At 58.5% G+C, this 230,686-nt stretch carries 198 protein-coding genes, 3 tRNA genes, 1 other RNA gene and 2 pseudogenes; 111 read left to right on the top strand and 93 right to left on the bottom strand.

All coding sequences use genetic code 11. From position 1 onward, the window contains the following. Positions 1-508: 508 nt before the first annotated feature. Positions 509-1,423, bottom strand: coding sequence for a hypothetical protein (locus ACA047_RS25545; RefSeq protein WP_497354126.1), 915 nt, complete (start codon positions 1,421-1,423; stop codon positions 509-511). Positions 1,424-1,604: 181 nt separating this feature from the next. Between ACA047_RS25545 and ACA047_RS25540 the strand changes: the two genes are divergently transcribed. From ACA047_RS25540 to ACA047_RS25520, 5 genes are all read left to right on the top strand, one after another. Further along, positions 1,605-2,966, top strand: a complete 1,362-nt coding sequence (locus ACA047_RS25540; protein WP_497354124.1) for a MarR family transcriptional regulator — start codon at positions 1,605-1,607, stop codon at positions 2,964-2,966. 67 nt (positions 2,967-3,033) lie between these two features. Further along, positions 3,034-3,228, top strand: coding sequence for a helix-turn-helix transcriptional regulator (locus ACA047_RS25535; protein ID WP_497354122.1), 195 nt, complete (start codon positions 3,034-3,036; stop codon positions 3,226-3,228). 406 nt (positions 3,229-3,634) lie between these two features. Further along, a complete protein-coding gene (locus tag ACA047_RS25530) occupies positions 3,635-4,615 on the top strand; it encodes a YagK/YfjJ domain-containing protein (RefSeq protein WP_497354120.1) in 981 nt (326 codons plus the stop codon). A 144-nt stretch (positions 4,616-4,759) separates the two neighbouring features. Beyond that, positions 4,760-9,676, top strand: a complete 4,917-nt coding sequence (locus ACA047_RS25525; protein ID WP_497354118.1) for a DEAD/DEAH box helicase — start codon at positions 4,760-4,762, stop codon at positions 9,674-9,676. A 127-nt stretch (positions 9,677-9,803) separates the two neighbouring features. Next, complete coding sequence (locus tag ACA047_RS25520; protein WP_497354116.1) at positions 9,804-10,499, top strand: YuaM family protein; 696 nt, start codon at positions 9,804-9,806, stop codon at positions 10,497-10,499. Between the two features lie 289 nt (positions 10,500-10,788). Here the strand turns inward: ACA047_RS25520 and ACA047_RS25515 are convergent, their stop codons facing one another. The 6 genes from ACA047_RS25515 to ACA047_RS25490 all read right to left on the bottom strand — a co-directional run bounded on the left by ACA047_RS25515 (position 10,789) and on the right by ACA047_RS25490 (position 15,130). Continuing rightward, the gene (locus ACA047_RS25515) at positions 10,789-10,995 is read right to left on the bottom strand and encodes a hypothetical protein (protein ID WP_497354114.1); all 207 of its coding nucleotides are present in this window, start codon (positions 10,993-10,995) and stop codon (positions 10,789-10,791) included. Positions 10,996-11,078: 83 nt separating this feature from the next. Next, positions 11,079-11,576, bottom strand: a complete 498-nt coding sequence (gene radC / locus ACA047_RS25510; RefSeq protein ID WP_497354112.1) for a RadC family protein — start codon at positions 11,574-11,576, stop codon at positions 11,079-11,081. A gap of 52 nt (positions 11,577-11,628) precedes the next feature. Then, the gene (locus tag ACA047_RS25505; RefSeq protein ID WP_497354110.1) at positions 11,629-12,549 is read right to left on the bottom strand and encodes a recombination directionality factor; all 921 of its coding nucleotides are present in this window, start codon (positions 12,547-12,549) and stop codon (positions 11,629-11,631) included. A 106-nt stretch (positions 12,550-12,655) separates the two neighbouring features. Further along, positions 12,656-13,660: a YqaJ viral recombinase family nuclease gene (locus ACA047_RS25500; RefSeq protein ID WP_497354108.1), complete on the bottom strand. Its 1,005-nt coding sequence runs from the start codon at positions 13,658-13,660 to the stop codon at positions 12,656-12,658. Between the two features lie 79 nt (positions 13,661-13,739). Next, positions 13,740-14,708: a DUF932 domain-containing protein gene (locus tag ACA047_RS25495; RefSeq protein WP_497354106.1), complete on the bottom strand. Its 969-nt coding sequence runs from the start codon at positions 14,706-14,708 to the stop codon at positions 13,740-13,742. Between the two features lie 92 nt (positions 14,709-14,800). After that, on the bottom strand, positions 14,801-15,130 hold the full coding sequence (locus ACA047_RS25490; protein WP_497354104.1) for a hypothetical protein: 330 nt from the start codon (positions 15,128-15,130) through the stop codon (positions 14,801-14,803). Positions 15,131-15,257: 127 nt separating this feature from the next. Between ACA047_RS25490 and ACA047_RS25485 the strand changes: the two genes are divergently transcribed. The 6 genes from ACA047_RS25485 (at position 15,258) to tnpC (ACA047_RS25460) (ending at position 24,980) form a co-directional block, all read left to right on the top strand. After that, entirely contained in the window at positions 15,258-17,036 is a 1,779-nt protein-coding gene (locus ACA047_RS25485; protein ID WP_497354102.1) for a HamA C-terminal domain-containing protein, read from the top strand. 98 nt (positions 17,037-17,134) lie between these two features. After that, positions 17,135-19,279: a DEAD/DEAH box helicase gene (locus ACA047_RS25480; protein WP_497354100.1), complete on the top strand. Its 2,145-nt coding sequence runs from the start codon at positions 17,135-17,137 to the stop codon at positions 19,277-19,279. A 378-nt stretch (positions 19,280-19,657) separates the two neighbouring features. After that, a complete protein-coding gene (locus ACA047_RS25475) occupies positions 19,658-22,447 on the top strand; it encodes a tetratricopeptide repeat protein (RefSeq protein WP_497354098.1) in 2,790 nt (929 codons plus the stop codon). 239 nt (positions 22,448-22,686) lie between these two features. Next, positions 22,687-23,019 (top strand): IS66-like element accessory protein TnpA, encoded by a 333-nt coding sequence (gene tnpA, locus ACA047_RS25470; RefSeq protein WP_207203826.1) that lies wholly within the window; start codon positions 22,687-22,689, stop codon positions 23,017-23,019. Further along, positions 23,016-23,351 carry an IS66 family insertion sequence element accessory protein TnpB gene (gene tnpB, locus ACA047_RS25465; protein WP_201189253.1) on the top strand — a complete coding sequence of 112 codons (336 nt, stop codon included), beginning with the start codon at positions 23,016-23,018 and terminating at the stop codon, positions 23,349-23,351. Before tnpA (ACA047_RS25470) ends, tnpB (ACA047_RS25465) begins: the two co-directional genes overlap by 4 nt. Positions 23,352-23,432: 81 nt before the next feature. After that, a complete protein-coding gene (gene tnpC / locus ACA047_RS25460; protein WP_201189251.1) occupies positions 23,433-24,980 on the top strand; it encodes an IS66 family transposase in 1,548 nt (515 codons plus the stop codon). 1,762 nt (positions 24,981-26,742) lie between these two features. On the opposite strand, the gene ACA047_RS25455 is transcribed toward tnpC (ACA047_RS25460), so the two are convergent. From ACA047_RS25455 to ACA047_RS25435, 5 genes and pseudogenes are all read right to left on the bottom strand, one after another. Continuing rightward, a complete protein-coding gene (locus ACA047_RS25455) occupies positions 26,743-27,669 on the bottom strand; it encodes a Kiwa anti-phage protein KwaB-like domain-containing protein (protein ID WP_497354096.1) in 927 nt (308 codons plus the stop codon). A gap of 2 nt (positions 27,670-27,671) precedes the next feature. Beyond that, positions 27,672-28,265 (bottom strand): KwaA family protein, encoded by a 594-nt coding sequence (locus ACA047_RS25450; RefSeq protein ID WP_497354094.1) that lies wholly within the window; start codon positions 28,263-28,265, stop codon positions 27,672-27,674. 154 nt (positions 28,266-28,419) lie between these two features. Beyond that, positions 28,420-29,493: an IS630 family transposase gene (locus ACA047_RS25445; RefSeq protein ID WP_497354092.1), complete on the bottom strand. Its 1,074-nt coding sequence runs from the start codon at positions 29,491-29,493 to the stop codon at positions 28,420-28,422. Positions 29,494-29,649: 156 nt separating this feature from the next. Next, positions 29,650-30,525, bottom strand: a complete 876-nt coding sequence (locus tag ACA047_RS25440) for a hypothetical protein (RefSeq protein ID WP_497354090.1) — start codon at positions 30,523-30,525, stop codon at positions 29,650-29,652. Between the two features lie 294 nt (positions 30,526-30,819). After that, positions 30,820-31,656: pseudogene (locus ACA047_RS25435) on the bottom strand (IS630 family transposase); the annotation flags it as partial. A gap of 956 nt (positions 31,657-32,612) precedes the next feature. On the opposite strand from ACA047_RS25435, the gene ACA047_RS25430 reads away from it, so the two are divergent. The 4 genes from ACA047_RS25430 to tnpC (ACA047_RS25415) all read left to right on the top strand — a co-directional run bounded on the left by ACA047_RS25430 (position 32,613) and on the right by tnpC (ACA047_RS25415) (position 36,141). Continuing rightward, positions 32,613-33,662 (top strand): hypothetical protein, encoded by a 1,050-nt coding sequence (locus ACA047_RS25430; RefSeq protein ID WP_497354088.1) that lies wholly within the window; start codon positions 32,613-32,615, stop codon positions 33,660-33,662. A 185-nt stretch (positions 33,663-33,847) separates the two neighbouring features. Beyond that, a complete protein-coding gene (gene tnpA, locus ACA047_RS25425; protein ID WP_207203826.1) occupies positions 33,848-34,180 on the top strand; it encodes an IS66-like element accessory protein TnpA in 333 nt (110 codons plus the stop codon). After that, entirely contained in the window at positions 34,177-34,512 is a 336-nt protein-coding gene (tnpB, locus tag ACA047_RS25420; RefSeq protein WP_201189253.1) for an IS66 family insertion sequence element accessory protein TnpB, read from the top strand. The genes tnpA (ACA047_RS25425) and tnpB (ACA047_RS25420) overlap by 4 nt, the downstream gene beginning before the upstream one ends. Positions 34,513-34,593: 81 nt before the next feature. After that, positions 34,594-36,141, top strand: coding sequence for an IS66 family transposase (gene tnpC / locus ACA047_RS25415; RefSeq protein WP_201189251.1), 1,548 nt, complete (start codon positions 34,594-34,596; stop codon positions 36,139-36,141). 1,381 nt (positions 36,142-37,522) lie between these two features. Here tnpC (ACA047_RS25415) and ACA047_RS25410 read toward each other — a convergent pair. Continuing rightward, positions 37,523-38,953: an IS1182 family transposase gene (locus tag ACA047_RS25410; RefSeq protein WP_497354086.1), complete on the bottom strand. Its 1,431-nt coding sequence runs from the start codon at positions 38,951-38,953 to the stop codon at positions 37,523-37,525. A 99-nt stretch (positions 38,954-39,052) separates the two neighbouring features. Between ACA047_RS25410 and ACA047_RS25405 the strand changes: the two genes are divergently transcribed. After that, entirely contained in the window at positions 39,053-39,412 is a 360-nt protein-coding gene (locus tag ACA047_RS25405; protein WP_497348283.1) for a hypothetical protein, read from the top strand. Between the two features lie 153 nt (positions 39,413-39,565). On the opposite strand, the gene ACA047_RS25400 is transcribed toward ACA047_RS25405, so the two are convergent. From ACA047_RS25400 to ACA047_RS25365, 8 genes are all read right to left on the bottom strand, one after another. Next, entirely contained in the window at positions 39,566-40,822 is a 1,257-nt protein-coding gene (locus ACA047_RS25400) for an integrase domain-containing protein (protein ID WP_497354084.1), read from the bottom strand. A 185-nt stretch (positions 40,823-41,007) separates the two neighbouring features. Next, positions 41,008-41,401, bottom strand: a transfer-messenger RNA (tmRNA) gene (ssrA, locus tag ACA047_RS25395). 98 nt (positions 41,402-41,499) lie between these two features. Continuing rightward, positions 41,500-41,778 carry a PA2433 domain-containing protein gene (locus tag ACA047_RS25390; protein ID WP_497354082.1) on the bottom strand — a complete coding sequence of 93 codons (279 nt, stop codon included), beginning with the start codon at positions 41,776-41,778 and terminating at the stop codon, positions 41,500-41,502. A 109-nt stretch (positions 41,779-41,887) separates the two neighbouring features. Beyond that, complete coding sequence (locus ACA047_RS25385; protein WP_497354080.1) at positions 41,888-44,743, bottom strand: FAD-binding and (Fe-S)-binding domain-containing protein; 2,856 nt, start codon at positions 44,741-44,743, stop codon at positions 41,888-41,890. Next, the gene (locus ACA047_RS25380) at positions 44,740-45,411 is read right to left on the bottom strand and encodes a LutC/YkgG family protein (protein WP_497354078.1); all 672 of its coding nucleotides are present in this window, start codon (positions 45,409-45,411) and stop codon (positions 44,740-44,742) included. The genes ACA047_RS25385 and ACA047_RS25380 overlap by 4 nt, the downstream gene beginning before the upstream one ends. After that, the gene (locus tag ACA047_RS25375; protein ID WP_497354076.1) at positions 45,411-46,865 is read right to left on the bottom strand and encodes a LutB/LldF family L-lactate oxidation iron-sulfur protein; all 1,455 of its coding nucleotides are present in this window, start codon (positions 46,863-46,865) and stop codon (positions 45,411-45,413) included. Before ACA047_RS25375 ends, ACA047_RS25380 begins: the two co-directional genes overlap by 1 nt. Then, entirely contained in the window at positions 46,862-47,686 is an 825-nt protein-coding gene (locus ACA047_RS25370) for a (Fe-S)-binding protein (RefSeq protein WP_497354074.1), read from the bottom strand. The genes ACA047_RS25375 and ACA047_RS25370 overlap by 4 nt, the downstream gene beginning before the upstream one ends. Positions 47,687-47,836: 150 nt before the next feature. Next, on the bottom strand, positions 47,837-49,531 hold the full coding sequence (locus ACA047_RS25365) for a lactate permease LctP family transporter (RefSeq protein ID WP_497354072.1): 1,695 nt from the start codon (positions 49,529-49,531) through the stop codon (positions 47,837-47,839). A 263-nt stretch (positions 49,532-49,794) separates the two neighbouring features. Here ACA047_RS25365 and ACA047_RS25360 point away from each other — a divergent pair, with 263 nt between their 5' ends. After that, positions 49,795-50,562 carry an FCD domain-containing protein gene (locus ACA047_RS25360; RefSeq protein ID WP_497354070.1) on the top strand — a complete coding sequence of 256 codons (768 nt, stop codon included), beginning with the start codon at positions 49,795-49,797 and terminating at the stop codon, positions 50,560-50,562. 168 nt (positions 50,563-50,730) lie between these two features. Here the strand turns inward: ACA047_RS25360 and smpB are convergent, their stop codons facing one another. Beyond that, a complete protein-coding gene (smpB, locus tag ACA047_RS25355; protein ID WP_497354068.1) occupies positions 50,731-51,213 on the bottom strand; it encodes an SsrA-binding protein SmpB in 483 nt (160 codons plus the stop codon). Positions 51,214-51,331: 118 nt separating this feature from the next. Here smpB and ACA047_RS25350 point away from each other — a divergent pair, with 118 nt between their 5' ends. From ACA047_RS25350 to ACA047_RS25340, 3 genes are read left to right on the top strand one after another with little or no spacing between them, the layout of a single operon-like run. After that, positions 51,332-52,735, top strand: coding sequence for a sodium-dependent transporter (locus tag ACA047_RS25350; RefSeq protein WP_497354066.1), 1,404 nt, complete (start codon positions 51,332-51,334; stop codon positions 52,733-52,735). 7 nt (positions 52,736-52,742) lie between these two features. After that, positions 52,743-53,186 carry a type II toxin-antitoxin system RatA family toxin gene (locus ACA047_RS25345; protein ID WP_003177828.1) on the top strand — a complete coding sequence of 148 codons (444 nt, stop codon included), beginning with the start codon at positions 52,743-52,745 and terminating at the stop codon, positions 53,184-53,186. After that, positions 53,183-53,485, top strand: a complete 303-nt coding sequence (locus ACA047_RS25340) for an RnfH family protein (protein ID WP_497354064.1) — start codon at positions 53,183-53,185, stop codon at positions 53,483-53,485. The genes ACA047_RS25345 and ACA047_RS25340 overlap by 4 nt, the downstream gene beginning before the upstream one ends. A gap of 59 nt (positions 53,486-53,544) precedes the next feature. Here the strand turns inward: ACA047_RS25340 and ACA047_RS25335 are convergent, their stop codons facing one another. Continuing rightward, complete coding sequence (locus tag ACA047_RS25335) at positions 53,545-54,072, bottom strand: outer membrane protein assembly factor BamE (RefSeq protein WP_497354062.1); 528 nt, start codon at positions 54,070-54,072, stop codon at positions 53,545-53,547. Positions 54,073-54,169: 97 nt separating this feature from the next. Here ACA047_RS25335 and fur point away from each other — a divergent pair, with 97 nt between their 5' ends. Continuing rightward, entirely contained in the window at positions 54,170-54,574 is a 405-nt protein-coding gene (fur, locus tag ACA047_RS25330; protein WP_497354060.1) for a ferric iron uptake transcriptional regulator, read from the top strand. 81 nt (positions 54,575-54,655) lie between these two features. On the opposite strand, the gene recN is transcribed toward fur, so the two are convergent. Then, complete coding sequence (gene recN / locus ACA047_RS25325) at positions 54,656-56,329, bottom strand: DNA repair protein RecN (protein ID WP_497354058.1); 1,674 nt, start codon at positions 56,327-56,329, stop codon at positions 54,656-54,658. A 240-nt stretch (positions 56,330-56,569) separates the two neighbouring features. Here recN and grpE point away from each other — a divergent pair, with 240 nt between their 5' ends. The 8 genes from grpE (at position 56,570) to ACA047_RS25285 (ending at position 67,101) form a co-directional block, all read left to right on the top strand. Continuing rightward, positions 56,570-57,136, top strand: a complete 567-nt coding sequence (gene grpE / locus ACA047_RS25320; protein ID WP_497354056.1) for a nucleotide exchange factor GrpE — start codon at positions 56,570-56,572, stop codon at positions 57,134-57,136. Positions 57,137-57,237: 101 nt separating this feature from the next. Beyond that, positions 57,238-59,154 (top strand): molecular chaperone DnaK, encoded by a 1,917-nt coding sequence (dnaK, locus tag ACA047_RS25315; RefSeq protein ID WP_497354054.1) that lies wholly within the window; start codon positions 57,238-57,240, stop codon positions 59,152-59,154. Positions 59,155-59,529: 375 nt separating this feature from the next. Next, positions 59,530-60,654 carry a molecular chaperone DnaJ gene (dnaJ, locus tag ACA047_RS25310; RefSeq protein WP_497354052.1) on the top strand — a complete coding sequence of 375 codons (1,125 nt, stop codon included), beginning with the start codon at positions 59,530-59,532 and terminating at the stop codon, positions 60,652-60,654. 9 nt (positions 60,655-60,663) lie between these two features. Further along, positions 60,664-61,470: a 4-hydroxy-tetrahydrodipicolinate reductase gene (dapB, locus tag ACA047_RS25305; protein ID WP_497354050.1), complete on the top strand. Its 807-nt coding sequence runs from the start codon at positions 60,664-60,666 to the stop codon at positions 61,468-61,470. Positions 61,471-61,725: 255 nt separating this feature from the next. Continuing rightward, on the top strand, positions 61,726-62,862 hold the full coding sequence (carA, locus tag ACA047_RS25300; protein WP_497354048.1) for a glutamine-hydrolyzing carbamoyl-phosphate synthase small subunit: 1,137 nt from the start codon (positions 61,726-61,728) through the stop codon (positions 62,860-62,862). A gap of 105 nt (positions 62,863-62,967) precedes the next feature. Further along, on the top strand, positions 62,968-66,189 hold the full coding sequence (gene carB / locus ACA047_RS25295) for a carbamoyl-phosphate synthase large subunit (protein WP_497354046.1): 3,222 nt from the start codon (positions 62,968-62,970) through the stop codon (positions 66,187-66,189). Positions 66,190-66,191: 2 nt separating this feature from the next. After that, on the top strand, positions 66,192-66,668 hold the full coding sequence (greA, locus tag ACA047_RS25290; RefSeq protein WP_497360548.1) for a transcription elongation factor GreA: 477 nt from the start codon (positions 66,192-66,194) through the stop codon (positions 66,666-66,668). Between the two features lie 28 nt (positions 66,669-66,696). Next, positions 66,697-67,101: an MFS transporter gene (locus tag ACA047_RS25285; RefSeq protein ID WP_497354044.1), complete on the top strand. Its 405-nt coding sequence runs from the start codon at positions 66,697-66,699 to the stop codon at positions 67,099-67,101. A gap of 10 nt (positions 67,102-67,111) precedes the next feature. On the opposite strand, the gene ACA047_RS25280 is transcribed toward ACA047_RS25285, so the two are convergent. Beyond that, a complete protein-coding gene (locus ACA047_RS25280; RefSeq protein ID WP_003177852.1) occupies positions 67,112-67,420 on the bottom strand; it encodes a YhbY family RNA-binding protein in 309 nt (102 codons plus the stop codon). A gap of 106 nt (positions 67,421-67,526) precedes the next feature. Here ACA047_RS25280 and rlmE point away from each other — a divergent pair, with 106 nt between their 5' ends. The 16 genes from rlmE (at position 67,527) to ACA047_RS25200 (ending at position 83,050) form a co-directional block, all read left to right on the top strand. Then, positions 67,527-68,177: a 23S rRNA (uridine(2552)-2'-O)-methyltransferase RlmE gene (gene rlmE / locus ACA047_RS25275; protein ID WP_497354042.1), complete on the top strand. Its 651-nt coding sequence runs from the start codon at positions 67,527-67,529 to the stop codon at positions 68,175-68,177. Between the two features lie 192 nt (positions 68,178-68,369). Then, entirely contained in the window at positions 68,370-70,280 is a 1,911-nt protein-coding gene (gene ftsH, locus ACA047_RS25270) for an ATP-dependent zinc metalloprotease FtsH (RefSeq protein ID WP_497354040.1), read from the top strand. An 8-nt stretch (positions 70,281-70,288) separates the two neighbouring features. Then, the gene (gene folP / locus ACA047_RS25265) at positions 70,289-71,140 is read left to right on the top strand and encodes a dihydropteroate synthase (protein ID WP_497354038.1); all 852 of its coding nucleotides are present in this window, start codon (positions 70,289-70,291) and stop codon (positions 71,138-71,140) included. A 16-nt stretch (positions 71,141-71,156) separates the two neighbouring features. Next, entirely contained in the window at positions 71,157-72,494 is a 1,338-nt protein-coding gene (glmM, locus tag ACA047_RS25260) for a phosphoglucosamine mutase (RefSeq protein WP_497354036.1), read from the top strand. Between the two features lie 66 nt (positions 72,495-72,560). Further along, positions 72,561-73,316, top strand: a complete 756-nt coding sequence (tpiA, locus tag ACA047_RS25255) for a triose-phosphate isomerase (RefSeq protein WP_497354034.1) — start codon at positions 72,561-72,563, stop codon at positions 73,314-73,316. 4 nt (positions 73,317-73,320) lie between these two features. After that, a complete protein-coding gene (gene secG, locus ACA047_RS25250) occupies positions 73,321-73,704 on the top strand; it encodes a preprotein translocase subunit SecG (RefSeq protein WP_497360546.1) in 384 nt (127 codons plus the stop codon). Positions 73,705-73,725: 21 nt separating this feature from the next. Further along, positions 73,726-73,811: transfer RNA gene (locus tag ACA047_RS25245), tRNA-Leu, on the top strand. A 97-nt stretch (positions 73,812-73,908) separates the two neighbouring features. Then, positions 73,909-73,985 (top strand) — tRNA-Met (locus tag ACA047_RS25240). 139 nt (positions 73,986-74,124) lie between these two features. Then, on the top strand, positions 74,125-74,583 hold the full coding sequence (rimP, locus tag ACA047_RS25235; protein ID WP_497360544.1) for a ribosome maturation factor RimP: 459 nt from the start codon (positions 74,125-74,127) through the stop codon (positions 74,581-74,583). 59 nt (positions 74,584-74,642) lie between these two features. Continuing rightward, positions 74,643-76,124: a transcription termination factor NusA gene (nusA, locus tag ACA047_RS25230; RefSeq protein WP_497354032.1), complete on the top strand. Its 1,482-nt coding sequence runs from the start codon at positions 74,643-74,645 to the stop codon at positions 76,122-76,124. A 27-nt stretch (positions 76,125-76,151) separates the two neighbouring features. Then, positions 76,152-78,674, top strand: coding sequence for a translation initiation factor IF-2 (infB, locus tag ACA047_RS25225; RefSeq protein WP_497354030.1), 2,523 nt, complete (start codon positions 76,152-76,154; stop codon positions 78,672-78,674). Between the two features lie 159 nt (positions 78,675-78,833). Continuing rightward, on the top strand, positions 78,834-79,235 hold the full coding sequence (gene rbfA, locus ACA047_RS25220; protein WP_003177871.1) for a 30S ribosome-binding factor RbfA: 402 nt from the start codon (positions 78,834-78,836) through the stop codon (positions 79,233-79,235). A 3-nt stretch (positions 79,236-79,238) separates the two neighbouring features. Continuing rightward, complete coding sequence (truB, locus tag ACA047_RS25215) at positions 79,239-80,156, top strand: tRNA pseudouridine(55) synthase TruB (RefSeq protein ID WP_497354028.1); 918 nt, start codon at positions 79,239-79,241, stop codon at positions 80,154-80,156. Positions 80,157-80,298: 142 nt separating this feature from the next. Further along, positions 80,299-80,568, top strand: coding sequence for a 30S ribosomal protein S15 (gene rpsO, locus ACA047_RS25210; RefSeq protein WP_024684882.1), 270 nt, complete (start codon positions 80,299-80,301; stop codon positions 80,566-80,568). Between the two features lie 175 nt (positions 80,569-80,743). Then, entirely contained in the window at positions 80,744-82,849 is a 2,106-nt protein-coding gene (gene pnp, locus ACA047_RS25205) for a polyribonucleotide nucleotidyltransferase (RefSeq protein WP_003197725.1), read from the top strand. 125 nt (positions 82,850-82,974) lie between these two features. Continuing rightward, positions 82,975-83,050, top strand: a tRNA-Thr gene (locus tag ACA047_RS25200). A gap of 9 nt (positions 83,051-83,059) precedes the next feature. On the opposite strand, the gene ACA047_RS25195 is transcribed toward ACA047_RS25200, so the two are convergent. Beyond that, positions 83,060-83,509: a hypothetical protein gene (locus tag ACA047_RS25195; RefSeq protein WP_497354025.1), complete on the bottom strand. Its 450-nt coding sequence runs from the start codon at positions 83,507-83,509 to the stop codon at positions 83,060-83,062. Positions 83,510-83,810: 301 nt separating this feature from the next. Here ACA047_RS25195 and ACA047_RS25190 point away from each other — a divergent pair, with 301 nt between their 5' ends. Next, positions 83,811-84,116, top strand: a complete 306-nt coding sequence (locus tag ACA047_RS25190) for a DUF6388 family protein (RefSeq protein WP_497354023.1) — start codon at positions 83,811-83,813, stop codon at positions 84,114-84,116. A 68-nt stretch (positions 84,117-84,184) separates the two neighbouring features. Here the strand turns inward: ACA047_RS25190 and nadC are convergent, their stop codons facing one another. Beyond that, entirely contained in the window at positions 84,185-85,033 is an 849-nt protein-coding gene (gene nadC / locus ACA047_RS25185) for a carboxylating nicotinate-nucleotide diphosphorylase (protein WP_497354021.1), read from the bottom strand. A 260-nt stretch (positions 85,034-85,293) separates the two neighbouring features. Here nadC and ACA047_RS25180 point away from each other — a divergent pair, with 260 nt between their 5' ends. The 5 genes and pseudogenes from ACA047_RS25180 (at position 85,294) to ACA047_RS25160 (ending at position 91,286) form a co-directional block, all read left to right on the top strand. After that, positions 85,294-87,507: a DUF1631 domain-containing protein gene (locus tag ACA047_RS25180; RefSeq protein ID WP_497354019.1), complete on the top strand. Its 2,214-nt coding sequence runs from the start codon at positions 85,294-85,296 to the stop codon at positions 87,505-87,507. A gap of 64 nt (positions 87,508-87,571) precedes the next feature. Further along, positions 87,572-88,132 (top strand): 1,6-anhydro-N-acetylmuramyl-L-alanine amidase AmpD, encoded by a 561-nt coding sequence (gene ampD, locus ACA047_RS25175; RefSeq protein ID WP_497354017.1) that lies wholly within the window; start codon positions 87,572-87,574, stop codon positions 88,130-88,132. Beyond that, a complete protein-coding gene (gene ampE, locus ACA047_RS25170; RefSeq protein ID WP_497354015.1) occupies positions 88,129-88,965 on the top strand; it encodes a regulatory signaling modulator protein AmpE in 837 nt (278 codons plus the stop codon). The genes ampD and ampE overlap by 4 nt, the downstream gene beginning before the upstream one ends. Before the next feature lie 323 nt (positions 88,966-89,288). Next, positions 89,289-90,428: pseudogene (locus tag ACA047_RS25165) on the top strand (HAMP domain-containing protein); the annotation flags it as partial. Between the two features lie 144 nt (positions 90,429-90,572). Beyond that, on the top strand, positions 90,573-91,286 hold the full coding sequence (locus ACA047_RS25160) for a methyl-accepting chemotaxis protein (protein ID WP_497360542.1): 714 nt from the start codon (positions 90,573-90,575) through the stop codon (positions 91,284-91,286). Positions 91,287-91,411: 125 nt separating this feature from the next. On the opposite strand, the gene ACA047_RS25155 is transcribed toward ACA047_RS25160, so the two are convergent. Further along, complete coding sequence (locus tag ACA047_RS25155) at positions 91,412-92,188, bottom strand: TatD family hydrolase (protein WP_497354013.1); 777 nt, start codon at positions 92,186-92,188, stop codon at positions 91,412-91,414. Positions 92,189-92,208: 20 nt separating this feature from the next. Beyond that, on the bottom strand, positions 92,209-93,204 hold the full coding sequence (gene cra, locus ACA047_RS25150; protein ID WP_497354011.1) for a catabolite repressor/activator: 996 nt from the start codon (positions 93,202-93,204) through the stop codon (positions 92,209-92,211). A gap of 288 nt (positions 93,205-93,492) precedes the next feature. Between cra and ptsP the strand changes: the two genes are divergently transcribed. The 4 genes from ptsP to ACA047_RS25130 all read left to right on the top strand — a co-directional run bounded on the left by ptsP (position 93,493) and on the right by ACA047_RS25130 (position 101,115). After that, the gene (gene ptsP / locus ACA047_RS25145; RefSeq protein WP_497354009.1) at positions 93,493-96,357 is read left to right on the top strand and encodes a phosphoenolpyruvate--protein phosphotransferase; all 2,865 of its coding nucleotides are present in this window, start codon (positions 93,493-93,495) and stop codon (positions 96,355-96,357) included. Further along, the gene (gene pfkB / locus ACA047_RS25140) at positions 96,357-97,298 is read left to right on the top strand and encodes a 1-phosphofructokinase (protein ID WP_497354007.1); all 942 of its coding nucleotides are present in this window, start codon (positions 96,357-96,359) and stop codon (positions 97,296-97,298) included. The genes ptsP and pfkB overlap by 1 nt, the downstream gene beginning before the upstream one ends. Positions 97,299-97,312: 14 nt before the next feature. Further along, positions 97,313-99,055, top strand: a complete 1,743-nt coding sequence (locus ACA047_RS25135) for a PTS fructose-like transporter subunit IIB (protein WP_497354005.1) — start codon at positions 97,313-97,315, stop codon at positions 99,053-99,055. Between the two features lie 518 nt (positions 99,056-99,573). Next, positions 99,574-101,115 carry an alkaline phosphatase D family protein gene (locus ACA047_RS25130; protein ID WP_497354003.1) on the top strand — a complete coding sequence of 514 codons (1,542 nt, stop codon included), beginning with the start codon at positions 99,574-99,576 and terminating at the stop codon, positions 101,113-101,115. Positions 101,116-101,246: 131 nt separating this feature from the next. Here the strand turns inward: ACA047_RS25130 and ACA047_RS25125 are convergent, their stop codons facing one another. Continuing rightward, the gene (locus ACA047_RS25125) at positions 101,247-103,772 is read right to left on the bottom strand and encodes a PepSY domain-containing protein (RefSeq protein WP_497354001.1); all 2,526 of its coding nucleotides are present in this window, start codon (positions 103,770-103,772) and stop codon (positions 101,247-101,249) included. 162 nt (positions 103,773-103,934) lie between these two features. Continuing rightward, positions 103,935-106,253 carry a TonB-dependent receptor gene (locus tag ACA047_RS25120; protein ID WP_497353999.1) on the bottom strand — a complete coding sequence of 773 codons (2,319 nt, stop codon included), beginning with the start codon at positions 106,251-106,253 and terminating at the stop codon, positions 103,935-103,937. 209 nt (positions 106,254-106,462) lie between these two features. Here ACA047_RS25120 and ACA047_RS25115 point away from each other — a divergent pair, with 209 nt between their 5' ends. Both ACA047_RS25115 and ACA047_RS25110 read left to right on the top strand, forming a co-directional pair. Further along, positions 106,463-107,143: a Fe2+-dependent dioxygenase gene (locus ACA047_RS25115; protein ID WP_497353997.1), complete on the top strand. Its 681-nt coding sequence runs from the start codon at positions 106,463-106,465 to the stop codon at positions 107,141-107,143. A 57-nt stretch (positions 107,144-107,200) separates the two neighbouring features. Further along, the gene (locus tag ACA047_RS25110) at positions 107,201-107,968 is read left to right on the top strand and encodes a tetratricopeptide repeat protein (RefSeq protein ID WP_497360540.1); all 768 of its coding nucleotides are present in this window, start codon (positions 107,201-107,203) and stop codon (positions 107,966-107,968) included. Between the two features lie 10 nt (positions 107,969-107,978). Here ACA047_RS25110 and ACA047_RS25105 read toward each other — a convergent pair whose 3' ends face one another. The 7 genes from ACA047_RS25105 to ACA047_RS25075 form a co-directional block, all read right to left on the bottom strand. Further along, the gene (locus tag ACA047_RS25105; protein WP_497353995.1) at positions 107,979-109,019 is read right to left on the bottom strand and encodes an alpha-xenorhabdolysin family binary toxin subunit B; all 1,041 of its coding nucleotides are present in this window, start codon (positions 109,017-109,019) and stop codon (positions 107,979-107,981) included. A gap of 71 nt (positions 109,020-109,090) precedes the next feature. Continuing rightward, positions 109,091-109,288 carry a hypothetical protein gene (locus ACA047_RS25100; RefSeq protein ID WP_497353993.1) on the bottom strand — a complete coding sequence of 66 codons (198 nt, stop codon included), beginning with the start codon at positions 109,286-109,288 and terminating at the stop codon, positions 109,091-109,093. 402 nt (positions 109,289-109,690) lie between these two features. Continuing rightward, on the bottom strand, positions 109,691-110,854 hold the full coding sequence (locus ACA047_RS25095) for a type III PLP-dependent enzyme (protein ID WP_497353991.1): 1,164 nt from the start codon (positions 110,852-110,854) through the stop codon (positions 109,691-109,693). Positions 110,855-111,334: 480 nt separating this feature from the next. After that, positions 111,335-112,492: an osmoprotectant ABC transporter ATP-binding protein OsmV gene (locus ACA047_RS25090; protein ID WP_497353989.1), complete on the bottom strand. Its 1,158-nt coding sequence runs from the start codon at positions 112,490-112,492 to the stop codon at positions 111,335-111,337. Next, positions 112,489-113,142 carry an ABC transporter permease gene (locus ACA047_RS25085; protein WP_003197757.1) on the bottom strand — a complete coding sequence of 218 codons (654 nt, stop codon included), beginning with the start codon at positions 113,140-113,142 and terminating at the stop codon, positions 112,489-112,491. Before ACA047_RS25085 ends, ACA047_RS25090 begins: the two co-directional genes overlap by 4 nt. A gap of 15 nt (positions 113,143-113,157) precedes the next feature. Then, positions 113,158-114,060: a glycine betaine ABC transporter substrate-binding protein gene (locus ACA047_RS25080; protein WP_497353986.1), complete on the bottom strand. Its 903-nt coding sequence runs from the start codon at positions 114,058-114,060 to the stop codon at positions 113,158-113,160. 26 nt (positions 114,061-114,086) lie between these two features. Next, positions 114,087-114,803 carry an ABC transporter permease gene (locus ACA047_RS25075; protein ID WP_497353984.1) on the bottom strand — a complete coding sequence of 239 codons (717 nt, stop codon included), beginning with the start codon at positions 114,801-114,803 and terminating at the stop codon, positions 114,087-114,089. Between the two features lie 331 nt (positions 114,804-115,134). On the opposite strand from ACA047_RS25075, the gene ACA047_RS25070 reads away from it, so the two are divergent. Further along, positions 115,135-116,718: a peptide chain release factor 3 gene (locus ACA047_RS25070; protein WP_497353982.1), complete on the top strand. Its 1,584-nt coding sequence runs from the start codon at positions 115,135-115,137 to the stop codon at positions 116,716-116,718. A 68-nt stretch (positions 116,719-116,786) separates the two neighbouring features. On the opposite strand, the gene ACA047_RS25065 is transcribed toward ACA047_RS25070, so the two are convergent. The 4 genes from ACA047_RS25065 to ACA047_RS25050 all read right to left on the bottom strand — a co-directional run bounded on the left by ACA047_RS25065 (position 116,787) and on the right by ACA047_RS25050 (position 120,795). Further along, the gene (locus ACA047_RS25065; RefSeq protein ID WP_497353980.1) at positions 116,787-117,341 is read right to left on the bottom strand and encodes a protein-tyrosine phosphatase family protein; all 555 of its coding nucleotides are present in this window, start codon (positions 117,339-117,341) and stop codon (positions 116,787-116,789) included. 69 nt (positions 117,342-117,410) lie between these two features. Further along, positions 117,411-118,589 (bottom strand): hypothetical protein, encoded by a 1,179-nt coding sequence (locus tag ACA047_RS25060; protein WP_497353978.1) that lies wholly within the window; start codon positions 118,587-118,589, stop codon positions 117,411-117,413. 125 nt (positions 118,590-118,714) lie between these two features. Beyond that, entirely contained in the window at positions 118,715-119,704 is a 990-nt protein-coding gene (locus ACA047_RS25055; RefSeq protein ID WP_497353976.1) for an alpha-xenorhabdolysin family binary toxin subunit B, read from the bottom strand. A 35-nt stretch (positions 119,705-119,739) separates the two neighbouring features. Then, positions 119,740-120,795, bottom strand: a complete 1,056-nt coding sequence (locus ACA047_RS25050) for a hypothetical protein (protein ID WP_497353974.1) — start codon at positions 120,793-120,795, stop codon at positions 119,740-119,742. Between the two features lie 425 nt (positions 120,796-121,220). On the opposite strand from ACA047_RS25050, the gene ACA047_RS25045 reads away from it, so the two are divergent. Beyond that, positions 121,221-122,324, top strand: a complete 1,104-nt coding sequence (locus tag ACA047_RS25045) for a hypothetical protein (RefSeq protein WP_497353972.1) — start codon at positions 121,221-121,223, stop codon at positions 122,322-122,324. Positions 122,325-122,873: 549 nt separating this feature from the next. Further along, positions 122,874-123,116: a hypothetical protein gene (locus tag ACA047_RS25040; protein ID WP_497353970.1), complete on the top strand. Its 243-nt coding sequence runs from the start codon at positions 122,874-122,876 to the stop codon at positions 123,114-123,116. A 192-nt stretch (positions 123,117-123,308) separates the two neighbouring features. Here the strand turns inward: ACA047_RS25040 and ACA047_RS25035 are convergent, their stop codons facing one another. The 12 genes from ACA047_RS25035 to ACA047_RS24980 form a co-directional block, all read right to left on the bottom strand. Further along, on the bottom strand, positions 123,309-124,289 hold the full coding sequence (locus tag ACA047_RS25035; protein WP_497353968.1) for a peptide ABC transporter ATP-binding protein: 981 nt from the start codon (positions 124,287-124,289) through the stop codon (positions 123,309-123,311). Beyond that, positions 124,289-125,257, bottom strand: a complete 969-nt coding sequence (locus ACA047_RS25030; RefSeq protein WP_497353966.1) for an ABC transporter ATP-binding protein — start codon at positions 125,255-125,257, stop codon at positions 124,289-124,291. The genes ACA047_RS25035 and ACA047_RS25030 overlap by 1 nt, the downstream gene beginning before the upstream one ends. Positions 125,258-125,267: 10 nt before the next feature. Further along, positions 125,268-126,179: an ABC transporter permease subunit gene (locus tag ACA047_RS25025; RefSeq protein WP_497353964.1), complete on the bottom strand. Its 912-nt coding sequence runs from the start codon at positions 126,177-126,179 to the stop codon at positions 125,268-125,270. 10 nt (positions 126,180-126,189) lie between these two features. Next, entirely contained in the window at positions 126,190-127,200 is a 1,011-nt protein-coding gene (locus ACA047_RS25020) for an ABC transporter permease subunit (RefSeq protein ID WP_497353962.1), read from the bottom strand. Positions 127,201-127,434: 234 nt separating this feature from the next. Continuing rightward, positions 127,435-129,030: an ABC transporter substrate-binding protein gene (locus ACA047_RS25015; protein ID WP_497353960.1), complete on the bottom strand. Its 1,596-nt coding sequence runs from the start codon at positions 129,028-129,030 to the stop codon at positions 127,435-127,437. Between the two features lie 76 nt (positions 129,031-129,106). Beyond that, positions 129,107-130,522, bottom strand: a complete 1,416-nt coding sequence (locus ACA047_RS25010; protein ID WP_497353958.1) for an OprD family porin — start codon at positions 130,520-130,522, stop codon at positions 129,107-129,109. 165 nt (positions 130,523-130,687) lie between these two features. Then, the gene (locus ACA047_RS25005; RefSeq protein ID WP_497353956.1) at positions 130,688-132,286 is read right to left on the bottom strand and encodes an ABC transporter substrate-binding protein; all 1,599 of its coding nucleotides are present in this window, start codon (positions 132,284-132,286) and stop codon (positions 130,688-130,690) included. Between the two features lie 305 nt (positions 132,287-132,591). After that, a complete protein-coding gene (locus ACA047_RS25000) occupies positions 132,592-134,217 on the bottom strand; it encodes an ABC transporter substrate-binding protein (protein WP_497353954.1) in 1,626 nt (541 codons plus the stop codon). A gap of 255 nt (positions 134,218-134,472) precedes the next feature. Beyond that, positions 134,473-136,074, bottom strand: coding sequence for an ABC transporter substrate-binding protein (locus ACA047_RS24995; protein ID WP_497353952.1), 1,602 nt, complete (start codon positions 136,072-136,074; stop codon positions 134,473-134,475). A gap of 595 nt (positions 136,075-136,669) precedes the next feature. Further along, entirely contained in the window at positions 136,670-137,350 is a 681-nt protein-coding gene (locus ACA047_RS24990; RefSeq protein WP_497353950.1) for a PP2C family protein-serine/threonine phosphatase, read from the bottom strand. Further along, complete coding sequence (locus ACA047_RS24985; RefSeq protein ID WP_497353948.1) at positions 137,347-138,051, bottom strand: hypothetical protein; 705 nt, start codon at positions 138,049-138,051, stop codon at positions 137,347-137,349. Before ACA047_RS24985 ends, ACA047_RS24990 begins: the two co-directional genes overlap by 4 nt. Next, a complete protein-coding gene (locus ACA047_RS24980) occupies positions 138,048-138,779 on the bottom strand; it encodes a MarR family transcriptional regulator (protein ID WP_497360538.1) in 732 nt (243 codons plus the stop codon). The genes ACA047_RS24985 and ACA047_RS24980 overlap by 4 nt, the downstream gene beginning before the upstream one ends. Before the next feature lie 382 nt (positions 138,780-139,161). On the opposite strand from ACA047_RS24980, the gene ACA047_RS24975 reads away from it, so the two are divergent. Together ACA047_RS24975 and ACA047_RS24970 are read left to right on the top strand one after the other, a co-directional pair. Beyond that, positions 139,162-139,548 (top strand): DUF6124 family protein, encoded by a 387-nt coding sequence (locus ACA047_RS24975; RefSeq protein ID WP_497353946.1) that lies wholly within the window; start codon positions 139,162-139,164, stop codon positions 139,546-139,548. A 238-nt stretch (positions 139,549-139,786) separates the two neighbouring features. Continuing rightward, positions 139,787-140,047: a hypothetical protein gene (locus ACA047_RS24970; protein ID WP_497353944.1), complete on the top strand. Its 261-nt coding sequence runs from the start codon at positions 139,787-139,789 to the stop codon at positions 140,045-140,047. 106 nt (positions 140,048-140,153) lie between these two features. Here ACA047_RS24970 and ACA047_RS24965 read toward each other — a convergent pair whose 3' ends face one another. Further along, a complete protein-coding gene (locus ACA047_RS24965) occupies positions 140,154-140,870 on the bottom strand; it encodes an SIMPL domain-containing protein (protein ID WP_497353942.1) in 717 nt (238 codons plus the stop codon). Between the two features lie 248 nt (positions 140,871-141,118). On the opposite strand from ACA047_RS24965, the gene ACA047_RS24960 reads away from it, so the two are divergent. The 9 genes from ACA047_RS24960 (at position 141,119) to ACA047_RS24920 (ending at position 152,649) form a co-directional block, all read left to right on the top strand. After that, positions 141,119-142,381, top strand: coding sequence for an ATP-binding protein (locus ACA047_RS24960; RefSeq protein WP_497353940.1), 1,263 nt, complete (start codon positions 141,119-141,121; stop codon positions 142,379-142,381). Further along, positions 142,374-142,934 carry a response regulator transcription factor gene (locus tag ACA047_RS24955; RefSeq protein WP_003177957.1) on the top strand — a complete coding sequence of 187 codons (561 nt, stop codon included), beginning with the start codon at positions 142,374-142,376 and terminating at the stop codon, positions 142,932-142,934. The genes ACA047_RS24960 and ACA047_RS24955 overlap by 8 nt, the downstream gene beginning before the upstream one ends. Positions 142,935-143,031: 97 nt before the next feature. After that, complete coding sequence (locus tag ACA047_RS24950; protein WP_497353938.1) at positions 143,032-144,759, top strand: ABC transporter ATP-binding protein/permease; 1,728 nt, start codon at positions 143,032-143,034, stop codon at positions 144,757-144,759. A gap of 219 nt (positions 144,760-144,978) precedes the next feature. Beyond that, the gene (locus tag ACA047_RS24945; protein ID WP_497353936.1) at positions 144,979-145,725 is read left to right on the top strand and encodes a FadR/GntR family transcriptional regulator; all 747 of its coding nucleotides are present in this window, start codon (positions 144,979-144,981) and stop codon (positions 145,723-145,725) included. 385 nt (positions 145,726-146,110) lie between these two features. Further along, positions 146,111-147,022 carry a 5-dehydro-4-deoxyglucarate dehydratase gene (gene kdgD, locus ACA047_RS24940; RefSeq protein ID WP_497353934.1) on the top strand — a complete coding sequence of 304 codons (912 nt, stop codon included), beginning with the start codon at positions 146,111-146,113 and terminating at the stop codon, positions 147,020-147,022. An 80-nt stretch (positions 147,023-147,102) separates the two neighbouring features. Beyond that, positions 147,103-148,548, top strand: a complete 1,446-nt coding sequence (locus tag ACA047_RS24935; protein WP_497353932.1) for an aldehyde dehydrogenase family protein — start codon at positions 147,103-147,105, stop codon at positions 148,546-148,548. After that, complete coding sequence (locus tag ACA047_RS24930; protein ID WP_497353930.1) at positions 148,549-149,997, top strand: MFS transporter; 1,449 nt, start codon at positions 148,549-148,551, stop codon at positions 149,995-149,997. Between the two features lie 14 nt (positions 149,998-150,011). Continuing rightward, positions 150,012-151,565 carry a galactarate dehydratase gene (garD, locus tag ACA047_RS24925; RefSeq protein WP_497353928.1) on the top strand — a complete coding sequence of 518 codons (1,554 nt, stop codon included), beginning with the start codon at positions 150,012-150,014 and terminating at the stop codon, positions 151,563-151,565. A gap of 142 nt (positions 151,566-151,707) precedes the next feature. After that, positions 151,708-152,649, top strand: a complete 942-nt coding sequence (locus ACA047_RS24920) for an AEC family transporter (protein WP_497353926.1) — start codon at positions 151,708-151,710, stop codon at positions 152,647-152,649. 62 nt (positions 152,650-152,711) lie between these two features. Here ACA047_RS24920 and ACA047_RS24915 read toward each other — a convergent pair whose 3' ends face one another. The 6 genes from ACA047_RS24915 to gatC form a co-directional block, all read right to left on the bottom strand. After that, on the bottom strand, positions 152,712-153,092 hold the full coding sequence (locus ACA047_RS24915; protein ID WP_076383558.1) for a carboxymuconolactone decarboxylase family protein: 381 nt from the start codon (positions 153,090-153,092) through the stop codon (positions 152,712-152,714). Then, positions 153,089-154,150 (bottom strand): calcium/sodium antiporter, encoded by a 1,062-nt coding sequence (locus tag ACA047_RS24910; RefSeq protein ID WP_497360536.1) that lies wholly within the window; start codon positions 154,148-154,150, stop codon positions 153,089-153,091. Before ACA047_RS24910 ends, ACA047_RS24915 begins: the two co-directional genes overlap by 4 nt. 49 nt (positions 154,151-154,199) lie before the next feature. Then, a complete protein-coding gene (locus ACA047_RS24905; RefSeq protein ID WP_497353924.1) occupies positions 154,200-154,577 on the bottom strand; it encodes a septal ring lytic transglycosylase RlpA family protein in 378 nt (125 codons plus the stop codon). 113 nt (positions 154,578-154,690) lie between these two features. Further along, entirely contained in the window at positions 154,691-156,136 is a 1,446-nt protein-coding gene (gene gatB, locus ACA047_RS24900) for an Asp-tRNA(Asn)/Glu-tRNA(Gln) amidotransferase subunit GatB (protein WP_497353922.1), read from the bottom strand. Positions 156,137-156,146: 10 nt separating this feature from the next. Beyond that, positions 156,147-157,598, bottom strand: coding sequence for an Asp-tRNA(Asn)/Glu-tRNA(Gln) amidotransferase subunit GatA (gene gatA / locus ACA047_RS24895; protein WP_497353920.1), 1,452 nt, complete (start codon positions 157,596-157,598; stop codon positions 156,147-156,149). A 16-nt stretch (positions 157,599-157,614) separates the two neighbouring features. Continuing rightward, complete coding sequence (gene gatC / locus ACA047_RS24890; RefSeq protein ID WP_497353918.1) at positions 157,615-157,902, bottom strand: Asp-tRNA(Asn)/Glu-tRNA(Gln) amidotransferase subunit GatC; 288 nt, start codon at positions 157,900-157,902, stop codon at positions 157,615-157,617. A 214-nt stretch (positions 157,903-158,116) separates the two neighbouring features. Here gatC and mreB point away from each other — a divergent pair, with 214 nt between their 5' ends. The 8 genes from mreB (at position 158,117) to tldD (ending at position 169,274) form a co-directional block, all read left to right on the top strand. Further along, the gene (gene mreB, locus ACA047_RS24885; RefSeq protein WP_002555108.1) at positions 158,117-159,154 is read left to right on the top strand and encodes a rod shape-determining protein MreB; all 1,038 of its coding nucleotides are present in this window, start codon (positions 158,117-158,119) and stop codon (positions 159,152-159,154) included. Positions 159,155-159,294: 140 nt separating this feature from the next. Then, entirely contained in the window at positions 159,295-160,419 is a 1,125-nt protein-coding gene (gene mreC / locus ACA047_RS24880; protein ID WP_497360534.1) for a rod shape-determining protein MreC, read from the top strand. Then, positions 160,416-160,904, top strand: coding sequence for a rod shape-determining protein MreD (gene mreD, locus ACA047_RS24875; protein WP_092204996.1), 489 nt, complete (start codon positions 160,416-160,418; stop codon positions 160,902-160,904). Before mreC ends, mreD begins: the two co-directional genes overlap by 4 nt. Positions 160,905-160,941: 37 nt before the next feature. Then, the gene (locus tag ACA047_RS24870; protein ID WP_497353916.1) at positions 160,942-161,538 is read left to right on the top strand and encodes a Maf family protein; all 597 of its coding nucleotides are present in this window, start codon (positions 160,942-160,944) and stop codon (positions 161,536-161,538) included. A gap of 56 nt (positions 161,539-161,594) precedes the next feature. Beyond that, positions 161,595-163,052 carry a ribonuclease G gene (rng, locus tag ACA047_RS24865; RefSeq protein ID WP_497353914.1) on the top strand — a complete coding sequence of 486 codons (1,458 nt, stop codon included), beginning with the start codon at positions 161,595-161,597 and terminating at the stop codon, positions 163,050-163,052. Positions 163,053-163,112: 60 nt separating this feature from the next. After that, positions 163,113-166,913 (top strand): YhdP family protein, encoded by a 3,801-nt coding sequence (locus tag ACA047_RS24860; protein WP_497353912.1) that lies wholly within the window; start codon positions 163,113-163,115, stop codon positions 166,911-166,913. A 49-nt stretch (positions 166,914-166,962) separates the two neighbouring features. Beyond that, complete coding sequence (locus ACA047_RS24855) at positions 166,963-167,826, top strand: carbon-nitrogen hydrolase family protein (RefSeq protein ID WP_497353910.1); 864 nt, start codon at positions 166,963-166,965, stop codon at positions 167,824-167,826. Between the two features lie 5 nt (positions 167,827-167,831). Continuing rightward, positions 167,832-169,274 (top strand): metalloprotease TldD, encoded by a 1,443-nt coding sequence (gene tldD / locus ACA047_RS24850; RefSeq protein WP_497353908.1) that lies wholly within the window; start codon positions 167,832-167,834, stop codon positions 169,272-169,274. 144 nt (positions 169,275-169,418) lie between these two features. Here the strand turns inward: tldD and yjgA are convergent, their stop codons facing one another. Beyond that, complete coding sequence (yjgA, locus tag ACA047_RS24845; protein ID WP_497353906.1) at positions 169,419-169,943, bottom strand: ribosome biogenesis factor YjgA; 525 nt, start codon at positions 169,941-169,943, stop codon at positions 169,419-169,421. Positions 169,944-170,051: 108 nt separating this feature from the next. Between yjgA and pmbA the strand changes: the two genes are divergently transcribed. The 6 genes from pmbA (at position 170,052) to ACA047_RS24815 (ending at position 175,312) form a co-directional block, all read left to right on the top strand. Next, a complete protein-coding gene (gene pmbA / locus ACA047_RS24840; protein WP_497353904.1) occupies positions 170,052-171,398 on the top strand; it encodes a metalloprotease PmbA in 1,347 nt (448 codons plus the stop codon). Between the two features lie 146 nt (positions 171,399-171,544). Then, on the top strand, positions 171,545-171,940 hold the full coding sequence (locus ACA047_RS24835; RefSeq protein WP_497353902.1) for a FagA protein: 396 nt from the start codon (positions 171,545-171,547) through the stop codon (positions 171,938-171,940). Further along, the gene (locus tag ACA047_RS24830) at positions 171,933-173,309 is read left to right on the top strand and encodes a class II fumarate hydratase (RefSeq protein ID WP_497353900.1); all 1,377 of its coding nucleotides are present in this window, start codon (positions 171,933-171,935) and stop codon (positions 173,307-173,309) included. The genes ACA047_RS24835 and ACA047_RS24830 overlap by 8 nt, the downstream gene beginning before the upstream one ends. Before the next feature lie 27 nt (positions 173,310-173,336). Then, on the top strand, positions 173,337-173,777 hold the full coding sequence (locus ACA047_RS24825) for a DUF2753 family protein (RefSeq protein WP_497353898.1): 441 nt from the start codon (positions 173,337-173,339) through the stop codon (positions 173,775-173,777). Positions 173,778-173,779: 2 nt separating this feature from the next. After that, positions 173,780-174,391: a superoxide dismutase gene (locus ACA047_RS24820; RefSeq protein WP_497353896.1), complete on the top strand. Its 612-nt coding sequence runs from the start codon at positions 173,780-173,782 to the stop codon at positions 174,389-174,391. Positions 174,392-174,421: 30 nt separating this feature from the next. Then, a complete protein-coding gene (locus tag ACA047_RS24815) occupies positions 174,422-175,312 on the top strand; it encodes a ZIP family metal transporter (protein WP_497353895.1) in 891 nt (296 codons plus the stop codon). A gap of 28 nt (positions 175,313-175,340) precedes the next feature. Here ACA047_RS24815 and ACA047_RS24810 read toward each other — a convergent pair whose 3' ends face one another. From ACA047_RS24810 to ACA047_RS24765, 10 genes are all read right to left on the bottom strand, one after another. Next, positions 175,341-175,616: an HPr family phosphocarrier protein gene (locus tag ACA047_RS24810; RefSeq protein ID WP_497353893.1), complete on the bottom strand. Its 276-nt coding sequence runs from the start codon at positions 175,614-175,616 to the stop codon at positions 175,341-175,343. Between the two features lie 15 nt (positions 175,617-175,631). Then, entirely contained in the window at positions 175,632-176,489 is an 858-nt protein-coding gene (rapZ, locus tag ACA047_RS24805; RefSeq protein WP_497353891.1) for an RNase adapter RapZ, read from the bottom strand. Between the two features lies 1 nt (position 176,490). Next, positions 176,491-176,955: a PTS IIA-like nitrogen regulatory protein PtsN gene (gene ptsN, locus ACA047_RS24800; RefSeq protein ID WP_497353889.1), complete on the bottom strand. Its 465-nt coding sequence runs from the start codon at positions 176,953-176,955 to the stop codon at positions 176,491-176,493. A gap of 12 nt (positions 176,956-176,967) precedes the next feature. Further along, positions 176,968-177,276 (bottom strand): ribosome hibernation-promoting factor, HPF/YfiA family, encoded by a 309-nt coding sequence (gene hpf / locus ACA047_RS24795; RefSeq protein ID WP_003178005.1) that lies wholly within the window; start codon positions 177,274-177,276, stop codon positions 176,968-176,970. A gap of 76 nt (positions 177,277-177,352) precedes the next feature. Next, a complete protein-coding gene (locus ACA047_RS24790; protein WP_497353886.1) occupies positions 177,353-178,846 on the bottom strand; it encodes an RNA polymerase factor sigma-54 in 1,494 nt (497 codons plus the stop codon). A 166-nt stretch (positions 178,847-179,012) separates the two neighbouring features. Then, the gene (gene lptB, locus ACA047_RS24785; protein WP_025211858.1) at positions 179,013-179,738 is read right to left on the bottom strand and encodes an LPS export ABC transporter ATP-binding protein; all 726 of its coding nucleotides are present in this window, start codon (positions 179,736-179,738) and stop codon (positions 179,013-179,015) included. Next, positions 179,738-180,283, bottom strand: coding sequence for a lipopolysaccharide transport periplasmic protein LptA (gene lptA, locus ACA047_RS24780; RefSeq protein ID WP_497353884.1), 546 nt, complete (start codon positions 180,281-180,283; stop codon positions 179,738-179,740). Before lptA ends, lptB begins: the two co-directional genes overlap by 1 nt. Next, positions 180,270-180,839 (bottom strand): LPS export ABC transporter periplasmic protein LptC, encoded by a 570-nt coding sequence (lptC, locus tag ACA047_RS24775; protein WP_497353882.1) that lies wholly within the window; start codon positions 180,837-180,839, stop codon positions 180,270-180,272. The genes lptA and lptC overlap by 14 nt, the downstream gene beginning before the upstream one ends. 7 nt (positions 180,840-180,846) lie before the next feature. After that, positions 180,847-181,371: a KdsC family phosphatase gene (locus ACA047_RS24770; RefSeq protein WP_497353880.1), complete on the bottom strand. Its 525-nt coding sequence runs from the start codon at positions 181,369-181,371 to the stop codon at positions 180,847-180,849. After that, a complete protein-coding gene (locus tag ACA047_RS24765; RefSeq protein ID WP_497353878.1) occupies positions 181,371-182,345 on the bottom strand; it encodes a KpsF/GutQ family sugar-phosphate isomerase in 975 nt (324 codons plus the stop codon). Before ACA047_RS24765 ends, ACA047_RS24770 begins: the two co-directional genes overlap by 1 nt. A gap of 274 nt (positions 182,346-182,619) precedes the next feature. Here ACA047_RS24765 and ACA047_RS24760 point away from each other — a divergent pair, with 274 nt between their 5' ends. From ACA047_RS24760 to hisC, 10 genes are all read left to right on the top strand, one after another. After that, positions 182,620-183,429 carry an ATP-binding cassette domain-containing protein gene (locus tag ACA047_RS24760; RefSeq protein WP_497353876.1) on the top strand — a complete coding sequence of 270 codons (810 nt, stop codon included), beginning with the start codon at positions 182,620-182,622 and terminating at the stop codon, positions 183,427-183,429. Beyond that, positions 183,429-184,226 (top strand): lipid asymmetry maintenance ABC transporter permease subunit MlaE, encoded by a 798-nt coding sequence (gene mlaE, locus ACA047_RS24755; RefSeq protein WP_497353874.1) that lies wholly within the window; start codon positions 183,429-183,431, stop codon positions 184,224-184,226. The genes ACA047_RS24760 and mlaE overlap by 1 nt, the downstream gene beginning before the upstream one ends. Next, entirely contained in the window at positions 184,226-184,693 is a 468-nt protein-coding gene (mlaD, locus tag ACA047_RS24750; protein ID WP_497353872.1) for an outer membrane lipid asymmetry maintenance protein MlaD, read from the top strand. The genes mlaE and mlaD overlap by 1 nt, the downstream gene beginning before the upstream one ends. Before the next feature lie 11 nt (positions 184,694-184,704). Next, the gene (locus ACA047_RS24745) at positions 184,705-185,358 is read left to right on the top strand and encodes an MlaC/ttg2D family ABC transporter substrate-binding protein (protein ID WP_497353870.1); all 654 of its coding nucleotides are present in this window, start codon (positions 184,705-184,707) and stop codon (positions 185,356-185,358) included. Between the two features lie 8 nt (positions 185,359-185,366). Further along, entirely contained in the window at positions 185,367-185,672 is a 306-nt protein-coding gene (locus ACA047_RS24740) for an STAS domain-containing protein (RefSeq protein WP_497360532.1), read from the top strand. Positions 185,673-185,786: 114 nt separating this feature from the next. Then, positions 185,787-186,026, top strand: coding sequence for a BolA family protein (locus tag ACA047_RS24735; RefSeq protein WP_497353868.1), 240 nt, complete (start codon positions 185,787-185,789; stop codon positions 186,024-186,026). A gap of 22 nt (positions 186,027-186,048) precedes the next feature. After that, positions 186,049-187,314: a UDP-N-acetylglucosamine 1-carboxyvinyltransferase gene (gene murA, locus ACA047_RS24730; protein ID WP_025211869.1), complete on the top strand. Its 1,266-nt coding sequence runs from the start codon at positions 186,049-186,051 to the stop codon at positions 187,312-187,314. A gap of 152 nt (positions 187,315-187,466) precedes the next feature. Continuing rightward, positions 187,467-188,102, top strand: a complete 636-nt coding sequence (gene hisG, locus ACA047_RS24725) for an ATP phosphoribosyltransferase (protein WP_135843716.1) — start codon at positions 187,467-187,469, stop codon at positions 188,100-188,102. 123 nt (positions 188,103-188,225) lie between these two features. Beyond that, on the top strand, positions 188,226-189,569 hold the full coding sequence (hisD, locus tag ACA047_RS24720; RefSeq protein ID WP_497353865.1) for a histidinol dehydrogenase: 1,344 nt from the start codon (positions 188,226-188,228) through the stop codon (positions 189,567-189,569). Then, complete coding sequence (gene hisC / locus ACA047_RS24715; RefSeq protein WP_497353864.1) at positions 189,566-190,618, top strand: histidinol-phosphate transaminase; 1,053 nt, start codon at positions 189,566-189,568, stop codon at positions 190,616-190,618. The genes hisD and hisC overlap by 4 nt, the downstream gene beginning before the upstream one ends. Positions 190,619-190,844: 226 nt before the next feature. Here the strand turns inward: hisC and ACA047_RS24710 are convergent, their stop codons facing one another. The 3 genes from ACA047_RS24710 to algW form a co-directional block, all read right to left on the bottom strand. Then, positions 190,845-191,564 (bottom strand): DUF4198 domain-containing protein, encoded by a 720-nt coding sequence (locus tag ACA047_RS24710; protein WP_497353862.1) that lies wholly within the window; start codon positions 191,562-191,564, stop codon positions 190,845-190,847. Positions 191,565-191,576: 12 nt separating this feature from the next. Beyond that, positions 191,577-193,682: a TonB-dependent siderophore receptor gene (locus tag ACA047_RS24705; RefSeq protein WP_497353860.1), complete on the bottom strand. Its 2,106-nt coding sequence runs from the start codon at positions 193,680-193,682 to the stop codon at positions 191,577-191,579. Between the two features lie 176 nt (positions 193,683-193,858). Further along, positions 193,859-195,019, bottom strand: coding sequence for a Do family serine endopeptidase AlgW (gene algW, locus ACA047_RS24700; protein WP_497353858.1), 1,161 nt, complete (start codon positions 195,017-195,019; stop codon positions 193,859-193,861). A gap of 104 nt (positions 195,020-195,123) precedes the next feature. Between algW and ACA047_RS24695 the strand changes: the two genes are divergently transcribed. From ACA047_RS24695 to cysN, 3 genes are all read left to right on the top strand, one after another. Next, positions 195,124-195,882, top strand: coding sequence for a Nif3-like dinuclear metal center hexameric protein (locus tag ACA047_RS24695; protein WP_497353856.1), 759 nt, complete (start codon positions 195,124-195,126; stop codon positions 195,880-195,882). 280 nt (positions 195,883-196,162) lie between these two features. Next, positions 196,163-197,080, top strand: a complete 918-nt coding sequence (gene cysD / locus ACA047_RS24690; protein WP_497353854.1) for a sulfate adenylyltransferase subunit CysD — start codon at positions 196,163-196,165, stop codon at positions 197,078-197,080. Positions 197,081-197,089: 9 nt separating this feature from the next. Further along, positions 197,090-198,988 (top strand): sulfate adenylyltransferase subunit CysN, encoded by a 1,899-nt coding sequence (gene cysN / locus ACA047_RS24685; RefSeq protein WP_497353852.1) that lies wholly within the window; start codon positions 197,090-197,092, stop codon positions 198,986-198,988. Positions 198,989-199,097: 109 nt separating this feature from the next. Here the strand turns inward: cysN and yihG are convergent, their stop codons facing one another. From yihG to ACA047_RS24670, 3 genes are read right to left on the bottom strand one after another with little or no spacing between them, the layout of a single operon-like run. Then, entirely contained in the window at positions 199,098-200,006 is a 909-nt protein-coding gene (yihG, locus tag ACA047_RS24680) for a 1-acylglycerol-3-phosphate O-acyltransferase, YihG family (RefSeq protein WP_497353850.1), read from the bottom strand. Further along, entirely contained in the window at positions 200,007-202,106 is a 2,100-nt protein-coding gene (gene pta / locus ACA047_RS24675; protein WP_497353848.1) for a phosphate acetyltransferase, read from the bottom strand. A gap of 60 nt (positions 202,107-202,166) precedes the next feature. Then, entirely contained in the window at positions 202,167-202,505 is a 339-nt protein-coding gene (locus ACA047_RS24670) for a DUF3565 domain-containing protein (RefSeq protein ID WP_497353846.1), read from the bottom strand. On the opposite strand from ACA047_RS24670, the gene ACA047_RS24665 reads away from it, so the two are divergent. The 3 genes from ACA047_RS24665 to ACA047_RS24655 all read left to right on the top strand — a co-directional run bounded on the left by ACA047_RS24665 (position 202,474) and on the right by ACA047_RS24655 (position 204,921). After that, on the top strand, positions 202,474-202,959 hold the full coding sequence (locus ACA047_RS24665) for an FKBP-type peptidyl-prolyl cis-trans isomerase (protein WP_497353844.1): 486 nt from the start codon (positions 202,474-202,476) through the stop codon (positions 202,957-202,959). The two genes, ACA047_RS24670 and ACA047_RS24665, sit on opposite strands and share 32 nt — an antisense overlap. Before the next feature lie 115 nt (positions 202,960-203,074). Then, entirely contained in the window at positions 203,075-203,566 is a 492-nt protein-coding gene (locus ACA047_RS24660) for a glutathione peroxidase (protein ID WP_497353842.1), read from the top strand. Positions 203,567-203,817: 251 nt separating this feature from the next. After that, positions 203,818-204,921, top strand: a complete 1,104-nt coding sequence (locus ACA047_RS24655; RefSeq protein WP_497353840.1) for an NADH:flavin oxidoreductase — start codon at positions 203,818-203,820, stop codon at positions 204,919-204,921. A gap of 118 nt (positions 204,922-205,039) precedes the next feature. Here the strand turns inward: ACA047_RS24655 and ACA047_RS24650 are convergent, their stop codons facing one another. Both ACA047_RS24650 and cysZ read right to left on the bottom strand, forming a co-directional pair. Then, the gene (locus ACA047_RS24650; RefSeq protein ID WP_497353838.1) at positions 205,040-206,215 is read right to left on the bottom strand and encodes a glycosyltransferase family 4 protein; all 1,176 of its coding nucleotides are present in this window, start codon (positions 206,213-206,215) and stop codon (positions 205,040-205,042) included. A gap of 64 nt (positions 206,216-206,279) precedes the next feature. Next, positions 206,280-207,035: a sulfate transporter CysZ gene (cysZ, locus tag ACA047_RS24645; RefSeq protein ID WP_497353836.1), complete on the bottom strand. Its 756-nt coding sequence runs from the start codon at positions 207,033-207,035 to the stop codon at positions 206,280-206,282. 308 nt (positions 207,036-207,343) lie between these two features. Between cysZ and trxB the strand changes: the two genes are divergently transcribed. Further along, the gene (trxB, locus tag ACA047_RS24640; protein ID WP_497353834.1) at positions 207,344-208,306 is read left to right on the top strand and encodes a thioredoxin-disulfide reductase; all 963 of its coding nucleotides are present in this window, start codon (positions 207,344-207,346) and stop codon (positions 208,304-208,306) included. Between the two features lie 97 nt (positions 208,307-208,403). Here trxB and ACA047_RS24635 read toward each other — a convergent pair whose 3' ends face one another. The 7 genes from ACA047_RS24635 to ACA047_RS24605 all read right to left on the bottom strand — a co-directional run bounded on the left by ACA047_RS24635 (position 208,404) and on the right by ACA047_RS24605 (position 212,960). After that, complete coding sequence (locus ACA047_RS24635; RefSeq protein ID WP_497353832.1) at positions 208,404-209,654, bottom strand: 2-aminoadipate transaminase; 1,251 nt, start codon at positions 209,652-209,654, stop codon at positions 208,404-208,406. A 174-nt stretch (positions 209,655-209,828) separates the two neighbouring features. Further along, a complete protein-coding gene (locus ACA047_RS24630; protein WP_497353830.1) occupies positions 209,829-210,167 on the bottom strand; it encodes a HopJ type III effector protein in 339 nt (112 codons plus the stop codon). Continuing rightward, a complete protein-coding gene (locus ACA047_RS24625; RefSeq protein WP_188250967.1) occupies positions 210,160-210,456 on the bottom strand; it encodes a DUF1244 domain-containing protein in 297 nt (98 codons plus the stop codon). Before ACA047_RS24625 ends, ACA047_RS24630 begins: the two co-directional genes overlap by 8 nt. 90 nt (positions 210,457-210,546) lie before the next feature. Further along, positions 210,547-210,918 carry a dihydroneopterin triphosphate 2'-epimerase gene (gene folX / locus ACA047_RS24620; RefSeq protein WP_497353828.1) on the bottom strand — a complete coding sequence of 124 codons (372 nt, stop codon included), beginning with the start codon at positions 210,916-210,918 and terminating at the stop codon, positions 210,547-210,549. Beyond that, positions 210,919-211,479, bottom strand: coding sequence for a GTP cyclohydrolase I FolE (folE, locus tag ACA047_RS24615; RefSeq protein WP_497353826.1), 561 nt, complete (start codon positions 211,477-211,479; stop codon positions 210,919-210,921). A gap of 20 nt (positions 211,480-211,499) precedes the next feature. Continuing rightward, positions 211,500-212,210, bottom strand: coding sequence for a dihydromonapterin reductase (folM, locus tag ACA047_RS24610; protein ID WP_497353824.1), 711 nt, complete (start codon positions 212,208-212,210; stop codon positions 211,500-211,502). Positions 212,211-212,390: 180 nt separating this feature from the next. Beyond that, positions 212,391-212,960: an antibiotic biosynthesis monooxygenase gene (locus ACA047_RS24605; protein ID WP_497353822.1), complete on the bottom strand. Its 570-nt coding sequence runs from the start codon at positions 212,958-212,960 to the stop codon at positions 212,391-212,393. 220 nt (positions 212,961-213,180) lie between these two features. On the opposite strand from ACA047_RS24605, the gene ACA047_RS24600 reads away from it, so the two are divergent. Then, complete coding sequence (locus ACA047_RS24600) at positions 213,181-214,140, top strand: MerR family transcriptional regulator (RefSeq protein ID WP_497353820.1); 960 nt, start codon at positions 213,181-213,183, stop codon at positions 214,138-214,140. 13 nt (positions 214,141-214,153) lie between these two features. On the opposite strand, the gene ACA047_RS24595 is transcribed toward ACA047_RS24600, so the two are convergent. Beyond that, positions 214,154-214,759, bottom strand: coding sequence for a hypothetical protein (locus ACA047_RS24595; protein ID WP_497353818.1), 606 nt, complete (start codon positions 214,757-214,759; stop codon positions 214,154-214,156). A 54-nt stretch (positions 214,760-214,813) separates the two neighbouring features. Continuing rightward, positions 214,814-215,290, bottom strand: a complete 477-nt coding sequence (locus tag ACA047_RS24590) for a PAS domain-containing protein (RefSeq protein WP_497353816.1) — start codon at positions 215,288-215,290, stop codon at positions 214,814-214,816. 149 nt (positions 215,291-215,439) lie between these two features. On the opposite strand from ACA047_RS24590, the gene ACA047_RS24585 reads away from it, so the two are divergent. From ACA047_RS24585 to ACA047_RS24570, 4 genes are all read left to right on the top strand, one after another. Beyond that, complete coding sequence (locus tag ACA047_RS24585; RefSeq protein ID WP_497353814.1) at positions 215,440-215,895, top strand: flavodoxin; 456 nt, start codon at positions 215,440-215,442, stop codon at positions 215,893-215,895. Between the two features lie 163 nt (positions 215,896-216,058). Next, positions 216,059-216,841 (top strand): class II aldolase/adducin family protein, encoded by a 783-nt coding sequence (locus tag ACA047_RS24580; RefSeq protein ID WP_497353812.1) that lies wholly within the window; start codon positions 216,059-216,061, stop codon positions 216,839-216,841. Next, positions 216,841-217,743, top strand: a complete 903-nt coding sequence (locus ACA047_RS24575; RefSeq protein WP_497353810.1) for an alpha/beta fold hydrolase — start codon at positions 216,841-216,843, stop codon at positions 217,741-217,743. The genes ACA047_RS24580 and ACA047_RS24575 overlap by 1 nt, the downstream gene beginning before the upstream one ends. Before the next feature lie 183 nt (positions 217,744-217,926). After that, positions 217,927-218,838 (top strand): SDR family oxidoreductase, encoded by a 912-nt coding sequence (locus ACA047_RS24570; RefSeq protein WP_497353808.1) that lies wholly within the window; start codon positions 217,927-217,929, stop codon positions 218,836-218,838. Between the two features lie 43 nt (positions 218,839-218,881). Here ACA047_RS24570 and ACA047_RS24565 read toward each other — a convergent pair whose 3' ends face one another. The 3 genes from ACA047_RS24565 to ACA047_RS24555 all read right to left on the bottom strand — a co-directional run bounded on the left by ACA047_RS24565 (position 218,882) and on the right by ACA047_RS24555 (position 221,673). After that, positions 218,882-219,649, bottom strand: a complete 768-nt coding sequence (locus tag ACA047_RS24565; protein WP_497353806.1) for an N-acetylmuramoyl-L-alanine amidase — start codon at positions 219,647-219,649, stop codon at positions 218,882-218,884. 180 nt (positions 219,650-219,829) lie between these two features. Further along, positions 219,830-220,081, bottom strand: coding sequence for a bacteriocin immunity protein (locus ACA047_RS24560; protein ID WP_497353804.1), 252 nt, complete (start codon positions 220,079-220,081; stop codon positions 219,830-219,832). After that, positions 220,078-221,673 carry an S-type pyocin domain-containing protein gene (locus ACA047_RS24555; RefSeq protein WP_497353802.1) on the bottom strand — a complete coding sequence of 532 codons (1,596 nt, stop codon included), beginning with the start codon at positions 221,671-221,673 and terminating at the stop codon, positions 220,078-220,080. The genes ACA047_RS24560 and ACA047_RS24555 overlap by 4 nt, the downstream gene beginning before the upstream one ends. Before the next feature lie 635 nt (positions 221,674-222,308). Here ACA047_RS24555 and ACA047_RS24550 point away from each other — a divergent pair. The 3 genes from ACA047_RS24550 to ACA047_RS24540 all read left to right on the top strand — a co-directional run bounded on the left by ACA047_RS24550 (position 222,309) and on the right by ACA047_RS24540 (position 228,227). Then, positions 222,309-224,102, top strand: coding sequence for a DUF1302 domain-containing protein (locus ACA047_RS24550; RefSeq protein ID WP_497353800.1), 1,794 nt, complete (start codon positions 222,309-222,311; stop codon positions 224,100-224,102). Positions 224,103-224,124: 22 nt separating this feature from the next. Beyond that, the gene (locus tag ACA047_RS24545) at positions 224,125-225,492 is read left to right on the top strand and encodes a DUF1329 domain-containing protein (protein ID WP_497353798.1); all 1,368 of its coding nucleotides are present in this window, start codon (positions 224,125-224,127) and stop codon (positions 225,490-225,492) included. 185 nt (positions 225,493-225,677) lie between these two features. Next, positions 225,678-228,227, top strand: a complete 2,550-nt coding sequence (locus ACA047_RS24540) for a helix-turn-helix transcriptional regulator (protein ID WP_497353796.1) — start codon at positions 225,678-225,680, stop codon at positions 228,225-228,227. A gap of 169 nt (positions 228,228-228,396) precedes the next feature. On the opposite strand, the gene ACA047_RS24535 is transcribed toward ACA047_RS24540, so the two are convergent. Next, a complete protein-coding gene (locus ACA047_RS24535; RefSeq protein WP_497353794.1) occupies positions 228,397-229,218 on the bottom strand; it encodes an IclR family transcriptional regulator in 822 nt (273 codons plus the stop codon). A 163-nt stretch (positions 229,219-229,381) separates the two neighbouring features. On the opposite strand from ACA047_RS24535, the gene hmgA reads away from it, so the two are divergent. Next, the gene (hmgA, locus tag ACA047_RS24530; RefSeq protein WP_497353792.1) at positions 229,382-230,686 is read left to right on the top strand and encodes a homogentisate 1,2-dioxygenase; all 1,305 of its coding nucleotides are present in this window, start codon (positions 229,382-229,384) and stop codon (positions 230,684-230,686) included.

Here is a 230,686-nt window from a genome sequence, read left to right as displayed (position 1 = left end):
CTCTTGTGATAACGGGCTCCCGAACTCTGCAACAATATTGTTACGCTTTTATGAAAGTCGAATGGCGCAAGATCCCGCTGACTTGTCTGTCCCGCCAGCTTGGATAGGGTCACCCCACCCAATCATCATCGGACGCCGACGTTCAATAGTAGTCAGCACGGTTGTAGGCGATGGGTTTGAGCAGGCACCAGAGCTACCTTCGACACCGTTTTGGTATTCCAAAAATTTGCACCAGGGAGCCTGGAATACCAAAACGAGCGGAACTCAAAACTCTTCCACGCAAGCCAATGGCGCTGAGATTCTTGATTTCACTGAATTTCAGGCACAAAAAAAGACGTCCGTGGGCCGGGGTAATCTGAACCATAGCTGTAAGCTTTTGATATTAAATGAAAAATTCTGTTTAATTTTTTACTTGGAATACCATTTGGAATACCCATGCTAAATAATGCCTGTTCTCATTGTTGACGGCCCGTGTACAAGATCTATGTCTCGCCCGCACCTCGAACACTCAATTGTTAACATCAGTATCAGCATGTTGAGTATTGAGTTCATGCTGTTCAGGAACAACACCGATTTTTCGTAGCGAATTTAGGGTCTGCTCTGGAAGTCCCTTACGCTTTTGCATGGTGTATTTTGGTTTTTCGGCGGCATGTTGATCATTTGATGGGCCAGGGTTTACGGATATATCAGCGGCCTGCGCGGCATCACATGGGCGTTTGTGAAATCTTACTAAGTCAGTCTCCCTGATTGGAGGCATGGCGTTAGGTGTTGAATGCTGCTTCAGGTTCCTGCGTCTGTGACCCGCGGATGATTGGATTGCTTCAAGGGCATGATTGATCTCTTGCTTGATCAATTCTATCGGCGGCAGGCTCTTTGCCTCGATCGTGAGCTCATTAATATCGCTTGAGCCCCAACCTTTCATTGCTGCATCCCAGTCAGTCAGAAGGGTAAGGCATCGTCCTAGATGGGTCTCAGTTTTGGCTTGCCGGATTTTCCCTTCCTCTAGTTCTTTCTTTAAATCATCAGCGCGTGTCTTTTGCTGCTTCATCCACTCTTTTTGGTCTTTTGCTTCGCTCGCTGCGTTCTCGATCAGAATCTCAAGCAGGGAAGTGGCGGGCATCTCGTTGGCTTTGGCTAATCTGGCTAACGATCTTTTGGTCGAAAGCTGGAGTGTGAAGGTGCAGGCTTGCCTTCCGTTGATGGGAGCTCGGCCCCGCTTTTGACGCCAAGCGCTTTTCATCAAGTCGAGGATCCTACGGCCATCGGCTGACCGCTCTAACTCCAAACCCAGCTCCAGAATGAGCTCATGTGTAGTCACAGCGCTGTTGGTGATTCCTTTGGTTCTGAGGTAGCTCAGTGCCCACCGTCGTTGTTCTCTGTCGTTTACGTTCAGCCAATCCAGGCCTGGAGTTCTCTGACGCATCGCGTTTCACCACTTCATCAACCGAGGTGACGTTATAGCTTAATAAGCTATACGGTTCAATTCGTTATGCGTAGCGTTATGCGTTACGTTATTCATTCAGATAGAATCTATAGCTGCTAAGAAAACAGGGTATATTTATCGAGATAAATTAATACTGTTTACCGACTAGGGTGGATTGGCCGTGTATCTGCGTGTGCTGGCAATGGAGCTTGATGACGTCAAGCCAGAAGTGAAGTTCTTTCTGGCGGCTTTTGTTCGGCACTTCGGGTGTACTGCTGTTGTGTCGCGCACGGTTAAAGAACTGGCCAAGATGCTCGGGGTGCCAGATCAATTAGTGTCGAGAGCAACGGCTGATCTTGTTTGTAGGGGCTGGCTTGAAAGCTTGGCGGTGGTCGAGGGTAGAGGTCGACCGAAAAGTCGGTTTGTTATCCACGCTGCGTTTGCAGACAAGCTGCGGTGCGTGAATGAACCGCGCGTAAAGTGTGAGTCGATGATAGGGCACCTGATAAGCAACCCGGATATTCAGGCCCGGCTACCTGATAACCCGTCGGGTGCCGTGAAACAGATTCAGCCTGTCCCTGGGAGCGGTGGAGCGTCGAGGTTTCAGAGCAGAGGCCGGCTTAGCATTCCCAGTCGGCTCTTGCTAATCACTCTGCTGAGTCGTGCGGATGCCTTCGGTGTGGTGCGTGATGTGGGTAACTCTCAGCTACGGCGGCTAACTGGGCTTGATGATGCAAGCCTGAAACACAGACTTCAACGCTTAACTAGCCTGGGCTTTCTTCGCAGCTATGTGGGCGGTGTATCTAGCTCGATCTTTCCTGCGAAGATCAAGAGCACCTACTTTTTGAACCTGAACCACCCAGTGCTCACGCCGTTAGGTGACGTGCACGCCGTGTTGGTGCATCACGCTTTTCATTTGGAAGATCACCATGAACTCCATATGAATATTTTTATTGAGAATGCACGGGCTGCTGAGGAACAGCCAGCGCGCTACGCGAGAGCAACACCTCTGCAGGTGGCCACATTTTTCAAGAGCTGGCGGCATCTCGCAGTGTTTCAAGTGCTGCAGTTAAAACTGAATGCGTACGCCTCCTATCTGCTCTCCCATCATTGGGCGGATCTTGGAAAACGCGGCAAGCGCATTGACGTCACCTACTTGAATAACTGGATTGATCGAGACTTTCGGTTTCCGCAAGAATTGTCGACCTCTGACGAGGGGATGAACCACAAAAGTCTGCGGGATGCTGTGGTGGATTATTTCTATAGCCTGGCCTTTGAAATGGCCGATCAGTTTAAAACGCGATTTGCTCAAGCATCCGGGATTCCTTTTTGTGATATGGATTTCACCATCCTGCCGCTGCCCGAGGGCTACTTTCACCTGTCGCTGCTGGCCTTACCTCGTTCCGTGGGTGGCTGGCGAGGCAGTCGTCTGATTAAAGAAAATGGAAGTCAGATTCCGGAAGTATTGAGTTTATCCCGTGAAGCGTGCATGTCGTTGGAGGGTCGCTATGACTGCGGGTTGCTGAAACGCCCTAAAGGGTAAGCGATTGGGTGGAGTTCATTTTTTACCGACCTTGCCAATCCTCTGAACGTAATACAGGAGCTCGTTCATGAGGATCATTCGATTGAAAGAAGTCATTCAGTGCACTGGCCTGGGTCGGTCCACGATCTACAAATACATAGCGGAAAACTTGTTTCCGAAGCCGGTCTCGTTAGGCGATCGCTGCGTCGGTTGGGTAGAAAGCGAAGTGACCGACTGGATCCTAGCCAGGATCGAGGAACGTGATCTGGCGGCGCTCGCGTGACCCAGCAAACCATGGCGAGTAAGTCTTACCATCAAGCATAAACACCGTGACCAGCTTGCTGTTGGTCACGGTGTTTATGCCGACTGCTGGCCATCAGCTCTCAGCTAACTCCCACAGAAGACGAATTGGCAAACTCCCCGGCACGCTTGGTAATGTTGATCCTCATTGCCCTGCCTGGTCGGGAGCGTTCACTTGAGTCGGAGCTGCATCTATTTATATAGCTCCATAGCTCCATAGCTCCTATGTAGACATTAACTACCAGTGAAATAGCCATGAGACACCCATCAACGACCCATGAGTAATTTCCCTATGGTCCAGTCATTGCTGGCTATCAAGGGAGCAGGTCACCGGTTATAAATTGCACAGTCGGTATCTGGTATGTGAACAACCAACCAGGTACTCAACCATGAGCCATAGCACCCCCTACACCAGTCTCCCCCAATCCGATATCGCCATCCAGATTGAGAGACTCGTCAAGTCCATCGAGCGGCACGACACTCCAGCATTCCGGCTGCCAGGCGCACGCTCAAGGAGCCAGCAGATTGAAACGACCTGGCATTCCAGGTACTTCAAGCACATCCGGCAAATGATGGACCTGTTCGATGATCGCTGCGCATACCAATACAGTGAGCACCTGCAAGCGTTCTGGGACGCCTGTCAGGACATTGGGCTGGAGCGGAGTCCTACCGGGCCTGTGTGCTTGAACGAGAGCGCTACAGCCTATCTGGACCATCACCGCAGCATGAACGTACTGGTCGAGCGCATCCGTCAGCTAACACGTAAGCAATGGTACCGCCGTCCGAAGGGAGACCGACGTCAGCAAGCCAGGGTCAATGCGGTGCGTGTCTGCGACTACTCAGACGCGATGCTTGCTCGCTACTCGCGGACTCTGATCATTCGGGTCAACCTGTATTACTTCCAACAGATCCAGGTCAGGTTGCGAGTCGAGCAAGTATTCGATGATCTCGACCGGTTGCTTGCTGAGCGTGAGCGTAACCCGATATTTGACCACCTCATTGGCTATATCTGCGCAGTGGAGCAGGGGGAGGATCGCGGCTACCACATCCATGCGGCTTTCTTCTTCAACGGTAATGAGGTATGTGCTGACGTCTACAAGGCCCAGCAGATTGGTGAGTTGTGGGAGCGCATTACTTGGGGGCAGGGCTACTTTCACAGCTGTAACCACGACAAGGAAATGTACCGAGACGAGGAGGACGAGGACAGGCTGGGTATAGGCATGATCCTTCGGAATGACCAGAAGATTCGCGCACATATCCACTACGCGATGAGTTACTTGGTCAAGGACGCTCAGCAGCTCCGGTTGAAACCCTTGGGGGCTCGATGCCTCCGAATTGGTGCAGCCAAACAGCAAGGTAGGCATCGATAGAGCCAAGGCTGCAGTTCATCCAGGTTCGCTCCCGCGATCTGCTGCACCGCTGAGCTGTCATTTACTTACCTGCCACCATCTTGCTTGGTAAACTGCCGAAATTTGGCGTACATAACGCGCCTGCCGTAGTCAAAAGGAATTTTCATGTCCGCCCTGGCCAGCCTGCTCGATAGCTACCGCAATGCTTCTGTCACTGAACGTGAGAAAGGTACCTACTTCGAAGAGCTGATCTGCACATACCTGCGCAACGAAGCCCAATTTCGTGATTTGTACGAGCAGGTCTGGACATACTCAGATTGGGCAAAGGAGCAAGGGGTGGACGGCCGTGACACTGGCATCGATCTGGTTGCTAGAACCCGGGGGACCAAAGAGTTTCATGCTATCCAGTGCAAGCTGTACGCAGAGAACTATCGTGTGCAGAAGGGCGATATAGATAGCTTTTTCACAGCATCGGGTCAAAAACCGTTCACTCACAGCATCATCGTTACAACCACTAATAACTGGTCTGAGCATGCGGACAATGCCTTGTTAAATCGTCACCAGACGATCAACAAGATTGATCTGCAAGCGTTGGAGGACAGTCAGATCGATTGGGCTAAGTACAAGCCCAATCAGGTAGCTGTTCTCAAGGCAAAGAAGTCTCTGCGCGACCATCAAAAGCGCGCTCTGTTATCTGTTGCCAGCGGTTTGCAAGGCGCTGACCGGGGCAAGCTGATCATGGCGTGCGGCACCGGTAAAACCTTTACCAGCCTCAAGATCGCAGAGCAGTTAGCTGGCGCTGGCAAGCGTGTACTATTTCTGGTACCTAGTCTGTCATTACTGTCGCAAACCCTGACCGAGTGGACGCAAGAGAGCGAAACCCTACTCCACAGCTTTGCCGTGTGTTCTGACAGCGACGTAGGTAAGAAGCGCAAGAAAGACGATGACATCGTGCAAACCTTTGCCCATGAGTTGCGTTACCCGGCCACCACTCAGCCGGGGCGACTGGCAGCAGAGATGCTCAAGCGTCACGACGATCAACACATGAGCGTGGTGTTCAGCACTTACCACTCAATTGGGGTGATCAGCGACGCCCAGCACCAGCATGGCCTGGCCAACTTTGATCTAATCATCTGCGACGAAGCACACCGCACCACGGGCGCTACCTTTGGCGACGATGACGAAAGCGCCTTCGTTAAAGTCCACAATGCCGACTATATCCGCGCCGCCAAACGCCTCTACATGACCGCCACGCCGAGAATTTACAGCGACATGGCGGAAGCTAAGGCTGAGCAAGAAAACGCCAAGCTATATGGAATGAATCAGGAGGAGTGGTACGGCAAAGAGCTGTTCGTTATCACCTTCAGCGAGGCGGTAAAGGCCGAGCTGCTGGTTGATTACAAAGTGTTGGTTTTGGCTATGGATGAAAAGCACATCAGCAGCCGTCTGCAAAAATTGCTGGCCGATGATGACAATCAAATCAAACTGGAAGACGCCGCTAAAATCATCGGCTGCTGGAAGGCCCTGAGCAAACAAGACACCCGCGAAGACCTCGTAGACGATGGCGACCCCATGCGCCGCGCCGTGGCCTTCTGCCAGGTGATCGAGTACCAAAAGTTCGCCAAGACGCACAAGGTCAGCTCCAAAAACATTGCCAGCATGTTTGATCAAGTAGTCGAAGCGTACAAAGCCAGCAACCCGGAAAGCACCGACACTGCCGCCACGCTCATCTGCGAAGCTTCCCATGTAGACGGCGGCATGACTGCCAGCCAGAAAGAGGCCGAACTCGACTGGCTTAAGGCCGAGGTGCCCGACAATACTTGTCGCATCCTCAGCAACGTGCGCTGCCTATCTGAAGGTGTGGACGTGCCTGCCTTGGACGCCGTGCTGTTCCTCACTCCGCGCAATTCACAGGTAGACGTGGTGCAATCGGTTGGTCGCGTTATGCGCAAGGCCGAAGGCAAGAAGCGTGGCTATGTGATTTTGCCCGTCGTCATCCCTTCCGGCATGGCACCCGATGAAGCGCTGAACGACAACAAAACCTACAAGGTCGTCTGGCAAGTGCTGCAAGCCTTGCGCTCACACGATGACCGCTTCGACGCCATGGTCAACAAACTCGATCTGATCGGCAGCGACCCGGCCAAGATGGAAATCATCGCCGTTACCGAGAAGCTCAACAAGAAAACCGACCGCAGCAACACCGGCAAAGACAATGGGAAGGACACTTATGGCATCGGCGAAAAGAGCGGTAAATATGATCACGGCCCTGCGCCTGAACAGTTCGGCCTAGAGTTTGAGATTGGTGAAATTGAGCGCGCTATCTATGCCAAGGTGGTGCAGAAGTGCGGCAACCGCAGCCACTGGGAAGATTGGGCCAAGGACATCGCTAAAATTGCCCGCACGCACATCACGCGCATCACCAGCATCATTGAGGATGAAGCCAACGCCCGTGAGCGCGAAGCCTTTTTTAGCTTTGCCGGCGAGCTGCGCGACGACTTGAACGACAGCATCAGCGACGGCGAAGTAATCGAGATGTTGGCCCAGCACCTAATTACCAAACCAGTGTTTGACGCGCTGTTTGAGGGGTACAGCTTCGCCAGCAATAACCCCATGTCTTGCGCGATGCAAAACGTCCTGGACGTGCTTCAAGAGCACCACCTGGACAAAGAAGCCGACACCCTCCAGCGCTTTTACGACAGCGTAAAAATGCGCGCCGACGGCATCGACAATGCCGAAGGAAAACAGAAAATCATTGTCGAGCTGTACGACAAGTTTTTCCGTAACGCCTTCCCGCGCATGACCGAGCGCCTAGGCATTGTCTACACCCCTGTGGAAGTGGTGGATTTCATCATTCACAGCGTCAACGACATCCTTCAAAGCGAGTTCGGCCAAACCCTGGGCAGCGATGGCGTGCATATCATCGACCCTTTCACCGGCACCGGAACCTTCATCACCCGCCTGCTGCAAAGCGGGCTGATCAGCAAAGAGCAGTTGCAGAGTAAATACCAAGGCCAAATCCACGCCAACGAAATTGTGCTGCTGGCCTATTACATTGCCGCCATCAATATCGAGGCCGTCTACCACAGCATTGTCGGTGGCGAGTACCAGCCCTTTGAAGGTATCTGCTTAACCGACACCTTCCAGCTCTACGAAAAAGACGACCTAGTCAGTGAGCTGCTGGTGGATAACAGCGCCCGCCGTACCCGCCAGAAAGCGCTGGATATTCGGGTAATCATTGGCAACCCACCTTATTCCGCAGGCCAAACCAGCGCTAACGACAACAATGCCAATGTGGCGTATCCACTTCTAGATAACCGCATTACTGACACTTATGCAGCAAAATCTATCGCATCACTAAGCAAGGGGCTATACGACAGCTATATCCGCGCTATTCGCTGGGCATCTGATCGTATCGGCGACAGTGGGGTGATTGGCTTTGTGACCAATGCAGGCTTTACCGACTCAAACTCTGCCGACGGTTTGCGTAGGTGTTTGGTGGAAGAATTCAGCAGCGTGTATGTGTTTCATTTGCGCGGAGACCAGCGGACTTCTGGCGAAATTTCTCGCAGGGAAGGAGGCAAGGTTTTTGGAAGTGGAAGCCGCGCCCCGATTGCCATTTCGTTGCTTGTTAAGAACCCTGCCGCCCAGCAGCACGGGCGAATTTATTGGCATGATATTGGCGACTACCTAAGCCAATCCGAGAAGCTAAAGAAAGTCAGCGCCTTCGCTAGCATTGCAGGCATCACTGCCGACAATGGCTGGCAGTCCATTACTCCTGACGAGCATGGCGACTGGGTTAACCAGCGCGATAACAGCTTTGACGAATTTATTGTGCTGGGGGACAAGAAAAGTGATGCAGCCAAATTATTTGAGAACTTCTCTCTCGGGGTCGCCACCAATCGCGATGCCTGGTGTTATAACGGCAGCAAGGTCGGCGTAACGTTCAACATTAGGCGGATGATTGCTTTCTACAATTCCGAATTAGAGCGATTTTCCGTTAGCCATTCCGGCCTGGATAAGAAAACCCGCGAGATTAAGGTAGATAACTTTATTAACTTTGATCCAACTCAAATCAGTTGGACTCGAGCACTCAAGCAGGAGTTTGCTAAAGACCGGCGTTTAGTTTTTGAGCCTGTATGCCTTACACCGAGCCTTTACCGTCCATTTACCAAGCAGTGGCTCTATTTCAACCGCCAACTTAACGAAATGGTATTGCAGATGCCGCGTATCTTTCCTGATGCCGGGGCTGGGAATCGGGTGATATGTGTTTCAGCAAAGGGAGACAAAGTCGCGTTCAGCGCCCTTATCGCAGATGCAATACCCAGCCTACATATGGTGGACATTGATGGCTCTCAATGCTTCCCTCTCTACCTTTATGACAGTCCTGAAGACCAAGCCAAAACTGGCGCAGCAATGCCCGGTTTGTTTGATGCCCCACCGCAGTCCAGTGCAAGCACTCGCCGCGATGGCATCACCGACGAAGGTCTGACGCACTTCAGCGCCGCCTATCCTGGCGAAATCATCAGCAAGGAAGACTTGTTTTATTACGTCTACGGCCTATTGCATTCGCCGGAGTACCGCGACAAGTACGCCGACAACCTCAGCAAAGAGTTGCCACGCATACCAACGGTAAAAGCCGCTGCTGATTTCTGGGCCTACTCCAAGGCAGGCCGTGCCCTGGCTGATATGCACTTGGGTTATGAAACCGTGCCCATGTATCCCGCCAACCTGCAAAGCAGCGCCAGCAGCGACAGTGACTACCGCGTAACCAAGATGAAGTACGGCAAAAAGGGCAAGGACAAAGACCTCACCACTTTGCACTACAACGCCAAGATCACCATCACTGGCATCCCGCTAGACGCCTACGAGTACATGGTCAACGGCAAGCCCGCGCTGGATTGGGTGGTCGAGCGCCAATGCGTCAGCACCCACAAAGACAGCGGTATCACCAACGACGCCAACGACTGGGCAATTGAGACCATGAACAATCCTAAATACCCATTGGAGCTGTTCCTGCGTATGGTGACGGTTAGCTTGGAAACCATGAAAATTGTAAATGCTTTGCCACCGCTGGATATCTAAGTTCCATTTGTGTCATTAAATGCTCGCTTCTCTCTTAGATGGGGCGAGCCGATTAAAATCGGGTTATTTAGACGAGCACTCGCGGTGTAGGATTTTAAGGACGCTAAATAGTAATCATGGAGAGTAAATGCCCCCTTCAATCGATAGAACGATCCAGGTACTGGAAGAGCTAAGTCGCTGTGAGCCGCGCAAAGTGCGGCGCACCGGCTTGGAAGCGAAGGCACAAGTTATCGCCAACTGGTGTTTAGGATTTTCTCTGCTTTTTCTTCTTATTAATGGATGCTTCGTTCTTTTCTATGACACGAGACCACCCTCAACATATGCCAGAATATTTGTGTTGCTGATGAGTGCGATATCAATGCTGCTGGCCATATCGGCATTAATTGCACCGATGGTGGCTTCGTTTCTGATGGCCTTTCGATGGAAAAAACTGGCTTTTGATGGATTATGTGAAGATATTCGACATGAGCAATCGTTGGCTGATCGTCTGGCTAATTACGACTCTGCAGCCTTGAAAGACGCTCGTTTTTGGTTGGAGCGCAAAGTAAGGCGTATCAGTGCACGAACAGGGCGTTTTTTTGGAGAGAAGACCGCCGCCATAGGGCTTTTGGCAACCGCGTATTCATTTGCTGATGAGTTTGGTGGCTTTGAGTGGATTTCCCGAACGCTGGAAGCAGGCTTTCGGGTAGATAACTTAGGTAATACCGTACTGTTGGGTGCTGGCGCGTTCTTGCTCGGTATGTCCATAGGTTCAATCTTGCTGGAACATCTTGCTGCACGTTATCGGTATCAGATTGAGCTTCTGGAGCTAGTTGATAGGTAGTAAATGTTTCAGATGCGTACTATGTTCGCCAATTAAAGCGAAAAAAATAAAGACACGGAGGTATGCTGTGCCTTTATTTTCTAGTGAATGCCAACCGGCTTGTCATTTTTGTCATGGCAAATCGGATGCTCGCAATATCCGCCGGCATTTAGTACTTCCAACTAGTAGATTGCTGGAATGTATTTGTTAAGATCTGCTTTTGCCACTTTCTTGCGGTTAACTGTGCACTCATAATCCTTGTGGGATAACACCAGACTTTCCTTCATCTCAATGTTTTTTGTGGGTTTTGTCAGTGGTTTTTCTTACTTTGCGAACAACTGTGAATCGGTTTGTTGATTTTCTTGAGCACCCGGCTTAGCACCCAACAGGCCAGTAGTACAGCGACCAGCAAAGGTGGACAGCGCAGCATCATAACTACTGCCAGAACTAATGCCGAAGCACTTGCCAGCACGCCGATGAACGTGAGAAGTGCAATTAGGAAGCGTATCAGCGCCACGGGGATCTCCTTGAGTTGGGGCTATGTGGGTTCGGTTAGCGAAGCGCCTGCCATTTACAAGCAACGCCAAGGACAAAGTGCGTCTACACATACCCTCGCTCTGCCAGCGATACGCAGCCTTCATAGCCCACGATCACGTGATCCAATATCCGAGTACCAACCAGGTCAAGGGCGGTTTTGAGAGCAGTAGTTATAGTGCGATCGGCTTGGCTGGGCTCTGGGTCGCCAGATGGGTGGTTATGTACCAAGATCACTGCTGCAGCATTGTGCTCCAAAGCTATCTTGACTACTTCTCGTGGGTACACTTGGGCACCATCCAGTGTGCCTCTGAATAGCTCTCTGAAACCAATCACTCGATGCTTGGAGTCGAGGAGCAGCAAAGCAAAGACTTCGTACTCATGGTATTGCAGGAGTGTTTGCAGGTGGCTGAAGACTTGCTTGGGCTCAGTCAAGGCTCGTCCTTTAGACAGACGACTCATCGCCAGTTGTTGCGCCATCTGCAGGATGTCAGCTTCGGTGACGGGTGATTCCATGACATAGGTCCCGGTCGTTTCACCGGCTGTGAGCTTGTGATATTTCATGCGGGTATTCCTGTAAAAATGCGTGAGAACGGAGGGGGGTTGAGAGACTCGGTTACTGGATGGTGGGCTTGCCGTTGCGCCGCGTGACTTGCGACTCCAGCTTTTGGGCGAGTGAGGGTTTGGCGTGCGATGTCCGTTGGGCTTGGAGCTCTATAGGGACAGGCTGTTTTTCAATGGTGGGGAAGAACTCTTCGACGATGGCCCCGGTGTCTTCCTCGCTGTCTTCAAAGGCTCCGTTGCTAAAGCCCTGCCGTGCCGCGTGATCTAAGGCTGTTTGATCAAAGCCCGCGGCTTGCCGGGTTTCCTCCAATTGCTTGGCTTCCAGTAAGGCCTCTTCGAGGCCCAGTCCACTGCGCACTGTGATGTCTACGTAGAAGATCGGCGTGCCATGGCTTTGCCGGGTGGACTTACCGCGCAGACGCAACTCCAGCGGCATGCAAGCCAGTCGATTACCGGAGATGGCTTTCAGGTAATGCAGGCGTGCTGTCAGGGTGCGGATGCTGTTGTAACCCGTGGTGCGAAAGACAAAACTGCCCAGCGGATCGTCCTCGCCAATCACTACGTTCAGTCGGCCGTAAGGCTTGCAGGCATTGCCTTGAGCCAGTGAACAGCCATCCGGTGAAGGACAGGGCAACGACTGGACGCCGTCCTTGGTCAAACGCTTGCAAGTCTCACCGTTGCCGACGCATAGCAGCCGGCCGGTATTACGGTCGAACAGGCTATAGTCAGCCCGAAAGTTGAGGTCTGGCTCGTTGAACAGCAAACGGATCGGAACGCTGCGTAGTTTGCCGTCCTGGCCGTTGCGCAGCTCCTCATTGAGTGGATGCAGCAGCCAGCCGTCGCGGCTCTGAACCTGCGAAGTAATGGTGAACTGATCATCTTTTTCCGGCAGACGCTTGCCGTTCTTTTCGACGACCTTGCCGATGGAAATTCGGCCCAAAATCGGGGGTGTGATGGCTAAACCTTTGAGCATGGGAGTTCTCCTGTATCTGAAATAAAAACGCCACCGAGACCGCGCAAACGGCCAGGGTGGCATTGGAGAGAAAGGGCATGGGAATCAGGGAAGAGCGAACGAGCGTTCAGGCCAGCAGAAAACGCCGACTGCCGGTTTTGGTGGTCGAGTAACGCACTTGTAGATAGGGTTTTTCTTTCAGCAGACGTGGGATGTCCAGGGCCATGCTGTCATTGGCTTTCTTCCAGGTGATACAGCCGGTTGCGAAGGCCGCCCGACTGGCATCGCCCATGGCCTGTTGCAACGTTTGCTTGAGCTGAGCTTCTTGCTTCTGCTGCAGAGCAATCGACTCGCGTACGCTCTGCAGTTCGGTAAAGGTCGTACAGAGCAGAGTGTCCTGGCTAAAGTCCAGGCTTTGCCCACTGTCCTGTGGATACAGACACCGCAATGCCTGCTCCGCCGAGTCAGAGCCGTCGGCCGGCGGCGGGGTATCACTGACGACGTAATCCCAGAACATCCTCTCCAGGTCGATCAGCCGAGCAATCAGTGACTCGTCGCGTTCGATGCGATGGATCTCCAGGTGCTGACCACCGAGTAGGACCGCCACATCAGCCGCCTGCTTGCCGGTGACGGCGAGCTGGTGCATGACTTGCAACTGCACATACTCGGGCACGCCCTCTTTCCAGAGGCGTGCTCCATTTATGCCGGCAGTCTTGCATTCGAGGATTTGTACATCGTCTGCGCCGATAACCTCGCGGTCGATATTGGCCAGCATCCAGGGCAGTTTTGGATCCGGATGCTGCAGTACCGCATTGATCCGGCGAACCCGATTGCCGCTGCGCTGGCTATAATGCCAGGCCACGATCGGCTCCAGAACATTGCCCCAGTAGGCTGGGCTTTCCTCATCCTGAGGATCTATTTTCGGTAACGTGGCATCCCGGCCAGTCTTTTCTAGCCACAACTCCAACTGCGATTTGTAGGGATTGAGGCCAACCGCTGCGCCTGCGTCTGAGCTGCCGATGCCTTGTTTACGCACGGCGAGCCAATCTTCACGGGGTAGTTCCTTAGTGCCGATCAGACGAAGGGCCGGACGGTTCTTGTAGGTATTTTCATTTAGAGGAATCGCTTTCATAGGGGTTACCTTGCGGACACAAAAACGCCCGTTGAGCTCGGTGCTGAACGGGCGTTATGGTTGAGGGGAGGGAGGCATTTCAGGCAGCGAGTTGCAGGGCGGCATCCAACGCACGTTGCTTTATTTGCGCCCCCTGGCCGAACCAGGCGGAGTCCATGCGGTACTCGTTGCTGCGTGCCCTGCGCTCATGGTCGACGTACTCGGTCACGGCGTTGAGCAGACCCCAGGCGGTACCTTGCGCCGACTCAAACGTTGCACCACGGCCGCTTCCCTCGTACAGGTTTTGTACCTTGCGCAGGGCGCGTTCGTTGGGCAGGACTTCAGGTAATTTGCTATTGGGCGTTACGTCACACAGCACGTTCATGAAGAACCCCATAGCTTCATGCCACTGGACTTTACGTTCGGCCAGCACGCGCATGCGATACATGAACTCGTCCCATTGCGAGACAGCAACACCCAGCTGCTTTTTGACGACTTGTGGGTCGAAACGGGTGCTGTGAGGTACCTTGATGGCGCGTGAGGTGCCATCTAGGGCGATGGTCAAGGTGTTGTTGCAGACCACGCGAACGGTGGTCGGCGTGGCGGTAGTGGCTAGCGTTCCGTCGCAAGAAGTCGCAAGCAACAAATAGCCATTAACCTGATCGTTGCCCTTCAATGCGGTGTTTTGACCAGTTCGCGCTAGCGCCCAGAACTTACGACCGCCCTTGAGCACGCCCGCGGTTTCCAACTCATAGCCGGACACCTCGGTCAGGTCTCGATAGAACTCCATCACCTCGCGCGGCTGGACAATTTGATATCGGTTGGAAACCACTGACAGCGGTGCTTTGGTGTCGGAGCGGTACAGCACCTTTTGTTCCGGGAATGAGTGAATTGATCCCAGATGGCCGATAGCGTCGGCTTTGAAGTGCACCGGGCTTTCCTGGATCTGCCAGTCCATACCGGCTTCACGCTGCCATATTTCAATCGGCTGTTTTTGCGTCAGCTGATTGCCGAGGCCATGCCATGGAGTCGCGCCCACGTAAGCCATTTGTTCGATTTGATGAGCCATGGTTGTAATTCCTTTATGTGCAAGCCGGCATAAAGCGCCACGCATCGCGTGGCACTGTCCGGGCGTATTAAAAGATTGGGGTAGAAGACGGTTTAAGCAGGCAGGTTGAAGCGATGCCCACAGATCAGGCAGAGGTTGTGGGCGAGTACATGGCGGTCAAGCTTGTCGCCGAGTTGAGCGCCTAATACACAGCCGCCAGCGCCGCCCACAAGCCCACCGAGGATGGCGCCAGAAACGGCTCCGAGAGTGACGCCGAACGGGCCGGCAATAGCGCCAACGGTAGCACCGGCCTGGCCGCCTGCCAGCGCGGCGCTGACGCCGCGTGCGGCACCGCCCACCGTACCGATGGCAGCTGCAATTTTCATGGCCTGATGGAAAGAGGCGATTTTGGGTGAGTTACAGCGAGGGCACTGCAATGACATGGGACGAACCTCTTTGGTGGTGATGTCATTGCAGTTATGTGTGGTTGAGACTTTTTCGAATCGAATGGGCATTCTTGCGTGTTGCAGTTCGCTCTGATAGGCCGCAATCGGTCAATAGCAGCTATTTATGGCCAATATTGCTGATGGTCGGCCAATCGCCATTAGTGGTAGCGTTAGGGTATTAGCAGGCACCGTCCTCTCTTGGTTGGTTGACAGAGCTGAAGCGGATGTCCGATCTCTAGCAAATTTCCAGCGATACAGGGATGTCATGGTGCGTATTCCTAGCCCAACCAACAAAGGTGGGCCTGCGGCAAGGCAAGGCTTCAAGTACCAAGACCACGTAGCCGTCAGCTTCATTTTCAAAATGCTCTGGGATAGCACCTACTCTCAAGTGGAGTGCGAGACCGCGGACGATATCGTTGCTGTATTTCAGTGCGCAGGGCAGACCGTAAATGAATATATTCAGGTCAAAACGACCGAGGATGACAAGAAATGGAACTGGCAAGAGGTGATCGCGCTGGACAGCGGCAAGGCCGATTCTTCCCTGCTACACAAATCGCTAAAATGCGACGTGCGACCTGGACTCGCCCGCTTCAGAATCGTGACCAAGCGCGACGTCGCAACCATTCTTGAGGGCTTCAAAACCTCACTGGAGAAGCGGGTTTTACCCGATAGCACCACGGTCCGAGGCTCGGCACTGTTCAACAAATTTAAGAAGTTCGTGTCTCCGCAGAAACGGAATTTCTCCTACTGGGCAGAAAATTTTGTCTGGCAGGTATACGGTGATGTCGAGACGTTAGAGGCCGTCAATATCAAAGCTCTGTCGCAGCTTGCTGAGCATCTAGGAAATCGCCCCAATTTTACTCAGCTTCAGGCCATCTACGACGAGTTCCTGGAGCTGGCCGACAAGGCCGCCACAGCCAACGTGAAGACAGCTGCGGCGAAGAAGATAATTCATCGAGAGCCGGCACTAGCTCATCTGAAGCAGCTATTGGACGAGGCTGATGACAAGTCAACGACCACGTCCAAGCCCTACAAAAAGCGCCCAGATCCGTTCTTGGTCGAGTTTCACGCCAGCACCGAAGAAGGCCTGTTGCGCTCCGTCTCTGGCTTTAACGTGAGCTATGCCCTGAAAAAATGGCGATACGACGGCTTTGCTAAACACCTCATCGAATGGCTGCCCGAGTTTTCCCTCAAGGCCAGCGAGATCGTGAACATCCTTGCGCACAACGCCGAAATGATCCTGGCCCGCTCAATCAGCTCGTTTAGCGACAGTGAACTGCCGCGCGACAGACTCATCGCAGAACTGATTCTCCATGCCATCCTGCGGAGCCGCCAAAACAGTGAGCCAGTTGCATGCAAGGTCTTCTACAAATCCGCCGGCAAGCTTTCTGAGTTTGGTAACGCTCACATCGTGCAGCAGTCTGGGCAGGACGATCAGCTATGGCTAGGCCTTGCGCGCCTAATTGAAGCGGGTGCTATGGGTACGACGCTGGAACAGATCTGTGAAGTCCTTGACGACACAATCTCGGAAACAGTGTTGTCGGCCGAACGCGAAATCATTATTTCCCTGCGCGAACCTCTGCACCATCAGCCCAAGGCAGAAGCCTTCAACCAGGCCCTACATCGTAATTCGTCAGTCGATGACATGCTGAACGTCCTCTGCTTTCCCATCCTGTTGACCTACGATAGCGCGGCGCTCTCCTCCGGCTGGCTCGCTGACTATGTAAACACCCTCAAGACAGAGATCCAGGCCCACTACAGCACGTTTATCACTCAACTGCCGGAGAACATCGAGCAGGTAAAGGTAATGGTCTTTCTGGTGCCTATGGAGAGCATCGCGCAGCTAACACAGGCCTTCAATGCGCGCTGCAAAACGCTGGAAGACTTACAGGCACTGAGCTGATACCCGTCCTTCGGTTGACGTAGCTGAAGATATAGGAAGGTGAAGGCATCCGAGGGCTGGCCAAACCTGCCTCGGAGACCTCAAGGAACGATGCGGCCATGAATTACGAAACGATCAAAAAAAAGTTGGCTCAGCTCAGTGACGAGGGCGCATCGACGATCGATGTGCTGCTCGCCATCAACACCATCGTCAACAGAAGTAACTCAGAGTGGGAGGGCCGTGACCTGGTGATCCGAGCACTCGACAGATTCAGCCTGTTCGACTCAGTCGAACAGTCGCTGCTGCTCAACATGGTGCGGGCCGTCGGCCTCTTCCCTTACATCACGCCTTACCTCAGCAACATGGCCCTGTCTGACCGACTGGCGTACGAAGCTCACAGGGTTGAAGGTGTCGAACAAGGCATGGTTTTCCATCACCTGCAGGCCCACGTTTTCAGCCTGATCATGCAAAGCCGAAACGTAGTGCTGAGCGCATCCACCAGCGTAGGAAAGAGCCTCGTCATCGACGCTGTACTGGCGCAACGACGATTCAAGAAGGTGGTTGTGATTGTTCCAACCATTGCATTGATCGACGAAACCCGTCGACGCTTGGTCAAGCGTTTTAAAGACTTCAACCTGATCACTCATCCCAGCCAGGAAGCTGTGCCCGACACAACCAACGTCTACCTGCTCACCCAGGAGCGAGTCATACAGCGTCCTGACCTAGCTGATGTGGAGTTCTTTGTCCTGGACGAGTTTTACAAAATCGACCTGGCGAACGACAAAGATGAAAGTACCAGAGCCGTCGACCTGAGCTTAGCGTTCCACAAACTCGCCAAGACCGGCGCCCAGTTCTACATGCTCGGGCCACACATACAGAAGATCTCAGGCCTGGATGGTTACGAGTATCACTTCATCCCCTCCGACTACAGCACAGTTGCAGTCGATATCCAGAATTTCAATCTGGGTATGCGCTCCGAAGAGCGGAAGGAAAAATTGCTGGAGCTGGTCAAGACCTTGGACTCACCTACCCTGATCTACTGTCAGGCACCACCGAGCGCGAACAGGGTTGCCGAGTATCTGATCAAGGAAGCTGGGCTGACCCCGGTGGTTGAAACACAAGAAATAGCCGCTTGGATCTCCAAGCATTACCACCCTGAATGGAACGTTGCCAAGGCGATCTCGCTGGGCATCGGGATTCACCATGGTGGGGTGCCACGTGCACTGCAGCAATACATAGTCAAACTGTTCAATGAAGGGGTGATCAAGCGGATCATTTGCACCTCGACGATGATCGAGGGCGTCAACACCTCGGCAGAGAACGTGATCATCTATGACCGTCGACTGAACACATCGACTTTCGACTACTTCACGTACAAGAACATTTCCGGTCGTGCTGGTCGCATGAACAAATACTTCATCGGCAAAGTGTTCATGCTCGAAGCGCCGCCACTGGAGCAAGGCCTCACAGTCGAATACCCCATAGGCCATCAGAACGAGAGTTCTCCAATGGGGCTCCTAATGCAGTTGGAGAACGAGTACCTCACTGACGTCTCGCGAGGGCGGCTCCAGGAAGCGTATGCCAATCCTGTGCTGTCACCAGCAACCCTGATCGAAAATAGGCACATCCCAATTGATCGGCAAGTTGAGGTCGCGGAGACGATTATTCGAGACTTGCCGCACAGTCGTAGCCTGCTTGCATGGAAAGGCATCCCTGAACAGGCGAACCAGTTCAACTACTTGTGTGAGCTGGTATACAGCCTGGAAGGCGGAAACCTGATGGACTACGGGATATCCTCCAGCTCGCAGCTGGCTTGGCACATCAATGAGCTCCGCACACAGAAAAGCCTACCCGCTTACCTTAGGGACGCGGTAGCAAGCCGGCGAGTGGATGACACGGCCAGCGAGGCCATAAATCTACGTCTGAAGTTCATCAGAAACATGGTTTGCTTTCGCTTGCCACGGGACATTATGGCCATCAACAAGATTCAGGCCGACGTGCTGACTAGAAATGGGGTCGAACCGGGTGACTTCAGCTTTTTTGCTGAGCAGCTTGAAAACCTGTTCCTCGACCCCCTACTGACCGCCCTGGACGAATACGGCATTCCCACTCAAATTTCCACCCAGATCAAAAACTTGATCCTACCGTCGGAGCATCTGAACGACTTGCTGGGAAAACTCCGGGCATTGGCCCCCCGAGTAGAGCGACTTCAGCTGAGTAACTTTGAAAAAAGCTTAATGCATTGGGCGGTAGCCGAAATGTAATGAGCTTTCACGTTGGCTGAAAAATTGCACTCCACTTGACCCCCCGTTTGCATGCGTACTGACCAGCGATTGCATCGGATTTGACCAATACGCTTCATGGACATGACCGGCAGAGAACGGCCAATAGCTAGCAGCCGTAAAGGGTGCAATCAATTAAAAGCTGCTGGTTAGGAATTGAAGATGCTGGCCACAAGCCACAGCGAAAAACAGCTAGTCGCCTGCAAATGCTTCTGAATAGGCCACCAACGGTGCTGCGCTGTGCGGCACGCTATGCCTCCCGGCTTCGTCAGCAACCTGATTTCGCTCCTCAACGGAGTTGCGATCGGTGAAAGAACACGCGAACCTGCATGTCATCTATCCAAATAATCCGGATTTCATATGCAATCTGAGCCTATCAAAAAGCGCATTATCAAGAGCCTCATTGATGAAATCGTCTCCATCGATGCATCATCGCTTGAGCTGTTTGGGCACCGCCTCATAGAGCTCATCGAAGATAAACGACTTGTTCATCATGGATTGAACGCCGACCATCGCCCAGTGGGATACACCGTCGACACTTTCGCCCAAAGCGGTGATGTCATTGGCGAATATAGCGCCGAGAAGGGCTACTTCGTAAATGCCGGGGGGGAGCATGAGCCCCCCGTCTTCAAGAAGGTCGCGAAGGACATCGATCATGCTCTATCACATGGAAATCCCAAGAAGATTTATCTCATCGCTAGCCAAGAGGAACCGGAATCCTTCCGCGCTAAATTTCTAAAAAGTGACCACGGCCAGAAATACGCAGGCATCGTTAATATTCTCGACGCGCGCGAATTGGCGAAGCTCGTATACGAGTTTTCCGTGGCAAATCCTAGTGACGGCGCCTTTTTTGGAGATTTCTTTCCTGACTTTGCAAAGAATTTAGAGAATTACGAGTACTACGGGCGCATCCCGAGCAGGTGCGAAAATCATCAATCCGATGATTCAGTTTTGAATGTAGTACGTAAGCAGCTGGAATCAGGACTAGGTATATGCGTTCTGCACGGCCTGAGTGGCACAGGTAAAACCCAAGCGGCTATTGATTACGTTCGACAGTACGTGGATCAGATTGGAAACTACATTTGGATTTATGGGGAGGACTTGAAGAAGAGTGCTTCATTGAGTTCAATAAAGCGCTCCCGTGGCGGTACTCCCTTTAACGTTGCCGGAGCCTTTAACTCCTACCCCACATTACTCGTGATCGACAACTTGGATTGGGTCGTCGATGAATCGACATTCGAGGAGCTACAACCAGGTTTGGCTTCAGGTGGCCTTGTTCTTGTGACATCGACCCTAAATTCGCCTGGGAGTAAGTATTACGTGCCTGCACCGGCGCTCTCATTCGAGACTGCGGTCAAAGTGTTGGGTGAAGACGCTCGGAAGCTCAGTGAGCTCGCACGCAGGTATGTCGAGGTTTGCAGGTTTTCACCACTTATCCTCGCGACAACGCGAAGCGTGTGTAAGGTAAACGGTATAGACAAAGAATCCTTCTACAGGGAGGTGTTAGAAAAGCCAGATCTGCTGTCAAGCCAAGACGGAACGTTCATTATGCGTGAAGTTCTCAGCAGGCTCGACACGCACTCGTTAGAAGCTCTTGTTAAGATTGCCAACTCCATGTCAGGAACGCACGACGCGCGGTTCCTCGGGACGTTTATCAGGCAGACTGCATCGATCAACCTTCAGCGTCTCTCGATTCTCCAATCGGCGACGACTCCTGGGCTATTGAAAGTTCATGATTTGATTTGTGATGCTGTAAGGACAGTACCAGATGCTCAGCCTGTCTCTGATGCCATTGAAAAATATGTCGCTGAGGGGGCTGGTGAGATGCTGTCTAGTGCCATCCGCCAGATTCACCTGTGTGAGTTGCAATTGATGGAGATCCATCACTTACGCGGCGCCAGGGCTCCAGATTGGCTAATGTATGCCCTCATGCAGGCCGGTGGTGATGCTCGTTCAGAGATCGCTGCAAAGCTATACGAATTGCCAATCACGGAAAAGTCCTCACTGGCGGAAGTCCTCTGCATCGTAGATGCGAAGGAGGATTTCGCTTACACAATCGATGACAATGCGGCGCGCCAAACCTACTACAAGGAGTGCGCGCACGAATATCAGTCGGTCATTGATGCTGGAGTGCGTGATGAGCTGAAGATCGAGTTGCTTCATCATCGTGGTAAAGCCATGCGTCGCTCTGGCATGGTTGTCGAAGCGCTCAACTCATTTCAAGAGATTCTGGCTCACCGGCCGGAATGGCATGCTGCTCATGGCCAAATCGCTCATTTGGGTACTCAAAGAGAAGCTGACGCTCGAATGAAAGGAGCCGGCGAGGCTTCAATGGTTTGGCTGGTTGAAAGACTTCTCAGCGGCTCGTCAGCCGTCCCTCTTCGTGTCTCACTCGCTGCGGTTGCTCGTTTGCGTTCATATCCCAAAGTGCTTGCTGAGGTATCGGCTGATCCTAGCAAAGTCAAGCAGGTGTCGGACGTGATCGCGATTGCGGCATTGGACGGGCTAGATCAGTTCTACGAAGCGTTTCTGGCATTCACCTCAAAGTTCGGATATGAGCATAGTGAGGCCACTATCTCACTGGCAGATGCCATGCCAGAACTTCTGACTGTGCCGCCCGAGTCAATTGATCGTAAGCAATGGACGAGCGCGTGTGAGGCGCTTTCAAACACTGCGCAGTCTGCCAAGAGCGCCGACAAGTTAAAGTTAGCGAGTCGACTAAATGCGTCCGCAATGATTTTCGCGGACGCATTGGTCGACGCGGGAAGCTTGAACGCGTTCTCGGTAAGAGCTGTTATGAAAGCATTCCTAGCTGCCGACATGCCTGCTAGGGCCCTAGACGTTTGCGAAAAATTCGCGCCCGAAACGAAGGATCACTGGCTCCTCTATCGCAAGAGTCAAGCGTTGCTCGAACTAACAGAAGCGAGCTTGGCATTAGATGTCGCGCGTGAGGCGCTTGAGTCTGCCAAGCGAGATGAAAAGGCGGCAGGCCGAATCGCAAGCTATTACGAACTCATGAGCAAATGTGCTGAGGCGATCCCGGACATTTCCGCCGCTGTTGCGCATTGCAAAGAGGCGATTGAATCTGGTGCTGGTGATAAATACATGCAGCAACTTCAAGGGCGCCTTTCTAGGCTCACCGGTAACTGAATCTACACGATTGCTAGGAGTTTGAACTGTAACGGCTATAGCGGCTACCGCATGCGGGGTAGTCCGCTGCCGCGCTTGCTGGGCGATGACCTCTTGATGGATCTGTGCATCTATGTCTCCTTCAGGCACCCCGTAAGGTATGCGTCCGGCCAACACACCTTCCTGACCCCGACGCCAAAGGCGATGGTGTCCACCTGATTTAAGTGGACACCATTTCTAGCCTTTTAAGCGGGTCTTTCATGCAGCCACAACGCCGTTCCTACTCCAAATCCTTCAAGGCCCAGGTCATTCAAGAGTGCTCCCAGCCCGGGGCCTCGATTGCCAGCGTTGCGCTGAGCCACAGCCTCAACGCGAACCTCGTCCATAAATGGATTCGAGTGCAAACGCAGAAAGCCATGGCGCTGCAACCTGCTTTCATTCCGCTGCCCTTGCAGTTAGCCGGAGCAAATTCGCAAGCCGCGTCATCGACTATCTGCCTCGAAATCCCACACCCGCGCGGCACCGTGAAAGTGAACTGGCCGACCGAAAGCGCCGCTGCCTGCGCCACCTTTCTGCGAGACCTGTTGCGATGATCCGCATCGACTCCATCTGGCTCGCCACCGAGCCGATGGACATGCGCGCCGGCACCGAAACCGCGCTGGCGCGGGTGGTTGCAGTGTTCGGTGCGGCGCAGCCGCACTGTGCTTATCTGTTTGCCAATCGCCGCGCCACGCGCATCAAGGTGCTGGTGCACGACGGGTTGGGTATCTGGCTGGTAGCGCGCCGCCTGCATCAAGGCAAGTTCTTCTGGCCGGGTTCTCGACACGGCTCTCAGATAGAATTGGGTGCCGAACAGCTACATGCCCTGGTGCTGGGTTTGCCTTGGCAAAGAGTCGGGCCTGGCAGCGCGATTTCCATCGTATAACACCTGCCATGGCCACCCAGGCCGTGCAATTGTCCGATGAGCCTATCGTCGGTTTTAGCCTGCTCTGGCAAAATCGGCGGCATGACTTCACTGCCCAATCTCGACCAACTAAACCCTGAACAACTGCGTGCTCTGGCGGCGCAGTTGATGCAGCGTGTCGAGAGTCTCGATCAGAAAATCGAGACAATGGGTAAGAAGATCCACCGCGACCAAACGGTTATCGAAAAGCTGACCCACGAGATTGCGCAACTCAAGCGCTTCAAGTTTGCCAAGCGCAGCGAGCAACTGAGCCCGGATCAAGCCAGCCTGCTCGATGACCTGATCGACACCGACATTGCGGCCATCGAGGCTGAACTTGAAGCGCTGAAACTTGCTCCCGCTTCGACCGAGGTTCGGCAAAAACCTAAACGCACCGCCTTGCCGCCGCAGTTTCCGCGCACTCTGATCCACCACGAACCCGACAACAGCCATTGCCAGTGCGGCTGCGCTCTCAAGCGTATCGGCGAGGATGTCAGCGAGAAACTCGACTACACGCCGGGCGTGTTCACCGTTGAGCGGCACATCCGTGGCAAGTGGGTCTGCGATCAGTGCGAAACCCTGATCCAGGCACCGGTTCCGGCGCAGGTCATCGACAAAGGCATCCCGACCGCGGGGCTGCTGGCCCACGTCATGATCGCGAAGTTCGCCGACCATCTACCGCTCTATCGCCAGGAATCGATTTTTGGTCGAGCCGGTTTGGCTATCGCGCGTTCGACCCTGGCGCAATGGGTCGGCAACTGTGGCGTGCAGTTACAGCCGCTGGTCGATGCCCTGCGTAATACTGTCCTCGAACATGGCGTAATCCACGCCGATGAAACGCCGGTGCAGATGCTCACGCCGGGTGCGAAGAAAACCCATCGAGCCTATGTCTGGGCCTACGCCACCAGCCAGTTCTCGGAATTGGCGGCGGTGGTTTACGACTTCAGCCCTAGCCGCGCCGGAGAACACGCCCGCAACTTCCTGCAAGACTGGAAGGGCAAGCTGGTCTGCGATGATTTTGGCGGCTACAAGGCCAGCTTTGAACTCGGCGTGACCGAGATCGGCTGCATGGCTCATGCGCGGCGCAAGTTCTTCGAGCTGCACGCCACCAACAAGAGCCAGCTTGCCGAGCAGGCCTTGAGGTACATCCAGCGGCTGTACGAAATAGAGCATGAAGTCCGCGACCTGGAACCGGATTTACGCCGCCGAATACGGCAAGAAAAAGCCGTACCGGTGATGGACGCTTTGCATGCCTGGATGATCGCCCAGCGCCAGCTCGTGCACGACGGCTCGGCTATTAGCAAGGCTCTGGATTACAGCCTCAAACGTTGGACGGCGCTGTCGCGCTATCTCGATGACGGTGCCGTACCCATTGACAATAATTGGGCCGAGAACCAGATTCGGCCATGGGCGTTAGGTCGCAAAAATTGGCTGTTCGCTGGGTCACTGCGCAGTGGCAAACGTGCAGCCGCGATCATGAGCTTGATCCAATCGGCACGGCTCAACGGACATGATCCGTATGCTTATTTGAAGGACGTCCTCACGCGCCTGCCGACGCAGCGGGCGAGTGCGATTGCCGAACTGCTGCCGCATAGATGGCAACCGGTTTAGTTGCGCAAGACGGTATGCCCGGCCGCACTTTCATCCGAAACCTCCTGCACTTTATTCAGCGCATCGAGCATCTGTTCTGCACCCGCCTGGCCAATCAATGGAATCAATATGCGGATAGCTGCCCCGTTTCGATTTCCATCAGCCAGGCCAACGAGTCTGTGCCACCACCTTTGCTTCTGAGCGCAAGGTAGAGATTTCCCGGCGCTCCTGGTGACCTTGACGGGGTAGCGAAGCCCTTCGCTAACAACGGGGAAGAGGTCGATAGCCTTTTGCAAACTTGAGGCGGCATCCTCCGCCCGTTGTCGAAGGTTCGCCGTATGTAGTGGTCAATCAGGTGCAGCAACGTGTCGCCTCTCGTGATGATCGACACACGAAACTGTTCCGCAAAATTCTCGGACAACTCAGCTATTTTCGGAGGGAACCGAGCAGGCTTCCCTCCGTCAACATCCTTCTTGGCAGTTTGGGTGCTTTGGGTGCGCGCTCTGCCCCGACCGGCACCATCACCGATCCATATAAACCCAGGAACGCCCCGCACCACACTCACCCAACCCTTATAAGCACCCACTGAGCACTCAGCGAGCCCTAATCCGCACCTAAAAAACACCGTCTATTTCTCGACGACTTTCAACTGAAAGCACCGTAGACGCACCTACGCCACACCATCTCAACCCGGACGCCACCCCTAACGCCCCGACACAACCCAGATCAGCACTCATATCGCACCGAAGGCGATATTGTCGTGGCGCACATGGACCCAATTCAGGTTCATTCACGCCTGCACTGGTCAAACCAGCATGGGGCTCCGGTTGCCTGGTCACGCAAGGGGGGCCAAGCCAAAGCTAAAACATGGCCAATTGAATTCCGGCAAACCGATGGAGGGTGGCTGAAAACACTCTCGAATCAGTGCCAAATTTGGGGGACAGAAATCAGTTAAAACACCGTCTAATGTAATTATACGAACTGACCCATGTGTTACCTCTGTTTTCCTGCTCTCCCAGGGTGCAAGACGGGATGCCCGGACGCATACCCCGTAAGCGAAGTAGCGTTTGAAATAACGGCTCGAACAGATTCTACGCTCGTTACCCCACCTTCCTCCCAATCTCCCCCGTACATCATATTGCTGATTCGCGGAAAAAGAGGTTTCAAAAGTCGCTCTCGCACCTCGCCTCGCTCTTCTGAAGCAGACCCCGGCATTGCGGTTTCGAGGAGTCGATTAACGGCGGACGGAGATTGTTCCAAACCTCGCAAAGCTTCGCGGGGCTCCCCCTGTAAAAACAAATCTGCGTTGTCGCGAATTGCTGCATGGAGCTTCGGGTACAACACCCTCAGTCCTTCAACAAGCATGAACTCAGCGATGTTGACTTCCCCCTTGACGAGTGGAAGTGCAAACATAAGTGCGTTCGTGTACACCTTTGCGACTCGTGGAGTTTCAAGCTTCGGCTCAAGTCCGTCTACAAAATGGCGAGTGAATACGTCGATCTGACGCTGGTTTACGGCCGCTGTGATCGGGATCAGGCTGCCTGGAAGGTATTACCGGACTGAGCTTGGGCTGCACCACGAACCCATTTCTCCCGCGACCTCGTATGTAGTCATCCTTGTAATCATGAGCGGGGCGATTCCGGATTGTGCAACTGCTTGCCTGCTCCTCTGAAAGTGGACTGATCTACGTCAAGAGGGCTTGGGTCCGAGGCTTGAGGAGTTTTGCCGTCCGGGCATAGGGTAATTATCAAAGGGAGGACGTGTGGCCCTCCCTTATCAACACTCAAATCCCTGTCTCAGCGGTGTTCTGAACGTCATAGATCTTTTCAGAGAAGTGAGATTTCAGCCGGTGATCCAGTAGTGCTTTGAAAATATCAGGGCAGCTTTCTGGCGTAGGCTCGATTTTTCCGTCAGCTTGGAAGGGGATGTTTAGGCCAAAATTAGCGTGCTCGCGTCGCAGATTACCCATGAATCTTGCGTCGAGATAATGACCCTTCATCTTGATGGCCGAAGCCCTACGAAGCTGCATTGCATTTGTCCCAACGTAGGCGCTCACCGCGTCGGTAGTGGTGAAAAGCGCTTGGAAATCAGCCTGAGCTAGGAGCTGACTAAAGTCTTCCTGGTGGGCTGCCTTGTGGCTCAATATCGATTCAAAGCTGGGTTTGTGTTTGATGAATATGGTGTCTTCCAGCACCGCCATGTCGAAGTCCTTCGCGATGTGAAAGCTGGGCGCCTCATCAAGTTTCAGCGTTTTGGATTTGAAAAAGGTGTGAATGGCGCCAGCTCGCTTCTTGGTCTTCCATGTGGAATCCGTCTTGCGCACGCAGTACAGATTGCCCTGAGCACTGGAGAATTTCACCACGTAGAATTCGGCGTTGGCCAGCTCTTCCATTTCGGAGATTCGCTTGGCAGGAGTCTGGTCATGCGACTCCGCGACGAACTTGGCTGCATGGGTTTCGTCCTGCGGAATTGTGAGCGCGCTCGATTGATTGTTTTCAGCGAGCAACCCGTATTCAAGCGTTTCAGTGAGCGCCGCTTTGAAGGCCGCTGCCGTCGACTTCAATGCCAGTTTGAGCCCATTATCCAGGCTTACCCATTTACCCGTGTATTTGGGCTCTGGTGGCGTGCCTTTTGTGTATCGCCTGAATATCCAGAAATTGACCGTTGCTTGTTCGAGATCAAAATCGTGTAGATCCTGTAGCACTGCCATGGCTAATCCCTTTTTACTATGACTTCTTGAATGAATTCGACGTCGATGGTGACCTTGGTGGCGGGCTTGAACTCAGTTTTGGCCAAGGCTTTATCTACGCGCTCAGTTGGGCTGTTCTGGTACGTGTATTTGATCTCGTACAGCTTCCAACCCAGGATAATCAGAATTGGATTGAGGACGACTTGACCGGTTTTGTAGGACAGCCAAAAGATCCACATCATGAATAGCGTAAAGCCCAACACTTTGGTCAATTGTGAGTATTCAAGACTCATGAACGAGACGATGTAGGGCACTACGTAGTTGATCAGGTCGGTTGGAATTTGTTTTGACTCAATGATAGTAATGCTCTGAGGCTCTTGCTTACACCAGATCACAAAGACGGTGGTTAGAAAGCAAGCTAGGCAGCAGAGTGCAAATCCAATCGAAAGGCCAGAATTGTTGAAAGGGAGCTCGCACTCCGACGACATCTGCCACAGCGTTGAGCAAAAAGGCCTACTGAAGAGGTCGACCTTCAAGTCCTGAACCAACAGGATGATGCTGAGCGGAAGGTAGGAGCCCAGGAAGATTGCTGCGGCGAATACTAGCCTGAGTTCCATTATGCATCCCTGCTAGATCGGTGCGAATTCATCCGTGCCGTGGCGCGAAAATTATGGAAATCAGGATAACGGCGATCACGGGCTGCTGCTAGTAGCCTTATGCTCCAGCAAGCTAGAGAGACTAGTGTGGTGTTTCAGAAGTACCACTGAAAAATCACTTGCCCAGCGCTCGCGCTGCACGAGCGACTGAGGCGAGAATATCTTCTGCCTTCTTATGCCACCGAAACGGCTTCGGATTCTGGTTGTAAGTTTCCAGGTAGTGCTCAATCGAATCTTCTAGATCTTTGACGCTAACGTGTGCTTGCCGCTTGATCCATTTCTCGCTCAGCGTTGAGAAAAAGCGCTCGACCAAATTCAGCCACGAGGCCGAAGTCGGTGTGAAGTGGATGTTGTAGCGCGGACGCGCCGCAAGCCAGGCTCTGACTTTGTCGGTCTTGTGTGTTGCGTAGTTATCCATGATCAGATGAATCGGCATTTCGGCAGGTACCGATGCATCGATCTCTCTCAGAAAGGCAAGAAACTCTGTACTGCGATGTTGACGCTTTAAGCGGCCGATGACCTCACCGGTTGCTACATCCAGAGCAGCGAACAGAGAGGTCGTACCGTGTCGTTTGTAATCGTGCGTGCGAGTTGCAGGATTGCCCGGCGATAGGGGTAAACCAGGTTGTGTGCGGTTCAAGGCTTGAATCTGACTCTTCTCATCAACGCACAGTACTAAGGCTCTCTCGGGCGGATTCAAGTACAGCCCAACGATGTCGTGAACCTTGTCGACAAACAACGGATCGGTGGAAAGTTTGAAGGTTTTTTCCAGATGCGGCTTGATCCCAAACGCGTGCCAGATACGCATGATGCTGGCAGGAGAAAGGCCCGTCTCGCGGCTCATGCGGCGCGTACTCCAGTGGCTGGAATCGTCGGGCTTACCTTGCAGCACCTGATTTACTACTTGCTGAACCTGCTCATCCGAAATCGTGCGTGGCCGGCCAGAGCGCGGTTCATCGTTCAAGCCCAACAAGCCCAACTTAGCGAAACGCTGCCTCCACCGCGATACGACATCCTTGCTGGTACCCAAGCGCTGAGCAATGTCATTGCCAGATTCGCCGGCTGCACAAGCGAGGATTATTTCGGCCCGCAGACGTGCATCCTGGGCGCCTTTGCGGAGCTTGACCCGGCGTAGCAGCTCCGCATTTTCAGTTTCAGATAGGGTAATGACAGTCGCTGGTCGGCCCACGTCGATACACAACTCTGGATGAGTGTGTTTCTACAGAGCTTAGTCCAAATTTTCAGCGTTACTTCTGAAACACCACATTAGCTTTCGGTCGCTTTCCAGTGAGCCGACGGCAAGCTCAGAAAGTTCCAAACAATTCGAATGCGGCGACGTTGCCTATCATGAACCATGCTGCGCGCGGCGACGTCGGCGCTGACTGGCAAGACGTTCGTGTTCGCGTTCGGCGTCGTACGGGACCCACGCCTCATCCTCCGGATTTTCGGCGAATCGAGCCTCCAACTCGCTGGCCGTCCACCCAACTAGGTGCGCGAGGCGAAGCCGCTCGGTTTGGTCCGGATGCCAGCGCCAAGTTGACCGCAGGAAGTTCCACTTGATCGATCCCGCCATCGAGCGGACATGAGGCGGCATAAGGATCATGCAGTCGAGATTGCGACATCTACGCTCAAACTCGTTGAACGGCTCGAAGAAGAAGTCGAGGTAGTCTGACATGTCGCTGTCGATAAATAACTGCTTCAGATCATGGACTTCCTCGTCGCCTAGCTCGCCCCTCGCGAGACCGATTAGACGGTTGTGATAAGTAGTGAAAACCGAGCCAACAGCCGACATCGACGTCGCCACCTCCGCATCGGGGACCCGCCCTCCAACTTCTCCTTCGGTCGATCGATAGAGGTTGCTATTGATTAGCTCCGCAAAATCCCGAAGCGCTGCATCCATCCGTGTCAGATAGGTCGGCGCTAGCGCGCTCAGCGCCTGTCGGTCGGCGATCCGCTGGGATTCAAAGGCAATCTCCGAGGCGCGAGCCTGCTGTCGACCCTGGTCAAGTAACTGGCGCTGCTGCAATCGAAACGCGAGGCCCACCCATACAAGCGACAACGGCACCAATGCCCCCGACAAGTAGGATCCCCACTTATCGAATTCGGTGAGCGCCGTACTTGGCAGAAACCAGCAGAAAACGTGCGCCGTGCTGTTACTGCAGACGCCGAGTTTTACGACGAGCGGCGCGCCCAAGACGATCACGATATAGATAAGGGACACAATTCCTGCCCAGCTCGTCAAATTTCGAGAGGGCGCAGGGGCTGCTTGGGCGTCGCTGGTAGGTTGGTGCAAATGAAGGACCACTTTTGAGGATACGAATTTTTCGTCGCTGACCGGAGCACTGTCCAACTAGGAACACATCGCAAGCGGATTGAACGGCAGCTATTGGGATCAACAATGTCCCCGCCGAACGGCGACAACTGGACGCACTGCCAACCGGCCGCTTAGTCTAAGTCCACGTTGGGTCGATGTTCGCAATAATGCCAGTGTGCTCCTGTAAGTTCCACCAGGTTCAAACCGCGGACGCGCCGCAAGCCAGGCTCTGACTTTGTCGGTCTTGTGCGTTGCGTAGTTATCCATGATCAGATGAATCGGCATTTCGGCAGGTACCGACGCATCGATCTCTCTCAGAAAGGCAAGAAACTCTGTACTGCGATGTTGACGCTTTAAGCGGCCGATGACCTCACCGGTTGCTACATCCAGAGCAGCGAACAGAGAGGTCGTACCGTGTCGTTTGTAATCGTGCGTGCGAGTTGCAGGATTGCCCGGCGATAGGGGTAAACCAGGTTGTGTGCGGTTCAAGGCTTGAATCTGACTCTTCTCATCAACGCACAGTACTAAGGCTCTCTCGGGCGGATTCAAGTACAGCCCAACGATGTCGTGAACCTAGTCGACAAACAACGGATCGGTGGAAAGTCTGAAGGTTTTTTCCAGATGCGGCTTGATCCCAAACGCGTGCCAGATACGCATGATGCTGGCAGGAGAAAGGCCCGTCTCGCGGATCATGCGGCGCGTACTCCAGTGGCTGGAATCGTCGGGCTTACCTTGCAGCACCTGATTTACTACTTGCTGAACCTGCTCATCCGAAATCGTGCGTGGCCGGCCAGAGCGCGGTTCATCGTTCAAGCCCAACAAGCCCAACTTAGCGAAACGCTGCCTCCACCGCGATACGACATCCTTGCTGGTACCCAAGCGCTGAGCAATGTCATTGCCAGATTCGCCGGCTGCACAAGCGAGGATTATTTCGGCCCGCAGACGTGCTTACTGGGCGCCTTTGCGGAGCTTGACCCGGCGTAGCAGCTCCGCATTTTCAGTTTCAGATAGGGTAATGACAGTCGCTGGTCGGCCCACGTCGATACACAACTCTGGATGAGTGTGTTTCTACAGAGCTTAGTCCAGATTTTCAGTGGTACTTCTGAAACACCACACTAGGTTGTTGGCGCTGATGCGATTTTGACCCAGGCTGCTAATTTAGCTTGGTCCACATGCTGCATTCGAGATCACCCGCAATGAATCGCCCTGGGCTCCCAAGCACGTCGAAGGTCTGCTATTGGCCGATTGTGTTGAAAAAGTCGGCTTCGGTTTTTGGGTCAGAAAAGTACGCGTCTGAGATTGAAATCCACACTACGCGCAGAAGGATCAGGACTCAGATTTTACGTAGAAGCGTACAAAAATGAAGTTTTTACCACTCAATGCATTACCATTTGATCCGGTCGACTTTTTCAACACAATCGGCCGATAACCGCCTCTCGTAATGACTGCTCCCACGGATGTGCCCATCAAGTATGCGCGTTGGCTCCTCTAGCCCGGGGGGCGAATGATTCATGTCCACAGCAAATCGTTTCAGCACTCTGCGAATCCATGGGTCCAATCCACGCTAAAGCTGTCTTCCATGGCTAGGTTCACACCCGCTCGGAAGGTAAAGTTCTATGATCGAGCCCCGTAAAAGGTTTCGCATGCGGAAACTTTTGCAGGGCGATTAAGTAGCTAAGATTAGGCCCTTATCGATGCTCTACAGCGTAGATTGATGCGCCAATTGCTGCGATTCCGACGCATACAAGCAAAGCTTTAAATTTGGGTTTCTTCATTTTGCCGCTGGCTTTTCTTTTAATGGTCCCTAGCTCTCATGGAGACGTCGAATGATGCCTTTCACGACTAATACTCGTCATCGACTGCCCCAAATTTCCCATTTCTCTGAAATGACCGAGGGGAGAAGTGCTCTCTTGCAGTCGCTCATTCTTCACGATTGATCCCCCAGGAGCTGATGGTATATCTTCTAAATTATAACTGGCGTGAGGGGAGGTAGCGTGGCGGTTTCATTGGTGACGGTTCGCAGGAGGGGATGGGGGCGCTTAGATGAGCATGAGCGGCGGGAGGAGATTAAGTCTGGAGATATGGAATTATTGAAGCAAGCCATCAGCGTAATTGGCCCTTGGCACTATATGCATGGCGACGTAAAAGTTAATATTGAGTGCGATTTTTCCCCTTTTGTTGAAGCGTACAAAATCGATACTGAATCGCTCAATGTCGCGGAGCTAAGTCGCACGTTATCCGTGGAGCAAATCGAATCTGCTTTGTTTCCAGAATTGGAGTTTGTGGTAAAGGTAACTTTGGAAATTGATGGGGATCTTGGTCGACAGCAATGGTATACCAGCTATTTTGTTGAGCAGTTCCTGTACGATGTTTTTTTTATCCTAAATATTGCTCGCCCAGGTGTATGCGATTTTCTTGGCCTACGTATCGATGCTGGAAGAGGGCTAATTACTGAATTACGACTTTCAGCGGATTGTTTTGAGTCAGGGTTTAGAAGTTTGCTGGCAGGGAATTCAATCTTCGCGCCTCGAATATTGCCTCTGTCATCAGTTGTTTATTGGTACAAGAAACTCAATATGGGGGTCAGGCAAAGAGCGGAGTCTGGCGTAGAGAAAGCAATTTTTTCAGTTTTGAATATTTGCTGTGGGGCAGATGCGGATGTAGTTTGGGTTATTTGGGCATTTCATGCGCTAGAGGCCATTTGTGGTACAAAGGTAGGAGAAGGGTTCACTAATCTAGTTGAACGGATCTCAACACTCTTAGAACTAGATGCTCAGGGCAAAGGAATGTTGAAGAAACGCTTGCGTGAAATGTACGACTACCGAAGTTCTTTTGTGCACGGTGGGTACAGAGTGCACCATCCTATGAAAAATGAAATCATGGATCAAAGCTTAAACGAGGATTTCAAAAAGCTTCTTGAAATATCGCAATTTGGCTTTAATTTAGTTGTTTTGTCATTACAAACTCTGGTGGAGAATGGTTGGTACGGACTGAAAATTAAAGAGCAAATGTCTGGCGTGTTGTCAGATGATTTTTCCGTGTAGAGGGTCTTGATATTCAATTTTACGGCATGCGTTGGATTTGTCCCGCAAGCTGAAGGCTCTCGCCGAGAGCAGGTGGACCTCTCGTATGCGTCCGGCCAACACACCTTCCTGACCCCGACGCCAAAGGCGATGGTGTCCACCTGATTTAAGTGGACACCATTTCTAGCCTTTTAAGCGGGTCTTTCATGCAGCCACAACGCCGTTCCTACTCCAAATCCTTCAAGGCCCAGGTCATTCAAGAGTGCTCCCAGCCCGGGGCCTCGATTGCCAGCGTTGCGCTGAGCCACAGCCTCAACGCGAACCTCGTCCATAAATGGATTCGAGTGCAAACGCAGAAAGCCATGGCGCTGCAACCTGCTTTCATTCCGCTGCCCTTGCAGTTAGCCGGAGCAAATTCGCAAGCCGCGTCATCGACTATCTGCCTCGAAATCCCACACCCGCGCGGCACCGTGAAAGTGAACTGGCCGACCGAAAGCGCCGCTGCCTGCGCCACCTTTCTGCGAGACCTGTTGCGATGATCCGCATCGACTCCATCTGGCTCGCCACCGAGCCGATGGACATGCGCGCCGGCACCGAAACCGCGCTGGCGCGGGTGGTTGCAGTGTTCGGTGCGGCGCAGCCGCACTGTGCTTATCTGTTTGCCAATCGCCGCGCCACGCGCATCAAGGTGCTGGTGCACGACGGGTTGGGTATCTGGCTGGTAGCGCGCCGCCTGCATCAAGGCAAGTTCTTCTGGCCGGGTTCTCGACACGGCTCTCAGATAGAATTGGGTGCCGAACAGCTACATGCCCTGGTGCTGGGTTTGCCTTGGCAAAGAGTCGGGCCTGGCAGCGCGATTTCCATCGTATAACACCTGCCATGGCCACCCAGGCCGTGCAATTGTCCGATGAGCCTATCGTCGGTTTTAGCCTGCTCTGGCAAAATCGGCGGCATGACTTCACTGCCCAATCTCGACCAACTAAACCCTGAACAACTGCGTGCTCTGGCGGCGCAGTTGATGCAGCGTGTCGAGAGTCTCGATCAGAAAATCGAGACAATGGGTAAGAAGATCCACCGCGACCAAACGGTTATCGAAAAGCTGACCCACGAGATTGCGCAACTCAAGCGCTTCAAGTTTGCCAAGCGCAGCGAGCAACTGAGCCCGGATCAAGCCAGCCTGCTCGATGACCTGATCGACACCGACATTGCGGCCATCGAGGCTGAACTTGAAGCGCTGAAACTTGCTCCCGCTTCGACCGAGGTTCGGCAAAAACCTAAACGCACCGCCTTGCCGCCGCAGTTTCCGCGCACTCTGATCCACCACGAACCCGACAACAGCCATTGCCAGTGCGGCTGCGCTCTCAAGCGTATCGGCGAGGATGTCAGCGAGAAACTCGACTACACGCCGGGCGTGTTCACCGTTGAGCGGCACATCCGTGGCAAGTGGGTCTGCGATCAGTGCGAAACCCTGATCCAGGCACCGGTTCCGGCGCAGGTCATCGACAAAGGCATCCCGACCGCGGGGCTGCTGGCCCACGTCATGATCGCGAAGTTCGCCGACCATCTACCGCTCTATCGCCAGGAATCGATTTTTGGTCGAGCCGGTTTGGCTATCGCGCGTTCGACCCTGGCGCAATGGGTCGGCAACTGTGGCGTGCAGTTACAGCCGCTGGTCGATGCCCTGCGTAATACTGTCCTCGAACATGGCGTAATCCACGCCGATGAAACGCCGGTGCAGATGCTCACGCCGGGTGCGAAGAAAACCCATCGAGCCTATGTCTGGGCCTACGCCACCAGCCAGTTCTCGGAATTGGCGGCGGTGGTTTACGACTTCAGCCCTAGCCGCGCCGGAGAACACGCCCGCAACTTCCTGCAAGACTGGAAGGGCAAGCTGGTCTGCGATGATTTTGGCGGCTACAAGGCCAGCTTTGAACTCGGCGTGACCGAGATCGGCTGCATGGCTCATGCGCGGCGCAAGTTCTTCGAGCTGCACGCCACCAACAAGAGCCAGCTTGCCGAGCAGGCCTTGAGGTACATCCAGCGGCTGTACGAAATAGAGCATGAAGTCCGCGACCTGGAACCGGATTTACGCCGCCGAATACGGCAAGAAAAAGCCGTACCGGTGATGGACGCTTTGCATGCCTGGATGATCGCCCAGCGCCAGCTCGTGCACGACGGCTCGGCTATTAGCAAGGCTCTGGATTACAGCCTCAAACGTTGGACGGCGCTGTCGCGCTATCTCGATGACGGTGCCGTACCCATTGACAATAATTGGGCCGAGAACCAGATTCGGCCATGGGCGTTAGGTCGCAAAAATTGGCTGTTCGCTGGGTCACTGCGCAGTGGCAAACGTGCAGCCGCGATCATGAGCTTGATCCAATCGGCACGGCTCAACGGACATGATCCGTATGCTTATTTGAAGGACGTCCTCACGCGCCTGCCGACGCAGCGGGCGAGTGCGATTGCCGAACTGCTGCCGCATAGATGGCAACCGGTTTAGTTGCGCAAGACGGTATGCCCGGCCGCACTTTCATCCGAAACCTCCTGCACTTTATTCAGCGCATCGAGCATCTGTTCTGCACCCGCCTGGCCAATCAATGGAATCAATATGCGGATAGCTGCCCCGTTTCGATTTCCATCAGCCAGGCCAACGAGTCTGTGCCACCACCTTTGCTTCTGAGCGCAAGGTAGAGATTTCCCGGCGCTCCTGGTGACCTTGACGGGGTAGCGAAGCCCTTCGCTAACAACGGGGAAGAGGTCGATAGCCTTTTGCAAACTTGAGGCGGCATCCTCCGCCCGTTGTCGAAGGTTCGCCGTATGTAGTGGTCAATCAGGTGCAGCAACGTGTCGCCTCTCGTGATGATCGACACACGAAACTGTTCCGCAAAATTCTCGGACAACTCAGCTATTTTCGGAGGGAACCGAGCAGGCTTCCCTCCGTCAACATCCTTCTTGGCAGTTTGGGTGCTTTGGGTGCGCGCTCTGCCCCGACCGGCACCATCACCGATCCATATAAACCCAGGAACGCCCCGCACCACACTCACCCAACCCTTATAAGCACCCACTGAGCACTCAGCGAGCCCTAATCCGCACCTAAAAAACACCGTCTATTTCTCGACGACTTTCAACTGAAAGCACCGTAGACGCACCTACGCCACACCATCTCAACCCGGACGCCACCCCTAACGCCCCGACACAACCCAGATCAGCACTCATATCGCACCGAAGGCGATATTGTCGTGGCGCACATGGACCCAATTCAGGTTCATTCACGCCTGCACTGGTCAAACCAGCATGGGGCTCCGGTTGCCTGGTCACGCAAGGGGGGCCAAGCCAAAGCTAAAACATGGCCAATTGAATTCCGGCAAACCGATGGAGGGTGGCTGAAAACACTCTCGAATCAGTGCCAAATTTGGGGGACAGAAATCAGTTAAAACACCGTCTAATGTAATTATACGAACTGACCCATGTGTTACCTCTGTTTTCCTGCTCTCCCAGGGTGCAAGACGGGATGCCCGGACGCATACGACCTCTCGTGCAGGCCGAGGTGATGATTCTATCGCTTGACCCTGATGCTCGAAGCATTTGAACTTGGCCACTCGCTTACCCAATAACTTCAAAGGCCTCGGCTCAGACATCGTAATATCCAGTCACAAAGGGCTGGTCGAGACAGCGATCTGAATTGCCCCGAACTTATTAGAGAGTCAGCGGCCGCCTTTGGCCCAGAGTGTGTAAAAACGTCAGATTGGGTTTTTCTATAGCGACGCTAGTAGACCGTGCCCAGGTTTTGCAACTGATCAAGGTCACGACGTTTTCAAGAACAGTTAAAACGGCTCAGCAGCCTTTTAAAGCCCTTTGGATGGGGTAAAAAAGACCGGTTTTTACGCCGTTAACGCTTTCATCAAGCCCGTGGTGCCGATGATTTTCATGACCCTTTTCAGGTTGTAGGCGAGCACATTCAGGCTCATCTCTGCACTCACCCCGTTAAGCTTTCGGGTCAGGAAGTGTGTCGCGCCCATCCATTGCTTGAGCGTCCCGAAGGGATGCTCAACCGTCCTTTTTCGGATCCGCATCATTTCCGGCGCGTTGCTCAGTCGGGCCTGCATTTCCTCCAATACGGCTTCATGCTCCCAGCGTCGAACCCGCCGTTCCGTGCTCGGTGTGCACTGCGGTTTCATTGCGCAGCCCCGGCATTTCGAACTCCAGTAACGGTGCAACGTCAGGCCTTTTTCAACGTTGGTATAGCGCCAAATGAGCTCTTCTCCAGCCGGACAAATGTATTCGTTTTTCACCGTGTCATAGATGAAGGCATCGTTATTGAAGCGCCCGTCTGCTTTGGCTCCGGAGGTCATCGGCTTGGGCACATAGGCGGTGATGCCTGCATCGTGACAAGCCAGGATTTCTTCGCTTTTGAAGTAACCTCGGTCAGCCACCACCGACAACGTTTCTGACGCCATCGCCTCGCGGGCCTGCTTGGCCATCGAGCTGAGTTGATCGCGGTCGGAACCGACGTTGGTAACCTCATGCGCAACAATCAAATGGTGCTGGGTATCGACCGCTGTCTGCACGTTGTAACCGACGATTCCCGTGCCGCGCGTCATCATGGAGCGGGCGTCCGGATCGGTTAGTGAAACCTGTTTATCCGGCGATTCGTTGAGCTGAATTTCAATGACCTGTAACTCTTTCATTTGAGCTTTGAGCCTGCCGATTTTCTCTTGCAGACGAGTAATTTTGGGTTGAGCGATCGAGGGTTCTTGCCGATCGGCTTCGTCGAGCGCAGTCAGATACCGATTGATACTCGATTCAATTTCTTCCATTCGCCGCTTCAGCTTGGCGCTGGTGAAATTGCGGTCGCGGTTGTTGACGGCCTTGAATTTACTGCCGTCGATGGCAACCAAATGTTCTCCGAATAATCCCAGTTGCTGGCAGAGCACCACGAACTGGCGGCAGACGCCTCGGATGGCCTTGCTGTTGTCTTTTCGGAAGTTGGCGATGGTCTTGAAATCGGGCATTAAACGCCCGGTTAGCCACATCAGCTCGACGTTGCGTTGGGCTTCTCGTTCCAGGCGCCGACTCGACTGGATGCGGTTGAGGTAGCCGTAGATGTAGATCTTCAGCAGAATCGCGGGGTGGTAAGCAGGTCGGCCAGTGTCGGCTGGAATAGCGCCCTCAAAACCCAGTTTTCCCAGGTCGAGTTCATCGACGAAGACGTCGACTACGCGCACCGGATTGGTATCGCTGACATAGTCATCGAGGCTCTCGGGAAGTAAAGTACTTTGGCCTCGATGTTCACCTTGGATAAAGCGCTTCATAGGCGATCCTTGCGATGATTTCCAAGGAAATTATAGGTGGTCGCGCAGGTTCAAGAGAGCATCTTGGTGCAGCTACCCAACAGATAGTAGGGAATCACAATGGCTGAATACCGTTACACGAACGCGGACAGATTGAGTCAGCTTAAGAAACTAGAGTCAGCACTGCCCGAACTGATTCGGGTCGCTAATTCCACTCCAGCGATGACTTACGTTGAAGATTATCGTCTGGCGCTGGCGAAGGCCGTTGAGCTTCAAAAAGAGGGCTTTACCCAAAATCAACTATCAGCCCTAGCGCGAGCCATCCCGGATGTTTTCTATCGACATAAAGATTGGATGCCCCCCATGCACCAGATAGAAACTGGTGAGTGGGTTGAGCACGAGTGGTGGACGTTGCTTGATGAAAAATTACAACCTGTCCTGAATCTTGCCAGAACGTTGCAAACGCTTGGGTACTACTAGTTACCTGCGGCAGCATTGTTGATTTATTCGCTTCCGATTTTGATGGCTTCGTTTTCACACACTCTCGGCCGTTAGCCGTCGGTCACTGGCAGCTGCTTATGGGCGATCGCTGCCCTCAGTAAAGGACAGCTTTGGGGCGGAAGTCGCCTTGGGTCATCGTATCGAAACGACTTTTTTATCTCGATTTTCTCTGATAGCTGATACAGACAGATTTCCGGTTGCCGCTTCCTGGATATGGTTGCTCCACCAAGCCATCATCGGGCGTCGGCGTTCGATGTAGTCCGCTCGGTTATAGGCGCTTCGAACCTCGTCTTTATCGATGTGGGCAAGCGCTACCTCAATCAGCTCCGGCTCCCAGCCATGTTCGTTGAGGATAGTACTGGCCACGGAGCGCATACCGTGGCTCACCAATCTACCTTCAAATCCCATACGTTTCAGGGCCATGTTTGCCGTCTGACTGTTGCAATGATCCCTTGGGTCTCTGTCGGCAGGGAACACGTATTCTCTGTGGCCGCTGTAGGGCTTTATCGTCTCCAGCAGGGCGAGTGCGTGTTCGGTCAGTGGTATGACGTGCGCACGTCGCTTCTTCATACGCTCCGCTGGGATCGTCCAGATTTTCTTTTCTAGATCGATGTCAGCCCAAGATGTCGTAGCGGCTTCTGCGGGGCGAGTCATCGTGTGAAGTTGCCATTCGATCAGGCAGCGCGTTGTTCTTTTTATGCTCGCATTGGCGATGGCGACCATCAGTTCTGGCAGTTCTTCAGGGCGGAGGGCTGCCATGTTCTGCTTTTTCGGTTTCTTGAAAACGGCCCGAATGCCGGTGAGTGGATTAGCAAAGATCATTCCCGAGTTCACGCCGTAGGTCATGATCTCGTTGAGTCGTTGGGTCAGTCGCTTCACTGTCTCCAGGCTACCTTTGGTTTCCAAAGGGCGCAGTAGCTCGATAACTCTCGGAGCATTGACCTGCGAGATGGGCGTAGTGCCAAGCGATGGAAAGACATGCAACGTAAGTGAGCGCCAGATGTCCTCGGCATAGGGCGGGGTGACCGAATCTTTTTTCAGCTCAAACCAGGCCAGCGCCACGTTCTCGAATGTGTGCTCGGTTGCCTGCCTCTTTGTCTGCTCCAACTCGCTACGTTGTTCTTTCGGGTCGATGCCCTGGGCGAGAAGCTCTCTGGCCTCGACCGTTTTCTTCCTGGCTTGCGCTAGTGAGAGTTCTGGGTAGGTGCCGAGGCCCATATTGATGCGGTTTTTGGTAATCGGCTGCCGGTAGTTGAAGTTCCAAAGCGTAGAGCCATTGACCCTAACGCGCAGCTGTAAACCGTCTCCGTCGCTGAGGACGTAGTCCTTGTCTTTCGGCTTTACCGCTTTGAGCTGGCGATCAGAGAGGCGGGTGGCTTGGGCGCACATGAGGTGTTCCATGACATCAATTGGTATTCCAAAAATTACCACTGAAGGGCTTGGAATACCACTTGGAATACCCGATGTCGTAGATTGCGCCGGACGTCTATGGATGCCAGCAGCCCCTAAATCCTTGATTTTGCTGTGTTTCAGGCACAAAAAAAGACGTCCGTGGACGTCTTTAGATGTAAAATTGGTGGAGCCGGGGGGATTTGAACCCCCGTCCGCCAGTACTCCGCTGTCGGTACTACATGCGTAGCCGTGTCTATTAAGTTAACCCTCAGCGACCCGACGGGCAGGGTGCTTTGGGCGAGTTGTGTAAGTTTTAGCCGATTCGTCCACAACGTACTGCACGGCGATTCCGTTCTATATGACAATCACTTTGGGTTTACGGACATCCCCTGATGATTGCTGGACCCGAAGGTACCAGAAGGGAAGGGCTAAGGCTGCTTACGCAGCGAGAGCGTATTCCCCGTAGGTTTCGTCATTGGCAACTATAGGAAGTTGCAACAGTGGATTTACGAGTTCTGTTACCAACTCGGCATGCACCTAAAGTTTCGCAACCGGCGTCGAATCCTAAACGGCCCCGAGCCTGTAGCTCCTTGAATCTGCTGGAGCGACAAGCCTGTGCAGTGTACGCCAATACGTGTCTGAGGCCAACCCGAAGGTTGGCCAGGCTGTGATTACTATTGCTGCGGCTCATTACGGAGCTTATCCACACGGGACAGCGCTTGGGTGGTTGCAGCGATGCATTTCTTGTCATTACCGGCGGCATTGGCGGCTTCGGCCTCGCCCTGCATGCGCTTGACCTCCATGGTGGTGTTTTCGGAGGTTGCCGGCAGCGTGGTGATTTTATCCTTTAGTTCCTGAAGCTTGATCGAGCAAAGGTCGTTGTCCGCTGCAAACACCGGAGAGGCCAACAGCGCAGCGGAAATGAACAAGCCAGCAAATGCAGTGTGCTTCATGTGTATCTCCTTGAACGTTTGGTCTCGGTGCTGGCGGATGGTCGCGGCCAGGCCCGAGTCAATGGAGGGCCCAACGGCGTTGGGCCTATTCAAGTGACTACAGTGAAACTCAGGAATTCGATTTTTCGTCGGGCGCTGTAGGAAACCCTTCAAGGTCGGCGGATTTGGGCCGAGTCACGCGATCCACCAGATACACCAGTGCGTGGTAGTTGATTTCGCCGTGGCGCGTCAGACCGATCTCGCACGTGCGGCTGGTGGAAATGCCCTCGCTGCAATACTGAACCGCCTCCTTGAGGGTTCGCAGTGAGTGGGCGTTGAGCTCTGGCGTGGTGAACCCCTTGTCGCCGGCAAACCCACAGCAATGGATGCCCTCTGGAATCACCACTTGCTTGCTGCATTTGCGCGCCAGGTCGATCAGTGCCTGGCTCTCACCCAGGTGCTGGGTGCTGCAAGTGACGTGCACCGCAATCGGTTCATCCTGCGGGGTGAATTCGAGACGTTCCATCAAATGCGTGCGGATGAAACGCACCGGATCGTACAGGTCCAGTCGAACATTCCCCAGGTCTTGCACCAGACGCAACGTACACGGGCTGGTGTCGCAGTAGATCGGATCAAGCCCGCCACGACTGGCGTGCAGCAGGGCGCCAATCAGCTCCTGGCGCTTGTGTTCGGCCTGTTCCGCGTAGCCTTTGGAAGCGAAGGGTTGGCCGCAGCAGAGGCTGTCCACGTTGTCCGGAAAGATGACCTGATAACCGGCTTTTTCCAGCAGCCGCTGAGTCTTTTCGTACAGCGACATTTGTTCTTTATCACCTGCCGCTGGGGCCATGGCTCGCGACACGCAGGCTGCCAGGTACACCACTCGCGGGCGTTCGTCCGATACGGCCGGGCTGAAGCGGATGGCTTTTTCCGGCTGCGGCATGGCGTTGTCCCACTGGGGAACCTGGCCCTTCGATAACCGGGTCAGGCTGGCTGACAAACGGGCCAGTCGCGGCGCCCCCAGCAGCATCCGCGCACCATTGGCGACGTGCAGTGTGAAGCGTGCGCCTTGTAGGGCGGTGGCGAAATTGCTCGCAAGCCAATCGGCGGTTTTCGTACGTGTTGCGGTACGGCTGCGGAGCTTTTTCACCAGCTCACCGGTATTGATGCCTACCGGGCAACGTTGCGCGCATAACCCGGTGGCGGCGCAGGTGTCGATGCCTTGGTATTGATAGGCCGTTTCCAGTTCCGAGGTGTCGATGCCCGCGCGCTTTTTCGCTTGGATGTCCCGCCAGATCACGATGCGTTGGCGCGGGCTCAAGGTCAGGTCCTTGGACGGGCAAACTGGCTCGCAAAAGCCGCACTCGATGCACTTGTCCACAATCTCGTCGGCCGCCGGCAGCGGTTTGAGGTGCTTGAGGTGGATCTGCGGATCCTCGCTGAGCACCACATCGGGATTGAGGATGCCGTTGGGATCGAGCAGGCGTTTGAGCTGCCACATCAACTGATAGGCGTCACTGCCCCATTCCAGTTCGACGAAGGGCGCCATGTTGCGCCCGGTGCCGTGTTCGGCCTTCAATGAGCCGCCGAATTCCACTGCGACCAATTGCGCCACGTCATCCATGAACGCCTGGTAGCGTGCGACTTCTTCGGCGCTGTTGAAGCCTTGGGTGAAGACGAAATGCAGATTGCCTTCCAGTGCGTGTCCGAAAAGGATGGCTTCGTCGTAGTGATGTTTGTCGAACAGTTCGACCAGGCGATTCACACCAATGGCCAGTTGTTCCACTGGAAAGGTCACGTCTTCGATGATGACCGTGGTTCCGGTTTTACGTACCGCGCCCACCGCCGGAAAGGTGTCTTTGCGAATGGCCCAGAGCCGGGCGTTTTCCAGTGGGTCTTCAGTGAAGTCGACCTGTTTTTCCACCGGAAAACTGGCCAGTGAGGCCATGATCTGAGCCAGTTGTTCGTGTAGCAAAGACGATGATGCGGCGCGGGATTCGATCAGCAAGGCGCAGGCATTTATCGACAGATGCTGTACGAAATCCGGCATGCCCGGTTTGTCCTGCACCGAGCGCAGACTGCGACGGTCCAGCAACTCCACCGCCGATACTGGCTGGCTTTTCAGTACGGTGACGGCGTTGCAGCAAGTTTCCACATCCGGGAACACGATCAGCGCCGAAGCCTTGTTCGGGTGGTCGATCACCGTGTTGTAGGTCACTGCGCTGATGAAACCCAGGGTGCCTTCGGAACCCACCAGCAGGTGGCTCAAGATATCCACAGGCTCGTCGAAGTCCACCAAGGCATTGAGTGACAGGCCGGTGGTATTTTTCAGACGGTATTTATGGCGAATTCGGGCAGCCAGTTCAGGGTTGGCGCGGGTCTCGCGGCCAAGTGTCGCCAAGCGTTCCAGCAACTCACCATGGCTTGTGCGAAAAGCCGCCACGCTGGCGTCGTCTTCGGTGTCGAGACGGCTGCCGTCAGCCAGTACCAGACGAATGCCGGCCAGGGTGTGATAAGTGTTTTGCGCTGTGCCGCAGCACATGCCGCTGGCATTGTTGGCGACGATGCCGCCGATTTTGCAGGCATTGATCGAGGCCGGATCAGGGCCAATCTTGCGCCCGAATGGCGCCAGCCAGGCATTGGCCTGGGCGCCGATTACGCCAGGCTGCAAACGGATCTGCGCGCCTTGGCCGCGAATTTCACGGCCGTTCCAGTTATCCCCTAGCACGATCAGCACCGAGTCGCTGATGGCTTGGCCGGACAGGCTGGTGCCGGCCGCGCGGAAAGTGACGGGCACATGGTCGCGCTGGGCCAGTTGCAGCAGTGCTACCACTTCGTCTTCGGTTTCGACGCGTATCACCCATTTCGGAATCAGCCGATAGAAACTGGCGTCGGTGCCGAAGGCCAACGTCGACAGCGGATCGTCGAAACGTCGCTTCTGCGGGATCAGCTGTTGTACGTCGCGCAGGAAAGGGGCCGGAAGGGTCATTGGTCCTCCAGGATCAGCACCACCAGATCCTTCGGGCCATGGGCGCCATAGGCGAGGACTTGCTCGATGTCGGCCGTTTTCGATGGACCCGACACCAGCAGGGCGTTGGTGGGCATGCCTTGGGCCCATTCGAATTCCTGTTGCACTTGGTAGAAGTTATCGCGGATTTCGCTGGCCTTGAGCAGGGCGAAATGCACCGGCGGTACCAGGCTCATCAACCGCGGTTCTTCCCGCGTCGGCCAGAGAATCAGGCTACCGGTCGCGGCGATGGCGCCGAGGGTCCCGGTCAGGCTGGCAGGGGTGTCGTTGAACAGTTCGGCCTTCCATTCCTCTACCGGCCGGTTGTAGGCCTTGAGGGTTGGCAGATCCGGATTGTTCGCCCAGAACCGTGTGATTTTTTGCCCGTGGGGCGTCGTCGGGGCGATGAGCAGGCTCGGCAGTTGACGGTCGAGCAGTAACTGCGCCAGCAGCGCCGGCCAACCTTCGCCGGACGAGAGATGGATTTCGGTGTGCACTGCTTCCATCAGCTTGCGCAGTTGCGCAATGCGTTCCTCGGGCGCGTAGCGGTAGGGTTGCGTCACCAGATCGACATCGAAGTTGTCAGCAACTGGCGTGGCGCCGGTCAGGCTTTTGCGCAGTTTTGCGAGGATATTTTCCTTGGCGCTCATCAGCGGTCTCCCTGCTGGTTCAGGTGTTCGCGGGCCAGGTCATGCAATGAGCGGGCGGCGGGTTTGGGGGCGCTGTGGTTCTGGGTCCATGGGCCAACGTTCTTGGGCGTCAGGGCGCGCAGGCGCGTGGCGAGGAAACCGAACAGCCGATACAGCCTGGGTGAACTGTTGAGCCAAGCCCAGGCATTCCAGATCAATCGTTCCTTGGGCGAATATTTGCTGCCCTGGCCGCGCATCACCTGATTAGGGCTGTCCGGCGCCTTGACGTTTTCTTCCCGGAGTCGTCGCAGCAAGGCCGGAATCGGAATCTTCACGGGGCACACTTCACCGCAGGCGCCGCACAGCGAAGAGGCGCTCGGGTGATCCGGCACTTTGGCCAGGCCCACCATGTGCGGCGTGATGATTTTTCCGATAGGCCCCGGGTACACCTCGCCGTAGGCATGACCACCGATTCTGGTATAGACCGGGCAATGATTCATACAGGCGCCGCAACGGATGCAGTTCAGGGTCTGGCGCAGTTCGCTGTCGGCAAACGCCTGGCTGCGACCATTGTCCAGCAGTACCAGGTGTACTTCCTGGGGGCCGTCCAGTTCGTCGGCCTTGCGCGGGCCCGAGATCATATTGACGTAGGTGGTGATCGGTTGGCCGAGGGCCGAGCGGGTCAGCAGCGAGAGCAGCGGCACGACGTCTCGCAGGTTCTCCACGACTTTTTCGATGCCGGTCACGGCGATGTGCACCGGCGGCACGGTGGTGGACATGCGCCCATTCCCCTCGTTTTCCACCAGCAGCAGCGTGCCGGTTTCGGCGACGGCGAAGTTGACGCCCGAGACGCCGACGTCGGCCTCGAAGAATTTCTGCCGCAACACCTTGCGACCGATCTGAATGAGTTGGTCAACGTCCTTGGTGTACTCCACGCCAAGTTTGTCGTGGAACAAGGACGCGACCTGACCGGCGTTCTTGTGGATCGCCGGCATAATGATGTGTGAAGGCTTCTCGTGATCGAGCTGGACGATGAACTCGCCCATGTCCGATTCCAGGCATTCAATGCCTTGAGCCGCGAGGACATGGTTCATTTCCATCTCTTCGCTGACCATCGATTTGCCCTTGATCACTTGCCGCGCCTCGTGAGCGCGGATGATCGAGAGGACGATGCCATTGGCTTCGTCCACCGTTTGCGCCCAGTGCACTTTCACACCGTTGCGCGTCAGGTTGCTTTCAAGTTGCTCGAGCAGGTCGGGCAACTTCGATAACGCACGGGCGCGGACGGCGTTGCCCAGCACTCGCAAGTGTTCTCTTTCGTGGGCATCGCTGAAGGACGTTGCCCGTTTGGTCATCAGTGAATCCATCGCACTGCGAAAGTTGTTTCGCAGTTGCGTGTCGTCCAGGGCCTTGTGGGCTCGGGCGCGAAAATCTTCCTGCACCGCTACGGTCGGGATCAGCGTCGGCGTGCTCATGCGACACCTCCGGTACGCTGCCAGAGGAAGCTCGCCAAATGCTGGCCGCGTAACGCCTCCTGCTGCTTTTCCAGTGCGCCGTTGATATTCATCAAGCAGCCGCAGTCGGCACTGACGACCTTGTGCGCACCGGACTCCTTCAGTGCGCGAGTCTTGTCGGCCACCATCGCGCCGGAAATATCCGGCATGCGAACGCTGAACGTCCCACCGAAACCACAGCATTCGCTTTCATGGCTGTGTTCGACGCGCTCCACGTTGTGCAACTGCGCCAACAACGCGCGGCCATGCAGGTGGGTATTCATTTCTCGCCGAGCCGAACAGGACGTGTGCAACGCGACCTTCACCGGCTCACCACTGTCGTTCAACTGCACCTTGCAGACAAACAACAGGAACTCGGCCAGTTCATAGGTCCGGGCAGCCAGGGCCTGGACCTGTTTGAGCGTGTCGGGCTCGTCCTTGAACAGGTCGGCATAATGCTCGCGCAGCATGCCGGCACAGGAGCCCGACGGCACGACCACCGGATAATCTGCAGCAAACAAGGCCAGTTGCGCCCGTGCCACCGTGCGTGCCTGCTCGGTGTACCCCGAGGTGTACGCCGGTTGCCCGCAGCAACTTTGCCCCTGTGGGTAGTCCACCCGAATCCCTTCGCGCTCCAGCAGATGAATCGCATCCATCCCGGCTTCGGGATAGAACAGGTCCACCACGCACGTTCCAAACAGGTAAACCCGTTGCGGTTTCTCGCTGGGGTACTGCCGAGGCTCGGGCAATGGCGGGGCGACACGGGTCGCATTCGGCACGGCGTTGTAAAAAAGCTCGCTCATCAGGCGTGTCTCCGGGTGGTCCCGGTTATCCGTCCGCTGAGGCTGCTGAATATAGAGAGGAAATCTTTCAGCAGCCTTGCAGACCCGGTGATCAATAGCAGACGCCGAATTGTGGTTCGGCGTCGGTTTTTTCAGTGTTACCTGTAGTACTTAATGCACCAGCATGCCGGTGAACCAGTAGGCCTGAGCCAACGTGATCAAGCCGACGATCGTTGCAAAGAATAGGCTGTGCTTCAGGGTGAAACGGAACAGATCCGATTCCTTGCCCACGAGCCCGGTCGCCGCGCAGGCCACAGCGATCGATTGCGGCGAAATCATTTTGCCGGTCACGCCACCGCTGGTATTCGCCGCGACGAGCAAGGTGTCGTTGACGCCGATCTGGTGCGCGGTGGTGGCTTGCAGCGAGCTGAACAGCGCGTTGGATGACGTATCGGAACCGGTCAGGAACACCCCCAGCCAACCCAGGAATGGCGAGAAGAACGGGAACGCCGCGCCCGTGCCGGCCAGCACCAGGGCCATGGTCGACGACATGCCCGAGAAGTTGGTGACGAAGGCGAATGCCAGGACCATGCCGATGGACAGGATCGGCCAGCGCAGCTCAAAAAGGGTTTCTTTGAAAGTGGTAAGACCAATTTTTAAGTTGATCTTCAGAATCAGCATGGAGATCAGTGCGGAGAAGAAAATCGCCGTGCCGGTGGCAGAAATCGGGTCAAGCTTGAACACGGCTGGAATGGCAGTGGGGTTGATCACGATCGGAGCGACCTTGATCACCATCTGATCCAGGTGCGGGATGGCGAAGTTGAACACCCAGCCGTACATCGAGCCGCCAGCGGCGAACATCGCCTTGAACGGTTTCAGGGTCCAGATCGTCACCAGCACGGTGAGGATCAGAAAGGGCGACCAGGCCTTGATAATTTCCCCAAGACTGTAGGGCGAAGCCACGGTGCTGCGAGGCTGGCCGAAACCGCCGACGCTGGCGGTGACGGTTGCACTGGAGGTGGCGCCTGCAATCTGAGCGCCCGCGGTACGCTTGGGCTGCCAGATTTTCAGAAACAGCGTCAGGGAAATCAGGCTGGCCAGGGCCGAAGTGATGTCCGGTAGTTCCGGGCCGATGAAATTGGAGGTGAAGTATTGGGTGATGGCGAAGCTCAAACCTGCCACCAGCGCCGCTGGCCAGGTTTCCCGCACGCCGCGCAGGCCGTCCATCATGAACACCAACCAGAACGGCACGAACAGCGACAGCAATGGCAACTGGCGACCGGTCATGGCGCCGATCTTGAACGCGTCGATCCCGGTGACCTGGCCGGCCACGATAATCGGAATGCCCAGCGCGCCGAACGCCACAGGGGCTGTGTTGGCGATCAGGCACAGGCCGGCGGCGTACAGAGGATTGAAGCCCAGGCCAACCAGCAGAGCGGCAGTAATGGCTACCGGCGCACCGAAACCGGCGGCACCTTCCAGAAATGCGCCGAAGCAAAAGCCAATCAGCAGCACTTGAAGGCGTTGGTCATCGGTAATCGACAGCACTGAGCTGCGGATCACCTCGAACTGGCCGCTCTTGACCGTCAGTTTGTAGAGAAACACCGCGGCGACGATGATCCAGGCGATGGGCCACAGGCCATACGCAAAGCCATAACCGGCGGCGGCGAAGGCCATGTCTGCTGGCATCTGGAATGCGAAAATCGCCACGGCAATCGCTAGGGCCAAGGTGATGCTGCCGGCCACGTGCCCTTTCAGGCGAAACACCGCCAGAGCCAGGAAGAAAAATACGATGGGAATAACGGCCGCGAGTGCGGACAAGCCGAGGCTGCCGAGCGGGCTGTAAAGCTGTTGCCAGGTTTGCATAGTGGGTGGGCCCCTAATTGTTGTTGGTCAGGCACTGGTTAGCGAATTTGGCTAATTGGTAATACCAATTTACAAATGCTGTTGGCTAGAGTAAAAGCCTTGGTTGTCGTGTGTCAATTTGCCGCCATGAAACTTTCGTCGAATAAGCGGTGCAGATAGCATCTGATCCGATGGTGAAAGTGGTTTTTGGTGGGTGTCGATGAGGCCCGAATGGGCCAGAATAGAGAGCCCGGCGAGCTGTCGGGATCGTGGAGAGTCGAGTTATGGGGTTTGATCAGATTCGTCAGCGCCGTTTGTCCGACGATATTGTCGAGCGGCTTGAAGGAATGATCCTTGAGGGCACGCTGAAGTCCGGCGAACGGCTGCCGGCCGAACGGGCCTTGGCCGAACAGTTCGGCGTGTCACGCCCTTCGTTGCGCGAGGCGATTCAAAAACTGGCGGCCAAGGGCTTGTTGGTCAGCCGCCAGGGTGGCGGCAATTATGTGGTGGAGTCGCTGGGCTCGACGTTCAGTGATCCGCTGTTGCAACTGCTGGAAAGCAACCCCGAAGCGCAACGTGACTTGTTGGAGTTCCGGCACACGCTGGAAGCTTCCTGTGCCTACTATGCGGCGCAGCGGGCCACGGATGTGGATCGCGAGCGGCTGACGGCGGCGTTCGAAGAGCTGCAGGATTGCTATTCACTCCACGACCAAGTGAGCCGGGCGGAAGAGGGCGCGGCGGATGCACAGTTCCATCTGGCGATCGCCGAGGCCAGTCATAACGCGGTACTGCTGCACACGATTCGTGGTTTGTTCGACCTGCTCAAGCGTAACGTGGTGACCAATATCGGCGGCATGTACAGGCAGCGCAGTGAAACCCGCGACATGCTGATCAGCCAGCACCGGGAGCTGTATCAAGCCATCATGGATGGGCACGCCGAGCAGGCACGGGAAGTTTCCAGCCGACATATTTTGTATGTGCAGGAGGTTTTGGAAGAGGTACGTCAGGAAGTGCAGCGTGTGGCGAGGGCGGAGCGGCGCAAGGGGATGTAGCCAGGGGGGGTTGTAGTGAATGCGGATTCTGTGGGAGCGAGCCTGCTCGCAAAACGGTGTGTCTGACACATCAATGTTTGATGTGACACCGTCATCGCGAGCAGGCTCGCTCCCACATTAGATCTTCGATGGTCACCGCATCTGCGGCAGACCCAGACCCAATGCAGGCTAGTCTTCCTTGCCCTTGTTACGCACCGCGCGCTGCAGCTCACGACCGGCGTCGCGCTCGCGTTCGGTGTCGCGCTTGTCGTATTCCTTCTTGCCCTTGCCCAGCGCAATCTCGCACTTGATCAAGTGCTTGCTCCAGTACAGCGACGTGCAGACGCAGGCGTAACCCTTCTGTTGGACGGCCGCGAAGAGTTTTTCCAGCTCGCGCTTGTTGAGCAGCAACTTGCGTGAACGCGTCGGGTCGGCAATTACGTGGGTGCTGGCGGTGGTCAGTGGCGTGATGTGACTGCCCAGCAGCCAGGCTTCGCCATCCTTGAGCAGCACATAACTGTCGACCAATTGCGCCTTGCCGGCACGCAGGCTCTTTACTTCCCAGCCGGCCAGGACCATGCCAGCCTCGAAACGGTGTTCGATGAAGTAATCGTGTCGCGCCTTTTTATTTTGCGCGATGGTCCCTGTGGGGTGTTTCTTCTGTTTAGCCATAGGGGCGGCATTATAGGCAGTTGCGTGCGTGTCGGCTACGGTGAAGCTGTGTGCTTGAGCACGTTGAGTGAATCCCGGACAATGCGGCCTCTTTTTCGGACGCTTGGGCGTGATCACGATGTCGACAGACAAGGTTTCTGTCCACGGCAGTTGGGCTAGCCGCTGGGTTTTCATACTCGCTGCGACCGGTTCGGCCGTGGGGCTGGGTAGTATCTGGAAATTTCCCTACATGGTTGGCGTCTACGGTGGCGGTGCCTTCGTATTGATGTTTCTGGTGTGCATCGCGCTCATCGGCGCACCGGTAATGCTGGCCGAAACCCTGATCGGCCGCCGCGCCCGGCAAAGCCCGGCCAATGCACTGAAGGTGCTGGCAGTAGAGGCGGGGCACTCGACCAAGTGGTCGTGGGGTGCGTTCGCCGGGATGATCACGGCGCTGCTGATCCTGTCTTTCTACAGTGTGGTCGGCGGCTGGTCGCTGGACTACATCATCGACATGGGGCGTGGGGATTTCCAAGGCGCGACGCCCGATCAGGTGGGTGCTTACTTCGGCAACGTGATCTCCGATCCCTGGAGACTGACACTTTGGCACACGATTTTTATGGTGCTCTCCGCGGTGGTGATTGCCCGAGGCGTGGTTGCGGGGCTTGAGCGCAGCCTGCGGATCATGATGCCGCTGCTGTTCGTGATGATTCTGGTGCTGCTGGGTTACAGCATGACCACCGGGCATTTCATGGAAGGCGTGCACTTCATGTTCGATTTCCAGCCGGAGAAAGTCATGGACGGTCTGTTGCCGGCCATGGGGCATGCGTTTTTTTCTCTGAGCGTGGGTGTCGGCTCGATCATGATCTACGGCGCTTACATGCCCAAGAACGCCTCCCTTACCCGGACCGTCTTCGGTGTTGCGCTGCTCGATACCTTCGTGTCGCTACTGGCCGGGGTGGCATTGTTTCCAATTGTGTTCGCAGCCGGCCTGAACCCCAGCGAGGGGCCAGGGCTGATGTTTGTCAGCCTGCCATTTGCCTTCGGCAGCATGGCGTTCGGTCAGGTGATGGGGGTAGTGTTTTTTGTTCTGGTGGCCATCGCTGCCTGGAGTTCGGCCATTTCCCTGCTGGAGCCCATGGTGGCTTATCTGGTTGAGCGGACCCGGCTCAGCCGCGCCTGGGTGACCTTCTGGTTGGCGTTTACCTGCTGGTTTGTGGGCCTGGGTACGGTGTTTTCTTTCAATATATGGAAGCAGGCGAAGTTTTTCGTGAACGAAGACGGGCTGTTCCATCTCTACCAATGGGGTGCAACCGGAGGGCTGGATTTCTTCGGCGTGATTGATTTCTTTACATCGCGGATCATGCTGCCACTGGGTGGTTTGTGTTTCGTGGTGTTTGCAGGGTGGATCATGGGGCGTGAAGCGGTACGTGATGAATTGTCGCTGCGCAGCCCCGTATTGTTCGCCTTGAGCCTGTTCTTGATGCGCTATGTGGCGCCCATCGGCATTCTTGTAGTGTTTGCCGCCCAGCTGTGGAAGTGACGCTTACATGACGACACATATTCAACGCTCGGCCTTGCTGCCCTATCCGGCGCAGGCGCTGTATGACTTGGTCAACGATGTGGCGAGTTACCCGCAATTCTTGCCTTGGTGTTCTTCCGCCGAGGTGCTGGAGAGCTCCGACACCCATATGCGCGCCAGCCTCAACATCGCCAAAGGTGGGTTGAGCCAGCGCTTCGTCACACGCAATACCCTGGTGCCGGGGCAGTCCATTGAAATGAACCTGGAAGAGGGGCCTTTCAACCAGCTCCACGGCGTCTGGGTGTTCAAGCCGTTGGGCGAGAAGGCCTGCAAAATCAGCCTCGATCTGTCGTTCGACTACGCAGGCCCATTGGTGCGAGCGACGTTGGGGCCGCTGTTCAATCAGGCGGCCAATACCCTGGTCGATGCGTTCTGCCAGCGTGCCAAGCAGAATGCAGAGCTCAAGCGTTGATTGAGGTAGAGGTGGTGTATGCCACTGTCGAGCGTCAGGTCTTGCTCACATGTGCAATACAGGAAGGCACGAGCGTTCGTGCTGCGCTGGTGGCATCGGGCATTGCTGATGAGTTTCCGGAGCTGGATCTGGCCGCATGCCCAATCGGAATTTTTGGCAAGGTGGTTGCCGATCCTGACCGTCAAGCCGTGCAGGCGGGTGATCGGCTTGAGATTTATCGGCCGTTGCAGGCCGATCCGAAAGAAATTCGTCGCCTGCGCGCAGCAAAGGCCGCTCAAGCACGTCAGCGCGATCAATAACCAGGCTTGAATCGCAGGCAATAAAAAACCCGGCATGCCGGGTTTTTTCATGTCGCGATTTATTGCGGCGTGGTATCCAGTGGTTCTGGGGTCGGGACGGGGACGGTCTCGACTTTGTCCACGTCCTTCTGGATCTGATCCAGCAGCGAACCTGGCTTGGCCGGTTTTTCCGGTTTCGGCTTTTCGGCGTTCTCGGTCGGGGTAGTGACTGTAGTGCCGTTGTCCTTGCCCATAATGGCTTCGTCGCGGCTCACGCCGGGCATGAAATCGCCCGAAAGGCTGACGAGTTGGTCATTGGGGCTGAAGATAACGCTGATGCGTTCCTGCTGGCGCTCACCGCCACCTGGTTGCAGGCTGTACAGGTAATCCCAGCGATCGGAGTGGAACGTGTCGGTCAGCAGAGGGTTGCCCATGATAAACCGTACTTGCCGTCGGGTCATTCCCGGGCGTAACTGGTCTATCATGTCCTGCGTGACGACATTGCCCTGTTGGATGTCGATTTTGTAAACCCCGGGGAATGAACAGCCGGCGAGTGCGAGCAGTCCCACAAAGGTGAAACTGGTTAGCAAGAGCTTGGTGTTTTGCATCGGTGGGCGACTTCCACTATCTTGGCTGGGACAACGTAAACGCCGATCATACCCGCATTAAGAGAAGCTGCGAAGCAGCATCGCGAGAAAGCTAACCATGGTTGAAAATAGCGAACTACGCAAGGCCGGCCTCAAAGTGACCCTGCCACGGGTCAAAATTCTACAAATGCTCGATTCCGCCGAGCAACGCCACATGAGTGCCGAAGACGTTTACAAGGCGCTTATGGAAGCTGGCGAGGACGTCGGTCTGGCCACGGTTTACCGTGTTCTGACTCAATTCGAGGCAGCGGGGCTTGTGGCCCGTCACAATTTCGATGGCGGTCATGCTGTCTTCGAATTGGCTGACGGCGAGCACCACGATCATATGGTGGATGTGGAAAGCCGTGAGGTCATCGAGTTCATCAGTCCGGAAATCGAAAAGCTGCAAAAGGCAATTGCTGAAGACCATGGTTTCGAGCTGATCGATCACCATCTCGTCTTGCATGTACGCAAGAGGAAGTAAGCACGTCGCGTGAGCGCTTAAGTAAGCTCCCAAAACGAAAGAAGGCGACCCTTGGGTCGCCTTCTTGCTGTGCGGCTTTTTTCAGATTTTTGCTGCGACGACCATTTTCTTCGCGTGGGCCAGGGATTCCTTGGTCAGGTCGATACCCCCCAGCATCCGCGCCACTTCTTCCACGCGCTCGTTTTTGTTGAGCTTGGAGACGGCGGTACGCGTGGCATCCTCGCCGCGAACCTTGTGCACAAATAAATGCTGGTGTCCTTGGGCGGCGACCTGGGGCAGGTGCGTGACGGTCAGAACCTGGCCTCGATCACCCAGCCGGCGCAGCAGCTGTCCGACAATTTCCGCTGTTGGGCCGCCAATGCCCACGTCCACTTCGTCGAATACCAACGTCGGCACGCGTGAGGTCTGCGCCGTGATGACCTGGATGGCCAGGCTGATTCGCGACAATTCCCCGCCAGACGCGACTTTTGCCAGCGCCTTGAGCGGTTGTCCTGGGTTGGCGCTGACCAGCAATTCCACCTGCTCCAGTCCGTTGGGCTGAAGTTCTTCCCCGGCGTTGGGGCGTAATTCGATGGTAAAGCGCCCACCCGGCATGCCCAGGCGCTGGATTTCCTGTTCCACGGCACTGGCCAGGCCGGTCGCGGCTTGCCGGCGCAGTTCGCTGAGTTCGTTGGCCTTTTCCTGATAGTGACGGGCATAGGAGGCCAGCTCGTCCCCCAGGCGCTCGATGGATTCATCGTTGGCGTTCAGGGTTTCCAGCTCCTCCAGCAAGCGTTGCTGGAGTTCAGCGACGTCGGTTGGCTGGACGCGGTGCTTGCGTGCCAGCGTATAAATAGTATCCAGGCGCTCTTCCAGGTACTGCAGGCGTGCCGGATCGGCGTCGAAATGATCCAGGAACCGGTTCAGTTCCCCGACGGCTTCTTCGACCTGGATCTGCGCACTCGTCAGCAGGTTAGTCGCTTCGCTCAGGGCGCCCACCGAATTGTTCACACTGGAGAGTCGGTTCAGGCTCGCCGTCAGTGCATTGAGCACGTTCCCCGAGTCGCTTTCGCTGCATTGCTCGACCACTTGTCGGCAGATGCCCAGCAGAGTTTCGGCATTGGTCAGGTTCTTGTGTTCCTGCTCCAGTTCCTCCAGTTCATTTTCACCGAGGGCCAGGTTCTCCAGTTCTTCGAGCTGATAGCTCAACAGCTGGTGGCGGGCGCGCTGTTCGTCGCCGGAGTTGGAGAGCCGGTCCAGTTCCTGTCGGGTCTGGCGCCAGCGCTGGGCGGCCAGTTGGACCTGGCGGGCCAGATCGGTTGCCCCGGCGTATTCATCAAGCAGGCGGCGATGGGTATCGGTCTTGAGCAGGGATTGGTGTTCATGCTGGCTGTGGATGTCGATCAGCAGTTCGCCCAGGGCCTTGAGATCACCCAAAGGGCAGGGCGTACCGTTGATGTAGCCCCGGGAGCGGCCTTCGGCGGTGATGACCCGGCGCAAGATGCACAGGCCGTCGTTGTCCAGATCGCGTTCGGCTAGCCAGGTGCCGGCCTCGGGGATATCGACCAGGTCGAAGGTCGCCAGGATGTCGGCTTTGTCCGCTCCGGGGCGCACCACGCCACTGTCGGCGCGGTCACCCAGCGTCAGGCCCAGGGCGTCGAGCATGATCGATTTGCCGGCACCGGTTTCACCGGTGATCACGCTCATGCCTCGATCGAGTTCGAGGTCGAGGTGTTCGACGATGGCGTAGTTGTGTACGGACAGGTGCACCAGCATAAGGCCGCTCCCAGGCTTTAGGTCTGGTTATTTATACAGTGTTTTGTTTCGCGCTGACAATGCCTTCGCTTAGCTCGATTTGCTTGGAGCGATGGGTTTCTTAGCGCTGCAGGGAATGGAATGCAGCTGTTTTCTGTAAGGTTAAATCGTCGGACGGCCCTTGAAGCTTAAAAACCCGGCCCCATATATCGGGGCAGAAGCGCGAGTCGAGCTCGCGGACGAAGTTGAAAGGAGAAATCTATGGCTGACGAACAGACGCAGGATACGCAAAATCTAGACGCCAATCAGGCTCCCCAGGATTCGGGTGAGGACTTGGCGGCACGTGTACAAGTGCTCGAGGAGCAACTGGCCGGTGCGCAGGATCAGGCGTTGCGTGTAGCCGCCGACCTGCAGAATGTCCGCCGTCGCGCTGAACAGGATGTAGAAAAGGCTCATAAATTCGCCCTGGAGCGTTTCGCAAGCGACCTGCTGCCGATCATCGACAGCCTGGAGCGCGGTCTGGAGCTGTCCAATCCGGACGACGAAAACATTCGTCCGATGCGTGAAGGCATCGAGCTGACCCTGAAAATGTTTCAGGACACCCTCAAGCGCTACCAGCTCGAAACCATTGATCCACACGGCGAACCCTTCAACGCCGAGCACCACCAGGCCATGGCGATGCAGGAAAGTGCAGACGTCGAGCCCAACAGCGTATTGAAGGTTTTCCAGAAGGGCTACCTGCTTAACGGTCGCCTGCTGCGTCCGGCCATGGTTGTGGTCAGCAAGACGCCGGCACCGGTTTCGCCTTCTATTGATGAGCAGGCTTGAAATCGCGCGCAATGACCCCATTTAGAAGTCAAGCGTTTAAGTGCTACCGCAGTTAGCCACCACTGCTGCGGCAACAAAATCCAAGTTTCGGGAGAGTTAACATGGGCAAGATTATCGGTATCGACCTGGGGACCACCAACTCGTGCGTCTCCGTGCTGGAAAACGGCAAGGCCAAAGTTATTGAAAACGCCGAAGGCGCGCGCACCACGCCGTCGATCATCGCGTACGCCAACGATGGCGAAATTCTGGTTGGCCAGTCGGCCAAGCGTCAGGCTGTGACCAATCCGCATAACACCCTCTACGCGGTGAAGCGTCTGATCGGTCGCAAGTTCGACGAAGAAGTCGTTCAGAAAGACATCAAGATGGTGCCTTACAAAATCGCCAAGGCTGACAACGGCGACGCATGGGTTGAAGTGAACGGCCAGAAAATGGCTCCGCCACAGATCTCGGCTGAAATCCTGAAGAAAATGAAGAAAACCGCCGAAGACTACCTCGGTGAGGCGGTGACTGAAGCGGTCATCACTGTTCCTGCGTATTTCAACGACAGCCAGCGTCAAGCGACCAAAGACGCCGGCCGCATCGCGGGCCTGGACGTAAAACGTATCATCAACGAACCGACCGCTGCCGCTCTGGCCTACGGTATGGACAAGGCCAAGGGCGATCACACTGTGATCGTTTATGACCTGGGTGGCGGTACCTTCGACGTATCCGTAATCGAGATCGCTGAAGTCGATGGTGAGCACCAGTTCGAAGTACTGGCCACCAACGGTGACACCTTCCTCGGTGGTGAAGACTTTGACATCCGCCTGATCGACTACCTCGTCGATGAGTTCAAGAAAGAAAGCGGCATGAACCTCAAGGGTGACCCGCTGGCCATGCAGCGCCTGAAAGAGGCCGCTGAGAAAGCCAAGATCGAACTGTCCTCGAGCCAGTCGACCGACGTGAACCTGCCGTACATCACCGCAGACGCCACCGGTCCGAAGCACTTGAACGTAAAAATCTCCCGCGCCAAGCTTGAAGCGCTGGTGGAAGACCTGGTTCAGCGCACCATCGAACCTTGCCGCATCGCGATGAAGGACGCTGGTATCGACGTTGGCGCGATCAACGACGTAATCCTGGTTGGCGGCCAGACTCGTATGCCGCTGGTTCAGAAGCTGGTGACCGATTTCTTCGGTAAAGAAGCGCGTAAAGATGTGAACCCGGACGAAGCCGTTGCCATGGGTGCTGCCATCCAGGGCGCCGTTCTGGCTGGTGATGTGAAGGACGTTCTGCTGCTCGACGTCAGCCCGCTGACCCTGGGTATCGAAACCATGGGTGGCGTGATGACTGCGCTGATCGAGAAAAACACCACGATTCCTACCAAGAAATCCCAGGTGTTCTCGACTGCCGACGACAACCAGGGCGCCGTGACCATCCACGTACTGCAAGGCGAGCGCAAGCAAGCTACCCAGAACAAATCCCTGGGCAAGTTCGACCTGGCCGAGATTCCACCGGCGCCACGTGGCGTGCCACAGATCGAAGTGACCTTCGACATCGACGCCAACGGCATCCTGCACGTCGGCGCGAAGGACAAGGCCACCGGCAAGACCCAGTCGATCGTGATCAAGGCCAACTCCGGTCTGTCCGAGGAAGAAATTCAGCAGATGGTTCGCGACGCTGAAGTCAACGCCGAGGAAGACCGCAAGTTCGAAGAGCTGGCCAGTGCCCGCAACCAGGGCGATGCTCTGGTGCACTCGACTCGCAAGATGGTCGCTGATGCTGGCGACAAAGTGACTGCTGAAGAGAAGACTGCCATCGAAGCGGCCGTGCTTGCCCTGGAAGCTGCCGTCAAAGGCGACGACAAGGCTGCCATCGATGCGAAAATCGAAGAGCTGTCCAAGGTCTCCGCGCCAGTGGCTCAGAAGATGTATGCCGAGCAGGCCCAGCCAGCTGAAGGCGCGGCTGCCCAAGGCGAATCGGCCGAAAAAGCCGACGACGTTGTCGACGCCGAGTTCGAAGAAGTGAAAGACCACAAGTAATCGCTTGTTGGTCGACCGGTTGACTGCACTTGTGCGGTGACTGGTAGGATGTCGCCGCGCGGGAGCTTGCTCCCGCGTTGGCGTGTCTGGAACCAGTGAATTTTTACAGCATGCGACAACGTTCGGATGCTGGCGGTGTGATCGGGAATGCTCCTGCTTTCCGAGCGACAGGCACTGCGTTTTGGCCGGGTACCTGGCTGAAAGAGGTGGGTTTGTACGAAAAGTCGCCGGGCGGCGATCAGGCACTTTTCGTACAAAGCCTAGACCAGGATCGTTGAATCGACGTGAGTTGGGTCCGGGCCTGTATTGGGGCTCAACGAGTTTGGCAAGGTTCAGGAGAGGTTTGCCGGACGTCCTATAAGAGTGCAAAGACTAATGGCAAAGCGTGACTATTACGAAGTATTGGGTGTCGAGCGGGGGGCCAGCGAGGCGGACCTGAAAAAGGCCTATCGTCGCCTGGCGATGAAGCACCACCCGGACCGTAATCCCGACGATAAAGCGTCTGAAGAGCTGTTCAAGGAAGCCAACGAGGCTTACGAAGTACTGTCCGATTCCAGCAAACGCACGGCTTACGACCAGTATGGCCATGCGGGCGTCGACCCAAGCATGGGTGGCGGCGGTGCCGGTTTTGGCGGCCAGAACTTCTCCGATATCTTCGGCGACGTGTTCAGCGATTTCTTCGGTGGCGGACGCGGCGGTGCCCGTGGTGGCGCTCAGCGTGGCAGTGACTTGCGCTATACGCTGGAGTTGAGCCTGGAAGAGGCGGTGCGCGGTACCACCGTTAATATCCGCGTGCCGACACTGGTCAATTGCAAGCCGTGCGATGGCTCGGGTGCCAAGAAGGGCTCTTCGCCCGTTACTTGCCCAACCTGTGGCGGCATCGGTCAGGTGCGCATGCAACAAGGCTTCTTCTCGGTGCAGCAGACCTGCCCGCGTTGCCATGGCCAGGGCAAGATCATTTCCGACCCGTGCGACTCCTGCCACGGCGAAGGGCGTGTTGAAGAATACAAGACACTGTCGGTGAAAGTGCCGTCCGGTGTCGATACTGGTGACCGCATCCGTCTGTCTGGCGAAGGCGAGGCGGGCGCCCAGGGCGGCCCAACCGGCGACCTGTACGTCGTTATCAACGTGCGCGAGCACGCGATTTTCCAGCGCGACGGCAAGCATCTGTTCTGCGAAGTGCCGATCAGTTTTGTCGATGCAGCCTTGGGTGGTGAGCTTGAGATCCCGACCCTCGACGGTCGCGTCAAGCTGAAAATTCCCGAGGGCACGCAAACCGGCAAGCAGTTCCGGATCCGCGGCAAAGGCGTTGCGCCGGTGCGTGGCGGCGGCGCCGGTGACCTGATGTGTCGGGTAGCGGTCGAGACTCCGGTCAATCTGAGCCGACGCCAGCGTGAATTGCTGGAGGAGTTCCGCAGCTCACTGGCGGACGACAACAGCCACTCCCCGAAAACCACCGGTTGGTTCGAAGGCGTGAAGCGCTTCTTCGGCGATCTGTAAGGAGGTCGCATGCGACGTATAGCTGTGATGGGTGCTGCGGGGCGCATGGGCAAGGCGTTGGTCGAGGCGGTGCAGCAACGCTCGCCGCTCTCCGGCCTGACCGCTGCCATCGTTCGGCCTGACAGTACGCTGGTCGGCGCTGATGCTGGTGAGCTGGCTTCGCTCGGGCGTATCGGCGTTCCGATGTCCGGTGGCCTGGAAAAGGTGCTCGATGAGTTCGATGTCCTGATCGACTTCACGCTGCCGGAAGTGATGCTGAAGAACCTCGCCATTTGTCGCAAGAACGGCAAGGCCATGGTCATCGGTACCACGGGGCTGGACGCAGCACAAAAACAGTTGCTGGCCGACGCTGGTAAAGACATCCCGATCGTGTTCGCGGCGAACTTCAGCGTGGGTGTGAACCTGTCGCTGAAGCTGCTGGACATGGCGGCCCGGGTCTTGGGTGATGATGCGGATATCGAAATCATCGAGGCGCATCACCGGCACAAGATCGACGCGCCTTCGGGAACGGCCTTGCGCATGGGTGAAGTGATCGCCGATGCGCTGGGTCGCGATCTGCAGAAAGTGGCCGTGTATGGGCGCCAGGGGCACACCGGTGCCCGTGAGCGCGACACCATCGGGTTTGCTACCGTGCGTGGTGGTGACGTGGTGGGCGATCACACGGTGCTGTTCGCCACTGAAGGCGAGCGCCTGGAGATCACTCACAAGGCTTCCAGCCGGATGACCTTCGCCAAGGGTGCGGTTCGCGCTGCGCTGTGGCTGGATGGTCGTGAGCCAGGTTTGTACGATATGCAGGACGTTCTCGACCTGCGTTGATGCCATTTGCAGTGGGGTTTAGGTTATACTGAGCCCCGTTTTGCACCGCTTCGCGACGTCCTGTCGCATTCCCCTGCCTTCAAGGCTCATTAGCGGTGGACCAAAAAAGCCTTTTTCTGTAAGCTACAGCTTTAGTGTGTCCACTAAAAGCGCGCAGAATAATTCAGTGAAGAAGCGGGGTGACGTGTCCATACGTCACTCCGCTTTTTTACAACCTGCGATCGCCCTTTCAGGCTTTATTTACGGGAGGTCTTCTTGACTAAGCCAGCCATACTCGCCCTTGCTGATGGCAGCATTTTTCGCGGCGAAGCCATTGGAGCCGACGGTCAGACCGTTGGTGAGGTGGTGTTTAACACCGCAATGACCGGCTATCAGGAAATTCTTACCGATCCTTCCTACGCCCAGCAAATTGTTACCCTGACTTACCCGCACATCGGCAACACCGGCACCACGCCGCAAGATGCTGAATCTGATCGTGTCTGGTCCGCCGGCCTGGTCATTCGTGATCTGCCGCTGGTAGCGAGCAACTGGCGTAACACGATGTCCCTGTCCGATTACCTGAAAGCCAACAATGTCGTGGCAATCGCGGGTATCGACACCCGTCGTCTGACCCGCATCCTTCGGGAAAAAGGCGCGCAGAACGGCTGCATCATGGCCGGTGACAACATTTGCGAAGAGGCGGCCATCGCCGCTGCCCAGGGCTTCCCGGGCCTCAAAGGCATGGATCTGGCGAAAGTCGTCAGCACCAAGAAGCAGTACGAGTGGCGCTCTACGGTCTGGGACCTGAAAACCGATAGCCACGCGACTATCGAAGCCTCCGAGTTGCCGTACCACGTGGTTGCGTACGACTACGGCGTCAAGCTGAACATCCTGCGCATGTTGGTAGAGCGTGGTTGCCGCGTGACCGTGGTGCCGGCGCAAACCCCTGCGGCAGATGTCCTGGCCCTCAACCCTGACGGCGTGTTCCTGTCCAACGGCCCTGGCGACCCCGAGCCTTGTGACTACGCGATCCAGGCGATCAAAGACGTGCTGGAAACCGAGATCCCGGTATTCGGCATCTGCCTCGGCCACCAGTTGCTGGCCCTCGCCTCGGGCGCCAAGACCTTGAAAATGGGCCACGGCCACCACGGTGCCAACCACCCGGTTCAGGACCTGGATACCGGCGTTGTGATGATCACCAGCCAGAACCACGGTTTCGCGGTCGACGAAGCGACCCTGCCAGCCAACGTTCGTGCAATCCACAAATCGCTGTTCGACGGCACGCTGCAAGGTATCGAGCGTACCGACAAGAGCGCGTTCAGCTTCCAGGGCCACCCTGAAGCCAGCCCGGGCCCGAACGACGTGGCACCGCTGTTCGATCGCTTCATCAATGAGATGGCCAAGCGACGCTGACCGCGTGAAGCCCGAGGGCGGCCCCGAGAGCGGCGGCCCCTTCGGGCGCTTCAAAGATTGTTCGACGGCCTAGCCGACTGACCTGCGGATTTGAGTGACAAACCCATGCCAAAACGTACAGACATAAAAAGCATCCTGATTCTTGGCGCTGGCCCGATCGTGATCGGCCAGGCCTGCGAATTCGACTACTCCGGCGCCCAGGCCTGTAAAGCCCTGCGCGAAGAGGGCTATCGCGTCATCCTGGTGAACTCCAACCCGGCCACCATCATGACCGACCCGTCCATGGCCGACGCCACCTACATTGAGCCGATCAAGTGGCAGACCGTTGCCAAGATCATCGAGAAAGAGCGCCCGGACGCACTGCTGCCGACCATGGGTGGCCAGACCGCGCTGAACTGCGCCCTGGACCTGGAGCGCGAAGGCGTTCTGGAGAAATTCGGTGTGGAAATGATCGGCGCCAACGCCGACACCATCGACAAGGCTGAAGACCGTTCGCGTTTCGACAAGGCGATGAAATCCATCGGCCTGGACTGCCCACGCTCGGGCATCGCCCACAGCATGGAGGAGGCCAACGCCGTCCTGGAACGCCTCGGCTTCCCATGCATCATCCGTCCGTCCTTCACTATGGGCGGCACCGGTGGCGGCATTGCTTACAACCGCGAAGAATTCGAAGAAATCTGCGCCCGTGGCCTGGACCTGTCGCCGACCAAAGAGCTGCTGATCGACGAGTCCCTGATCGGCTGGAAAGAGTACGAAATGGAAGTTGTCCGCGACAAAAAGGACAACTGCATCATCGTCTGCTCCATCGAAAACTTTGACCCGATGGGCGTGCACACCGGTGACTCGATCACCGTCGCGCCGGCCCAGACCCTGACCGACAAGGAATACCAGATCCTGCGTAACGCCTCTCTGGCGGTATTGCGCGAGATCGGCGTGGAAACCGGCGGCTCCAACGTCCAGTTCGGCATCTGCCCGAACACCGGTCGCATGGTGGTCATCGAGATGAACCCGCGGGTATCCCGTTCGTCGGCCCTGGCTTCGAAAGCCACCGGCTTCCCGATTGCCAAGGTCGCTGCCAAGCTGGCCGTGGGCTACACCCTGGACGAACTGTCGAATGACATCACCGGCGGCAAGACCCCGGCGTCCTTCGAGCCGTCCATTGACTACGTCGTCACCAAGCTGCCACGTTTCGCCTTCGAGAAATTCCCCAAGGCCGACGCCCGCCTGACCACTCAAATGAAGTCGGTCGGCGAAGTCATGGCCATCGGCCGGACCTTCCAGGAGTCCCTGCAGAAAGCGCTTCGCGGCTTGGAAGTGGGTGTCAGCGGCCTTGATCCGAAGCTCGACCTGAGCAACCCGGAAAGCATGAGCGAGCTCAAGCGCGAACTGACCGTGCCGGGCGCCGAGCGTATCTGGTACGTGGCTGACGCCTTCCGTGCTGGCATGACCGTCGAGCAAATCTTCGGCATGAACATGATCGACCCTTGGTTCCTGGTACAGATTGAAGATCTGATCAAGGAAGAAGAGAAGGTCAAGACCCTGGGCATGTCGAGCATCGACCACGACACGATGTTTCGCCTCAAGCGCAAAGGCTTCTCTGACCAACGCCTGGCCAAATTGCTGGGTGTGACCGAGAAGAGCCTGCGGGCTCATCGCCACAAGCTGGATGTGTACCCGGTCTACAAGCGCGTTGACACCTGCGCGGCCGAGTTCGCCACCGACACCGCTTACCTGTACTCCACGTACGAAGAAGAGTGCGAAGCCGCGCCATCGACCCGGGACAAGATCATGATCCTGGGCGGCGGTCCTAACCGGATCGGCCAAGGTATCGAGTTCGACTACTGCTGCGTGCACGCCGCACTGGCCCTGCGCGAAGACGGGTACGAGACCATCATGGTCAACTGCAACCCGGAAACCGTGTCCACCGACTACGACACTTCCGATCGTCTGTACTTCGAGCCGGTAACCCTGGAAGACGTGCTGGAAATCGTCCGTGTCGAGAAGCCAAAAGGCGTGATCGTCCAGTACGGCGGCCAGACTCCTCTGAAACTGGCTCGTGCCCTTGAAGCCGCTGGCGTACCGATCATCGGCACCAGCCCGGATGCAATCGACCGTGCCGAAGACCGTGAGCGCTTCCAGCAGATGGTCGAGCGCCTGAACCTGCGTCAGCCGCCAAACGCCACCGTGCGCAGCGAAGACGAAGCGATTCGTGCCGCGGCCAAGATTGGTTACCCGCTGGTGGTGCGTCCGTCCTATGTACTGGGCGGCCGTGCGATGGAAATCGTTTACCAAGAGGAAGAGCTCAAGCGCTACCTGCGCGAAGCGGTCCAGGTGTCCAACGACAGCCCGGTGCTGTTGGATCACTTCCTCAACTGCGCCATCGAAATGGATGTGGATGCGGTCAGCGACGGCAAGGACGTGGTAATTGGCGCGATCATGCAGCACATCGAGCAGGCGGGTGTTCACTCCGGTGACTCTGCTTGTTCGCTGCCGCCCTATTCGTTGCCGGCCCACATCCAGGACGAAATGCGCGACCAGGTCAAGAAAATGGCCCTGGAACTGGGTGTCATCGGCCTGATGAACGTGCAACTGGCCCTGCAGGGCGAGGACATCTACGTCATCGAGGTCAACCCGCGGGCTTCCCGTACCGTACCGTTCGTCTCCAAGTGCATCGGTGTTTCCCTGGCGATGATCGCTGCGCGGGTCATGGCGGGCAAAACCCTGAAAGAGCTGAACTTCACCAAGGAAATCATTCCTAACTTCTACAGTGTGAAAGAGGCGGTGTTCCCGTTTGCCAAGTTCCCTGGCGTGGACCCGATTCTCGGCCCTGAAATGAAGTCCACCGGTGAAGTGATGGGCGTGGGCGATACCTTCGGTGAAGCCTTTGCCAAGGCCCAGATGGGCGCCAGCGAAGTTCTGCCGACCGGCGGAACGGCGTTCATCAGCGTGCGTGATGACGACAAGCCACTGGTTGCAGGCGTGGCCCGTGATCTGATCAACTTGGGCTTCGAAGTGGTCGCCACTGCCGGTACCGCCAAGCTGATCGAGGCTGCCGGCCTTAAAGTGCGCCGCGTGAACAAGGTGACCGAAGGGCGTCCGCACGTGGTCGACATGATCAAGAATGACGAAGTCACGCTGATCATCAACACCACTGAAGGTCGCCAGTCGATCGCCGACTCCTACTCCATTCGTCGCAATGCACTGCAGCACAAGATCTACTGCACCACGACCATTGCTGCGGGCGAAGCGATCTGCGAAGCGCTCAAATTCGGTCCCGAAAAGACCGTGCGTCGCTTGCAGGATCTACATGCAGGATTGAAGGCATGAGCATAACCAAGTACCCGATGACTGTTCAGGGCGCGAAGGCCCTGGAAGAAGAACACGCTCACCTGACCAAGGTCATTCGTCCGAAGCTCAGCCAGGACATCGGCACGGCCCGGGAGCTGGGTGATCTCAAGGAAAACGCCGAATACCACGCTGCTCGCGAGCAGCAAGGTATGGTCGAGGCGCGTATCCGTGACATCGAGGGCCGCATGCAGAATGCGGTCGTCATCGACGTCACGTCGATCCCGCACACCGGCAAGGTGATCTTTGGCACCACGGTGGAAATCGCCAACGTCGAGACCGATGAAAGCGTCACTTACCAGATCGTTGGTGAGGATGAGGCTGACATCAAGCTCGGCAAGATTTCCGTCGGTTCGCCCATCGCTCGCGCCTTGATTGCCAAGGAAGAGGGTGATGTGGTGACTGTGAAGACGCCTAGTGGTGTCATCGAGTATGAGATTGTCGAAGTCCGTCACCTCTGAACCAAGGCGCCCGCTGCGAGCCGGCGCCATGATTTGGCAGCTTACCCAGATGCTGTGGGTGGGCGGCCTTTGGTTGTTGCACGTTGGTCTGCTGCCGGTGTTGGGTCGAATCGGCCTGGCACCGCTGCTCATCGATGAAATCTCGGGCATGCTGACGGCGCTGCTGGTGGGTTTTGCCGCGGGGTGTGCGATGTTTCAGGCTTTGGTGCTGGTTCAGGCCGAGGGCCTTGCCAGTCTATGGCGCGACATTCGTGGGCAGTTGCTGCTTATGTCGTTGTACGCGTGCGGGATGTTTTTTGCTGTGCGTCTCGGCTGGCCGGATGCGAGCCAGTGGCAGGTATTCAGTTACCTGGTGCTGGGGTTTTCCGGGGTGGTGCTGGTATTGCAGCCGGTTCCCGGATGGAGCGGCAGGGTGCGCGAAGCACACCCTTGACCCTTTGACATCACTTGAAGCGGTGAACGTTCGACAGTTGTTTGTTGACGCTGAAATTCTTGCGATAAATCAGCGCCATCTTGCCGATGACCTGTACCAGGTCTGCCTTGCCGGTCTTGCACAGTTCAGCAACGGCAGCCAGGCGGGCTTCGCGGTCGAGGATATTGAGCTTGATTTTAATCAGCTCATGATCGCCCAGGGCGCGTTCCAGTTCGGCTAGTACACCTTCAGTCAAACCGTTGTCAGCCACAGTCAAAACTGGTTTCAGATGGTGGCCAATGGATTTGTATTGTTTCTTCTGCTCTTGAGTGAGCGGCATAATCTGACCCCTGCGTCTGATCTTGTAAAAAGCGGCGGCCAGTTTACCCGAGCGAGTCCGGGACCGCCCACTTAATCACGACCCGTTTTATTTTTAGAGGTGGCCCGTGGCCCGTTCCAAGACTAGCCAGAACTGGCTCAGAGAGCATTTCAACGATCCGTACGTCAAAATGGCGCAAAAAGACGGCTATCGTTCGCGCGCCAGCTATAAATTGCTGGAGATCCAGGAAAAGGATCGTCTGATCCGTCCAGGCATGACCGTGATTGACCTTGGCGCTGCGCCGGGTGGGTGGTCCCAGGTGACCAGTCGTCTGATTGGCGGGCAGGGCCGGTTGATCGCTTCCGATATCCTGGAAATGGACAGCATCCCTGATGTCACCTTCATTCAGGGCGATTTCACAGAGGACGCCGTGCTGGCAAACATTCTGGAGGCCGTCGGAAATACGCAGGTTGACCTTGTGATTTCCGATATGGCCCCCAATATGAGTGGATTGGCGGCTGTCGACATGCCTCGTGCGATGTTCCTCAGCGAGCTGGCCCTGGATCTTGCAGGGCGGGTTTTGCGTCCCGGTGGTGATTTTTTGATCAAGGTCTTCCAGGGTGAAGGCTTCGACGAATACCACAAAGGCATCCGCAAATTGTTCGACAAGGTGCAGATGCGCAAGCCATTGTCGTCCCGCGATCGTTCTCGCGAGCAGTATTTGCTGGCTCGGGGCTTCCGCGGAACTGAAGGCGCCGCCAGTGATGAGCGTCTTTAATACGGGTCGATAGTTTTTTTTGTCTCGCATTGAAAAAGTCGCGTAGCGAAAATTACGCGGTCAGAGTTTCACAAAGGGTTACAGACGGCGCCTGCCAGAGTCGTAGGTAATGTAGTAAGTTAGGCCGGTGAATATCATGCGAAGCGCGCGCCAGTAGCGGAGCTTGCTTCAGAGGGTAGTTAATTGAACGATATGGCAAAGAATCTGATCCTGTGGTTGATCATCGCCGCTGTCCTTGTGACCGTGATGAACAACTTCTCCAGCCCTAACGAGCCGCAGACCCTCAACTATTCCGACTTCATCCAGCAGGTCAAGGATGGCAAGGTCGAGCGCGTAGCCGTTGACGGCTATGTGATTACCGGCAAGCGCACCGATGGCGACAACTTCAAGACCATTCGTCCGGCTATCCAGGATAACGGCTTGATCGGCGACCTGGTGGACAACCATGTCGTGGTCGAAGGCAAGCAGCCTGAGCAGCAAAGCATCTGGACCCAGCTCCTGGTGGCCAGCTTCCCGATCCTGGTGATCATCGCGGTGTTCATGTTCTTCATGCGCCAGATGCAGGGCGGTGGCGGTGGCAAGGGCGGGCCGATGAGTTTCGGCAAGAGCAAGGCCCGGCTTCTCTCTGAAGATCAGGTAAAAACTACCCTGGCCGACGTCGCAGGTTGTGATGAAGCCAAGGAAGAGGTCGGCGAGCTGGTTGAATTCCTGCGTGATCCGGGCAAGTTCCAGCGCCTGGGTGGCCGTATTCCACGCGGTGTGCTGATGGTAGGCCCGCCTGGTACCGGTAAAACCTTGCTGGCCAAGGCAATTGCCGGCGAAGCCAAGGTGCCGTTCTTCACTATTTCCGGTTCTGACTTCGTTGAAATGTTCGTCGGCGTGGGTGCCAGCCGTGTTCGTGACATGTTCGAACAGGCCAAGAAGCACGCGCCATGCATCATCTTCATTGACGAAATCGACGCCGTCGGTCGCCACCGTGGCGCCGGCATGGGTGGCGGTCACGACGAGCGCGAACAGACCCTCAACCAGTTACTGGTCGAGATGGACGGCTTCGAAATGAATGACGGCATCATCGTGATTGCCGCCACCAACCGTCCGGACGTACTCGACCCTGCGCTGTTGCGCCCAGGTCGTTTCGACCGTCAGGTTGTGGTTGGGCTGCCGGACATCCGCGGTCGTGAGCAGATCCTCAAGGTCCACATGCGTAAAGTGCCGATGGGTGACGATGTCGCTCCGGCGGTGATCGCACGTGGTACGCCGGGCTTTTCCGGTGCCGACCTGGCAAACCTGGTCAACGAAGCGTCGCTGTTCGCCGCTCGTACCGGTAAGCGCGTCGTGGAGATGAAAGAGTTCGAACTGGCCAAGGACAAGATCATGATGGGCGCAGAGCGCAAATCCATGGTCATGTCGGAGAAAGAAAAGCAGAACACGGCGTACCACGAGGCGGGTCACGCGATCGTCGGTCGTGTGGTGCCTGAGCATGATCCCGTCTACAAGGTATCGATCATTCCGCGCGGTCGTGCCCTAGGTGTGACCATGTTCCTGCCGGAAGAGGATCGCTACAGCCTCTCCAAGCGTGCGTTGATCAGCCAGATATGTTCGCTGTATGGCGGCCGAATCGCTGAAGAGATGACGCTGGGCTTCGACGGTGTGACCACTGGCGCATCCAACGACATCATGCGTGCCAGTCAGATCGCCCGGAATATGGTCACCAAGTGGGGTCTGTCCGAGAAGTTGGGTCCACTGATGTATGCCGAAGAAGAGGGCGAAGTGTTCCTTGGGCGTGGCGGCAGTGGTCAACATGCCAGCTTCTCCGGTGAGACTGCCAAACTGATCGACTCGGAAGTACGCAGCATCATCGACCAGTGCTACGGTACCGCCAGGCAGATTCTCACGGACAACCGTGACAAGCTCGACGCCATGGCCGATGCCCTGATGAAGTATGAAACCATCGATGCTGAGCAGATCGACGACATCATGGCAGGCCGTACGCCTCGCGAGCCTCGTGACTGGTCCGGCGGCACCGGTACTTCGGGTACGCCTCCGGCGGTACAAGGCGAGCGCCCCGAAACACCGATCGGCGGTCCGGCTGCTGACGTTTAAGGCTTGAAATGAACTCTGTTCAGTCCTCAACCCGGTTGTCTTGCGGCAACCGGGTTCTTGATTTGGCCCATACGCATGTCATGGGCATTCTCAATGTCACTCCCGACTCCTTTTCCGATGGTGGTCGATTCAGCCAGCTCGATGCTGCGCTGCGGCATGCCGAGGCTATGGTGGTCGCCGGTGCGACGCTGATTGATGTCGGTGGCGAATCGACCCGGCCGGGCGCGCGGGCGGTTTCGCCTACCGAAGAGCTGGAGCGAGTTGCTTCGGTTGTCGAGCGCATACATCGCGAACTTGATGTCATTATCTCGGTCGATACGTCCACGCCAGCGGTCATGCGGGAGACTGCGCGACTGGGCGCGGGCCTGATCAACGATGTTCGATCCTTGCAGCGCGATGGTGCCCTGGATGCCGCGGCGGCCACGGGGTTGCCGGTTTGCCTGATGCATATGCTCGGCGAGCCCGGAACCATGCAAAACGACCCGCATTATCACGACGTGACCAGGGAAGTCGGTGAGTTTCTGGCGGAGCGTTTGGATCAATGCGTTGCCGTGGGCATTCCTGCCGAGCGGGTCATTTTTGATCCCGGGTTCGGCTTTGCCAAGACACTGGCTCACAATCTGAGCCTGTTCAAACATATGGACACTTTGCATGCCTTGGGGCGGCCCCTGTTGGTCGGGGTCTCACGAAAGAGCATGATAGGCAATGCCTTGGGTCGTCCGGTGGGAGAGCGCCTGTATGGTGGTCTCGCACTCGCTGCCTTGGCCATTACAAAAGGTGCGCGCATATTGCGGGTGCATGATGTGGCCGAAACGATGGATGTTGTGCGGATGATCGCAGCAGTGGATTCAGCCGAATAAGAATGATGGAGCACTTATGAGCAAAAAATACTTTGGCACCGACGGTATCCGTGGTCGGGTCGGCGAATATCCCATTACCCCTGATTTCATGCTCAAACTCGGCTGGGCGGCGGGTATGGCGTTCCGCAAAATGGGCGCCTGCAAGGTTCTGGTTGGCAAGGACACACGTATTTCCGGTTACATGTTCGAGTCGGCTCTCGAAGCCGGCCTGACTTCGGCGGGCGCCGATGTGATGTTGCTGGGGCCGATGCCGACGCCTGCCATTGCGTACCTGACGCGTACGTTTCATGCGCAGGCGGGCATTGTGATCAGTGCTTCTCACAATCCTCATGACGATAACGGCATCAAATTCTTCTCCGGCAAAGGCACCAAGCTGCCGGATGAAGTCGAACTGATGATCGAAGAGCTGCTGGACGCACCGATGACTGTGGTTGAGTCGAGCAAGATCGGTAAAGTGTCGCGGATCAACGATGCCTCGGGTCGCTACATCGAGTTCTGTAAGGCCAGCGTGCCGACCGGTACCAGCTTTTCGGGCCTGAAAATCGTCGTCGATTGCGCCCATGGTGCAACCTATAAAGTCGCGCCGAGTGTGTTTCGCGAGTTGGGGGCTGAGGTGGTGGTGCTTTCCGCCCAGCCTAATGGCCTGAACATCAATCACAACTGCGGCTCCACCCATACCGAATCGCTGCAAGCGGCAGTGCTGGCTGAGCATGCCGATCTCGGGATTGCCTTCGATGGCGACGGTGATCGGGTCCTGATGGTGGACCACACCGGTACAGTCGTCGATGGTGACGAATTGCTGTTCATCATCGCTCGCGACCTGCACGGGCGCGGCAAGCTGCAGGGCGGTGTGGTTGGTACGTTGATGAGCAATCTCGGGCTTGAGTTGGCCCTGGCTGACCTGGATATCCCCTTCGTGCGGGCTAACGTGGGTGACCGCTATGTGATTTCGGAGTTGCTGGAGCGCAACTGGCTGATCGGTGGCGAGAACTCTGGTCACATCGTGTGCTTCAACCACACCACCACCGGTGATGCAATCATTGCTGCCCTGCAAGTGCTGATGGCACTCAAAGCGCGCAACGAAGGGCTTGCGCAATCACGCCAGGCGTTGCGCAAGTGTCCTCAGGTGTTGATTAATGTGCGTTTCGGTGGTGGTGTGAATCCTATCGAGCATGCAACAGTCAAGCAGGCCAGTGAGCGCGTAACGCAGGCGATGGCCGGGCGTGGGCGCGTGCTGTTGCGCAAGTCTGGTACCGAGCCTTTGGTGCGTGTCATGGTCGAAGGTGAGGATGAAGCACAGGTCCGCGGTTATGCCGAAGAGCTGGCGAAACTTGTTACTGAAGTTTCTGCCTGAATTCGGCTTGCCAGTCATGAATCGGTTGGGTAACATCTGCGCCCACTTTGACCGACGAGGTACAGCATGCGTCGCCCTATGGTAGCTGGTAACTGGAAAATGCACGGTACCCGCGCCAGCGTCGCTGAGCTGATCAATGGCCTTCGTCATCTGGCCTTGTCAAGCGGTGTTGATGTCGCGGTATTCCCGCCTTGCTTGTATATCAATCAGGTGATTGATGGCTTGAAAGGCAAGTCGATTTCGGTTGGCGCGCAGAATTCTGCGGTGGAATCCATGCAAGGCGCGTTGACTGGTGAAATTGCGCCGAGTCAGCTGGTGGATGCAGGTTGTTCCCTGGTGCTGGTCGGGCATTCCGAGCGTCGCCTGATGATGGGTGAGCAGGACAAAGCCTTGATTCGCAAATTTGCTGCGGCTCAGGCCTGTGGTCTGACTCCGGTGTTGTGCGTAGGGGAGACCCTCGAGCAGCGTGAGGCCGGGATGACCCTTGAGGTTGTCGGGCGTCAGCTTGGCAACATCATCGAGGATCTGGGTATCGGTGCTTTTGCAAAGGCAGTTATAGCTTACGAGCCGGTCTGGGCCATTGGCACCGGGCTGACTGCTTCGCCGCAACAGGCGCAGGATGTGCACGCAGCCATCCGCGCGCAGTTGGCGGCAGAGAATTCTGAAGTGGCACGAGGTGTGCGGCTTCTATACGGCGGCAGCGTGAAGGCGGCCAATGCGGTCGAACTGTTCGGCATGCCGGATATCGATGGGGGGCTCATTGGTGGAGCGTCCCTGAATGCAGATGAGTTCGGTGCGATTTGTCGTGCCGCGGGAAACTGAAAAAATGCTGGAAACAGTCGTAGTCGTTTTTCATCTGCTGGGTGCACTGGGCGTAGTTGCTCTCGTATTGCTTCAGCAGGGTAAAGGTGCGGATGCTGGTGCGTCTTTCGGTGCAGGTGCTTCAAATACTGTATTCGGAAGCCAAGGTTCCTCTACCTTTCTTAGTAAGTTTACTGCTATACTTGCCGCCGGTTTCTTCATGACCAGCTTGGGTTTAGGTTACTTTGCTAAAGAGAAAGCTCATGAGCTGACTCAAGTAGGTTTGCCAAACCCAGCAGTATTGGAGGCGCCAAAGCAACAACCGGCTTCTGATGATGTCCCGGTGCTTCAAGAGCAAAAGTCGGCCAACTCGGCGACTGACGTACCTCCAGCTCAAGAGCAGAAGTAAGAAGGTTTCAAGCGCTGTATTGCCGAGGTGGTGGAATTGGTAGACACGCAACCTTGAGGTGGTTGTGCCCATAGGGTGTAGGGGTTCGAGTCCCCTTCTCGGTACCAATTATCAGGAGAGCCCGCGATTGCGGGCTTTCTTGTAGGTGGAAGGGTTACATTGACCCTGTAAGGGATCAGTCGTATACTTCCGCCCCAGCTTTGTCGCGGGATGGAGCAGTCTGGTAGCTCGTCGGGCTCATAACCCGAAGGTCGTCGGTTCAAATCCGGCTCCCGCAACCAGTTTCAGGGGCCCCTTCCAAGGGGCTTTTTGTTAGCTGGACACTTTATAACGCCGCTGTTCGACGGCGTTTCAGGGATGGGCATTAGCCCATTTTTTTTTATTTGCACAGCATGCACAAACATGCACGAGGGGGTTCAGGTGTCGAGCAAGCTAGAACAGTTGCAGGCCTTGTTGGCCCCGGTGGTCGTGGCCCTTGGCTATGAATGCTGGGGTATTGAGTTTTCGGCTCAAGGTCGCCACTCACTGTTGCGCGTTTATATTGATAAAGAGGGCGGCGTGCTGGTGGACGATTGCGCCATCGTCAGCCGTCAGATCAGCGGTGTCCTGGATGTTGAAGATCCAATCGCCGCTGAATACACCCTTGAAGTTTCCTCGCCTGGCATGGAACGCCCTCTGTTCACTCTTGAACAGTTCGCTTTGTTTGCCGGTGGACAAGTGAAGATCAAGTTGCGCTCGCCTTTCGAAGGTCGACGTAACTTTCAAGGCCTTCTGCGCGGTGTAGAAGAGCAGGATGTCGTGGTGCAAGTAGAAGACCATGAGTTCCTGTTGCCGATCGATATGATCGACAAGGCCAACATTATTCCCAGTTTTGACTGATACGTGCCAGATACTGCGGATCCCGCGGATCCAATGGCTTGCGAAAGGCGAGGCGTACGATGAGCAAAGAAGTACTGCTGGTTGTTGAGTCGGTATCCAATGAAAAGGGCGTACCGGCTAACGTTATTTTTGAAGCGCTGGAGCTGGCTCTGGCCACTGCTACCAAAAAGCGGTTTGAAGACGAAGTTGATTTGCGTGTGGAAATCAATCGCCACACGGGTGCCTATGAGACTTTCCGTCGCTGGACGGTGGTCGAGGAAGCCGACCTGGACGATCCGGCTATCGAAACCTGGCCGAGCAAGGTTGCAGAAACGCACCCTGGCGCCAAGGTGGGTGAGGTAGTCGAAGAAAAAATCGAGTCCATCGAATTCGGTCGCATCGCTGCACAGACTGCCAAGCAAGTCATTGTGCAGAAAGTTCGCGAAGCCGAGCGTGCGCAAGTCGTCGATGCCTATCGCGAGCGCCTGGGAGAAATCATCTCCGGCACCGTGAAAAAAGTCACCCGCGACAACGTGATCGTCGACCTGGGCAACAACGCCGAAGCGTTGCTGGCTCGTGAAGACATCATTTCTCGCGAAACTTTCCGCGTTGGCGTGCGACTGCGTGCGCTGCTCAAGGAAATCCGCACCGAGAACCGGGGCCCGCAGCTGATCCTGTCGCGTACTGCGCCGGAAATGCTGATCGAGTTGTTCCGCATCGAAGTGCCGGAAATTGCTGAAGGCCTGATCGAAGTAATGGCCGCTTCCCGTGATCCGGGTTCGCGTGCCAAGATCGCGGTCCGCTCCAAGGACAAACGCATCGACCCGCAAGGTGCTTGCATCGGCATGCGTGGTTCGCGTGTCCAGGCCGTATCCGGCGAGTTGGGCGGCGAGCGTGTGGACATCGTCCTGTGGGACGACAACCCGGCTCAGTTCGTGATCAATGCCATGTCGCCTGCTGAAGTGGCGGCAATTATCGTTGACGAAGATGCCCATGCCATGGACATCGCCGTTGGCGCAGACAATCTGGCTCAGGCCATCGGTCGCGGTGGTCAGAACGTGCGTCTGGCCAGCCAATTGACTGGCTGGACCCTGAACGTGATGACCGAATCGGACATCCAGGCTAAGCAGCAAGCAGAAACCGGCGACATCCTGCGCAACTTCATCGAAGAGCTTGAAGTCGATGAAGAGCTGGCGCAGGTGCTGGTGGATGAAGGCTTTACCAGCCTGGAAGAGATTGCCTACGTACCGGTGGAGGAGATGCTCAACATCGACGGCTTTGACGAGGACATCGTCAACGAGCTTCGCGCTCGGGCCAAGGATCGTTTGTTGACCAAAGCCATCGCTACTGAGGAAAAGCTGGCAGACGCCCATCCGGCCGAAGACCTGCTCTCGCTTGAGGGCATGGACAAGGATTTGGCGATGGAACTGGCGGTGCGCGGCGTAATTACCCGCGAAGACCTGGCCGAGCAGTCTATTGACGATCTGCTCGACATCGACGGCATTGACGATGATCGTGCCGGCAAGTTGATCATGGCCGCCCGAGCCCACTGGTTCGAGTAATTAGGCGCGGCCTGAGGAGAGAAGTGCATGACGCAAGTCACGGTGAAACAACTGGCCGATGAGGTCAAAACACCGGTAGAGCGCCTGTTGCAGCAGATGCGTGAGGCAGGTCTGCCGCACACCGCCGCCGAGGAACATGTGACCGACAGTGAGAAGCAGTCCCTGCTGACTCACTTGAAGAGCAGTCACAAGGCGAAAGTGGAAGAACCACGCAAGATCACTCTGCAGCGTAAAACCACCAGCACCCTGCGTGTTGCCGGTAGCAAAAGCATCAGCGTTGAAGTACGTAAGAAGAAAGTCTTCGTACAGCGCAGCCCGGAAGAAATCGAAGCCGAGCGCAAACGCGAACAGGAAGAACGTCGCGCAGTAGAAAATGCTGCCCGTCAGAAGGCTGAAGAAGAAGCCAAGCGTCGCACCGAAGAAGAAGCGCGTCGCCAGCCTGCTGCTGCGCAATCCGCTCCGGTCGAAGCAGTTGCGGCTCCTGCCGCAGTTGCTGAGCCTGCGCGTGAAAGCGCGCCGGTCCTGGCGACAGCTCCCGCACCTGCGGCTGATACTCGCAAGCGCGACGAACAGCGTCGTCCGGACAAACCACGTGCCGACGACAATCGTCGTGGCAGTGGCGATGGCGAGCGTAAAAACGCTCCTCATCGTGCTTCGGTCAAGGAAAAGGCGCCGGCACCGCGCGTTGCCCCACGTACTACCGACGAAGAAAGCGATGGCTTCCGTCGTGGCGGTCGCGGCAAGGCCAAGCTGAAGAAACGCAACGCCCACGGTTTCCAGAGCCCAACCGGCCCTGTCGTGCGTGATGTGCAGATCGGCGAGACTATCTCTGTTGGCGATCTCGCCAATCAGATGTCGGTCAAGGCTGCTGAAATCATCAAGTTCATGTTCAAATTGGGCACTCCAGCAACCATCAACCAGGTGCTTGATCAGGAAACTGCTCAACTGGTAGCCGAAGAACTGGGCCACAAAGTGACCCTGGTCAGCGACACTGCCCTGGAAGACTCCCTGGCCGAGTCCCTGAAGTTTGAAGGTGAGACGTTCTCCCGTGCGCCAGTTGTGACCGTGATGGGTCACGTTGACCATGGTAAGACTTCGCTGCTCGACTATATCCGTCGTGCCAAGGTAGCTGCGGGCGAAGCCGGCGGTATCACCCAGCACATCGGTGCGTACCACGTTGAAACCGAGCGCGGCATGGTCACCTTCCTCGACACCCCTGGTCACGCTGCGTTTACCGCAATGCGTGCCCGTGGTGCCAAGGCGACTGACATCGTGATCCTGGTAGTTGCAGCGGACGACGGCGTGATGCCGCAGACCATTGAAGCTGTCCAGCACGCCAAGGCCGCTGGTGTCCCACTGGTTGTTGCAGTGAACAAAATCGACAAGCCGGGTGCCGATCTCGATCGCATTCGTAGCGAACTGTCGGTTCACGGCGTGACTTCCGAAGAGTGGGGCGGTGATACGCCATTCGTTTCGGTCTCGGCGAAAGTCGGTACTGGCGTAGACGAACTGCTCGAAGCGGTCCTGTTGCAGGCTGAAGTACTCGAACTCAAAGCAACCCCATCGGCCCCAGGTCGTGGTGTTGTAGTTGAATCGCGTCTCGACAAAGGTCGTGGCCCGGTTGCAACCGTTCTGGTTCAAGACGGTACCCTGCGTCAAGGCGACATGGTTCTGGTCGGTTCGAACTATGGCCGTGTACGTGCCATGCTCGACGAGAACGGCAAGCCAATCAAAGAAGCCGGTCCGTCCATCCCTGTCGAGATTCTCGGCCTGGACGGTACTCCGGACGCTGGCGACGAGATGAGCGTGGTGGCTGACGAGAAGAAAGCCCGTGAAGTGGCTCTGTTCCGTCAAGGCAAGTTCCGCGAAGTCAAACTGGCTCGTGCTCACGCCGGCAAGCTGGAAAACATCTTCGAAAACATGGGCCAGGCAGAGAAGAAGACGCTCAACATCGTCCTCAAATCCGACGTCCGTGGTTCGCTGGAAGCGTTGAACGGCGCCTTGAACGGCCTGGGTAACGACGAAGTGCAAGTGCGTGTGGTCGGCGGCGGCGTTGGTGGTATCACCGAATCCGACGCCAACCTGGCACTGGCCTCCAACGCTGTACTGTTTGGCTTCAACGTGCGTGCCGATGCCGGTGCTCGCAAGATCGTCGAGCAGGAAGGTCTGGATATGCGTTACTACAACGTGATCTACGACATCATCGAAGACGTCAAGAAAGCCCTGACCGGTATGCTGGGCAGCGATGTTCGCGAGAACATCCTGGGTACCGCTGAAGTGCGTGACGTGTTCCGTTCGCCGAAGTTTGGCGCGATCGCCGGTTGCATGGTGATCGAAGGTGTCGTTCACCGTAACCGTCCGATCCGTGTACTGCGTGAAGACATCGTGATCTTCGAAGGCGAGCTGGAATCCCTGCGTCGCTTCAAGGATGACGCTTCTGAAGTACGTGCCGGCATGGAATGCGGTATTGGCGTCAAGAGCTACAACGACGTCAAGGTCGGCGACAAGATCGAAGTCTACGAGAAGGTTCAGGTTGCTCGCAGCCTCTAACTCGCGCACTTCAAGAGCCGCACCGGGCAGCCGCATGAACATGCGCTGCCTCTCTGGCGGACTCTAAACGCAACGCCCGGTCTGGCTTTTGTCAGGCCGGGCGTTTGCCGCTTTCAGACCTCACGGGTTTCGCCGTGGGGCAGTAACAGGTAACAAGACATGGCAAAAGAATATAGCCGTACCCAACGAATCGGCGATCAGATGCAGCGCGAGCTGGCCCAGTTGATCCGCCGCGAAGTCAAAGACCCACGCGTCGGCCTGGTCACCATTACCGCTGTAGAAGTCAGCCGTGACGTCGGTCATGCAAAGATTTTCATCACAGTGATGGGCCAGGACAGCGCCGAAGAAATTGCTCAAAGCATCAAGGTGCTCAACTCGGCCGCCGGTTTCCTGCGTATGCAACTGGCCCGGGAGATGAAACTGCGCAGCGTTCCACAGCTGCATTTCCACTACGACGAAAGCGTTGTGCGTGGTGCGCATCTGTCGGCACTGATCGAACGCGCCGTGGCTGAAGACAGTCAGCACCCGGTTGCGGCTGAACCCGAAGACACCAAGGAGTAATCGGTGGCTCAGGTCAAACGTATCCGTCGTAACGTCAGCGGCATCATCCTGCTCGACAAGCCGCTGGGGTTCACGTCCAACGCGGCGTTGCAGAAGGTTCGCTGGCTGCTCAATGCCGAGAAGGCCGGGCATACCGGTAGCCTTGATCCGCTGGCCACCGGCGTGTTGCCGCTGTGCTTCGGCGAGGCGACCAAGTTCTCTCAATACCTGCTCGACTCCGACAAGGCTTATGAAACCCTGGCGCAACTGGGCAAGACCACCACCACGGCGGATGCCGAAGGTGAGGTTCTGCTGGAGCGTCCGGTGACCGTTGGTCAGGCTGATGTCGAGGCTGTGCTGCCAGGTTTTCGGGGGCAAATCAGTCAGATACCGCCGATGTACTCGGCCCTCAAGCGTGATGGCCAGCCGTTGTACAAGCTGGCCCGTGCAGGCGAAGTAGTGGAGCGCGAACCGCGTTCTGTTACTATTGCGCGCTTGGAATTGCTGGCCTTTGACGGTAATACTGCACGGCTCGCCGTGGATTGCAGCAAAGGCACCTATATCCGCACCCTGGTGGAGGATATCGGTGAGCAGCTCGGCTGTGGTGCGTACGTAGCAGAATTGCGACGGACCCAGGCCGGGCCTTTCACGTTGGCCCAGACGGTCACGCTGGAGGAGCTCGAAGCGGTCCATGCCGAAGGCGGCAACGAAGCGGTTGACCGTTTCCTGATGCCATCGGACAGCGGCTTGCTGGACTGGCCGCTGTTGCAGTTCTCGGAACACAGCGCGTTCTACTGGCTCAACGGCCAGCCGGTACGCGCCCCGGATGCGCCGAAGTTCGGCATGGTACGGGTACAGGATCACAACGGTCGCTTCATCGGTATCGGTGAAGTGAGCGAAGACGGGCGTATTGCGCCGCGTCGACTGATTCGGTCGGAATGACCGGAACCAGCCTGCGTAATAGCAGGCTGGCGAGTGTGGCTGTTAACAGGCACGGTCACTACTCATTTATAGATACAGGGATTTGTCCCTGGCCTGTTGGTACGGTTTCTTCGGGAACGGTACCTCACAAGAGGAAAGCCACATGGCACTCAGCGTTGAAGAAAAAGCTCAGATCGTGACCGACTACCAGCAAGCTGTGGGTGATACTGGTTCGCCAGAAGTGCAAGTTGCACTGCTGACCGCCAACATCAACAAACTGCAAGGTCACTTCAAGGCCAACGGTAAAGATCACCACTCCCGTCGTGGTCTGATCCGCATGGTAAACCAGCGTCGTAAGCTGCTGGATTACCTCAAGGGTAAGGACGTTAGTCGTTACAGCACCTTGATCGGTCGCCTGGGTCTGCGTCGCTAATCAGCGATTGCGCTATGAGGTTGGTTGTCTGTCGGTTGCCAGCGCTTTGCGTCGGCAGCTGGCAGGCTCCCAGCCTCAAGTTTTATCTGGACAGTCGTTGGGCCGATTCCCCGCACTGCCCAAGAATTTCGCAAGAAGACAAGTTCCCCAAGAGCCACAAAGAAGGTAGGACACCGTGAACCCGGTAATCAAAAAATTCCAATTCGGTCAGTCGACCGTTACCCTCGAGACTGGCCGTATCGCCCGTCAGGCCTCCGGCGCAGTGCTGGTCACCGTTGACGACGACGTCAGCGTATTGGTGACCGTTGTCGGTGCCAAACAAGCCGATCCAGGCAAGGGCTTCTTCCCTCTGTCTGTTCACTACCAGGAAAAGACTTACGCTGCCGGTAAGATCCCTGGCGGTTTCTTCAAGCGCGAAGGCCGTCCTTCCGAGAAAGAAACCCTGACTTCCCGACTGATCGACCGTCCGATCCGTCCGCTTTTCCCAGAAGGTTTCATGAACGAAGTGCAGGTCGTCTGCACCGTCGTTTCCACCAGCAAGAAAACCGATCCGGACATCGCTGCGATGATCGGTACCTCGGCTGCGCTGGCGATCTCCGGCATTCCTTTCGATGGCCCGATTGGTGCTGCCCGCGTAGCGTTCCACGAAAGCACCGGCTACCTGCTGAACCCAACCTACGAGCAACTGAAAGCTTCGAGCCTGGACATGGTCGTGGCCGGTACCTCCGAAGCCGTGCTGATGGTTGAATCCGAAGCCAAAGAGCTGACCGAAGACCAGATGCTGGGCGCCGTGTTGTTCGCCCACGACGAGTTCCAGGTGGTGATCAACGCCGTCAAGGAACTGGCCGCCGAAGCCGCCAAGCCAACCTGGACCTGGGCTCCGCAAGCCGAAGCCACTGAACTGCTGGGCGCCATCCGTGCCGAGTTCGGCGAAGCGATTTCCCAGGCCTACACCATCACCGTCAAGGCCGACCGTTATGCGCGTCTGGGCGAGTTGAAAGACCAGGTTGTTGCCAAACTGTCCGGCGAAGAAGGTCAGCCATCGGCCAGCGACGTCAAGGCAGCTTTTGGTGAAATCGAATACCGCACCGTTCGCGAAAACATCGTTAACGGCAAGCCGCGTATCGACGGTCGCGATACCCGCACCGTACGTCCGCTGAACATCGAAGTTGGCGTTCTGCCAAAAACCCACGGTTCGGCGCTGTTCACCCGTGGCGAAACCCAGGCCCTGGTCGTTGCAACACTGGGCACCGCCCGTGACGCGCAACTGCTGGACACCCTGGAAGGCGAAAAGAAAGACCCGTTCATGCTGCACTACAACTTCCCTCCGTTCTCGGTGGGCGAGTGTGGTCGCATGGGTGGCGCCGGTCGCCGCGAAATCGGTCACGGCCGTCTGGCCCGTCGTTCGGTCCAGGCCATGCTGCCAGCCGCTGACGTGTTCCCGTACACCATTCGTGTGGTATCGGAAATCACCGAGTCCAACGGTTCTAGCTCCATGGCTTCGGTCTGCGGCGCTTCCCTGGCCCTGATGGACGCCGGTGTGCCGATGAAGGCTCCAGTTGCCGGTATCGCCATGGGTCTGGTGAAAGAAGGCGAGAAATTCGCCGTCCTGACCGACATCCTGGGTGACGAAGACCACCTGGGCGACATGGACTTCAAAGTGGCCGGTACCGCCAAAGGCGTTACCGCACTGCAGATGGACATCAAGATCAAGGGCATCACCGAAGAGATCATGGAAATCGCCCTGGGCCAAGCCCTGGAAGCGCGCCTGAACATCCTCGGCCAGATGAACCAGATCATTGGTCAGTCCCGTACCGAGCTGTCGGAAAATGCTCCGACCATGATCGCGATGAAAATCGACACCGACAAAATCCGTGATGTCATCGGTAAAGGCGGCGCGACCATCCGTGCGATCTGTGAAGAAACCAAGGCTTCGATCGACATCGAAGACGACGGCTCGATCAAGATCTTCGGCGAAACCAAGGAAGCGGCAGAAGCGGCACGCCAACGCGTTCTGGGTATCACTGCCGAAGCCGAGATCGGCAAGATCTACGTCGGCAAGGTTGAACGCATCGTCGACTTCGGTGCTTTCGTCAACATCCTGCCGGGCAAGGACGGTCTGGTTCACATCTCCATGCTGAGCGATGCTCGCGTCGAGAAAGTGACCGACATCCTCAAGGAAGGTCAGGAAGTGGAAGTGCTGGTACTGGACGTGGACAACCGCGGCCGCATCAAGCTGTCCATCAAAGACGTGGCAGCAGCCAAGGCGTCGGGCGTTTAATTACCCCCTCGCTTAGCCGCTGAACAAGCAAACGCCCCGACTGGTTCGGGGCGTTTTGCTGTGTGCGCAAAATCACCCCGTCGCAAGTTGCCTGGCTCCAAGGTCAATGCTAGGTTTAGCCCACCGCCCGTGTAGCTCAGTCGGTAGAGCAGCGCACTCGTAACGCGAAGGTCGCAGGTTCGATTCCTGTCTCGGGCACCATTCCCCTCGTTATTTCACCTTTCTGCTCAGGTCCTCGACGGTGCGCTTGAGCTCTTCTACTTGCTTGCCAAGGTTGTTCAGATCGCGTTCCTGCTCATTAACCTTGCGCTTGAGATCGTCAATCTCCTTGTTGCTGGAGTTGGCGCTGGAACCACTGTTGCGTTTAAGTTCTTCGATCTGCCGAGCCTGCTCGCTGAGGGTACGCTTCTGGTTTTCCAGTTCGACGGCGCTGGCCTTTGCGATTTTTTCCAGGTTTTCCAAGTCCTCGATGCTGATACGGGTGCTGACGAGTGTGTCCTTACCGAATGAGTTGTGAAGGGCGGGGATTTTGTCGGAATACATCGAAGGGTCAGAGGTGACTTCGACAGCCGCTTGAACAACGCTGGCCAATGTCAGGCTGCCGAGTAGCAGGGTGACGGTGGCAAGCTGGGTAAACGAAAGCTTCGAAAAACTGCGCATCACTGGGTTCCTTGTGAAGTGCCGTTATGGCACATGGCTATGACGTGGGCTTTCGACTTATGTTCCCAAGGCATGCTGCACCTTCTGTAGGTGGTTTTTTGTGAGATAGATGTAAAGAGCCGTGTAACTCATCGGCAAAACGTCCTATATTCGTTGCCTGCATGAGCATCGCCCAGCAGTTTTCAGATGATCCCGAATGGTTCTGAAGGCCAGATAAACCGGGCTTCAAACGGTTTTTTGCGTCAGAGAGATCCTTGATGATCCAGATCCATCTTCCATTCCCCAGATCAACGAGAACGCCATGACTGTTAAAGAATTGACCAAAGAAGCCAGACACGAAGAAGCCCTGAAAAAATACGTGCTGGATGCGCCCCAGTTGCTGGAAGAGATCAAGGACCTGCCCGCCGACGATCAGAAAGACCAAATCCAGTGGGCGTTCGAGGACGAAGCTGAAGCCCAGGGGCTGCAGCCCTGGGAGTTGACGCTCAAGTACACCAGCACACCTGAAGAGTTCGAGGAGCAGCGCCTTGTCTTGCACAAGGAAGCTGCTGAAGTGTTGGGCGTGGAGTGGGGTGAGTACTGCGAGATGAACAATCTTGTAGTTTAAAAGCAGCTACAAGTTACAAGCTGCAAGTCAGGCACGAACCGCTTGCAGCTTGAAACTCGCAACTGCTGTCAGAGACTCAACCGCATCGACAGATCCACCGCCTTCACATCCTTGGTCATCGCCCCGATCGAGATGTAGTCCACCCCGGTCTCGGCAATCGGGCGCAACGTGCTTTCGTTGATCCCGCCGCTGGCCTCCAGTTTCGCCTTGCCGCCGTTCAGGCGTACCGCTTCGCGCATGTCGTCCAGGCTCAGTTCGTCGAGCATGATGATATCGGCGTTGGCCGCCAGCGCTTCTTTCAATTCCGTCAGGCTTTCCACTTCGATTTCCACCGGTTTACCCGGGGCGATCTTGTGGGCGGCGGTGACGGCCTGGGCGATGCCGCCGCAGGCAGCGATGTGGTTTTCCTTGATCAGGAAAGCATCGTACAGACCGATACGGTGGTTATGGCAGCCGCCACAGGTGACGGCGTACTTCTGGGCCAGGCGCAGCCCAGGCAGGGTCTTGCGGGTGTCCAGCAGCTTGACTTGAGTGTCGGCAACAAAGTCGGCCAGGTAGCGGGCCCGCGTGGCGACACCCGAGAGCATTTGCAGAAAGTTCAGCGCGCTGCGTTCGCCGGTCAGCAGCGAGCGGGCCGGGCCCTCGAGGTGGAACAGCGCCTGATCGGGGCTCACCCGGTCACCGTCGCTCACTTGCCAATGCACTGCGACGCGCGGGTCCAACTGCCGGAACACGGCATCGACCCAGGCCGTACCGCTGATGATCGCGGCTTCGCGGGTAATGATGGTGGCCTTGGCCAAGCGTTCGGCGGGGATCAGTTGCGCGGTGATGTCGCCGCCGCCGATGTCTTCGAGCAGCGCGCGGCGCACGTTGGCTTCGATTTCGGCGGTCAGATCGGCGAGACGTAGATTCGGCATAGCGGGCTCCACAAACAAAGTGGCCCGATTATAGGGCCAGGCCGTGAGCGAACCCAAGGCGCCGGGTGTCTTCGGGCATTGAAGATTGCATTTGGTCGCATCCTCGCAACATTTCTTCAAATGTAGGGTCATTAATGCGATGTGTTTCTAGATTGGTACAGAGTGCTGGTGCGACGGAGTTCTTTGCCAGATAATTCGCCTTTCGATTGACGCCATAGCTTTGACGTTTATAACCGAAGAATGCCGTTCAGGAGGCCAGAATGCACAACGACGGGAATGTAGTGCCTTTGCACAAGGTTTCTACGGATCAGGCGAATCGTTCGCCGCTCGCCCGCCTGCCTGTGACTCTGCTTCAGGTTCGCGACAAGGCGGCCCAGCAGCTGCGCCTCGGGTTGCAAGGGCTGTTCGATAATGCCGACGATACGCTGTTCGAAATGGCTGACCGGGCGCGCGACGATGTCGAGCAGAACCTGTTCTTCGAAGCCATGCGAGACCTGCGTCTGAAACGCAAAAGTATGGAGCGCGGGTTTATCGAGCAGTTTTTCGAGGCGTTCGTCAGCCATGCTCAGTACGACCTGACCCAAAGTACTCTCGCGCCCGTCCGGCCCCACGGCAGCCACGCTCAGCCGACCCCAGACGACCTGGAGCGTCATCTGGCGGTGGAGGCCATGGTCACCCGGGTGCTCAGTCGCGATGGCGTGGCGCTCGATCAATTGACAGCCCGACTCAGCGCGCTGCTGGCCCGGCCGCTGGCGAGTCAGCACAACCCCCTGAGCCCGGCGCTGCTGTGTGAGAATTTCCTGCAGGCCGGGCGCAATCTTGGCGTGGGGATCAAGGTCAAGTTGATCCTGCTCAAACTGTTCGAGCGTTATGTACTCAGCGAGTGCGACCGGCTCTATGCCGAGGCCAATCAGTTGTTGGCCGCCACAGGCATCTTGCCGGATCTCAAGGTTTTACCCTCTCGACGGGCCTCGGATCGTATCGACGATAACCCCCGCCCCAAGGCAGAGGTTGCTGCCAGGCCCACGGCTACCGAGGTCGATGACAGCGTGCAGGAAGTGTTCGCCGCGTTGCAGAAGCTGCTGCGACAGGTGCGTGGCAGCGTGGCGCCGACCCTGGAGGCCAGTGCGCCGGCACAGCCGATCTCGACCCGTGACCTGCTGCGACTGCTTTCCCATTTACAGCAATACGTGCCGGCACTTGCCGTTCAGGACGAGTTCGATCTGCGGAGCCAGATCGAACAACTGCTGACCCGGGTCAGCGTCATGAGTGGCAAGTCTCGAGTGATCGAAGGCGCCGATGAAGACGTCATCAACCTGATCTCGATGATGTTCGAATTCATCCTCGAAGACCATAACCTGCCGGCCTCCTTCAAGGCGCTGATCGGCCGCCTGCAAATCCCGATGCTCAAGGTTGCGGTGCAGGACAAAAGTTTCTTCAGTCGCGGCAATCATCCGGCCCGGCGGCTGCTCAATGAAATTGCCGCTGCCGCCATGGGTTGGGGCGATTGTGACGATCATCAACGCGACAGCCTCTATCTGCGCATCGAACAGGTGGTGCAGCGCTTACTGAATGACTTCGTCGATGACCCGGCGATTTTCAACGAATTGCTGGCTGACTTCCTGGCCTTCACCAGCGACGAACGGCGCCGCAGTGAGCTGCTCGAACAGCGCATCCGTGACGCCGAAGAAGGGCGCGCCAAGGCCGAACTGGCGCGCCAGCGTGTCGAAGGGGCGCTGAACCAGGTGATGCTGGGCAAAGTGTTGCCCGAGGCCGTGGTCGAGTTCGTACATCGGGCCTGGAGCCAGGTGCTGTTGCTGACCTGCTTCAAGCACGGCGAGCAGTCAGCCGAGTGGCAGGCCGATGTCCTGACCCTGGAACAATTGATCTGGAGTGTCCAGCATCACGAGGAAGCCGACGCCGGCCTGCGCCTGCTGGCGATGGTGCCGGAGCTGCTCAAGGCTCTGCGTGAAGGTCTGAGCCGTTCGGCGTTCGATCCGTTCGCCACCAGTGAATTTTTCAGTGAGCTGGAAGTTCTGCACGTGCAGTCTCTCGAGCGTATGGGGCAGGCGACGGAGCAGACCCAGTCGTTCAATTCGCCGGTCATGGTCGAGGTACTGGAAAAAATTGTCCTGCGCGCCACACACAAGGCACCAGTGGACAGCACGGCGGTGCGATTACCGGTCGATGACGAGGGACTGCGTCAGGTCGACGAGTTGCATTTGGGGAGCTGGGTCGAGTTCCAGGAGGACGATGACAACAGCCTGCGTTGCAAGCTGGCGGCGATCATTCAGGATTCGGGCAAATACATCTTCGTCAATCGCACCGGCCTCAAAGTGCTCGAGCATAACCGCACCAGCCTGGCCCTGGCGTTTCGCCGGGGGGCGGTGCGCCTGTTGGACGACACCCTGCTGTTCGACCGGGCACTGGAGTCGGTGCTGGGCAATCTGCGTCAGCTCAATCGCGGCAAGTGATCGCGCAGCCCTGGCTGATCACGGCATACTGACGACATTCACCGTCGTCATCGAAGGAATCTGTATGCAGTTGGACTCCGCGAGCGGTTGGTGCGATGGCGTGCGTCATTGCCCATCGCCCAACTTCAATGCGCGCCCCGAGGGCGAAATTTCCCTGCTGGTGATCCACAACATCAGCCTGCCACCGGCACAATTTGCCACGGGCAAGGTGCAGGAGTTCTTCCAGAATCGTCTGGATGTCACGCAACATCCCTACTTTGCCGGTATCGCCGACCTGCGCGTGTCTGCGCATTTTCTGATCGAGCGTGACGGCGCCGTTACTCAGTTTGTCTCCTGCCTGGATCGTGCTTGGCATGCGGGCGTTTCGTGCTTCGAGGGGCGGGAGGCGTGTAATGATTTTTCCCTGGGCATCGAGCTTGAAGGCACTGATGATCTGCCTTTCACCGACGTGCAATATGACGCATTGGTGGACCTGACACGGCAGTTGCAAGTTGCGTTCAGGTCGATCACCGTGCAGCGTATCTGCGGGCACAGCGACATCGCTGCGGGGCGCAAGACCGATCCGGGACCGGCATTCGACTGGGCGCGCTACCGCGCGGCCCTGACAGAAGGGGAAGGACAATGAGTTTTCTGGTGTTGCTGCTGGCGGTCTGGATCGAGAAGTTCTCGGCCTTGCGCCAGCGGGTCCAGCGCGACGGTGGTTGGCTGCACGAACTGAACAAGCTTGAGACGAGCCCGCGCTGGGTCAACCGGCCCTGGCTAGTGCTGATCGTGATGGTCTTGCTGCCCGTGGCCCTGCTGGCGTTGCTGCTGTGGGTGCTGGACCCGGTGGCCTACGGTTTGCTGGCGCTGCCGGTGCACCTGTTGGTGGTGATTTACAGCCTGGGGCGCGGGGATCTGCTGGCGGCCCTGGGGCCGTTTCGCGATGCGTGGCGGCGCGAAGACCTGCAAGCAGCGGTCCATGTGGCCAAGCGCGACCTGGACATTGAAGCCGATAATGGCGAGCAGTTGCTGGAGCGGGTCCAGGGCCATTTGCTGTGGCAGGCTTACCAGAGCTTTTTCGCGGTGATTTTCTGGTACTTCCTGCTGGGGCCGGTCGCAGCCCTGAGTTATCGCCTGCTGGCGCTGGCCGCCGAGCACAGCCAGAACCCCGGCGTGGCCGAGCGGGCAGCGCAAATGCGCCATGCCTTCGACTGGGTGCCGGTGCGGTTGCTGGCGGCGAGCTTCGCCTTGGTGGGCAACTTCGTGGCGGTCAGCCGGGTCATGCTGCATGAACTGCTGAACTGGAACATCAGCGCCGCCCACCTGATAGACAAGGTGGGTCTGGTGGCCGGCGAAATTCCCGAACCCGTGGCCGGGCCTGATGGCATCAACAGCCTGGATCGGCTCTGGGAATTGCTGCTGCGTGCGGCGGTGCTTTGGTACGCCGGTTTTGCGTTGTGGACGGTGTTGGCCTGACAAAGCAAACAACAGTCTTTGGTGAAAGAGGTTCCTGTGGCGAGGGCGCTTGCTCCCGCTGAGGTGCGAAGCATCTCCCTGGAGGCGACCCTAAAGGCGGCGGTTGCTGCGCAATCGAGCGGGAGCAAGCGCCCTCACCACAGTGCCTGCCCTTCAAGCTTCTGCCGTTAACCTTAAGTTACAAATCTCCCCGCCGATTTAGGCTATACAGTGACAGTGCCCAATAGTGGCTTTATGCTGCCTCTGTGCACCTGCCCATAAAAATAAGAACACTACCGGGAGACTTCCTTGTGAAGAGTTTGCTCTGGCCCGCCGTCGCGTTGATGAATCGCCTGAGCTTCGGCATGAAGTTCAGCCTGATCAGCGTGTTGTTTCTGCTGCCAATGCTGGTGACCAACTTCTTTCTGGTGCGCGATTCCTATCAGGAGCTCCAAGGCACGCACGTGGAGCTGCAAAGCCTCGACCTGCTGGGCAGTAGCCTGACGCTGCGCCGGGACCTGGAAACCCTGAACAACCTGGTGCAAATCAATGCCAGTCTTGGGCAGTCCGGCAAGGCCGGCGACCTGGAAGCGAAGATCGGCACCCTTGAGCAGCAGATCCTCATGCGGCTGCAAGGCATGACGGCCATGGCGGTTGAGCCCGAGCAGCTCAGCGCCTTCGATGCCAAACGCGACGAAATGATTGCTGCTTTCAAGGCCCAGCAGGCCGAAAGCTCTCTGCTCAGCAAAAGTGCGCTGATCGGCAAGTTGCTCAACAGCGCGCAGATGTTCAGCCAGATCATCGCCAGCCAGGCGGGCCTGAGCCGTGACAACCAGAGCGACATCCGTCAGCTCAGTGAACTGATCACCAGCGTGACCCCCAACGTCACCCATATTCTCGGTGAAGGCCGCGCGCTGGGGGCTTCGTCGTTGGGGCTGGGGTTTCTCAATTCGGCGTCGAGCACCCGGTTCGACGAGCTGTTGGGGCAGATCGAAAAGCTCCAGGGTGAATATGGCTTGAAACTGCAAGACGCCCTGGGCTCCAGCCAAGCGGCGGGCCAGGCGCTTGCCGATCAGGCCGAGGGTAGCAAGAGCACCCTCAAGAAGGCCACTGAGCTGATCGAAGAACAGGTGGTGATGGCCGACACCCTTGATGCGCCATGGCCGGCGTTTTACGAACAGGTCAGTGGCCTGATGGAACAGACCTATCGACTGAACGAAGCGACCCAAGGCTTTCTCGGTGTCCAGTTGCAGCAGCGCCTGGAGCAGAACCGCAGCCACATGGTGCTGCAAGCCGTGGCACTGGCGGTGGTGTTTCTGCTGATCTTTTACCTCTACGCCGGCTTCTACGCCTCAACGCGCACCACCCTCCAGCACCTGGGCCAGATGATGGATAAAGTTGCGGCAGGGGACATGACGGTCAATTTCGTGGCCCGCAGCAAAGACGAACTGGGCGAGCTGGGTGAAGTGTTCAACGGCACGGTGGCCAAGATCCATGACCTGATCGAGCAGGTCGGCCGGACCGTCGCCGAAGTCGAACGCCAGGCCGGTCAGGTGGAAACGGTATCGGCCCAGAGCAACCAGGCTGTCGCCGGGCAACGCAGCCAGATCGAACTGGTGGCCACGGCGATGAACCAGATGTCGGCCACGGCCCAGGAAGTGGCCCGCAGTGCCGCCGCCGCGGTCAGCAGCGCCCACAGCGTGAACGACGAAACCCTCAGTGGACGTGGGCTGGTGGAGTCCCAGCAGGGCAGCATCGCCCGATTGGCCAGCGAGATCGATCAGTCGGTGCAGGTGATCAATCAACTGGCGACCGACAGCCAGGGCATCAGCCGCGTGCTGGATGTGATCAAGAGCATCGCCGAACAGACCAACCTGCTGGCGCTGAACGCCGCCATCGAAGCGGCCCGGGCCGGTGAGCAGGGGCGCGGGTTCGCGGTGGTGGCCGACGAAGTGCGGACCCTGGCCAAGCGAACCCAGCAATCAACCGAAGAAATCGAAGTGATGATCACCCGCCTGCACGGCGGTGTGGGCGCCGCCGTCAAGGCCATGGGATCCAGCCATGAGATGGCCAGCGGTACGGTGGGTCAGTCGGAAAAGGTCCAGCAGGCGCTGGAAAATATCCTCGGTGCCGTCGGCATGATCGTCGACCAGAACCAACAGATCGCCGCCGCCGTGGAGCAGCAGACCGCCGTGGCCCACGATATCGACCAGAACATCGTCGAGATCAACCGCGCTGGCGAACGCACCGCCGAAGGCGCGCACCAGACCGAAGATGCCAGCCGTGAGTTGTCCGCCCAGGTGGTGCAGCTCAAGCAGTTGATCAATGCGTTTCGGGTGTAGCTACAGAATGATGCTCACCGCCGAACCAATGTGGGAGCGAGCCTGCTCGCGATAGCGGAGTGTCAGGCAACCTATTTGTCGACTGATGTACCCCTATCGCGAGCAGGCTCGCTCCCACAGGTTTTTTACCAGTTGAACAGTTCGCGGGCGTTGGTCGTGCTGGCCTCGGCCAGTTGCTCTGGGCTGATCGACATAATCCCCGCGAGGGCATCGCAAATGGCCGGCAGGTGCGCCGGGCTGTTGCGTTGGCCGGGGAACATCGCCGGGGCCATGTCCGGTGAGTCGGTTTCCAGCACCACCGCTTCGAGCGGCAGTTTCGCCAGTACCCGGTGCATGCGCAGGGCCTGGGGCCAGGTCGCGGCGCCGCCCAGGCCGAGCTTGAAGCCGAGTCTGATGTATTCGCGGGCCTCCTCAAGGCTACCCGCGAAGGCGTGGATGATCCCCGCGCGCTTGGGGCCAAAGCGCTTGAGGGTCGCAATCACGGCGGCATGGCTGCGGCGCACGTGGATCAGCGCCGGCAGTTCGAACTCCGCCGCCAGTTGCAGTTGCGCCTCGAACAGTGCTTGCTGGCGCTCACGGTCCAGGGTTTGGATGTAGTAATCCAGGCCGATTTCCCCCACTGCACACAATTGCCGATGCCCGGCCAGGCGGGTCAGCCACTGGCGCAGTTGTGCAAGGTCTTCGGGACGATGCTGGTCGAGGTACACCGGGTGCAGGCCCAGCGCGGCGTGCAGGTCCGGGTCGCTTTGCACCAAGTCCCAGACCCGCTGCCAGTTGTCCCGATAGACCCCCAGCACCACCATCTGCCGGACACCCAAGGCGCGACTTTCGGCCAGCAGCGCCGGGCGGTCCGCGTCGAAGTCGGGGAAATCCAGGTGGGTGTGGGTGTCGATCAGCTCCACGGTTCAATCCTGAAGAATGCTCAGCCCTGGTGAATGCGCTGCTTGAATGTCCGTGCAATGGCCTGCACACCGGGCTGGTAGTCATCGTTTTCGATGGCCGCCAATGCCAATTCCAGGGCCTTGGCGGCGATCAGTTGATGTTGCTGGGACATGGCGTTGACCGGCAGCGGTAGGAAATCCAACAATTGTGTGTCACCAAACGTACCCAGGCGCAGCGGTCGCGACTTGAGTGGGAAGTCGTGCAGGGCGTCGAACACCCCTTGCAGCAGCACGTAGGAGGTGGTGATCAGCGCATCGGGCAGATGCCCCAGGCGTGCGAGCATTTCATCCATCAACTGACGGCCGCATTCACGGCTGAACGATTCGCCGTGCTCGATCAACACCTGGCCCTCGAAGCCGGCCAGCGCTTCACGAAAGCCTGCATCCCGTTCCTGGCTGATGCTCAGTTCGGGGCGGGCGCTGATCAGGGCGATTTGCCTGGGCTGCGTCTCCAGCAGGCTGCGGGTCAGTTGCAGGCTGGCCTGGCGGTCATCGCTGATCACCGAGCAGAAATGCGTAGGCTCCATCACCCGGTCGATGGCGATGATGGGAATGCCCTTGGCTTGCAACTGGCGGTAACTGTCGTCACCGGCCGGCAGGCAGCTGGCAACGATCAGCGCATCGCAGCGCCGGGCGCGGAACAGCTGCAACAGTTGCCGCTCGCTTTCGGGCGCGTCGTCGGAACTGGCGATCAGCAACTGATAGCCCCGGGCCCGGGCGCCTTGTTCCAGTAGCTTGGCGATCCGTGCGTAACTGGGGTTTTCCAGGTCCGGCAGGATGAAACCCAGGGTGCGGGTGTGTCGGCTGCGCAGCCCGGCGGCTTGGGGATTGGGCGTGAAGCCATGCTCCTGAACCACCGCGCGCACCCGTTCGACGGTGGCGCTGCTGATGCGTTGCTGTTCGGCCTTGCCATTGATGACATAGCTGGCGGTGGTCACGGACACACCGGCCAACTGGGCAATATCACTGAGTTTCAACCCGGTTTTCCTTATTTTTTCGAGTTTGCCCCGACAATAAGGGCCATCCTACTCGATTCAAGATGATGGTCACCGTTCAAGCGCTTACGACAAGTTGCACTTCAAGGATGAGAGATTATCGAGTAACGTGCCAATCTTTCTAGATTAAACGTTTCAGCAAGCGTATTTTCAAGGTTAGCAGGATTTTTGGCCGTTCTGCCGCGATACCGCCAAAAGTTGTCCTGTAACGCTAAGCTGATTCATTCAAAACAATACCTGGCGCCAACCGGACGCCAAAAAGGAGAAAGCATGCTCGAGCTCACTCTAGAGCAGATATCCATGGCTCAAACGGCTGTGGATAAAGACGCTGCGCTGCAACTGCTCGCTGACAAACTGGTGGCCGATGGCTTGGTGGCTGAGGGTTACCTCGCCGGCTTGCAGGCCCGCGAAACCCAGGGCTCGACCTTTCTTGGCCAAGGTATTGCCATTCCCCACGGCACCCCGCAAACCCGCGATCTGGTTTACTCCACCGGTGTGCGCTTGCTGCAGTTCCCCGAAGGCGTGGACTGGGGCGACGGCCAAATCGTTTACCTGGCCATCGGCATCGCGGCCAAATCCGACGAACACCTGCGCCTGCTGCAACTGCTGACCCGCGCCCTCGGCGAGACAGACCTGGGCGAGGCCCTGCGGCGTGCCGGTTCCGCCGAGGCCTTGTTGAAGCTGCTGCAAGGTGCGCCGCAGGAATTGGCATTGGACGCGCAGATGATCGGTCTCGGTGTGTCGGCTGATGATTTCGAAGAGCTGGTGTGGCGCGGCGCCCGTCTGCTGCGCCAGGCTGACTGCGTGAGTAACGGCTTTGCTGGCGTGTTGCAGCAAGTCGAGGCCTTGCCCCTGGGCGATGGCCTGTGGTGGCTGCACAGCGAACAGACCGTCAAGCGCCCGGGCCTGGCCTTTGTCACCCCGGACAAGCCCATCCGTTACCTGGGTCAACCCTTGAGCGGTCTGTTTTGCCTCGCCAGCCTTGGTGAGGCCCATCAGGCCTTGCTGGAAAGGCTCTGCGCGTTGCTGATCGAAGGCCGCGGCCATGAATTGGGCCGCGCCACCAGCAGCCGCAAAGTGCTGGAAGTGCTGGGCGGCGAGTTGCCCGCCGACTGGCCCAGCGCTCGCATCGGCCTGGCCAATGCCCACGGCTTGCATGCGCGCCCGGCGAAGATCCTCGCGCAATTGGCGAAAAGCTTCGAAGGCGAGATCCGCGTGCGCATTGTCGACGGTCAAGACAGCGCCGTGTCGGTCAAAAGCCTGAGCAAGTTGCTGAGCCTGGGCGCCCGTCGCGGTCAGGTCTTGGAATTCATTGCTGAACCGAGCATTGCCGCCGACGCATTGCCGGCGCTGCTGGCCGCCATTGAAGAAGGCCTCGGCGAAGAGGTCGAACCGTTGCCGCCGCCCAGCGCACCGCGGGAATCCAACCTGGCCGAAGTTGCCACCGTCATGCTGGCGCCCGAATCCGGCAGCCTGATCCAGGCTGTCGCCGCGGCACCGGGCATCGCCATCGGCCCGGCCCACATCCAAGTGCTGCAGGCCATCGATTATCCGCTGCGCGGCGAATCGGCGGCCATCGAGCGCGAGCGCCTGCAAAACGCCTTGAATCAGGTGCGCCGCGATATCGAAGGCCTGGTCGAACGCGCCAAGGCCAAGGCCATCCGCGAAATTTTCATCACCCACCAGGAAATGCTCGACGACCCGGAGCTGACCGACGAAGTCGACACCCGTTTGAAGCTGGGCGAGAGTGCGCAAGCGGCGTGGATGGGCGTGATCGAAGCCGCCGCGAAAGAACAGGAAGCCTTGCAGGACGCACTGCTCGCTGAACGTGCCGCCGACCTGCGAGACGTCGGCCGTCGTGTGCTGGCGCAGCTGTGCGGCGTCGAGACCCCGAACGAACCTGATCAACCGTACATCCTGGTGATGGACGAAGTCGGCCCGTCCGACGTGGCCCGTCTGGACCCAAGCCGCGTGGCGGGGATTCTCACCGCACGTGGCGGCGCCACCGCCCACAGCGCCATCGTCGCCCGGGCCCTGGGCATTCCGGCGTTGGTGGGTGCCGGTGCGGCGGTGTTGCTGCTGGCGCCGGGCACGTCCTTGCTGCTGGACGGTCAGCGCGGTCGCCTGCACGTAGACCCCGACGCTGCCACCCTGCAGCGGGCCGCCGAAGAGCGCGACACCCGCGAGCAGCGCCTCAAGGTCGCCGCGCAGCAGCGTCACCAACCGGCGCAGACCCGTGACGGTCACGCGGTGGAAGTGTTCGCCAACATCGGCGAGAGCGCTGGCGTTGCCAGCGCGGTGGAGCAGGGCGCCGAAGGCATCGGCCTGTTGCGCACCGAACTGATTTTCATGGCCCACACCCAGGCGCCGGACGAAGCGACCCAGGAAGCCGAATACCGCAAGGTGCTCGATGGCTTGGGCGGTCGGCCGCTGGTGGTGCGCACCCTCGACGTGGGCGGCGACAAACCGCTGCCGTACTGGCCGATTGCGAAAGAAGAAAACCCCTTCCTCGGCGTGCGTGGCATTCGCCTGACCTTGCAACGTCCGCAGATCATGGAAGCGCAATTGCGCGCCTTGTTGCGTTCGGCGGATAACCGGCCGCTGCGGATCATGTTCCCGATGGTGGGCAGCGTCGATGAGTGGCGCCAGGCCCGGGCCATGACCGAGCGCCTGCGCCTGGAAATCCCCGTGGCGGATTTGCAACTGGGCATCATGATCGAGATACCGTCCGCCGCGCTGCTGGCGCCGGTCCTGGCCAAGGAAGTCGACTTCTTCAGCGTCGGCACCAACGACCTGACGCAGTACACCCTGGCCATCGACCGGGGTCATCCAACCCTTTCGGCCCAGGCCGATGGCCTGCATCCGGCGGTGCTGCAATTGATCGACATCACCGTGCGTGCCGCCCATGCCCATGGCAAGTGGGTCGGTGTGTGCGGCGAACTGGCGGCCGATCCGCTGGCGGTGCCGGTGCTGGTGGGCCTGGGCGTGGACGAACTCAGCGTCTCGGTCCGCAGCATTGCCGAGGTCAAGGCGCGGGTGCGCGAATTGAGCCTCGCGCAGGTACAAACCCTGGCCCAAGAGGCGTTGGCCGTGGGCAGCGCCGATGACGTGCGCGCATTAGTGGAGGCGCTGTAATGGCGAAGATTCTTACCCTGACCCTCAACCCGGCGCTCGACCTCACGGTGGAACTGACGCGCCTGGAACCGGGCGAGGTCAACCGCAGTGATGCCATGCACAGCCACGCTGCCGGCAAGGGCGTGAACGTGGCCCAGGTGCTGGTCGATCTCGGCCATACGCTGACGGTCAGTGGCTTTCTGGGTGAAGACAACGCCCAGGCGTTCGAGACGCTGTTCACCCAGCGCGGTTTTGTCGATGCTTTTATCCGCGTGCCCGGGGAAACCCGCAGCAACATCAAGCTGGCCGAGCGGGACGGACGCATCACGGACCTCAACGGTCCAGGCCCGGTGGTCGACGCCGTCGCGCAGCAAGCGTTGCTGGAAAAGCTGGAGCAAATCGCCCCCGGCCACGATGTGGTCGTGGTGGCGGGCAGCTTGCCCCGTGGCGTCAGCCCGCAATGGTTGCAGGCGCTGATCGCTCGCTTGAAAAAACTCGGTCTGAACGTGGCCCTCGACACCAGCGGTGAAGCCTTGCGCGTTGCCCTGGCGGCGGGGCCGTGGCTGATCAAGCCGAACACCGAGGAACTGGCCGATGCGCTGGGTTGCGACGTGGTGAGCGAGTTGGCCCAGGCTGAAGCGGCGCAGCGCCTGCATGCCCAGGGCATCGAGCACGTGGTGATTTCCCACGGCGCCGACGGCGTGAACTGGTTCAGTGTCGGTTCGGCGCTGCATGCTTCACCGCCCAAGGTCACCGTCGCCAGCACCGTTGGCGCCGGGGATTCACTGCTGGCCGGCATGTTGCACGGCCTGCTCAGTGCCCACCCCCCGGAGCAGACGCTGCGTACCGCCACGGCCATCGCCGCCATGGCGGTCACACAGATCGGTTTTGGTATTCATGACACCGCGTTGCTGGCGTCGCTTGAACAGGGCGTGCGCGTGCGCCCCCTGACAGAACAATAAGAGGGTTCGCAAGAATGAAATTAGCCATTGTGACGGCCTGCCCGAACGGCATGGTTACCAGTGTGTTGTGCGCCCGTCTGCTGGACGCGGCGGCCCAGCGCCAGGGTTGGAGCACCAGCGTCGAAGTGCATGACGCCGCTCATCCGGAGCGCCAGTTGTCGGCGGCGACCCTTGAAGCGGCCGAGTGGGTATTGCTGGTTGCCAGCGGCCCGGTGGACCTGTCGCGGTTCGTCGGCAAGCGTCTGTTTCGCAGCACTCCGGCCCAGGCCCTGCAAGACGTTGATTCGGTGCTGCGCCGCGGCGCTGAAGAGGCCGAGGTTCTGGCCGAGGCGGATGTTCTCGAGCAAGAGCCGGCGGTCGCGACTGAACGCGCTCCGCGTCTGGTTGCCATCACCGCTTGCCCAACCGGCGTTGCCCACACCTTCATGGCTGCCGAGGCATTGCAGCAGGCCGCGAAGAAACTGGGCTACGACCTGCAACTGGAAACCCAAGGCTCGGTGGGTGCCCGCAACCCGTTGAGCCCCGAGGCCATCGCCGAGGCAGACGTGGTACTGCTGGCCACTGACATCGAAGTGGCCACCGAGCGTTTTGCCGGCAAGAAAATTTACCGCTGCGGCACAGGCATCGCCTTGAAGCAGGCCGAAGCCACGCTGAACAAAGCGTTGGTTGAAGGCCGTCAGGAAAGCGCAGCGAGCGGTGCCACAGGCCCGGCCAAGTCGGAGAAGACCGGCGTCTATAAACATTTGCTCACCGGCGTGTCGTTCATGCTGCCGATGGTGGTGGCCGGTGGTTTGTTGATCGCATTGTCGTTCGTGTTTGGGATTACCGCGTTCAAGGAACCCGGTACGTTGGCGGCGGCGCTGATGCAGATCGGCGGCGACACCGCGTTCAAATTGATGGTGCCGCTGCTGGCCGGTTATATCGCTTATTCCATCGCCGACCGTCCGGGCCTGGCGCCGGGAATGATTGGCGGGATGCTGGCGAGCACCTTGGGCGCCGGGTTTATCGGCGGGATCATTGCCGGTTTCCTGGCCGGTTATGCGGCCAAGGCGATCAACCGTTATGCGCGCCTGCCCCAGAGCCTGGAAGCGCTCAAGCCGATCCTGATCATCCCGTTGCTGGCGAGCCTGTTCACCGGTCTGGTGATGATTTACATCGTGGGTAAACCGGTGGCGGGCATGCTCGAAGCCCTGACCCATTTCCTCGACAGCATGGGCACCGCCAACGCGGTTCTGCTGGGCGTGCTGCTGGGGGCGATGATGTGCGTCGACCTCGGCGGGCCGATCAACAAGGCCGCCTATGCGTTTTCGGTGGGGCTGTTGGCGTCGCAAAGTTATGCACCGATGGCCGCGACCATGGCCGCCGGCATGGTGCCGCCCATTGGCCTGGGCATCGCCACCTTCATCGCGCGCCGCAAATTTGCCCAGACCGAACGCGAGGCCGGTAAAGCGGCGCTGGTGCTGGGTCTGTGTTTCATCTCCGAAGGGGCGATTCCGTTCGCCGCCAAGGACCCGCTGCGGGTGATCCCGGCCAGCATCGCCGGCGGCGCGCTGACCGGTGCATTGTCGATGTACTTCGGTTGTAAACTCATGGCGCCCCATGGCGGCCTGTTCGTGATGCTGATCCCCAATGCCATCAACCATGCGCTGTTGTACTTGCTGGCGATCGTGGCGGGGAGTTTGCTGACGGCGGTGGCGTATGCGCTGCTCAAGCGGCCGGAAGTGGTGGAGATGGCGTTGGAGCCGGCGAAGGCCTGATCACCTTTATTTGAACAATGAAATTCCCCTGTGGGAGCGAGCCTGCTCGCGATAGCGGCCTGATAGCCGGCCGGGATTTTGTTGACTGGGTTGAGTACATATCCGTTGCTGCGGTAACGGCTGCTTAGGGTTCCGCCCTGACGGCGGGTCACTTTCGAAAAGCCGGAAGCCGGCCCAGGCGAAAGTAACCAAAGCGCTTATGCCCCACCACTTGGCACCTCGCCTAGGCTCGGTGTGCCCGAACGCAGGCATTGTTCCGTGGGCCCGCCGCGAAGGGCCATCCATGGCCCAGCGCGGCTACCTCGGCATCCATGCCGAGGTGCCCACTGCGCAATACCTGCGTTCGGCCATCGTGGTTAACGGGGCGCCGAGATTAACGTCCGCCGCGAGGCGGCCTGACAGCCGGCCTGGTTCTTGCGGGTGTACTCCAATCCAATTGTGTGTGGGGTGTTCATGAAACCCCTGTCACACCCGATTAACACAGGCATGCTTAAGTTTTCCCATTTGGGGAGAACACCATGAGCGAATTCGACCTGGGCCGTCGCCGTGTGATGCAGGCCGTGGGCGCGGGGTTGTTGTTGCCGGGGCTGGCGCCGGCGGTGATTGCTTCGGTCAAGGATCGTCCGCTGCTTACCGATGGCGTGCAAGCGGGCGACTTGCAGGGCGACCGGGTGATGATCTGGAGCCGCAGCGACCGTCCGGCGCGCATGGTGGTGGAGTGGGATACCCGCAGCGAATTTCGCAACCCTCGACGTTTTGTCTCGCCACTGGTCGACACTCGCAGCGATTTCACCGCCCGGGTCGAGCTCAACGGCCTGCCCCCTGACCAGGCGATTTTCTACCGCGTGCATTTCGAAGATGCCCAGAGCGGCATTGCCAGCGAACCTTGGCTCGGTCACCTGCGCAGCGTGCCGAAGTTCAAACGCAACATTCGTTTTGTCTGGAGCGGCGATACCGTCGGCCAAGGCTTTGGTATCAACCCGGACATCGGCGGCATGCGCATCTACGAAGCCATGCGCCTGCGCCTGCCAGACTTTTTTATCCACAGTGGCGACACCATTTACGCCGACGGCCCGGTGCCGGCGCAGATCACCACCGAGGGCGGTCGCATCTGGCGCAACCTCACCACCGAAGCCAAGAGCAAGGTCGCCGAGACCCTGGATGAGTATCGCGGCAACTACCGCTACAACCTGATGGATGAGAACGTGCGGCGCTTTAATGCCGAGGTGCCGCAGATCTGGCAATGGGACGACCATGAGGTAGTCAACAACTGGTCACCGGGCAAGCAATTGGATGAGCGCTACCAGAGCAAGGATATCCACAGCCTGGTGGGGCGTGCGCGGCAGGCCTGGCTGGAATACGCGCCGATGCGCTTGCAGAAGGCCGACGGCGGGGGGCGGATCTATCGCAAACTCAGTTACGGTCCGATGTTGGATGTGTTCGTGCTGGACATGCGCAGCTACCGCGAAGCCAACGACGCCAACCTCGGCGCGGCCAAACCCTTCCTCGGCCGCGAGCAGTTGGATTGGCTCAAGCGTGAGTTGAAGCAATCGAGTGCCCAGTGGAAAGTCATTGCCGCGGACATGCCCATCGGCCTGGGCGTGCCCGACGGCGAAGTCAGCCCCGGCGTGCCGCGCTGGGAAGCGGTCGCCAATGGCGACCCGGGCCCGGCCCAGGGGCGGGAATTGGAAATCGCTGAGTTGCTCGGTTATCTGCGCAAGCATCAGGTGCGCAACTACGTCTGGCTCACTGCCGATGTTCACTATTGCGCCGCCCACCAATACCACCCGGAACACGCCGCGTTCCAGGATTTCGAACCGTTCTGGGAGTTTGTCGCCGGGCCGTTGAACGCCGGCAGCTTCGGGCCCAATGCCTTGGACAAGACCTTTGGCCCCGAAGTGGTGTTCCAGAAAGCGCCACCGGCCCAGAACACTTCGCCGTTTGCCGGGTATCAGTTCTTCGGCGAGGTGAACATCGACGGGCAGAGCGGGGAGATGAGCGTGGTGTTGCGGGATCTGGAGGGGGTGGCGGTGTTTGAGCAGAAGTTGCAGCCAGTGTGAATTTCAATCACGCCAGGAATCTTTGTGGGAGCAAAGCTTGCTCGCGATGACGGTATATCTGTCAATAAATTGCTGACTGACAGTCCGCTATCGTGAGCGAGCTTTGCTCCCACAAGCTCAAGATGGGGCTGTCAGTAGACGTCCCGCCGATACCGCCCTTGCTCGATCAACCGCTCCACTTCCTCAGCTCCCAGCACCTCGTTGAGCACTTGGTCCACCCCCGACGCCATGCCCTGCAAGCTGCCGCAGATATAAATCACTGCACCGTCGGCCAGCCATTGCTTGAGCAGCGCCGCCGATTCGCGCAGGCGGTCCTGGACGTAGATTTTCTGTTCCTGATCCCGGGAAAACGCCAGGTCCAGACGCTCCAGGTCACCGGACGTCAGCCATTCGAGCAACTCATCGCGGCAGTGGAAATCATGCTCGCGCTGGCGCTCGCCAAACAGCAACCAGTTGCGTTGCATGCCTTCAGTGACGCGCGCCTTGAGCAGGCTGCGCAGGCCGGCCAGGCCGGTGCCATTGCCTAGCAAGATCATCGGCACGCCCTGGGACGGCAAATGGAAACCACTGTTGCGGCGCACCCGCAGGCTGATGGCACTGCCCAGCGGGGCGTGTTCGGTGAGCCAGCCGGAGCCGACGCCCAGGTTGCCGTCGGCGTGATGTTCCTGGCGCACGATCAGTTCCAGCACGCCATCGGCCGGAATCGAGGCGACGGAATATTCGCGCAGCGCCAGCGGTGCCAGCGCATCCACCAATGCCTGGGCATGCAGGCCCACCAGATGCGCGCGGTTTTCCGGCAACTGGCGGGTGGCCAGGGCCTGATTGAGGCTTTGGGACAAGCCATCGACTTGCACGCGAGCGATCCCCGCGATGCCCAAGCCGTCGAGGAAATGCTCGATGGCCCCCAGGTCATTGCGCGGCAGGACCTCCACCAGGTCACCGGCCAGCCAACTGCTCGGGCCGGGGGCGGTGAGGCCCAGCAGGTAGACGCCCGAGCCGATGCTGTCGGGGTTGAGCAAGGTGCGTTGGCTCAGCGTCCAGTTCTCGAAACTGGGTGCCTGCCAGGTGTCCACCGGGGCCTGGCCCGTCAGTTCAGCCAATTGTTGTTGCCAGTGGCGCAAGGCATAAGGGTCGCCGCTGTCGACTTCCACTGGGGCGAACAGCGTCTTGCCGCCGTGCTCCGCCAGCCAGGTGTGCAGGCGCCGGGCGAAGCCGCAGAAGTTTTCATACTGCCGGTCCCCCAGGCCCAGCACCGAATACTGCAGGCGCTCCAGGCTCAGTGCCTGACCCAGCACCTTGCGCTCGAAACCCCGGGCGCTGTCCGGTCCTTCGCCGTCACCAAAGGTACTGACGACGAACAAGGCGTGGGTGGCGTTGCTCAGGTCCTGCTCGTTGACGCCAGCCAACGGCTGGACCTTCACCGGCAACCCGGCGGCCTGGAGCTGGCCGGCGGTCTGCCAGGCCAGTTGCTCGGCAAAACCGCTCTGGCTGGCGAAGCTGATCAGCCACGCCGGCGCATCGCTTTGATGGGGGGCCAGTTCCTGGCGGGCGTGCTTGACCTGGCGCTTCTTGCGGCGACGGTCCAGGTACAGCAACCAGCCGGTGATGAAGAACAGCGGCATGGTCAGCGCGGCGACTGTCATGAGGATCCGCCCGACCAAGCCGAAATAACTGCCCACATGCAGGGCATAGATGCTGGTCAGCAACTGCGCCTTGAGGCTTTTGTCGCTGTAGCGGTTGTGCCGGCTGACGACGCCGGTGGTCGGGTCGAGCATGATCTGGTTCAGCGCCCGGTCGTGAGGCGAGTTCTTCAGCAGATAGAACACGGTCGCCGGTTGCCCGGCCACGGGCGGCATGCGCACGTTATAGGAGGACAGGTCCGGGCCGGCGGCGCTGTAGATACTGCTCCACATGGCCCGGTAATCGGCCACTGGCGGCGGGCCGATGGGTACCGGGCCGCGATTGCGCACCCGTTCCTCCTTGGGCGAATCGGAGAGCAGGTGGGTCACGCCTTTGTTGTACCAGTCGTAAGACCAGGTCAGCCCGGTCAGTGCGGCCAGCAGATAAAACACCAGGCACCAGGTGCCGGCCACCGAATGCAGGTCCCAGTTGAAGCTGCGGCCTTTTTTCGCCCAATCGAGGGTCAGCCAGGCGCGCCAGCTTTTCCATTGGCGCGGCCAGCGTAGGTAGAGCCCGGACAGGCAGAAAAACACCAGGATCAGCGTGCAGGCACCGGTAATCTGCCGGCCAACATCTTCCATGGCCAGGATGCGGTGCAGCTTGAGCATCAGGCCGAAGAAATCCTGGCCCACCACATCGCCCATGAACTGAGCGTTATAGGGGTTGAAGTAGCGCATCGACCCACGTTTTTCCCCGGGCGGGGCGGTGAATATCACCCGTGCGGCGTTGCCGCTGTCGGTCTCGACCCAGAGCATGGCGACGGTTTTGCCGGAGGCGGTTTCGATCTGTTCCACCAGTTCGGCAGGCGGCAAGACGCCGGCCGGTTGTTTCTCGACCGTCAGTACCTGCGGGTTCAACGCCCGCAGGATCTCGTCCTGGAACGACACCGCAGCGCCAGTAACGCCCATAAAGGCCAGGACCAGCCCGGCACTGATGCCGAAAAACCAGTGCAACTGGAACAGGGTTTTCTTCAACACGTCGCCCGCCTTTCATTCATTACTGTTCATCACGGCGTGCATTATGCCGTGTGTTATCGAGAAGCATTCATAAACACACATAAAAGCCCCGATCATTTTCATGAGCGGGGCATGCGTCCTTGTTTGATCGTTCCCACGCTCCTGCGTGGGAATGCCGCCCGGTTAGAAATGGAAGTTGGTGCTCAGCAACGCAGTGCGCCCGGCCGCCTGGTTGGCAAAGTGGTTCCCGAGCGCTTTGTCGTAGTAGGTTTCGTCCGTCAGGTTTTGCACGTTGAGTTGCAGGTCCAGGTGCTTGCTGACCTTGTAGTTGGCCATGGCGTCGTAGCGCACGTAAGAATCGACCATGGTGGTGTTGGCCACGTTGCCGAATACGTCGTCAACGTAGAAGGCTCCGCCGCCGATGGTCAGCTTCGACGTGAGCGCATACGTGGTCCAGACGCTGGTGCTGTTCTTCGGTGTGTTCGGCAGTTCGTTGCCGTCGGTGACGCTCATTGGGCCGCCATCGACCTGTTTGCTGTCCAGGTAGCTGTAGCCGGCGAACACCTGCCATTTATCCGTGATCTTGCCGCTGGCTGACAGCTCGATGCCGTCGACACGGGTTTTGCCGGCGTTCTCGTAGGTTGTGGTGTCGACCTGGACCCGGGCGTTCTCTTTCTCGGTGCGGAAAATCGCAGCGGTCAGCGAGAGGCGGCTGTTGAGCAAGTCCCACTTGGTGCCGATTTCGTAGTTCTTGGTGGTTTCCGGCTCCATGTCGCTCTTGAGCAGGTTGCCGTTGCGGTCCGGCGTGCCGCCCAGCGGATTGCCTTCCTGGCCTTCACCGACCATGTTGCCCGGCGGTGTGGCTGAAGTGGCATAGGAGGCGTAGAGGCTGCCGTTATCGGCCGGTTTCCAGACCAGACCCAACTGGCCGGTGACGAACTCGCTGGTGTCATCGCCCTTGGACGTGGTGGTGCCGGCGGCGTTGTAGGTGTTGTACTTCGTGTCGAAGTGGTCGTAGCGCAGGCCCATGTTCAGCAGCCATTGCGGCGTCAGTTCCAGGGTGTCGAACACATAGAGCGCGCGGGTGACGCTGGTGGTGTCGGTGCCGGCGTAGTTGCGCGTAATTGTGCCGTTCCACGGGTCATCCGGGTTCGGATTGGACAGCGAGGTGCAGTTGTAGCCGCTCGACGAACCGATCATCGACGGGGTGCAGTTGGTGTTCGCGGCAGTGGTGCCCGGCACGGTGTCGGTGTTGACGGTGTAGGAGGATTTTTCGCCTGTCTCGCGGCTTAACTCGATACCGGTGGAGAAGCTGTTCTTGAACCCGGCGAGGTAGAAGTCACCGAACAGATCGGTCTGATTGGTGGTGGTATCGACGTTGCTGACCCGGGTGTTGACCCGACGCCAGACGGTGCCGTTGTTGACGTTGCCCTTGCTGTCGTCGGGCTGGGTCAGGATGTAGTCCTGCATGCTGGAGCCGTGTCGCAGGGTGTTTTTGACCGTCAGCGCATCGCTCAGGTCGTGCTCGATGGCGAAGGTCGCGGTGTCGGTGCGGGTCTTGCGAAAGTCGCGGTCGGTGAGGCCGTAGAAGTTGCTGCTGTCGCCGCCGGCGTAGGGTTTGTCCGGGTTGGATTTGCTGCGGTCGGCTGTCGCACCCGAGGCGGGCATGGTGTAGGGGATGCCAGCGTCCGGCAGGTCATTGCTTTCCAGATGGTAGTAATCGAGGTTGACCCGGGTGTCGGTGCCCAGGCCAAACGCCAGCGACGGCGCGATGCCCCAGCGGTCGTAATTGACCTTGTCGCGGCCGGCGACGTTGCTTTCGTGGCTCATCAGGTTGAGGCGGCCGGCGGCGGTGTCGCTGAACTGATAGTTGCCGTCCAGGGTGTAGCGCTGGGTTTGGTCCGAACCCCAGGTGAAACCGCCATCGAAGCTGTCACCCAGGTGAGCTTTCTTGCTGATCAGATTGATCGTGCCGCCCGCGGCGCCACGACCGCCGATGGCCGAGTTCGGGCCCTTGCTGACTTCAATGGACTCCACGGCGAAAATTTCGCGGCTTTGCGAGCCGGTGTCGCGCACGCCATCGAGGTAGGTATCGCCTTGGGCATCGAAGCCGCGAATGAACGGGCGGTCGCCCTGGGGGTTGCCGCCTTCACCGGCGCCGAAGGTGATACCAGGCACGGTGCGCAACGCATCCTGCATATTGAGCGCACCAGTGTCCTTGAGCACCTGCTGCGGAATGACTGTCACCGAGCGCGGGGTGTCTACCAGCGGTGCGGTGTACTTCGGGGAAGAGGCTTTTTCGACCTGGTAGGAAGTCGTGCCCTGAGCTTCACCGGTGATGCTGGTGGCATCCAGGGAAATGGTATCGCGCGGGGCTTTTTCGTCGGTGTTCTGCGCCGCTTGGGCCACCTGTGCAGCGGACGTCGCACTGAGGGCGACGCCGATGGCGGATGCCAGCAAACGTGGTGAATTGACCGGTGATTGTTGTGGTTGACGCGACATGAATATTTCCCTTCCCCAAGGATTTGAGGTCGCGGAATATAGGGTAAACAGGTCTTTGTATCAATTGAGAAATATTACTATTTGCGAGGAATTTACATTCTTTACAGTTTGCCTTTACGATTTTGGTCGAGTGATACGTCGCAGGGGTTGTGCACAGTCAATAAGAATCACTACCATTGGCGCTCGATTTATCCACAGGTTCGAATGCCATGTTGCTGCACATTCCCGGCGTGTTTTCTCCTGAAGAAGTGCAGCACATCCGCGAGGCGCTGGAACAGGCCGAGTGGGCAGACGGCAAGATCACCGCCGGTTATCAATCGGCCAAGGCCAAGCACAACCTGCAACTGCCCGAGGGCCATCCCCTGGCCAAGGAAATCGGCGCGGCGATGCTTGAGCGGCTGTGGAAAAACCCTTTGTTCATGTCAGCGGCGTTACCGCACAAAGTGTTCCCTCCGCTGGTGAACTGCTACACCGCCGGCGGCAGTTTTGACTTTCATATCGACAACGCCGTACGCCAGCCCAAGGGCAGTGCCGAACGGGTACGCACCGACCTGTCGGCAACCCTGTTCTTCAGCGACCCGCAGGACTACGACGGCGGCGAGCTGGAGATCCAGGACACCTACGGTATCCAGCGGGTCAAGTTGCCGGCCGGGGACATGGTGTTGTATCCGGGCACCAGCCTGCACAAGGTCAACGCCGTCACTCGCGGCGCACGCTACGCGTCGTTCTTCTGGACCCAGAGCCTGGTGCGCGAAGACAGCCAGCGGGCGTTGCTGTTTGAGATGGACGGTGCGATCCAGCAGCTGACCCAAGACCTGCCCGACCACCCTTCGTTGATTCGCCTCACCGGCACCTATCACAACCTGTTGCGCCGCTGGGTTGAGGTGTAAGTGGCGGATTTTCGTCTGCGCCGTGAGGAAGTGCTCGACGGCGAGGGTCTCAAAGCCATGCTCTACGAAAGCCCGGCGCGAGCGGCCCAGGCGATTCTGCTCGGCGCTCGCGAAGGCGTGCTCGATGCCCAGGCATTGCTGGGGCAGATTCTGCTCGACGGCCAGGGCATCGCGCAGGACCAACCGCTGGCCATGCGTTGGTTCGCCATCGCCGCCCGGCGAGGGCATTTGATGGCGCGCAACATGCTGGGGCGCTGCCATGAGCACGGTTGGGGCTGCACCGCCGATGCTTCGATAGCCGCCGGGCATTATCGCCAGGCCGCCGAGGCGGGGCTGGATTGGGCGATGTACAACTACGCCAATCTGTTGGCGACCGGGCGAGGCGTGATGGAGGATCAGACGCAAGCGTTGAGTTTCTATCGTCGCGCGGCCGAGCTGGGCCATGCGAAGTCGATGAACCTGCTGGGGCGTTATCTGGAGGATGGGCTTCATTGCCCGGCGGATCCGGTTGCGGCCGTGGCCTGGTATCGGCGTTCGGCTGAGGGTGGGGATTTCAGGGGGCAGTTCAGTTACGCCGCGGTGTTGGCCGAAGAGGGGCGTATCGAGCAAGCGTTGGACTGGCTGCGCAAGGCGTTGGCCGGTGGCAACAGCAGCTTCTTGCAAGTGTGCAGCGAAGCGTTACTCAAGGCGCGCCATCCGGACATTCGTGGCATGGCCGGGGCTTATGAATGGCGTCTGTCTGAGCTACTCAGGGAGCAACGACCGCTCTTGGCAAGTATGCCGGCCGGTGCGCGAATGACCGGCATACCCCCCGCCCGACACTAGGGTGGCTTGCTTAGCCTCGCAACCAATGACGCCGCATGGCCTGCAGATAGTCGCGTAGGGAAGGAGAGTGCTCAATCAGCCGTTGAGCGGTCTTGGTAAGACTCTCATTGGGTACGGGCGCGATAGTTTTCAGAAACGACCCCAGCGTTTCAATGTGTTTTCCCGTTTCGTCCAAGTAAGCGCGTTGATGAGGTACGACGCTCTGTGCATCCGTCAGTTGCAGGGTCTTGCTGGCATTGTCCTTGAGTTGTGCTTGCAGAGAATGGACTCTCTGCTTGCGAGCGCTGATTCGGCTTTGAAGGGTTTCGCGGGCCTTGAGCAGATCTTTGTATTTGGCCAATTCGTTTGCTTCGTCCAACACCTTGAACACCACTTCCACCGCCGCTTGGATCGCCATGGCCTGCGGGGCCTGGCCGTTGGCGATGAGCCCTGACAACTGTTGCAGCAGCGGTTTCAAACGGTCATAAGAGCTTTTACCTTCAAACAGAGCAATCGCTTCATTCAAGATTTTCTCGTCGGTGACAAGCACGTTTAAAGGACCTTGTTCGGCGCTGAGTTCCGTGTCCAGCCGGCTGAGGTTTTTTCCAAGTTCGACGAGTCGGAAACGGTTGTTAGTGATGGTTGCGCTTTCTACGTTAGAAAGGCTTGAAAAAACTTCCGTATACACCTGGGTAAGACGGTCGGCGCAAAGTTCGATTGCTTTACTAAGGGTGCCCTCGTAGTTTTTAACCGCTTCCATCTTGCTGTTTTCCGGGCTGTTGCGGGAAAGCTGATTGAGCGCCTCCAGGCTAAACATCAGGGCATCTGTCTCCAAAGCGATGCTGGCGGAAGCTATCGAATTTGAAACCTGCTGGTCCGATGCAGTGATAGTGGCGTTCAGGTTAATAAGCTCTTCGCCCAGCGCCCTGATATAAATATTGGCAGAGCCGACAAGCGCTTGATCGCGAATACTGTCACGGCTGTGACCGATAACTTCGAAGTTTGGCAGCACATAATTAATAGCAGTCATGGAAAGTCCTTTTTCTGACGAATCTTTCTTGAAATTTTTCACAAGAAGCTCGCTGTGAGTGCTGCTAAGCTTCTTCTCTGCAATAGAGTCTGCGATAAATTTAAGGGACTCCTTTATCGAGGTGAATCGTTTTTACCTTCGCTGCCAATTTCAAGCGACGGAAGTTTCTCGATGTCCTCCTTGTTCAGCTGCTCCACTGTACCAAGGTAGTCCTGATACCCAGGTAATGTCATTACCGCGTCAACAATGCCTTGGCCGTATTCGATCAAATCTACAGAAAACGTCTCCAGGTTGCTTGCCACCCATTTCATGGAAATTTCGACGTCATTCCATGAGTTGGCGTTGGCTACTATTTTTTGATAAAGGTCGAGTAGGTCTGAAGGTTCCAGGCCGTTAATATCGGTCTTATCGGTTTTAATTTACTGTTGAACAGTCTCAAGAGTTCGCGGAAGCGTTTGGGCTTCGGTCACGTAGGATCTAATTCGCCTTGCATCATTTTTAGTGATGTACGGTACCGCCGTGTTGATGTTCGATAACATGTTCTAATTCCTTTTAGTTTGCATGTAGGAGTGCCGATATTAGGTTTGTTTTTTTAGGCCGTACAGGCTTGGACTGTAACGCTATTTATGTATTTCGATGTGTTTTCGGGTGGCTGGTTTTTAAGCATAAAAAACCCGTGGCGAGCCACGGGTTTTAACTTTGTTACTTGGTCGTTACACGTAAAACGACTTCAGCGGTGGAAAGCCATTGAACTCAACCGCGCTATAACTGGTGGTGTAAGCACCGGTCGACAGCCAGTACAGACGATCACCGATGGCCAGGTTCAGTGGCAAACCGTACTTGTAGTTTTCGTACATGATGTCGGCGCTGTCGCAGGTAGGACCGGCGATGACCACTTCTTCCATCTCGCCTTTCTTCTCGGTCCAGATCGGGAACTTGATGGCTTCGTCCATGGTTTCGATCAAACCGGAGAATTTGCCCACATCCGTGTACACCCAACGCTCGACGGCGGTACGGGATTTACGCGCCACCAGCACCACTTCGCTGACCAGGATGCCCGCGTTGGCGATCAACGAACGGCCCGGCTCCAGGATGATTTCCGGCAGATCGTCGCCGAAGTCTTCCTTGAGGAAGCGGATGATTTCCTGGGCGTAGGTTTCCAGGCTGTTGGTGCGGGTGATGTAGTTGGCCGGGAAGCCGCCGCCCATGTTGATCAGCTTCAATACGATGCCATCTTCTTCTTTCAGACGCTCGAAGATGACTTTGACCTTGGCAATCGCCGCGTCCCAGACACTGATGTCGCGCTGTTGCGAGCCGACGTGGAACGAAATGCCGTACGGCACCAGGCCCAGGTCACGCGCCAGGATCAGCAGGTCCATGGCCATGTCGGTCTGGCAGCCGAATTTGCGCGACAGTGGCCAGTCAGCGGTGGTCGAGCCTTCGGTGAGAATGCGCACATAGACTTTCGAACCCGGCGCGGCCTTGGCGATGTTACGCAAGTCGGCTTCGGAGTCGGTGGCGTACAGGCGCACGCCCTTCTCGTAGAAGTAGCGGATGTCTCGGGATTTCTTGATGGTGTTGCCGTAGCTGATTTGATCCGGGCCCACGCCACGGCTCATGACCTTATCGAGCTCATAGATCGAGGCGATGTCGAAGTTCGAGCCTTTTTCCTTGAGCAGGTCGATGATTTCCACCGCCGGGTTGGCCTTGACGGCGTAGTAAACCTTGGCGAAATCGAAACCGGCGCGCAGGTCGTCATAGGCCTGGGAGATCATCGCGGTGTCGATCACCACGAATGGGGTTTCCTGCTTGTCGGCGAACGCTTTCATTTTCTGGAAGGTTTCGCGCGCGAAATAATCTTCGACCTGGATCGACATACGGTGGGACTCCTACTGGCAAACATCAAGATCAATGGGTGTGAGGGCAAGCAACCCTCGTGAACGTCCTCCGTATCCCCACTTTGGTTCGCCTACTTCCCAAGGCATGTCGCCGAAAGCAAAAAGGCCACGGGATGCGTGATTCCCTTGGCCTTGCTGTCTCGTCGTCAGTACTTGAGCCGGATGGATCGTTTCCAGCATGGACGTTCGGCGCGAACTTTAGGGCGTGAGGGGCCTGAGATCAACTAAAAATGTCGCGTTTTTGCACGCGTCTGTCGTGCGGCCCGCGACAGCCCATGATGTAACCGACCTGCGTGACAGATTGATGTTCCCGTTGAAGTTGTTTTTGAGGTGTTTCAGGGGCATTTGTGGTGCCCCATTCGCGAGCAAGCCCGCTCCCACACTGGCCCGCGTTCAACCACAAAATAATACGCTGACGCAGATCTAATGTGGGAGCGGGCTTGCTCGCGAAGGCGTCAGTCAGGCCAACGCTGTTTCGGCGGGCGAAACGATACTGGTCTTACCCCCACGAGACTTGCCTGAACTCAAGTACTCGGCAATCGATTCCTGCGTCACCTCCCCCAGGAACACCCGCTCGGCATCCATCACCGGCAGCCACGAACGGTTGAATTCGTACATGCGCGACAGCAGGATCCGCAAGTGCTCGTCGTAGGCTGCCGTGGAATTGAATTCACGCAGGAACTGCGCGCAGGTACCGGTCTGACGGTGCAGGTCGCGACGTCGTACATACCCCAGGGCCTTGTTCTCGGCACAAGTGACCACCACATAACGACGGTCATGTTCGTCCATCAACTCCAGCGCGTCGGCCACCGGTGTCTCGGGGCTGACCGATGGGGCGTTGTCCGCCGCGTCTTCGGCCTTGACCAGCAACAATCGCTTGAGCGTGCTGTCCTGACCGACGAAATTGCTGACAAACTCGTCGGCGGGATGCGCCAGCAGCGTGTCCGGGTGGTCGCACTGGATCAGCTTGCCGGCGCGGAAAATTGCAATCTTGTCCCCCAGCTTGATGGCTTCGTCGATGTCGTGGCTGACCATGATCACCGTCTTGTTCAGCGCCCGCTGCATTTCAAAAAACTCGTTCTGGATCATCTCGCGGTTGATCGGGTCCACCGCACCGAAGGGTTCGTCCATCAACAGCAACGGCGCGTCGGCCGCCAGGGCACGGATCACGCCGATCCGTTGCTGCTGGCCCCCCGACAGTTCACGGGGGTAGCGATGCAGATACTGCTTGGGTTCGAGCTTGATCATGCTCATCAACTCGCGGGCGCGGTCGTGGCATTTCTGCTTGTCCCAGCCCAACAGGCGCGGGACCACGGTGATGTTTTCTTCGATGGTCATGTTCGGGAACAGGCCGATCTGCTGGATCACGTAGCCGATGTTGCGGCGCAGGGTCACCTCGTCCAAACCGGTGGTGTCTTCGCCGTTGATCAACACCTTGCCCGAGGTGGGCGGGATCAGGCGATTGATCATCTTCAGCGTGGTGCTTTTGCCGCAGCCCGACGGCCCGAGGAACACGCAGATCTCGCCTTCGTTGACGGTCAGGTTCACCGAGTCCACGGCCTTGACGTCTTTGCCGTTGCTCTTGAAGGTTTTGCTGAGGTTTTGAAGTTCGATCATTTGAGGAGTCCTTTTGGAGTCAGCGAGCGTTGCAGCCATTGCAGAAGCAGGTCGGCGAAGATGGCCAGGAGGCTGACCAGCACGGCGCCGACGATCAGCATCGACATGTCGCTGCGGCTGATGGAAGCGAGGATGAGCACGCCCAGGCCACCGGCGCCGATGGTGGCGGCGATGGTCATGACGCCGATGTTCATGACTACGGCGGTGCGCACGCCGGCCAGGATCACCGGCACGGCGATGGGCAGTTCGACCATGCGCAGGCGCTGGCCGAAGGTCATGCCGATGCCACGGGCGGCTTCACGGATGCCGGGTTCCACGCCGGTCAGGGCCAGGTAGGTGTTACGCATGATGGGCAGCAGGGAATAAAGAAACACGGCGGTGATCGCCGGCATCGGCCCCAGGCCCTGGCCAAATTTGGAATAGAACGGCAGTAACAGGCCGAACAGTGCAATCGACGGAATCGTCAGCAGCACCGTCGCGCTGGCCTGCAAGGGGCCGGCCAGTGCCGGGAAGCGGGTCATGAAAATGCCCAGCGGCACACCGACCACAATTGCCAGGGTCACGGCGATGCCCACCAGGGTGATGTGCTGCCAGGTCAGGTGCAGCACCAGCGGCCAGTCCAGATGGGAAAAGGCGTCAAGAAAATCCATGGCTTTTCCTCCAGGTCATTGGGTTGAGAGCAGGGAATGCTGACGCAGGAAATCGGCGGCAACGGTGGAGGGGCTTTCATGGTTGACGTCCACGCGGGCGTTGAGCTGGCGCATGGTTTGATCGTCGAACAGCTCGGCCAGGGGCTTGAGTTGCGCGGCCAGTTGCGGATGCGCATCGAGGAAGGCCTGGCGCACCACCGGCGCGGCGGTGTAGTCGGGGAAGTAATGCTTGTCGTCTTCCAGCAACTTCAGCTTGAAAGCGTTCAGGCGGCCGTCAGTGGTGTACACCAGCCCGGCGAATACCTGGCCGTTGTGCAGGGCGGTGTAGACCAACCCCGCATCCATCTGCCGGATGTTCTTGCGGGTCAGGTTCATGCCGTACTGCTCAACCATGCCCGCCAGGCCGTCGGAGCGGTTGGCGAACTCGGTGTCCAGGGCCACCAGATGATTGTCATCGGCTTCGGCCTGCAGCACCGTATTCAATTGGCTGATGGTATTGATCTGCGGGTACTTCTGCGCGACGTTCTCCGGCAGGGCCAGGGCGTAGGTGTTGCTGAATTTCGACGGTGACAGCCAGACCAGGCCTTTTTTGGCGTCGAGTTCTTTCACCCGGGCGTAGGACTGGGCGCTGTCGAGTTTCTCCGTGACATGGTTGTAGGCCACCAGCGACACGCCGGTGTACTCCCAAAGCATATCCAGCTGCCCGGTTTCATGGGCGCTGCGGGCCAGGTTGCTACCAAGGCCACCGGTGATCTGTGCGTCGTAACCCTTGCTGCGCAGGTATTGCGCGGTGATTTCCGCCAGCAGCGTCTGCTCGGTGAACACCCGCGCGCCGAGGCGGATCACGGGTTTTTCAGCGGCTTGGGCGAACCCTGCGAACAGCAGGACACAGCCCAGTATCAAGCTCAACTTCTTCATAAACGATTTCCTTTATCCAGCCTGGCTTATGACGGTCGCAGACCGCGTTCCAGCCAGAGGCGGCTGGCCAGTGTCACTAGGCCGTCGAGCAGCAACGCCAGCAGGGCGGTGCAGGCCGCGCCGAGCAACAGCTGCGGCTGGTTGTTCAGGGCAATGCCGGGGAAGATCAGACTGCCGAGGCTGTTGGCACCGATCAGGAACGCCAGCGGGGTGGTGCCGACGTTGATCGCCAGCGCCACGCGCACGCCACCGACCATGATCGGCACGGCGTTGGGCAGTTCGACTTTCCACAGCACTTGGCGCGGGGTCATGCCGATGCCGACGGCGGCTTCCTTGAGGGAGCCCTGGACGTTTTTCAGGCCTTCGTAGGTGTTGCGCACGATGGGCAGCAGCGAGGCAAGGAACAGGGCGAAGATCGCGGGACCGCTGCCGATACCCAGGATGCCCAGGGCGATGGCCAGCACGGCCAGGGGCGGCACGGTGTTGCCGATGTTGAACACTTGCATGAAGCGTTCGGCGCGCCCGACCATGCCGGGGCGGCTGAGGGCGATGCCAGCGGGGATGCCCACAATCAGGGCCGCCAGCATGGAAGCCAGTACCAGCACCAGGTGCGCTTGCAGGTAAAACAGTAGATCGTCGTGGTAATGCTGGATCGTATCGATGCCGATCCAGTGGATCAACAGGGCCAGGAGGGCGACGACGACCGCACCTCCGATAAGCCCTTTGCCATAGCGGATAGCCACAGGCGGACTCCTTTGTCTTTCAGTCGGCGCACGCCTTCCCGGGCGGCAAACCATCACTGGTTGCCGGGAAAGCGTTCGCGAGAAGCAGCTCTGTTCAATGCCGGTAAAACGGCATGAAATCGAGCCATGAGCGCAGCCTCGTCAGGCTAACTTGCTGATTTTTCAGTCCCTGACGAACAGCCGTATCAGGGGGGTGGACGCCTCCACGCTTCAAAAGGTTCCCATGCTGGGGAGTATCTGGCCACCCCGGATGTGCTCAACGGTTCGGTTCCTGGCGCAAGTTGAGCTATAATCGCCGCCCTTTTTTGAATCACCTGCCAGGCGATTTCCCATGACCAAACAGGCCGCCGAAGTCGCGAAACGCCGCACTTTCGCCATTATTTCTCACCCCGATGCCGGTAAGACCACCATCACCGAAAAGCTCTTGCTGATGGGCAAGGCGATTGCGGTTGCCGGCACGGTGAAATCTCGCAAGTCCGACCGCCATGCCACCTCCGACTGGATGGAAATGGAAAAGCAGCGGGGTATTTCCATTACCACGTCGGTCATGCAGTTCCCGTATCGCGATCACATGATCAACCTGCTCGACACCCCGGGCCACGAAGACTTCTCCGAAGACACCTATCGCACCCTGACCGCGGTGGACTCGGCGCTGATGGTGCTCGACGGCGGTAAAGGCGTCGAGCCACGGACCATCGCGCTGATGGACGTCTGCCGTCTGCGGGACACGCCGATCGTCAGTTTCATCAACAAACTCGACCGCGACATCCGTGACCCGATCGAGCTGCTCGACGAGATCGAAGCGGTCCTGAAGATCAAGGCTGCGCCGATCACCTGGCCAATCGGCTGCTACCGCGACTTCAAGGGCGTGTACCACCTGGCCGACGACTACATCATCGTCTACACCGCCGGTCACGGTCATGAGCGCACCGACGTCAAAATCATCGAGAAGCTCGACTCCGACGAAGCCCGCGCACACTTGGGCGACGAATACGACCGTTTCGTCGAGCAACTGGAACTGGTGCAGGGCGCCTGCCATGAGTTCAACCAGCAGGAATTCCTCGACGGCCAACTGACGCCGGTGTTTTTCGGTACCGCGTTGGGCAACTTCGGTGTGGACCATGTGCTCGACGCCGTGGTCGATTGGGCTCCACGCCCACTGCCGCGCGCCGCCAACGAGCGCACCGTGGAGCCGGTTGAAGAGAAGTTCTCGGGCTTCGTGTTCAAGATCCAGGCGAACATGGACCCCAAGCACCGAGACCGCATCGCCTTCATGCGCATTTGCTCCGGCAAGTACGAAAAAGGCATGAAGATGCGCCACGTGCGCACCGGCAAGGACGTGCGCATCGGCGACGCCCTGACGTTCTTCTCCTCGGAACGCGAGCAACTGGAAGAAGCCTTTGCCGGTGACATCATCGGCCTGCACAACCACGGCACCATCCAGATCGGCGACACCTTCACCGAAGGCGAAGCCCTGGGTTACACCGGTATTCCGCACTTTGCCCCGGAACTGTTCCGCCGCGTGCGCCTGAAGGACCCGCTCAAGTCCAAGCAGCTGCGCCAGGGCCTTCAGCAGCTGGCCGAAGAGGGCGCCACCCAGGTGTTCTTCCCGACCCGCAGCAACGACATCATCCTGGGTGCCGTCGGTGTGCTGCAGTTCGACGTGGTCGCCAGTCGCTTGAAGGAGGAATACAAGGTCGAGTGCTCCTACGAGCCAATCACCGTGTGGTCGGCGCGCTGGGTCGATTGCAGCGACAAGAAGAAATTCGAGGAGTTTTCCAACAAGGCTGTGGAAAACCTCGCGCTGGATGGCGGCGGTCACCTGACCTACCTGGCCCCGACCCGGGTCAACCTGGCGCTGATGGAAGAGCGTTGGCCGGATGTGAACTTCCGTGCCACGCGTGAGCATCATTAAGGGCAGAGCGTTGGACGCATATAAGGGTGGTCGTTAAGACCACCCTCATTCAACCAACACACAGCATTTCAGGGGTTTTGCATTTTGTAAAACTCGCGCAGAACTTTCTCCTGGTCATCTGTCTCCGCAGTCGACGCTTCAATAAGCTCTTCTAACTTCGATGCCGGGCTTCCTTTGGGGAGTTTGTATATGGCATAAGCTGTCATCATCGTGCCGGTCCTTCCCTGACCAAATCCACAATAGACTAAAGCATTGCCTCTGCTCAGAATGTTATCAATCGCTTGGCACCCAGATAGAAGCTCTTGGGTTGTGGGGGGGCTGAAGTCCTCAATGGCGAGACTGTGGTAGGTGATGCTTTCATTGGCAAGTGCTACCGCGCTGTGATCATATATCAATTTTTGATTTAAGCTGACAATGCCCTTGATATTATAGATCTTTAAAAGTGCGATGACCGGAGAGTCAAATTTTTGAAGCGTGTCAACGTTACCGTCATAGTACGGTTGTGAGCTTCTGAATACCCTGGTATTGCCTTTATCGAAGGTAACCCAGTTTTGGAAGACTGCGGTCTTGCCTGAGGATAGTGTTTTCACATAGTCGGTCAGGCTGCTGACACTTTTTTTCATTTTAGTTCTCCAGTAAGTTCGCTACTCCGCTACCGAGCAAAATAGTTGGGCTGGCCATGCGATAGGGTGTTAGGTGATATCCTGGAAATAAGACATGTCCTCGATATGTCCTTTGGCGAGCCCTTGGCTGGGAGTGAAGCGAGTGCCTTGGGCAGACTTGAAGTTTGTGAATTGCCCATTCAATAGGATTTGACGGTCACCTTTTACTTCTTGACTTTGGTTTGAGTAAGTGGTGTTTCGCATATTGACGTAGTCATCGTACTCGCTTTTTATTTTAGCGAGCACTTGGTTGCCATTAACGCTTAGGTCGGGATAGTCACCGCTACCAGCCGTGTTGATTGAAAGTGTTGGGTCCCAACGGTTCAAGCATTTCATCGCCAGATAAAAAACCAAATCGGCGGGTTCAGAAAATGTCCCGGGCCTACTTTCGCCATCTGCTGCTTGATTACCTATCAAGGTGGTATGGCGACCGGCTATTGGATAGATATGTACCCGCGTGTTCGGGGCCGTATCGGGAACTATGCAGGGCAGGCTGGCAGATCGCTCATCTCGAGCATAAAACCCCACGTACTCCTGCACGTTTGCGCCAAGCGTGGTATGTATTGACTCTGAGTTAACAGCGCTACCGATAATGGGATCAATGGCAAGGATATTGATGGGGGCAGATGCCAGGCTGCTGTTTAATAGGTAATTCGCTAACATATGGCAACTCACAGCTCCTCGCCCCCAGCCAACCAAGTTTATATTGGTGATGGATGACGGGTCTGTTCCATAGGGTGGGGGGTTGGTGTTTACTATTATAAGAAACTCACTAAGTAGCCAGTCCTTCGGATATTCATTGAGGGCTATATCGTCGTCAAAAAATGTTTCATCTTTTTGGGGGAATTGGCCTTGTATGAGATTTAACGTTCGATACGTATTATGTTTCCAGCGATTGTTGAATTGTTCGTCGGTAAGCTTTAATGAGTAGGAAGGGTCGGTGAATTTACTGTCACTTAGAAAGTACCCACTACCGGGGCCGTTTATGGAGATACAGGGGCCATAATGGAGATTGTAGGCAAGTCTGTGATCGTCGGGTGATAGATAACTCCACGCATTGCGGTTAAAAAAAGAGGCGTTCCCGATTGAAAGTTTTGATATGAGGTGCGCTCTCGAACCTGTCGGGATTTGGTCAAGTCCGTACACCGTGTCGGTGTTAGACAGGCTGATGTCAGAGTCGCTATTAAAAAATAAAGTTAATGTGGCCATTGCCGAAAACTCCATTGCTTTTAGTGTATGTGTTTGCTTTTAGTGTATGTATTCCCAGTGCTCAGTTACGCCAGAACCCACGGCAACCGCCAAAACGTTTTGCCATGGGCGGGCTACAGGTTCGACTAACCTCGGAGCCATACCGTAGAGAGACTATTAGCATAAGCCTTCAGTGCGGGGGCATGCTCTACGAAGCGGTTAGCAATTTCCTGTACCTCAGAGCCCACAAAAACAACTGTGATAAAGGCGTTGATTGATTCATAGATTTTTTCGACTTCAGCAACATACTGGGCCTTTGGCTCCCGCAGCTTCTCAAAGGCCAGTATTTGTTTTGTCTCATCGAAATTTGACTTGAGTTGTCTATCGATATCATTGTTACGAGCATTTCGCGCATTGATCTTTTGTATAATTTCAATGCGAGCCTTTAGCATATCGTCATGTTTTATTGCGGCGTCAGCAAGCTTCAGGATGGTTTTCGCTGCCACTACGCCTTCTTTGACCAGCTCCTTTTTAAAGGTTGCTGGCGAATCACTTGCCGTGACGATATTGTCAACTTGGTTTAAAATTGGCAGGGCTTTGTCATACAAAGACTCTGATTCATAAGCCTCAATTGCTATATCGAGAGCTTGTTTTTTCTGCAACATGACATCGTAGTGGTCTTCGTCCATTTCCAGCTTTGAAATGGCTTGAAGACTTGTTCTTGTATCTGTGAGTTCTTGAAGTCTGTAGGTGTTGCTGGCGTAGCTCATTGTTTTCAAATTGTTGGTTGGTGTGTAAAGCTCGTTACGTAAAGCGATAAGTGTGTTTTTTTTGGTGTTAAGCGTAGCGCTCAGGTCGCGTTTGTAGTCAGCTAATACGCTGCCCTCCAACTCTCCAAGATCGACCAGCGCAGCTTCGATATCAGTCGTGTCGATGGCATTGCTGACTTTGCGCAAAATGTCATTGGCATTCTGATCAACAATGCTGAGGTTTGTTGCCAGTGCTGATAAATCACTGTGTAGTGCGGGTATGTCAATAAGGCTAAGTTTTATTTTTGCATAATAATTAATGATTTCTCGGCAGTCTTTGATAGCCATTAGATTAGGTTTGTTAAATGTCATGTCGGCGGCGCTCATGGTCATATACCTTTGCGAGAAGTTAACGTTAAGGATTAGTGAATGTCCAACCTAAAGGCGTTCATAAGTGCGGCAGAGTTGTCTTCAATGCTGCGCCAGTCCAGTAACAATGCTTCCAGTTTTCTTACGAAGAGACCAAGATAGGCGTAGCTCGCGTTGTTTTTGAACTGATTCGAAGAGTCATCAATAAGCAATAGGATGTTTTCCCAATGACTATGGAGCTGCATGGTGGCTTTAATTGCCGGGTTTACGATATCGTATAAAGACCCCATGCCGATATTGAGTGTGTGAAGTACGCCCTTAAGCTGGTTATCTGTTGCCAGCTTGTTAAGTATTTCTTCTCGGCGCTTGATAAGATCTCCGCCGGGTTTTCCTACCGCTATGTTTTGTTCTATTGATGATAATAGTGGACTGAATATTGTTACGAAGTCCAATAGATTGTGCATGAAACTTGGCTTTGCTTGTACTTGCGTAATATTATCTGCAAGCCTAATTAGTTCGCGGCGGATGTTGGAGATTTCTGCGTCCAGCGCGTCGGGACTTGAAACCTGTATCATTCTCCCAATCCACGGCTCGATGGTATTGATGAGTGTATTTTTAAAACTATCAAGGTCCACTAACGCTGCTGTGCTTTTTCGCTTTTTTTCATTAATAGAGTCCTTGATATATTTGACTGTTTGCTCCAGCGTTGAAATCTGACGTTGGTCGTCACCGTCAAGTGATATTGAAGGGAAGTCACTGAGCTCGCTTTCTGTCAAATCACCAATTTTTCTGGATTTATAGCCCTCCATATTTTTAACAATGTCGACAGCCTCGTCGCCATACTCATGTATGTCTTTGGAGAAGGCCACTAGGACGGAGCTGATAGTGATCATGCTGTCCTGAGTTTTTTCCCATGAGTTGGCATGAGTGTTGATGGTTTTGTAGTTGTTCACGATTTCGGTTACGAGTGTATCGGGGGCGTTATTTATCTGGTTTTTCACACCCTCAGCTGTCAAGGGAAGGAGTTTTCCTGTTGAGACATAGCGTGAAATAACGCGTACGTCGTCACTGGTTACAACTGGGGCTGGGTAGTCTGGGCCGTATTCCATGATCAGTTTCCTTCAAAAAGAGTGGCTTGGTTTCACGGGTGTGCAATCAATGGACCGGATCTCTTTAGCGTTAATGAACTTTGTCTATTAGGCATTGTTTGCAAACCGCCAAGTAATTGTTCGGAGCGCTCATGAAAGGCGGTCATGATTGAGAGATGATGCCTGGGAGTAATTAAGCAATACGAAGGGGGGTTGGGGTACTGTAAGATATGACAGGTGATAATACTTTTTTGGAATAAAGGGCTGAGAGGGTGTTTTTTTTGTTATATTGCAGAAAATTCTTGCGCCGTATTCACAATTTTTCAACTTTGTCTACTGTCAGGGTTCACAGTTGGCAGGGTCGCGATAGGCGGCTATAAACTGTCATAAGCCACTTGCCTTACGGTGTCTAGTGCATAAAGATATCTATTCATGAGGTAAAAATAATGTCCGGCCAGCCGCAATATGAATCCATTATTACCGCGAGAGAGATTGAAGTGGTCAGGGAATACATCAGTCTTTCAACCCGGCTTCGAGCCGACTATGACAGCATGAAAAGAAGTACTGCTTTCACTACGCTTTCGAGCCAGTGTGGTCTCAGTACCGCCTTAGATGAACAGGGCGTTAATACCTTGATTAGTGCTGTTTTAAGCCATGCAGGAAGGTGGGCGGGCATTGAAGTAAACATGCGGGCGTTGTGCAAAGAAGTTTTTGTGTACTCAGAACGTTTTACTGCGGTCAGTGCTGCTATTGTTGGGCAAATAAAGGCTCTGCCTGGATACGACAGTTCTTCGGCCCAACTCAGCGGTTTACCTGAAGAGGCATGGGAGGGGATATCGATCCCATTGGGCGAGGCAGATCTTACGATTATCCCTTCCATCAAAATGGCAATTGACGAGATGTCGGGAGAAATCAGCAGTTTAAAAGTGACAGGGGGTAATTTGAGAGATGATGTTTTGAGCTTTAAAACCGAGCTTATGAATATGATTCAGACGGCGTTTCGTAAGATCACTCAATTGGATACCATACATGAATTGGAAGAGGAACTTTCGCGCGTCGGTATGAGTGAGAATGATCGGCTGATCGTGAGAGGGCACATGCACAATGTAACCTCTGCATTTGCTGAGGTGGTGGCGCAATCTTATATACGGGATAATAAGGTTCCGAACGCTGGGCTGATTAACTACTACAAAGACGACTTCGAAAGAATTCTACAGGGGTTGCCGTCAACCAGCGCAGATATCCTGAAAACGTTAGTGATAAAAATGCGCAGTGATGCTGTACTAACACAGCATTTTTCAGCTTTTCATGATGCTGTTGAGCATTTGGATATGCCTTTGGTGTTTGCTGATAAAGGGGTTGGGCAGCTTAGGACATTGTGGACGGTTACCCTGGATGTCGTGCAGAGTGTTCAGGATCGGATTCTTCAAGTTACGTCATTTGCGCCGATAAAACGTATTGAGAAATCACTTGCTTCAGCCGCGGCGCAGTGGCTGTCTGCACGAAGCAATGCAGAAGAGTTGGATAAAATATTGGCAACACCTTACTGACGTGGCGTTAACAGGTGGCGCGGTGGCGCGATTGAGTTTTAGTTTGAAGTGTCGACTTCAATGAGTGCTGTTTCCTTTATTGGGCTCGGCTATCTTTCTACTGGTCAACTATTCATGGTTATAAGTTTCAGACGAAATCGTTGAAGTAGTCGCTGCTGAGAATGTGTCCTATTGGCAGTCCTTTTTCTGGGGAGTAGCGAGTGCTGTGTGCCGTAGTGAAGTTGTTACTTTTGCGATTGAATTATGTCGGCAGCCTTTGAAGAGTGTCGGCCTACCATGGCGCAGGCGGGGCCTTTCGCGGATGTGAGGGACCGTCAAAAAGCTTTGTGGGGCAGCTGTGGGAGCAAGGCTTGCTCCCACAGGGGATTACAGCCAGCTGTCTGTTTCTTCATAACCGTTCGGGATAAGCCTTATTCGAAACCAATCTGTCTTTGCAGGGCATTTCCAGCTGTCCAGCAGCGTCTTATCTGGTGAACCGGTCTGTTCAGGACTAGTTTTCTTGAGAGCCGTCAGGCTTTGTCTTCATCCAGACAAAAGAAGGAATCGGCTATGAACATGTTTCTGCGCGGAGTGTTTTTGCTGAAGGTTTTGGTGATGTTGTCCCTCGGTTCATCAGCGGCCTGGGCCGAATGCGATGAGCATGAAAAGCAAGCAGCGAGCGGGAAAGTTGCGCAGGGTGAGTTGATGCTTGCCACGAACGAAGAACAGAAACCCGGCGATCAGGATAATGACGACTCGACGATTGATGATCCCGATGCCGACGATGGTGATGAGGGTGATAGCCAGACGTAGATTTCAAGCATAAAAAACCCCTCCAACTCGATTGATCGTAATCGGGGAGGAGGGGATTAGCTGCTCCAGCTTACCTAGCCCGTGGCGAGGTAGCTTGCTCCCGCTGGACTGCGCAGCAGTCCCGAAAAGGGTCCGCTTCGCGGCCCAGCGGGAGCAAGCTCCCTCGCCACAAGTGCTCTACTGCCTTTTGCCTTACGCCGCGCCGTCGAGAAACTGCTCGGCGTAATGACAGGCCACCTGGCGGTTATCCAGCAACCGCAGGGCTGGTTCTTCGCTCTGGCAGCGCTCGGTGGCGTACGGGCAGCGCTTGTGGAAGGCGCAGCCGGACGGTGGGTTGAGCGGGTTGGGCAGTTCGCCGACGATTTTGATCTTCGGCTTGTTCGGGTCCGGGTGAATGGTGGGTGTGGCCGACAGCAGCGCCTGGGTGTAGGGGTGCAGCGGGCGGCTGTAGATAGCGTCCTTGGGGCCCATTTCCACAGGGCGGCCGAGGTACATCACCATCACGTCGTCGGCCACGTGTTGCACCACCGCCAGGTTGTGGGAAATGAACACGTAGGCGGTGTTGAATTCCTGCTGCAAGTCCATGAACAGGTTCAGCACCTGAGCCTGGATCGACACGTCCAGCGCCGACGTCGGTTCGTCCGCCACCAGCACTTTGGGCTGCAACATCATGGCGCGCGCCAGGGCGATGCGCTGGCGCTGGCCGCCGGAGAACATGTGCGGGTAGCGCTGGTAATGCTCGGGGCGCAAGCCCACCTGCTTCATCATCGCCTGGACTTTCTCCCGCCGCTCGGTGGCCGACAGGCTGGTGTTGATGAGCAACGGCTCGGCCAGCTGATCGCCGATTTTCTGCCGTGGGTTGAGGGACGCGTAAGGGCTCTGGAACACCATCTGCACGTCTTTGCGCAGTTGCTTGCGTTCGGCCTTGTTGGCGCCGGCCACTTCCTGGCCGGCGATTTTCAAGGAGCCGGAGGAAGGTTCCTCGATCAACGTCAGGGCCCGGGCGAGGGTGGATTTGCCGCAACCGGATTCGCCCACCACGGCCAGGGTCTTGCCGGCTTCCAGTTCAAACGACACGCCGTTGAGGGCGCGCACGGTCGCGTGGCCTTTGAACATGCCACGGGACACTTCGTAATGACGGGTCAGGTCACGGGCGGTAAGTACGACGGCCATCACGCCACCTCCTGGTTCAGCGGGTAGAAGCAGCGGGCGAGGCTGGCGGCTTTCGGGTCAAGGGTAGGGCGTTGCTGACGGCAGTTGTCGCGCACGTACGGGCAACGTGGCGACAGCAGGCAACCTTGCGGACGGTCGTAGCGACCGGGAACGATGCCCGGCAACGTCGCCAGGCGCTCGGCGCCCATGCTGTGCTCCGGAATCGCCGCCAGCAATGCTTCGCTGTACGGGTGGGCCGGAATGTCGAACAGCTCAGGCACCTGGCCCACTTCCACGGCTTGGCCGGCGTACATCACGCATACGCGCTGGGCGGTTTCAGCCACCACCGCCAGATCGTGGGTGATCAGCACCAGGCCCATGTTCTGTTCTTTTTGCAGGGCCAGCAGCAGGTCCATGATCTGCGCCTGGATGGTCACGTCCAGGGCGGTGGTTGGTTCGTCGGCGATCAACAGTTTCGGTTCGCCGGCAATGGCCATGGCAATCGCCACGCGCTGGCTCATGCCGCCGGACAACTGATGGGGGTAGGCGTCCATGCGGCTGGCAGCGCCCGGGATCTCGACTTTTTCCAGCAGTTCGATGGCGCGTTTACGGGCGGCCTTGCCGGACATCTTCAGGTGCAGGCGCAGCACTTCTTCGATCTGGAAACCCACGGTGTAGCTGGGGTTGAGCGCGGTCATTGGGTCCTGGAACACCATCGCCAGGTCTTTGCCGACCACCTGCCGACGCTGGCGGTTGCTCAGCTTGAGCATGTTCTTGCCGTCGAAGTTCAGCGCATCGGCAGTGACGATGCCGGGGTGCTCGATCAGGCCCATCAGCGCCATCATGGTCACGGATTTACCCGAGCCCGATTCGCCGACGATGGCCAGGACTTCGCCTTTTTCCACGGTAAGGTCCAGACCGTCGACCACCGGAACGGCGGTGGCGTCGCCGAAGCGAACGTTGAGATTCTTGATTTCTAGCAGTGACATGGGAATCTCCTCAGGCGGCATTCTTGAGTTTCGGGTCCAGCGCATCGCGCAGGCCGTCGCCCATCAGGTTGATTGCCAGCACGCTGAGCAAAATGGTCAAGCCGGGCAGGCTCACCACCCACCAGGCGCGTTCGATGTAGTCGCGGGCCGAGGCCAGCATGGTGCCCCACTCAGGGGTTGGCGGCTGGACGCCCAAGCCGAGGAAGCCCAGGGCGGCGGCGTCGAGGATCGCCGAGGAAAAGCTCAAGGTCGCCTGCACGATCAGCGGCGCCATGCAGTTGGGCAGCACGGTGATGAACATCAGGCGAGGCAGGCCGGCACCGGCCAGGCGGGCGGCGGTCACGTAGTCGCGGTTCAGTTCACCCATCACCGCAGCACGGGTCAGGCGCACGTAGGACGGCAGCGACACGATGGCGATGGCGATCACGGTGTTGATCAGACCTGGGCCGAGGATGGCGACAATCGCCACGGCCAGCAGCAGCGAGGGCAGGGCCAGCATGATGTCCATCAGGCGCATGATGGTCGGGCCGAGGATGCGCGGGAAGAACCCGGCGAACAGGCCCAGCAGGATGCCCGGGATCAGCGACATCACCACCGATGACAAACCGATCAGCAGCGACAGGCGCGAACCTTGGATCAGCCGTGACAGCAGGTCGCGCCCCAGTTCGTCGGTGCCCAGCAGGAACTGGATCTGCCCGCCCTCGAGCCAAGCCGGCGGGGTCAGCAGGAAATCGCGGTACTGCTCGCTCGGGTCATGCGGGGCGACCCAGGGGGCGAAGATCGCGCAGAACACCACCAAGATCATGAACATCAACCCGGCCACGGCGCCTTTGTTGTGGGAAAACGCCTGCCAGAATTCTTTGTATGGGGACGGGTACAGCAGGCTTTGATCGACTGCTACCGAGGTAGTTGGAGTACTCATTGATTTGATCTCAGCGCTGGTGACGGATGCGTGGGTTGGCAAAGCCGTAGAGGATGTCCACGACGAAGTTGACCAGAATCACCAGGCAGGCAATTAACAGGATGCCGTTCTGCACCACGGGATAGTCCCGGGCGCCGATGGCTTCGATCAGCCACTTGCCGATGCCCGGCCAGGAGAAGATCGTTTCGGTCAGGACCGCACCGGCCAGCAGGGTGCCGACTTGCAGGCCGACCACGGTCAGCACCGGAATCAGCGCATTGCGCAGGCCATGCACGAAAACCACCCGTGCAGGCGACAGGCCTTTGGCGCGCGCGGTGCGGATGTAGTCTTCGCGCAGCACTTCCAGCATCGAAGAGCGGGTCATGCGGGCGATCACCGCCAGTGGAATGGTGCCCAGCACAATGGCCGGCAGGATCAGGTGATGCAGGGCATCGAAGAACGCGCCCGGCTCATCGGCCAGCAACGTGTCGATCAGCATGAAGCCGGTTCTCGGCTCAATGTCGTACAAGAGGTCGATGCGCCCCGACACCGGCGTCCAGCCCAGGGACACCGAGAAGAACATGATCAGGATCAGGCCCCACCAGAAGATCGGCATCGAATAGCCCGCCAGGGAGATGCCCATCACCCCATGGTCGAACAGGGACCCTCGCTTGAGTGCCGCGATCACCCCGGCCAGCAGGCCCAGGATACCGGCGAATAACAGGGCGGCCATGGACAGTTCCAGGGTCGCGGGAAACAGGGAGCTGAACTCGGTCCATACGCTTTCACGGGTACGCAGCGATTCGCCGAGATCACCGTGGGCCAGTTTGCCGATGTAGTCCAGGTACTGGGCATACAGCGGCTTGTTCAGGCCAAGGCGTTCCATTGCCTGAGCATGCATTTCGGGATCGACCCGACGTTCGCCCATCATCACTTCCACGGGGTCGCCGGGGATCATGCGAATCAACGCGAAGGTCAGCAAGGTGATGCCGAAGAACGTGGGGATCAATAATCCCAGTCGGCGGGCAATAAAACTAAACATCTTCAGGTGTACCTCATCAGCCGGTTAGGCATGCCCGGGAGCCCTTGGGTCAGGGCTGCCGGGCGCTTTCTAGGCTTTAAACGAGAAGTGCCTGCGCGACGATCATGCTGCGTTGAAAACAGGTTCGGGCGCGAGTCCGATCGGAATGCTCATTGACAACCAGTCAACTCCGCTTCCTCGCCTGTTTTCGCCTTGCCTGATCGCCGCTCGGCGACTTTTCGTTCAAACCCTTATCTACTTCACCTGGGTAGTGGCGAAGTTATTGGTGGTGAGCGGGCTAATGACGTAGCCCTCTACGTTCTTGCGCATTGCCGTAAACATGCGGGTGTGGGCCATGCTGATCCACGGTTGGTCCTGGTTGAAAATCACCTGGGCCTGCTCATAGAGCTTGGCGCGTTCCTCAGGGTTCACGGTGGCGCGAGCCTGGTCGATCAGCGCCTGGAACTGCTGGTTGCACCATCGGGCGTAGTTTTCGCCGTTCTTGGCGGCCTCACAACTGAGCATAGGTGTCAGGAAGTTATCGGGGTCGCCGTTATCGCCCGCCCATCCGGCGGACACCATGTCGTGCTCGCCGTTTTTCGCGCGCTTGAGCATTTCGCCCCATTCCATCACACGGATGTCGACCTTGATCCCGACCTTCGCCAGGTCGGCCTGCATCATCTGCGCGCCGAGCATCGGGTTGGGGTTGGTAGGGCCGCCGCCGTTGCGGGTGAACAGGGTGAACACGGTGCCTTCCGGTACGCCGGCTTCTTTAAGCAACTTGCGGGCCTGGTCCAGGTCGCGAGTCGGGTTTTTCAGGTCGTGGTTGAAGCCCAGCAGTGTTGGCGGGTACGGGTTGACCGCCACGGTGGCGTTGCCCTTGCCGAACAGCGCGTTGACGTAGGCTGCCTTGTCGAAGGCCAGGTCGATGGCTTTGCGCACCCGCACGTCGCTCATGTACTTGTGGCTGGTGTTCATGGCGGTGTAGGAAACGGTCATCGCGTCCAGTTCGGCGACCTTCAGGTTGGGGTCTTTCTTGATGCCGGGGATGTCGTCGGGTTTGGGGTACAGCGCGATCTGGCACTCGTTGGTCTTGAGCTTTTGCATGCGCACGTTGTTGTCGATGGCGATGGCCAGCACCAGTGCATCGGCCGGTGGCTTGCCGCGGAAGTAGTCCGGGTTGGCCTTGAACCGCACCTGGGCGTCCTTGTTGTAGCGCTGGAAGACAAACGGCCCGGTACCGACTGGCTTGCTGTTGAGGTCGCCGGTCTTGCCTGCCTTGAGCAATTGGTCGGCGTATTCGGCCGGGTAGATCGAGGAGAAGGCCATGGCGATGTCGGCCAAAAACGGCGCTTCGCGACGGGTCAGGGTGAACTTGACCGTATGGTCGTCGACTTTTTCGACGCTTTTAAGCAGGTCTTTGAAACCCATGCTTTCAAAGTAGGGGAAGCCCACGCTGGACTTGTCGTGCCACGGGTGTTTGGGGTCCAACTGGCGTTGGAAACTCCAGACCACGTCGTCGGCGTTCATGTCGCGGGTCGGCTTGAAGTATTCGGTGGTGTGGAACTTGACGCCTTGGCGCAAGTGGAAGGTGTACGTCAGGCCATCGTCACTGATGTCCCAGGATTCGGCCAGGGCCGGAACCACTTCGGTGGTGCCGGGCTTGAAGTCGGCCAGGCGATTGAACATGGTTTCCGCCACGGCATCGGCGGTGACTGCAGTCGTGTACTGGACGATGTCGAAGCCTTCCGGGCTGGCTTCTGTGCAAACCACGAGGGGTTTGGCCGAGGCGCCAACGGCGACACTCAGCAAGGCAGCGGCAATCGCTGCTTTTAGGGGGAGCATGTTCATCTGCAATCCTCTGCAATCGGTTAAACGGCAAAAAACCGAACGGCCAACCTCGTGAGTCGGCCGTTCGGCGGAGGGGTTAGAGAATGTTGAACGGGACGGTGGTCACCACGCGGAACTCGTTGAGGCTGCCGTCGGCCTGGTTTTCGCTGGCGCGGTGTGCGGTGTAGGTCGCACGGATCGCGGTGGCTTTCAGTGGGCCGCTCTGTACGGCATAGGACGCGCCGATGCCGTATTCGTAATGGTGCTCACCGTCCATGGCCTTCACGTCGCTGTAACCGGTGCTGTTGTAATGGGTGCCGTCAATGCCCCAGCCACGGGCCTGGTAGATGTTGAACTTCAGGCCCGGCACGCCGTATTCAGCCATGTTCAGGCCATAGGCGATCTGGAAGGATTTCTCGTTCGGGCCGTTGAAGTCCGACAACAGGGAGTTGGCCAGGTAGATGCCGTTGGTTTCGTGCAGGTAGTCGAAGTACTCGTTACCGTTCACTTCCTGGTACGAGAACGTCAGGCTGTGGGCCTGGTGCGTAAGGCCGAACGACAGGGAGTAGGTGTCGTTGTCGATCTCGCCCAGCTTGCTTTTGCCCGAATCCACGGTCTTGTAGTAGTTCAGGCCGGTGGTCAGGCTCAGCACCGAACTGTCGCCCAGTTCATGGGTGGCGCCGAAGTAGTACTGGTTCCAGAGGTCTTCGGCCTGGGTCGCCCAGAGGCTGGTTTTCAGGCTGGCCAATGGCTGATAGGTGATACCGGCGGTGTTGACGTGATCGGTTTCAACGCTGCTGTCGCCGTATTCGGAACGGAACTTGCGCTGGCTCTCTTCGGTACGGGGAGAGTTGCGGTCGAAGGTGGCGACGTCGAACGCCAGGTTCTCGAATTCTTCGCTGTGCAGGCTCACACCCTGGAAGCTGGAGGGCAGGGCACGGTTGCCGATGACGTCGACCATCGGGCTGCTGAAGTTCTGGCGGCCGGCGGTCAGGGTGGTACTCGAAACACGGGCCTTGAGGTTCGCCAGGCCCAGTTTGCTCCACTGGCCGACGGCGTCGCCGCCTTCACGGGTCAGTGTACGGTTGTTACCGGCGCCAGGGCGGGTGGTCGGTGCGCCGCCATTGTTGGAAGCCAGGTCTTTGCGGTCCTGGTCCAGGGCGATGGCGTTGTAGGCGGCTACTTCGGTGCTGAAGCCAACGGTGCCTTCAGTGAAACCGGAGTTGTACTTGACGATGGTGCCCTGCAGCCAGTTGATACGGCGGTCGGTTTCCCGCGCTTCGCCGTTCTTGCGGTAGGTGAGTTTCGCGCCGCGCTTGAATTGCTCGTTGGCATACCAGTTACGGGTCGAACCGGTCACCGACTGGCCTTCGACGAAACCTTTGGCTTCGCTTTGCTCGCTGGTGGTCTTGAGGGTCACTGGGGTGACCGCCTGGCTCTGGGATTCTGCATAGGCCGTCGCGGTGATGCTGCTGATGGCCAGGGCCAATATCGCGGTGCTGCTCATTTTCATGGTGAAGCTCCTTTTTACTTTTTTTTAGCGCCGGTTTTTTGTGGTCCGGCTATTGGTTTTTAACTCATTCACAGATAGCAAACGTTTGCATTTAGCCTGATCGGCGAATTTCGGCAAAGCGTCTGCGTAAGGGCTCCTGGGAGCCCTCGCTGTTTGGCTAATCGGTTATGGGGTCAGGCTGACGCCTGAGAACACGTTGCGACCGAAGGGGCTGACCTTGAATCCTTCGACTTTGGCACTCAGCGGCTGGTTGACCGTCGAGTGGGCAACAGGGGTGATCGGCACTTGCTGCTTGAGCAACTGCTGGGCCTGTTTGTAGAGCTCGGTGCGCTGGTCGCGGTCGGTGACGACTTTGGCCTGCTTGATCAGCTTGTCGTAATCCTGGTCACACCACATGGAGTAGTTGTTGCCGCCGATGGCGTCGCAGCTGTACAGCGTGCCCAGCCAGTTGTCCGGGTCACCGTTGTCGCCGGTCCAGCCGATCAGGCTGACGTCGTGCTCGCCGTTCTTGGTGCGCTTGATGTACTCGCCCCATTCGTAGCTGACGATCTTCACCTTCAAGCCGATTTTCGCCCAGTCGGCCTGGAGCATCTCGGCCATCAACTTGGCGTTGGGGTTGTACGGGCGCTGCACCGGCATGGCCCAGAGGGTGATTTCGGTGCCGTCCTTGACCCCGGCGGCCTTGAGCAGCTCCTTGGCTTTTTCCGGGTTGTAGGCGGCGTCCTTGATGGTCTCGTCGTAGGACCATTGGGTCGGCGGCATGGCGTTGACCGCCAGTTGCCCCGCGCCTTGGTACACGGCATTGAGAATGCTTTGCTTGTTCACCGCCATGTCCAGCGCCCGTCGCACCTCGACCTGGTCGAAGGGTTTGTGGCGGGTGTTATAGGCGATGTAGCCAAGGTTGAACCCGGGCTTCTCGATCAGTTTCAGCTTCAGGTCGTTCTTCAAGGCGGGCACATCGGCCGGACGCGGGTGCAGGGTGACCTGGCATTCATTGGCCTTGAGTTTCTGCACCCGAACCGACGCATCGGTGTTGATGGAGAAGATCAGGTTGTCCAACTTGACCCGTTCCGGCGCCCAGTACTGCTTGTTGGCGACGTAGCGGATGTTGGAGTCTTTCTGGTAGCTCTTGAACTCGAACGGCCCGGTGCCGATCGGCTTCTGGTTGATGTCGCTCGGCTTGCCGCTCTTGAGCAACTGGTCGGCGTATTCGGCCGACAGGATCGCGGCGAAGCTCATGGCAATGTTCTGGATGAACGCTGCATCCACGCTGTTGAGGGTCATGACTACGGTCAGCGGCCCGGTCGCCTCCACCTTGGCGATGTTCTTGTTCAGGCTCATGCCGTTGAAATACGGAAACTCCGTGGGGTAGGCCTTGCGGAACGGCTGCTGCGGGTCAAGCATGCGGTTGAAGGTGAACAGCACGTCGTCGGCGTTGAAGTCCCGTGTCGGCGTGAAGTAATCGGTGGTATGAAACTTCACCCCCTCGCGCAGGTGAAAAGTGTATTTCAGGCCGTCTTCGGAAATATCCCAGCTGGTCGCAAGACCCGGTACGACGTTGGTCGCGCCTTTTTCAAACTCGGCCAGGCGGTTGTACAGCGGCTCGGCGGCATCGTTGTCGGTCGCCGTGGTGTATTGCGCGGTGTCGAAACCAGCAGGGCTGCCTTCGGAGCAGAACACCAGGCTGTTGGCGGCTTGGGCCATGGACGTGACAGCCAGCAGGCCGGTGCCCAGCAATGTAGATAAAACCAAGGTATGGCGCATGACGCTCCCTCTCTCGTTCGGGGTGTTAACAGTGAGCCGGCGTCCTTCCGGGGGCGGTCGGGGCACTGAGTTCAAGCCATTACGTGCAGCGATGCCGCAGGATCAGCAAGCCGACCAGGCCCCTGACGGTAGGTACCGTGGGCCAGGCAGTAAATGCGTAACGCCTGAAAGACTTGTGGGAAAAGGAGATACGTCCTAAATCAACTGCTGTGGTACGCAGCGCGTTTGGATGTAGGCAATTTCCTAAGTCTTGGTCTCGGCAGATAAAGCAACGGCGTCGTTGAAACGCCGCCGTTGCCTACCTTTTAATTGCTGACGCTGACGCCGTAGAAGGAGTTCAAGCCGAATGGGCTGATCTTGAAGTCCTGCACGTTGGCGCGCATGGGTTGATACACCGTCGAGTGAGCGATAGGTGTCATTGGCACAGCATCTTTGAGGACGTGTTGCGCCTGTTTGTACAGTTCGGTGCGCTTGGCCTGGTCGGTGGTGCGCTTGGCGTCCTTGACGAGACCGTCGAACTTCTTGTCGCACCATTTGGAGAAGTTGTTGCCACTGAGCGAGTCGCAACCGAACAGCACGTTGAGCCAGTTGTCCGGGTCACCGTTGTCACCGCTCCAGCCAATGATCATGGCCTGGTTCTCGCCGCCCTTGGAGCGCTTGATGTACTCGCCCCATTCGTAGCTGACGATGTTGACGTTCAGGCCGATTTTCTTCCAGTCGGACTGCAGCATCTCAGCCATCAGTTTGGCGTTCGGGTTGTACGGACGTTGAACCGGCATCGCCCACAGGGTGAGGTTGGTACCTTCCTTGACGCCGGCTTCCTTGAGCAGCGCCTTGGCTTTCTCAGGGTCGTACTTGGCATCCTTGATGGTGGTGTCATAGGACCATTGGGTCGGCGGCATGGCGTTGACCGCCAGTTGGCCGGCGCCCTGGTAAACCGAATCGATGATCTGCGGCTTGTTGACCGCCATGTCCAGCGCCTGGCGAACTTTCAGGTCGGCCAGTATGTTCGGCTCATTGCTGCCTTTGATCTTGTCCATCACGTTATAGGCGATGTAGCCCAGGTTGAAACCGGCCTGGTCAGGCATCTTCAGTGCCTTGTCGTCCTTCAGTGCCTTGAGGTCGGCGGGGCGTGGGAAGAGGGTGACCTGGCACTCGTTCTTCTTCAGCTTCTGGATACGTACCGATGGGTCGGTGGTGATGGCGAAGATCAGGTTGTCGATCTTCACGTCCTCAGGCTTCCAGTAGTCCTTGTTCCCGGTGTAGCGGATGTTGGAGTCTTTCTGGTAGCTCTTGAACACGAACGGGCCGGTGCCGATCGGTTTTTGGTTGATGTCGCTCGGCTTGCCTTCCTTGAGCAACTGGGCAGCGTACTCGGCGGACTGGATCGAGGCGAAGCTCATGGCCATGTTCTGGATAAACGCGGCGTCAACATCCTTGAGGACGAATTTGACGGTGTGGTCGTCGACTTTATCGATCTGGGTGATGTTGGTGTCCATCCCCATGTCGGTGAAGTACGGGAACTCGGTTGGATACGCCTTACGGAACGGGTCATCCTTGTTGATCATGCGATTGAAGGTGAACAGCACGTCGTCGGCGTTGAATTCGCGGGTCGGCTTGAAGTACGGGGTGGTGTGGAACTTGACGCCTTCACGCAGGTGGAAGGTGTAGGTCAGGCCGTCTTCGGAAATATCCCACTTGGTCGCCAGACCAGGAATCACAGCGGTGCCGCCGCGTTCGAACTGGGTCAGACGATTGAACATGGTCTCTGCAGAGGCGTCGAAGTCGGTTCCGGTGGTGTACTGGCCGGGGTCGAAACCGGCTGGGCTCCCTTCGGAGCAGAACACCAGGTTAGTCGCCGCTTGGGCGAATGGTGCGCTGGCTAATAAGCTTGCGCCGACTAAAAACGGAATGACCGCGTGTTTAAGCATGTTGGCCTCATGATTTGTTGTCATTTTTGGATTTGAGGGCGACCTCGTGAGTCGTCCTGCGGATACTTATGCAGGGCCCATACCCAATGCAAGATCCCGAACGGTCACAAGTCTGAAACAGTGGCACGAACGTACCTTAATGTCGCATCTGTATAAGTTCTGACGCATTTGATCGTTTGCGCGTGTTTTTTTGTTACGAAAGTCGCTCTGTACCGGTGCGCTTGGAGGCCGTTACGCACCGGGTTGGGGCGGGTGTTACCTCTTCAAACCCACGCCGTAGAAGGGTGTAAGGCCAAACGGGCTGAGTTTGAAATCCACCACTTGTTTGTTTATCGGCTGAAATACTGTGGAGTTGGCGATAGGTGTGATCGGCACCTGTTGCTTAAGGATTTTCTGCGCCTGTTGATATAAATCGATCCGTTGCTGGCGGTCGGTGGAGACCTTGGCTTGCTGGGTCAAACGGTCGTACGCCGGGTCGCACCACTTGGCGTAGTTGCTGCCCTTGACCGCCGCGCAGCTGTAAAGCACACCCAGCCAGTTGTCCGGGTCGCCGTTGTCGCCGGTCCAGCCGTAGATCATCACGTCGTGTTCGCCATTCTTGGCGCGCTTGATGTACTCGCCCCATTCATAGCTGACGATGTTGGCCTTGATCCCGATCTTGGCCCAGTCCTGCTGGATCATCTGCGCCGACATTCGTGCATTGGGGTTGGACGCGCGCTGCACCGTCATTGCCCATAAGTTGATGGTAGTACCAGGCGCAACCCCGGCCTCCTTGAGTAGCGCCTTGGCCTTGGTCACGTCATGGGGCGCGTCCTTAATGCTCGGGTCGAACGACCACTGGGCCGGTGGCAAGGCGTTCTGCGCCAGCTGCCCGGCGCTCTGGTACACGGCTTTGATGATCGCCGGTTTATCGATGGCCATGTCCAGCGCCTGACGGACCTTGAGCTGGTCCAGGGGCGGATGCGTCACGTTATAGGCCAGGAAACCCAGGTTGAAGCCGGGCTGCTTGAGCACTTGCAGGTTCGGGTCTTGCTCCATTACCTCGATGTCGGCCGGGCGCGGGTAGCCGCTGACCTGGCATTCGTTCTTCTTGAGTTTTTGCAGGCGCACGGCGGCGTCCGGGGTGATGGAAAAAATCAGGTTGTCGAGCTTCACGTCCTCGGGTTTCCAGTACGCCGTATTGGCGGCATAGCGGATCTGCGAGTCTTTCTGGTAGCGCTTGAACACGAACGGACCCGTGCCGATGGGTTTCTGGTTGAGGTCGCCGGCCTTGCCTTCCTTCAGCAACTGCGCCGCATATTCGGCGGACTGGACGGACGCGAAACTCATCGCCAGGTTCTGCACGAAGGCCGAATCGACGTTGTTCAGGTTGAAGCGCACGGTGTGCTCGTCGACTTTTTCGACGCTTTTGATCGTGGTGTTCAGGCCCATGTCGGTGAAGTAGGGCGACTCGGTGGGGTAGGCCTGGCGGAATGGGTGTTGCGGGTCGAGCAGGCGCTGGAAGGTGAACAACACGTCGTCGGCGTTGAAGTCGCGGGTGGGGGTGAAATAGTCGGTGGTGTGGAATTTCACGCCGTCGCGCAGGTGAAAGGTATAGGCCAGGCCGTCGGCGGATACATCCCAACTCGTTGCCAGCCCAGGCTCGACTTCGGTGCCGCCGCGCTTGAACTGGGTGAGGCGGTTGAAGACGGTTTCGGCCGAGGCGTCGAAGTCCGTGCCGCTGGTGTATTGGCTGGGGTCGAACCCGGCGGGGCTGGCCTCGGAGCAGTAGACCAGGGTGGTGGCGGCTTGGGCCAGTGGGGCACTGCTGATGAGTGCGATAGCGAGCAGGAGCGGTTTGACGGTGGTTCTGTCCATGAAATCCCTTGGGGGTGGTGAGGTTTTCTGGAGAGTAGCGTTGTGGGGGGGAATGTTGGAAATATCCAAAAGTGAGGGGGACCCTTGGGTTTGGGTATAGCTCTGGGGACGAGGCGGCCTTACAGCCGACCTGTTTCTTCCGGGTGTGCCCCGATCCAATTGTGGGAGCGAGCCTGCTCGCGATGGCGGCCTTATAGCCGGCCAGGATTTTGTGGGCCGAGTACATATCCATTCCTGCGGTAACGGCCGCTTATGGTTCCGCCCTTACGGCGGCTCACTTTTGAGAAGCGCAAAAGTAAGCAAAACGCTTTTGCCCCACCACTCGGCACCTCGCCTAGGCTCGGTATGCCCGAACGCAGGCATTGCTCCGTGGGCCCGCCGCGAAGGGCCATCCATGGCCCAGCGCGGCTACCCCGGCATCCATGCCGGGGTGCCCACTGCGCAATGCCTGCGTTCGGCCAGCGTGGTTAACGGGGCGCCGAGATCAACGTCCGAAGCGAGGCGGCCTGACAGCCGGCCTATTTTTCACGGCTGTACTCCGAATCCAATTGTGGTGGCGAGCCTGCTCGCGAAGGCGGCTTAAATGAGATGATTGTTAAGCCGGGATCTGCACGACTATCCAGGAGACGTCATCATCGGCTTGGATGGGATCAAACATCTCGACTTCCAGCAACTGAGCCTCTGTCACATTGCTCAAGTCAGCCCAGAAACCATCGGTTGCAAAAACCAGTCTTTCACCTTCAATAATCGTTCTTGTGACTATCTCGGGGTCTGGTCTATTCCGTGCTTTGAAACACCGGCTTACTCGGTGCCTGCCTGGATCTGCTGCCAATTGTCTATGGTCACGATCACGCTTCCAGTTGGCAAGGCAGTGAGGTGCTGTGAACCAGATGATCGGGCTATTTGAAAAAGCCACGCCAGCGCAGCAGTCGCCTTCGTAAGCGATTGTGAGAAGTCCTGCGGCGGCTACACCGACCAGATAGCTCGCCGATCCTGTGAAGGCTGTCGAAAAGAGTTTGTCGTGTGCATCATTCAATATTTCCTTGAGTAATACCGCAGCCTCTTCATGGCTGTTGTCCGGATAGCTACTCGCGATTTTCTCGCCGTACCGTGTGAGTATCTGCTCGACAAGCGCCTGTGCGAGCTTGCCGCTGCCTGGCCTTGACGTACCGTCGACGACGACAAATAGCCCCCGGGCTCCGTCGAATCTTACTCCCACACAGTCACGGTTCTCATCTCTTGCCCGACCTTTAATAGACCTGGCTGAGTGAATCATTTGATGTCGCTCAGTTGTTTCAGGCGCTGATAAATCAGCTTGCCTCGGCCTGGATTTGCGCTGACCGAATGCGAGCTTTCGATCACATATTCGAACGAGCTGAGTGCCAGCAGGCCGGCGATGCCAGCCGCGATGTACGTTCGAAGTTCTTGATTTGCTTGCGAAACCTCCTCTAGCAAACTCTCTCGGCCGTCTACAACGAGGACGATATCTTCGACGTCTTTGTGGTAGGCATCGCCGTTGCCGCGACCTTTGAACGCTTCAAGCTTTGTAGCGATAAAGTAGGCTGGTTTGAAAATTTTGATCGCAATCCCGCTGGGCAATGTGATGGTATCAGCCTTCGCAAGGCCATCCACAAACCAGCGGTTCTCATAGCCGAGCACCTCTTTCACAGAGGGCATCACGTCAACAATCACATCGTTGTACTTGAACCGACACGTTACGTCACTGTACTCGGCGGTAATCTTGAAACCCTTATCGGCCAAGCGCTCTGTCAGTCTCTGCCAGTCAGCAATGCCGCCCAGCTCAATGACCAGGTCAACGTCGTCAGTACTGCGGATATCGTCCAGCACAATGGCATCTGTACATAGAAGCCAGGTTGTGGAACCGCCAACAAAAGCGACTTCCTTTAAAAGCTCATCGCCCAATCCCTCTGCGACGGTGCTCAATATCTCGTAATTGTGATCGGAGGCAGCGCTCAAAGGCCCATACCTTTTTTAAGGAGTTGAATGGCAACGCTGGTTTCGCGTGGTCCGCCCAACCTGATGGAGTCCAATAGGGCCAAATAATGGTAGAGGGTGCGGTCCTTCTTCACTGCTTCAGGCACTGTTTTGTAAATGGGTGCAACGGCCTGACCGCGCTCTGTGCCATGCGGATCGGGCCAGACGTGGATATGTTCCCCTGCACTTTTAAGGTGTTTGGAAAGCACGGGCGATGCAAAGCCTGTTGGAATCCCTCTCACCAGGGCGCCAGGCTTGACCGGAAAAAAGTACTTCAATGCGTGCTCGGTGATGCTTAGAAGGGCGAGGCGATTCACCTTGGGCAGAGAGCTTTCATAGTCGTTTGTTACCAATCCAGCCTCCCGGCATCGGACGATTGAGTTTGATATCTCACTTTTACTCAAGCCCAAGGACTCAGCCAGGGCTCTCAGGGTGTAGCGGTCTTCCCACTTGGCCGCGGCTCTTTTTTGGGGGAGATCATCGTCGGCGTCCCACCCTTCCCACTGGAACGAGTCTGCGTCGATGATGCGTTTTATGGCGACCTCTAAGTTGTCCCAGGATTTTTCAGGCGGCGGGGAGGTGATTAATTTTGATTCAGGGCTGTAGTCATCCGGCAGCAAATCAATCTTGGATAGGCCGCCCCATGCCACTGTTTGGCTGCCAGTCAGAGACACTTCTTCCTGCGCGTGAAGGCTGGCCATTTTGTACATGAGCAGAATATCTTGACTTTTCACGGTGTCACAATCTCAGTCTGTCCACATTCCATAAAACGTGGACAAGTTTTGCGCGCTGTTTTTTATGATGTCAAAGCTTATTTTTAAGAAGCCCCCGTGCCGGTCAAACATTCTCCCTCGCCACGGGTTTTGCGGGGATTCAGGACGCCGCATAAGTCATTCATGTGCGTAGGAAGGATCGCCTGCCCCGAAACGAAACATCCCACAGCTTTTTAGGGTTGCCCCTCGGAAATGCGCTCTCTAACCTTTTGCCTGTCGCTGCGAAACAGCGACCAGGAGTGGGAACCTGGAATTAGTAGGCGAAAGCCTCACAACCATAACGGCAAGTGATGGCTCCAATTTCATCAGGAGCATGCACATGAACGAAGGAAAGACCGAACCAAACTTCAACAAGACCAATCCCCTGTCGGAATTCGATTCCATCGAAGACCTCTTAAAAGACCGCGCCGCCGCCGAGCGCGCACTTAACTATTACCTCAATCCAAAAAAACCAGAGCAAAGCACCGACGACCGCATCGACAGTCTGTTCTCAGTAACAGCCAAAGCCGACGCTGACACGCTGCTGACCAGCACCTCCGAAACCCTGGCTTCGGTGAAGGCCATGGCCGAGGATCTGGCCTTTGAAGTGGACGGCACGCGGCGCAGTGTGGCGCTGGGGATTCATCAGTTGGTGGAGTTGTGCCAGTTGCTGGTGGATAAGGCGTTGGACCAATTGGAGGCACCGGCCAGGCCGGCTGAGGTGTAGCGCGGGGAGATCCATTCACTCAAGGTCGCACGCAACCCTGTGGCGAGGGAGCAAGCTCCCTCGCCACAGTGCAATGTTCCCCCCATCTCCCGCAGGTTTGAGAGGTTCGACCTGTATGGATATACACCTGTCAGCTCTGACAGTAGACGGGTTTGGGGGCGTGGTTAGTCTGCTGAATACGGCGTGCTTTATTCAAAGTAGCGATGCCGTACTGATCTAACTTAAAGGATGAGGTGTGATGATGGCCGCTAACGAAATCCGCATATCATTTAAAGATCTTGATCGTGATAAAAATCCTGAGGTTCGGCTCAAATTTTACCGTGACGAACAGTGTTACCTCGATACCTTTGTATCCTCCTCTCTGAAGGATGGGCACTTCGACAAGGTGGGTATAAAAACTGATTTAAACGGGGATGGAGAGCGTGATGCGAAAGATATTGAGTTGCTCACCAAACTTGCTCAGGCGGCTGCACCTTTGCTGAAGGTAAAACCACAGTAAGCGCTCTTCCACGCGCACGGACTATCTCCGCTCTTTTTATGTCATCTCGCGAAAACGGGCGGGTCAATTGACACAGGCGCAATTGACCCGCCACACGCCTTCTCGATTACTGCATCAAAATCTCAATCGCCCCATCCGCCGTTATGCTCACTTTGCTGGTGCCCGCTGCTACTTCAGGCGTAACGGATTCGGCATCCATGGACGCGGCTTTCATCATCATTGGCGCGCGCAGGTAGGGTTGTGGGTAGCCGTTGGTATTGAGGCTCAGGTTGACGATTTTGTAACCCTTGCCACCCAAGGCTTCGGTGGTCAGTTGGGCGCGGGCCTTGAAGGCGTTGACGGCGTCTTTGAGCAGGGCGTCTTCGCTGCTCTGGCGGGTGGCGGTGGAGATGGCGAAGTCCATGCCGCCCATTTTCAGGTCGGTGAGCAACTCGCCGGTGAGCTTGGACAGGCCAGCGAAGTCGGCGCTTTCCAGGCGCAGCTCGGCGCGCTCACGCCAGCCGGTGATTTTCTGGCCTTTGTTGTCGTAGATCGGGTAGCTGTTGCGGCTGCCCTGGCGCAGGGTAATGTCCTTCACTTCCTTGGCCTGGTCGATGGCCTTGTTCAGCGTGGTGCTGACGGCGGCGGCGAGTTTGGCCGGGTCGGTGTTTTGTTCCTCGGTGTAGAGGGTGACGATCATCAGGTCGCGCGCCACTTCCTGGCTGGTTTCGGCGTGCAGGGAGATTTGGTTGTAGTGAAGCTCGTCGGCGGCCAGGGCCGGCAGGCTGGCGACGGTGCCCAAGCTGAGGGCGAGCAAGGCGGCGTGGCGACGGAACGTGTGCATGAAAGCTCCTTGGGATGATGCGCAGGGGTGAGGTCCGGGCCTGCGTGAACGATAAGACTCTAGCTTCTGCGGTCCGGTTCGCACAGTTACAACTTCTATACAGATCGATGCGACGGGATAAATCCCCTCGCCACAGAGGTGCGGTGTGTCATATCGAGGCTGTGGCGCTTTGCCGCACACTTGTCTGTGCAACCCGCGCCTTGGTTATACTCCGTGCGATTCGCCTGGAGCGCTCATCAGGAGAGCTCATGCTCGCCCCTTTGCAACTGACTTCCGCCTCTCGCCAGAACCTCTGGCGCCTGACGTTCATCCGCATTCTGGTCCTGGCTGCCCAGGCCGGGTCCGTGGGGCTCGCCTATTGGTTCGATCTGCTGCCGCTGCCCTGGCTGCAACTGGCGATCACCCTGGCCTGTTCCTCGGTGCTTTGTGCGCTGACGGCCATCCGCCTGCGCGCCACATGGCCGGTGACCGAGCTGGAATACGCCGTGCAACTGGCCTGCGACCTGTTTATCCACAGCGCGCTGCTGTATTTCTCCGGCGGTTCTACCAACCCCTTTGTGTCTTATTACCTGGTGCCACTGACCATCGCTGCGGTGACGTTGCCATGGCGTTTTTCGCTGATCCTTTCCGGCATCGCCCTGGCGCTGTACACCTTGCTGCTGGCCCAGTTCTACCCGCTGGAAACTTTCCCTATCGCCCGGGAAAACCTGCAGATCTATGGCATGTGGCTGAGTTTTGCCCTGGCCGCGTCGGTCATCACGTTCTTTGCCGCGCGCATGGCGGAAGAGTTGCGTCGCCAGGAAGAACTGCGGGCCATCCGTCGCGAAGAAGGCTTGCGGGACGAGCAATTGCTGGCCGTGGCGACCCAGGCCGCCGGTGCCGCCCATGAACTGGGGACGCCGCTGGCGACCATGAGCGTGCTGCTTAAGGAGATGCGCCAGGACCACCACGACCCATCGTTGCAGGACGATCTCAGCGTGCTGCAGGATCAGGTCAAGCTCTGCAAGGAAACCCTGCAATACCTGGTGCGTGCCGCCGAGGCCAACCGCCGGTTGGCCATCGACATGCAGGACGTGACCGACTGGCTCGACGAGGCCCTGAACCGCTGGCACCTGATGCGTCCGGAAGCCAGTTACCGCTTCCAGCGCCTGGGCCAGGGGCCGGTGCCGCGCATGGCGCCGCCGCCGGACCTGACCCAGGCGTTGCTGAACCTGTTGAACAACGCCGCCGACGCCTGCCCCGAAGGCCTGGAAGTGGCGCTGGACTGGAATGTCTATGAGCTGACGATCAGCATTCGCGACCACGGCGCCGGTGTGCCGTTGGCGATTGCCGAGCAGATTGGCAAACCGTTTTTTACCACCAAGGGCAAAGGTTTCGGCCTGGGCCTGTTTTTGAGCAAAGCCAGCGTGACACGAGCCGGCGGCTCGGTGAAACTCTACCCCCATGAGGAAGGCGGCACGCTCACCGAGCTGCGCCTGCCCCATGCCGACCGAGGAGACGAACATGAGTGACGAGATCCAAGTCGACGGCGAAGAACTGCCGCACCTGTTGCTGGTAGATGACGACGCCACTTTTACCCGCGTCATGGCCCGCGCCATGTCCCGCCGGGGATTTCGCGTGAGCACCGCCGGCTCCGCCGAGGAGGGCCTGACCATCGCCCAGGCCGACCTGCCGGACTATGCCGCCCTGGACCTGAAAATGGATGGCGATTCGGGCCTGGTGCTGTTGCCCAAGTTGCTGGAGCTGGACCCGGAAATGCGCGTGGTGATCCTGACCGGTTACTCGAGCATCGCCACGGCGGTCGAAGCCATCAAGCGCGGCGCCTGCAATTACCTGTGCAAACCGGCGGACGCCGATGACGTGCTGGCGGCGCTTTTGTCCGAGCACGCCGACCTCGACACCCTGGTGCCGGAAAACCCCATGTCGGTGGATCGCCTGCAATGGGAGCACATCCAGCGGGTGCTGACCGAACACGAAGGCAACATTTCCGCCACTGCCCGCGCCTTGGGCATGCACCGGCGGACCTTGCAGCGCAAATTGCAGAAGCGTCCTGTGCGTCGCTGAACCTGCGCTGAACAGGTGTTGTCCACCCTCGCGACACATCGGGCCGTTGCTCTATGATCGGCCCGAGTCTGTTCTTTTCTTTATAGAGCCTTAACCAATGAATCAGAACGCTGAATATTCCGCGGTCAATGACGCGGTGCGCGGGCAGTTTTTCCGTCGAGTCTGGCAAATGACCACGCCGTACTGGCGCAGTGAGGAGAAGGGCAAGGCCTGGACGTTGTTGATCGCCGTCATCGCGCTGTCGCTGTTCAGCGTGGCGATTTCGGTGTGGATCAACAGTTGGTACAAGGATTTCTACAACGCCCTGCAAGAGAAGAATAGCGAGGCGTTCTGGCACTTGATTCTGTATTTCTGCGGCATCGCTGCGGTGGCGATCCTTGGCGCGGTGTACCGCTTGTACCTCACGCAGATGCTCACCATCCGTTGGCGGGCCTGGCTGACCGAGCAACATTTCGCCCGCTGGCTCAATGACAAAAATTATTACCGGCTGGAGCAGGGCGGCTACACCGACAACCCGGACCAGCGGATTTCCGAAGACCTCAACAGCTTCACCTCCAGCACCCTGAGCCTGGGGTTGGGCCTGCTCCGCACCGTGGTCAGCCTGGTGTCGTTCTCGATCATTTTGTGGGGCGTGTCGGGCAGCATCGAAGTGTTCGGCTACACCATTCCTGGCTACATGTTTTGGTGCGCGCTGGTGTATGCGGTGGTGGGCAGTTGGCTGACGCATCTGATCGGCCGTCGCCTGATCGGTCTGAACAACAACCAGCAACGCTTTGAAGCCGACCTGCGTTTTTCCATGGTGCGGGTGCGTGAGAACGCTGAGAGCATTGCCCTGTACAACGGCGAACCCAACGAGAACCGCCGCCTGAGCGGGCGTTTCGGTAGGGTCTGGCATAACTTCTGGGACATCATGCGGGTGTCCAAGCGCCTGACTTTCTTCACCTCCGGTTATGGTCAGATCGCGATCATCTTCCCGTTTATGGTCGCCGCGCCACGCTACTTCGCCGGCAAGATCCAGCTGGGCGAGCTCATGCAAATCAACTCGGCGTTCGGCAGTGTGCAGGAGAGCTTCAGTTGGTTCATCGACGCCTACTCCGAGCTCGCCGCGTGGCGTGCCACCTGTGATCGTCTGCTGAGTTTCCGCCAGGCCATGAGCGACAACGAAGAGCGCGTGCCGGCCATCGACGTACAGAACCAGGGCAACGAGTTGCAAGTGCATAACCTCGGGCTGGACCTGGCCGACGGTCGTCATTTGCTGACTCATGCCGACCTGACCGTTGAACCGGGCGAGCGGGTGATGCTCAGCGGCCGTTCCGGCAGCGGTAAATCCACCTTGCTGCGGGCGATGGGGCATTTATGGCCCGCCGGGCATGGCAACATTGTGCTGCCGTCGGCGCGTTATCTGTTCCTGCCGCAAAAGCCTTACCTGCCCATTGGCAGCCTGCGGGAAGTGCTGAGTTATCCACAGGCTGGCGACGTCTACCCCAACGAACGTTATACACAGGTGCTTGAAACCTGCCGTTTGCCGCACCTGATTGCGCGGCTGGATGAAAGCAATCACTGGCAGCGCATGCTCTCGCCCGGCGAGCAACAACGCCTGGCCTTTGCCCGCGCATTGCTCTACGCGCCACAGTGGTTGTACATGGACGAAGCCACGTCGGCGATGGATGAAGAAGACGAAGCGACGCTGTACCAGGCCCTGGTCGACCAATTGCCGGGCCTGAGCATCGTCAGCGTTGGCCACCGCAGCAGCTTGAAACGTTTCCATCCGCGACATGTGCGTATCGAAAATGGCCAACTGGTGGAGCAGGCCATAACAGCATAAACACCGCAAAACCTAATGTTGGAGCAAGCAAGCCCGCTCCCACACGGGATTTGTGGTGACCCTGATGTTATGTGCACAACCGATCCAATGTGGGAGCGAGCCTGCTCGCGATGATGGCCACTCGGTTTACCAGCCAACCTCAGCTAAAGGCCTCGGGTGATCGTACAACCACGTTGCGCTATGATGAGGCCATTCAGCCGCTTGCCGAGACACTGACACATGGAAAACCCGATCGACTTACCACGCCTTCCCCGCAAGCGCCGCAGCCTGGCGCAGGAGCTGGTGACGGTGCTGTCCGAGCAGATTCGCGACGGTCAGCTTAAGCGTGGCGATAAATTGCCCACCGAGTCGGCGATCATGGAAGCCCATGGTGTCAGCCGCACCGTGGTGCGCGAGGCGATTTCCCGGTTGCAGGCGGCCGGCCAGGTGGAGACCCGCCACGGCATCGGCACGTTCGTGCTGGACACGCCCAGCCCGAGTGGCTTTCGTATCGACCCGGCCACGGTGGTCACGTTGCGTGACGTGCTGGCGATCCTCGAACTGCGCATCAGCCTGGAAGTGGAATCCGCCGGGCTTGCGGCGCAACGGCGCAGCGACGAGCAACTGGCGACGATGCGCGCCGCCCTCGACGCGCTGAGCGAAAGCGCGTCCCACGCCAGCGACGCCGTGGCCTCGGACTTTGCCTTCCACCTGGAAATCGCGCTGTCCACCGGCAACCGCTACTTCACCGACATCATGACCCACCTGGGCACCAGCATCATCCCGCGCACCCGGCTGAACTCGGCGCGCCTGGCCCACGACGACCACCAGCAATACATGGACCGCCTGAGCCGCGAGCACGAAGAAATCTACCAAGCCATCGCCCGCCAGGACTCCGACGCGGCCCGTGCCGCCATGCGGTTGCACCTGACCAACAGCCGGGAACGGCTGCGCCAGGCCCATGAAGAGGCGCAGGCGCAGGGGTAGAGGATTGGGGTATCCATGATCGGACGTCCGGATTGTGGATTGCCCAACCGCCTATTCATTTAAAGCGTGTTTGATTCATTGTGGCGAGTGAGTTTGCTCGCGTTGGGGGCGCGCAACGGCCTTCCATAATGGGTGCTACGCACCCAAGCGGGAGCAAGTGCTCCGTCAGTCATCTCCCTGGGGCTCTGAGCGCCTCTGCTTATAAACTCTTCTCACTTGTAAACCCTCGATCTGAGCGGATTCCTGCGCAAATCCCGATCCCTGTACTCGCAACAAAAGATGAAATGCAGTTGACGTTCGCATTTTAAGTTGTACGATGACTTACAACTTCACTCGAAGCTGAACCGTTTCCTACAACACAATTTGCGTCCAGGGTGTTCGAATAATGAATCCACAAGAACTGAAGTCCATCCTCTCGTCTGGCCTGCTGTCGTTCCCGGTCACCGATTTCACTGCACAAGGCGATTTCAATCGCGACAGCTACATCAAGCGCCTCGAGTGGCTGGCCCCGTACGGCGCCTCGGCCCTGTTCGCGGCTGGCGGCACCGGTGAGTTCTTCTCCCTGGCCGCCAGCGAGTATTCGCAAGTCATCAAGACCGCCGTCGATACCTGCGCCACCAGCGTGCCAATCCTCGCCGGTGTCGGCGGTTCGACCCGCCAGGCCATCGAATACGCTCAGGAAGCCGAGCGCCTGGGGGCCAAGGGCCTGTTGCTGCTGCCGCACTACCTGACCGAAGCCAGCCAGGACGGCGTTGCCGCCCACGTTGAAGCCGTGTGCAAATCGGTGAAGATCGGCGTGGTGGTGTACAACCGCAACGTCTGCCGCCTGAACGCCACTCATCTGGAACGCCTGGCCGAGCGCTGCCCGAACCTGATCGGTTACAAGGACGGCCTGGGCGATATCGAACTGATGGTGTCGATCCGTCGTCGCCTCGGCGATCGCTTCAGCTACCTGGGCGGCCTGCCGACCGCTGAGGTCTACGCCGCGGCTTACAAGGCCCTGGGCGTGCCGGTCTACTCTTCGGCGGTGTTCAACTTCATCCCGAAAACCGCGATGGATTTCTACCACGCCATTGCCCGCGACGATCACGACACCGTCGGCAAGATCATCGACGACTTCTTCCTGCCCTACCTGGAGATCCGCAACCGCAAGGCCGGTTACGCGGTGAGCATCGTCAAGGCGGGGGCAAAAATCGTTGGCTATGACGCAGGTCCTGTGCGCACGCCGCTGACCGATCTGTTGCCGGAAGAATACGAAGCACTGGCCGCGCTGATCGACAAGCAAGGCAAGCAATAACAGACCCGACAAGGCCGCTGAGCAATCAGCGGCTTTTGCGTAGGGCTTTTTGTAAGGACTTTTTGTAGGAGGAGCATCCCGTGGCAGATGCAAAGCGTTTCGATAACTACATCAACGGTCAGTGGGTGGCCGGTGCCGACTATTGCGCCAACATCAACCCGTCTGACTTGTCCGATGTCATCGGTGAATACGCCAAGGCTGACGCAGCTCAAGTCAATGCCGCCATCGAAGCCGCCCGCGCCGCGTTCCCGGCCTGGTCGACCTCGGGCATTCAGGCCCGCAGCGATGCGCTGGATAAAGTCGGTAGCGAGATCCTCGCCCGCCGCGAAGAACTCGGCCAACTGCTGGCTCGGGAAGAGGGCAAGACCCTGCCCGAAGCCATCGGCGAAGTGACCCGCGCCGGCAATATTTTCAAATTCTTCGCGGGCGAATGCCTGCGGCTGTCGGGCGATTACCTGCCGTCGGTACGCCCGGGCGTTAACGTCGAAGTCACCCGCGAAGCCCTGGGTGTGGTCGGCCTGATCACGCCGTGGAACTTCCCGATCGCGATTCCTGCCTGGAAAATCGCCCCAGCCTTGGCCTACGGTAACTGCGTGGTGATCAAGCCCGCCGAGCTGGTGCCGGGTTGCGCCTGGGCCCTGGCGGAAATCATCTCCCGCGCCGGTTTCCCGGCCGGTGCGTTCAACCTGGTGATGGGCAGCGGCCGTGTGGTGGGCGAAGCCCTGGTCAACAGCCCGAAAGTCGACGGTATCAGCTTCACCGGTTCCGTGGGCGTGGGTCGGCAGATCGCCGTCAACTGCGTATCGCGCCAGGCCAAAGTGCAACTGGAGATGGGCGGCAAGAACCCGCAGATCATCCTCGACGACGCCGACCTCAAGCAGGCCGTCGAACTGGCGGTGCAGAGCGCGTTCTACTCTACCGGCCAACGTTGCACGGCCTCGAGCCGCCTGATCGTGACCGCCGGCATCCACGACAAATTTGTCGATGCCATGGCCGAGCGCATGCAGTCGATCAAGGTGGGTCATGCCTTGAAGTCGGGTGTGGACATCGGCCCGGTTGTTTCCGAAGCCCAGCTCAACCAGGACTTGAAATACATCGACATCGGCCAGAGCGAAGGTGCGCGGCTGGTCAGCGGTGGTGGCCTGGTGACGTGCGATACCGAAGGTTACTTCCTGGCGCCGACGCTGTTTGCCGACAGCGAAGCTTCGATGCGAATCAGCCGCGAAGAGATCTTTGGCCCGGTGGCCAACATCGTGCGCGTAGCCGATTACGAGGCGGCGCTGGCGATGGCCAACGACACCGAGTTCGGTCTGTCCGCCGGTATCGCCACGACGTCGTTGAAGTATGCCAACCACTTCAAGCGCCATTCCCAGGCGGGCATGGTGATGGTCAACCTGCCAACCGCCGGCGTGGATTACCACGTGCCGTTCGGCGGGCGCAAAGGTTCGTCCTATGGTTCGCGTGAGCAAGGTCGCTACGCGCAAGAGTTCTACACCGTGGTGAAGACTTCTTACATCGGTTCATAAATGCAACACCGGCCGGGCTGGTCCTCCAGCTCTGGCCGCACATCTGCTGACCCGCATAAAAATAAAGAGTGGGAGTTCTTCTACATGCAAGCGACCAAGCCGACTCACGTCCGCTATTTGATCCTGCTCATGCTGTTCCTGGTGACCACGATCAACTATGCCGACCGTGCGACCATCGCCATCGCAGGCTCCAGCCTGCAAAAAGACCTCGGCATCGATGCCGTCACCCTCGGTTATATCTTCTCCGCTTTCGGCTGGGCCTACGTGGCCGGGCAGATTCCTGGTGGCTGGCTGCTCGACCGTTTTGGCTCGAAAAAAATCTATGCGTTGAGCATTTTTACCTGGTCGCTGTTCACCGTGCTGCAGGGCTATGTCGGTGAGTTCGGCATGTCCACGGCCGTGGTTGCGTTGTTCATGCTGCGCTTTATGGTCGGGCTGGCCGAAGCGCCGTCCTTCCCGGGCAACGCGCGCATCGTCGCCGCCTGGTTCCCCACCGCAGAACGCGGCACCGCCTCGGCGATTTTCAACTCGGCGCAGTATTTCGCCACCGTGTTGTTCGCGCCGCTGATGGGCTGGATCGTCTATCGCTTCGGCTGGCAGCACGTGTTCATCGTGATGGGCGTGATCGGCATCGTGTTCTCGCTGATCTGGCTGAAGGTGATTCACAGCCCGCGCCAGCACCCGATGATCAACGAGGCCGAGTTCAATCACATCGCCGCCAACGGCGCGATGGTCGATATGGACCAGGACAAGGGCAAGGACAAAAAAACCGACGGTCCGAAGTGGGATTACATCCGCCAACTGCTGACCAACCGCATGATGCTGGGCGTGTACCTGGGCCAATACTGCATCAACGGCATCACTTACTTCTTCCTGACCTGGTTCCCGGTGTACCTGGTGCAGGAGCGCGGGATGACCATTCTCAAGGCCGGTTTCATCGCGTCCTTGCCGGCGATCTGCGGTTTCATCGGTGGCGTTCTGGGCGGGGTGATTTCCGACTACCTGCTGCGCAAAGGCCATTCGCTGACCTTCGCCCGCAAGGCGCCGATCATTGCCGGCCTGCTGGTGTCCAGCAGCATCGTGGCCTGCAACTACGTGGACATCGAATGGATGGTGGTGGGTTTCATGGCCCTGGCCTTCTTCGGTAAAGGCGTGGGCGCACTGGGCTGGGCGGTGGTGTCCGATACGTCGCCCAAGCAGATCGCCGGTTTGAGCGGTGGCTTGTTCAACACCTTCGGCAACCTGGCGTCGATCACCACGCCAATCGTCATTGGCTACATCATCAGCGCCACCGGTTCGTTCAAGTGGGCGCTGGTGTTCGTGGGTTGCAACGCCTTGGTGGCGGTGTTCAGCTACCTGGTGATCGTGGGGCCGATCAAGCGTGTCGTGCTCAAAGAACCACCGGCCAAGGATGCCGAACTTTCCAGCTTGTCTGAAGCGAAATCCTAAAAGGAGCGGCGTCAATGCAACTGATTGAACATGCCGATTCGCCCCGTTACATCCGCCTGCACGAGCGGGACAACGTGGTGATTGTCGTCAATGACCAGGGCGTACCGGCCGGGACCACGTTCCCCGACGGCCTGGTCACCGTGGACTTTGTGCCCCAGAGCCACAAGGTCACCCTGCAAGACATTGCCGAGGGTGGCGAGGTGATTCGCTACGGCCAGGTCATTGGCTACGCGCTGCAACCGATCCCCCGTGGCAGTTGGGTCAAGGAAGACCAACTGCGCATGCCTACCGCGCCGCCGCTGGACAGCCTGCCGCTGTCCACCGACGTGCCGGTGGCCGATGCGCCGCTGGAGGGCTACACCTTCGAGGGCTATCGCAACGCCGACGGTACCGTGGGCACGCGCAATATCCTGGGCATCACCACCACGGTGCAGTGCGTGATCGGGGTGCTGGACCATGCGGTCAAGCGCATCAAGGACGAATTGCTGCCCAAGTACCCGAACGTCGATGACGTGGTGGCGCTGACCCACAGTTACGGCTGCGGCGTGGCGATCACCGCCACCGACGCGTACATCCCGATTCGCACCGTGCGCAACCTGGCGCGCAATCCGAACCTGGGGGGCGAGGCACTGGTGATCAGCTTGGGCTGCGAGAAATTGCAGGCCGGGCAGGTGATGCACGACAACGACAGCTCGGTGGACCTCAGCGAGCCGTGGCTGTATCGCTTGCAGGATTCCAGCCACGGTTTCACCGAGATGATCGAGCAGATCATGGAACTGGCCGAAACCCGCCTGAAGAAACTCGACCAGCGCCGCCGCGAAACCGTGCCCGCCTCGGAGCTGATCCTGGGCATGCAGTGCGGCGGCAGCGATGCGTTTTCCGGCATCACCGCCAACCCGGCGCTGGGTTATGCCTCGGACTTGCTGCTGCGCGCGGGGGCGACGGTGATGTTTTCCGAAGTCACCGAAGTGCGTGATGCGATTTACCTGCTGACCTCCCGGGCGCAAACCCGGGAAGTCGCTCAGGAGCTGGTGCGCGAGATGGACTGGTACGACCGTTACCTGGCCAAGGGCGAAGCCGATCGCAGTGCCAACACCACGCCGGGCAACAAGAAGGGCGGGCTGTCGAACATCGTCGAAAAATCCCTGGGCTCGATCGTCAAATCCGGCAGCAGCGCGATCAACGGCGTGCTCGGCCCAGGCGAGCGGTTCAAGCAAAAAGGACTGATCTTCTGCGCCACCCCGGCCAGTGATTTCGTCTGTGGCACGCTGCAACTGGCGGCGGGGATGAACCTGCACGTGTTCACCACGGGCCGGGGCACGCCGTATGGCTTGGCGATGGCACCGGTGGTGAAGGTCTCGACCCGCACCGAACTGGCCCAGCGCTGGCCAGACCTGATCGACATCGACGCCGGCCGCATCGCCACCGGACGCGCAACCATCGAGGAACTGGGTTGGGAGCTGTTTCACTACTACCTGGACGTGGCCAGCGGCAAAAAACAGACCTGGGCCGAGCGGCACAAGTTGTATAACGACATCACGTTGTTCAACCCGGCGCCGATTACTTGAACCCGCGGCGAGCGTAAATTTTTGCGGTCGCTGAAGATCCAATGTGGGAGCGAGCCTGCTCGCGATAGTGCTCTACCAGACGCCAGTGTCGTTAGTGGCTTATCATTAGCCACCTAACGACACCCTTCTCAAGGTCCCCGGCATGCTGGCAATTTTCCTCGAAACCCTGAACATCACCGCGCCGGTGTTTGCCATGTTGTTTCTGGGGGTGTTGCTCAAGCGCATCTACTGGATCAACGACAACTTCATCCATGTCGCCTCGTCCCTGGTGTTCAACGTCACCATGCCGGCGCTGTTGTTCCTCGGCATCCTGCACGCCGACTTGCATGCGGCGTTGCAGGCGGACCTGTTGATCTATTTCTCCGTGGCCACCCTGGTGAGTTTTGCGTTGGCCTGGGGCTGGGCGATCTGGCGATGCCCGCGCGAGGATCGCGGCATCTACACCCAAGGCGCGTTTCGCGGCAACAACGGGGTCATCGGCCTGGCGCTGGCGGCGAGCATGTATGGCGACTACGGGATTTCCCTGGGGGCGATTCTCGCGGCGCTGGTGATCCTCTTCTACAACACTTTGTCGACCATCGTGCTGGCGGTCTACAGCCCGGTGATCAAGTCTGACCCGTGGAGCATCTGCAAAAGCGTGATCAGCAACCCGCTGATCATCAGCGTGTTCGCCGCCGCGCCGTTCGCCTATTGGCAGATCGGCCTGCCGAACTGGTTCGAGACCTCGGCCAAGTACCTTTCGCAAATGACCTTACCCCTGGCACTGATCTGCATCGGTGGCACGCTGTCGCTGGCGGCCTTGCGCAAGAGCGGGAAGATGGCCCTGAGTTCGAGCCTGGTGAAGATGATCGGCCTGCCGCTGCTCGCCACCCTTGGCGCCTGGCTCTGGGGCTTTCGCGGGGCGGAGTTGGGAATTCTGTTCCTGTACTTCGGCAGCCCCACCGCCGCCGCCAGTTACGTCATGGCCCGGGCGGCCGATGGTAACCATGAACTGGCGGCGGCGATCATCGTCATCACCACGCTGATGGCGGCGATTACCACCAACCTGGGGATTTTTATGTTGCAGTGGGGTGGGTGGATTTAGGTTCTGAGGGTGTAGTGTTCTCAGGGCCAATCGCGAGCAGGCTCGCGATAGCAATCTAACTGTCACTCAGATTTCTGATAGCTATCAATTACTTCCTGCGCCGCCCGAAACGCATCAATCGCCGCTGGCACCCCCGCGTACACCGCGCAATGCAGCAACGCCTCGCGAATCTCTTCCACGGTGCAACCGTTATTCAGCGCGCCGCGCACGTGGCCTTTCAATTCCTGCGGGCATTTGAGGGCGGTGAGGGCGGCGAGGGTGATCAGGCTGCGGGTTTTCAGCGGCAGGCCTTCGCGGCTCCAGACGCTGCCCCAGGCATGTTCGTTGACGAAGTCCTGCAGCGGCTGGGTGAATTCGGTGGCGTTGCCCAGGGCGCGGTCGACGAACGCGTCGCCCATCACTTGGCGCCGCATGTCGAGGCCGGTCTTTGGAGTGTCGGTCATGGCAAATCCCTCTTGTGATGTTGGCGGCGCCAGGCGCGCAAGGAGGTGAACAGCAAAAACGCGAGCAAGACCGGCAGCACATAAAACAGCATCAGCCGTTCCAGTTGGCCAGCCAGGGGCATGCCGGTGGTGAACGACACCACATGCAGCCCATAGGCCAGGTACAAACCCAAAAACAGCAGGCCTTCGGCCCGGGTGACGCGGTAGCCGGAATAGAACACCGGCAGGCACAGCACCGCCACGCCGAGCATCACCGGCAGGTCGAAGTCCAGGGCATTGGGCGAGACCGAGAGCGGTGTGGGGGCCGCGAGAGCGGTCACACCCAACACGCCCAGCAGATTGAACAGGTTGCTGCCGATCACGTTGCCCACCGCAATGTCTCGCTGGCCACGCAGGGCGGCGATCAGCGAGGTGGCAAGTTCCGGCAGCGAGGTGCTGACGGCAACGATGGTCAGGCCGATGATGCGCTCCGACAGCCCCAGGTCCATAGCCAGTTCCACCGCCGCGCCCAGCAGCAGATGCCCGGCGAAAATCAGCATCGCCAGGCCCAGCACGATCATCGACAGGCTCTTGGGCCAGGACACCTGCGTCACTTCGAGACCCACGGCATGCGGTCGCCCCGAATGCCTCGATTGGCGCAGCAACAGGCCCAGGTACACCGCCAGGGCTATCAACAGCAGGACGCCGTCCAGTCGCGTCAGTTCCTCGTTCCAGGCCAGCACGAAGACCAGCAGGCTGGCGCCGATCATCAGCGGGATGTCCAGGCGCACCAACTGGCGCGAGACGCGCAACGGAATGATCAGCGCCGACAATCCGAGGGTGACGAGAATGTTGAAGATGCTGCTGCCGATCACGCTGCCCACGGCGATGTCGGCGTTCTGCGCCAGGGTCGCCTGCAGGCTGACGGCCATTTGGGGCGCGCTGCTGCCGAAGGCGACGACGCTCAGGCCGATGATCAGCGGCCGCACTTGCAGGCGCGCCGCCAGGCCCACGGCGGCCCGCACCAGCAGCTCGGCGCCGGCGATCAGCAACAGCAGGCCGCCGAACAGTTCGATCAGGCTGAGCAGTGGTAGAACGGTGAGTAGGGAAATGGCCGGGCTCCGTCTATCAATCGTCGAGGGCTTGCACACGCACCCGTGCGGTGCCGTTGCGTAGCATGCCCAGTTGCTCGGCTGCGGCGCGGGAAACGTCGATCAGGCGGCTACGCGAATACGGGCCGCGGTCGTTGATGCGGACCACGACACTGTCATTGTTGCTCAGATTGGTGATTTTCACCCGTGTGCCGAACGGCAACTGGCGATGGGCAGCGGTCAGGCCATGCTGGTCGAAACGCTCGCCGCTGGCGGTGCGCTTGCCCTGGTGCTTGGCACCGTAATAAGAGGCGACGCCGGTCTGGTCGTAACCGTGTGGATCGACCGTCCCGCTCTGGCTGGCGCAACCGGCCAGCAGGGACAGCAGGGCGCAGGCGCCGAGGAGACGCTTCATGTTGGGGGTTCCACATACAAATGTGGGAGCGGGCCAGTGGGAGCAAGCTTTGCTCCCACTGAGGTTGCTCCCACAGGGGAATGAGCCAGACCCAAGTACTGGCTCCATGACAATCAGCCCTCGAGCTTGCTTTTAAGCAGTTCGTTGACCTGTTGCGGGTTGGCCTTGCCCTTGGAGGCTTTCATGGCCTGGCCGACGAAGAAGCCGAACATCTTGCCGCGCTTGGCTTCGTCTGCCGCACGGTACTGTTCGACCTGCTCGGCGTTGGCCGCGAGCATTTCATCGAGCACGGCGCTGATTGCTCCGCTGTCGGTGACTTGCTTCAAGCCGCGCTTCTCGATGATCTCGTCGGCGCTGCCTTCACCGCTGGCCATGGCTTCAAAGACCATCTTGGCGATTTTGCCGGAGATGGTGTTGTCTTTGATCCGCAACAGCATGGCGCCCAGTTGCTCGGCAGAAACCGGCGACTCATCGATTTCCAGCCCCTGCTTGTTCAACAGACTGCCCAACTCGACCATTACCCAGTTGGCCGCCAGCTTGGCGTCGCCACCGATGCTCACGACTTTTTCGAAGTAGTCGGCCTGTTCGCGGCTGGTGGCCAGGACGTTGGCGTCATAGCTCGACAGCCCGAACTGCGCCTGGAAGCGCTCGCGTTTCTGCGGCGGCAGCTCCGGCAGGGTGGCGCGCACGTCATCGAGGAAAGAGTCCTCGATGACCACCGGCAGCAGGTCCGGGTCGGGGAAGTAACGGTAGTCGTTGGCTTCTTCCTTGCTGCGCATCGGACGGGTCTCGTCCTTGTTCGGATCGTACAGACGGGTTTGCTGGATGACCTTGCCACCGTCCTCGATCAGTTCGATCTGGCGCTGGATCTCGCTGTTGATCGCCTTCTCGATGAAGCGGAACGAGTTGACGTTCTTGATCTCGCAGCGGGTGCCGAATTCGACCTGGCCCTTGGGACGGATCGACACGTTGCAGTCGCAGCGCAGCGAGCCTTCGGCCATGTTGCCATCGCAGATGCCCAGGTAGCGCACCAGCGCGTGGATCGCCTTGACGTAAGCCACGGCTTCCTTGGCGCTGCGCATGTCCGGGTCGGAGACGATTTCCAGCAGCGGCGTGCCGGCACGGTTCAGGTCGATGCCGGTGGCGCCGTTGAACTCTTCGTGCAGGCTTTTGCCGGCGTCTTCTTCCAGGTGCGCACGGGTGATGCCGACGCGCTTGACCGTGCCGTCTTCCAGGGCGATGTCCAGGTGGCCCTTGCCGACAATCGGCAACTCCATCTGGCTGATCTGGTAGCCCTTGGGCAGGTCCGGGTAGAAGTAGTTTTTGCGGGCGAACACGTTGTGCTGGCCAATCTCGGCGTCAATCGCCAGGCCGAACATCACCGCCATGCGCACCGCTTCGGCGTTGAGCACCGGCAGCACGCCGGGCATGCCCAGGTCGATCAGGCTGGCCTGGGTGTTGGGCTCGGAGCCGAACGTGGTGGAGCTACCGGAAAAGATTTTCGACCGGGTGGTGAGCTGGGTATGAATCTCCAGCCCGATCACGACTTCCCATTGCATGTGTTTCTCCTCAGAAGCCGGTGGGGGTGCGGGTGTGCCAGTCAGTGTTCAACTGATACTGGTGGGCCACATTGAGCAGGCGACCTTCCTGGAAATACGGTGCGAGCAACTGCACGCCCACTGGCAGGCCATCAACGAAACCGGCCGGCATGGACAGGCCTGGCAGGCCAGCGAGGTTGGCGGTGACGGTGTAGAAGTCTTCCAGGTACTCAGCGACCGGGTCGCTGTTCTTGGAGCCGAGTTTCCAGGCCGGGTTTGGCGTGGTCGGGCCGAGGATGACGTCGACTTCGTTGAAGGCGGCCATGAAGTCGTTCTTCACCAGCCGACGGATTTTCTGTGCCTTGAGGTAGTAGGCGTCGTAGTAACCGGCGGACAGCGCGTAGGCACCGACCATGATCCGGCGCTGCACTTCGCTGCCGAAGCCTTCGCCACGGGAACGCTTGTACAGGTCGATCAGGTTTTGCGGGTTCTCGCAGCGATAGCCGAAGCGCACACCGTCGAAACGCGACAGGTTCGAGGACGCCTCCGCTGGGGCGATCACGTAGTACGCGGGAATCGCGTGCTGTATGTTCGGCAGGCTGATTTGCTTGACCACCGCGCCGAGCTTCTCCAGCGCTTTGACGCTGTTTTGGACCAGCTCGGCGATGCGCGGGTCGAGACCGGCGCTGAAGTATTCCTTCGGCACGCCGATGCGCAGGCCTTGCAGCGAGCCGTTGAGGCTGGCGCTGTAGTCCGGCACCGGTTCATCGATGCTGGTGGAGTCGTTCGGGTCGAAGCCGGCCATGCCTTGCAACAGGATCGCGCAGTCTTCGGCGGTACGGGCCAGTGGGCCGCCCTGATCGAGGCTGGAGGCGTAGGCAATCATGCCCCAGCGCGATACGCGGCCGTAGGTGGGCTTGAGGCCGGTCAGGTTGGTGAACGCAGCCGGCTGGCGAATCGAACCACCCGTGTCGGTAGCGGTGGCGGCCGGCAGCAGGCGCGCTGCCACGGCTGCGGCGGAACCGCCGGACGAACCGCCGGGTACGTGTTCCAGGTTCCACGGGTTTTTCACCGCGCCGTAGTAGCTCGACTCGTTGGCCGAGCCCATGGCGAATTCGTCCATGTTGGTCTTGCCCAGGGTCACGGCGCCGGCGGCGGCCAGCTTGGCGACCACGGTGGCGTCGTACGGGGCCTTGAAGTTGTCGAGCATTTTCGAGCCGCAGCTGGTGCGGATGCCCTGGGTGCAGAATAAATCCTTGTGAGCAATCGGCGCGCCGAGCAGGGCGCCGCTTTCACCGTTGGCACGCCGGGCGTCGGCGGCCTTGGCCTGGCTCAGGGCCAGCTCTTGGGTGACACTGATGAAGCTGTTGATCTGCGGGTTGAGCTGGGCGATGCGCGCCAGCAGAACCTTGGTCAGCTCTTCGGAGGAAAACTTTTTATCGGCGAGTCCGCGGGCGATCTCGGCCAGAGTCATGTGATGCATGAGAGGCTCTTTCCCTTTAGTCGATGACTTTCGGAACCAGGTACAGGCCGTTTTCGACCGCTGGTGCGATGGACTGATAGGCCTCGCGGTTATTGGACTCGGTCACGACGTCGGCGCGCAGGCGCTGGCTGGCTTCCAGTGGGTGGGCCAGCGGTTCGATACCGTCGGTATTGACCGCCTGCATCTCGTCGACCAGCCCCAGAATGCTATTCAGGGCAGAAGTAATGTGTGGAAGATCGGCTTCATTGAGGCCCAGACAGGCCAGATGAGCGATTTTTTCCACGTCGGAGCGTTCAAGCGCCATGGGATTCTCCAGTGGAAAACAAAACGGACGCAGTCTGTCCGTGTGTTAGATTGTCGGAACACTACCGCATTTCTACGGCCTTACGGCCGCGATTGTGGGGTTTGGTGCACATAAAAGCGGTCAATTTAACATATTGGCGCCTTGCCCAAAATCCCTGTCGTTGTTAGAGTTTGCCGCACTTTTTTACCCACGCGTTGCCTAGGGTCCCTTTCCCATGTTCAAGAAACTGCGTGGCATGTTTTCCAGCGATCTCTCCATTGACCTGGGCACTGCCAACACCCTTATTTACGTGCGCGAGCGCGGTATCGTCCTGAATGAACCCTCGGTCGTGGCCATCCGCACCCACGGTAACCAGAAAAGCGTCGTGGCTGTCGGTACGGAAGCCAAACGCATGCTGGGCCGTACGCCGGGCAACATTGCGGCCATTCGTCCAATGAAAGACGGCGTGATCGCCGACTTCAGCGTCTGCGAAAAGATGCTGCAGTATTTCATCAACAAAGTTCACGAAAACAGTTTCCTGCAGCCCAGCCCTCGTGTGCTGATCTGCGTTCCATGCAAGTCCACCCAGGTGGAACGTCGTGCCATCCGTGAATCGGCCCTCGGTGCCGGTGCCCGTGAAGTGTTCCTGATCGAAGAGCCGATGGCTGCTGCCATCGGTGCCGGCCTGCCGGTCGAAGAGGCCCGCGGCTCGATGGTCGTCGACATCGGTGGGGGTACCACCGAAATCGCACTGATCTCCCTCAACGGTGTGGTCTATGCCGAATCCGTACGTGTGGGCGGCGACCGTTTCGACGAAGCGATCATCACTTACGTGCGTCGCAACTACGGCAGCCTGATCGGCGAATCCACCGCCGAGCGCATCAAGCAGGAAATCGGCACGGCCTATCCGGGCGGTGAAGTGCGTGAAGTCGACGTTCGCGGCCGTAACCTGGCCGAAGGCGTTCCACGGGCCTTTACCCTCAATTCCAACGAAGTGCTCGAAGCGCTGCAAGAGTCGTTGGCGACCATCGTCCAGGCGGTCAAGAGCGCCCTGGAGCAGTCGCCGCCGGAACTGGCGTCGGACATCGCCGAGCGCGGCCTGGTGCTGACCGGTGGTGGCGCGTTGCTGCGTGACCTCGACAAACTGCTGGCCCAGGAAACTGGCCTGCCGGTGATCGTTGCCGAAGACCCGCTGACTTGCGTTGCCCGCGGCGGTGGCCGTGCATTGGAAATGATGGACAAGCACACCATGGATCTGCTCTCCAGCGAATAAGTTTGCTGGCGGGTCTATGTTGTTCGCTCCCAGGCAGCACTTTGCAGTGCTGCCTGTTGGCGTTTATCTTCTGTCATTCGTATCCAGGCCGGTTCGATACCGTATGAATAAAGAGAACGTTTGCCTGGGAGGAGCGGCTTATTAAACCGCTTTTTGCCAAAGGCCCCTCATTGGGTGTGCGCCTGCTGGTGCTGACTGTGCTATCGGTTGCGCTGATGGTGGTCGATGCCCGTTTCACGCTGCTCAAGCCAGTGCGCAGCCAGATGTCGCTGGTGTTGATGGAATCCTACTGGATTACCGACCTGCCGCAGCGCTTGTGGCAAGGTGTGGCCAGCCAGTTTGGCAGCCGTACCGAGCTGGTCGCCGAAAACGAAAAACTCAAGACCGAAAACCTGCTGTTGCAGGGGCGCATGCAGAAGCTGGCGGCCCTCACCGAGCAGAACGTGCGGCTGCGCGAGTTGCTCAATTCTTCTGCGCTGGTCAACGAGAAGGTCGAAGTGGCCGAGCTGATCGGCATGGACCCCAACCCCTTTACCCATCGCATCATCATCAACAAGGGTGAGCGCGACGGTGTGGTCCTCGGCCAGCCGGTGCTCGACGCCCGTGGCCTGATGGGCCAGGTGGTGGAGTTGATGCCATACACGTCGCGCGTCCTGCTGCTGACCGACACCACCCACAGCATCCCCGTGCAGGTCAACCGCAACGGCTTGCGCGCGATTGCCAGCGGCACCGGCAACCCGGAACGTCTGGAACTGCGCCACGTGGCTGACACCGCCGACATCAAGGAAGGCGACCTGCTGGTCAGCTCCGGCCTAGGCCAACGCTTCCCGGCCGGGTATCCGGTGGCGACGGTCAAGGAGGTCATCCATGACTCCGGCCAGCCGTTCGCCATCGTGCGTGCGGTGCCGACGGCCGCGTTGAACCGCAGCCGCTACCTGCTGCTGGTGTTCAGCGACAACCGCACACCCGAAGAGCGTGCCAACGCCGCCGCCGTGGCCCAGGAAGCCGAGGACCGCCAGGGCGGCGAGTCGGCCGTCCCGGGCACTCAGCCGCCAACCCCGGCCACCGTACCAAAACCTCAAGTGCCTGCACCGGCTGCCGCGGCTCCGGCAACCACACCGGCCGCTGCACCCGCCGCACCTGCCGCGACACCGAGCAGGCCGTCCAGCCACGCGCCGGCGACGCATTCTGCCCGGCCCGCGGCCAAACCGCCTGTCTCCACGCCGGCCGCCGCGCCAGCCACCAGGGGAGCACGAGAAGAATGAGCAGTACTCAATCCGGTAACGGCTGGATAGTCTGGCTGACCTTCGCCATCGGGCTGTTGCTCAGCGTTTCGCCATTGCCGCAGTTCATGGAAATCCTGCGGCCGCTGTGGCTGGCCCTGCTGCTGGCATTCTGGGCGCTGGCTTTGCCACATAAGGTCGGCATGGTCACCGCATGGTGCCTGGGCCTAGCCGAGGACGTGCTTTATGGCACGCTGCTGGGGCAGAACGCGTTGATCCTGACGCTGATCACGTTCCTGGTGCTGTCGCTGCAACAGCGCTTGCGGATGTTCCCCATGTGGCAGCAGTGCCTGGTGATCCTGGTGATCTTCGGCCTGGCGCAACTGGTGCAGCTGTGGCTCAGCGCGCTGACCGGCAATCGTCAACCGACCCTGGCGTTGGTGCTGCCGGCCCTGGTCAGTGCCTTGCTCTGGCCGTGGGTCAGCTTCGGTTTGCGTGGCCTGCGCCTGCGTTTCAAAATCAACTGATTCGGTCAGGCATTGGCCTTGATAGGGAGATGTCTTGATGAAACCGCTTTACCTCGCCTCAGGCTCGCCGCGTCGGCGTGAACTGCTCACGCAGATCGGTGTGCCGTTTACCGCCGTCAGCGCGGACATCGACGAAACTCCCCTGGATCACGAAACCCCATCGGCCTATGTCGAGCGCCTGGCGCGCGGCAAGGCCGAGGCCGGGCGGCGCGCCGTGGAAGCAGGCGTGGAGGGTTGCGTGTTGGGCGCCGACACCGCGGTTGTGCTGGACGGGCGGATTCTTGGTAAGCCACTGGACCAGGCCGACTCTCTGTCGATGCTCCTGAGCCTGTCCGGTCGAGAACATGAGGTGTTGACCGCCATTGCCGTGCTGGACGGACAGCGCTGCGAATCCCGTGTGGTCCGTAGCCGGGTGCGCTTTCGTTCCATCACTGAACAGGAAGCGATGGCTTACTGGGCCAGCGGTGAACCCCGTGACAAGGCCGGCGGCTATGGCATCCAGGGACTGGGTGCGGTGTTCGTCGCTGGCCTTGAAGGCAGTTATTCGGCCGTGGTTGGCCTGCCGCTGTGCGAAACCACAGAACTGCTGGGCCATTTCGGCATACCCTGTTGGCAAACCTTGAGTGCGCGCTGAGCGCCGTCTGACTTGATGCGGCCATAATCGTGAATATGCCTGAACGAGACCCTGCCATGAGTGAAGAGATACTGATCAACATCACGCCGATGGAATCGCGCGTGGCGGTGGTTGAAAACGGTGTTCTGCAAGAGGTTCATGTCGAGCGCACGCAGAAGCGTGGCATCGTCGGCAATATCTACAAAGGCAAGGTAGTGCGGGTGTTGCCGGGCATGCAGGCCGCGTTCGTCGACATTGGCCTGGACCGCGCGGCGTTCATTCATGCATCGGAAATTTCCATGCGCGAAGGGCCGGCCGTGGAGAGCATCAGCGCGCTGGTCCATGAAGGCCAGAGCCTGGTGGTGCAGGTCACCAAAGACCCCATCGGCTCCAAGGGCGCACGCCTGACCACGCAGCTGTCGATTCCGTCGCGCTACCTGGTGTACATGCCGCGCACCGCCCACGTCGGCATTTCCCTGAAGATCGAAGACGAAGCCGAGCGCGACCGCCTCAAGCAGGTGGTCAGCGACTGTGTGGAAAAAGAAGGCATCAAGGAAGCCGGTGGCTTCATCCTGCGCACCGCGGCCGAAGGTGCCGGGGCCGATGAAATCCTCATGGACATCCGTTACCTGCGCAGGCTCTGGGACCAGATCGCTGCGCAGATCAAGACCATCGCCACCCCCAGTGTGATCTATGAAGACCTGGGCCTGGCGCTGCGGACCCTGCGAGACCTGGTCAGCCCCAAGATCGAAAAAATTCGCATCGATTCCCGGGAGACTTTCCAGAAAACCACTCAGTTCGTCGCTGAGCTGATGCCGGAAATCGCCGACCGTCTCGAGCATTACCCTGGCGAGCGACCGATTTTCGACCTGTACGGCGTCGAGGACGAAATCCAGAAAGCCCTTGAGCGCAAGGTGCCGCTCAAGTCCGGTGGCTATCTGGTGGTCGATCCGGCCGAGGCCATGAGCACCATCGACGTCAACACCGGGGCATTCGTCGGCCATCGCAACCTCGAAGAGACCATCTTCAAGACCAACCTGGAAGCGGCCACGGCCATTGCCCGTCAACTGCGCCTGCGCAACCTGGGCGGGATCATCATCATCGACTTCATCGACATGGAGCATGAAGAGCACCAGCGCCAGGTGCTGCGGACCCTGGAAAAACAACTCGAGCGCGACCACGCCAAGACCAACATCATCGGCATCACCGAGCTGGGCCTGGTGCAGATGACCCGCAAGCGCACCCGAGAAAGTCTCGAACAAGTGCTGTGCGAGCCGTGCAGCAGTTGCCAGGGCCGGGGCAAGCTCAAGACCCCCGAAACCGTGTGTTACGAAATCTTCCGCGAAATCCTCCGGGAAGCACGCGCCTACCAGGCCACCGGCTATAGAGTGTTGGCGAACCAGAAAGTGGTGGACCGCTTGCTCGATGAAGAGTCGGGTAACGTCGCGGAACTGGAAGCCTTTATCGGTCGCACCATTCGCTTTCAGGTGGAAACCATGTACTCCCAGGAACAATACGACGTGGTGCTGCTCTGAAGTGGCTTCTGATGTGGCGGGCCCGCCAATTGAATACCTTTGCCTGGGGAGCCCGCTGACATGGAGCGTCTGACACGCATGTTGGCTGCGTTGACTCGCTGGGGGCTGGGCCTGTGTGCGCTGCTGCTGGTGCTGCTGGCGTTGTATGTCAGCCTCGGTCGGGAACTGGTCCCGCTGGTGGCCGAATATCGCGCCGAGGTCCAAACCCGGGCCGGGCAAGCGCTAGGCATGCCTGTACAGATCGGTAGCCTCGATGGTAGCTGGAGGGCCCTGGCGCCGATTCTGCTGGCGCATGATGTGATGATCGGCGAGGGCCTCAATGCCTTGCATCTGGATCAGGTGCGAGCCGTGCCCGACTTGTGGGAAAGCCTGCTGGCGCGTCAGGTGCGCATTGCCCACCTGGAACTCAGCGGCTTGAAGATCAGCCTCAAGGAAGGCGCCGATGGTAAGTGGGCCTTGGAAGGCCTGCCGGTGCAGGACGATCAGCCGCTCGATCCACAGCAACTGCTTGAGCGGATACAGATGGTTTCGAAGCTGTCGGTGCTCGATAGCCAGGTGACCCTGCAGCCGTTGGACCAATCGCCGTTGACCCTGACCTATGTCGGCCTGAGCCTGCGAACCGGCGCCACCCGCCAGCGCCTGGACGCCCGCCTGACCCTGCCTGACGGCCAGCCCGTGGCGATCAACCTGCGCACCCGCATTCGCGCCAGCGACTGGAAAAATGGCCAGGCCGATGCCTACCTGAGCCTGCCGCAAAGCGACTGGTCCAAATGGCTGCCGAAACGCCTGACCCAACAATGGAATTTTTCTCAGATCAAGGCCGGCGGCGAGTTTTGGTTCAGTTGGGGTGAAGGCGCGGTGCAAAGCGCGGCCATGCGCTTGAACGCGCCAGAACTTCAGGGCGCTTACGCCGAGCGCAAGCCTGTGCAAATCCGCAATCTGGCCCTCAACGGGTATTTCCAGCGCAGCAGCCAAGGGTTCACCGCGACGTTCGACTCCCTGGCGATGAACCTGGGCGAGACCCGCTGGGAATCACGTCTGCAACTGCAACAGAGCAACGCCACCGAGAAGGCTGAAGAACTCTGGCATTTGCAGGCCGATCGCCTCGACCTGACGCCGCTCACGCCCTTGCTCAATGCCCTGGCGCCGCTGCCCGAAGGCGTCGCGACGACGATCGAGCGGCTCAAGGTGACCGGTGGCCTGCGTAACGTGTTACTGGACTACCGGCCGCAGAACACCGGTGATCAAAAAATCAGCTTCGCCACGAATCTGGACACCGTGGGCTTTGATGCCTATCGCGGCGCCCCGGCTGCGCGAAACGTCTCGGGCAGCCTCAGCGGCGACCTCGGCGGCGGCGAGTTGCGCATGGACAGCAAGGATTTTTCCCTGCACCTGGACCCGATCTTCGCCAAGCCCTGGCAATACTTGCAGGCCAACGCACGACTGACCTGGAAGCTGGACAAGCAAGGCTTCACCCTGGTTGCGCCATACCTGAAAGTGCTGGGGGAGGAGGGCCGGATTGCCGGCGATTTCCTGATCCGCCTGCATTTTGACCATAGCCAGGAAGACTACATGGACCTGCGGGTTGGCCTGGTGGACGGCGACGGACGCTACACCGCCAAATATTTGCCTGCGGTCCTGAGCCCGGCACTGGATGAGTGGTTGCGCACGGCTATCGTCAAGGGCGCAGTGGATGAGGGTTTTTTCCAGTACCAAGGTTCGCTGAACCACGGTGCCGAGGACACGGCTCACAGCATCAGCCTGTTTTTCAAGGTGCATGACGCCGAACTGGCGTTCCAGCCGGGCTGGCCTTCGGTCAGCAAGGTCAGCGGCGAGGTCTTCGTCGAAGACAGCGGTGTGCGAATCTTAGCGAGCCAAGGGCAATTGCTGGACACGCAAGTCAAGGACGTTTCGGTGAACATTCCCCACGTACCCAGCGGGCAGAGTGCTCATCTGCTGCTGGACGGTGGGTTTGTCGGAGGGCTGGGGGACGGACTGAAAATCCTCCAGACCGCGCCGATCGGTACGGCCGAGACGTTCGCCGGCTGGGAAGGCGAGGGCGATCTGCAAGGCAGCGTGAAGCTCGATATTCCTCTGGTAAAAGGTGAGCAGCCGAAGGTTCTGGTGGATTTCGCCACCGACAAGGCCCGCCTCAAACTCAACGACCCGGTGCTGGAACTGACCCAGCTCAAGGGCGACTTCCGCTTCGACAGCAGTAAAGGGCTGAGCGGCAAAGGCATCAGTGCGCGGGCCTTCGACCGCCCTGTGACGGCGCAGATTTTTGCCGAGGGCCGTGCCGGTGCGCTCAATACGCGGGTGGCCGCGTCCGGGCAGGTGGAGGTCAAGAAACTCACCGACTGGCTGAACGTTACCCAGCCATTGCCCGTGTCCGGGGTGATTCCGTATCAGTTGCAAGTGATCCTCGACGGGGCCGACAGCCGGTTGTCGGTCAGTTCCAGTCTCAAGGGCGTGACGCTGGACCTGCCAGCACCCTTCGGCATGGCCGCCGATGTCGGGCGCGACACGGTGTTTCGCATGACCCTGGAAGGGGAGGAGCGGCGTTACTGGGTCGATTATGGCGACCTGGCCAGCTTCACCTACGCGGCGCCGAGCGGGAAGATTGCCGATGGTCGCGGCGAGTTGTTGCTGGGGGACGGCGATGCTGTTCTGCCTGGGGGCAAGGGGCTGCGATTGCGTGGGACGCTATCGGAGCTGGACGTGAGTCCGTGGCAGGATCTGGTGAACAAATATGCCGGCCAGGATCCGGGCGGCAGCGCCAAGCAACTGCTCAGCAGTGCCGATCTGAAAATCGGCAAGCTCACGGCCATGGGCACGACGCTGGACCAGGCTTCGGTGCAACTCGACCGCAAGCCGGGTGCCTGGAACATGCAGCTCGACAGCCAGCAGGCCAAGGGCAGCGCCAGCCTGCCAGACGCCAAGGCCGCACCGATTGGTATCAAGCTTGACTATGTGCGCCTGCCGGCCGCAGACCCGACGGTTCAGGCCGATGAAAACGCACCCGACCCGCTGGCGTCGGTCGACCCCAGCCAAATTCCAGCGATGGATATTTCTATCGACCAGTTATTCCAGGGACCTGATCTCATCGGTGCCTGGTCGTTGAAGGTGCGCCCCACCGCCAAGGGCATCGCGCTGAACAATCTGGACATGGGCCTCAAGGGCATGGTTTTGAACGGCAGTGGCGGCTGGGAAGGTGTACCCGGTTCCACCACCAGTTGGTACAAGGGCCGCATCAGCGGCAAGAACCTGGCCGATGTGCTCAAGGGGTGGGGCTTCGCACCGAGCGTGACCAGCCAGGAGTTCCACATGGATGTCGATGGCCGCTGGCCTGGCTCGCCGGCGTGGGTTGCCACCAAACGCTTTTCCGGCAGCCTCGATGCGTCGCTGAACAAGGGCCAGTTCGTTGAGGTTGAAGGCAGTGCCCAGGCGTTGCGAGTGTTCGGGCTGTTGAACTTCAACTCAATTGGCCGGCGCTTGCGCCTGGACTTCTCCGACCTGTTCGGCAAGGGCCTGAGCTACGACCGGGTCAAAGGGTTGCTGGTGGCGAGCGATGGTGTATACGTAACCCGTGAACCCATCGTCCTGACGGGGCCGTCGAGCAACTTGGAACTCAACGGAACGCTGGACATGGTGGCCGACCGGGTCGACGCCAAGCTGCTGGTGACGCTGCCGGTGACTAACAACCTGCCCATTGCCGCGCTGCTTGTCGGCGCACCGGCGGTGGGTGGGGCGCTGTTTCTGATCGACAAACTGATCGGTGACCGCGTGGCGCGTTTTGCCAGCGTAAAATACGACGTCAAAGGCCCGTGGAAAGAGCCGAAGATCACCTTCGACAAGTTCTGACAGGCGATGCGCTCCCACAGGCAAACGATGCAAAAAGTGAGGAAGCACCATGCCAGTGGCAGTGATTCAAATGGTCAGCCAGAGCGATGTGCTCGCCAACCTGGCGCGTGCCCGTGTGCTGCTGGAACAGGCTGCCGCCGGCGGCGCCAGGCTGGCGGTGCTGCCTGAGAATTTCGCGGCCATGGGCCGGCGGGACGTCGCCGACATCGGTCGTGCCGAAGCCTTTGGTCAGGGACCGATCCTGCCCTGGTTGAAACAGGTCGCCCGCGACCTCAAGTTATGGATAGTGGCTGGCACGTTGCCGCTGCCGCCAGTGGACCAGCCCGAGGCGAAGGTCCATGCCTGTTCGTTGCTTGTCGACGATCAGGGCCAGATAGTGGCGCGCTACGACAAGCTGCACCTGTTCGACGTGGACGTGGCGGACAATCGAGGGCGCTATCGCGAGTCTGATGACTATGCTTATGGCAGCAACGTGGTGGTCGCCGATACACCCGTAGGACGGGTTGGCCTGACGGTCTGTTATGACCTGCGTTTCCCCGAGCTGTACAGCGAATTGCGGGCAGCGGGGGCTGAGCTGATCACGGCGCCCTCGGCGTTTACCGCGGTGACCGGCACCGCCCATTGGGAGGTGCTGATTCGCGCCCGCGCCATCGAAACCCAGTGCTATGTGCTGGCTGCCGCCCAGGGCGGGGTGCATCCGGGGCCACGGGAAACCTTTGGCCATGCCGCGATTATCGACCCGTGGGGTCGTGTGCTCGCGCAACAGGATCAAGGTGAGGCCGTGCTGCTGGCCGAGCGCGACAGCAGTGAACAGGCGTCCATCCGGGCGCGCATGCCGGTGGCCAGCCATCGGCGCTTTTTCTCGCAGGGCGCCCGACAGCGGCCTGTCCAAGACGACGAATTTAAGGCGTAAAACATATGAGCGGGTTGTTGTCCTCAGTCAGTGAACATCTTTTAGCTCCCGGCGGCGTGACCATTGAAAGCCTGCAAGGCGTGCTGGGCGACCTGGCCGGCCCGGGCATCGATGCCGCCGACCTGTATTTCCAGGGGCAGATCTCCGAGTCCTGGTCGTTGGAAGACGGCATCGTCAAGGAAGGCAGTTTCAACCTTGACCAAGGCGTGGGCGTGCGTGCCCAGTCCGGCGAAAAAACCGGTTTTGCCTACAGCAACGCTATCACCCTCGAAGCCCTGGGTGCCGCAGCCCGTGCAGCCCGTTCGATTTCCCGCGCCGGGCAGAACGGCACGGTCCAGGCCTTCAGCAGCCAGGACGTGGCCCAGCTGTATGCGCCGGACAACCCGCTGGAGGTCATGAGCCGCGCCGAAAAGGTCGAACTGCTCAAGCGCATCGACGTCGCCACCCGCGCCCTCGACCCGCGTATCCAGCAAGTGTCGGTGAGCATGGCCGGGGTCTGGGAACGGATTCTGGTGGCGTCTACCGACGGCGGCCTGGCGGCGGACGTACGGCCGCTGGTGCGGTTCAACGTCAGCGTGATCGTCGAGCAGAACGGTCGCCGTGAACGTGGCGGTCATGGCGGTGGCGGGCGCACCGATTATCGTTATTTCCTCAGCGAAGACCGTGCCATGGGTTATGCCCGCGAAGCGTTGCGCCAGGCGCTGGTCAACCTTGAGGCGATCCCGGCCCCGGCCGGTACGTTGCCAGTGGTGCTCGGTTCCGGCTGGTCCGGCGTGCTGCTGCACGAAGCGGTGGGCCACGGTCTGGAGGGCGATTTCAACCGCAAGGGCAGTTCGGCCTACAGCGGGCGCATGGGTGAAATGGTTGCCTCCAAACTCTGCACCATTGTCGATGACGGCACCCTGGCCGGGCGTCGCGGTTCTTTGAGCATCGATGATGAAGGCACTCCAACCGAGTGCACCACGCTGATCGAGAACGGCGTACTCAAGGGCTACATGCAAGACAAACTCAACGCCCGGCTGATGGGTGTGGCCCGCACCGGCAACGGCCGCCGCGAGTCTTACGCGCATCTGCCGATGCCGCGCATGACCAACACCTACATGCTGGGTGGCCAAAGCGATCCGGCGGAAATCATCGCCTCGGTGAAAAAAGGCATCTACTGCGCCAACCTCGGCGGCGGCCAGGTGGACATCACCAGCGGCAAATTCGTGTTCTCCACCAGCGAGGCCTACCTGATCGAAGACGGCAAGATCACCGTGCCGGTCAAAGGTGCGACCCTGATCGGCAATGGACCGGAGGCGATGAGCAAGGTGTCGATGGTCGGTAACGACCTGGCGCTGGACAGTGGCGTGGGGACTTGCGGCAAGGACGGCCAATCGGTACCGGTGGGTGTCGGTCAGCCGACCCTGAAGATCGATGCGATTACCGTGGGTGGCACGGGCGCATAAGGATGCACACGATCCGTGTAGGAGCTGTCGAGTGCAACGAGGCTGCGATCTTTCCCCTGACGCTTGAGTCTCAAGCGAAAGACCAAAGGATCAAAAGATCAAAAGATCGCAGCCTGCGGCAGCTCCTACAGGACCGGATGAAACTCAGCGCAGGCCGCGTTGAGTCTCGTCCAGCTCACGGATGTATTTGAAGATTTTACGGCTCGAGGCCGGTGGCTTGTTTTGCGCCAGTTCGTGCTGGGCCTGACGGATCAGGGAACGCAGTTGCTGACGGTCGGCCGTCGGGTAGTCGATGACGAATTTTTCCAGCACGCCGTCATCGCCTGCGATCAAGCGATCGCGCCAGCGTTCCAGGCCATGGAAGCGTTCGTTGTACTGCCGGGTGGAGGCATCGAGTTGATCGAGCAGAACCAGAATGGCGTCAGTGTCCTGATCGCGCATCAGTTTGCCGATGAATTGCAGGTGCCGTTTACGCGCGATATTCGCGGTGTGCTTGGGCGCATCGGCCAGGGCCCGGCGCAAAGCGTCGGTCAGAGGCAGTTTAGCCAGCAAGTCAGGCTTGAGTGTTGTCAGGCGCTCGCCGAGGTCAACCAGAGCATGCAGCTCGCGTTTGACCTGGGATTTGCTTTTTTCACCCTCGTAGAGGGAGTCGTCGTAAGAATCAACCATGGTGGCAGTCCGCAAAGAAACGCCGCCATGATAACCAGTCGGGGGCCGCTTGTCCGGCCCGGTCGCTCGAAGGCCATTACCGAGAGCAGAATTTGAGTGGAGAACACCATGAGTGCAGTTCAGAGCGTCGGTCCGCAAGCGTTGCCGGCCCTGCAGGAGCAAGTCGAGCAGATCATCGCCGAAGCCAAGCGACAGGGCGCCAGTGCGTGTGAGGTGGCGGTGTCCCTGGAGCAGGGGCTGTCGACGTCGGTACGCCAGCGTGAGGTGGAAACCGTCGAATTCAATCGCGACCAGGGGTTTGGCATCACCTTGTACGTAGGCCAGCGCAAGGGTTCGGCCAGTACCTCGGCCAGTGGTCCTGAGGCGATTCGTGAAACCGTTGCCGCGGCTCTGGCGATTGCCAAACACACCTCCGAAGACGAATCCTCAGGCTTGGCCGATGCTGCGCTGATGTGCAAGGAACAGCGGGACTTCGACCTGTTCCACGCCTGGGACATCACCCCAGAACAGGCCATCGAACAAGCGCTGCGCTGTGAAGCGGCGGCGTTCGATACCGACAGTCGGATCAAGAACGCCGACGGTACTACCCTCAATACCCACCAAGGCTGCCGGGTATATGGGAACAGCCACGGGTTCATCGGCGGTTATGCCTCGACCCGTCACAGCCTCAGCTGCGTCATGATCGCCGAAGCCAACGGCCAGATGCAGCGTGATTACTGGTACGACGTAAACCGTCAGGGCACATTGCTGGCGGACCCCGTGAGCATTGGCCAAAAAGCCGCGCAACGGGCGGCCAGCCGTTTGGGCGCGCGGCCGGTGCCAACCTGTGAAGTGCCGGTGCTGTTTTCTGCCGAGCTGGCCGGTGGGTTGTTCGGCAGCTTCCTGTCGGCGGTGTCCGGCGGCAACCTGTACCGCAAGTCGTCCTTCCTTGAAGGCGCGCTGGGCCAGAAACTGTTCCCGCAATGGTTGACCATCGACGAACGTCCGCACCTGATGCAAGCCATGGGCAGCTCGGCCTTCGATGGCGATGGCCTGGCGACCTACGCCAAGCCGTTCGTGGAGAGCGGCGAGCTGGTGTCCTACATCCTCGGCACCTATTCGGGCCGCAAACTCGGCATGCCGAGCACCGCCAATGCCGGTGGCGTGCACAACCTGTTCGTGACCCATGGCGAAGAAGACCAGACCGCCTTGCTGCGACGCATGGGCCGAGGCCTGCTGGTGACCGAGCTGATGGGCCATGGTCTGAACATGGTCACCGGGGACTATTCCCGTGGCGCGGCGGGGTTCTGGGTCGAGAACGGCGAGATTCAGTTCCCGGTCCAGGAAGTGACCATCGCCGGTAACATGCGCGATATGTTCAAGCAGATCGTGGCCGTAGGGAACGACCTGGAACTGCGCAGCAATATCCGCACCGGCTCGGTGCTGATCGAGCGGATGACGGTGGCGGGTAGCTGACCTTCATCGCCATAAAAAAGGCGCGTCATCCGCTGGGATGACGCGCCTTTTTTGTGTTCGCAAAAACCTCCTGTGTTCCTCACTAAGCTTGTGTTGGTTCTTATTATCATCTAATAATGAATCTCATTCGCCGAGTGAGCCCGGTCATGAGTTCTTCCCTGCACGAGCAACCTTACCTTGAAACCTGGCGCTGGATGAGCCGCCAGATCCGCTGTGCGATGAGCCCGGATGAGCCGCGGCTGATCGAGCACTACCTGGCCGAGGGTCGCTATCTGGTCTGCTGTACTGCCACTTCGCCGTGGATGATTGCCGAAACCACCTTCCGCTTGCTGCTCGATACCGCCTCGGATGTCGCGTTGCCCTGGCACTGGCGCAACCTCTGCCTCGACCAGGCCTGGCGCCCATTGCGCGACCTCGAACGTCAATCGCTTTGCCGCTGCCGTCTCAAGCGCTGGCAGAGCCATGCCTGGGCACTGGCGACCTGTGCCCTGGAACCGTCGATTCCTCTTATTGAACTGGTGCAAGGATTCCCCGATGAGTAATACCCGTATCGAACGCGACAGCATGGGCGAACTTCAAGTCCCGGCGGACGCCCTCTACGGTGCGCAGACCCAGCGTGCTGTCGATAACTTTCCTGTCAGCGGCCAGCGCATGCCGGCGCAGTTCATTCGCGCCTTGATCCTGGCCAAGGCCGCCGCCGCCCGCGCCAACGTAGAGCTGGAACAAATTAGCGTGGCCCAGGGCAAGGCCATCGTCGATGCGGCCCAAGGGCTGCTCGAAGGTCATTTCATGGATCATTTCCCGGTGGATATCTTCCAGACCGGTTCTGGCACCAGTTCCAACATGAACGCCAACGAAGTCATCGCCACCCTTGCCAGTCGTCTGCTGGGGGAGGCGGTCAACCCGAACGATCACGTCAATTGCGGCCAGAGCAGCAATGACATCATCCCCACCAGCATCCACGTCAGCGCCGCGCTGGCCTTGCATGAACAATTATTGCCAGCGCTGAAACACTTGGTGCAGGTGATCGAGCGCAAGGCTGAAGAGGTTCACCCGTTCATCAAGACCGGCCGCACCCATTTGATGGATGCCATGCCGGTGCGTTTGAGCCAGGTGCTCGACGGTTGGGCGCAGCAGCTCCAGGCTAATATCGGCCACTTGCAGGACCTGCTGCCAAGCCTGCAGTCCCTGGCCCAGGGCGGTACTGCAGTCGGCACAGGGGTCAATGCCCATCCGCGATTTGCCGAGCTGTTCTGCCAACAACTGACCCAACTGACCCAGGTGCAATTCACGCCAGGCAAGAATCTGTTCGCTTTGATCGGCTCCCAAGACACCGCCGTGGCGGTTTCCGGGCAGCTCAAGACCACGGCAGTGTCGCTGATGAAAATCGCCAACGACCTGCGCTGGATGAATTCAGGGCCGCTGGCGGGGCTGGGAGAAATCGAACTTGAAGGCCTGCAACCGGGCTCTTCGATCATGCCTGGCAAGGTCAACCCGGTGATTCCTGAAGCCACCGCGATGGTGGCGGCCCAGGTGATCGGCAATGACACGGTGATCACCATCGCCGGTCAGTCGGGCAACTTTGAGCTGAACGTGATGCTGCCGATCATCGCCCAGAACCTGCTGAGCAGCATCACCCTGATGTCCACGGCCAGCCGGTTGCTGGCGGACAAGGCCATCGCCACATTCAAGGTCAACGAGACCAGGCTCAAGGAAGCGCTGTCGCGTAACCCGATCCTGGTCACGGCGCTGAATCCGATCATCGGTTACCAGAGAGCCGCTGAAATCGCCAAGAAGGCTTATCAGCAAGGCCGCCCGGTCATTGATGTCGCCCTGGAACACACCGATCTGACGCGCAGCGAACTGGAGGTCCTGCTGGACCCCGAGAAGCTCACCGCCGGCGGCGTGTAACCCCGACACCTGTGTGGAGGACTCATCATGGAACACTGGAAACGCACGATCGAACGGGCCAATCGCTGTTTCATGCTAGGCGAGCTGGTGGACGCCCGCGAAGCGTATCTGCAAGCGCTGGCGTTGGCCCAGGTGCTGTTTGAGCGCTGGGCAGACGCCGACGAAGCCGTGGCCGCCTGTGTCGTGTCCCATCACAACCTGGCGGATTTGCACTTGCGCCTGAACCAGCCGGAGGAGAGCGCCGAGTACCTGTGCGCCATCCACCAACGGTTGTTGCAGGCCCTGCAGGACGAGCGTCTGGCACCAGCCCTGCGTGCTGCCGCGATGCGTCAGAGCCACAAGACCTACGTCGAACTGCTGAATTTCATCAGTGAGCACGGTGAGTACCCGCGCACCCAACGCCTGTTGCACTGCAATGCCGCTGCGCCCCGGCATCGCAACGCCCCTCTTCATCACGGAGTTCATTGAAAATGGCTTTTACCTTGCCTGCGTTGCCTTACGCCTACGACGCCCTGGAACCGCACATTGATGCGCAAACCATGGAGATCCACTACACCAAGCACCACCAGACTTACATCAACAACCTGAACGCCGCGGTGGATGGCACCGAATACGCCCAATGGCCCGTCGAAAAACTGGTGGCCAGTGTGGAGCAATTGCCGCAAAGCCTGCGGGCCGCAGTGATCAATCAGGGCGGTGGTCATGCCAACCATTCGTTGTTCTGGGAGGTCATGGCGCCCCAGGGTGGCGGTCAGCCTGAGGGTGCACTGGCCGCAGCGATCGAGGCGCAACTGGGCGGCATCGAACGATTTAAAGAAGCCTTCACCAAAGCGGCGCTGACCCGTTTCGGCAGCGGCTGGGCCTGGTTGAGCGTGACCCCGCAAAAGACCCTGGTGGTGGAAAGCAGCGGCAACCAGGACAGCCCGTTGATGAATGGCAATACACCGATTCTGGGCCTGGACGTGTGGGAACACGCTTATTACCTGCTGTATCAGAACCGTCGTCCGGAATACATCAATGCCTTCTACAACGTGATTCACTGGCCGGAAGTGGCACGGCGCTATCAGGCTGCGCTGGCCTGAGCCCTTCATAAAAACAACCCAAGGCTGACTATGGATACTCAAACACTGGCGATAGGAAGCGGGCGGATGTTTCGCTACGCCTTGGGTTCGCTGTTGCTGTTGGCTGGGATGACATTACTGGCGGCGCAGGGCCTGGCTTGGCTGGACTTGGAGCCCAAGCTGCTGCGTGCGCTGCAGGGCGGTGGTCTTTGTGCCTTGGGTACGGCGTTAGGCGCCGTGCCCGTGCTGGTCATCCGGCGCATGCCCCAGGCCGTGAGCGATTCGCTGCTGGGCTTCGGTGCCGGGGTGATGCTCGCCGCCACTGCATTTTCGCTGATCGTGCCGGGGATTGCCGCCGCCGAGCAGTTGGGGCTCACGCCTTGGGCGGCCAGCGGCCTGATCAGCTTCGGCATCCTGCTAGGCGCTTTCGGGCTGTACTTGGTAGATCGCAAGGTGTCCTCTACGCCAGAAAGGCTGGTAGAGGTACCTGGGCGTTTGATGATCGCGCCGCGGATCTGGTTGTTCGTGTTTGCCATTATTGCCCACAACATTCCGGAAGGGATGGCCGTCGGCGTGTCGGCGGGCGGCGGCATGCCCGATGCCGACAGCCTGGCGATGGGTATCGCTTTGCAGGATGTACCTGAAGGATTGGTGATCGCACTGGTGTTGGCCACGGCCGGGATGTCGCGGGTCAAGGCGTTCCTGATTGGCGCCGCGTCTGGGCTGGTCGAGCCAGTGTTCGCGCTGCTATGCGCCTGGCTGGTAAGCCTGGCCGAACTGCTGTTGCCCTTGGGGCTGGCGCTTGCGGCCGGGGCGATGTTGCTGGTGGTGACCCATGAGGTCATTCCCGAATCCCGTCGCAACGGTCACGAGAAGCTGGCGAGCCTGGGGTTGCTGGTGGGGTTTTGTTTGATGATGGTGATGGATACGGCGTTGGCCTGATAGTCGAACAGAGCAACAGGGGGTGGGGTTATCCACCTTCGTCGAAAAAGTTGTTGATCAGGGCCTTCAGCGCATCCATTGCTTCTTGTGCCTGCTCACCTTCAGTTTCCAGGTAGATCTTGGTGCCCTTGCCGGCGGCGAGCATCATCATCGCCATGATGCTTTTACCGTCGATCGTGGACTCCGGCGTGCGGCCGACTCTGATGCTGGTGTCCTTGAACTGGCCTGCAACCCCGACGAACTTGGCCGACGCACGGGCATGCAGACCCAGCTTGTTGATGATTTCAATTTCCTGAGCAGGCATCGCGATGTGAATCCTTTAGCTGAGGTCGCGGTGGCGAACCTGGACGTTCTTCAGGGATTGTTGCAGGAGCTGACCCAGGCGTTCGGTCAGGTAGACGGAGCGGTGATGGCCTCCGGTACAGCCGATGGCGATTGTGACGTAGGCACGGTTGCTCGCGGCGAAGCGGGGCAGCCATTTGAGCAGGTAGCTGGAGATGTCCTGATACATGTCCTCGACATCCGGCTGGGCAGCCAGGTAGTCGACCACCGGCTGGTCGAGCCCGGATTGCTCACGCAATTCCGGTTTCCAATAAGGGTTGGGCAGGCAGCGCACATCGAACACCAGGTCGGCGTCTACCGGCATGCCACGCTTGAAACCGAACGACTCCACCAGGAACGCCGTGCCCGGCTCCGGCTGGTTCAGCAGGCGCAACTTGATGGTGTCGCGCAACTGATACAGGTTCAGGTTCGTGGTGTTGACCTTCAGGTCCGCCAGGTCGGCGATCGGACTCAGCAGCTGGCTTTCGTCATGGATGGCTTCGGCCAGGGAGCGGCTGGCGTTGCTCAGCGGGTGGCGCCGGCGGGTTTCGGAAAAGCGCTTGAGCAGTGTCTCTTCATCGGCATCCAGGTACAGCACATCGCACTGGATATGCCGGTTGCGCACTTCCTCGAGCAGTTCAGGAAACCGCGACAGATGGCTCGGCAGGTTGCGTGCATCGATGGACACCGCCACCAAGGGTTGCGCCAGTTCGGTGTGGATCAGGGCGCGCTCGGCCAGTTCCGGCAGCAGGCCGGCTGGCAGGTTGTCGATGCAATAGTAGCCGCTGTCCTCAAGCACATTGAGGGCGGTGCTTTTACCGGAGCCGGAGCGGCCACTGACGATGATCATGCGCATGTTAATGACCGCTCTGCTCGTCCAGGACTACCTGATACAAGGCCTGGTTGCTCGGTGCGCTGCGCAGTTTTTCGCGTACTTCCTTGCGGTCCAGCATGCTGGCGATCTGGCGCAGCAGCTCAAGGTGCGCATCGGTCGCCGCTTCCGGAACCAGCAGTACAAACAGCAGGTCGACCGGTGCGCCGTCGATGGCGTCGAAATCTATGGCGGCTTCAAGGTGCAACAGCGCGCTGATTGGCGCGGTACAACCTTTGAGGCGGCAGTGAGGGATGGCGATGCCGTTGCCAAAACCGGTGGAACCGAGTTTTTCACGGGCGATCAAGGCCTCGAAGACGTCCTGCCTTTTCAGGTCCGGCACTTCGCGGCCGATCAGGTCGGCGATTTGTTCTAGGGCTTTCTTTTTACTGCCACCCGGCACGTTCACCAGGGAACGGCCGGGGGTCAGGATGGATTCTAGTCGGATCATGGATTGGGGGGGTTAACGACCGGTTGCGCCCTGAAGGAGGCTTTGGGTCTTTTCCTTATGCTTTTTGAGTTGGCGATCCAGCTTGTCGGTCAGCAGGTCAATTGCGGCGTACATGTCGGTGTGCTCCGCGTTGGCGACCACTTCTCCGCCGGGGATATGCAGCGTGGCTTCGATTTTCTGCAGCAGCTTCTCGACGTTCATCGTGACTTGCACGTTGGTGATCTTGTCGAAATGCCTTTCTAATCGGTCGAGTTTTTCGCCGATGTAGGTGCGCAGGGGCTCGGTCACTTCCAGTTGGTGTCCACTGATGTTGACTTGCATACAGCTTCTCCTTCGTTGCCAGTGCATAAAGCGGCAGGCAGAAATACCTGCCACTGGAACGCTGTGGCGTGGCCTGTTACATCAACCGCTTGCGTTCGCTCGAAGGTGCGATCCCTAAGGATTCGCGGTATTTGGCGACGGTACGGCGGGCCACCTGAATGCCTTGTGCCTCCAGTAAACCAGCGATCTTGCTGTCACTCAACGGCTTTTTCTGATTTTCCGCCGCTACCAGTTTTTTGATGATCGCGCGGATGGCCGTGGACGAGCATTCACCGCCTTCGGAGGTGCTGACGTGGCTGGAGAAAAAGTATTTCAATTCATAGATGCCCCGAGGGGTATGCATGAATTTCTGGGTGGTCACCCGCGAAATCGTCGACTCGTGCATGCCAACCGCCTCGGCGATGTCATGCAGGACCAACGGTTTCATCGCTTCGTCGCCGTACTCCAGGAAGCCGCGCTGATGCTCGACGATCTGGGTGGCTACTTTCATCAAGGTTTCGTTGCGACTTTGCAGGCTCTTGATGAACCAGCGCGCTTCCTGCAACTGGTTGCGCATGAAGGTGTTGTCGGCGCTGGTGTCAGCGCGCCTTACAAAGCCTGCGTACTGGGCGTTGACCCGCAGCTTGGGCACCGATTCCTGGTTCAGTTCCACCAGCCAGCGATCGTTGTGCTTGCGCACGATCACGTCGGGCACCACGTATTCGGGTTCGGTGGACTCGATCTGCGAGCCCGGGCGCGGGTTGAGGCTCTGGACCAGTTCGATCACCTGGCGCAGTTCATCTTCCTTGAGCTTCATGCGCCGCATCAGTTGGCTGTAGTCGCGACCACCCAGCAGGTCGATGTAATCGGTGACCAGCCGCTTGGCTTCGGCCAGCCAAGGCGTCTTGGCGGATAACTGGCGCAGTTGCAGCAGCAGGCACTCGCCCAGGTTACGGGCGCCGATGCCGGCCGGCTCGAATTGCTGAATGCGGTGCAGGACGGCTTCGATCTCGTCCAGTTCGATGTCCAGCTCGGGGTCGAAGGCTTCGAGGATTTCTTCGAGCGTTTCGTCCAGGTAGCCCTGATTATTGATGCAATCGATCAGGGTCACGGCGATCAGGCGATCGGTGTCGGACATCGGCGACAGGTTCAGCTGCCACAGCAGATGGCTTTGCAGGCTCTCGCCAGCGGAGGTGCGGGTGGTGAAGTCCCACTCGTCGTCATCGCCGCTTGGCAGGCTGCTGGCGCTGGTCTGGTAGACGTCTTCCCAGGCCGTGTCCACCGGCAGGTCATTGGGGATGCGTTCGTTCCATTCGCCATCCTCAAGGTTATCCACCGTCGGGGCGGCTTCCTGGTAGGACGGTTCCGGGATTTCGGTACTGGTTTTTTGCTCGACGTTGTCGGCCAGCGGATCGGTGTTGTCGAAGTCGTCGCCTTCTTCCTGGCGTTCGAGCATCGGATTGGACTCCAGGGCCTCCTGGATTTCCTGTTGCAGGTCCAGGGTCGACAATTGGAGCAGGCGGATGGCCTGTTGCAGCTGCGGTGTCATCGTCAGCTGCTGGCCCATTCTCAAGACTAGCGATGGTTTCATGGCTGGGGCTTAACACCTTAATTCGCCGGCGCACATGCGCCATCCACTACAGGGCGCCGAAGCGCCAAACATAAGCAAATTATATGCCTGAAACTGGAGTGTTTGCCTAGGGCGTCGCCGTAATAAAATTAAACGACGCCCGGGCGATTCGCCAGACACTTTGTGCTTACAGGCGGAACTCATGGCCCAGATACACTTCCTTGACCAGTTCATTGGCCAGGATGGTGGCGGAGTCGCCTTCGGCGATCAGCTGGCCGTCATTGACGATATAGGCGGTTTCACAGATATCCAGCGTCTCACGCACGTTGTGGTCGGTGATCAGCACGCCGATCCCCTTGGCCTTGAGGTGGTGGATGATCTGCTTGATGTCGCCCACCGAGATCGGATCCACACCGGCGAACGGTTCGTCGAGCAGGATGAATTTCGGTGCGGTGGCCAGGGCGCGGGCAATTTCCACGCGTCGCCGTTCGCCACCGGACAGGCTCATACCCAGGTTGTCGCGAATGTGGTTGATGTGGAATTCCTGCAACAGGCTTTCCAGCTCCTGGCGGCGGCCAGCCTTGTCGAGCTCCTTGCGGGTCTCGAGGATCGCCATGATGTTGTCGGCAACCGACAGTTTGCGGAAGATCGACGCTTCTTGCGGCAGATAGCCGATACCGGCCTTTGCCCGGCCGTGCATCGGCTGGTGGCTGACGTCCAGGTCGTCGATCAGCACGCGACCCTGATCGGCCTGGACCAGGCCGACGATCATGTAGAAGCAGGTAGTCTTGCCCGCGCCGTTGGGGCCGAGCAGGCCGACGATCTGGCCGCTGTCGATGGACAGGCTGACGTCACGTACGACTTGACGGCTCTTGTAGCTCTTGGCCAGGTGCTGAGCTTTCAGAGTTGCCATTACTGGGCCTTCTGCTCGGTTTTCTTTTTAGGCTGGATCACCATGTCGATCCGTGGGCGCTGCTCGGTCACCTTGTTACCCGTGGCACGACCGGCGCTGGCCAGTTTTTTGTTCGTGTCGTAGACGATTTTCTCGCCTTGGGTGGTGTTGCCGTCTTTGTCGATGACCTTGGCGCGGTCGATCAGTACAACGCGATCTTGGGAAGCGTGATACTGGATAGTCACCCCGTAGCCCTGCACGGGCTTGGTGTCGCCCGCGGTTTGCATCTGCTCGAAATAGGCCAGGTTGCCCACCGAGGTCACCACGTCGATATCGCCGGTCGGGGTGCGAGTGATGGTCACGGTATTGCCGGTGACCTTCATCGTGCCTTGGGTGATGATCACATCGCCTTTATAGGTGGCTACACCGTTCTTGTCGTCCAGCTGAGCGTCGTCGGCCTGGATACGGATAGGTTGGTCGCGGTCGTTGGGAAGGGCCCAGGCGCTCGCGCTTCCCAGTGCTGCGCCCAGACTGAGCAAAATAGGGAGGGTTTTAGCGAGCTTCATACTGTCCTCTTACGTTCGATAGCAGGTGTATCCTGCTTTCCTTCAAATACGCTTTCATTCCCGTGCCGGTCGATACACCACCGGCGCCGTCGATTCTAACGGGTTGCTCGGTCTGCGCATATTCTTGCTGTGGGAAGACTGTCATACGACTACTGGTAATGATGGTCGTACGGTTTTTCTCATCGGTTCGAGCGATGCGTACCGAGTCGATCAGTTCCACTTCGGTGCCGCCGGAATTGACTTCGGCGCGCACGCTCTGCACATGCCACGGGAACTCGGTGCCGCGGAACATGTTCAGGTCCGGTGTGGTGACCAGCGTGATGTCGGTGGCCTTTACGTGGTCGACCTTGTCCGATGTCATCTCATACTGCACTTTGCCATCGGGCAGGTATTGCAGGGTATGCGTGTTGGTCGCGTACCAGTCGATATTCTCTTCAACCTTGGCAGCAGGCTGGTCGAGAAAGCGTTCCGGGCTGATGTTCCAGTAGCCCACCGCCGCGAAAATCGCTGCGATACAGCCGAACACCACAATGGTGCGAATCTTCTTGCTCAGCATAAATGGCTCACAGGTACGCGGCGTTGGCCGCTTCGAGGCGGCCCTGGGCGCGCAGGATCAGTTCACAGAATTCACGGGCGGCCCCTTCGCCGCCTCGCGCCGTGGTAACACCGTGGGCGTGTTCGCGTACGAAAGCGGCCGCATTGGCCACTGCCATGCCCAAGCCAACCCGGCGAATCACCGGCAGGTCTGGCAGGTCGTCACCGAGGTAGGCGACCTGTTCATAGCTTAGGTTGAGTTGAGCCAGAAGCTCGTCCAGCACCACCAGTTTGTCTTCGCGTCCCTGGTAAAGGTGTGGAATGCCGAGGTTCTTGGCGCGCCGCTCGACCACCGGGGTCTTGCGGCCACTGATGATGGCGGTCTGCACGCCGGCGGCCATCAACATCTTGATGCCTTGGCCGTCGAGGGTGTTGAAGGTCTTGAATTCACTGCCGTCTTCGAGAAAGTACAGGCGACCGTCGGTCAGCACGCCATCGACGTCGAAGACGGCGAGCTTGATGTTTTTGCCTCGTGGCAGCAGATCGGTAGTCATCACATTACTCCTGCACGTAGCAGATCGGACAGGTTGAAAGCGCCGATCGGGCGGTCCTCGCTGTCCACTACCACCAGTGCGTTGATTCTATTGTCTTCCATGATTTTCAGGGCTTCGGCGGCGAGCATGTCGGCGCGGGCAGTCTTGCCATGAAGGGTCATGACTTCGTCGATGGTCGCATGGCGGATATCGATGGCGCGGTCCAGGGTGCGACGCAGGTCGCCGTCGGTGAAGATCCCGGCGAGCTTGCCATCGGCTTCGAGAATCACCGTCATGCCCAGCCCCTTGCGGGTCATCTCCATGAGCGCGTCCTTGAGCAGCGTGCCGCGCTGTACCTGCGGCAACTCCTGGCCTGCGTGCATCACGTTTTCGACTTTCAGCAACAAGCGACGGCCCAGGGCGCCACCGGGATGGGAAAAGGCGAAATCTTCAGCGGTGAACCCCCTGGCTTCCAGCAGGGCCACGGCCAGGGCGTCGCCCATGACCAGCGCCGCGGTGGTGGAGGAGGTAGGGGCCAGGTTCAGCGGGCAGGCTTCGTGCTCGACATGAACATTGAGGTTCACTTCGGCGGCCTTGGCCAGGGGCGAATCCGGGTTGCCGGTGAGGCTGATCATCTGGATGCCCAGGCGTTTGATCAGCGGCAGCAGGGTGAGGATCTCATTGGTGGAACCGGAGTTGGACAGGGCCAGGATGACGTCGTCCCGGGTGATCATGCCCATGTCACCATGGCTGGCTTCGGCCGGGTGGACGAAAAATGCCGTGGTGCCGGTGCTGGCCAGGGTGGCGGCGATCTTGTTGCCGATGTGCCCGGACTTGCCCATGCCTACCACAACCACGCGGCCCTTGCTGGCCAGAATCATCTCGCAGGCGCGTACGAAATCAGCGTCGATATGGGGCAGCAAGCCTTGTACGGCTTCGAGCTCGAGGCGGATGGTACGTTGTGCCGATTGAATCAGGTCGCTGGATTGGCTCATGTCAGAAATCGTATAGCCCGATGAAAAGGCGGCGATTATAGCGGTAATGAGCAATTCCCTCACGTTAGTTCGTCAGGCTTTGTCGAACGATCCGCAAGGCTGGACATAAAGTGTTGCCTTTTACTGTACCCAGACTGAATAGGCGCAGGCTTGGGCCTTGGGCGCTTGGCTGTTGCAGTGATATAGTTCGCCGCCGGTTCGAGTGCCCGGCAGTACCAGCGTTTGTTGGCTGGCCAGGGCATTCGAATGTGAGGCTGCATCGCAAGGAGTTTAGATGAGTGCCGACAACGCCTACGCGGTCGAGCTGAAGGGATTGTCCTTCAAGCGAGGGACGCGCAGCATTTTCAATGACATCGATATTCGCATTCCGCGCGGCAAGGTGACCGGCATCATGGGGCCTTCCGGGTGTGGCAAGACCACTCTGTTGCGTCTGATGGGCGCACAGCTGCGTCCCAGTGCCGGCGAAGTCTGGGTCAATGGCCAGAATCTTCCCGAACTGTCGCGTGGCGATCTGTTCGATGCGCGCAAACACATGGGCGTGCTGTTCCAGAGCGGCGCGCTGTTTACCGATCTCGATGTGTTCGAGAACGTGGCGTTCCCCTTGCGGGTCCATACCGACCTGCCGGAAGAGATGATCCGCGACATCGTCCTGCTCAAGTTGCAGGCGGTCGGGCTGCGTGGCGCCCTCGATTTGATGCCGGACGAGCTGTCCGGTGGCATGAAACGCCGGGTCGCACTGGCGCGGGCGATTGCCCTGGATCCGAAAATCCTCATGTACGACGAACCCTTCGTCGGGCAGGACCCGATCGCCATGGGCGTGCTTGTGCGCCTGATCCGCCTGCTCAACGATGCGCTGGGGATCACCAGCATCGTGGTGTCCCACGACCTCGCCGAAACCGCCAGCATTGCCGACTATATCTATGTAGTCGGCGACGGCCAGGTGCTGGGACAGGGTACGCCCCAGGAACTGATGGGGTCGGACAACCCGCGCATTCACCAATTCATGAAGGGTGATCCGGACGGTCCGGTGGCGTTCCATTTTCCGGCCACCGATTACCGTGCCGATCTGCTGGGGAAGCGCTGATGCGCAAGAAATCACTGATAGAAAGAGTTCGCCTGTTCGGCCGTTCCGGCATCGACGTGGTGGCGGTGCTGGGCCGTTCCTCGCTGTTTCTGATGCACGCCTTGCTTGGACGCAACTCGACCGGCGGCGGTTTTGGCCTGCTGGTCAAGCAGTTGCACTCGGTGGGCGTGATGTCCCTGGTGATCATCGTGGTCTCCGGGATCTTCATCGGCATGGTGCTGGCGCTGCAGGGCTTCAGTATCTTGGCCAGCTACGGTTCGGAGCAGGCGGTCGGGCAGATGGTTGCGCTGACATTGCTGCGTGAACTCGGGCCCGTGGTGACCGCGCTGCTGTTCGCTGGCCGTGCAGGTTCGGCGCTGACGGCCGAAATCGGTAACATGAAGTCCACCGAACAGCTGTCCAGCCTGGAAATGATCGGTGTCGACCCGCTTAAATACATCATTGCCCCGCGCCTGTGGGCCGGTTTCATTTCCCTGCCGGTGCTGGCGCTCATATTCAGCGTCGTGGGAATCTGGGGTGGTTCATGGGTTGCCGTCGACTGGCTGGGGGTCTATGACGGTTCCTATTGGTCCAACATGCAGAACAGCGTCGATTTTCGTGACGATGTGCTCAACGGCGTTATCAAAAGTGCCGTATTCGCTTTCGTGGTGACCTGGATCGCCGTGTTTCAAGGCTATGACTGTGAGCCCACCTCAGAGGGAATCAGCCGTGCCACAACCAAGACCGTGGTGTACGCCTCGCTGGCGGTCCTGGGCCTTGACTTTATTATGACCGCCTTGATGTTTGGAGATTTCTGATGCAAAACCGCACTCTGGAAGTCGGTGTCGGCCTTTTCTTGCTGGCTGGCATCCTGGCTTTGCTGCTGCTGGCCTTGCGGGTCAGTGGCCTGGCGCCGACTGCAAGCACCGACACTTATAAACTTTATGCTTATTTTGACAATATCGCCGGTTTGACGGTCAGAGCCAAGGTGACCATGGCCGGTGTAACCATCGGCAAGGTCACGGCAATCGATCTGGACCGTGACAGTTTCACCGGTCGTGTGACGCTGCAGCTGGAAAAGCGCGTGGATAACCTGCCGACTGATTCCACTGCATCTATCCTCACGGCTGGGCTGTTGGGTGAGAAATACATCGGTATCAGCGTGGGCGGCGAAGACAAGCTGCTCAAGGATGGTGGGACCATCCACGATACGCAATCGTCGCTGGTGCTCGAGGACCTGATCGGTAAATTCCTGCTCAATACCGTTAGCAAAGACGCCAAATGAGGAGCTTTTGAATGATCTCTATCTTGCGACGCAGCCTGTTGGTGTTGCTCGCGGCCCTGCCGCTGATGGCTAACGCCGTGGCTGCGCCATCTGCCCACGACATTATCCAGGACACCACGACCCGGTTGCTGGCAGACCTTGCCAACAACAAAGAGAAGTACAAGACGGACCCGGGCGCGTTCTATGACGCGCTCAACGGTATCGTCGGCCCGGTGGTGGACGCTGACGGCATCTCCAAGAGCATCATGACCGTCAAGTACTCGCGCAAGGCATCCCCTGCGCAGATGACCCGCTTCCAGGAAAACTTCAAGCGCAGCTTGATGCAGTTCTATGGCAATGCCTTGCTTGAATACAACAACCAGGGCATCAACGTTTCGCCGGCCAAGGACGAAAGCGGTACCCGCACCAGCGTCGACATGCAGGTCAAGGGCAGCAACGGCGCGATCTACCCTGTGTCCTACACACTCGAGAAAATCAACGACGAGTGGAAAGTGCGCAACGTGATCATCAATGGCATCAATATTGGCAAGCTGTTCCGCGATCAATTCGCTGACGCGATGCAGCGCAATGGCAACGATCTGGACAAGACCATCAATGGTTGGGCCGGTGAAGTCGCCAAGGCCAAGGAAGTGACCGAAGAAGCCAAAGAGAAGCAGGTACAATGATTGAGTCGGTGAGTGAGTCGGCCGTTCGTCTGGGTGAGGCCGGCGAGCTGATGCTCAGCGGCGTGCTGGACTATCGCACCGGCCCGGCCTTGCGCAAGCAGGGCCAGGCGCTGATCCAGTCCGCTAAAACTGCTGAGTTGGTGATTGATTGCTCGCAGGTGGAGAAGTCCAGCAGTGTCGGTCTGTCGCTGCTGCTGTGCTTTATGCGTGACGCCAAGGCTGCCGGCAAAACGTGGAGCATCCGAGGGATGCCCGAAGACATGCGCGAAATAGCCCAGGTCAGCGAACTGACCGAGCTGCTGGCGCACCCCTGACCCACATTCTTGAAAAGGCCCCCCGTCAGAGTCCTGCTTCGCGGGGTTCGCAGGCGCGGGGCTTTTTTGTATGATGTGCGACCCGCGCGCACAGGGCGCCGATTGAGGTTGAGCATGCAGGCTGTAGAAGTGAAAAGCTTCCTTGAAGCAAATTTGCCAGAAACTCAGGTAGAAGTTGAAGGCGAAGGCTGCAATTTTCAGCTGAATGTAATCAGTGACGAACTGGCGGCATTGCGCCCGGTCCAGCGTCAGCAACGTATCTATACCCATTTGAACCCATGGATCGCCGATGGCAGCATCCACGCGGTCACTATGAAATTTTTCAGCCGCGCGGCCTGGGCCGAGCGCACCTGAGCCCAAGGGCGTCGAGATTCTTATGGATAAATTGATTATTACCGGCGGCGTTCGTCTTGATGGCGAAATCCGTATTTCCGGGGCAAAGAACTCCGCCCTGCCGATCCTGGCCGCGACCCTGCTCTGCGATGGCCCGGTGACCGTGGCCAACCTGCCGCACCTGCACGACATCACCACGATGATCGAACTGTTCGGCCGCATGGGCATTGAGCCGGTGATCGACGAGAAGCTCAGCGTCGAGATCGACCCGCGCACCATCAAGACCTTGATCGCTCCGTACGAGCTGGTGAAAACCATGCGTGCGTCGATCCTGGTACTGGGCCCAATGGTCGCCCGCTTCGGTGAAGCCGAAGTCGCGCTGCCTGGCGGTTGCGCCATTGGCTCGCGTCCGGTGGACCTGCACATCCGCGGCCTGGAAGCCATGGGTGCGGTGATCGACGTCGAAGGCGGCTACATCAAGGCCAAGGCCCCTGAAGGCGGCCTGCGCGGCGCGAACTTCTTCTTCGATACCGTCAGCGTGACCGGTACCGAGAACATCATGATGGCCGCAGCACTGGCCAAGGGCCGCAGCGTGCTGCAAAACGCCGCGCGCGAGCCTGAAGTGGTCGACCTGGCGAACTTCCTGATCGCCATGGGTGCCAAGATCAGTGGCGCCGGCACCGACACCATCACCATCGATGGCGTCGAGCGTCTGCATTCGGCCACTTATAAAGTGATGCCGGACCGGATCGAAACCGGCACCTATCTGGTGGCCGCTGCCGTCACCGGTGGCCGCGTCAAAGTCAAGGACACCGACCCGACTATCCTCGAAGCCGTCCTGGAGAAACTCAAGGAAGCCGGTGCCGAAGTCACCTGTGGCGAAGACTGGATTGAAGTGAACATGCACGGCAAGCGGCCAAAAGCCGTCAACGTGCGGACCGCTCCATACCCGGCGTTCCCGACTGACATGCAGGCGCAGTTCATCTCCCTCAACGCCATTGCCGAAGGCACCGGTGCGGTGATCGAGACGATCTTCGAAAACCGTTTCATGCACGTATACGAGCTGCACCGCATGGGCGCCAAGATCCAGGTCGAAGGCAATACCGCGATCGTGACCGGCACCGAGAAGCTCAAGGGCGCGCCAGTGATGGCCACCGACCTGCGGGCTTCGGCCAGCCTGGTGATCTCGGCCCTGGTTGCCGAAGGCGATACCCTGATCGACCGCATCTACCACATAGACCGTGGTTACGAGTGCATCGAAGAAAAACTGCAGATGCTCGGCGCCAAGATCCGCCGCGTACCGGGCTAGGCTTTGTAAGAAAAGTCGCGCAGGCACTTTTCGTTGGGCGCAGGGACGCGTCCGTTGATTTCGTTTCAGATCGAGGGGGGTTGCACCCTCGATGTGTGTCCGGCGCCGCTTGCGACCGGGCATGAGTACCTTGATAAGGACTGACGTTTCCCATGTTGACCATCGCACTGTCCAAGGGCCGCATCCTTGACGACACCCTGCCGCTTCTGGCTGAAGCGGGCATTGTGCCGACTGAGAATCCGGACAAGAGCCGCAAGCTGATCATCCCCACGACCCAGGCCGACGTACGCTTGTTGATCGTGCGTGCCACCGATGTGCCGACTTACGTTGAACATGGTGCCGCCGACCTGGGCGTTGCCGGTAAAGACGTGTTGATGGAATACGGCGGCCAGGGCCTGTACGAGCCTTTGGACCTGCAGATTGCCCGCTGCAAGCTGATGACCGCCGGTAAGGTCGGCGCGCCTGAGCCCAAGGGACGCCTGCGGGTGGCGACCAAGTTCGTCAACGTCGCCAAGCGTTATTACGCCGAGCAGGGCCGTCAGGTCGATATCATCAAACTGTACGGTTCGATGGAGCTGGCGCCGCTGATTGGCCTGGCGGATAAGATCATCGACGTGGTCGACACTGGCAACACCCTGCGGGCCAATGGCCTGGAGCCCCAGGATTTCATCGCAGACATCAGCTCCCGGCTGATCGTCAACAAGGCTTCGATGAAAATGCAGCACGCCCGTATCCAGGCTTTGATCGATACCCTGCGCAAGGCAGTGGAATCGCGACACCGCGGCTGATTCACCTGCGCGACCTTGAGTCGCGCCCGTCTATCCGTGTCATAGCCAATTTTCTCAGGTGCCCACGCGAATGGACTGGTAGCTTAGGGCGCCTGAGCATTTGCCATTAATGAGGCCCTCGCTATGACCGCTCCCACTTCGATTCGCCGACTCAACGCTGCCGATCCGGATTTCGCACATCATCTGGATCATCTGCTGAGCTGGGAAAGTGTGTCTGACGACTCGGTCAATCAGCGGGTGTTGGACATCATCAAAGCCGTGCGCGAGCGTGGCGATGAAGCATTGGTGGAGTTCACCCAGAAGTTCGACGGCCTGCAAGTGGCGTCCATGGCCGACCTGATCCTGCCGCGCGAGCGCCTGGAGCTGGCCCTGACCCGGATCACCGTACCCCAGCGCGAAGCTTTGGAAAAAGCCGCATCCCGGGTGCGCAGCTATCACGAAAGACAGAAACAGGAATCCTGGAGCTACACCGAAGCCGACGGCACGGTGCTGGGCCAGAAAGTCACGCCGCTGGATCGCGCTGGCCTGTACGTGCCGGGTGGCAAGGCGTCCTATCCGTCTTCGGTGCTGATGAACGCGATTCCGGCCAAGGTTGCCGGTGTGACCGAAGTGGTGATGGTGGTGCCGACCCCGCGCGGTGAAATCAACGAGCTGGTGCTGGCCGCCGCGTGCATCGCCGGGGTGGACCGAGTGTTCACCATCGGCGGCGCCCAGGCCGTGGCCGCGCTGGCCTATGGCACTGAAAGCGTGCCGAAGGTCGACAAGGTGGTCGGCCCGGGCAACATCTATGTCGCCACTGCCAAGCGCCACGTGTTTGGCCAGGTCGGTATCGACATGATCGCCGGCCCTTCGGAAATCCTCGTGGTGTGTGACGGCAAGACCGACCCGGACTGGATCGCCATGGACCTGTTTTCTCAGGCCGAGCACGACGAAGACGCCCAAGCGATTCTGGTCAGCCCGGACGCCGAGTTCCTCGACAAAGTTGCCGCCAGCATCGACAAGCTGCTGCCCACCATGGATCGCGCCGAGATCATCAACACCTCGATCAACGGCCGTGGTGCGCTGATCAAAGTCAAAGACATGGAGCAGGCCATCGAGGTCGCCAACCGCATCGCGCCGGAACACCTGGAGCTGTCGGTCGCCGACCCACAGGCCTGGCTGCCGCAGATCCGCCACGCCGGTGCGATCTTCATGGGCCGCCACACCAGCGAAGCCCTGGGCGACTACTGTGCAGGTCCCAACCACGTGTTGCCGACCTCCGGCACCGCGCGTTTCTCGTCGCCGCTGGGGGTGTATGACTTCCAGAAGCGTTCGTCGATCATCTTCTGCTCCGAGCAGGGCGCGTCCGAACTGGGCAAGACCGCTTCCGTGCTGGCCCGTGGCGAATCGCTGAGCGCCCACGCCCGCAGCGCCGAGTACCGCATTCTTGATGAGCTCTCCATTGAAGAGCAGGGGAAACTGAAATGAGTAAATTCTGGAGCCCGTTCGTCAAGAATCTGGTGCCCTACGTGCCGGGTGAACAGCCGAAACTGACTCGGCTGGTCAAGCTCAACACCAACGAAAACCCCTACGGCCCGTCGCCCAAGGCCCTGGCGGCGATGCAGACCGAACTGAACGACAACCTGCGCCTGTACCCGGACCCCAACAGCGATTTGCTGAAAACCGCCGTGGCCCGGTATTACGGTGTGCAGACCAATCAGGTGTTTCTGGGCAACGGTTCGGATGAAGTGCTGGCGCACATTTTTCACGGCCTGCTGCAACACGACCAGCCGGTGCTGTTCCCGGACATCAGCTACAGCTTCTATCCGGTGTATTGCGGGCTGTACGGCATCAAGTTCGACACGGTGCCCCTGGATGAGCAGTTCCGGATTGACCCGGCGGACTATGCCAAACCGAACGGCGGGATCATTTTCCCCAACCCGAATGCGCCGACCGGCTGCCTGTTGGCGTTGGAGGCCGTTGAGCAGATCCTCAAGGCCAGCCCGGATTCGGTGGTGGTGGTTGACGAAGCTTATATCGACTTTGGCGGCGAGACGGCTATCGCCCTGGTGGACCGTTACCCGAACCTGCTGGTGACCCAGACCTTGTCCAAGTCCCGTTCATTGGCGGGGTTGCGTGTGGGCCTGGCGGTGGGCCATCCGGACCTGATCGAAGCGCTGGAGCGGATCAAGAACAGCTTCAACTCCTACCCGCTGGATCGCCTGGCGAATGTCGGCGGCGCTGCTGCGTTCGACGACCGCGAGTATTTCGAGCAGACCTGCCGGTGGGTCATCGAGCACCGTGAATGGGTGGTGGCGCAGTTGGAGGCCAAGGGCTTTGAAGTGCTGCCATCGGCCGCCAACTTCATCTTCGCCCGCCACCCCCGGCACGATGCGGCAGGGCTGGCGGCGAAGGTGCGCGAGCAGGGTGTGATCGTGCGCCACTTCAAGCAGGAGCGGATTGCCCAGTTCCTGCGGATCAGCATTGGCACGCCGGAGCAGAACCAAGCGCTGATCGAAGCTCTGGGTGAACTCTAAAGCTGTGGAGGTGGGCTGATGGCCTCATCGCGAGCAGGCTCGCTCCCACAGTAGAGTTGTTGCGAATACAAATTTTGTAATCGACAGAGATTCCCTGTGGGAGCGAGCCTGCTCGCGATGGCGTTGTGTCAGTCAACATCCATCTGGTTGATCCACCGCTATCGCGGGCAAGCCTTGCTCCCACAGGTCAATCTTTCCTACTGATTAATGTGCCTATCAGTGTGGGTTACTCGTGATGCTCTTCACCCAGGAATGTCAGCGATGTGAACACCCCACGCGTCGCGACATCCTTGTTGTCCTTGAGCGCAATTTCCATCTGCGCGGCGATCACATTCAACCCCTCATTACGCACCAGCACCTGGGCTCGGCCTTCGGCGTCGGTTTCAGTCGATACGGTGTTCGGTGCGCTGCGGTAGTCGCCCACCAGCTTCACACCGGCCGCCGGTTTGCCGTCCAGCAGCACCCGTACCGGCAATGACTGGCCCGGACCGACGGTCAGCGGGTCGACTTGCGGCAGGATCAGGAACTTGACCTGATCAAGTTTCGGCAACTTCGCCCCCGGCTCGTAGATCGCCAGGCTGTACTTGAAGGTGTGGGTCGATTCAATCGCGCCGGGTACCTTGCTGCGGCCTTCGTTGATCCACTTCTTGTCGGCGGTCTGCGACCACATGCCGTTGTCCAGTTCCACGGCCATCACTGCCGGTGGCTTGAGGGGTTGCAGGCGAGCATGATCCGGCAAGCGTTCCACGGTGACCGGGATCATTTTGCCGCTCAGGTCATAGGCCCAGGCACCGCTGATTTTCTGCGCCTTGAAGGCGTTGTCCTCGGCGCCATGACCGTAGATCACTTCGATGTTGCCGCGCCGTTGTTCGGTCCACAGGCCATGGGCCGAGGCTTGTGTGGCCAGGACCAGGCCGAGCAGGGCAAATGTCTTGGGGTGTTTCATGCTGACTTCCTTTTACAGATCGAGGGTGAGGCTGAGGGTGAAATTGCGCGGCTCGCCGGGGCTGATCCAGTAGTTGCTGTAGGCGCGCTCGTAGTATTTTTCGTCGAAGACGTTGTTCAGGTTCAGGCCCACGGTGACGTTATCGCTGGCCTTGTAATGGGCCAGCAGATCCACGGTGTGGTAGGCCGGCAGTTCGAAATCGCTGCCGGCTTCGCCCGAGCGATCCCCGACGTAAGTGAACGCGGCGCCGACATCCGAGCCCCGCAGGTGCCCGTTCTGGAATTCATAAACCCCCAGCAGACTGCCGCTGTGCTTGGCGACGCCAAGGATCCGGCTGCCCGTGGGAATGGCTTCGTCACCCTGGGTTACTTCTGCGTCAATGTAGGCGAGGGCGCCGATCACACGTATGGCATCGGTTATTTGCCCTGTGACTTGCAGGTCGACGCCCTGGCTGCGCGCCTTGCCCATGGCGCGGTTGGCGTCGGTGTCGGGGTCCTGCGCCAGGACGTTTTCCTTCTCTATATGGAACATCGCCAGGGTGCTGCTCAGGCGGTCGTCGAACAGCTCGCTCTTGACCCCGACTTCATAGCCGACACCTTCTTCCGGGTCGAAGGACTTGCCGCTGGCGTCCAGGCCGTTATTGGGTTTGAACGAAGTGGAGGCGTTGGCGAACAGTCCGACTGCGGGCGTCAGTTGGTACAGCAGGCCGGCCCGTTGCGTCAGGGCGTCGTGGCGTTGGTGGGTGGTGGCATTGCGGGTGTGATCGTCGATGCTCTGCTCGAAATGCTCGTAGCGCACGCCGAGCATGCCACGCAGCTTGTCGGTGAACACTATCTGGTCCTGAAGGTTCAACGCCCGGCTTTGCACATGTTCGAAAGAGTCCGTGCCGGACCGTGCACCGTCGGGTTTTGGCTGGCCGTAGACCGGCTGATAGATGTCGATGGGATAGTCGCTGCCGGCGATGGTGGTCACGCGCTCGTTCTTGCGGTAGTCCTCGTATTCGGTACCGACCAGCACTTCATGCTGCCACGGGCCGAGCTCGAGCAGGCCACGCAGTTCCAGTTGGGTGATGCTGTCATGCCAGTTATTGTCGCGCTCGCGATATCGGCGGTTCACGGTGTGGCCGTCGGCGTTCAGCGGGCGCGCCTCGGAAGCGAACCCCCAGAGTTCGCCCTGCTTGTAATGACTGGCCAGGCGCAGTTGCCAGGCGTCGTTGAGCTGATGTTCGAGGGCGGCCTGGAGCATGTTGTTGTGGTTGTCGATGTCGCCGTCGTTGGGTTCGCCCAAAAAAGTTGAGCGGGACACGCCGCTCCAGCGGTTGTTCGGTGCGACGATGCCACGGTCGAACGTCGAGCTGTGGCGCACGATTTCGCTTTCCACCAGCAGGCGAGTGTCAGGGTTCAGTTGCCAGCTGATAGAAGGTGCTACGAATACGCGCTTACTGTCGACGTGGTCGCGAAAGCTGTGATTGTCCTCGACCGCCAGGTTGACCCGTGACAGCAGGTTGCCTTCGGCGTCCAGTGGCGTGTTGACGTCCAGTGCGGTGCGGTAGCGATCCCAACTGCCGACGCTGGTTTGCAGGCGTGTGAAGGCCTCGGGCTGGGGCTTCTTGGTGACGATGTTCACCGTGCCGCCCGGATCGCCTCGTCCGTAAAGGCTGGCCGCCGGGCCCTTAAGCACTTCAATGCGTTCGATGTTGGCCGCGTCCGGTGTGCTCGGATAACCCCGGTTGGCGCTGAAACCGTCCTTGTAGAACTCCGACGTCGTGAAGCCACGCACGCTGTATTCGTAGAGCGTCAGGCCGCCGAAGTTGTTCTGCCTGGACACGCCGCCGGCAAACTCCAGTGCTCGTTCGACGCTGGTGCTGCCCAGGTCCTGGAGCACGCTGGCGGGGATCACGCTGATCGATTGCGGGATGTCACGCAGGGTGGTGTCGGTTTTGGTTGCGCTGGCAGAGCGGGTGGCGCGATAGCCCGAGACGGGCCCGGTGGGGGACTCATAGTCGGACGTGACGTTGATGGCGTCCAATTCCAGCGGTTGGATTTCTTCGGCGTAGGCCGGATCACCCAGCAGGCCCAGGGCCAGGCTGGCGAGGGAAATCCGTTTTAAAGATGACATGTTATGTTGTTCCAATTTGCGCAATTGAAACAATATAACACTACTAATGAGAATTTATGCTATTGCTGATTTTCCAGAAAACAGAACCGTGTACGGTTTTGTGGCGGGGGAGCTTACTCCCTCGCCATGGAGAAGCTGAGCGGCTTGCTGGTCTGCAAGCCCGCTCTATAGCGCAGTTACTCTTCTTCCTTGAGCGCCACCGGCGCCGGCGGTGGACGCAGGCCGATTTCAGCGGTGAGCTTGAGCTCTTTGCCGTTGCGCATCACCAGGATGGTGACTTTGTCAGTGGGCTTGATCCGCGCCACCTGGTTCATCGAGCGGCGACCATCGCCGGCCGGTTCGCCATCGATGCTCAGGATCACGTCGCCCAGTTGCAGGCCGGCTTTCTGGGCCGGACCATCGCGGAAAATCCCCGCCACCACGATCCCGGGGCGCCCGGACAGGCCGAAGGACTCCGCCAGTTCCTGGGTCAGCGGCTGGACTTCAATACCTAACCAACCGCGAATCACCTGGCCGTGTTCGATGATGGATTTCATCACTTCCATTGCCAGTTTCACCGGAATGGCAAACCCGATGCCCTGGCTACCACCGGACTTGGAAAAGATCGCCGTGTTGATCCCGGTGAGGTTGCCGTTGGCATCCACCAGCGCGCCGCCGGAGTTGCCGGGGTTGATCGCGGCATCGGTCTGGATGAAGTCTTCGTAGTTGTTCAGGCCCAGCTGGTTGCGTCCGGTGGCGCTGATGATGCCCATGGTCACGGTCTGGCCGACGCCGAAGGGGTTGCCGATGGCCAGGGCGACGTCGCCGATACGGATACTGTCGGAGCGGCCAATGGTGATGGCCGGCAGGTTCTTCAGGTCGATCTTCAGCACCGCGAGGTCGGTTTCCGGGTCGCTGCCGATCACGCGGGCCAGGGTTTCGCGACCATCCTTGAGCGCCACCACGATCTGGTCGGCACCGCTGGTTACGTGGTTGTTGGTCAGCAGATAACCTTCCGGGCTCATGATCACACCCGAACCCAGGCTCGATTCCATACGTTTCTGCTTGGGCGAGTTATCGCCGAAGAAACGTCGGAATTGCGGGTCTTCAAACAGCGGATGGCTGGTTTTGTTGATGACCTTGGTGGTGTACAGGTTGACCACGGCCGGCGCGGCGATGGTCACGGCGTCGGCGTAGGACACCGGCCCCTGCTGCACCGCCTTGGTTTGCGGCGCCTGCTGCAGGTTGACGTCAAGGCTTGGCAGCCCGACCCATTCCGGGTAGCGCTGGATAATCAGTAGAGCGATAAGCACGCCGGCCAACAGCGGCCAGCCGGAAAAACGCAGCGCCTTGAGCATTAAGCACGTCCTACGAAGGTTGCAGGCAGAATGAGACCGCCCATAATGTCGCGCATTATACGAGGCCGCGCGCGCCTCTGAACGGGATATTTAGGAGTCTTTTCATGGCCGTAGCCCTGAGCACCCTGGTTGAAGAAGCGGACCGTTACCTGGCCAGTGCCAGGATTGCCGATTACTGCCCCAACGGCTTACAGGTCGAAGGCTCGCCTCAGGTGATGCGCATCGTCAGCGGCGTCACCGCGAGCCAGGCGCTGCTTGATGCTGCCGTGGAGGCCGATGCCGACTTGGTGCTGGTACACCACGGTTACTTCTGGAAGGGCGAAAACCCCTGCATCACAGGCATGAAACACCGTCGTCTCAAAACCCTGCTCAAGCACGACATCAGCTTGCTGGCTTATCATTTGCCGCTGGATTTGCACGCTGAGGTGGGCAATAACGTGCAATTGGCCCGCCAGTTGGACATCACTGTCGAGGGGCCGCTGGATCCGGACAATCCGAAAATTGTCGGCCTGGTCGGCTCTTTGTCCGAACCGATGACACCTCGGGATTTCGCTCGCAAGGTGCAGGAAGTCATGGGCCGCGAGCCCTTGCTGATCGAAGGCGAGCAGATGATCCGCCGGATCGGCTGGTGCACCGGGGGTGGCCAGGGTTATATCGATCAGGCGGTGCTGGCCGGGGTTGATCTGTACCTCAGTGGCGAGGCGTCTGAGCAAACCTTTCATAGCGCTCGGGAAAACGGCATCAGCTTCATTGCCGCCGGGCACCATGCGACTGAACGCTACGGGGTGCAGGCACTGGGTGATTACCTGGCGCGACGGTTTGCCCTGGAACACATATTCATTGACTGTCCGAATCCGATCTGAGGAGGCGGCCTGACAGCCGGCCTGGCTCTTGCGGGTGTACCCCAGTCCAATTGTGGGAGCGGGCTTGCTCGCGAAGGCGGCCTTGTAGCCGGCCTGTCTTTTGCGGATGTACCTCGATCAAGCCCGCTCTCACAAAAAGCGTGCAACGCCCGAACCACCAGGCATATCCATATGCTGTTTCGATCTAGTAGGCGCCCTGATTAGAAGAGGTCGCTGTGCTAGGATTCCCCGCTCGAACACGGCCCGCTGGCCGTTCATAAGAAAGTTTTCGTGAGTAGCCATGGTCGACAAACTGACGCATCTGAAGCAGCTGGAGGCGGAAAGCATCCACATCATCCGCGAGGTGGCCGCCGAGTTCGATAACCCGGTGATGCTGTACTCCATCGGTAAAGACTCCGCCGTGATGCTGCACCTGGCACGCAAGGCGTTCTTCCCCGGCAAGCTGCCGTTTCCGGTGATGCACGTCGACACCCGCTGGAAATTCCAGGAAATGTACACGTTCCGCGACCGCATGGTCGAAGAACTGGGCCTGGACCTGATCACCCATGTGAACCCGGACGGCGTGGCGCAGGGCATCAACCCTTTCACCCACGGCAGTGCCAAGCACACCGACATCATGAAGACCGAAGGCCTCAAGCAGGCGTTGGATAAATATGGTTTCGACGCCGCATTCGGCGGTGCCCGTCGTGATGAAGAGAAATCCCGTGCTAAAGAGCGCGTGTACTCGTTCCGCGACAGCAAGCACCGCTGGGACCCTAAGAACCAGCGCCCCGAGCTGTGGAACGTCTACAACGGCAAGGTCAACAAGGGCGAGTCGATCCGCGTGTTCCCGCTGTCGAACTGGACCGAGCTGGACATCTGGCAGTACATCTACCTCGAAGGCATCCCGATCGTGCCGCTGTATTTCGCCGCCGAGCGTGAAGTGATCGAGAAGAACGGCACGCTGATCATGATCGACGACGAGCGCATCCTCGAGCACCTGTCCGAAGAAGACAAAGCCCGTATCGTCAAAAAGAAAGTGCGTTTCCGTACCCTTGGTTGCTACCCGTTGACGGGCGCGGTGGAGTCCGAGGCCGAAAGCCTGACGGACATCATTCAGGAAATGCTCCTGACGCGAACTTCCGAGCGCCAGGGCCGGGTCATCGATCACGATGGCGCAGGCTCGATGGAAGATAAGAAACGTCAGGGTTATTTCTAAGGGGTTGTCATGTCGCACCAATCTGATTTGATCAGCGAGGACATCCTCGCCTACCTGGGCCAGCACGAGCGCAAAGAGCTGCTGCGTTTCCTGACCTGCGGTAACGTCGACGACGGCAAGAGCACCCTGATCGGGCGCCTGCTGCACGATTCCAAGATGATCTACGAAGATCACCTGGAAGCCATTACCCGCGATTCGAAGAAAGTCGGCACCACCGGTGACGACATCGACCTGGCGTTGCTGGTCGACGGCCTGCAGGCCGAGCGTGAGCAAGGCATCACCATTGATGTCGCGTACCGCTATTTCTCCACCGCCAAGCGCAAGTTCATCATCGCCGACACCCCTGGCCATGAGCAGTACACCCGCAACATGGCCACCGGTGCTTCCACCTGTGACCTGGCGATCATTCTGGTGGACGCCCGCTACGGCGTGCAGACCCAGACCCGTCGCCACAGCTTCATTGCCTCGTTGCTGGGCATCAAGCACATCGTCGTCGCCATCAACAAGATGGACCTCAAGGACTTCGACCAGGGCGTGTTCGAGTCGATCAAGGCCGACTACCTGCAGTTCGCCGAAGGCTTGAAGATGAAGCCGACCACCATGCACTTTGTGCCGATGTCTGCCCTCAAGGGCGACAACGTGGTGAACAAGTCCGAGCGTTCGCCGTGGTACACCGGCCAATCGCTGATGGAAATCCTCGAGACCGTGGAAGTGGCGGGCGACCGTAACTTCACCGACCTGCGATTCCCGGTGCAGTACGTCAACCGTCCGAACCTGAACTTCCGCGGTTTCGCCGGCACCTTGGCCAGCGGCATCGTGCACAAGGGTGACGAAGTGGTGGTGCTGCCGTCGGGCAAGAGCAGCCGCGTGAAATCCATCGTCACCTTCGAAGGCGAGCTGGAACACGCAGGCCCTGGTCAGGCGGTCACGCTGACCATGGAAGACGAGATCGACATCTCCCGTGGCGACCTGCTGGTGCATGCCGATAACGTGCCGCCGGTGACCGACAGCTTCGAAGCGATGCTGGTGTGGATGGCCGAAGAGCCGATGCTGCCGGGCAAGAAATACGACATCAAGCGTGCCACCAGTTATGTGCCGGGCTCGATTGCCAGCATCGTCAACAAAGTGGACGTGAACACCCTTGAAGAAGGCCCGGCCAGCGCGTTGCAGCTGAACGAAATCGGCAAGGTGAAAATCGCACTGGATGCGCCGATCGCCCTGGACGGATACGAGAGCAACCGCACCACCGGCGCGTTCATCATCATTGATCGCCTGACCAACGGTACGGTCGGCGCCGGTATGATTGTGGCCCAGCCGCTGGCCCACGGCAGCAGCACCCACCACGGCAAACTGGCCCATGTGTCTGTGGAAGAGCGCGCCCAGCGCTTCGGCCAGCAACCGGCGACGGTGCTGTTCAGCGGCCTGTCGGGCGCTGGCAAAAGCACGCTGGCTTATGCGGTGGAGCGCAAACTGTTCGACATGGGGCGTGCGGTATTTGTGCTCGATGGCCAGAACCTGCGCCATGACCTGAACAAGGGCCTGCCACAGGACCGTGCCGGTCGCACCGAGAACTGGCGCCGTGCGGCTCACGTCGCCCGCCAGTTCAACGAAGCCGGCCTGCTGACCCTCGCCGCGTTCGTCGCGCCGGATGCCGAAGGCCGTGAACAGGCCAAGGCGCTGATCGGCAAGGAACGGTTGCTGACGGTCTACGTCCAGGCCTCGCCGACGGTGTGTGCCCAGCGTGATCCGCAAGGGCTGTACGCTGCCGCTGGCGACAACATCCCGGGCGAATCCTTCCCGTATGACGTGCCGCTGGACGCCGATCTGGTGATCGACACCCAGTCGTTGTCGTTGGAAGAGAGCGTCAAGCAAGTGCTGGATCTGCTGCGCAGGCGTGGGGCGATCTAAGAGACGCAGCTGTAAGTTTTTAGCTGAAAGCGGCAAGTAAAAGCCCGCAGATGAGTGATCATCTGCGGGCTTTTTGATTTCCAGAGCTCAACTCGCTCCCACAAGGGGTTCAGTGGCGATCCGGATATTGGCGATGCATCTGCTCAAGCAACGCATCCTTGTCTTGCCACAACTGGTTGATCCAACCCTGGAACTCCAGGCGATAGGCGCCGTCCTGGTCATAGTTCTTGCCGATGAACTGCGGCGGGATCTTCAGTTCCTGAAAATGCACCACCACCTCATCGACCTTGCCGCACAGCAAATCCCAGTACCCCGAACGACCGCCCGGATAATGGATCGTCACGTTGATGATCGATTCCAGCTGTTCGCCCATGGCATCGAGCACAAACGCAATGCCTCCGGCCTTGGGCTTGAGCAGGTAGCGAAACGGTGATTGCTGCTGGGCATGTTTGCCGGGCGTGAAGCGCGTGCCCTCGACGAAGTTGAAGATGCCCACGGGGTTGTTGCGAAATTTCGCGCAGGTCTTGCGGGTGGTTTCCAGGTCTTTGCCTTTCTTTTCCGGATGCTTTTCCAAGTAAGCCTTGGAGTAGCGTTTCATGAACGGAAACCCCAGTGCCCACCAGGCCAGGCCGATCACCGGCACCCAGATCAGCTCTTGCTTGAGAAAGAACTTCAGCGGGCGGATGCGCCGGTTCAGCACGTACTGCAACACCATGATGTCGACCCAGCTCTGGTGGTTGCTGGTGATCAGGTACGAGTGCTGGTAGTCCAGGCCCTCCAGGCCGCTGAGGTGCCAACGGGTGCGGCGCAGCAGGTTCATCCAGGCCTTGTTGTTGCTGATCCAGGCCTCGTGGATGTGGCCCATCAGCCAGTCGGTGAAGCGCTGGGCGGCAGGGAAGGGCAGCAACAGCTTGAAAATCGCCACAATGAACAGCGGCGTGCAGCAGGCGATGGTGTTCAGCGCCAACAGCAATGAGGCAATGACGCCGCGCAAGGGGGCAGGCAAAAAATCCAGCATTTAAATATCCATGGGTCGGTTGGCGGCTTGGATCGCGGTCAGGGCGATGGTGTACACGATGTCGTCGACCTGGGCGCCGCGGGGCAAATCGTTCACCGGTTTGCGCAGGCCTTGGAGCATCGGCCCGAGGCTGACGCAATCGGCGCTGCGTTGTACGGCTTTGTGGGTGGTGTTGCCGGTGTTCAGGTCCGGGAAGATAAACACGGTCGCCCGGCCGGCCACCTGGCTGTTGGGCGCCAATTGCCGCGCCACGGTTTCGTTGGCGGCAGCGTCGTATTGCAGCGGGCCGTCGATCAGCAAACCGTGTTGCGCTTCGTGGGCCAGCAAAGTGGCTTCGCGGACTTTTTCCACTTCCTCGCCACTGGCCGACTCGCCGCTGGAATAGCTGAGCATCGCCACCCGCGGCGTGATGCCGAATGCAGCGGCCGAGTCGGCGCTTTGCAGGGCAATCTCAGCCAGTTCCGAAGCACTGGGGTGCGGGTTCATCACGCAGTCGCCGTACACCAGAACTTCTTCGGGGAACAGCATGAAAAACACCGAAGACACCAGGGAACAGCCCGGTGCGGTCTTGATCAGTTGCAAGGCCGGGCGGATGGTGTTGGCGGTGGAATGGATGACGCCGGACACCAGCCCGTCCACTTCATCGAGCGCCAGCATCATGGTGCCGATCACCACGGTGTCTTCCAGTTGCTGCTCGGCCATCGGTGCGTTCAGGCTTTTGCTTTTGCGCAGCCTGACCATGGGTTCGACGTAACGCTCGCGAATCGAATCCGGGTCGAGAATCTCCAGCCCCGGGGGTAGCTCAATGCCTTGGGCACGAGCCACTGCCTCGACGTCGGCCGGTTTGGCCAGCAGCACGCAGCGAGCGATGCCCCGGGCCTGGCAAATGGCGGCCGCCTGTACGGTCAGCGGTTCGCTGCCTTCGGGCAGCACGATGCGTTTGTTGGCGGCCTGGGCGCGCTGGATCAACTGATAGCGGAACACGGCCGGTGACAGCCGCATCTCCCGCGGCGTACCGCAGCGTTGGTGCAACCACTTGGCGTCCAGGTGGCTGGCGACGAAATCGGTGATGATCTCCGCACGTTCGCGGTCGTCGATCGGAATTTCCTTGTTCAGGCCGTTGAGCAGGTTGGCGGTGTCGTAAGAGCCGGTGCTGACCGACAGCACCGGCAACCCGGCCTGCAGGGCGCCTCGGCACAAGTCCATGATGCGCGGGTCGGGCAGGGTGTCGCTGGTCAACAGCAGGCCGGCCAGTGGCACGCCGTTGATGGCTGCCAGGCTCACGGCCAGGATGATGTCATCGCGGTCGCCGGGGGTGACCACCAGCACGCCGGGCTTGAGCAGCTCCACGGTGTTGCGCATGGTGCGGGCGCAAATGATGATATTGCTCATGCGCCGGGTTTCGTAATCCCCGGCGTTGAGTACCTGCGCGCCCATCAGGTCGGCCACGTCGCGGGTGCGCGGGGCGTTGAGTTCGGGGCGGAACGGGATGCACCCCAGCAGGCGGAAATCGCCACTGCGCAGCAGGGGCGAGTGCTCCTTGAGGCGGGCGGCAAACGCCTCCATGCTTTCGTCGGTGCGGACCTTGTTCAGGATTACGCCGAGGACTTTCGGGTCTTTCGGCCCGCCGAACAGTTGTGCCTGCAATTCCACCCGGCCGGAAAGCTCGGTCAGCACTTCGTTTTCCGGCGCCGACACCAGGATCACTTCGGCATCCAGGCTCTTGGCCAAATGCAGGTTGACCCGGGCCGCGTAGCTGGCGTTGCGGGTCGGAACCATGCCTTCGACGACCAGCACGTCCTTGCCGATGGCGGCCTGCTGGTAAAGGGTAATGATTTCTTCCAGCAGTTCATCGAGCTGGCCGTCGCCGAGCATGCGTTCGACGTGAGCCAGGCCCAAGGGTTGTGGCGGCTTGAGGCCGTGGGTGCGAGCCACCAGTTCGGTGGAACGTTCCGGCCCGGTATCGCCGGGGTGGGGTTGGGCGATGGGTTTGAAAAAGCCGACTTTCAGCCCGGCCCGCTCGAGGGTACGCACCAGCCCGAGGCTGATAGAGGTCAGACCCACACCAAAATCGGTGGGCGCGATAAAAAAAGTTTGCATGCGGATTCTCTAAGGGTGCATGGCAAGGGTGAGACCTATGATTGGCCTTCTACCGTCAATTCAGTCGCCAAGGTTATCGCTAACCGGGGCCTGAGCACACCAGCCGCAGTCAAAGGACTGGCCTATTTTTTCAATACGTTGCATTGGGTCCAGTACCCAGGCCCGGGATTGCCACGGTGGCTGGTGACGCAGATGCTGGGTGTGGCCACAGGACAGCTCGACCACCCAGTGCCCGTCCTCGTCCTGACGAAAACCGGTGACCGTTGGTCTGTTCGAGCAAGCCCGTTTGTCAGGGTTCCGTTCGCTTTCGGGCAAATCCTTGTTTAGACTTGTCCGTTCTTCATTCTTATGCAAAAGGTCTCGCCCCATGCTGATCGCCGCCAATAAGGCTGTCTCCATCGACTATACCCTGACCAACGACGCCGGTGAGGTCATCGACAGCTCCGCTGGCGGCGATCCGCTGGTCTACCTGCATGGCGCAGGCAACATTATCCCGGGCCTGGAAAAAGCCCTGGAAGGCAAAACCACTGGTGACGAGCTGAACGTTGCCGTTGAGCCGGAAGACGCTTATGGCGAGTACTCTGCCGAACTGGTCAGCACCCTGAGCCGCAGCATGTTCGAAGGCGTGGATGAGCTGGAAGTGGGCATGCAGTTCCACGCATCGGCGCCGGATGGCCAGATGCAGATCGTCACCATCCGCGACCTGGACGGCGACGACGTCACCGTTGACGGCAACCACCCATTGGCCGGTCAGCGCCTGAACTTCCAAGTCAAGGTTGTCGACATTCGTGATGCCAGCCAGGAAGAAATCGCTCATGGTCACGTCCATGGCGAAGGTGGCCATCACCACTGATTTCTGCGCTACGCTCAAGTGAACTGGAGAGGCGCCATACGGCGCCTTTTTAGTCGGTTGCTGTTAGGATCGCCCATGGCTGTTTCGAAAAAGATACGTAAACCTGGAGTTCGTCATGAGTGCTTTTCACGACCTTAAACTGAAAGCCCTGGATGGTCAGGAGCTTCCTCTGGCGCCTTTCAAGGGGCAAGTCGTGCTGGTGGTCAACGTCGCCTCCAAATGTGGCCTGACGCCTCAGTACGTTGCGCTGGAAAATCTCTATCAGCAATACAAGGCCAAAGGCTTCAGCGTCCTGGGCTTGCCCTGCAATCAGTTTGCTGGCCAGGAGCCTGGGACCGAGCAGGAAATCCAGGAATTCTGCAGCCTCAACTATGGCGTGACGTTCCCACTGTCCAGCAAACTGGAAGTGAACGGTCACGACCGTCATCAGCTGTACCGCCTGCTGGCGGGCGAGGGTGCCGAGTTTCCCGGGGACATCACCTGGAACTTTGAAAAATTCCTGCTCGGAAAGGACGGTCGGGTGCTGGCACGTTTCTCGCCGCGTACCGCGCCGGATGATCCTGCCGTGATCCAGGCTATCGAAAAAGCGTTGGGGCTGAACCTGTAAAATCGGCCCATCCACCTGTGGCGAGGGAGCTTGCTCCCGCTCGGTTGCGCAGCGACCGAAAATCTTGGGGCCGCTGCCCAGCCCAGCGGGAGCAAGCTCCTTCGCCACAGGTACTGCGTTTGAGCCAAACCCCTCTCTCGGTCACCTTTTGATCCTTAATCATTCAAATCAATAGTGCTACCCGCTGCCTGACACACCACATATTATCGCCGTCATATCTGACCTGCGACCCTGTTCCCGTGGAGTGTCCCATGCCTGTAAAAGCCCTGTTCAAACCCTTCCATCTCGGTACGCTCGAGCTGCCGACCCGGGTGGTGATGGCGCCGATGACTCGTTCCTTTTCGCCGGGCGGCGTGCCGAACGCCAAGGTTGTCGAGTATTACCGTCGTCGCGCGGCGGCCGGGGTGGGCCTGATCATCACCGAGGGCACGACAGTCGGGCACAGGGCCTCCAACGGCTATCCGAACGTGCCGCATTTCTATGGCGATGCCGCGCTGGCGGGCTGGAAGCAAGTGGTTGATGCGGTGCACGCCGAAGGCGGCAAGATCGTTCCGCAACTGTGGCATGTGGGCAATGTGCGACGCATCGGGACCGAACCGGACGCCAGCGTCCCAGGCTATGGCCCGACTGAGAAGCTCAAGGACGGCCAGGTGGTGGTTCACGGCATGACTCAGGCGGACATCGATGAAGTCATCGCAGCGTTCGCCCAGGCAGCGAAAGACGCCCAGAGCATCGGTATGGACGGTGTGGAAATCCATGGCGCTCACGGCTACCTGGTGGACCAGTTCTTCTGGGAAGGCAGCAATCAGCGTACCGACGGTTACGGCGGCAGCCTGGTCAATCGTTCGCGCTTCGCGATCGAATTGATCCGCGCAGTGCGTGCAGCAGTGGGCGAGGGGTTCCCGATCATTTTCCGTTTCTCCCAATGGAAACAGCAGGATTACAGCGCACGCCTGGTGCAAACCCCTGAAGCCCTGGGCGAGTTTCTCAAGCCGTTGTCCGACGCTGGCGTAGATATTTTCCACTGCTCGACACGGCGCTTCTGGGAGCCGGAATTCGAAGGCTCCGAGCTGAACCTGGCTGGCTGGACCCGCCAGCTCACCGGCAAGCCCACCATCACCGTGGGCAGCGTTGGCCTGGATGGTGAGTTCCTGCAATTTATGGTCAACACCGACAAAATCGCGCAACCGGCCAGCCTGGAGAAGCTGCTGGAGCGGCTGAACAATGATGAGTTCGACCTGGTGGCGGTGGGACGTGCGTTGCTGGTGGATCCGGACTGGGCGCAAAAGGTTCGCGAAGGTCGTGAACAGGACATCTTGCCGTTCAGTCGTGAGGCGTTGATGACTTTGGTTTAAGCGGCGCCTTGTAGGGTCTCATCGCGGGCAAGCCTTGCGCCCACATGGATCTTCAGTGAACACATTACTTGTGAACAACTGATAATCCTGTGGGAGCAAAGCTTGCCCGCGATGTTTTTCAGCGTGGAGACACTACTTGCGGCAACGCTGATTCGACCTGGCAAGCCCCCCGCAACTGCGCCTCGAACTGCTCGATCACCGCCGCCCAGCCCTGGCGACTGGCATGTTGGCGCGCATTGAGCCTCACGCAACGCAAGGTCTCACGCTCTTCCAAGAGCCAGCGGGCCGCATCGCAGAACGCCTCTTCATCCCCCGGCATTGCCAGTACGCCGTTATAACCATGGCGGATGTGTTGCGCCGCCGCCGCCTGGTCGTAGGCCACCACACCCAGCCCGGACGCCAGGGCTTCCAGCACGACATTGCCGAAGGTTTCGGTCAGGCTCGGAAAGACAAACACATCCCCGCAGGCATAGTGGCTGGCCAGCGCCTCGCCACGCTGTGAGCCACAAAAGATCGCGTCAGGCAGTTCCTGTTCCAGCGCGCGCCGCTGCGGACCGTCGCCGACCACCACCAGTTTCATCCGCCGTTCTGGGAATGCGCTGCACAGCGTGTCGAAACTGCGCTTGAGCAGTCCGAGGTTTTTCTCCTGTGCCAGGCGCCCGACATGGATCACTGCAATGTCGTCATCGCCCAGGCCCCAGGCTTCGCGCAGGGCGGCCGAGCGTTTGACCGGATGGAACAGCTGGCTGTCCACGCCGCGAGACAACAGCGACACGCGCTCAAAATGCCGGCGTTCCAGTTCCAGGCGCTGGCTGAGGCTGGGTACCAGGGTCAGGCTGGAGCGGTTGTGAAACCAGCGCAGGTAATGAGTGAGCGCGCGACTCAACAACCCGAGGCCGTACTGCCGGGTGTATTGCTGGAAATTGGTGTGGAAGCCACTGACCACCGAGATGCCCATGCGCCGTGCTGCCCGCAACGCCGACAAACCCAGGGGCCCTTCAGTGGCAATGTACAGCACGTCTGGACGATGACGTTTCCAGCGCCGCAGCAGCTTGTGCACTGAGGCCTGGCCCCACTGCAAGCCCGGATACCCGGGTAACGGCCAGCCCCGACATAGCAACAACTGGTCGTCACTGGCCTGGCGTTGGTCACTGGCCTGACGAGGCCGTATCAGCTCCACCTGATGCCCGCGGGCGCGCAGGCCGTCGTACAGACGGCCCAGGGTATTGGCCACACCGTTGATTTCCGGCGGGAAGGTTTCGGTGATGAGGGTGATGTGCAGGTGTGTGGTCATGACTCCAGTGTCGACCGGGGCCGTTTCGTCATTGTGACATCCGTATGATGGATTTGTGACGGGCTCAGCCCTGCCGGGCCAAAGCGGTCTCCGCACCTTGCTCGCGCACCCAGAACAACGTCGCCCCGGCCACCGCCGCCGGCATCATCAGGATGTTGACCACGGGAATCAGCAGCACCAGGTACACGCTGCCGCCAAAGCCCAGGCTCTGCCAGCGCTTTTCCCGCAGCCAGGCGAGCATCTCGTTCCAGCCCAGCTTATGGTTGTCCGCCGGGTAGTCGATGTACTGGATCGCCATCATCCACACGCCGAACAGCAGCCACAGCGGCGCGGCCACGATATTGAGCACTGGGATGAACGACAGCACGAACAGCCCCAGGGCGCGCGGCAGGAAATAGCCGAGCTTGCGCATCTCCCGGGCCAGGGTGCGCGGGATCATGGCAAACAACTCGCTCCAACTGAAAGCCGGGAAATTATCGGTGCCACGGACCACCACTTCGACTTTCTCCGCGAGAAAGCCGTTGAACGGCGCGGCAATGATGTTGGCGAGCAGGGTGAAGGTAAAAAACACCATCAGCACCACAAGCACCACGAACAGCGGCCAGAGGATGTAGCTGAGGAAACTCAGCCAGTCCGGCAGTGACGGCATCAGCGTGTCGACCCACAGGCTGAACTGATGGCCGGCCAGGTAAATCAATCCGACGAACAACACCAGGTTGATCGCCAGGGGCAAGAGTACGAACAGACGCAGGCCCGGGCTCAGGACCAGCTTGAGGCCTTCTTGCAAATATTGCGGGCCAGACAGGACGGGGGCGGGCATAGGAGGCTCCAGGCGAAGGTGAACGCGCCGACCTTACCGACTTTGCCTTGCGCGGGAAAGCGGCGACATGGCGTGTAACAAGGTTTATTGAGCGGCTCCTATTAAAACGACGGGTCCGGATAGAGCTCACCTATGAGCTGGATTGTTAAACCGTATTTCCTTAATCTTCGCTCCCTCGATACGCTGCACCCATTCTTTTTTCAGGACTGTCGAATTCAAGCCTTCCCCAAGTGCGTCAACGGTCCCTTTTTATTCGCGCCGCTCACCCGGCGTTCCGGCCCGCAAGGTCCGGTCAACAGGAGCAGGTCATGTCTGAAGTCCGTCATTCGCGAGTGATTATTCTCGGTTCCGGCCCTGCCGGTTACAGCGCCGCGGTTTATGCGGCCCGTGCCAACCTCAAGCCGCTGCTGATCACCGGCATGCAGGCCGGCGGTCAATTGACCACCACCACCGAAGTCGACAACTGGCCGGGCGACGTCCACGGTTTGACCGGCCCGGCGTTGATGGAACGCATGAAAGAACACGCCGAGCGCTTCGAGACAGAAATCGTTTTTGACCACATCAACGCCGTGGATTTCGCCGCCAAGCCATACACCCTGACTGGCGACAGTGCGGTCTACACCTGCGATGCCTTGATCATTGCCACTGGCGCCAGCGCTCGTTACCTGGGCCTGCCGTCGGAAGAAACCTTCATGGGCAAAGGCGTTTCCGCTTGCGCCACTTGCGACGGTTTCTTCTACCGCAACAAGCCCGTGGCCGTGGTCGGTGGCGGCAACACTGCCGTTGAGGAAGCCCTGTACCTGGCCAACATCGCCAGCACGGTCACCCTGATCCACCGTCGCGAAACTTTCCGCGCCGAGAAGATCCTGATCGACAAGCTCAATTCCCGTGTGGCCGAGGGCAAAATCATCCTCAAGCTCAACGCCACCCTGGACGAAGTGCTGGGCGACAACATGGGCGTGACCGGTGCTCGCCTGAAGAACAATGACGGCAGCTTCGATGAGATAAAAGTCGACGGCGTATTCATCGCCATCGGCCACACCCCGAACACCTCGCTGTTCGAAGGTCAGCTGGAACTGAAGGACGGCTACCTGGTGGTCAAGGGCGGCCGCGACGGTAACGCCACTGCCACCAGCATCGAAGGCATCTTCGCTGCCGGCGACGTGGCCGACCACGTCTATCGCCAAGCCATCACCTCGGCCGGCGCCGGTTGCATGGCGGCCCTGGACACCGAGCGTTACCTGGACGGCCTGCAGAACGTTTCGCTCTGATTCATCAGGCACAAAAAAACCGGCTTCGGCCGGTTTTTTCATGCACGGTATTTATCACCGGCCTCCCACAGGTTTTTTGTGTATCGCAAGACCGTATTCAGGACAGCCTCGCCAGGCACGCTTGCAGAATATCCAATCCTTCCTCCAGCACCGCCGCCTCGGTGGTCAGCGGCGCCAGCAGCCGGATGATGTGCCGGGATTTACCACTGGGCATCAGCAGCAACCCCGATTCCCGCGCCATGGCCAGCAGTTGCGTCAATTGTGCCGATGCGGGTGTGCCGTCGGCGTGGGCCAGCTCAATGCCGCGCATTGCGCCGATACCGGTCAAGCGGCCCAGGTAAGGTGTCAGCCCGTGGCTGCGCCATGAGTCGTAACGGCTGACAATCGCCTCTTCCTGTTGCGCGCCCCAGGCTTGCAGGTTTGCGTCGGTCATTTCGTCCAGGGTCGCCAACGCAGCGGCGCAGGCGATGGGGTTGCCCGAGTAGGTACCGCCCAGCCCGCCCTTGGGCAGGTTGTCCAGCAACGACTTGCGTCCTACCACCGCCCCCAGGGGCACGCCGCCGGCGATGCTTTTGCCCAGCAGAATCAGGTCAGGCTCGATGCCCAGTCGCGAGAACGCAAAGCGCTGGCCGGTACGGCCGAAGCCGGACTGGATTTCATCGACGATCAGCACAATGCCCTTGTCGTCGCAGAAGCGCCGCAGGGCCTGGGCGAAGGGCACATCCATCGCCAGGAAGCCGGCTTCGCCCTGTACCGGTTCGACGATGAAGCAGGCCACGTCGCTCACGTCGATCTCAACGCTGAACAGTCGCTCCATGGCCTTCAAGGCTTCTTCGCAAGTTACGCCGTTGTCCTTGCTGGGGTAGGGCAGGTGATAAACCGGCCCGGGCAGTACACCGACTTTCTGTTTGTAGGGCGCAACCTTGCCGTTGAGGTTGAGGGTGGCCAGGGTTCGGCCGTGAAAGGCGCCGTCAAACGCGATGACGGCGGTGCGACCCGTGGCGCCGCGCACGATCTTCAAGGCGTTTTCCGCGGCCTCGGCACCGCTGTTGGTGAGCATGCCGCTGACTGGGTAATCCACCGGGACAAACGCCGCCAGGCGCGCCATCAGTTCGATGTAGGGGACGTGGGGGGCGGCGTTGAACGCATAGTGGGTCAGCCGGGTGGCTTGTTCGCGGATGGCCTCGACGATGCGTGGATGGCAATGGCCGAGGTTCAACACGCCGATGCCTCCCACGAAATCGATATAACGCTTGCCGTCGGTGTCCCAGACCTCGGCATTTTTGCCGTGGCTGAGGCTCACTGGGTGAACGATGGAAATCGACTGACTGATGGTTTCACTGCTCATGGATGACGGCTCGGAGGAAGGAGAGATTTCCTTTATCTAAGCTGCGAGCAGAGGGGCCCGGCAAACGAAATAAAGTTGCCGGGTCAATCTTAAAAGTCGGGATGTGGGTAGTGCCGCTTACTTGGGATGTGCAGCCCGTGGCGAGCAAGCTCCCTCGCCACAAAAGCGGGTTGATCAGCGCCGCCGCAATGGCTGTGCCTCGAACTTCACACTCGCCAACCCATGGGCGATCAACGCGCGGATATTGCCGTGATCACTGCCTTCGGGAGTAGCCAGCACCGAACGGTAATGTTCGCCAAACGCCAGGAGCGCTTCTTCATCGCTCAAGTCTTCGAGCAGTGCCAGGCCCAGTGTTTTGCATGAACCCTCGTTCTGCCCCGCGGCGTTGTCCACGTTGCCGTTTTTGAAAGCCTGGGGCTGGTAGTCGTAGCCGGCGGCGATAAAGGCCAGGGTGTCGGCGAAAGCGTGTTCACCGCTCTTGAGGCTGGCGCGAAGGGTATTGAGATCAGGCATCGGGTTTTCCTTTGGCGAACGCCGCTTGCTGTTCGGCGCTGGCTTCTTGCTGGTATTGGGCTTTCCACTCGGCGTACGGCATGCCGTAAACCACTTCGCGGGCGTCGTCGAGGCTGACCTCGATCTGGCGTTCATCGGCGGCGGCCTTGTACCACTTGGACAGGCAGTTGCGACAGAAGCCAGCGAGGTTCATCAGGTCGATGTTTTGCACATCCTTGCGGCTGTCCAGGTGGGCAACCAGCCGACGGAAAGCGGCGGCTTCAAGTTCGAGGCGTTGTTGAGGGGACATAGGGTCACTGCGAATGTAAGGATGGGGATGGCTTCAAGCTTCAAGCTTCAAGCCGCAAGTAAAAGCCGAGTCGCTTCTTGCAGCTTGTAGCTAGCGGCTTGCAGCTAAAGTAATCGACACCGACTCGGCAAATCGCAAGGCGTGGGGTTTGTCGACTTCAACTTCGGCGTACAGCACCGACTCGTTGGCCATGACCAAATCCAGCAATTCCTGGGTCAAGCGTTCGAGCAGGGCGAAGCGATTGCCTTCCACGTGGGCGATGATCGCCTTGGTGATGGTGCGGTAGTTCAGCGCGTGGTCGATGTCGTTGTCGCGCACCGCCTCCTGGGCGGCGTAGAGGATGGTCAGGTTGATCAACACATCCTGCTTGTTGAGGATCTCATCCTCGTTGATGCCGATGAAGGTGCGCAGGCGCAGGTCCTTGACCCGGATGCGCGCCATGGCTGGCTGAAGTTGTGGCATTTACTTGCTCCGTCGAATCAATTGCAGGAACTCCTGGCGGGTGGTGCTGGAGTCGCGAAAGGCGCCGAGCATTACCGAGGTGTTCATCGTCGAGTTCTGTTTTTCGACACCGCGCATCATCATGCACATGTGCTGGGCTTCGATCACCACCGCAACGCCAGCGGCCTGTGTGACCTGCTGCACCGCGTCGGCAATTTGCCGGGTGAGGTTTTCCTGGATTTGCAGGCGGCGGGCGAACATGTCCACCAGCCGGGCGATCTTCGACAGCCCCAAGACCTTGCCCGTAGGAATATAAGCCACATGGGCCTTGCCGATGAAGGGCAACAGGTGATGTTCGCACAGGGAATAGAGTTCGATGTCGGCGACGATCACCATTTCATCGCTGTCCGAGGCGAACAGGGCGCCGTTGACGATCTGCTCGATGCTTTGCTCATAACCGTGGCAAAGGTATTGCATGGCCTTGGCGGCGCGCACCGGGGTGTCCTGCAGGCCTTCGCGCTCCGGGTTTTCACCCAGGCCGATGAGGATCTCGCGGTAGTTCTGGGGCAGGGATTGCGCCATGGTGCATCCTCAAAGCAGGGCTATTTGACGTGCCGCCCGCCGTTGACGGTCAGGGTGGTGCCAGTGACATAGGGGTTGTCCAGCAGATAACGCAGGCTCTGGTAGATCACCTCGCTGCCGGGTTCGATACCCAGCGCGGACTTGGCCAGGGCCTTGGCCCGGTAAGCTGCATCGTCTTCGGGGTTGAACAGTAGCAGGGCCGGCGCGATACCGTTGACCTTAATGGTTGGAGCGTACTTCGCCGCAAACGACAGGGTCAGGCTTTCGAGACCGGCCTTGGTGGCGCAATAGGCGATGTGCTTGCTGCTGCCTTTACGCGTCACGTCATCGCTGATGTGCACGATATCCGCCGGGGTTGAACGTTGCAGCAACTCGGCACAATGCAGATTGATCAGATAAGGCGCGAGCATGTGCACGCCGAACATGGCATTGAAGGCGGCCGCTTCGTCCCCTGGGGTCTCGGCCAACCAGGCCGAGGCGTTGTGCACGATGGCCCGCAGTCGCTCGGTGTGCTGCTTGAGCTGTTCGACAAAACTCAGGATCCCGGCTTCGCTGGATAAGTCGGCGAACAGCACGGTCGCCCCCAGCTCCCGCAGCGCCTGCACGCCCGGACGTTCGGTGCGATAGGTGACGATCACCGGTTGACCGTCTTCCAGCAAGCGTCGGGCACAATGCAGGCCAACGCGCTGGGCGGCGCCGGTTATCAGGATCGGAGCGGTGGCGCAAGGCATAGGGCAGCTCGGTTCGCGGCAAGAGCAAAACTATAACAGCGACGCAAGGTTGCGACGACGAATCTGTGGGAGCGGCGGTGGATCACCGCCGAACCCGGATTCTGCGCCCAGCGAAAATCCATTGCGGGAGCGAGCTGCTCGCGAAAGAGGCAACCCAGTCAAACCATTAGCCGCGCAGCATCACCGATGCTGCGTGGACGGCTTGGTCGGCAGCGGCCGTTGCGGTGCACCGTTCAGCCAGTTCGCCAGCAGATGAGTCGACAGCGGAATAAACAGGTAAACCATCAGCGGCGTCAGCATGAGCGTGCTGATGAGCACTCGGCTCAACATACTCAGCTCGCTGAGCAACGGCCCCAGCAGGAAATTGAACAGTAGCGACACGGGAAAGAATGCCAGCCATATTGTTACTGTTTGTTTCCAGCGTGGTGGGCGCTGGCCGACGCCACCGAACCAGCCGTCAATGCCGCAAACACGGTGTTCGGAAGGACAGGCAAACAGTTCGCTACCCCGCCCCAGCCAGGCTGTTCGCGAAGCAGAGTGCTCCCAGGCGTGCAGGGTCTGCTCGTTTGCAAAACGGAAAATGATCTGGAATTCGTCGTCATCGGGCGGTGGCGCAAGTACACCGGAGCCCAGGTAGCCCGGGAAGTCCGTTGCCAGTTGTTCGCCTTCACGCAACCAGGCGATCAGATCCTGATAGCGTCCATTGGCGACCCGGCGGGCAACCATCAGGGTGACGGGTGAGGTAGACATTATATATCTCCGTAAGACAAGTGCGACACTCCGGGTAGGAGATTCGCTGGCAACGCCCCGGGATGGTGGGATGCGTCTGGTCGCCAAAAAACAGGCAAGGATTATTCCGGATTGAGAGTAAAACCACAAAATGGCACTTCGACGACGTTTGTTCTGGTAGGAACCTGTCTCGGAGAGGGCTAAACTGGGATCCAATTTGCCAGCCGGATTGCCTGCCAAAATGAGCGTAATTACTGATGATCAGTTCCTTTCCCAAAGGTCTGACGCCTTGGAGCGGGAAGATCTGTTTCCCATCCGCGAAGTATCGCGTTTGACCGGCATTAACCCTGTGACCCTGCGTGCGTGGGAGCGCCGTTACGGTCTGATCCAGCCGACACGCACCGAAAGCGGGCATCGCCTGTACTCCATGAGTGATATCGAAAAGGTGCGCAGCATCCTGGCCTGGATCGAGCGCGGGGTGGCGGTGAGCAAAGTGGGCAAGATCCTGGCGAAGACCGAGTCGGTGCAACCGGTCTCTACGCTGATTTCATCGGATCTGGTGGGAGCCGATTACGCCCAGTGGCAACAAGAGGTGGCGAACGCGGTTGGCAACTTTGACGATGTGGAGCTGGATCGCGTCTACGGGCAGATTTTTTCAAGCTACGCAGTGCCGACCGTATTCCAGGACATCCTGATGCCGCTCTGGCGACAACTGCTGCAACGCCAGCAGGAGTTCGGGCAAACCAGCGAATGGCTGTTTTTCGACGGTTTCCTGCGTTCGCGCGTCATGCAGCGGCTTTTGCTCAAGCGCGAAGCCCAGTCGCGGCGTGTTCTGGTCAGCGCCATTGCCGGCCAGTGTCGTGAGCTGGAGTTGCTGGTCACGGCGTTGTTCGTGTCCAAGGCGGAAGTGGGCGTCAGGGTCATGGCTGTCGGCCAGCCGTACGATGAACTGACCCTGGTGTGCCAGAAGATCCAGCCTTTGGCGCTGGTGCTGGTGTCCAACCATGCGCCGGTCCCCGAATTACCCAAGCGCCTGAACAAATTGGCGATGAGCCTGGATTGTCCGTTGATGCTGGCCGGCGATGCGTCCGACCTGGTTCAGGACAGCCTGACGGGGTCGTCGATCGGTTGTCTGGGCAATGAAGGAACCGTGATACGCCAGCGCTTGCGTCAATTACTGGCGGGTACCCTGGATACTTGAACCCGATACTCCTCTAGGGATGCATGGCCGGATGGGTCAGGCGATGCTGCTGAAGGATGTACTGGCGCAGGCGCTCGGTTTCGTCCTGGTTATTTTGACTCAGATGGTAGGCATACAAACCTTGGGCAGTTTCCCGTTCGAAGGTGCCTCGCAACGAAATTCTCTCGTAGCCTGACGGGCTGAACCACAAAGCGAATTGCTTCGGTGGTTTGGTACGACTGCGGTTTTCCAGCAGGACCCCTTTACAGGAGACCTCGTGGACCCAGAGCGGTCCCGACTGGCCCTTGGCATTCTCCAGCGCCACTGGCTCTTCGAGCATCAGGCGCCATGGGCGTACCTTAGGCCCGTCCTCGTAGATACTCGGTACACCCAAGCGCAGGTGCATCGCATGGAATTCGTCTTCCACCAGATGCAACGGGAACGTCATCTGCTGGTTTTCGAAATGGGCTTGCAGTGTGACCTGCTCATTGGCCGCCAGGCGCGTAAGCAAGTCACGGATTTGTGATCCACCGTTTACCAGCAAGCTCGACGTTACATCCCGCTCGTTCAACTGCGGGTTATGTTGCATGGTTCGGATGAAATCCAGTTCATCCTGCGTCAGGAGGGCGTCACGTTGCATGTTGTGCTCAAAATGATTATTTACGTGGTCACTGCTGATTGTAGTGACTGACCGTTAATTCGACGTTTTGTTTGCACCGTTCGTCGCTTCGAATCGGGCAATCGTCTCCCGGGCCTCGGCCAGCTGCCGTTCCAGTTGGGCGATACGTTGCTGCGCCTTGATCTGGACCGTGACATCTTTCTGGACGCCGACGAAATAGGTACGCCCGTCGGCTTCGTTCCTCACCGTCGATAATGACAGTTCATTCCAGAACGGGGTGCCATCCTTATGGTAGTTGCGCAGCACTTCCCGGCACGAACCACCCTGCTGCAAGGTGTTGCGAATCAGCTCAAGAGACGGTTGATCGCGATCGCCTGACTGCAGAAAACGGCAATCCTGATAAAGGACTTCGTCGCGGCTATAACCGGTCAGTCGTTCGAAGGCCGGGTTCACGTAGATCAGAATATTGTCTTCGTCGCCTTCTTTTTCGGCGATGACAATCCCATCGTTTGAAGCATTGATAACCAGTTGCATCAGTTGAGCGTTGATCATTGCGTGGCCCTGTGAACATCCGTGTGAGACAGCATTCTAGAAGAAATCGATACGCTGTCTACGCGCCATGGCTATTGAGAGCCATTCGCAGCCTTGCAGGCGCAACTGATACTATCCCCGGCTCTTTTATTCAGTTCAGGATCAGTTTGATGAAAGTCGCCATCCTTTCCGGCTCGGTTTACGGCACCGCTGAAGAAGTCGCCCGGCACGCTGCCAAACTGCTTCGCGATGCGGGCTTCGAAGCCTGGCACAACCCTCGTGCGACCCTGGCGGATATTCAGGCATTCGCCCCAGAGGCTTTGCTGGCGGTGACCTCTACGACCGGCATGGGTGAGTTACCGGACAATTTAATGCCGTTGTATTCAACGATTCGCGATCAATTGCCAGCGCCCTTTCGCGACCTGCCTGGCGCGGTGATCGGTTTGGGTGACGCCAGCTATGGCGATACCTTCTGCGGGGGTGGCGAGCAGATGCGCGAGCTGTTCGCCGAACTGGGCGTGCGCGAGGTGCTGGCGATGCTGCGTCTGGACGCCAGCGAGAGCGTCACCCCGGAAACCGACGCCGAGCCGTGGCTCGGTGAGTTGATCGATGCGTTACGCCGTTGAAGCGGGTGGCCGGGCGCCAGGGCAGGCGTTGCGCTGACCCGCTCGGCCAGTAAGCTGGCTGCCAATGCAACTACCGACCCTGCAAGAGCTGACTAGACTGATCTGCTTGTGTATGAAGTTTTTATAAGCCGATTCGTATAATAAGAAGCCAGAGGTCAGAGCCGTGAGCGTAGCGTCCTTCCAATCGACACTCAGCGTCAAAGAGCAGGTCAGTGCGGCCGAGTGGCAAACCCGGGTGGACCTTGCCGCCTGTTATCGGCTGGTCGCTCTGCATGGCTGGGATGACCTGATCTTCACCCATATTTCCGCGAAGGTTCCTGGCACGGAGGACTTCCTGATCAACCCGTTCGGGTTGATGTTCCATGAAATCACCGCATCGAGCCTGGTCAAAGTCGATCAGGCCGGCAACAAATTGATGGACAGCCCCTACGAGATCAACCCGGCCGGCTACACCATCCACAGCGCGGTGCACGAGGTGCGCCATGATGTGGCTTGCGTGTTGCACACCCACACCGCTGCCGGTGTCGCGGTGTCGGCACAGAAGCAGGGGGTGCTGCCGATCAGTCAGCAATCGCTGTTCGTGCTGTCGAGCCTGGCCTATCACGCTTACGAAGGGGTGGCCTTGAATCATGAAGAAAAAGCACGCCTGCAGGCGGACCTGGGTGATTGCAACTTCTTGATGCTGCACAACCATGGCCTGTTGACGTGCGGCGGGACTGTCGCCGATACCTTCCTGATGATGTTCACGTTCCAGCGAGCTTGTGACATCCAGGTCCTGGCGCAGAACGGCGGCGCCGAACTGATCGCCATCGAGCCGCAGATCCTGGCCGGCGCCCGGGCGATGATTGCCGGGGTGACCAAAAGCAGCCAAGGCATGGGCGGCGCATTGGCCTGGCCGGCGCTGTTGCGCAAGCTCGATCAACAAGACTCTGGGTATAGAAGTTGATGCCACTGACCCAGATTCCCCTGCGTATCTGGCGCCAGCGCGGCCAGACCTTCATGTTCCGCGGCCATGCCATCCGTTACTGGGTGGCGGGGCAGGGCGAACCGCTGTTGCTGCTCCACGGTTTTCCCACCGCCAGTTGGGATTGGCATTACCTGTGGCAGCCGTTGGCGCAGCGCTACCGGGTGATTGCTTGTGACATGCTCGGGTTTGGCGACTCTGCCAAGCCGACGGATCATGTCTACAGCCTTCTGGAGCAGGCGGATCTGCAACAGGCCTTGTTGGCGCACCTGAATGTGAAGCAGGCGGTGCATGTGCTGGCCCACGATTATGGCGACAGCGTGGCCCAGGAACTGATCGCCCGGCATTGCGAAGCGCGCATTCGGGTTGCCAGTTGTGTATTGCTCAATGGCGGGCTGTTCCCCGAAACCCATCGTCCGGTATGGGCGCAAAAACTGTTACTCAGTCCCTTGGGCTGGCTGCTGGGGCGAGCGTTCTCCCGGGAAAGCCTGGTTAAAAACTTTCGCCGGATTTTCGGCCCCAGGACCGGCCCAACCGAAAGTGAGATGGATGATTTCTGGAGCCTGATAGAAACCCATCGCGGTCCGCGGATCATGCACAAGCTCATCGCCTATATTCCCGAACGGCGTGTACAGCGTGATCGCTGGGTGCTCGCGATGCAGCGTGGCGAAGTGCCGTTGCGAGTGATCGACGGGGCGGTCGATCCGATTTCCGGCGAGCACATGGTGGCGCGCTACGAGGCCCTGATCCCGAATCCTGACACCGTGCTGTTGCCCGACATCGGCCACTATCCGCACACCGAGGCACCGAAGCAGGTGCTTGAGCATTACCTGACGTTCCGTGAAGCGATCGCGGTGCCGCACAGACAAATGGCCTGTTCTTGACCACACGCTGTGGGAGCGGGCTTGCTCGCGAAAGCGGCGGTGCGGGCAGCAGAGGAATCAAGTGCCTGCATCATCCCCCCACCTTATCTCCCACCATTCACTCCCAACCGTGTTGATTGTGACCCGCCGATTTGTGCCGGACACTCGTGCTCATTGTCCTATCGGCCTGCTGGGAGTTCTGCCATGAGTGAGTCTGTGCGCTTCGAAGATAAAGTCGTGATCGTCACGGGAGCCGGCGGTGGCCTGGGACGAGCCCATGCGCTGCTGTTCGCCCAACAGGGCGCGAAAGTGCTGGTCAACGACCTTGGCGGTTCGGCTCAAGGGGAAGGGGCCAGCGCCTCGGCGGCGGATCGGGTTGTCGCTGAAATTCGCGAAGCCGGCGGCACCGCCGAGGCCAACCACGACTCCGTCACCGACGGTGACAAGCTTGTGCAGAATGCTCTCGACGCGTTCGGCCGGGTCGATGTGGTGGTCAACAACGCCGGGATTCTGCGGGACAAGACCTTTCACAAAATGGACGACGCTGACTGGGACCTGGTCTACCGCGTCCATGTCGAGGGCGCCTACAAAGTCACCCGCGCCGCGTGGCCGCACATGCGAGCACAAAATTATGGGCGGGTGATCTTCACGGCCTCTACGTCTGGTATCTACGGCAACTTCGGCCAATCCAACTACGGCATGGCCAAGCTCGGTCTCTATGGCCTGACTCGCACCCTGGCCATCGAAGGCCGAAAAAACAATATTCTGGTCAATGCCATCGCCCCTACAGGCGGCACCCGCATGACCGAAGGCCTGATCCCGCCGCAGGTGTTCGAACAACTCAAGCCTGAACTCGTCAGCCCGTTGGTGGTGTACCTGGCCAGTGAAACCTGCCAGGAAACCTCCGGTTTGTTCGAAGTGGGCGGTGGCTGGATGGGCAAGGTGCGCTGGGAGCGCAGCCTCGGTGCCGGCTTCGACCCGAGCAAAGGTTTTTCGCCCGAAGACGTCGCCGCCCACTGGCAGCAGATCTGTGATTTCGACAACGCTGTACACCCGAACGACAACCTTGAAGCATTGAAGGAAATGATGGCGAATCTGCAGCGCTACACCGTTTAACCTCGCGGCCTTGACCCGTTGCCGTCAGCGGCGGCAACGGCGGTCAGGGAAAGTATTTTTTCACCAGCGCCGCCAGGTTCGCAGCGGTTTCGATATCCATTACGCCGTCATATTTCGCCGGACGAAAGTGCAGTTGAAAGGCCCGCACTAAACGCTGAAAGCCCACAGCTGTTGTGGCTGCAGAAGTGTTATAGCCATATTTCTTGAACAGCCCGAGCAGTAGTTCGTGAGTTGGCAAGCCGTTGCATTGGTAGGCCTGCGTGTAGGCCTTTTGCGTGGGCTCATCGAACCAGGCGCCGATTCCCTTCAGATGCAGTGCGTGCCAGGGAAACATCGGGCCAGGGTCGCTTTTCCTGCCGGCAGCAATGTCGGAATGCCCCACCACATTGACCGAGCTGATGTCCGGATAGCGCTTGAGTATGTTCAGCGCCAGGTACTCAATCGCCTCGATTTGCTGAGGCTGATAAGGCGGGAAGGTAAACTGCCCTTGGTTATCGGTGGCGAGGTTGACGATTTCAACGCCAATCGAAGTGTCGTTCAGATTATTGCGTCCGCCCCAACTGCTCAACCCCGCGTGCCAGGCGCGCTGGTTTTCGTCCACCAGATTGAAAATCTGCTGGTCTTTGAAACCGGCTTTCACATAGCTCGGATCGGTGATGTTCGGGATGAGGTAATGGGCGCTGACCGAAGGACCGGTCAATGCGTTAACAGAGTATGAGAAGTTAGCGGCGGTGTAATGAAAGACCAGAAAACGAATTCGGTTGTTGTAACTTTTTTTTGAGCGGTAACTGTTGTAGTCGATTGGCGTCATGACGAACTCACTGAGATTTAAAGTCGAAGCCGAATGCTGCGATCAAACTCAGCCTAACAATGATCATCGGGTTAGCCTGTAGTGAGGGTCTTGGTTTGTTGTAGGAATTGGAGTCGGTTTTTAGGATATATAACGCTGAAAAGACAGAGGCCGCTGCATGGGCAGCGGCGAATGTAGGCATTAGGACTGCTTGAATCCCGGTTTTCCATTGGCGGCGCGCCAGGTTTTTACCTCGTTTACTATTGCTTCTGAACTTTCCTTGCCAGGCTCTGGATAGAATAGTAAATCTGACCCGGCGGGATGCTCTGAGATGCTCTCGAACTCTAGTACTGCGTCGATATCCGCCTCTTCTGTAGGATAATTCCCCTCTGAAATTTCTATTACAAAGGCGAGAAATTCTTTCTCGGTTATATCCGTTATTGATTTTTTCATTGCTTGCGCTCTCTATGAATTTCAATGTGTCTTTTATTCGCGGATGCCCCTTCATAAGGACTATTAAAAACGGTATAGATTGGCGCAATACCCGACTCAATCGGGAACACCGTGACGAACCCACCAAAATCGTAATCCTCCAGCTCCGGATCCTTCCCGACCCACCTGGTTGTGGCCCAGGGGCTCCCGCCCTCATAGAGGACGATATTTGGCACGCTCGATGGCAGTGTCGTGGATGCATCCGTCTCTTTTACGATAGGCGTCCAAGTCATCAAGGTGGATGAGCCATCCGGGCTGTAGGACTTGTAGACGTTGTTGTGGGGGTCGAGTGTCGCAAGCCTGACCGGCACGCTGGAGGGCACCGATGTTCCGTCGGCACCCGCGACGACGAATACCATTTCGCCGTCGGTGGTCATGGAGCCCAGCACAACCGGGAGATTGATTCCTCCTTTCGATGCTGCGACTGCCAGCAAATCATCGGTGTTGGCCGGAGCAAGTTCTGACAGCGGAACACTCAGAGCGTAGCGTTCTTCGTTGCCCAGCTCCGACGGATCAACCAGTGCCGCAAACCATGCAACAGCGGGTAATGCCTTTGCGGCAACTGTTTCTAGGATCGCCGAAACCGCGACACGCAACTCATCCGTAATGCCGGAAGCGGTCGCAGGGTTGGGGGCGAGGCTCCCACCTGCAATTGTAAACACTGGGCCGGCGGCTGCGGCGGAGCCCGATACAGGAAATGTACGGGTAGCCCGGGCTGGTTTACGTGCCTTTTGAACTTCCGCCTGACGCCTCGCTTCCTCCGCGTCCAGTTCTGCAGCATCGGCCCATCTTTCGGCCTCCCATAAGGCCATGGCGGCCTCGTGGGCTTGTTTAGCAGCAATCCGTGCAATCCGTGCTCGTTCTTCAGCAGCGCGTTTAGCCTCGGCTTCGGCGGCCTTGCGCGCCTGTTCCTGAGCCACGCGTTTGGCTTCAGCCTGGGCCCTTGCCCGAGCCTCTGCGGCTGCTTTTGCGTTTGCCTCAGCAATGGCTTTGTTGTGTGTGGCTAAGCGAGCATTCAGTAGTTTGATCTGCTCAGCCAGAAACTTTGCCTCGTAAGCCGCAGCATAAGAGACATTCCACTTAGCAATTGCGTTGTAGTAAGCCCTTTGTCCTCCGCGACGGCCAATGAGCTGGAAACCCTTATGACTAGAGTCTTGAGCTTTGTGGGTCAGTGGATCATGACCATAATAAAGATTGGCTATCCCTATGTGTTCTTGATGATCTGTCCTCGCTTTGAAAAGTTGTAGCTTGAGTGTTCGTAATTCAATCTCGACCGCATCGGTCCCAGGGGGGACCACCGCAGCAACGGCTGCTCTTGTTTTTGCGAGTTCGGCGTCGGTTATAGGAATGATGTTCTGGATGTTTTCGTTGAAGCGTTTCTCGGTAGAGTCATTACTTTCAATCAGCCATTCAATGGCATAGTCAACTGCATCGTATCCACCATCCCAATTGTCGGTTTTTGGCGCAACCCCAGCACTGACTCCGAAACCAAAAGGCGACGAAGGCGTACGCGGTATACCTCTATTTACAAGGATGTTTTTTTCTTTCTGCATATCGATTTCCTTTTCGATCCGCGTATTTGAATAGCCCTGTCGGCACTCAGTGGTTGCAGTCGTTCATGGCTATTTACGTCGTCGCCATCCAATGCGACGAAAAAGACTATAAATTCGATCCCATAAACTGGGCAGGTGAGCGTTTCCGACGGTTATGTAGGAAACAAGAAGTTTTACCTCGGAAATAACCACACATAAAAAAGGCCGCTGCAAAAAGCAGCGGCCTAAGCATGACGTTGCAAAGGAGCTAAAAATCAACGTCAGTGAACACGGGATGTGACGAATTGATGAGCAATCCATCCGAATAACGGTGCGCCAGGCGCGAGGGTCGCCATGGCGACTTTTGCTTGCAGGCCCGTTGCTCTGAAAGCCCGGCCAGCATAGGGATCGCGCACTCCGGGAAACAGCCCGGATCCGGACATGCACTGTTGCAGCGCCCGCAACAGTTCCCAGTGCGTGCCGAACATGCGTTGCGCTGATGGTCCGCTATCCAGCCCGTCCATGCGCCGCGCAAAGCCCCGTCACGCAAGGGCTGTCATCCTTAAGAGGTACAGCGCGAATACCTCCTTGGTGCGCTTATCGCCCGTGGCGCGCGGCAGTAGGGTGAAGCCTCTGTCACTCACCGGGGAAGACGCATGACAACAATAACAATGCGCGCCATCTTCAAGCCGCAGACGCTGGCCGTCGCGGTGGCCTTGGGCTGCTGTGCCCAGGCGCAGGCCGTTTCATTCAACATTGGCGAGATCGAGGGGCAGTTCGACTCCTCGTTGTCCGTGGGCGCAAGCTGGGGCATGCGTGATGCCGACAAGGGCCTGATCGGCACTGTCAACGGCGGCACGGGTCAGTCTTCTACCGGTGACGATGGGCGACTGAATTTCAAGAAGGGCGAGACCTTTTCCAAAATCGTCAAAGGCCTGCACGACCTCGAACTCAAGTACGGCGACACCGGCGTGTTCGTGCGTGGCAAGTATTGGTACGACTTCGAACTCAAGGACGAGAGCCGTCCGTTCAAGGACATCAGCGACAGCAACCGCAAGGAAGGCGCCAAGTCGTCAGGGGCAGAGATTCTCGATGCCTTCGTTTATCACAACTACTCCATCGCCGATTTGCCGGGCACGGTGCGCGCCGGTAAGCAGGTGGTCAGTTGGGGTGAAAGTACCTTTATCGGTAACTCCATCAACAGCATCAACCCGGTGGACGTGTCCGCGTTCCGCCGCCCGGGTGCGGAGATCAAGGAAGGCCTGATCCCGGTGAACATGCTGTTCGCCTCCCAAGGCCTGACCGACAAGCTGACCATCGAAGGCTTCTACCAACTGGAGTGGGACCAGACGGTTGTGGATAACTGCGGCACGTTCTTCGGCAACGACGTGGTGGCTGATGGCTGCACCAGCGGCTACACCGTGGGCAGCCCGGCGATTGCGCCGTTCCAGCCGCTGACTGAAGCGTTCGGCCAGGGCATTCAGGTGTCCAGCGAAGGGGTGATCATTCCCCGTAGCGGCGACCGCGATGCCCGTGATTCCGGCCAATGGGGCACGGCGTTGCGCTGGCTCGGCGATGACACCGAGTACGGCCTGTACTTCATGAATTACCACAGCCGCACGCCCACCGTTGGCACCATCACGGCGGGATCCTCCACGCTGGCAGCCTTGCCGGGGATGGTCGCGATTGCCAACAGTCTGTCCCCCGGCAGCGGTTCGGGCCTGGCGCAGAGCGTGATGCTGGGGCGCGGTCAGTACTATCTCGAATACCCCGAGGACATTCGTCTGTACGGCGCCAGTTTCTCCACCACGCTGCCTACCGGCACCGCGTGGAGCGGGGAAATCAGCTACCGTCCCAACGCGCCAGTACAGGTCAACACCAACGACCTGACCCTGGCGCTGCTCAACCCGATTGCCAGTGGTGCGGCGTCGCCCATTGCGACCACGCCAGGGTCGGATAACACCGGTTACCGGCGCAAGGAAATCACCCAGATCCAGAGCACCCTGACGCACTTTTTTGACCAGGTGCTGGGCGCCGATCGCCTGACCTTGGTGGGCGAGGCGGCGATGGTGCACGTCGGCGGGTTGGAGTCCAAGGACAAACTGCGTTATGGCCGCGATTCGGTCTACGGCCAGTATGGATACGGCGGTGACACCGATGGCTTCGTCACCGCGACCTCCTGGGGCTATCGCGCCCGGGCGATTCTCGACTACCCCAACGTCATTGGCGGGGTCAACTTCAAGCCCAACGTGTCCTGGTCCCACGACGTGGCCGGCTACGGTCCCAACGGTCTGTTCAACGAAGGCGCCAAGGCCATCAGTGTCGGTGTCGATGCCGACTACCGCAGCACTTACACCGCCAGCCTGAGCTACACCGACTTTTTTGGCGGCGATTACAACGTCCTTGAAGACCGCGACTTCCTCGCGTTGAGCTTCGGCGTGAACTTCTGATCTGGCTGACAAGGAAAACCTTATGCGCAAGATGATCCTGCAATGCGGTGCCCTGGCCTTGAGCCTGCTGGCCGCGAACGTGATGGCGGCGGTCTCGCCGGATGAAGCGAACAAACTGGGCACCAGCCTCACGCCACTGGGCGCGGAAAAGGCTGGCAACGCCGATGGCTCGATCCCGGCCTGGACCGGCGGCCTCCCGAAAAATGCCGGCGCCGTGGACAGCAATGGCTTCCTGGCCGACCCGTTCGCCAATGAAAAACCGCTGTTCACCATCACTGCCGCGACCGTGGACAAGTACAAGGACAAGCTTTCCGAAGGCCAGGTCGCGATGTTCAAGCGCTACCCGCAGACGTACAAGATTCCGGTTTATCCGACTCACCGCAGCGTTTCCTTGCCTCCGGAAATCTATGAGTCGGCCAAGCGCAGCGCGCTCAACGTGAACGCCCTCAACGACGGTAACGGGCTGGCCAATTTCACCGGCAACCGCTACTACGCGTTCCCGATTCCCAAGAACGGCGTGGAAGTGCTGTGGAACCACGTCACTCGCTATCATGGCGGCAACCTGCGGCGCGTCATCATCCAGGCCACACCACAGACCAATGGCAGCTTCACGCCGATCCGCTTTGAAGAAGAAATCGCCGTGCCGTTTCTGATCAAGGACGCCGATCCGGAAAAGGCCAGCAACGTGCTGACCTATTTCAAACAGTCGGTGACGGCCCCGGCGCGCCTGGCCGGTAACGTGCTGCTCGTGCATGAGACCCTCGACCAGGTGAAGGAACCGCGCCTGGCCTGGATCTACAACGCCGGTCAGCGCCGTGTGCGTCGCGCCCCGCAAGTGGCCTACGACGGTCCGGGTACCGCCGCCGACGGGTTGCGCACCTCCGACAACTTCGACCTGTTTTCCGGCGCGCCGGACCGCTACGACTGGAAGCTGATCGGCAAAAAGGAAATGTACATCCCGTACAACAGCTACAAGCTCGATTCGCCGAACCTCAAGTACGACGATGTGATCAAGGCCGGCCACATCAACCAGGACCTGACCCGCTATGAATTGCACCGGGTCTGGGAAGTGGTGGGTACGGTCAAACCCAGCGAGCGGCACATTTATGCCAAACGCCACATGTACTTCGACGAAGACAGCTGGCAAGCGGCGTTGGTGGATCACTACGACGGTCGCGGTCAATTGTGGCGGGTGGCCGAAGGTCATGCCCAGTTCTACTACGCCAATCAGAACCCCGGCTACACCCTCGAGGCGCTCTACGACATCATCGCCGGTCGCTACATTGCGCTGGGGATGAAGAACGAAGAGAAGCACAGCTACGAGTACGGCTTCGAAGCCAGGGCCGCCGATTACACGCCGGCGGCGCTGCGTGCGAGTGGGGTTCGTTAAGGCCTTGCTCCCACAGATAATTCTCTCCCCACAGGGTTGCGCCTGACCTGGGATAATCGTGAACGACCGGCAGCGGATTTGCCGGTCGTTTTTTTATGGGCGCCAATCAGCGCGCTGAATACTTCTCCAAAGGTCGGCGGCACAGGACTAGGGTGGTGAAACAATAATAAACAGGGCTTTCGCACATGACCGCCATGACTCCGTGTCCGGACCGTCCTGGATTGCAGCCTCGACTGTCCTCGACCCATGTGCCGCGCCGCTCGTTGAGCGAGCCCCTGCTGACCTCCGAGGCGCGGGTAAAGCTGCTTTGCGCACCGGCGGGCAGTGGCAAGAGTGCGCTGTTCGCCGAATGTTTTCTGCAGGCCCCCGCCGGGTGTCGGGTGCATTGGTTGCCGTTGGGGGGCGCTGCGCTGAGCGCGGTGCAAATGTGCGAGCGGTTGTCGCAAACCCTCGGGCTGTCGGTGATGGATGAAGCAGGGCTGTTGGCCCACCTGGCGCGCTTGCAAACGCCTACCTGGCTGTTTATGGATGATTATTGCCGGGTACCGAATCCCGAGTTGGACCAGTTGCTCGACCGCCTCTTGAGCACCAGCAGTCCGGCGCTGCACCTGTGGTTGAATGGCCGTCGCCGTCCCCACTGTAACTGGCCGCGTCTGCTGCTCGACGACGAGTTGCACGAATTCGACGCACAGGCGCTGGTCTTCACTCATGCCGATGTCCAGCAATTGCTCAGGGACGTGCCTGCCCCGCTGGCAGCCCGCACTGCCCGCGAGGTGATACAGCGCAGCGGCGGTTGGTGCGCCGGGGTGCGCCTCGCTTTGCTTGAGCGTTGTGAATGGGCGCGCAGTCATGCATCGCAGGGGCGGGCCGGGACCTTGCTGGACTACCTGGAGTACGAGTTATTCAGCACGCTGACCCCGGACCTGGCGCAGGCCTGGCGCGTGCTCGCGCATCTGCCGCGCTTCAATGCCCGGCTTTGCGAGCATCTGTTCGGCGACACAGTGGGCGCTGAATGCCTACCCTTGTTACTGGACCTGGGGTGTTTTATCGAACCGTGGGAGCAGTCGACGGATTGGTTGCAAATTTTCCCGGCCCTGGCCCGGCTGGTGCGTGACGAGCCCTGGCCGCAGGGGCGCTCCTGGCATCGACGGGCCTGCCAATGGTTCGCCGCCGAGCAGGATTGGCAAATGGCATTCGAGCAGGCCATGTTGGCTGAAGAGTTCGAGGCCGCTGTCAGTTTTCTGCAGCATTTGAGCTTCGAGCACGTGTTGCAGCGACGCAACGTGGTGCTATTGCTGAACCTGCATGATCAACAAGGCGATGCGCTGACCCTCGGTACGCCGCAATCGGTGGGGTTGGTCACGGCTGCCCTGTTGTTCGCCGGACGCTTCGAGCAGGCGTCGGCGTGCATCGAGCAACTGGCCAGGTTCGTGCCGCAGCCTCAGGCCTGCCAGCAGCGGCAATTGCTGGCACGCTGGCTGGTCTTGCGGGGCTGGCTGCTGCACCTCTCGGGCGATGGCGAACAGGCGCGCGAGCATTTGCTGCAGGCCCAGGCCAGCCTGGATCCAGAGGCCTGGGCCCTACGGCTGCTGTGCCTGATGGGGTTGACGCAGCAGGCGCTGCTCAACGGCGAACTGGCCTCTGCGCAGTGGATCAACCGCCAGGCGTTATGCGTGGCGCGCGCGCAAGGTTCGCTGGTGTTTGAAGGGTTGCTGGAGCTGGACCACGCCCAAGTACTGGAACAGCGCGGCGCGCCCCACCGGGCCGACCATCTGCTGAGCGCAGTCCAGGCGCTGCTCGATAAACCAGGCCAGGACTTTTCTGCGTTGTTGGGGCGTATCGCCCTGCGGCGCGGGCGTCTGGCATTGCGCATGGGGTTTGACGAGCGGGCCGCCGAGCAATTTCAAACAGGCCTGGAAACGGGCCTGCACAGCCAGGACAAACAAGTGCTCTATGGCTTTCTCGGCAAGGCCACCCTGGCCGCCAACACCGGCGACTACGGCGAGGCCTTCATGCAACTGCGCGATGCCGAGCGGATCATGCAGCAGCGGCATATCCCGGACACGGTATACCGTGGCGTGTTGCTGCAAACCAGTTGCCAGTTCTGGTTGCAGCAGGGCCGCCCGGAACTGGCCTATGAAGCCCTGACCCGAGTCTTGCGTCATTTTCGTGGACCGCAGGCCAGGCACGCGCCGCCCGCGACCCTGGAGTTGATTCCGCGACTTGAATATCTGTTGGTACTGAGCGAGGTCTACCTGCATCGGGCACAAGACCCGCAGGCTCGCCTGAAGGCGATGATCGTCCAGGCGCAGCGCTGTGAAATGCATGGCCTGGAAACCGAGCTGCATCTGGCGCTGGCTGAAGTCGTCTGGTTATCCGACGATCGATCCCAGGCTCGACCGCTTGTGCAAGAGGGGCTCAAGCGAGTCGCCTGTTGGCGGGCGCAGCAAGCTTTGTGTGAGCTGCGCTTGCGCCAGCCCGAATTGTTGGATTGGGCGCAATCGGCAGAGCAGATCGAGCCGCCAGTCGCTACCGAAGAAGCGTTGCTCAGTCACCGTGAATTGGAAGTCCTGGAACTGATTGCCCAAGGTCATTCCAATCAGCAAATTGCCGAACGGCTGTTCATATCGTTGCACACTGTAAAAACCCATGCGCGTCGGATACACAGCAAGTTGGGTGTGCAGCGGCGTACACAAGCGGTAGCGAAGGCTAAAGTCATGGGGGTAATGGGGTAGATTGAAATAGTCGTCGTCTGAACAGCTGGCTGAATATCTATTGGGCCATTTCAATAATAACGATATTCCCTACCACACGAAGGGCAATCACCAAGCTGTTTATACCCTCGCCTTCAGTGGCGAAGACGAGCATCTGCATCCGCAACTGACTACCGCTCACCTCAATGATTTAGTGATCAGGATTGTCCCGGGTTTCCTGATCTGATCCTGAGCCAGCCTCATACCCCATCCGCCAACTCACGGCTCGGGTCGCCGCCAACAGGCGTTGCGCCGCCGGGCCGTTCTCGTCGGCGTGGAACAGTGAGGTCGGGCCGACGATGGTCACCACTGCCGTCACCTGGCCGACCGCATTGAACACCGGAGCGGACAAGGCATCCACCCCCGGCATCAGTAAGCCATGCACATGATGCAGCCCGCGACTGCGGATCTGCTCGCACACGGCGGCATAGGTCCGGTCGTCGGCCAGGGCATGGCTGCTGGTGGCCTTCACTTCCTGTTCACGCAGCCCGATGGTCTCGCGCTCCGGCAGATAGGCGCTGAAAACCAGTCCTGTGGATGAACTGAGCAGTGGCAACACCGAACCCAGTTGCGTCACCACGGTCACGGCCCGTACGGCGGGTTCGATCCGCACCACGGTCGCGCCGTGGTTGCCCCACACCGCCAGAAAACAGGTTTCGTTCAAGTCGTCACGCAACTCGGCCAAGGGCAGGGCGGCCACTTGCAGCACGTCCATGCCGTTCAACGCTGCCAGGCCCACGCGTAAGGCTTCGCGGCCCAGGCCGTAGTGGTTGGTGGCAGCGTTCTGTTCGGCGAAACCGCTGGCGATCAAGGCTTGCAGGTATCGATGAACCTTGCTCGCCGGCATTTGCACGTGTTCGGCCAGGCGCGACAGTGACGTGGAGGGAGACAGTTCGGCCAGGGCCTTGAGGATGTCGGTGCCGACCTCAGCGGAGCGGACTTTCTGTTTACCGTTGCTGGGCAGGTTTTCCATGGAGGCGCTGGGATCCAGAGGCGAATGGGCGTCTTTATAGCTTGACGGTCGCCGTCGAGCAAATTACGTTATGCGTAATTGAATTACGATAAAAATAACCGAGTGCGCTCAAGCTCCTCCATGGAGCGGTGGGCCGCATTCAGTCCTGTGTTCAGGAGGCTCCATGAACCTCGATTCCACGGCGTCGGGCTTGGCTTACCAGTCGGGTTTTGGCAACGAATTTGCCAGCGAAGCGCTGCCCGGTGCGCTGCCCGCTGGTCAGAACTCCCCGCAAAAAGCCCCATACGGTCTCTACGCCGAGTTGTTCTCCGGCACGGCGTTCACCATGGCCCGCAGCGAAGCGCGGCGTACCTGGTTGTATCGGATCCGGCCGTCGGCCAATCATCCGGCTTTCGGCAAGCTTGAACATCAAATAGCTGGCGGCCCGCTGGGCGAGGTCACGCCCAATCGCCTGCGCTGGAGCCCGCTGGACATCCCCGCCGAGCCCACCGACTTCATCGACGGGCTGGTGTGCATGGCGGCCAATGCCGGCGCGGACAAACCGGCTGGTATCAGCCTCTATCACTACCGCGCCAACCGCTCCATGGAGCGGGTGTTCTTCAACGCCGACGGTGAGTGGCTGATCGTGCCGCAACTGGGGCGGCTGCGGATCGCCACCGAACTGGGCGTGCTGGAGCTGGCACCGCTGGAAATTGCCGTGTTGCCTCGGGGCCTGAAATTTCGCGTCGAGTTGCTCGACCCGCAAGCCCGCGGTTACCTCGCCGAAAACCATGGCGCGCCGTTGCGCCTGCCAGACCTCGGGCCTATCGGCAGCAATGGCCTGGCCAACCCACGGGACTTTCTGACCCCGGTCGCCCATTACGAAAACCTCGCGCAACCGACCACCCTGGTGCAGAAATTCCTCGGTGAGTTGTGGGGCTGCGAACTGGCTCATTCGCCCCTCGACGTGGTGGCCTGGCACGGCAACAACGTGCCGTACAAATATGACCTGCGCCGTTTCAACACCCTTGGCACGGTCAGCTTCGACCACCCGGACCCGTCGATTTTTACCGTGCTGACGTCGCCCACCAGCGTCCACGGCTTGGCCAACCTCGATTTCGTGATCTTCCCGCCGCGCTGGATGGTGGCCGAAAACACCTTCCGTCCACCGTGGTTCCACCGCAATCTGATGAATGAATTCATGGGGCTGATCCAGGGCGCCTACGATGCCAAAGCCGAAGGCTTCCTGCCGGGTGGTGCGTCCTTGCACAGCTGCATGAGTGCCCACGGTCCGGACGGCGAAACCTGCACCAAGGCGATCAATGCCGAGCTTGTGCCGGCGAAAATCGACAACACCATGGCCTTCATGTTCGAGACCAACCAGGTGCTGCGCCCGAGCCGCTTCGCCCTGGACTGCCCGCAACTGCAAACCGACTACGATGCTTGCTGGGCCTCGCTGCCTGTCACTTTCGACCCGACCCGGAGATAA

This window comes from Pseudomonas sp. LBUM1664 (genome assembly GCF_059695895.1).
The sequence above is the reverse complement of the archived record's forward strand: the minus strand, read 5'-3'. Positions and strand labels throughout refer to the sequence as shown.

Coding starts and splice junctions, on each gene's coding strand:
- ACA047_RS25545 (WP_497354126.1), bottom strand. CDS start 1,423: ATGCGTCAGAGAACTCCAGGCCTGGATTGGCTGAACGTAAACGACAGA.
- ACA047_RS25535 (WP_497354122.1), top strand. CDS start 3,034: ATGAGGATCATTCGATTGAAAGAAGTCATTCAGTGCACTGGCCTGGGT.
- ACA047_RS25530 (WP_497354120.1), top strand. CDS start 3,635: ATGAGCCATAGCACCCCCTACACCAGTCTCCCCCAATCCGATATCGCC.
- ACA047_RS25525 (WP_497354118.1), top strand. CDS start 4,760: ATGTCCGCCCTGGCCAGCCTGCTCGATAGCTACCGCAATGCTTCTGTC.
- ACA047_RS25520 (WP_497354116.1), top strand. CDS start 9,804: ATGCCCCCTTCAATCGATAGAACGATCCAGGTACTGGAAGAGCTAAGT.
- radC (WP_497354112.1), bottom strand. CDS start 11,576: ATGAAATATCACAAGCTCACAGCCGGTGAAACGACCGGGACCTATGTC.
- ACA047_RS25505 (WP_497354110.1), bottom strand. CDS start 12,549: ATGCTCAAAGGTTTAGCCATCACACCCCCGATTTTGGGCCGAATTTCC.
- ACA047_RS25500 (WP_497354108.1), bottom strand. CDS start 13,660: ATGAAAGCGATTCCTCTAAATGAAAATACCTACAAGAACCGTCCGGCC.
- ACA047_RS25495 (WP_497354106.1), bottom strand. CDS start 14,708: ATGGCTCATCAAATCGAACAAATGGCTTACGTGGGCGCGACTCCATGG.
- ACA047_RS25490 (WP_497354104.1), bottom strand. CDS start 15,130: ATGTCATTGCAGTGCCCTCGCTGTAACTCACCCAAAATCGCCTCTTTC.
- ACA047_RS25485 (WP_497354102.1), top strand. CDS start 15,258: ATGGCCAATATTGCTGATGGTCGGCCAATCGCCATTAGTGGTAGCGTT.
- ACA047_RS25480 (WP_497354100.1), top strand. CDS start 17,135: ATGAATTACGAAACGATCAAAAAAAAGTTGGCTCAGCTCAGTGACGAG.
- ACA047_RS25475 (WP_497354098.1), top strand. CDS start 19,658: ATGCAATCTGAGCCTATCAAAAAGCGCATTATCAAGAGCCTCATTGAT.
- tnpA (WP_207203826.1), top strand. CDS start 22,687: ATGCAGCCACAACGCCGTTCCTACTCCAAATCCTTCAAGGCCCAGGTC.
- tnpB (WP_201189253.1), top strand. CDS start 23,016: ATGATCCGCATCGACTCCATCTGGCTCGCCACCGAGCCGATGGACATG.
- tnpC (WP_201189251.1), top strand. CDS start 23,433: ATGACTTCACTGCCCAATCTCGACCAACTAAACCCTGAACAACTGCGT.
- ACA047_RS25455 (WP_497354096.1), bottom strand. CDS start 27,669: ATGGCAGTGCTACAGGATCTACACGATTTTGATCTCGAACAAGCAACG.
- ACA047_RS25450 (WP_497354094.1), bottom strand. CDS start 28,265: ATGGAACTCAGGCTAGTATTCGCCGCAGCAATCTTCCTGGGCTCCTAC.
- tnpA (WP_207203826.1), top strand. CDS start 33,848: ATGCAGCCACAACGCCGTTCCTACTCCAAATCCTTCAAGGCCCAGGTC.
- tnpB (WP_201189253.1), top strand. CDS start 34,177: ATGATCCGCATCGACTCCATCTGGCTCGCCACCGAGCCGATGGACATG.
- tnpC (WP_201189251.1), top strand. CDS start 34,594: ATGACTTCACTGCCCAATCTCGACCAACTAAACCCTGAACAACTGCGT.
- ACA047_RS25410 (WP_497354086.1), bottom strand. CDS start 38,953: ATGAAGCGCTTTATCCAAGGTGAACATCGAGGCCAAAGTACTTTACTT.
- ACA047_RS25405 (WP_497348283.1), top strand. CDS start 39,053: ATGGCTGAATACCGTTACACGAACGCGGACAGATTGAGTCAGCTTAAG.
- ACA047_RS25400 (WP_497354084.1), bottom strand. CDS start 40,822: ATGTGCGCCCAAGCCACCCGCCTCTCTGATCGCCAGCTCAAAGCGGTA.
- ACA047_RS25390 (WP_497354082.1), bottom strand. CDS start 41,778: ATGAAGCACACTGCATTTGCTGGCTTGTTCATTTCCGCTGCGCTGTTG.
- ACA047_RS25385 (WP_497354080.1), bottom strand. CDS start 44,743: ATGACCCTTCCGGCCCCTTTCCTGCGCGACGTACAACAGCTGATCCCG.
- ACA047_RS25380 (WP_497354078.1), bottom strand. CDS start 45,411: ATGAGCGCCAAGGAAAATATCCTCGCAAAACTGCGCAAAAGCCTGACC.
- ACA047_RS25375 (WP_497354076.1), bottom strand. CDS start 46,865: ATGAGCACGCCGACGCTGATCCCGACCGTAGCGGTGCAGGAAGATTTT.
- ACA047_RS25370 (WP_497354074.1), bottom strand. CDS start 47,686: ATGAGCGAGCTTTTTTACAACGCCGTGCCGAATGCGACCCGTGTCGCC.
- ACA047_RS25365 (WP_497354072.1), bottom strand. CDS start 49,531: ATGCAAACCTGGCAACAGCTTTACAGCCCGCTCGGCAGCCTCGGCTTG.
- ACA047_RS25360 (WP_497354070.1), top strand. CDS start 49,795: ATGGGGTTTGATCAGATTCGTCAGCGCCGTTTGTCCGACGATATTGTC.
- smpB (WP_497354068.1), bottom strand. CDS start 51,213: ATGGCTAAACAGAAGAAACACCCCACAGGGACCATCGCGCAAAATAAA.
- ACA047_RS25350 (WP_497354066.1), top strand. CDS start 51,332: ATGTCGACAGACAAGGTTTCTGTCCACGGCAGTTGGGCTAGCCGCTGG.
- ACA047_RS25345 (WP_003177828.1), top strand. CDS start 52,743: ATGACGACACATATTCAACGCTCGGCCTTGCTGCCCTATCCGGCGCAG.
- ACA047_RS25335 (WP_497354062.1), bottom strand. CDS start 54,072: ATGCAAAACACCAAGCTCTTGCTAACCAGTTTCACCTTTGTGGGACTG.
- fur (WP_497354060.1), top strand. CDS start 54,170: ATGGTTGAAAATAGCGAACTACGCAAGGCCGGCCTCAAAGTGACCCTG.
- recN (WP_497354058.1), bottom strand. CDS start 56,329: ATGCTGGTGCACCTGTCCGTACACAACTACGCCATCGTCGAACACCTC.
- grpE (WP_497354056.1), top strand. CDS start 56,570: ATGGCTGACGAACAGACGCAGGATACGCAAAATCTAGACGCCAATCAG.
- dnaK (WP_497354054.1), top strand. CDS start 57,238: ATGGGCAAGATTATCGGTATCGACCTGGGGACCACCAACTCGTGCGTC.
- dnaJ (WP_497354052.1), top strand. CDS start 59,530: ATGGCAAAGCGTGACTATTACGAAGTATTGGGTGTCGAGCGGGGGGCC.
- dapB (WP_497354050.1), top strand. CDS start 60,664: ATGCGACGTATAGCTGTGATGGGTGCTGCGGGGCGCATGGGCAAGGCG.
- carB (WP_497354046.1), top strand. CDS start 62,968: ATGCCAAAACGTACAGACATAAAAAGCATCCTGATTCTTGGCGCTGGC.
- ACA047_RS25285 (WP_497354044.1), top strand. CDS start 66,697: ATGATTTGGCAGCTTACCCAGATGCTGTGGGTGGGCGGCCTTTGGTTG.
- ACA047_RS25280 (WP_003177852.1), bottom strand. CDS start 67,420: ATGCCGCTCACTCAAGAGCAGAAGAAACAATACAAATCCATTGGCCAC.
- ftsH (WP_497354040.1), top strand. CDS start 68,370: ATGGCAAAGAATCTGATCCTGTGGTTGATCATCGCCGCTGTCCTTGTG.
- folP (WP_497354038.1), top strand. CDS start 70,289: ATGAACTCTGTTCAGTCCTCAACCCGGTTGTCTTGCGGCAACCGGGTT.
- glmM (WP_497354036.1), top strand. CDS start 71,157: ATGAGCAAAAAATACTTTGGCACCGACGGTATCCGTGGTCGGGTCGGC.
- tpiA (WP_497354034.1), top strand. CDS start 72,561: ATGCGTCGCCCTATGGTAGCTGGTAACTGGAAAATGCACGGTACCCGC.
- secG (WP_497360546.1), top strand. CDS start 73,321: ATGCTGGAAACAGTCGTAGTCGTTTTTCATCTGCTGGGTGCACTGGGC.
- nusA (WP_497354032.1), top strand. CDS start 74,643: ATGAGCAAAGAAGTACTGCTGGTTGTTGAGTCGGTATCCAATGAAAAG.
- infB (WP_497354030.1), top strand. CDS start 76,152: ATGACGCAAGTCACGGTGAAACAACTGGCCGATGAGGTCAAAACACCG.
- rbfA (WP_003177871.1), top strand. CDS start 78,834: ATGGCAAAAGAATATAGCCGTACCCAACGAATCGGCGATCAGATGCAG.
- rpsO (WP_024684882.1), top strand. CDS start 80,299: ATGGCACTCAGCGTTGAAGAAAAAGCTCAGATCGTGACCGACTACCAG.
- ACA047_RS25195 (WP_497354025.1), bottom strand. CDS start 83,509: ATGCGCAGTTTTTCGAAGCTTTCGTTTACCCAGCTTGCCACCGTCACC.
- ACA047_RS25190 (WP_497354023.1), top strand. CDS start 83,811: ATGACTGTTAAAGAATTGACCAAAGAAGCCAGACACGAAGAAGCCCTG.
- nadC (WP_497354021.1), bottom strand. CDS start 85,033: ATGCCGAATCTACGTCTCGCCGATCTGACCGCCGAAATCGAAGCCAAC.
- ACA047_RS25180 (WP_497354019.1), top strand. CDS start 85,294: ATGCACAACGACGGGAATGTAGTGCCTTTGCACAAGGTTTCTACGGAT.
- ampD (WP_497354017.1), top strand. CDS start 87,572: ATGCAGTTGGACTCCGCGAGCGGTTGGTGCGATGGCGTGCGTCATTGC.
- ampE (WP_497354015.1), top strand. CDS start 88,129: ATGAGTTTTCTGGTGTTGCTGCTGGCGGTCTGGATCGAGAAGTTCTCG.
- ACA047_RS25160 (WP_497360542.1), top strand. CDS start 90,573: ATGAACCAGATGTCGGCCACGGCCCAGGAAGTGGCCCGCAGTGCCGCC.
- ptsP (WP_497354009.1), top strand. CDS start 93,493: ATGCTCGAGCTCACTCTAGAGCAGATATCCATGGCTCAAACGGCTGTG.
- pfkB (WP_497354007.1), top strand. CDS start 96,357: ATGGCGAAGATTCTTACCCTGACCCTCAACCCGGCGCTCGACCTCACG.
- ACA047_RS25135 (WP_497354005.1), top strand. CDS start 97,313: ATGAAATTAGCCATTGTGACGGCCTGCCCGAACGGCATGGTTACCAGT.
- ACA047_RS25130 (WP_497354003.1), top strand. CDS start 99,574: ATGAGCGAATTCGACCTGGGCCGTCGCCGTGTGATGCAGGCCGTGGGC.
- ACA047_RS25120 (WP_497353999.1), bottom strand. CDS start 106,253: ATGTCGCGTCAACCACAACAATCACCGGTCAATTCACCACGTTTGCTG.
- ACA047_RS25115 (WP_497353997.1), top strand. CDS start 106,463: ATGTTGCTGCACATTCCCGGCGTGTTTTCTCCTGAAGAAGTGCAGCAC.
- ACA047_RS25110 (WP_497360540.1), top strand. CDS start 107,201: ATGCTCTACGAAAGCCCGGCGCGAGCGGCCCAGGCGATTCTGCTCGGC.
- ACA047_RS25100 (WP_497353993.1), bottom strand. CDS start 109,288: ATGAAATGGGTGGCAAGCAACCTGGAGACGTTTTCTGTAGATTTGATC.
- ACA047_RS25095 (WP_497353991.1), bottom strand. CDS start 110,854: ATGTCGATCCAGGTCGAAGATTATTTCGCGCGCGAAACCTTCCAGAAA.
- ACA047_RS25090 (WP_497353989.1), bottom strand. CDS start 112,492: ATGATCGAACTTCAAAACCTCAGCAAAACCTTCAAGAGCAACGGCAAA.
- ACA047_RS25085 (WP_003197757.1), bottom strand. CDS start 113,142: ATGGATTTTCTTGACGCCTTTTCCCATCTGGACTGGCCGCTGGTGCTG.
- ACA047_RS25080 (WP_497353986.1), bottom strand. CDS start 114,060: ATGAAGAAGTTGAGCTTGATACTGGGCTGTGTCCTGCTGTTCGCAGGG.
- ACA047_RS25070 (WP_497353982.1), top strand. CDS start 115,135: ATGACCAAACAGGCCGCCGAAGTCGCGAAACGCCGCACTTTCGCCATT.
- ACA047_RS25065 (WP_497353980.1), bottom strand. CDS start 117,341: ATGAAAAAAAGTGTCAGCAGCCTGACCGACTATGTGAAAACACTATCC.
- ACA047_RS25060 (WP_497353978.1), bottom strand. CDS start 118,589: ATGGCCACATTAACTTTATTTTTTAATAGCGACTCTGACATCAGCCTG.
- ACA047_RS25055 (WP_497353976.1), bottom strand. CDS start 119,704: ATGAGCGCCGCCGACATGACATTTAACAAACCTAATCTAATGGCTATC.
- ACA047_RS25050 (WP_497353974.1), bottom strand. CDS start 120,795: ATGGAATACGGCCCAGACTACCCAGCCCCAGTTGTAACCAGTGACGAC.
- ACA047_RS25045 (WP_497353972.1), top strand. CDS start 121,221: ATGTCCGGCCAGCCGCAATATGAATCCATTATTACCGCGAGAGAGATT.
- ACA047_RS25040 (WP_497353970.1), top strand. CDS start 122,874: ATGAACATGTTTCTGCGCGGAGTGTTTTTGCTGAAGGTTTTGGTGATG.
- ACA047_RS25035 (WP_497353968.1), bottom strand. CDS start 124,289: ATGGCCGTCGTACTTACCGCCCGTGACCTGACCCGTCATTACGAAGTG.
- ACA047_RS25030 (WP_497353966.1), bottom strand. CDS start 125,257: ATGTCACTGCTAGAAATCAAGAATCTCAACGTTCGCTTCGGCGACGCC.
- ACA047_RS25025 (WP_497353964.1), bottom strand. CDS start 126,179: ATGAGTACTCCAACTACCTCGGTAGCAGTCGATCAAAGCCTGCTGTAC.
- ACA047_RS25020 (WP_497353962.1), bottom strand. CDS start 127,200: ATGTTTAGTTTTATTGCCCGCCGACTGGGATTATTGATCCCCACGTTC.
- ACA047_RS25015 (WP_497353960.1), bottom strand. CDS start 129,030: ATGAACATGCTCCCCCTAAAAGCAGCGATTGCCGCTGCCTTGCTGAGT.
- ACA047_RS25010 (WP_497353958.1), bottom strand. CDS start 130,522: ATGAAAATGAGCAGCACCGCGATATTGGCCCTGGCCATCAGCAGCATC.
- ACA047_RS25005 (WP_497353956.1), bottom strand. CDS start 132,286: ATGCGCCATACCTTGGTTTTATCTACATTGCTGGGCACCGGCCTGCTG.
- ACA047_RS25000 (WP_497353954.1), bottom strand. CDS start 134,217: ATGCTTAAACACGCGGTCATTCCGTTTTTAGTCGGCGCAAGCTTATTA.
- ACA047_RS24995 (WP_497353952.1), bottom strand. CDS start 136,074: ATGGACAGAACCACCGTCAAACCGCTCCTGCTCGCTATCGCACTCATC.
- ACA047_RS24990 (WP_497353950.1), bottom strand. CDS start 137,350: ATGATTCACTCAGCCAGGTCTATTAAAGGTCGGGCAAGAGATGAGAAC.
- ACA047_RS24980 (WP_497360538.1), bottom strand. CDS start 138,779: ATGTACAAAATGGCCAGCCTTCACGCGCAGGAAGAAGTGTCTCTGACT.
- ACA047_RS24975 (WP_497353946.1), top strand. CDS start 139,162: ATGAACGAAGGAAAGACCGAACCAAACTTCAACAAGACCAATCCCCTG.
- ACA047_RS24970 (WP_497353944.1), top strand. CDS start 139,787: ATGATGGCCGCTAACGAAATCCGCATATCATTTAAAGATCTTGATCGT.
- ACA047_RS24965 (WP_497353942.1), bottom strand. CDS start 140,870: ATGCACACGTTCCGTCGCCACGCCGCCTTGCTCGCCCTCAGCTTGGGC.
- ACA047_RS24960 (WP_497353940.1), top strand. CDS start 141,119: ATGCTCGCCCCTTTGCAACTGACTTCCGCCTCTCGCCAGAACCTCTGG.
- ACA047_RS24955 (WP_003177957.1), top strand. CDS start 142,374: ATGAGTGACGAGATCCAAGTCGACGGCGAAGAACTGCCGCACCTGTTG.
- ACA047_RS24950 (WP_497353938.1), top strand. CDS start 143,032: ATGAATCAGAACGCTGAATATTCCGCGGTCAATGACGCGGTGCGCGGG.
- ACA047_RS24945 (WP_497353936.1), top strand. CDS start 144,979: ATGGAAAACCCGATCGACTTACCACGCCTTCCCCGCAAGCGCCGCAGC.
- kdgD (WP_497353934.1), top strand. CDS start 146,111: ATGAATCCACAAGAACTGAAGTCCATCCTCTCGTCTGGCCTGCTGTCG.
- ACA047_RS24930 (WP_497353930.1), top strand. CDS start 148,549: ATGCAACACCGGCCGGGCTGGTCCTCCAGCTCTGGCCGCACATCTGCT.
- garD (WP_497353928.1), top strand. CDS start 150,012: ATGCAACTGATTGAACATGCCGATTCGCCCCGTTACATCCGCCTGCAC.
- ACA047_RS24920 (WP_497353926.1), top strand. CDS start 151,708: ATGCTGGCAATTTTCCTCGAAACCCTGAACATCACCGCGCCGGTGTTT.
- ACA047_RS24915 (WP_076383558.1), bottom strand. CDS start 153,092: ATGACCGACACTCCAAAGACCGGCCTCGACATGCGGCGCCAAGTGATG.
- ACA047_RS24905 (WP_497353924.1), bottom strand. CDS start 154,577: ATGAAGCGTCTCCTCGGCGCCTGCGCCCTGCTGTCCCTGCTGGCCGGT.
- gatB (WP_497353922.1), bottom strand. CDS start 156,136: ATGCAATGGGAAGTCGTGATCGGGCTGGAGATTCATACCCAGCTCACC.
- gatA (WP_497353920.1), bottom strand. CDS start 157,598: ATGCATCACATGACTCTGGCCGAGATCGCCCGCGGACTCGCCGATAAA.
- gatC (WP_497353918.1), bottom strand. CDS start 157,902: ATGGCGCTTGAACGCTCCGACGTGGAAAAAATCGCTCATCTGGCCTGT.
- mreB (WP_002555108.1), top strand. CDS start 158,117: ATGTTCAAGAAACTGCGTGGCATGTTTTCCAGCGATCTCTCCATTGAC.
- mreD (WP_092204996.1), top strand. CDS start 160,416: ATGAGCAGTACTCAATCCGGTAACGGCTGGATAGTCTGGCTGACCTTC.
- ACA047_RS24870 (WP_497353916.1), top strand. CDS start 160,942: ATGAAACCGCTTTACCTCGCCTCAGGCTCGCCGCGTCGGCGTGAACTG.
- rng (WP_497353914.1), top strand. CDS start 161,595: ATGAGTGAAGAGATACTGATCAACATCACGCCGATGGAATCGCGCGTG.
- ACA047_RS24860 (WP_497353912.1), top strand. CDS start 163,113: ATGGAGCGTCTGACACGCATGTTGGCTGCGTTGACTCGCTGGGGGCTG.
- ACA047_RS24855 (WP_497353910.1), top strand. CDS start 166,963: ATGCCAGTGGCAGTGATTCAAATGGTCAGCCAGAGCGATGTGCTCGCC.
- tldD (WP_497353908.1), top strand. CDS start 167,832: ATGAGCGGGTTGTTGTCCTCAGTCAGTGAACATCTTTTAGCTCCCGGC.
- yjgA (WP_497353906.1), bottom strand. CDS start 169,943: ATGGTTGATTCTTACGACGACTCCCTCTACGAGGGTGAAAAAAGCAAA.
- pmbA (WP_497353904.1), top strand. CDS start 170,052: ATGAGTGCAGTTCAGAGCGTCGGTCCGCAAGCGTTGCCGGCCCTGCAG.
- ACA047_RS24835 (WP_497353902.1), top strand. CDS start 171,545: ATGAGTTCTTCCCTGCACGAGCAACCTTACCTTGAAACCTGGCGCTGG.
- ACA047_RS24830 (WP_497353900.1), top strand. CDS start 171,933: ATGAGTAATACCCGTATCGAACGCGACAGCATGGGCGAACTTCAAGTC.
- ACA047_RS24825 (WP_497353898.1), top strand. CDS start 173,337: ATGGAACACTGGAAACGCACGATCGAACGGGCCAATCGCTGTTTCATG.
- ACA047_RS24820 (WP_497353896.1), top strand. CDS start 173,780: ATGGCTTTTACCTTGCCTGCGTTGCCTTACGCCTACGACGCCCTGGAA.
- ACA047_RS24815 (WP_497353895.1), top strand. CDS start 174,422: ATGGATACTCAAACACTGGCGATAGGAAGCGGGCGGATGTTTCGCTAC.
- ACA047_RS24810 (WP_497353893.1), bottom strand. CDS start 175,616: ATGCCTGCTCAGGAAATTGAAATCATCAACAAGCTGGGTCTGCATGCC.
- rapZ (WP_497353891.1), bottom strand. CDS start 176,489: ATGCGCATGATCATCGTCAGTGGCCGCTCCGGCTCCGGTAAAAGCACC.
- ptsN (WP_497353889.1), bottom strand. CDS start 176,955: ATGATCCGACTAGAATCCATCCTGACCCCCGGCCGTTCCCTGGTGAAC.
- hpf (WP_003178005.1), bottom strand. CDS start 177,276: ATGCAAGTCAACATCAGTGGACACCAACTGGAAGTGACCGAGCCCCTG.
- ACA047_RS24790 (WP_497353886.1), bottom strand. CDS start 178,846: ATGAAACCATCGCTAGTCTTGAGAATGGGCCAGCAGCTGACGATGACA.
- lptB (WP_025211858.1), bottom strand. CDS start 179,738: ATGGCAACTCTGAAAGCTCAGCACCTGGCCAAGAGCTACAAGAGCCGT.
- lptA (WP_497353884.1), bottom strand. CDS start 180,283: ATGAAGCTCGCTAAAACCCTCCCTATTTTGCTCAGTCTGGGCGCAGCA.
- lptC (WP_497353882.1), bottom strand. CDS start 180,839: ATGCTGAGCAAGAAGATTCGCACCATTGTGGTGTTCGGCTGTATCGCA.
- ACA047_RS24770 (WP_497353880.1), bottom strand. CDS start 181,371: ATGACTACCGATCTGCTGCCACGAGGCAAAAACATCAAGCTCGCCGTC.
- ACA047_RS24765 (WP_497353878.1), bottom strand. CDS start 182,345: ATGAGCCAATCCAGCGACCTGATTCAATCGGCACAACGTACCATCCGC.
- ACA047_RS24760 (WP_497353876.1), top strand. CDS start 182,620: ATGAGTGCCGACAACGCCTACGCGGTCGAGCTGAAGGGATTGTCCTTC.
- mlaE (WP_497353874.1), top strand. CDS start 183,429: ATGCGCAAGAAATCACTGATAGAAAGAGTTCGCCTGTTCGGCCGTTCC.
- mlaD (WP_497353872.1), top strand. CDS start 184,226: ATGCAAAACCGCACTCTGGAAGTCGGTGTCGGCCTTTTCTTGCTGGCT.
- ACA047_RS24745 (WP_497353870.1), top strand. CDS start 184,705: ATGATCTCTATCTTGCGACGCAGCCTGTTGGTGTTGCTCGCGGCCCTG.
- ACA047_RS24735 (WP_497353868.1), top strand. CDS start 185,787: ATGCAGGCTGTAGAAGTGAAAAGCTTCCTTGAAGCAAATTTGCCAGAA.
- murA (WP_025211869.1), top strand. CDS start 186,049: ATGGATAAATTGATTATTACCGGCGGCGTTCGTCTTGATGGCGAAATC.
- hisG (WP_135843716.1), top strand. CDS start 187,467: ATGTTGACCATCGCACTGTCCAAGGGCCGCATCCTTGACGACACCCTG.
- hisD (WP_497353865.1), top strand. CDS start 188,226: ATGACCGCTCCCACTTCGATTCGCCGACTCAACGCTGCCGATCCGGAT.
- hisC (WP_497353864.1), top strand. CDS start 189,566: ATGAGTAAATTCTGGAGCCCGTTCGTCAAGAATCTGGTGCCCTACGTG.
- ACA047_RS24710 (WP_497353862.1), bottom strand. CDS start 191,564: ATGAAACACCCCAAGACATTTGCCCTGCTCGGCCTGGTCCTGGCCACA.
- ACA047_RS24705 (WP_497353860.1), bottom strand. CDS start 193,682: ATGTCATCTTTAAAACGGATTTCCCTCGCCAGCCTGGCCCTGGGCCTG.
- algW (WP_497353858.1), bottom strand. CDS start 195,019: ATGCTCAAGGCGCTGCGTTTTTCCGGCTGGCCGCTGTTGGCCGGCGTG.
- ACA047_RS24695 (WP_497353856.1), top strand. CDS start 195,124: ATGGCCGTAGCCCTGAGCACCCTGGTTGAAGAAGCGGACCGTTACCTG.
- cysD (WP_497353854.1), top strand. CDS start 196,163: ATGGTCGACAAACTGACGCATCTGAAGCAGCTGGAGGCGGAAAGCATC.
- cysN (WP_497353852.1), top strand. CDS start 197,090: ATGTCGCACCAATCTGATTTGATCAGCGAGGACATCCTCGCCTACCTG.
- yihG (WP_497353850.1), bottom strand. CDS start 200,006: ATGCTGGATTTTTTGCCTGCCCCCTTGCGCGGCGTCATTGCCTCATTG.
- pta (WP_497353848.1), bottom strand. CDS start 202,106: ATGCAAACTTTTTTTATCGCGCCCACCGATTTTGGTGTGGGTCTGACC.
- ACA047_RS24665 (WP_497353844.1), top strand. CDS start 202,474: ATGCTGATCGCCGCCAATAAGGCTGTCTCCATCGACTATACCCTGACC.
- ACA047_RS24670 (WP_497353846.1), bottom strand. CDS start 202,505: ATGGAGACAGCCTTATTGGCGGCGATCAGCATGGGGCGAGACCTTTTG.
- ACA047_RS24660 (WP_497353842.1), top strand. CDS start 203,075: ATGAGTGCTTTTCACGACCTTAAACTGAAAGCCCTGGATGGTCAGGAG.
- ACA047_RS24655 (WP_497353840.1), top strand. CDS start 203,818: ATGCCTGTAAAAGCCCTGTTCAAACCCTTCCATCTCGGTACGCTCGAG.
- ACA047_RS24650 (WP_497353838.1), bottom strand. CDS start 206,215: ATGACCACACACCTGCACATCACCCTCATCACCGAAACCTTCCCGCCG.
- cysZ (WP_497353836.1), bottom strand. CDS start 207,035: ATGCCCGCCCCCGTCCTGTCTGGCCCGCAATATTTGCAAGAAGGCCTC.
- trxB (WP_497353834.1), top strand. CDS start 207,344: ATGTCTGAAGTCCGTCATTCGCGAGTGATTATTCTCGGTTCCGGCCCT.
- ACA047_RS24635 (WP_497353832.1), bottom strand. CDS start 209,654: ATGAGCAGTGAAACCATCAGTCAGTCGATTTCCATCGTTCACCCAGTG.
- ACA047_RS24630 (WP_497353830.1), bottom strand. CDS start 210,167: ATGCCTGATCTCAATACCCTTCGCGCCAGCCTCAAGAGCGGTGAACAC.
- ACA047_RS24625 (WP_188250967.1), bottom strand. CDS start 210,456: ATGTCCCCTCAACAACGCCTCGAACTTGAAGCCGCCGCTTTCCGTCGG.
- folX (WP_497353828.1), bottom strand. CDS start 210,918: ATGCCACAACTTCAGCCAGCCATGGCGCGCATCCGGGTCAAGGACCTG.
- folE (WP_497353826.1), bottom strand. CDS start 211,479: ATGGCGCAATCCCTGCCCCAGAACTACCGCGAGATCCTCATCGGCCTG.
- folM (WP_497353824.1), bottom strand. CDS start 212,210: ATGCCTTGCGCCACCGCTCCGATCCTGATAACCGGCGCCGCCCAGCGC.
- ACA047_RS24605 (WP_497353822.1), bottom strand. CDS start 212,960: ATGTCTACCTCACCCGTCACCCTGATGGTTGCCCGCCGGGTCGCCAAT.
- ACA047_RS24600 (WP_497353820.1), top strand. CDS start 213,181: ATGAGCGTAATTACTGATGATCAGTTCCTTTCCCAAAGGTCTGACGCC.
- ACA047_RS24595 (WP_497353818.1), bottom strand. CDS start 214,759: ATGCAACGTGACGCCCTCCTGACGCAGGATGAACTGGATTTCATCCGA.
- ACA047_RS24590 (WP_497353816.1), bottom strand. CDS start 215,290: ATGATCAACGCTCAACTGATGCAACTGGTTATCAATGCTTCAAACGAT.
- ACA047_RS24585 (WP_497353814.1), top strand. CDS start 215,440: ATGAAAGTCGCCATCCTTTCCGGCTCGGTTTACGGCACCGCTGAAGAA.
- ACA047_RS24575 (WP_497353810.1), top strand. CDS start 216,841: ATGCCACTGACCCAGATTCCCCTGCGTATCTGGCGCCAGCGCGGCCAG.
- ACA047_RS24570 (WP_497353808.1), top strand. CDS start 217,927: ATGAGTGAGTCTGTGCGCTTCGAAGATAAAGTCGTGATCGTCACGGGA.
- ACA047_RS24565 (WP_497353806.1), bottom strand. CDS start 219,649: ATGACGCCAATCGACTACAACAGTTACCGCTCAAAAAAAAGTTACAAC.
- ACA047_RS24560 (WP_497353804.1), bottom strand. CDS start 220,081: ATGAAAAAATCAATAACGGATATAACCGAGAAAGAATTTCTCGCCTTT.
- ACA047_RS24555 (WP_497353802.1), bottom strand. CDS start 221,673: ATGCAGAAAGAAAAAAACATCCTTGTAAATAGAGGTATACCGCGTACG.
- ACA047_RS24550 (WP_497353800.1), top strand. CDS start 222,309: ATGACAACAATAACAATGCGCGCCATCTTCAAGCCGCAGACGCTGGCC.
- ACA047_RS24545 (WP_497353798.1), top strand. CDS start 224,125: ATGCGCAAGATGATCCTGCAATGCGGTGCCCTGGCCTTGAGCCTGCTG.
- ACA047_RS24540 (WP_497353796.1), top strand. CDS start 225,678: ATGACCGCCATGACTCCGTGTCCGGACCGTCCTGGATTGCAGCCTCGA.
- ACA047_RS24535 (WP_497353794.1), bottom strand. CDS start 229,218: ATGGAAAACCTGCCCAGCAACGGTAAACAGAAAGTCCGCTCCGCTGAG.
- hmgA (WP_497353792.1), top strand. CDS start 229,382: ATGAACCTCGATTCCACGGCGTCGGGCTTGGCTTACCAGTCGGGTTTT.